Origin of the sequence: Shewanella algidipiscicola (assembly GCF_003605125.1) — a bacterium.
Classification (GTDB): Bacteria; Pseudomonadota; Gammaproteobacteria; order Enterobacterales; family Shewanellaceae; genus Shewanella; species Shewanella algidipiscicola.
This window is the reverse complement of record NZ_QPQT01000010.1, coordinates 1-182597: the sequence shown is the minus strand read 5'-3', so window position 1 is coordinate 182597 and position 182597 is coordinate 1. Positions and strand designations below refer to the sequence as shown.

Below are 182597 nucleotides of genomic sequence, written 5' to 3'. Positions count from 1 at the left end.
CACACAGATTACTTGATAAATTGTTAAAGAGCGTTAGCACATCTCGGTAGTTCCAAGTGGCTAGGGCTGCGTATTCTACGCAATCCTTGGTTCGCGTCAAGCAGTTTTTGAAAACTTTTTGATGCGGCACTTTTCAGTGCCTGACCACCCTGTAAGCTAGGTGTTTAACCAGGTTACTTAGTGCTTTACGACTTATCTCTGCGAGCTTCGCCGTGTCAGTGGTTGCGCATTATAGGGAGTTATCTTGGGGGCGCAAGCTGTTTTTGAAGAAAAATGACAATTTTTGCAATCTTTTTAGATAGCCACAAAATACACACCTATTACCCCCAGCTTTATCCACAGAACAGACTTGAGCGATTAAAAATCACACTCTTTATTGCGATGAAGTGACTGGGTTACAGGCTCATCCACTCAGGAGTTAGTAGTGATAGCTCTACCTTATCAGTGGTTCATTGTACTGACTTGGTCTATGCAGTCATTCTTTATAGGGGTAGGCCAACATAGAGAGCGATATCTATTTAAAGGTTTATAGCCTTTGATTAATGCACACTATTAGTTAATACATGCAAAGTGGTGTGTTATTACCCTCTACTTTGTGTAAAGCCGCATTATTATCGTTAAACAAAGCGCGAGTGGGGTAAGATCAAAAAAGCCATCCCTAAGGATGGCTTTTAACTAGGCTGGCAAAATTAGCTTAATTTGCCGTGGCACTGTTTGTATTTGCGACCCGATCCACAAGGACAGGGGTCGTTACGCCCCACCTTTTCACCTTCGCGTACGACAGGCTGTGTAGCAGCAAGTGCTTGGGCTTCTTCGCCGCCAACCAATGCTTCAGCCTCTGCGTGTTGATAATCGCGACGGATTTTCGCTTCTTCTTGACGACGACGCTCTTCCATCTCTTCAACATCAGATTGTGCTTGCACTTGTACCTTTGACAGTACACTTATCACATCATGCTTTAAGGTATCGAGCATCTGCTGGAACAGCTCAAACGATTCTCGCTTATACTCTTGCTTCGGGTTCTTCTGCGCATAACCACGTAAGTGAATACCTTGACGCAAATGATCCATTGCAGCTAAGTGCTCCTTCCATAGGCCATCGAGTGTTTGCAGCATGACCGCTTTCTCGAATTGACGTAGCACCTGAGCACCGACCATCTCTTCTTTAGCTTGATAAGCTTTCACCCAAGTATCGACGATACGCTCGCGTAGCGTTTCTTCGTGCAGATCGCCTTCTTTATCTAACCACTCTTGCACTGGCATCTTTAAGCCATACTCTTGCTCAAGGCGCGTTTCAAGACCAGCAACATCCCATAACTCTTCGACCGACTGAGGTGGAATATATTGATCGATAAGTGCATTGACCACATCGGCTTGAATATTGACGATAGTATCTTTAATACTGTCGGCATCCATCAATTCATTACGCTGCGCGTAAACCACCTGGCGTTGATCATTGGCAACGTCATCGAATTCGAGTAGTTGTTTACGGATATCGAAGTTACGTGCTTCTACTTTACGTTGTGCATTTTCAATCGCACGTGATACCCATGGGTGCTCAATCGCTTCGCCTTTTTCCATACCCAGTTTCTTCATCATTGAAGCAACCCGATCTGAAGCGAATATACGCATTAAACTATCTTCCATCGACAGATAGAAACGTGAAGAACCCGCGTCACCCTGACGACCAGAACGACCACGCAGCTGGTTATCGATACGACGCGACTCATGGCGTTCGGTACCCAGAATATGTAAACCGCCGGCCGCAACCACTTCATCGTGTCGAATTTGCCAATCGGCCTTAATTTTGGCTTTTTGCTCTGGCGTTGGATTGTCGAGCGCTTCAATCTCCATATTCCAGTTACCACCCAGCACGATATCGGTACCACGACCGGCCATGTTTGTGGCAATAGTAACGGCACCTTTGCGGCCAGCTTGCGCCACAATGTCAGCTTCACGCTCATGGAACTTAGCGTTGAGTACTTCGTGTGGGATTTTGGCTTTCTTTAACAAGTTGTGTAGCAACTCAGATTGCTCAATCGACACAGTACCGACCAATACAGGCTGTCCGCGCTCACGACAATCTATGATGTCTTTGATTATCGCATCATATTTTTCGGCCGCAGTTAAGTAGACTAAATCGGGATGATCTTTACGCACCATAGGACGGTTGGTAGGGATCACCACGGTGTCGAGACCGTAAATATGCTGGAACTCAAACGCTTCAGTATCTGCAGTACCCGTCATACCTGCCAGTTTTTCATACTGACGGAAGAAGTTCTGGAAGGTGATAGATGCCAGCGTTTGGTTTTCATTTTGAATATGCACGCCTTCTTTAGCTTCGACAGCCTGATGCAGGCCTTCAGACCAACGACGCCCAGGCATGGTACGACCCGTATGCTCATCGACAATGATCACCTCATTGTCTTGCACTATGTAGTCAACATCTTTTTCAAATAGTGTGTGTGCACGTAGCGCAGCATTCACATGATGCAATAAAGAAATATTAGCAGCAGAGTAGAGTGAATCCCCCTCAGCAAGCATACCGCGCTCGGTAAGCAGCACTTCTACTTTCTCTTGGCCGCGTTCGGTTAAATGAACTTGTTTGGCTTTTTCATCGACAGAATAATCGCCCTCACCGACCTCCTCTTCAGTATCTTCTTTCTCTTGACGAATAAGATGAGGAATTAAGGTGTCGATCTTTTTATAAAGCTCAGAGCTGTCTTCAGCAGCACCAGAAATAATCAATGGCGTACGCGCTTCATCGATAAGGATCGAGTCAACTTCATCGATCAATGCGTAATGTAATGGACGCTGTACGCGTTCGGCTGGTGAAAACGCCATGTTATCGCGCAGGTAGTCGAAGCCAAACTCGTTGTTGGTACCATAGGTAATATCAGCATCGTAAGCCATCTTCTTCTCAACTTGACCCAAGCCAGCAACGTTAATGCCAACAGTCATGCCAAGGAATTCAAAAAGAGGGCGGTTATTTTCGGCATCGCGGCGGGCCAAGTAATCGTTCACTGTGATAACGTGCACGCCTTTCCCCGTAAGTGCGTTCAGGTAAGCTGGCAAGGTAGCGGTTAACGTTTTACCTTCACCGGTACGCATCTCTGCAATGCGGTTACTGTCGAGCACCATACCACCGAGCAATTGCACATCGAAATGACGCATATCAAAAACACGTTTAGAGGCTTCTCGCACAACGGCAAACGCTTCAGGTAGCACATCATCGAGAGTCTCACCTGCGGCTAAGCGCGCCTTAAACTCGGCGGTTTTTGCCTTCAACTCTTCATCGGAGAGCTTCTCGAAATCGGCCTCAAGCGCATTAATTTTAATGACGACCTTATTAAGCGCTTTAAGGGTACGATCGTTACGACTACCAAATATTTTTGTCAGTAATTTACCAAACATCTGAACCACTTTTATGTTATTGGCTTAGTCTCTATCGAAACTGGAAGCCTATTTTTAATTTAACCTGCCTTGCGGTAGACATATTTTTTGGGATCTATCTGCTGCCCATTTCGCAACACTTCATAATGCACATGCGGACCCGTCGAACGACCCGTACTGCCCATTTGCGCAATACTCTCGCCTTTAGCGACCACATCACCTACAGCTACTGACAATGACTTATTATGCCCATAGCGAGTGCGCAGACCATTACCATGGTCAATTTCGACTAACTCACCATAACCAAACATACTGCCTGACCACGTTACGACACCGCCAGCGGTTGCCACAACGTCGGCCCCCTCTTTACCGGCAAAGTCGATACCTTTATGCATCGTTCTTCTGCCATTAAAAGGGTCATTACGTAAACCATAGTGGGATGATAACCAGCCTTTTTGGATGGGACGTCCCGAGATATAACGCTCATCATCTATATGGAGATTAGATGTCACTGTTTCAAGTAGTGATAATTGAACATTATTATTATCTATGCGATAGACTAGCCTATCCATATCTTGGATAAGCTGATCGAGTTCGATGTTGCTACCTAGTTCACTTAGGCCGCCGACACCGACTTCTGAAGAGAAATCGAATTGATCTTCGAGTTTGTAATCTTTGGCAACTTGTTGCCCCAGCGCCTCTAACCGAGTCACTTTGGCCTGCATGCGGGCGACATGAGTCACCAGCATCGCCAACTGCGATTCTGTTGCACCTTTTAACTCGATGAGTTGATGCAGCTGTTCTTCTCGAGCAACACGTTCGTTATCAACGTTGTTTTGTTGCTGCACAATTTGTTTTGCATGATGTTGGTATAGCCCTGTACCTGCTGCAATGAGCAAGATAGGGAGTAATAGCCAACGCTTGCCTGGTTGCCAGCGCGTGGCACCATTTCGACCTTGAATAAAAACTGTTACACTCATAGCCTCATTAAGCCATTTTATTATGTGATGAAATGAAAAAGCCCCCGCAGGATCTCAGCCAGTTACTACATCAACAAGGTCAGTTACCTTCACTTGCTGAAAAAGCAGAACTGTTACTTCACTTGGATCACTATGTGAAACAGGTGATGACAGGTCCTGTCACGGAGCAACTTAAAGTTGCCAATTTCCGTCAAGGTGTTCTTGTTATCGAAACCACGACTTCTGCATGGGCCGCCAGAATTAACTTTCAAAAACCCAAAATGTTACAGCAGTTACGAGCCGAAACGCTCCCCATGCTGTCCGCTATCGAGGTTAAAGTCAACCCGGGCTTGAACTTGTATGAAACAAAATCAAAGCCAGCTCACAACCAGATTAGCGAAACTGCAGCTGCCCATATACAAGCCTTAGCCGATCATACCGAAGGTTCACTAGGCGTAAAACTAAAACGGCTGGCTGCTTTAGCCAGCCGTTCAAGGCAATCTTAATATCGAGTTAGGCGAAGGTGGCGCCACTTGGTACCGCAAAGCTCACTGGCGCCTCTTCTTCTTTCTCGAAACTCACAAGCTCCCAAGCATCTTGCTCAGCTAGCAGCGCACGCACCAATTGATTATTCAGTGCATGCCCTGTCTTGTAGGCACAAAACTCACCCACAATTGCATGACCGGCTACATAGAGATCGCCAAACGCATCGAGTATCTTATGCTTAACAAACTCATCCTCATAACGCAGACCATCGGGGTTGAGGACGCGATATTCGTCAAGCACAACGGCGTTCTCCATGCTGCCACCTAATGCTAGGTTGTTCGCCCGTAGATATTCGATATCACGCATAAACCCAAAGGTTCTTGCGCGGCTAATATCACGAACAAAGGCGGATGAAGAAAAATCCATCACCACATGTTGCTGGCTTCTGGCGATTTCAGGGTGATCGAAATCGATAGCAAAATCGACTCTAAAACCTTTATATGGACGTAACTCAGCCCATTTATCACCATCTTCAACACGTACGGGACGCTTGATTCTTAAATATTTCTTTGCTGCTGCTTGTTCCTGTATTCCCACTGATTGCAGCAAGAAAACCCATGGACTAGCACTGCCATCCATGATCGGAATCTCGGGAGCGTCGACTTCAATGACGGCATTGTCGATCCCAAGTCCCGCTAATGCGGCGAATAGATGCTCAATCGTTGAAATACGAACACCATCATCATTGACCAGCGCCGTACACATGGTCGTTTCGCGCACTTGTTCCGCTTTCGCCGCTATCGCAACGTTAGGGGTTAAGTCGGTACGAACCAAGACGATCCCGGTGTTGACTGGTGCGGGTTTGATCGTCAAAGTCACCTTATTACCGGAATGCAATCCGACACCGGTGGTCTTAACCATCTCTTTAACAGTTCTTTGAAAAATCATGTTTTTACCCGTTATATCTCAACCAAAGCAATAAATTTTTTGCACAACAAAACAGCACGCATAGGCGCAGCAGGTCGGACATGATAGCATAACCTTCATAAATTCACAAAAATTTACTCATCAAGTCACAGTGTGCGTTATTTGCTAATAACCACCACACGCCCAGCTTAACACAACAGATTAATCAGCTTGTTTGCGCAAAAAAGCCGGAATATCTAAATAATCAAGATCGTTCTTAGGCTGATTTATCGATTCAACTTTGTGCACAGGCATGACATTACCACCACCGCCGGCCATAGGTTGCATCGCGTCTTCAACAGGTAATTCTACCTTAACCTCGGTGGGAGTCACTTGCTCTGGACGTGGAGCAGGCTTTGATACCAGCTGAATGTCTGGTTTCTTCTCGGCACCAATACCTGTGGCAACAACAGTCACACGAAGCTCATCGCTCATTTCTGGATCGATAACCGCCCCCACAACCACAGTCGCGTTATCTGATGCATAAGCCTTAACATGGTTACCCACAGTTTCGAACTCTTCGATACTCATATCCATGCCAGCGGTGATGTTAACCAATACACCACGCGCGCCAGCAAGATCGATATCTTCTAGTAATGGACTAGCCACAGCAGCTTCAGCGGCTTCTTCAGCACGGTCTTCACCACTTGCCACGCCAGTGCCCATCATGGCATTACCCATCTCCGACATCACGGTTTTAACATCCGCGAAATCCACGTTAATAAGGCCAGGGCGAGTAATCAGCTCAGCAATACCTTGCACCGCACCAAGCAGTACGTTGTTTGCTGCGGCAAATGCGTCGAGTAAAGAGGTGCCGCGACCCAATACTTTAAGCAATTTCTCGTTTGGAATGGTGATTAAAGAGTCGACATGCTTTGCAAGCATTTCGATACCTTGGTCGGCATAAGCCATGCGCTTTTTACCTTCAAAAGGAAATGGCTTGGTCACAACCGCAACGGTAAGTATCCCTTCTTCACGAGCGATCTCGGCAACCACAGGGGCTGCGCCAGTCCCCGTACCACCACCCATACCCGCTGCAATAAAGATCATGTCAGAGCCTTTAATTGCATTGCGGATATTTTCTCTATCTTCTTCTGCCGCTAAACGACCGATTTCAGGGTTTGCCCCGGCACCAAGTCCCTTAGTTACGTCACGACCCAGTTGGATCGTTGTGCCAGCCGCAGACTTACGTAACGCCTGAGCATCTGTATTTGTGGCAACAAACTCAACACCTTCGATGTTGTGCTTGACCATATGTTCGACGGCATTGCCGCCACCTCCACCGACGCCGATGACTTTAATCACCGCCTCGTCTGAATGACTATCCATGATTTCAAACATGGTATTCTCTCCGTTTAGTCTGCGTTATTAATTTAAAACTCGCCTTTAAACCAGCTTTGGACTCGATTCCAAAGGCTGGTTACCCCTTGACGCTCTGGACGCTCAAACTGACGTTCGATCACCCTTCTTGCGCCGTAATGCAACAACCCAACTCCCGTGGAGTAGATGGGTTGATTTACATATTCAAATAACCCTTTTACCGCTAATGGCTCAGCCACTCGCACTGGCATACCAAAGGTGGCTTCAGCCACATCCACAGCACCTTCAATCGATGCCGTGCCGCCAGTTAATACAATCCCTGCGGCGACTTGATCTTCCATGCCACAGTCTCTTAATTCTTTACGGACTAGCTCAAACAACTCTTGATACCTAGGCTCAACCACCTCAGCCAAGGTATGACGCGACATAGTGCGTGATGGACGCCCACCAACCGATGGCACCTCGATGCTGTCTTCACGGCTGACCATAGAACTACGCGCGCTGGCATACTGCACTTTGATCTGCTCGGCATGAGACAAAGGCGTACGGAATATTTTGGCGATATCATTGGTCACCTGATTACCCGCCACTGGCACTACCGCACAATGACGCAGTGCACCATTGGTATAGATAGTGATATCGGTAGTACCGCCGCCCATATCGACCAAACACACACCCAGATCTTTTTCATCATCTGTCAGCACTGAATCTGCCGAAGCGATAGCGGAAAACACCAGATCATCAACCTTTAAACCGCAACGTTCGACACTCTTAGTGATATTTTTTGCCATGTCGTTTGCACAGGTGACGATATGCACCTTAGCTTCCATGCGCATACCCGACATACCGATAGGGCTCTTAATACCATCTTGCACATCAATCGCATATTCTTGCGGTAACACATGCAAAATACGGCGCTCAGTTGGGATCTTGACTGAGCGCGCCGTATGGATAACGTTATCGACATCTTCTTGGGTGACTTCTTCGTCATTAATCGAGACCATGCCATTTTCGTTTTGGCATTGGATATGCTTACCCGAAATGCCTAAATAGACAGAGGCCACTTGGCAGTCGGCCATGAGTTCTGCCTGATCTAATGCACGCTGAACACTGCGCACCACAGAGTCAAGATCATTCACGCCGCCTTTATCCATGCCGCGAGAGGGATGACTGCCTAAGCCAACCACGCTGATCTCTCCATCAGGTAACACCTCGCCAATGATCACTGCGACCTTTGATGTCCCTATGTCCAATCCAACGATCAGATTTCTATCTTGATTCTTGGTCATTAATTAATGGCTCTCATCTTGTGCATTATCCCAACCTACGGCCAATCCGGTATCGTAGCGCAAATCCACTCTGGCAACGGGTTTATCTTGGTTTACTAATGTGGGGTACACATCGATAAACCGTTGAACCCGCGCCATTTTATCTTCTCGTCCTAAATTTAACTCTATGCCGCTGTCTAAAACGCCCAGCCAAGCATGCCGAGGACTCAATTCTAAATGGGTTAATTTAAACCCATTTATGGTTAATAACTCACCAATCTGACGATAGTGGGTTAAAACCGACATCGCCTGATCGTTTGGGCCAACTAAACTCGGTAGTTCACCTACCCCTGGCTTCATTGGCGCCACAAATACTTGCCCTTGCTCATTGACCCAATCGGTTTCATTCCAATGAGCGACAGCTTTCTGCTCTATCAGATACACCTTGAGCTTTGCTGGCCACTCACGTCGCACCGATGCTTGATACACCCAAGGCAAATTTTCTAACGCCTGTTGTACCTGATTCACATCAGCCGAAAAAAAGCTGCGCTGCATCAAATCTTTCAGGGCCGCTTGGATCTCTGCGTCACTGGTAAATTGCCTATCACCTTTTACCGCCACCGCTTCGATAGGCAAAGCATCGGCATCGTTGAGCACTAGGTTTAACTTCCAAGCCCCCATGAACAAGCCACTGAACACTAGAAACAGAAAGATCAATCCAAGGCACAGATACCAATCGACCCGTAATAGTCGCTTTCGCCCACGATTAAGCCGCTCGTTCCAGGACACGATTTACCGTCCTAACACACTATTTTTAGTACATAAAACACTCAAAGTGTCACACATGTACTGTAATAAATAACCGGGCATTATAACGACCTCAACCATAGCGTCAAAAGCTTCATCGTCGGCCTATCGTGACAGCGATAACACCATCACGACTTCACCTGTTCAAATAACAAATTGGCATCGGCCAGTTGACGGCTAATTGCCCCAATATTGCCAGCCCCTTGGGTCAGTAACAGATCGCCATCTTGTAACACGCCAGGTAAAATTGCTTCTAGCTGCTGTGGATCGGCGACAAAAATAGGGTCAAGCTGCCCACGTTGGCGAATTGAGCGACACAAGGCGCGGCTATCAGCACCTGGCACTGGCGCTTCCCCTGCACTATACACATCGAGTAACAGCAAACAGTCGACCTGGGCTAATACATCAACAAAGTCATCATACAAATCTCGGGTACGGCTGTAACGATGAGGTTGATACAACATCACTAAACGCTTATCCGGCCAGCCAGAGCGCGCCGCCTTAATGGTTGCTGCGACTTCACTGGGGTGATGACCATAATCATCGACCAACATGACGCTACCCGTTTGAGTGTTAAATTCACCCAACTGCTGAAAACGACGACCAATCCCCTGAAACTCTGCCAAGGCTTTTACAATGGCCTCATCTTCAATTTCATCTTCGGTTGCCACGGCAATCGCCGCCAGTGCATTTAGTACATTGTGTTGCCCTGGCAAATTAACGCTTAAGTCCAGATCGGCCATCGCTTCACGGCGCACGGTAAAACTGCAACGATAACCTTGCTGCACAAAATTGAGCGCCTGCACATCGGCGTCTTCGCTAAAACCGTAAGTCACCACCTTGCGACTGATACGGGGCAATAACTCTCTCACTACAGGATCGTCAATACAGGCCACCGCAACCCCGTAAAAAGGCAGGTTGTGCAAAAAGTCGATAAAGGTTGATTTGAGTTTCTCAAAATCACCACCATAGGTGTCCATGTGATCGGCTTCGATATTGGTGATCACACTCACCATAGGTTGCAAGTGCAAGAAGCTGGCATCACTCTCGTCCGCTTCGGCTATCAAATAACGGCTCTTACCTAAACGTGCGTTGGTGCCGGCGCTATTAAGCAGGCCACCAATGACGAAGGTCGGATCGCGCTCAGCCTGACCATAAATACTGGCAATTAAACTGGTAGTCGTGGTTTTACCATGGGTACCCGCAACGGCAATGCCGTGACGATAGCGCATCAATTCGGCCAGCATTTCTGCCCGACGAACGATGGGAATGCGCAGATCTTTGGCGGCCAATATTTCAGGATTGGCCGCATCAATTGCGGTGGATACCACCACCACATCGGCGCCTTGCACTTGTGCAGCCTTATGGCCGATATATACAGTTGCCCCTAAACGACGCAAACGGGTGGTCACCGCATTATCGGCGATATCCGATCCGCTTAAACGGTAGCCCTCATTGAGCAACACTTCGGCAATACCGCCCATCCCCGCGCCACCGATGCCAACAAAGTAGATCTGTTTAACCCGGCGCATCTCAGGAATTATGCTTCTTAAAGGGGCATATTTATCTTCGGTTTTACTCATCTGAATCCTTATTGGCCAGCGCGGTGCACACGGCCGCCACTCGCTCTGTTGCATCTAACACTGCGACACTTTTCGCCAATTCGCCCATCTCTCTCAGGGCGTTGCGATCACTTGCCAGCATCTGCAGTTTACTGATCAATTTGTCACTATCTAATACGGTTTGCGGCAATAAAAAGGCGCCACCCGCTTCGACTAATACTTGGGCATTTTTAGTTTGATGATCGTCTACCGCATGGGGATAAGGCACCAAAATACTGGGTAAGCCTACCGCCGCCACTTCTGACACCGTCAGCGCGCCAGCACGGCATAACACCACATCAGCCCAGCGATACGCAGCCTCCATATCATCAATAAACTCGGCCACCTTAACACTGCCCGACTGGCCACGTTGTAAATAGTCATTTTCTACACTGGGCAAATTGCCTTTACCCACCTGATGCCACACAGTGATCGAATGATGCTTGCTCACCTCGGCCATCACAGCTGGCATTAAGTCGTTAAAGACTTTGGCCCCCAAACTGCCCCCCACGACTAACACACGCAAGGCGTCGTCAGTGCTTCCCGTCCTGCACTGACCTAAATTAATCAGCTCACGGCGTATGGGGTTGCCCACCACTTCGGCGCGACTCTCGAAAGTATTATGGAAGGCACATAGCACGCGGTTGGCGATACGCGACAACAGCTTGTTGGTCATGCCAGGGATCGCATTTTGCTCATGCAGCACCAGCGGAATACCGCTTAGCCTAGCCGCAATGCCACCTGGGCCACTGGCAAAACCGCCCATGCCTAATACCACATCAGGCCTAAATTCGTTAATCACCTCACGAGCTTGCATAATTGAACGCACAATTTTAAACGGCGCCGCTAACTTACGCAGCACACCGTTACCACGCACCCCTTTAATATCGATAAAGTCGATATCGAAACCGTGCTGAGGCACTAGGCGCGCTTCCATCCGCTCTGCGGTGCCTAACCACCGCACCTGCCAGCCTCGTTTGGCCAAATGTTTGGCCACCGCTAACGCCGGAAATACATGCCCTCCCGTGCCGCCAGCCATGATCAAAATACGTTTTTGTAAGACCATTATTTCACCTTGCCTTGCACTGCCTGTATCAGGCTTAATCGCCGCTCATGGTCAATTCTAATTAATATCATTGCGGCTGCGGTCATCACCCAAAGGCTACTGCCGCCATAACTAATAAAAGGCAGAGTTAAGCCTTTTGTCGGCAACATGCCAATACTGGCTCCCACATTGACCACGGTTTGAAAGCAAAACCAGATACCAATTGAATACGCTAAATAGCCTTCAAATGCTCTGTCTCTGAGCAAACATAAATTGCCTAGTTTAATCGCCCTTAGCGCCACAAATAATAAAGCCGACAACACAATAATGATGCCGACAAAACCTAACTCTTCACCAATCACCGCAAAAATAAAGTCGGTATGGGCCTCGGGCAGGTATTCCAATTTTTGGATACTGTTACCTAATCCCTGACCAAACCAGTCGCCACGGCCATAAGCCATTAACGATTGCGTCAATTGGTAGCCGCTACCAAAAGGGTCTTGCCACGGGTCCCTAAACGAAGTGATCCGCCGCATACGATAGGGCTCGATAAGTACCAAGCCAACAAAAGCCACCGCACCAGTTAAGATTAAGGCGAAGAAGTCGAGCAACCTCGCCCCGGCCAAAAACAGTAACCCTACTGTGCCAACAAATAGCACCACAACCGTACCTAAATCGGGCTGCAGTAAGATTAGCGAGGCGTATACTGCGAATACCGCAATCGGTTTATAAAACCCTTTAGCGTTTTCACGCACCTCTTGATGACGCCTCACTAAATAGCCCGCCATATAAATAGCAAAGGCAAACTTAGCAAGCTCAGCCACCTGAATACGAATGGGTCCAACCGATAACCAGCGCGTAGCACCATTAACCGTGGTGCCTATAATGGGCACCAAGGCCAACATTATTGCAACCAGCAGTAATAATATCGGGCTAAATTGCTGCCAGCGATGCATCTCAACTCGTAATACCACCGCGGCGATAATCACACACCCGCTGATATAGGCGACATGACGCCACACAAAATGAAATGGATTACCCGTTAATGTCTGCGCCTCTGGCATAGAAGCCGACATCACCATGATAAAACCGAAACAGATTAAGCCGATAACCGCAAACAGCAACGAGCGATCGTACAGCTGCATGCCCGGCGCATCACGCTGACTAAACAGATTGGGCAGCGACCAACGAATGCCACTACCAAACAGGTTGAGCTGGCGCTCGGCGCTACGCATTCCCAGCCTCAGTATCGAGTGCCATCACTTGCGCGCGAAAATCGTCGCCACGTTCCATAAAGTTACGGTACATGTCGAGGCTAGCGCACGCTGGTGACAACAGCACTATGTCGCCATCGCTCGCCAAGCGAGCCGCTTGCTCAACCGCCGCCGCCATAGAATCGACCTTAATCGCACCGTCAAACAATGCCGCAATTTTATCGCCATCTTTGCCTAAGGTGATTAACTGGCTCACGCCCTGTAGCGCATCTATCAGCGGCGAAAAATCGGCGCCTTTACCGTCACCTCCGGCAATCAGTAATATCTCACCGGTATAACTCGCCAACCCTTGTAATGCCGCCAAGGTTGCACCCACATTGGTCGCCTTAGAGTCATTGACAAACATCACGCCATTGCGTTTAGTCACTAACTCACAACGATGCGGTAGGCCGGTAAATTGCTGCGCCACCTGCACCATCGCCGCCTTAGGAATACCGACACTGTCCGCCAGCGCCATCGCGGCTAACAAGTTTGCGTGGTTATGGCTGCCGACAAGGGCAAGCTCGCTTACAGCCACAAATTCTGTGGTGCCATGCACCAACATGCCATGTTCAATCCCCCACTCATCGCCTTTAGGTGCCGATAACCCAAAGCTTTGCAGGTTCATCGGCTCGCTTGGCATGGTTTGAGCGTCATCGCGATTCACAATCACCAACTTAGTCTGACTATATAGACTCAACTTGGCCTGACGATACGCCTCTAAATCGGCGTAACGATCCATATGATCTTCGCTGATATTGAGACACGTTGCGCTGATACATTTAAGGCTGTGCGTGGTCTCTAATTGAAAACTAGACAGCTCCAGCACGTATAAGGCTGGTTGCTGGTCAAGCAGATCTAATACCGGCACACCAATATTGCCGCCCAGCGCATAATCGAGCCCGGCACTCGCTGCCATCTCTCCCACGAGTGTCGTGACGGTTGACTTGCCGTTTGAGCCGGTGATACCAATCACACAGGCAGGGCGATCGGCTATCGCTCGGGCAAATAGCTCCACATCACCGACCACCTCAATCCCCATATCGATAGCAACCCTAATTTCTGGGGTATCGAGCGGGATACCAGGGCTAATCACAATTTGGCTCGCTTGCACTAAATAGCGACAATCAAATCCGCCGGTAAGCAACTCGACCTGCGGGAAATCACGACTGAGCGTTTCCCGGCCAGGCGGTTGCTCGCGACTGTCCATCACCAGCGGCTTGATCCCTTGTTTGGTTAAATAACGCACCACCGACAGCCCTGTGGCTCCCAGTCCTAATACTATGTGCGTATAACAACTCGTCATGAGTGTTTACCTTAACTTTAAGGTTGCTAAGCCTAGCAACACTAAAAACAGCGAAATAATCCAGAAACGTACGATAACCCGAGGTTCTGGCCAGCCTTTTAATTCATAGTGATGATGAATGGGTGCCATTCTGAAAATACGTTGACCACGCAGCTTGTACGACCCCACCTGCAAGATGACCGATACGGTTTCCATCACAAATACACCACCCATGATCACCAGTAAAATCTCTTGGCGTACTAACACGGCAATGGTTCCGAGCGCAGCGCCCAATGACAAAGAGCCCACATCGCCCATAAAGACTTGTGCTGGGTAAGTGTTAAACCAGAGGAAGCCCAACCCCGCGCCCACAATAGCGGTGCAGACAATGACTAACTCGCCAGAACCTGGCAAATAGGGAATATGCAGATAGTTGGCAAATTGCACGTGCCCTGAAAGATAAGCAATCAAAGCAAACGCCGCCGCCACCATCACAGTTGGCATAACTGCCAAGCCGTCGAGACCGTCGGTTAAGTTAACCGCATTACTTGACCCAACAATGGTGAAGTAAGCCAAAACGATAAAGAGCGCACCCAACTGCGGCATCACATCTTTAAAGAACGGCACCACCAATTGGGTTTCACCCACGGTTTGCGCCGAGGCATACAAATAAAATGCTATGGCTAATGCCGCTAATGATTGCAGAATATACTTCCAACGAGCAATCAAGCCCTTGGTATCTTTACGTACTACTTTACGGTAGTCATCAATAAAACCAATCAGACCGAAAGCGGCCAATACAAACAGCATCACCCACACATAACGGCTGCCCAGATCGCCCCACAACAGCACGCTAATAAACACGCCCGCTAAGATCAGCAAGCCCCCCATGGTCGGGGTGCCGCGTTTACTAAAATGCGATTCGGGCCCATCGTTACGTACCACTTGACCAATTTGCAGTAACTGCAAACGCTCAATCATCTTAGGTCCCCACCACAAACTAAATAGCATGGCGGTCAACAGACCAAGGATCGCCCTAAATGTCACATAAGAAAAAACGTTAAACCCTGAATAATACTGGGTTAGATACTCAGCCAGATAAACCAGCATTAATACAACTCCTTGCGCTCGAAGGCGGCAATTAAGGCCTCTACCACGCGCTCCATTTTGGCACTGCGAGATCCTTTGACTAACACAGTCACATCTCCATCTAACTGGTTAAAATAATTGATTAAACTTACGACCAACTCATCTAAATGGTCAAAATGTTGCCCCGAAAATGCGTCACTGCTGTTTCGGCTAAGCTCTCCAAGTGAGAACAAGGCATCGATCCCCTGTAACTTGGCCTTTTCGCCAAGTTGCCAATGTAAAAGGGACGCATTGTCACCTAATTCGCCTAAATCGCCCAGCACTAAACAGCGATTTCCGCTAATTTCTTGAAGCCAGTCAATTGCCGCCCCTACCGAGGCAGGATTGGCGTTATAACTGTCATCGACTAATAAAATGCGCCCCAGCTGTGTGGGCAACATACGGCCTTGCACCGGCGTCAATTTATGCAAACCATCGACAATCTCATGCAGCGACAGCCCTAAGGCTAAACAACATGCGGTGGCCGCTAAGGCATTGCTCACCTGATGGCGCCCCGACAAAGGCAAACTCACTGGATAACACTGCTGCTGATAGTGCAGGTCAAAGCGATAGCGCCCAACTACATCCGCCCGTAAGTCGCAAGCGACCACATCGGCCCGCTTAGCAAGCTCTGGCTCAGCTTCAGTACTCTCTTGTATCGAAAAGGTCAGCTGTGCAGCACCTGCGGCCGCAGCATGCATTACATCCGCAAAAGCGTCATCGGCATTGATCACCGCAACGCCAGCTTTCGCCAGATGGTTGAAAATTTCAGACTTAGCCTTAGCCACACCTTCGAGTGAGCCAAAGCCCTCTAGGTGCGCCGAGGCGACATTATTAACCAGAGCGACATCCGGTTGCACTAAAGATGAAGTGTAATTAATCTCGCCGATATGATTAGCGCCTAATTCAAACACCCCAAATTCATGTTGCGGCTCTAATCGCAGCAGGGTTAAGGGCACGCCAATCTCATTATTGAAGTTACCTGCGGTGTAAAGCACCTGATGCTGCTGAGATAAAATCGTCGCGACCATCTCTTTGACGCTGGTCTTGCCATTAGAGCCGGTCAGCGCCAACGACTTAGGCGCAACGTGTTGTTTTACAAAGGCTCCTATCTGCCCCATCGCCAACTGACTATTGCCTACGACCAACTGCGGTACGGGTAATGGCAACACCCGCTCGACTAACAAGGCCGCGGCTCCGTTATCAACCGCTGTGGCGGCAAAGTCATGGCCGTCGAAGCGCTCCCCTTTTAGGGCGACAAATAAGGTCTGCGCATCGACCGCGCGGCTATCGCTAGCCACTTTGCTTACAGTTAAGTCATCACCGACTAATCTGCCATCGAGTTGAGTGGCTAATTGCGTTAAGGTTAAGGGGATCATACGGCTCTCCCAGCAATCGCGGCCGCTAAGGCGCGTTCATCATAATCGATGCGGCGCCCAGCTATCTCTTGATAAGCCTCATGGCCTTTACCAGCCAGCAAAATTAGATCGCCAGGAGCGGCATTGGCCACCACTTGCTCAATCGCTTGCTGGCGGTCAACATTTGTCAGCGCCATCTCAGGCTGAGCAAGTCCGGCGATAATATCGGCAATAATAGCTTCGGGGATTTCGCTACGGGCATTATCACTGGTGACCATTAGCCGATCGGCATGCGCCTCGCCAGCTTGTGCCATCAATGGGCGCTTGCCTTTATCCCTATCGCCACCACAGCCAAACAAACACCACAACTGGCCTTGACAATGGCCTCTAAGCGCCGTTAATGCTTGGGCGAGTGCATCTGGCGTGTGGGCATAATCCACCACTAACGTCACGCCATTTTGGGTCGTAAAACGCTCCATGCGCCCAGCGACAGGTTGTAACTGTGCCACATGCTTAAGCAGCTCAGCCATGGAGTAACCACACAGATACAAAGCCCCTAATGCGGCGACCAAATTGGCCAGGTTAAATATGCCCAATAATGGGCTATCCACTTGGGCTTGTCCCTCTGGCCAAACTAATGTGGCACTGACGCCATTAGCATGTTGCTTTACCTCTGTGGTGTAAATGGCAGCACGAGGATGAGCGTTAACGCTGTAACCGACAAGGTGTTGGCCATGGCTATCATCGAGCCACTGCTCACCAATAGGATCGTCGATATTAAGTAGCCCATGAGACAAAGAGGCAAAACGAAATAACCGCTGCTTTGCAGCGCCATAGGCGTCCATCGTGCCGTGATAATCGAGGTGGTCGCGGCTTAAATTAGTAAATACCGCCACATCAAAGGGCACCGCATCGACACGGCCTTGTACCAGTCCATGACTCGATACTTCCATGGCACACACCTGCGCGCCTTGGCGATTAAATTCATGCAGCTGACGCATCACTGTAATAGGGTCGGCAGTGGTATTGCCGCTATCGACTAACTGCCCCCAAATCCCATTACCTAAAGTGCCCATAACCGCACTGCGACATGCCTTGCTCTCACATAACTGGGCAATTAATTGGGTGACCGAGGTTTTGCCGTTGGTACCCGTCACCCCGATGATTTTACAACGCTCGACGCCCAAATGATAAACTTGCGCCGATAAGGCAGACAACTGACGCGATAGCTGAAAGAAAAAAACCTGTAAGCCGCCCTCATGGCTCACTTGACCGTGCAACTCTGGCGAGTCGGTATGCACAATGGCGGCGTTCGCACCATTAGCAAAGGCGGCTGCAATATATTGCCGACCATCGACCTTGTGGCCAGGCACGGCAACGAAGACACAGCCAGGCGAAATATCGCGGCTATCTAAACTTAAATGTGTCATCGTTTCGGGGCCCGCAAAATGAAACCAGGGCGCCAGTACATCACGCAGTAACATTATTCACCTCTCCTAACATTACCGGCTAATCTCACTTTGTCTGAAGCACTAATAGGCTCAACATTCAACATCTGTAACGCCCCTGACATCACTTTGGCAAACACTGGAGCTGCAATATCACCGCCATAATAACGATCGCCTTTGGGTTCGTTGACCACGACGACAATCGCCAACTTAGGATTATGTACCGGAGCTACACCAGCGAATAACGCCACGTAGTCGTCACCATAACCACCAGCAACCGCCTTACGTGCTGTGCCCGTTTTACCCGCAACCGGATAACCATCAATATGGGCTTTCTTGGCGGTGCCACCTGGCTCGGTCACCCCTATCAGCATCTGCATTACGTTTTCGGCCACCTCGGTCGATACCACGCGCTGCCCTTCAGGTGGCTGATTTAATTTAAGAATGGATGAAGGATACAAGATGCCACCACTGCCTAGCATGGCGTACATTCTGGCTATCTGCAGCGGCGTTACCGTTAAGGCATAACCAAAAGAGAGGGTCGCTCGTTCAAAATCAGACCAGCGACGGCGATCATGAATGAGTCCGGCGCTTTCACCCGGAAGGTTAATGCCAGAGTAGCTGCCCAGCCCCATCGCTTGATAATAGCCCAATAGATCTTGCACCGGCATAGAGAGCGCAATTTGGGTCATGCCCACGTTGCTTGAATGCACCAATACATCGGCAAGGCTCATGTCACCGTAGTTGCGCCCATCACGCACAATTTTACCACCGATGCGAATGCGTCCTGGGTGAGTCTTAAAAATCTGATTAACGTCAATGGTGCCTGCTTCCAATGCCGCCGCGACCACAAACGGCTTAATGGTTGAGCCCGGTTCATAGGCATCGGTGAGCGCGCGATTGCGCATGCGGTAACTCTGCAGATTATCCCTAGAGTTAGGGTTATAAGAGGGAGTATTCGCCATGGCTAATACTTCGCCCGTATGCACATCGAGCACCACAATCGAGGCTGACGTCGCTTGGTTGATTTCCGTAGTACGTTTAATCTCACGGTAGGCAAGCTGCTGAATGCGCTGATCGATACTGAGCACTAAATCATTAGAGTTTTCACCCATTTGCACCGTGTCTAACCGTTCAACCACATGACCGTCGCGCGACTTACGCACCTGTTGCTTGGTCGGCGTACCCGTCAGCCAGTCGTTATAGGTATTTTCAATGCCTTCAATACCGATATCATCAATATTGGTCAGACCCACCAGCTGCGCCGAAATTTCACTGGTGGGATAGTAGCGTCGCGACTCGGCTTTTAAGTACACACCGGGTAACTTAAGTTGCTTAATGTAATCGGCAACGGCAGGCGTGACTTGACGCTTAAGGTAGGTAAAGCGGCGCTTTGGGTTTGATTGCACCCGCGTAAGAATCTCGCTTTTAGGCTCGTGCAACACGTCGGCTAACGCTTGCCAGCGACGCATATCAGCAAAACCATCTTCGTCATGCACCACTTTAGGGTCGGCATAAACCGCCTTAACGGGCACACTAACGGCAAGCATCTCGCCGTTGCGGTCGGTGATCAAGCCTCGGTGCACTTCGCGGCTTGTGGTCCGTAGCGTGCGCATATCACTCTCGTGGCGCAGCTTTTCTGGCTCAATAATTTGAATATACGCCGCGCGTCCCACTAAGCTGGTAAACAACACACACACAAACGCCACTACGACGTATAGACGCCAGTGGATAAGTTGTGGTTTTTGCTTACGTTTCGCTTGTTTTTTCACGGTATTCTTATCACCACTTCTTCGTTAGGCAAGGGCCTGATCATCTCTAATTCTTTGGTCGCAATACGAGTCACACGGCTGTGCTCAGATTGCGACTGCTCTTCTAACAGCAAATTACGCCACTCAATATCGAGGCGGTCGCGTTCTTGCAATAACTGCTCCCACTGACTGGTGTACTTACGGCTGGCATGGCTGGTGTACACCACCAACACGGCATTAGCTAACACGGCCACCGCGAGCAATAGCACCCACTTGTGATGCCATAAATCCAGTAACACGATGCGGGTCAAGTTAAGCTGTGTTTTACTCACTAAAATCCCTTATCTCAAAACCCATCGCGAGGTTAATAATCGAGTCGCTCAGCGATGCGTAACACCGAACTTCTTGCTCTGGTGTTGCGCTCAATCTCTTCAGCTGACGGCTTAATCGCCTTACCTATCGGCTTAAGTAATTTGGTCTTATTGATTTCAGCTTCAGTAATAGGTAAGCCATGAGGCACAGACTCTCCCTGACTGTGGCGACGAATAAAACGCTTTACCATACGATCTTCTAACGAATGAAAGCTGATGACCGATAAGCGCCCTTGTGGTGCAAGTACACTTAAAGCGCCTTCAAGCGCTTGATCTATCTGTTCTAACTCGCTGTTAATGTAGATACGGATCGCTTGAAACACTCGGGTTGCAGGATGCTTGTTACGCTCTTTACTCTTGCTGATACGCGCGATCAAATCCGCTAACTCTGTGGTGCGTAAAAAGGGGGTTTTATCACGATCGGCGGCGATGCAACGGGCAATATGGCGGGCGTTTTTCTCTTCGCCATAGGTTTTAAATACCCAAGCCATATCTTCAATTTCGGCGCGAGCTAGCCATTGTGCTGCGGTTTCGCCTTGTGAATTGTCCATACGCATATCGAGCGGACCATCGCGCAGAAAGCTAAAGCCACGTTCGGCATCATCGAGTTGTGGGGAGGAAACACCAAAATCAAATAAGATGCCGTCTATCTTACCTTTAAGATTAAGCTCGTTAACATATTGCGCTAACTGACCAAACCCACCATGCACGATAGAAAAACGTTTATCATCGGCAAACTGCTCCGCGGCGGCAATCGCCTGCGGATCACGATCGATTGCGATGAGGCGGCCTGTTTCACCTAACTGCTTGAGCACTTCTCTAGAATGCCCACCACGTCCGAAGGTGCCATCAATATAGATACCACCTGGCTTAATGTTGAGTCCTGCTACCGTTTCGTTCAACAGTACTGATAAGTGCGCAAATTCTTGAGTCATCGCTCTCTTCTATCTATTAAGTTAATCTCTTTATTACAAAGAGAAGTCAGCCAAACGTTCGCTGTCTGCAAACGCTTCGCTTTGAATCATTTCATGGCTAAGTTCGATCTGTTGCTGCCATTGCGCTTCATCCCACAGCTCAAATTTATTCAATTGCCCCACCAACATCGCACGCTTGTCTAAGTTAGCGTACTGACGCAGAGGAGGAGGCAATAGCAGGCGACCATTGGTATCTAATTCACATTCGTGGGCATAGCCGAGTAACATGCGCTTCATCGAACGCTCGGTCTTTCGAGTGTCTGATAACAGCAATAACTTGGCTTCAATCTTCTTCCAAGCTTCTAGCGGATATAGCAATAAACAGGGGTCGTCAAAATCAACTGTGATAATCAACTGGCTATTAAATTCGGCGTGCAGCGTCTCACGATATCGCTTTGGAATGGCGATCCGTCCTTTCGTATCAAGGTTTATAGCGTTCGCACCACGAAACACGTTAATTCATCCTTGTTAAAATTAAATGATCCACAAATATCCACAATTTCCCACAGATGCTAAGTTTAGAGATACTATGCAAGTATTGTCAAGGAATGAAATTATTTATAAAGCCAGTATTCAAGCGGCTTAGCGGCATGTTTGTAAATATTTAATAACAGGGGTAATTCACGGCAAAAAGCGGGAGTGAGGGACTAGGAGCGCGTTGTTTAAGTACAAAATATCGCCACAAATAACCGAAATCAGCCATTAGGTGGATCTGTCACCCTAATATTGGACAAGGTTAGCGATTATTGCCCTCATTGGATTCGCAGAAGCACACATCTTAACATCAATAGCCCACCAACTTACGCGCTGAAAATACTCACCTGATTTAACATCACCAACCCCTTATCATCGTAATTACGCAGTATCACTGCCGACACAATAAAAACGATTGGTAAAAAATAAAAAAACGCCATAGACTAAAATTTAGCCAAGTTTGGTCGATATAATCTAATACAAGGTACAGGGGAGAACAAAGAAAATGCCAAGGCAGAGGTCAACATGATTAGTTTAGACAGTGTATATGCCATGCTGGCACGACCTGTGATGCAAATCACCAAACGTAAGCGGATCGTAGAGCAAACTGAAAACATTGAGGCTATCCATGCCGACAGTCATGAGGCGCCTCAGTCTCAATTACCGCCGCATCTTGAGCGCCGTAAAAAAGAAGAACGCCGTGCCAACCCGCGTGGCGATCGTCGTGGTCGTGCACATCGTAAAGCCCAAGAACAACGCGCCCAAGATGAAGCGCTATCATCGCCTTTACCCCATATCGATATTGACGTCTAAGGCTGGCTTAGCTTGACGTGACCAGACAAGCCACAATAATTAATGTTCAGTGACTTGCGCGACCGCCAGTTTCCACCCTTGGTATAGCGCTTGACGCGTATCAGGACTAATCGACGGAGTAAAACACCTATCCACCCCCGCCTTATGTTTTAATTCAGCCGTAGATTGCCAGAAACCCACAGCAAGCCCCGCCAGAAATGCCGCGCCCATGGCGGTCGTTTCAGTAACAGCGGGACGCTGCACTTCAACATTGGTAATATCAGCCTGAAACTGCATCAAGAAATCATTTGCCACCGCCCCGCCATCGACTTTTATCTGCTTTAATTGCACGCCACTATCTTTGATCATGGCATCGAGCAGATCCTTACTTTGGTAGGCAATGGCCTCAAGCGCGGCACGGATAATGTGGTTACGGTTAGCGCCACGAGATAAGCCTACCAGTGCGCCACGGGCATTGGCATCCCAATAAGGAGCGCCTAATCCCACAAACGCAGGTACCAGATAGACGCCATTGGTGTCGCACACTTTTGAGGCAAAATATTCGGTATCTTGAGCATCACGGATAAGCCCTAATTCATCACGCAGCCATTGAATGGTTGCTCCGCCCATAAATACCGAGCCTTCTAAAGCGTAATTCACTTCGCATTGGGCACCAATGGCAATAGTGGTCAATAGCCCATGACGTGATTGCACCGCCTGCAGGCCAGTATTCATCAGTAAAAAACAACCTGTGCCATAGGTATTTTTAGCCATACCTTCATCTATGCATAACTGACCAAAAAGCGCCGACTGCTGATCGCCCGCCATGCCTGCAACGGGGATCTCACCGCCCTCCCCAGCAATACGAGTATTACCATAGATGGCACATGAGGGTTTAACCTCGGGCAACATGGAGGCTGGGATATCCAGCTCATCGAGTAACAGCGGATCCCACTGCTGCTTGTGAATATCAAATAGCATGGTACGCGAAGCATTAGTGGGATCAGTCACATGCACCTTGCCCTCTGTCAGCTTCCATACTAACCAAGTATCGATAGTGCCAAACAGCAGGTCGCCGGCTTGAGCCTTCTCTCTGGCTCCTGCGACATTGTCTAAAATCCAGCGGATCTTAGTGGCCGAAAAATAGGGATCGAGCAATAAACCTGTGGTCTGCTGAATATATTGAGTTAGGCCACGCTGCTTAAGCGCCTCACACAGGGGCTGACTGCGACGACACTGCCACACAATTGCATTGTAAATGGGTTTACCCGTGGTTTTGTCCCACACCACAGTGGTTTCACGCTGATTAGTAATGCCAATTGCGGCAACCTCATCGCCATGGATCCCCGCACGTGCTAAGGCTTCGATTAAGGTCGAGCTTTGCGATGACCAGATCTCCATCGGATCATGCTCAACCCATCCCGCCTTAGGGTATATCTGTGCAAATTCCCGCTGCGAAACGGCAACAATATTGGCATCATGATCAAAAATCATCGCCCGAGAACTGGTTGTACCCTGATCCAGTGCGATGACATAACGCTTATCCACTATAACAACTCCACACTATGACTTAAGAGGTTAACGCGCTTCATCGGCATGATTCACTGTAGGAATATCATCACAGGCATGAGCCGGCAAATACCAAAACTCGGCAATTTTGCCCTCTTGCACTCTAAAATTACCAATACTACATTGACTCAGCTCTTCGCCTTCGTGAGTCCAACTGACTCGCTCGACCGTGCTGACATAATGCGATGAGTCGATCATCTGTAAAATAGTGGCCTTGGGATGGTTTAAGGTTTCGAAGTAATCAGTCATTGCAGCGCCAAACTGGTCTTTGTTAGCCGTTTCAATATCGACTTGGTTGCCCGTAATGTGCATCCAGCGAACCTCATCGGTCACATACTGCATCATCTGCTCGACACTGTGTTGGTTATAGGCGTCAATAAAGCTTTTAACCACTTCTGTTGACTGGGTGGTTGCAATAGCCGACATCGGCAGTAGCGCTATGCTTGCAGCTAGGAGTAAGGGTTTCATTTTGCACCTCTTATGCGAATTAAGGTCAAGCCAATAACACCATAACGGCCGACGGGGTAATACTGCAACAATCAGCAACAGTGAATAATGGTTTGATATTGAGAAGAATATAATCGCCTAAGATCCATTTTGCGAATAAAAGTTACCTCCCCTCCCATACTAAAAGCTGCTGCTACCCAATAACTTGCATAAAAAAAAGGGGCGAAGCACAACGCCTCAACCCCTTTTAGGTCCGGTTAGCCCTTAAAAGCGATAGCTTGCCTGAACACCGAATAACATAATGTTACCGCTGGTGGTACCGCTAAATGTGCCGCCAAAAGGAGCAGACGTTAGATCAGACGCGATACCTGGGCGCGGCTCCTTGACTGCAGACTCGTCGGCAAAGATATAGGTAACGCCGACATCTAGATCCAACTGCTTGCTCATCTTATAACTGTAACCGGCGCTCACCCAAACACGATCCATTTCAGGAATTGTGAGGGTACGGTTATCATCTGACACTGCCGATTTGTCATAAGCGACACCAGCACGCAGTGTCGATAACGCCGACAGGTCATAGGTCGCGCCTAAGGCAAAGCGATAGCTGTCTTGCCAGTTTTCTTGCTTCACCAGTTGCGTTGGCGTAGGTAGCGCTGGGATCACGGCTTCTAGCTTTTCAAATGAACTCCAATCAGTCCAATTGATGCTCGCGTGCACCGCAATATCATTACTTAACTGGTGAAAAGAGGCGATCTCAGCCGTTGCCGGCAACGACAACTCCATAGAGCCAGCCAGCTTTAAGCTTGGATCGAGTGGGTTGAAGGCAAAACCATTGGCTTCACCTTCAAGGGTTTGATCAACCGCTGAGCGATAGTTAACACCGATACGATGCGCCTCGTTTAACTGCCAAGCGGCACCTAGTTGCCAACCCCAGGCGACATCATCGCCTTCCATATACTTAAGGGTTGTACCTTTAGGCACTTTAAGACTGCCCATTTGCGGCGGCAATGTAACGTCAGCAGAGCTCTTAGCACCAATGCTACCTTCACCTAAGACTAAACGGACACCCGCACCAACACTGAACTGATCATTAATACGGTAAGCCACATTTGGGTTGATTTCGATTGTGGTCACAGACGCTTCGTTACCATACTGTGTGCCACGGAAACTGTCATCTAACTCGGTCGCCATACCAAAGTTACTGCCAATACCTAGGCCTAAAAACCACTGGTCATTCAACTGATGCGACAGGTAAAAGTTAGGCACTACCGCGTCATCGGCAATATCTTGTGCAGAAGTGGCATTAATACCATCGGTGTAAGTCACTTCGCCATTGATATCGATATTTGGCATAACCAAAATCGCACCAGCGGTGATTTGAGTGCCCGCTAAATAGGTCAACATGGCTGGGTTGCGGTTTTGCACGGCGGCGTTATCGGCTATCGCCGCTTCACCAGCATAGGCGCGGCCTAAACCTGTGGCTGAATACTCTGCAAGCTGGAAGCCTGCTGCCTGAACTTGAGTTAAAGGTGCAGTCATGGCTGCAAGTACCGCTAAAGATAAAATACGCTTATTCATCGTGGCTCTCTTATTGTTATCAGCTGACTTAGAGTTATCACTCCAGTCTTTTAGTGAGCCGCAGTCTACTTACGCAGAATATCTTTACAAGCAAAGAAATCATTTCAGTTCATTATGCTGCCAACCTCATTATCGAGCAGTGAAATACACACAAAACTGCTCACAAAACTGATACAAAACTGGCTAAAAATGTGATCCATGTTCACTTAACCAAGCCTGGAAGCATATAACAAAAAACAAAAGACCTTATTTATCATATAAATAAATGCAAAACATTAATAACACAAGTGTTCACTCTTACCCGTTAAAAATGGCAGCATAAATCACTATCCTTGTTAGACTTACATAAAAAAACACGATCCAAAAACCCTAACCAATTGTAAGTAAAGTAATTTACTTGCATTTACACGCGACCAATATAACAAAGCCAGCACAACACATTGTTGAACTGGCCCAATTTTGAACAGGTACAGTACAAGTGTACGCTAAAAAGTTAAGGCTACATTAAGCTCGCCAAGCGGGGAGCTGCGCCTCATAAGCAACAATAGCCTCGCTGTAAGTTAAGCTAATACCGATGGCATCCAACCCATTGAGTAGGTTGTGCCTCGCCGATTCGGCAATCGTAAAAGCAAACTCGGCGCCTGAAGGGGCAATAACTTGCTGGCGCTGCAGATCAACCGTCACCTGAGCACCTTGCTGAGCGCTGACCTCATCCATCAACTGTTGTACTTGCGCCTCAGTCAAACAAACAGGCAACAGGCCATTATTGATTGAATTACCATAAAAGATATCGGCAAAGCTTGGGGCGATAATCACTTTAAAACCAAAATCGGCTAAGGCCCATGGCGCATGCTCGCGGCTTGAGCCACAACCAAAGTTCTCTTTGGCGAGCAACACTGACGCGCCGGCATAGCGCGCTTGGTTTAAGCTAAATGCAGGGTTAGGTGTATCCCCAGCGTCATCAAAATAACGCCAGTCATGAAAAAGATGCACTCCAAAACCGTCGCGAGTCACCTTAGATAGAAACTGCTTAGGGATGATTTGATCGGTATCGATATTGGCGCTATCAATCATGGTCGCTAGGCCAGTATGAGTGGTAAATGCTTGCATAATGCTCTCCTAATAGGCTTTGCGAATATCGACGAAATGACCAGCAACCGCAGCAGCGGCTGCCATGGCTGGGCTCACCAAATGGGTGCGACTGCCGCGCCCTTGACGCCCTTCAAAATTACGGTTACTGGTGGAGGCACAGCGATCGCCCGCTTCTAACCTGTCGTCATTCATCGCCAAACACATAGAGCAACCGGGCAAGCGCCACTCGAAACCTGCATCGATAAAGATTTTATCTAACCCTTCGGCCTCGGCCTGCTCTTTCACTAGGCCTGAGCCTGGCACCACTATGGCGGTGACGCCTGCAGCCACCTTGCGCCCTTTGGCCTGATGTGCCGCTGAGCGCAAATCTTCGATACGCGAATTGGTGCACGAGCCGATAAACACTTTATTAATTGAGACATCTGTCATGCGGGTGCCCGCTGTAAGCGCTACATACTCAAGGGCTTTTTCGATACTGCTGCGTGAGGTAGGGTTGGGTTCATCCAGCGGATTAGGTACCGGCTGATCGATAGCCACTACCTGACCAGGATTGGTACCCCAAGTCAGTTGCGGTGCGATGTCCGCAGCCTGTAACACCACATGAGCATCAAAAACAGCATCATCATCGCTGCGTAATTCACGCCATGCGGCAACGGCACTCTCCCAATCGGCCCCTTTAGGTGCAAATTCACGCCCTTTGACATAATCGATAGTCGTTGCATCAGGCGCTACCATCCCCGCCTTGGCGCCCATCTCAATCGCCATGTTACACACAGTCATACGGCCTTCCATCGACAGGGCTTCAATCGCCTCACCGCAGAACTCCACCACATAACCCGTACCGCCATCCATGCCGATTTTACCGATAATGGCCAGCACGATATCTTTAGCGGTAATGCCATCGGCAACGTGACCACGCACCTCAATCTTCATGGTTTTCGCTTTAAGCTGGCGCAGAGTCTGCGTCGCCATCACATGCTCAACCTCAGAGGTACCAATACCAAATGCCAGTGCGCCAAAAGCGCCATGCGTCGCGGTATGAGAATCACCACACACAATGACAGTACCTGGCAAGGTGATCCCCAGCTCCGGGCCCATCACATGCACTATGCCTTGGTTTTTATGGTGAATATCATAAAGGCGAACGCCAAACTCTTCGCAGTTTTGCGCCAAGGTTTCTACCTGAATGCGGGCCATTGGGCTTAGGGCATCTAAGCTGGCACTCTTGGTAGAGGTATTGTGATCCATGGTAGCAAAGGTTTTTTCGGGGGCGCGCAATTGACGACCCGCCACCTTTAAGCCACTAAATGCCTGAGGTGAAGTCACCTCATGTACCAAATGTCGATCGACATAGATCAGTGGTGCTTCTCCTTGGGGTGCGGCAACAATGTGGCTGTCCCATACTTTTTCATAGAGTGTCTTAGCCATTACTTTGCCTCTCTGACAGCTTGAGCGATGTAATCGCCCATTTCACGGGTTGATTTGGCATTACCGCGCTCGCTAGCGGGCAATAGTTCTGCGGTTAAATAACCGTCGCTCAGCGCCTTAGCCACAGCGACCTCGATAGCCTCGGCGGCCTGTTCTAACTTAAGGCTGTGGCGCAATAATAAGGCGGCTGAAAGGATTTGAGCCACGGGGTTGGCAATGCCTTGGCCTGCAATATCCGGTGCACTGCCACCAGCAGGCTCATACAAGCCAAAGCCATCACTATTAAGACTGACCGATGATAATAAGCCCATTGAGCCAGTTAACATGGCGATTTCATCGGAGATGATGTCGCCAAATAGGTTAGAACACAGCATCACGTCAAAATCGAACGGACGACGCAGTAGCTGCATGGTGGCGTTATCGATATAGATATGTTCAAGCTCAACATCGGGGAAATCGGCAGCCACCTCTTCAACCACTTCACGCCATAACACCGAGCAGGCTAAGACGTTGGCCTTGTCGACCGAGGTCACTTTTTTGCGGCGCCCTTGAGCGGCTTCGAAGGCGATTTTGGCAATACGGCGGATCTCTTTGCGGCTGTAACGCATAGTGTCGAAGGCTTCTTCGTTTTCGCCTTCACCTTGGCGCCCTTTAGGTTTACCAAAGTAAATACCGCCAGTGAGCTCTCGTACACATAACACATCAAAACCTTGTGCTGAGATGTCACTGCGCAGCGGTGACATGTGCTCTAGCCCCGTGTGCAATTTGGCGGGGCGGATATTACAAAACAGCTCAAAGTGGCCTCTTAGTGGCAGTAACGCGCCGCGCTCTGGCTGCTCATTAGGGGGCAAGTGTTCCCATTTTGGCCCCCCCACAGAACCAAATAATATCGCATCTGCAGTTTCACACCCCTTGAGGGTCACCTCTGGTAATGGACAACCGTGGTTGTCGATGGCCGCGCCGCCCACATCATATTCGCTGTATTCGATAGCTAAGTTAAACCGCTCTTCAACGGCGCTCAGTACCTTGCGTGCTTCGGCCATGACTTCTGGCCCAATACCATCTCCGGCGAGTACTGCTATTTGATAACTCATTAATCACCCACTCCCTGCTTATTTACTCAATTATGGTCAAAAAGGTCCGCTCATGCTGGCGTTACACGCCACCTAATACCGCCCGGCCTTGTTGAATTTTAGTTTTATTTTCGGCGACCTTATCGGCACGCCATGTTAGGTTCATCACATGGATAAGGGCTTGTACTGAGGCTTCAACCACATCGGTTGCCAACCCGACGCCATGGAAATTCTGCTCATGGTACTTAGCGGTAATGTCGACTTGACCTAGGGCATCTTGGCCTTCGCCCTTGGCGCTTAATTTATAGCTAGAGATATTGATTTGGCAGCCACTGGCGCGGGTAATAGCATTGTACGCGGCATCGACTGGGCCATTGCCCGTGGCGGCTTCGGTGACCACTTGCTCGCCCACTTCTAACGTCACCGTCGCGGTGGCCTGTCCTTGGGTGGAATCGGAATGCACCACTAACTGTTGCAATTTATATTGATTTTCATCATCGGCCTGTGCCTCCATAAAGACCAAGGCTTCAAGATCATAGTCAAACACTTGGCCTTTTTTGTCCGCCAGCTTTAAGAAAGCCTCATAGAGAGTATCCATATCATAATCGTGCTCGGCATAGCCCATCTCTTGCATGCGATGCTTAATCACATGGCGGCCTGAGCGCGAGGTCATATTCAAATTATTACGATTTAGCCCTATGCTCTCGGGCGTCATGATCTCATAGGTATTTTGCGCCTTAAGCATGCCATCTTGATGGATACCCGAAGAGTGAGTAAACGCATTTGCCCCCACAATTGCCTTATTGGCTTGCACTGGCATATTACAAAGCTGACTGACGAGGTTAGAGGTGCGGTGGATCTCTTTGGCATTAATGCCCGTTTCTAACCCTAATGCCGCTTTTCGAGTGGCCAAGATCATGGCGATCTCTTCTAGCGAGCAGTTGCCGGCACGCTCGCCGATACCATTGACGGTACATTCAATCTGTCTAGCACCGTGCTGCACCGCGGTAATTGAGTTAGCCACTGATAACCCTAAGTCATCGTGGCAATGCACAGAGATCACCGCTTGATCGATATTAGGCACACGGTTGAACAGGGTTTCAATGATGCCGCCAAACTCGCTGGGGATGGTATAACCCACAGTATCTGGAATATTGATGGTCTTGGCGCCCGCCTTAATGGCTTCTTCCACCATTCGGCAAAGATTATCGATTGGCGTGCGCCCTGCATCTTCGCAGGAAAACTCGACATCATCGGTAAAACGACGGGCGTATTTGACTGCCGCCACCGCCATTTCAAGTACTTGGTCAAAAGAGCGTTTTAACTTACTTTCTACATGTATGGTCGAGGTAGAGATAAAAGTGTGAATACGAAATTGCTCCGCAACCGATAACGACTGAGCAGCAGCGTCAATGTCTTTCTCTAGCGCACGAGCTAAGGCGCAGACTCGACTATTTTTAATCGTGCGGGCAATGGTTTGCACCGAATCGAAATCGCCAGGTGAAGATACAGGAAAGCCTACCTCCATCACATCTACACCGAGTCGTTCCAGTGATAGTGCTATCTGTAATTTTTCCTTCACCGTTAAACTGGCCGCCAGCGCTTGCTCACCGTCACGTAAGGTTGTATCAAATATTATCACTCGGTTAGACATCTCGTTTCTCCGTGGAACGACTAGGTTCTATGTTGCGTTTTTATCCAATCCATATACAAAAAAACCCCGCGGTGTTGAGCGCGGGGTTTATGAATGCTGTTGGTGTTATTAAGCGTGCAACACTACATTCTCCGCGCAGGTTCTGCGAGAAGGAGAATAATGAGGTTGAGTAATGCACGGTTAGTATTCATCTTTTATCTATTCAAAAAAAATAATTAATTATTCGATATTTTCGAGGTAACGCTTAACTTTTTAACGTGTGCAGCCTAAATAGTCAACCCCATATTTTTCACATTTAATGAAACATCACCATAACAACGTCGATTTACCGTACAGATTGTGGCGATATAACTGCATATTCGACCAACAAACAGCCTCTTTACACTAAGATAAATGTAACGCCAGCAAGATCACGCTTTACAAGTGAAGGCAGTAATTTTTATGCATTCACCGATAAAAACTCAGTATAATGCGACCAATGGAATATTTTTAACGGTTTGGTTTCGGAGTTTTAAAAATGGATTTTCGTCTCATAGTGTTCAGCTTCAGCCTATGGCTGTGGCCCTCTTGGGCAGACACTGTGACAGAGTTAGATGAACTCTCCGCCATTGTTTATCAATACCCTAGTGACGCGCTGTCGAGTATTGCCATCATAGAGCAGCGCCTAAATGACAAGAATAGTACGTCTATACCGCGGCTAAGATTATCACTGCTTAAGTGTCACGCCTTGGTGCAACTAGGCGAAAACGAAGCGGCCATCAACTTAGCACGCATGGGCGATGCCAAAGCAAAATCTCTTGATATCCAACAAGCTAGCCCCTATTTCTTAAACTGCATGGCAGAAGCCTATATTGATTACGGCGATCTACGCCAAGCCTTAACATTACTCGATACCGCCATTTATCAATCTAGAGAATTTGAACAGCCTCAGTCTTTAGTTAACGGCTTAATGCTACGTGGACAAATAGATACCCACATAGAAAACGACAGCAGTGCATTAGAAGACTTTCGTTTAGCACGAGATATCTATCCAGCAGCTTTACGCCAACCTACTCAATGGATCACTCCACCACAGGCTTATCTGCAATTAGCCAGAGCCAAGTTATTAAGAAAAAAAGGTCAACTTAACCAATCTTTTAATACGGCAAAACTGGCGCTAACTTATCCGCAAACGATAGGCAAAGTCAGACTGAATATCTTGTTAGCATTGGCAAAGATCGCGCACGAGAATCAAGAGGTAAAGTTCAGGGACGATATGATTTTAGAGGCTAAAATTTTAATGCCTGAACTCGCTACGGCCAACGAACTCGCCGAAAGTTACACCGAGCTCGCCGAGGTAGAATTTCTGCGTAACAACGACAAAAATGCCATCCAACTGCTTAATATCGCGCTTAATACCTTTAATAAAAACAAAAAGATTAATGATAGCCTAAGAGCCACTCGTTTACTGGCGCGGATCCAGTTAGCCAATGGTGAGGAGCAGCAAGGATTAGACTTGATGCAGCAAGCCATCGCAATAGGACAACGTACGAATCAATATGATGAATTGGTCATTTGCTATCAGCTATTGAGTGAATACTTTGTTGGGATGGGTAACTATCGCCAAGCCTATCATTACCAACTACAGCGTGTGGACAGTATTAAAAGCAGTTATGAATTTTTAAAAAACACTCGCCTCTTACAAATTAAGGCGCAACTTGGCCGCTACCAAAAACTGGCACAAAACCAGCCGCCCAAGCCCATCAAGCTCGATGCTAGTATCAATGATAACTATGGCTTAATTGCTATTCTCGTGTTCGCCCTGTTATTACCCTTACTGATGTTGTTATCTCGTTTACGCAAAGAGCACGCCGCACCACAGATGCCACACCAAGATGCACCATTGACGCCCCAAGAAAGGATGTTGGCACTGATTGCCAGCGCCAAACAGATTGGATACCCAATAACAATTTTATTGATTAATCCAAGCCATCTTGCGCCTAGCGATGTCGCCACATTATTGGATGAGGTACGACGAAAACTTCGCCAACAAGATATTATGCTCGATAAAGCCAGCGACCAGTTGCTTATCATGCTGCCTTTTACCTCCCTCTCTGGGGCGAAAGAGATAGTCAAACAGTTAAAAGCGGTTATAGCCCCATTACCGGGCGGTGATAAAGTCAGGATAGGTATGGCAGAGATGCAATATTACGACACCTTGTCATCACTGACTAAGCGTGCGGGCATAGATCAACTCAGTCGACACAATGAACAATTAGGCCGTTAATCCCGCGTTATGAACCTTCGGCTAGGTAATCGCTGATCTCATCGAGAAACTCATCGCCAAAACGCTTGAGTTTAGTTTCACCTATGCCATTGACCGCTAACATCTCACCTGGGCTTGTGGGTAACATCGCGGCCATCTCGGCTAATGTCGCATCGTTAAACACCAGATAGGGTGGGACATCCAACTCTTCGGCCAAACTGCGACGCAGTAACTTTAGGCGAGCAAACAATTTTCGGTCGTAATTTAACGGCGCACGACTGTTGCCACGACGTTTGACATCTGTGGTTAAGGTGATGCGCGGCTCGGCTAATAACAAAGGTAATTCGCCTTTGAGCACCGCCCGCGCTTGAGGGTTGAGCTTAATAGATGAGCCACGAGTGATATCTTGGCTCGCAAAACCTAAATGAATGATCTGTCTGATAATACTAAGCCAAAATTCATGGCTCTTATCTTTACCTATACCCCAGGTTGAGAGTTTATCGTGCCCTCTATCGACCACGCCAGCCGACTTTGAGCCCCGTAGCACTTCGATCAAATGGTTAATACCAAATTTCTGTTGCAGTCTAAAAATGCACGACAATACTTTTTGTGCATCTTCAACCCCATCGTAGCGTTTAGGGGGATCTAAACAGATGTCACAGTTACCACAGGGTTCAGACGCACTCTCATCAAAATAATGCAGCAACACCTGACGTCGACACGTTTGCGCCTCGGCAAACGCCGCCATCGTATTGAGCTTATGAAATTCGACCTGTTGTTGTGGCCCAGGTTCAGCCTGCTCAATTAGATGCCGTACCCGGCCAATATCGGCAGGATCAAACAGCATTAACGCTTCGGCATCGAGGCCGTCACGTCCAGCTCGGCCGGTTTCCTGGTAATAGGCCTCGACGCTCTTAGGGATGTCGTAATGCACTACAAAACGCACATTAGACTTGTTAATCCCCATGCCAAAAGCCACGGTTGCTACCACAATATCTAACTGATCTTTTAAGAAACGCTCTTGAATATCGCCGCGCTCTTCTTGTGTTTTACCCGCATGATAACCATCGGCTTTATAGCCTTGCAGACGTAACCGCTCAGCGACTTCATCGACGCGGCGACGACTGCCGCAATAGATAATGCCGCTATTGCCGTTTTGCGCCTGAATAAATTGCCTAAGCTGATTGGCGGCATTGAGCTTTTCGGCAACGGTATAGCGGATATTAGGCCGGTCGAAACTGGTTAATAGCACGTAGGGGTTGATCCCAAGGCGCTGACAAATATCTTGGCGGGTGGCCTGATCCGCCGTGGCTGTCAAGGCCATAATGGGCACATGGGCAAACAGTTGTCTAAGGCGACCTAACGCCGCATATTCGGGCCTAAAGTCATGTCCCCATTGAGAAATACAATGCGCTTCATCGATGGCAAATAGCGAAATATGCAGGGCTTGCATACGCTCAACAAAACTGTCCATCAACAGCCGTTCTGGCGACACATAGAGCAACTTAAGTTCGCCGCGGTGCATCTGCTGAAAAATCTGTTGCGATGCTTCACGAGACTGTGATGAGTTTAAGTATGCCGCCGCGACGCCCATCTGTTTGAGGCTATCAACCTGATCTTTCATCAAAGAGATCAAGGGAGACACCACCACAGTTAACCCGGAAAAGAGCAACGCTGGCAGTTGATAACACAAACTTTTACCGCCCCCTGTTGGCATGATAACCAACGCATCATGACCGAGAAAGACTTGATCAATAACCTCTCGCTGACCCTGCCTAAAGGTGCGATAACCAAATACCGCCTGCAAACAACTGGCGAGCGGATCTGTGTTAAGGGGTTCAACTTGGGTTACTGCAGAATCCATTGGGCATCATAGTCATCAATCGGGCCGCCTATTCTAATCAAGCTCATCGCGCTTGTCTCGGTTACGCTGACAATTGCGCCATTTTTTATTGCCATCCCCCATGCTCGCTTAACCATAGTGGTGATATATTAAGCAAAAGCTTGCTTCATAGCATTGTTTAGATATAGATTAATTACTCTATACCAAGCCGATGATTAATGGAGCAAACACTTAATGACAACCGCAATTCAAGCACAGGTTTTGGCCAGCGTCGCCGAGATATTTGACCAACAAGTGCCATTTCATAATCTGCTCGACCTGCATATTCAACATTACAATATCCACGGTGTCGAAGTAGTAGTAAAAATGAAGCCTCAGTTAATTGGTAATATTCATCAACACATTTTACATGGCGGCGTAACCGCCACTGTGCTCGATGTAGTGGGTGGTCTGACTGCATTTTCAGGACTGGTAGCCAGCCGGGATGATTGGAGCCTAGATGCCTTACAACAACGCTTAACCACCCTTGGAACTATCGATCTACGTGTCGATTACTTACGCCCAGGCAGAGGCGAGATATTTACCGGCACGGGCACGGTGATTCGTGCGGGCAATCGTGTTTCCGTCTGCCGCATGGAGCTGCATAACGAGCAGGGCTCTCACATCGCCTTTGGTACTGGCACTTACATGGTGGGCTAACGCCAGTTAAAACAGCAGTGCAATTGCGCCGTGTAGCCTAAGTTGAAACGGTCATAATAGGTGGCTTACTGCTCGTTCACACGAGCACATAACCTGCTTGAGTCCAAACCACTTGCGCCCTACAATGCGTCTCCTTGTTACGACTAGAATCCCAGGTTATGGCCGATACTGAATATCGCAAAGGGGTAGTATTGGCGCTTTGCGCATACTGCCTTTGGGGCTTTGCCCCTTTATATTTCAAACTATTACACAATGTGTCTGCGACAGAAATACTACTTCACCGCGTGATTTGGTCTTTTGTATTTATGATCATCCTCATGCAATTTATCGGTGGTTTTTCTAAGCTTAGAGCCCTATTCCGCCGCCCTAAACAACTGGGCGTATTGGCCATCACCTCGGTATTAATTGCCGGCAACTGGTTACTGTTTATCTGGGCGGTGAATAATGATCACATGCTCGATGCCAGCCTAGGTTATTTTATTAACCCCTTATTAAATGTCATGTTGGGCATGATATTTCTTGGTGAGCGGTTACGTAAATTGCAATGGTTCGCGGTGAGCCTCGCCTGTACTGGAGTACTGATCCAGCTGATCTCTTTTGGGTCGATCCCACTGGTGTCATTGGCACTGGCATCCTCATTTGGCTTTTATGGTTTACTGCGTAAAAAAGTCAACATTGATGCTAAAACGGGGTTATTGGTTGAAACTGCACTATTGTTTCCTGTCGCGGTAATCTATCTGGTTTCTACCTTAGATTCGGCCACTGCAAATATGCTGACCAACGACATCAATATGAACTTATTACTTATTGCGGCTGGTGTGATCACCTCGGTACCGCTGCTCTGTTTTGCCGGAGCTGCGACACGTATTCCATTGTCAATGTTAGGTTTCTTCCAATACATTGGCCCAAGTATCATGTTCGTTTTGGCTGTTAGTCTATTTAATGAACCGTTCGATTTAGAAAAAGGCATCACCTTCGCCTTCATCTGGAGCGCACTGGTTATCTTTAGCATAGATATGCTATTAAAAAGGCGCCAACACTGATTAAATGACGGACGATACCAGTCTAAATAACACAAAAAAACCACGTCAAAGCGTGGTTTTTTTTGTGGATATACTGACTATAAATCGAGTGCCAATATCTTAGACTTACGTTGATAATTATACAGTTGCTTCTTCTTATTGGGCAGCGAATCAACCTCGACAATCTCGAAACCCTGCTCTAAAAACCAATGAATACTGCGAGTCGTCAAAGCAAACAATCGTGAATATCCGCGAACCTTGGCCTGACCAATAATATTTTTTAGCAGTACACTGCCCCTGTCGGCATCGCGATAATCGGGATGCACTACCAAACACGCAAATTCACCGGCATTATCCTCCTCAAACGGATACAGCGCCGCGCAGCCAATCACTAAGCCGTCACGCTCAATCAGCATAAACTGCTCTATCTCCATCTCAAGCTGCTCACGCGAGCGACGCACTAAAATACCACTTTGTTCCAGTGGACGAATTAAGTCTAGTACGCCACCAATATCGGTGATAGTGGCACGACGTAAACGCTCTGCACTCTCTGTCACGATTTGCGTGCCGATGCCATCGCGTGAAAACAACTCCTGCAGCAGTGCCCCATCATCGAGATAACTGACAAAGTGGCAACGGGCCACTCCATTACGACAGGCATCGATACTCGCCTGCAAAAAGGCCCGTGTGGCCACACACCACCCATCGGTTTCACTCTGCTCAGACAAAATGCGCTGTGCATCGGTTGGCATCAGCTCCGCCAGCACTTCGCCATCACTATCTAAAATGCCTTTTTCGGCGCTAAAACCAATCATCTTATCGGCTTTGAGCTTCACGGCAATTTGGGTGGCGACCTCTTCTGCGGTGAGGTTAAAACTCTCACCCGTCACCGATGCCGCCACAGGGCCTAATAGGACGATGCCATGGTTGTCTAATTGACGCCTTAGGCCCTGAACATCAATCCTTCTCACTTTGCCACTTAGGCAGTAATCGACACCGTTATCGACACCTAGTGGCTGAGCAATAACAAAATTACCGCTGACCACGTTAATCTGCGCCCCTTGCATCGGGGTATTGCTTAAGCTCATCGACAGCCGCGCGGTAATATCGAGCTGCAACCCACCGACCACCTGTTTAATCACTTTAAACGAGTCTTCATCGGTAATACGCACGCCGTTATAGTATTCAGGCATCAACTGCTGTTGCTTTAAGGCGGCATCGATTTGCGGCCGTGCACCATGCACCAACACTATGTTGATCCCAAGGCTATGCAGCAAAGCGATATCATTGATGATGGAGCGAAATTGGTTTTGCGCTAATGCTTCTCCACCCAACATCACCACAAATGTTTTGCCCCTATGTGCATTGACATAAGATGCAGAATGACGAAATCCATCGACTAGTTCAGTAGTGCGCACGTATGACCTCTAAATAACAAGAAATGGGAGCAGCTTTGACCACATGAGAATAACAACCCGATAATATTGCATTTAAATTCACTTTAAAAGCATTTGTTTTCATTTCGTACAATTAGTTCAGTCTGCCGTCATCTAGCAAACCCACGAGTGCACAGCTCAATTAAGCAGTAACAAAATAAGCACTGGAGTTAATCTATCGGTAAGGCGAGGTGAAGCTTAAATAAACGCGATGGCATGACATAGAAGATGAGTGCAGCTGGGAGAGGAATTGCGTATGCAGAGAGCGCGCAACAGACTATTCAACCACAGTGGCGAGTCCTACCTGTTGGACGAGGTACCCGTGTAAAAAGGGCAAAAAAAAAGCCCCTACAAGTAGGGGCTTTCAAAAAACGTTATCAAGAATTACTTGATTTTCGCTTCTTTATACATAACGTGCTGACGAATAACTGGATCAAATTTCTTGATTTCCATTTTTTCTGGCATGTTACGTTTGTTTTTCTCAGTCGTGTAGAAATGACCAGTTTTAGCGCTAGAAACTAGCTTGATCTTCTCACGGTTACCTTTAGCTTTAGCCATGGTTTATTACACCTTCTCGCCGCGGGCACGAAGTTCTTTAACAACAACTTCGATACCTTTCTTATCGATAATACGCATACCTTTAGTAGATACACGTAGTTGAACGAAACGCTTTTCGTCTTCTAACCAGAAACGGTGGTTCTGTAGGTTAGGTAAAAAACGACGACGAGTCGCGTTCTTAGCGTGCGAACGGTTGTTACCAACCATCGGCTTCTTGCCAGTAACTTGGCATACTCTTGACATGTCAATCTTCTCCAAAAACAATTTAACGCTCGAGCATTAATGTACCTCGAATATGGCCGTCGCCCGAGGCACACAAAGAGGGCGCATTTTATACAGCATCTAAAATCAAAGATCAAGGGATATTCAATCTATCCATCCCCTCTCTGCGAACGACACTATCTCATGATCGCCTATAACCATATGGTCTAACAGCGAAACATCGATAGTTGCTAGCGCGTATTTCAATCGCTCAGTAATTCGCCGATCGGCATGACTTGGTTCCGCAACCCCCGAAGGATAATTGTGGCAAACAATGACGGCCGCGGCTTTTTTCTCAAGCACTAGGCTGACCACTTCACGTGGATAAACCGAGGCTGAATCTATGGTACCACGGAACAATTCAACGAACTGAATCACTCTATGTTGGCTATCGAGTAATAAGATGGCAAACACTTCATAGGCACGATCCCCTAATTGTCTCATTAAATAGTCTCGAGTTAAATCAGGATCTGTTAAAATCTTGCCTCTTTGTAGATTTTCTTTCGAAATTCGCTTACTTATTTCGATTGCAGCCTGCAATTGGGCGTATTTTACCGGTCCAATACCGTTAATCACGCACATTTCACTCTGCTTCGCCGACATCAAGGCTCGTAATCCACCAAAATGACCTATCATGGTGCGAGCTAACGACACCGCACTTTGGCCCGGCAAGCCATTTCTAAGCAACACGGCTAATAACTCAGCATCTGACAGTTGCGCCGCGCCTTGATGCAATAACTTTTCTCTTGGACCCTCACCGCTGGGCCAATCCTTGATGGTCATACAACCTCCATGTTGCAGCGCTAGGCTGGCAATTATGTTTGCCACATTTTTATTTGAGTTATTGAGTATGGCTCAGTTTTTACAAACTTGTTTGCTCTACTTTACTCTGATTGTGGTATGGTTAGCCGGATGCGAAGCAAGGCAAATTAACGCGATTAGTGATCAATATGAGTCTGACAAATAAAAAGATATTACTGGGCATTGGTGGTGGTATTGCTGCCTATAAATCGGCTGATTTAGTGCGCCGACTCAAAGAGCGTGGCGCCGATGTAAGAGTGGTGATGAGCCAGAGTGCTCAAGAATTTATAACTCCGCTGACACTACAGGCCTTATCTGGTCACCCTGTTGCAAGCGATCTGCTTGACCCCGCAGCCGAAGCGGCTATGGGGCATATTGAACTAGCCCGCTGGGCCGATATGGTGCTGATTGCTCCTGCAACCGCCAATCTTATTGCTCGTATCAATGCTGGCATGGCTGATGAGCTGATCACCACCACTTGCTTAGCCACCGAGGCTCCCGTGGTATTGTGCCCCGCGATGAATCAACAGATGTATCGCAATGCTGCAACCCAAGCCAACTTAGACTCGCTACGTGGCAGAGATATCACCATCTGGGGACCCGCTTCGGGCAATCAAGCCTGTGGTGAAGTGGGCCCAGGACGCATGGAAGAACCGCTGGTGATTGCCGAGCGAGTCGAACAGTTTTTTGCCCCTAAAATCTTACAAGGTCTATCGCTATTACTCACGGCAGGACCCACGCGCGAAGCCATCGATCCGGTGCGATATATTTCCAATCATAGCTCAGGCAAGATGGGCTTTGCCCTTGCTAAAGCCGCCATCGAGATGGGTGCTAAAGTCACCATAGTGGCAGGGCCAGTCAATATTGAAACCCCACTAAACATCAATCGCATCAACGTAGAGTCGACCCAAGAGATGCTCGACGCCGTTATGCAGCAAGTGCATCATAGCGATATATTTATCGGCTGCGCCGCCGTTTGTGACTACCGAGTTGCCGATATTGCCACCGATAAAATCAAAAAATCAGCACACGAGATGGCACTTGCGCTAGTGCGTAATCCTGATATCTTAGCCAGCGTTGCCGCCCACCCACAGCGGCCGTTTACTGTCGGTTTTGCCGCAGAAACCCAAGACGTGGCGCATTATGCAAAAGACAAGCTTAAGCGTAAAAATTTGGATATGATTGCCGCTAACGATGTATCAGATCCCTCGCAGGGTTTTAATAGTGATACCAATGCGCTAACCGTCTTCTGGTCTCATGGTCAGTATGAGTTACCCGCAACCGATAAGCTGACCTTAGCCAGACAGTTACTCACCTTAATTGCACAGCAGATGAAAACAGCATGAAGACACCAATTGAACTAAAAATTTTAGATTCACGTATAGGTTCACAGTTTCCACTGCCCGCTTATGCCACCCCTGGCAGTGCTGGCATGGATCTTCGTGCCATGCTTGACACCACCTTAGTGATTGCACCGGGTGAAACCCAGTTAATCCCAACAGGCATTGCAGTGCACGTTGCTGACCCTAGCCTAGCGGCGATCATTTTACCTCGCTCAGGTTTAGGCCATAAACACGGCATAGTGTTGGGCAACTTAGTCGGCCTTATCGACTCAGATTATCAGGGGCCATTAATGGTCTCCTGCTGGAATCGCAGCAATGAACCTTTCAGCCTAGAAATTGGCGACCGACTGGCACAACTGGTGTTTGTGCCTGTGGTGCAAGCTGAGTTTAAGCTGGTTGATGAGTTTGATAGTTCAGATAGAGGTGAAGGTGGTTTCGGCCACTCAGGCACCCAATAATCTGCCACGCCAGACAAGTATAATTAGAGAGCCATGGTGATTAACTTATACCATCGGCTCCTGTAGTAATTGAGTAAAGGAAACTTAAATGGCTGCAAGCCCTAAAATCAATCGTCGTGAACACATTCTGCAATGCCTCGCCACCATGTTAGAAACCAGCCCGGGCCAACGTATCACCACGGCTAAACTCGCCGCAGAAGTGGGCGTGTCAGAAGCGGCGCTGTATCGTCACTTTCCCAGTAAAGCCAGAATGTTTGAAGGGCTTATCGACTTTATTGAAGAGTCATTATTGTCGCGCATCAATCTGATCATGGACGATGAAAAAGACACCATGAAGCGCTGCCAGCTATTACTGCAGCTGCTACTGGTCTTCGCCGAGCGTAACCCTGGCATCTCACGCGTACTCAATGGCGATGCACTGCTTGGCGAAAATGAGCGTCTACGCAGCCGCACCAGCCAAATATTTTCAAAAGTCGAAACCCACTTAAAACAGATTTTACGCGAAAAGACCCTGCGCGAAGGCAAAGGCTTTCAGTTAGACGAAGCCATTTTGGCTAACTTATTATTAGCCGTTGCTGAAGGCCGTATCGCCCAGTTTGTTCGCAGCGACTTTAAGCAAAAACCCACCACACATTTTGTCGAACAGTGGAACTTTATTCAGCTGCAATTACTACAAAGTTAACCGAGACAAAGCTGATGGCGGTTAGCAACATCCTATGCCGCTGTAGCATGTCTATCACCTAAGCATTTGATGGTTAAATCCGCTTCATCCTTCAGCTCCGAATTAAAAAGCCGATTATCAACATCGGCTTTTTTGCTATTCCCCTACGTTTTCTGGGTATAAATTGGCCGTCATTCAGGGTATTCTCCTTGCCCGCCTATTAGCCTTTACCTAGATAGGCGATCTATAATCATTACTTTGAAGCGGCAAAATATTCATATTATTGATAATTTACCGCAATTGAACTAACCACTATCAATATGGTGGAGGATCCAATGGCATTAAGTGAAGCAGCACAACAGGTGCAAACCGCATTATTAGCGCGGGGGTTAGAGACCCCTATGGTACCTTGTGGACTCAGCGCCAATGAGCGCAAAGAAAAGATAGAACACCATATGCGTGAGATCTTAACCTTAATGTCTCTGGATTTACGTGACGACAGCTTAGTCGACACCCCAAAACGCATTGCCAAGATGTATGTTGACGAGATTTTCTCTGGTCTCGACTATGCTAACTTTCCCAAGATCACTGTTATCGAAAATAAGATGGGGTTTGATGAGATGGTTAAGGTGAAGGATATCAGCCTCACCAGTACCTGCGAGCATCACTTAGTGACCATAGACGGCGTCGCGACCGTGGCCTACCTGCCACGCAAAAACATTATTGGCTTATCGAAAATCAACCGTATCGTACGCTTCTTTGCTCAGCGCCCCCAAGTGCAAGAACGCCTAACCCAGCAGGTACTCGTAGCACTGCAAACGCTACTTGAGACCCAAGATGTGGCAGTAAAGATGGACGCGGTGCACTACTGCGTTAAGTCACGTGGTGTAATGGACTCCACCAGCTCCACCACCACTACGGCACTGGGCGGTATTTTTAAATCTAACCCAGCCACCCGCGCCGAATTTCTACATCAATAAAGCTTATCAAACTACTCATGCTGCGGCCTCGGCCGCAACATTTAATCAACAAAAAACTTGACTTCACTAATCGACTATCTTAGTTTTCAAAAATTACTGCTCAAATATCATGCAATGCGGGTTATCTATAATTAAGGATTTATACCCTAGTCAAGGAAGATATAAATATGAAACACGTCTTCACTATGTTTAGTTTCATATTACTAAGTAGCTTTATTACTATGTCTAATGCTTACGCAAGGATAACCTATACCACCTGTAATGATTGTGGTGTCGCCCAGCAAGGGTTAGCCGCAACTCAAATTCCTATGCTTAATAATAATGACAGGGTATTTGTTTTTAATTATATCAACCGAACGGTTAATGAATTCAAAATTATTCAACGTGAAGGAGAAGAACATCCAAATACTAATATTCCGAGAATATTCAATGTATCTGAGCTACAACCTAAAACGGCCGCAACTATAGAGTTAGAAAGAGCCTATGAAAATGCAATAATCCAGCTGGGACCCAACGGGGAAAACCTTTATAACTCTGCAGAAGAGTTACCAGATGATTTTATTATCCCAAGCGCTGCAGATATAGTAATGAACCCCGCAGTGACTGTAACTATTGCTGACTACATCAATCAATATTTAAACAGCCAAACAACGATTAACAGAACTTTATCTCTCCTCGAAATTCAAGCCAGAAACTTAAACCTTTCAATCGGCCCATTTAGTCATATCCTGCCAAGTAGTAATACTTTTTATGTTAAATTTCCTGATGGTACATTATCTAGAGTAAATATTTCTTTGGTCAAAATAGGGACTAATTTCGAGGTTAAAATCACTTACGATGGCGTTGCAGTTTTTGCTGATGGGACGCCTATTCCACAAAGTACACATCAGTTTAAAAACTTAATGCAATCAGCTACCAAGATATATCTGCCATCATTGATCCAGCTTGGGGCGTCCCTCGGTGTCCCCATTAGTTTTTCAGGTAGTCAAACTTGTAAGTCCACCGAGATGGTCTGTGATGATAATATCCGTTGCACTGTAAGCACCGTTTGCAATTAAGATTAATCCATAGAATGCGGTAATGATGAAAAGCAAAATGCAGCAACCTTTTACTAGAGGGTAAAAACAAAAAGCAAAATCTTACATTAAGATTTTGCTTTTTTTAACCGAGAGCTAACATACAGCTTTAACCTGAACTCTCGAGCGCACTAACTCTTTACGTTATCGCTTAAATCCCGTACTGGGCGCGATAAGCACTCACCGCGGCCAACTCGGTTTCCATGCCTGGCTTTTCACTTAAATAATCAACTAAGTCAGCGAGCTTAATAATCGCGATCACCGCGCAGCCATAGTCACGTTCCACTTCTTGGATCGCCGACAACTCACCCTTGCCTTTTTCTTGGCGATCGAGCGCAATCAAGACGCCCGCTAAGCTCGCATCATGGGCCTGAATAATATCCATCGACTCACGGATCGCTGTACCTGCTGTGATCACATCATCGACCAACATCACCTTGCCCGTCAGCTCACTGCCCACTAACGACCCACCTTCGCCGTGATCTTTTTTCTCTTTGCGGTTAAAGCAATACGGCATATCGACATCATGATGATCACAAAGTGCTACCGCAGTTGTCGTGGCAATCGGGATGCCTTTGTATGCTGGGCCAAACAGCAGATCATATTCGATGCCAGCATCCATCAGCGCCGATGCATAAAAACGTCCAAGACGCGCTAAATCACGGCCTGTGTTAAAAAGGCCCGCATTAAAAAAGTAAGGGCTAGTGCGGCCTGACTTTAACGTAAATTCGCCAAATCGTAATACCTGACGCTCAAGGGCAAACTCAATAAACTCACGTTGATAGGCTTTCACAATCTCTCCTTAAAAATGTAGGGTAACGTATAATATGTAAAATTTTACTCAAAAAAAGGACCCCTTCGGGGCCCTAATAACAAACGAATGATTTAGCTCAATGCGGCTTTCTGCACATCGACGATTTCACGAATACCGTGCTTGGCCAGTTCAAGTAGACTGAGCAACTCTTCGTGGCTAAACGGCTCGCCTTCTGCGGTGCCTTGGATCTCAATGATCTTGCCCGTTTCGGTCATTACCACGTTCATGTCGGTTTCAGCGGCACTATCTTCGATATATTCAAGGTCACAAATTGGCTCACCTTTATAGATGCCCACGCTAACCGCTGCGATAAGGAACTTAAGCGGATTGCTCTTAATGATCCCTTTACCACGAGCCCAGTTCAGCGCGTCAACCAATGCCACACATGCACCAGTGATAGCAGCGGTACGCGTGCCACCATCGGCCTGAATCACGTCACAATCGATAACTATGGTGTTCTCGCCAAGTGCTTTCATATCAACCGCAGCACGTAGTGCACGACCAATAAGACGCTGGATCTCCTGCGTACGACCAGATTGTTTACCACGGGCCGCTTCACGATCCATACGGCTATGAGTAGAACGTGGCAACATACCGTATTCAGCCGTTACCCAACCTTGGCCTTGGCCTTTTAGAAAACGCGGCACACCTTCGGTGAAGCTGGCTGTACAAAGTACTTTGGTTTCACCAAATTCAACCAAAACAGAACCTTCTGCGTGAGCGGTAAACTGTCGAGTAATAGTTACTGGACGAGATTGAGCGGGCGTTCTGTCACTTGGGCGCATAGGAAATTCCTGTTTTGAAATATGAAAAGCTAAATTGGCTGCATATTATAGGGGCTTGAGACGACGGATGCCATGATATTCACTACCGAAAGCCGAAACAGACAGAGTTTACTTTAACCCATGAGGTCATCGGACTATAATCGAGGCTAACTTTATCGATTTAGACTATTGGAATAACCATGATCCAAAGCATGACAGCCTACGCTCGCATCGAGCACAAAGCACAATGGGGCACCGCCTCTTGGGAGATCCGCTCGGTTAATCAGCGTTATCTAGAAACCTACCTACGCCTACCAGAGCAACTTCGCAGCCTAGAGCCAGTGCTTAGAGACCGTCTGCGCAAACGTTTAAATCGCGGTAAAATCGAAGTTAATCTACGCTATGACCTAGGTGAAAATAAAGACAGCAACCTACAACTCAACCAAGCCTTAGCAGCGCAAATTATTCAAGCCGCTAACTGGGTAAAGCAAGAGGCCGGTCAAGGCGAAATCAACGTCGTCGACGTACTACGTTGGCCAGGCGTGATGTCGGGTAGCGAGCAAGATATGGACGCTATCAGTAAAGAGTTATTAGTTGCATTCGATGATGCCGTTGCGCAGTTTATCGAAGCACGCGGTCGTGAAGGCGATGCAATCAACACCATGCTACAGACTCGCCTTGATCAAATTGTCGAGCAAGTCGCTATTGTGCGTGAACACATGCCAAACGTTATGCAATGGCAGCGCGATAAAATCACCAATCGTTTAAGCGAAATTCAGGGCGAGCTCGATCCCGCTCGTATAGAACAAGAAATGGTACTCCTCGCCCAGAAAATGGACGTCGCCGAAGAGATGGACCGACTCGACGCCCACGTAGCCGAGACGCGTCGCATCCTCAATAAAGGCGGCGCTCAAGGTCGCAGACTCGATTTTATGATGCAAGAATTTAACCGCGAATCTAACACCCTAGCTTCTAAATCTATCAGTAGCGAGGTCACCGCCGCAGCCGTCGAACTAAAAGTACTCATTGAGCAGATGCGCGAGCAGATCCAAAACGTGGAATGATGTTTTAAGCTGTACCAGCAAGTAAGAAAATCCTTTATAACACAGGTTATTACGGATTTTTTTGTTTTTACAGGTTCGTCATTGTTTGCTATTGTTTGATAAAAAGTGGGACTAAAGTGGTGACTAAATTGATTAGTCACCACTTTAAAATAAGTTAGTCACCAATTTGGACTTAAGCCAATGAATGATAAGCAGATAAAATCTTTTTTAAAAAGCAAAGAGCTGGGGCGTAAAGCTATTGGGGATGGATTGTATATCAGAGTACAAACTGAGGGAGTCGCATATTGGGAGGTCAGATACAGCATTAACGGTAAGCGCCGCTCTATGATGTTAGAAGGTGGCATTTATCCGGCCATGCCACTAGTTGAGGCTAGAGCGGAAGCTGCAAAGGTCAAGTTACTAGTCAAACAAGGTGTCGATGTCCTGGCTGAACGAGAGCGTCAACAAGAGGAAACGATTGTTACCGTTAATGATCTATTTGACGATTGGTACCAAACCATTAGTGCTCGCTTGAAACATCCCGAAATTCCAATGCGCATGTACACGAAAGATATTAAGCCGACTATCGGTCAATTGCGGATTGCTGATGTAAATGCACGAGATATCAGAGCTATCATTCATAAAGTCGCTACCAGTAACCGCCCAACGGTTTCCAACAAGACCCTACTGTGCTGTAAACAGCTCTTCAATCATGCCTGTAAGTTAGACCTCATAGCTGGTAATCCTGCTACACCATTTAAACCCATCGATGCTGGTGGAGTCGAAAAGAGCAGAGATAGAGCTCTAAAATTGCCTGAGCTTGTTAGCCTTTTCAAAGTATTAAGAGATAATAGTCAAATCTTTACCAGAGACAACTATCTAGCAGTCGCTCTATTGCTTGCTCTAGGGGTACGTAAAGGAGAGCTGATTGCTGCCAAATGGAGTGAGTTTGATTTTGAAAAGCAGCTTTGGCATATGCCAAAAGAGCGAAGTAAAACTGGTGTAGCGATAACTATCCCTCTACCTGCTCCAACTATCGACTGGTTTCAAGAACTTCATGCACGAGCTGGTGGTTCCGAGTTTGTGTTTCCATCGCGCCGTGCAAGTAAACGCCATGGTCATATCTCCAGCGATACACTTAACCATGCCTTGGCAAAGCTCTTCGGAAAAAAGGTTGATAGTCACAAACAACCCTATGACAACTTACTAGGACAAGCTGGCATCGAGCATTTCACCGTGCATGACTTACGTCGAACCTGTCGCAGTTTGTTAGCTGAATTAAAAGTACTCCCTCATATTGCTGAGCGCTGCCTCAATCACAAACTAAGAGGCATTGAAGGAGTTTACAATCAACATGACTATCTACAGGAGCGTAAAGAAGCATTAAATAAATTAGCCCACCTACTCAGTCCAATAATCGACAATCAAGAAAATGTAATACCTTTTCTTCCAATGAAAAACGCATAAATTTTTATTAAAGGTTGCTAAATGAGTCTTCCAGAAACAGATAAAAAATTCCGAATCAATGACATCAGTAAAATGATCTTGCCTGAAATGGTGCCTGAACAACTTCAACTTTTGGGAATTACGAAGAATGATATTAGTAACGGCTGCTTTGAAGAAGCCAGCCAAAAGGAAGCTCCTGGTCTTGAGAAAATCAAGCTAATTAATGAGCGAGCTAGATCTATAAAAGCTAAAAATAACGATTTATATGCCGAGTTCAGTACTAAGGAGAAGCCTTCCCAGCTCTGCCTTGTGATTGAAAATTCAGATATCTTCATGTATCAAGCCAACCAGTTATTAGACCTACTACCAAACACACCTAAAAATGACCAAATCTATAAAATCGTGGATCAGCTGATAGAGACAGCTACCATGGTTGGTTATTCCACAGGTAGCAATGACTCTTTCGCTCTCACTGATAGATATACCAACTCTGGTTATAATACTAGCGTGACTAAACCACAAAGCGGTGGCAAGTCGAAAGCGCAAAAATCAGAAAACGTTAAAACCTTAGTCAATGAAATGGCTCTCCATATTTACCAAGATGAAAATTTATGTGCCGCACCCAAAAAAATGCTGGCGGAGGCCATTCAAAAAAGATTGGCTGATTTTTCAATCCAAGGTAATAACAAGACCATTCCAGCCTTGTTGCAGTTCACTAATCGCACCCCTGAATACAACTCAATCATGAAATGGCTTAAACCAATGAAACAACCAAAAAACGCTATCCCTACCCCAAAACCGAGTTTGGAAAGAATCATCGTTGAGTTAAAAACAGCATTTAAACCCCAGAGAATCAAAAAGCATTTAAATATTTAAATGATTAAAAACATATAATTAACCAGTTTTTTAGATACCTCTGCTCAGTAGAGCGACTTTGCTTTACTGAGTAACAAGCCAAAATCACTCCCGAACAAACTTAAACGGGAGTGACCCATGACCACATCAGCTAATACATCAAAAACCACTGCACCGGACCGCATAGTTCGTGAGGCAGAACGTAAAACCATCACTGCTATTTCAAGAACCACTGCATGGTCACTTGAACGTAAAGGGTTATTTCCGAAACGTAGACAACTCTATCCGCAAAGTACCTCTGTAGGTTGGTTACTATCTGAGCTCAATGAATGGGTCGCCTCTCGTCAATCTATCAATTAAGGGTTAGTTAAAATGACCCACATTACAAAAGACTATCTAGCACAGTACTTAGACGAGAATCGACTAGTGAAAAAACCAGAGCTGCAAAGACTTTTGGGGATAAGTCGTTCAACCTTAGGTCGGTGGATCAAGTCTGGACAGTTTCCTCCACCAGTACTAATTCAGAGCGGTCGCTCATTTTGGCGGTTTAAGGATATTGATCAGTGGCTCCCTAACAAGTAACCAATAAAGCAGGTTTAGGCCTGCTTTTTTATCAAGGGCGATGACACACTTTGAATCATGAATCAAACACTGCATAACAAGCTAATAAGCCATCAACCCCTTACGTACAGCATAATTCAGTCTCAAACCGACAATGTATTACGGCGGATATTAAATAATATATCCCCTGCAAACTAAACACATGTCAAACAACTAGAAAATGACAATGCCTAAGAATAAATGTAAAACTAAACACCGTAAGCCATTCTTTATAGCCAAGCACAACTCCATCTTGTTTGCCTACAAGAACCATGCTTACAGTATTTTCAAGCCTCAACAGAAATGCTTTAAAAACAGCGTAATCAACACCATTATCTCTGATTACGAAATTATGCTTAGCCATTACAGCCGAGTATTCGTTGTTAGAATCGATCTACATCCAAAGCACTACTCAGCAGATAACCAAGCCATCAAGCGATTCTTAAAACAACTAACAACAACCTTAACCAACCAATACAAAAGCAAAGTTATTTATCATTGCGCCAGAGAGCAAAACACTTCTGATCGCGAACACTACCATCTTGCCCTCATGCTCAGTGCACATAAGATTAAGCACTCAGAACGCTTGCAATCACTCATTAAAGCAATGTGGGAAAAGCACTCTGGCGGTACTGTGGCAAAAGTCGATAATCCATACTGCATTGTATTTAGAGGCAACAAAGCCTCTCTAAAACATGCTATTTACCGTTCAAGCTATTTAGCTAAGGAACACACTAAAGAGCTGAACGGTAAAGCTAAAGGCTTTATAAGCAATAAGCTACAAGCAGCCAAAACCTTTGATCCCACGAATGACTTCATGCTGGTTGATCCCAAGATTACCTTCGCTAAGAAACAACATCAGCAGTCATTTCAAGCAGCTCAGGCTTCTAAAGGTTCTCACTGCACCAAAACACATAAATCTGCAAAATATAGTTGGTTCAACATCCAGTCCCACGCGTTACAACTCGAAGAATGTATAAGCTCAAGGACAACCAGCTTAAATCACTTAACAAAAAATCATCCAAGAATTTATCAATATAAGGAAACAAAAAATTTACTCTCAGGTTGATTTAACGCCTCTCAATGGTAGTGGATCACTAACACGTAATGGATCTATATCAATGGTTGTTTTTCGCCAGTGCAGCACTCCTTAAACCGGAAATTTATATACGAATAGTCTCAATAGTGATCCACTTACCGGGCTTCATTTAATAAATCAAAAACAAACTAAAACAACCTCAAGCTAGTGCTTCAGGGGGAGCAGTGGATCTCTTGCATGCTTTAACTTTAAGTCGATTGGCAGAAATGCAAAACAAAGCCCATGAACCGAAAAATATCGAACAACAACTAATGAAGTGATCCAAAAATTAAGGAGCGATTATGGCTAAATTTAACTTAGAAAACCTGCCTAAATGCGGGGCTAAAACTAGAAGTGGAAAACCATGTCAACGCTTTGGCAACAAGGTTAATGGGCGATGCAAATTACATGGAGGACGCTCGACAGGTGCAAAAACCAAAGAGGGAAAACTAGCCGTGCGAGTTAATGCACTGCTCAATCACTTTGTTTGGTTCTTTGATAATCGATTTTATATGAAAATCAAGAATACAGACCTTAAAATGGCACTCACTGCTTACTTAAGTTTAATTGAGCTAAGTAGCCTGAAATCAAATCAACTTGATAATAAGGTTATTGACATTGTCAGCCAGTATCGAGTTGAGTTAGAAATGTGCAAGTACTACATTGCCAAATATGAAGGCTCAGATGCTCTACTTCTTATTCAATCAGCACTTGATCATTACTACAAAGACACAGCAAGCCAGCATTTACAATTTCATGTATACACCCCAATTTACCCTACACCTTTTTACAACAGAGAGTTTGGCTCGCAGGCAGAGAAAGAAAAAATAATGCAAATACAGGATAATACAACACGTAAAAAAGGATGTTTTTATTCCCCTAGGGTATACCCAAGTCCAGAGCAAAAAGCACTTAAGGAATATTTTAAGGGGCTAAAAGGATGAGAAAAAGTTATTTAAACTAAAGTACTAAGATTCGATTTCGGTAGTACCAGGATAAAAAAGGTGTAGCAATGCCACACCTTTTTAAGAAACTTAACTTAAGATTAATTAAATACTTACTGGTTAATCATCGCCCAAGTAAGCATCATTATTGGGGTTATGGGCATCAGCCCAATCATCCATATCTGCGTCATTGTTGGGATTGTTAATATCTGACCAAGTATCTAACTCATCTTGCGACATTTCAGATGTATCTGGCATACAAATCCCCTTATTTTTTGCCATTGTAGTTAGGGTTGTTAGGGTTCAACTGATTACTGCGATTATCCTGCGATTTCTGGTAAGCAGGATTAGTACCTGATGTGCCCTTATTCGAATTGCTTTGGTTAGCCTTGTGATTATTATTAGACATATTTTTTCTCCTAAAAATTAATGTATTATCGATTACCCAGGGGCTTCAACATCTAAAATCAAAGCCCCTGCAATCGGCGAACATCGAGTTTAAAGTTCAAAAAGGCCCTGCGATCACTTGGCGTACTGGGAACGGTAAGCCTTTTACCACTAGGGGCAGTCAACACGGGATGACGCCCTCGCCGTATGTGCCACACTCCACTCTGTAGCAGTTGATGCACCAAAACATTAATATTTTTATCATTACTGTATTTCTTCATAGAGCAACTCCAAAAGGGCCCGTCACCACACAATCTCAAAGGGGAAAACGAACTCCTTTATTGGGATTTATTAAGCCGTAGTGGTCGCTGACCCATTGGATTGATAGCGTCTTACAAAAGACTCAGCATTGAAGTCAACATGTGCAATAGCGCTCTCAACGCCCACATCCAATACCGCAGGGCTTTGCACCACTCCTTGGCACGCATCCGAATTTTGATAGAAACGACCTTCAGGATTCAGCATCAGATAGGACTGCCACATATCCTGGTTATCTTCTAGAGAGACTATCTCTGAAAAACCCTTATGCCTTTCAATGTAGGCACAATACTGGGCCGATGAAATAGTTAGTTGATGGGAGTAAACTGGCAGCACCCGTAGAAGCTTCCATTTATCTGGCTGTATTTGCTCTATGGCATGAGACATATCTTCACGCCAGTTAAAAGCGTTGACGACCGTATTGATTTTAACCTTGCCATTACGGTTTAGGGTTCTATACACAGCCACAATCTCAATGACTCGAGACGGTGATAGCCAGGCACTTTTACGATCTACTCGCCCAATACTCTGAGCTAATAAAAAATCTGCAGTATCAAAACTCAAGCCCAGCATATCCAAATGCGGACCAATACGATCCATCATTTTGGCTGATAGAAGATGGCCATTGGTAATAATTGAGGTGCGAAATCCGAGTGACTTAGCCAACAGTAAAGCACTAATAAAGCGCCCACCAAGCATCACAGGTTCTCCACCAGCAAAATTAATTCTGACCGATGTATACCCCAACGCTTTGCGTATTGGATTTTCAGAAAAAAAGTAATCGGCAAGCTTTATAAGCAGAGATTGAATATCTCCAGATGAGTGATGTAACTCCGCTTGCGAATCATTGCTTTCCCAAGTGGCATAACAATATCCGCAGCGGTAATTACAGGTTTCGGTCATATGAAAATTGATGACCATTTCACTTATATTTGTCATTTAGCTAGCTCCGTTTGTTGAGGACAAACGCAGAATCACCTAGTGCAATGCACTAACAAGCCTTTAAATAAAAAAATTACATATTTTTGAATTTATCTAGCAAATCATCAAATTCGACGGCCTCTCTTACCTCTTTTTCTACATGCCGCTTCAATTGATTTACCGCTTCATTGTCAGAACACATCATAGATGCCATCTGAGCAGCCTTATCAAAATCACCTTGTAAATATGCTAACAGCATATTATCGGCGGGCGCCATAGCTGCTGATTGCGCTAATAAGGCATGCAGTAAGTTTAAGTTTTTTCCCAAAGCTAGCTGGGGCAACACGGTAAAAGGATTGGGTAACTTGTCCTTATATAAATCGAAACTGCCAGCCAAAGCACCTGCAAACTTAGAGGCCAATCCATTACTTATGGCTATTCCCATCAGAGAGTTACTTTCTCCAAACATAACCTTTACCGCTTTAGCGCATTCTTGCCGATAAGCATTATCCTCAAAGATACGCTTCACATCCTTAGGATCATGAAACACGGCATTGAGCAGCAGCGCATTAAATAACACTGTCATTTGGCCAGGCGCTAAGTACTTAGCCTTCCGCTGTACTTTTTGTTCGGTTTCAACTTTGATTAGCTTATTTCGGACAAGCGAATCTGCCTTGGTTTTAAGCAACTGACTTTGGCTTGCGACATCGATATCAAATAGCTGACGTATCGCCTCAGGTACGGTTATTCCGCTAGCCATTGCAATATGCCTTCTCTAACAAAGTACTTACCTGAATTCGATGGAACTCTTCCTGCCCAATAGAGAAGCTTGCGATAGCTTTAGCCATATCAAACCAGTTACTTCTTTGGTACTTAGAGGAATAACAACGGTGTGATTGCTGACTATACTGCTGCAATACACCAATACAGTAACCAGCTCGCATAGCTTCAGCCATAGAGGTATGTAAGGCTGCATACGAACCAGGCTGACCTTTACGATCAAAAATCTCTACAACATCGCGACATGCGTTTTGCAAAAACTCAGCATCATTACCATTAAATGGAGCTTCTTTTGCCTGCAACGAAGCACTGACGATTAAGCAGATACAAATCAAGCTAGTAAACATCACCTTCATAACTTTCCCTCGACTGGAGCTGTAGTTGGAATCGTTTTAACTTCAATAGAAACAGAAGAAGGTGTTATAACTTCAGGTTGCCCCTGCGCCTCTGGCACAAATGGGGAAGATATTGATTCAGATACATTTTCAGATGGTCTAACTGATTGCTCATCAGCTTTCTCTGCTGCACTTTTCTTGGACCATAGCTTTGGTAAAGGTGCTGAGGCATAAATGGCTAAAATGATAAGCAGGCTTGAGACATAATTTCCAACTTCCTCATAACTATTAAAAAACTCAATTTCTAATCGTCCTTTATCCATAACTTCCCCCCATACAGCAACGAGTTCTATGAACGAAATAAGCAGAACCATACTTGAAACGGCATATACAAAGCGCCGCAGCTTCTGCCACCAGCTCCACTGCAATTGAGAGCTTCGACGATAAAAACGCCAAATTACGCCAGCCAACAAGATGAACAGACCTAACTCCATAGCATCCAACTCGCTGATGCTATTACTTTCCTCTAAAAATTCGAAAGGAATGGCAACCAAACAAAATACGGTGATAGAACCTAGGCTAAGATAAAGCAAGAAGGTCATAATCCCTGCAGCAAGATGCCCCAGAAGAATATCTAGAGTATTAAAAATCGATTTCATTGTTCATCCTTGATAATACGGAGATGATGGCAAGGAGTGCCATTTCCAAACGGCCAATATCATTGCGTTTTACACTCTACGAATCAAGTGGATCACGCCCAAGTTGATCACTAACTTTAAAAAGTATATTCAAATGATTGCCAGCGGGTAAGCATTTGCTTCAGTTTGGTAAAGACAGCTTAGCTTTATCGACAGTATTACTACAGCTAGGCTTGTTTTTGCCTCGATAATTACAGCACCCCCAGAATTCACTATAAGGGCCTTTTTTTAGTTTCATATCACTACCACAAGCGCTGCAAAGTGGTGCTATATGACCGCAACCATCATTCAAGCAGACCTTTAAGCCGGTAAAGCGTTTACGTGTCATTGGGCCACCGCAAAGCTCACACCCCTCCTCTTTATGATCACACAAAGGGAAATGGGAGCATGAAAAGAACGATTTGAAGTTGCCAACTCTGGGCTTCAGCGTACCTGTAGTACAGCGCACACAGCTTATGTCTTCAAAAATTTGTTGCACCAAAGATGTGTTGAATTCATCTTGCTCGATGGCATAGTTTTCTTTAAGCAATTCGATCACAAATGGACTCACGTCAGTCATATCAGCAAGCACGTATGCTCGATGTTTTGCCCGAGTTAATGCCACGTAAAATAAGCGACGCTCTTCTGCAAATTCAAATGCCTCAGTCTTAGGTAAAAACGCATCAAGTATTGGGGGAGTGACTTTCATCGACGGGAAACCATGTTTTCCCTTTTGCATCCCCATGATCACCACGTAATCAGCCTCTTTACCTTTTGATGCATGAAAAGACTGGCATTCGATAGTCAGCTTTGGGTATTGCCTGTTTAACTGCTTTAGTTCAACTTTATCGGGTAGTTGAAACCAGAAGCGCGCCAGCAGATACACTACAGGCTGGGCTTTTGACTTAGTGCTAAGTTCATCCTCAACCTTTTCAACACGCTTGTTAATCGCATTCAAAGCCTGTTCAAGTGCATTGGGGCTTGGTTCATCTTGATTGGCAGGCTCTTGTGCGCCTCGTCGTATCAATGACACCGCAGGGTAATCAACCTCTGAATTGGAGCGAATGTCTTTTTTAAGCTGTACAGGGTTCTTGGTCACAAACTGTGTGGCGACGTCACCAATGCTATTGTTAAATCGGAATGTTTCGTCTAAATACGTTTTAGCTGTCGGACCGAAATATTCAGTAAACTGAGTGGTTAAACTAACATCAGCCCCGCTAAAACGATAAATTGCCTGCCAATCATCACCCACGCAAAACAATGATGCTTTGGGTTTGCTCCCAGGTAAGCAAGAGTCCCTTAACGCTTTGACTAGCCGAGCCCTAGGCTCTGAGATATCTTGAAATTCATCCACCATGATATAGCGCCATGGACTAAGAAATTGCCCTTGTTGGATATAGCCTAATGCTTTGCCTATCATGTCTTCAAAATCGATATCGCCAGAGGCTGACAATTGCTGTTGGTAACGACTTAATATGGGCTCCAATAACTCAAATGCCTTACGGGTCTGCTTCGCATCTGCGGCATGGCTAAACACCATTTCTAGTCCGTGACTATCGAGACAAGCTGATTTATACAAGCCAATAAGCTTACTAAATAACTTGGCTAACTCAGTAACGCGACCCAGTTCATTCAGTGTCGCTAATATGGCCTCATCGGGTAGCGGAGACTCTTTGATCTCTAGCGTTTTAATCTGGTCTTCTAGCTGCTTTGTAAGCAGACCTTTTTTATGCTGGTGGTAGAAAAGCTCAAGGCAAACTGTTTCGTGCTCTCTATGCAATTGGCGCTTCCACTCCATCGACTCCAGATATTGCTGGTTATCGATATAAGGGGCTGTACGATCATCTTCATCAATGCCGTAATACTCAATATACACACCGTAGTCAGGTAGGTAGAAGTCGGGTTGATACTGGCGGAAATCAACACTGCTTACATCATGCTCATACTTAGCTTCATACTGGTATTCAATACCATTACTGAATAGCCAATTAGCGATGTATAGCTCGCCGAAACTCTTTACTCGCTCCCCTTTTAAGGTGCGAATATCGTTATCAGTTAAGTACTGGAAATACTCACCCTCTGATTCAAAATCAAAAGGGCTTTTTTCAACATAATAGTATTGGCTGAAGTACTCAAACAGCTGTTTACGATAGGCCTCATCCTTAATGAAGGTTTCAAGGGTATCTTGTACCCATTTATCTTTAGCTTTTTCATCCTCAGCCCAAGGAGACAAGCTAGGTGCCTTGCCTTCAACCTTAGCAATAATCCTTAAACCTAAGCTATGGAAGGTGCTTGCTTTAATATCGTCGATATCTAGCTTCTCTTTTATCCGTTCATCCATCTCATCTGCGGCTTTTCTGCCATAGGCGAGCAGCAAAATATCATCAGCTTGTGCCTGACAACTTTTGACCAAGTAGCCTGCACGTCCAACCATTACGCTGGTTTTTCCTGTACCTGCACCCGCTAATAACAAGTTGTTGTTATCATCAATCACGCAGGCTCGGCGCTGTTTATCGGTCAGCGGGTTAGACTCAACATGCTCAAAGAAATCGGCAAACTTGATCAGCTGTGCTTGAACATAGTTTTCACGTAGCCTTTCTATATCGCCTTGGTTCCAGCTATGCATCTGCTTTAACTTGGTTAGCGCTGTTTTTATATCGTTAGGCAATGCAACTTTTTCACACCAGGGAAACCAGCGTTTATACTCACGCTTAATTCTGGCCTGTATCATCTCTAAGCGTGATTGGCGCAGGTACTCCGTAGTAATGGTGCGCTCAACTCGAGCCACCAGCTCACAGATTCGCTGTCCATTTGCATTAGCCCAACGCTGCGTCACTTCATTACCAAACCGGTAGTCAGCTAAATAGGTTAAATAGGGAAGCTGATAAGCTTTACCAGATACCGTAAAGCCAAGCAGATAACCTAGGGGACTAAAGTTAAAAGTGGGTGGGGTATCCAGTTGCTGCCATGTAAACATCATTTCAGCTGGTGGCACTGTAACTGAGCGATACTTGGCTAAAAACAGGCCTTGTTCACGGTGGAACCTAATGCCTTTCTCGGTCAGCTCTACCGCCTTTAGCTTGCCCAAATAAAGATAGCCAAACCAACTGTGTTTAATATTTTTATCAGACTGCTTTGATGACAATGAGGATTACCCTGTTAATCGATAACTTTAATAATTCAGTCTCTTTAAGGCTGAATTATATAGCAGCTACCAGTTACTTTGGACTATCTATTTAACTTTTTAAATATCAATTGATCATTGTTTAAAATACGGGTCTACTTGCCATTATGTTTTATCTCCTACTGCATCACCTAGCAATCGCTCAATCTCTGCAGCTGTAATTGCTGCTGGTAAAAGCAGGTTTCGACTTAGCTCTCTCTTTCGCTCTAGCAGCTCATTCAACCTTATATCAAAAGATGCTTCGCCATATTTTGGATGTACTGCCATCGGGTAGTGAATATGTACCGTTTTTTGTTGTCCGATTCTATAGATACGATCAGAGCACTGATCCTCAACAGCTGGGTTCCACCAGCGAGATAAATGAATTACATGGTTAGCTTGAGTCAATGTAAGCCCTACCCCCCCCGCTTTAGGTGATAACAACATGACATTAAACTCGCCTTCCGGGGTAAGCTGGAAAACATCAACTAACTGTTTTCGTTTTGCTCCATTTATAGAGCCATTTATTCGAGCAGGTGGATGCTGCATTTGGTAGCGCTGCTGAAGATAAGGTACCAATAAAGCCTGAAGTTTCAATGATTCAATGAATATGAGAACTCGCTCTCCTGCTGCATGAATAGTATCTAAAATATCTATAGTTTCTTTGAGCCTAGCGGAGCTTTCAATATGGCAGTTAGTTAATCCCTCTGCTCCAACTTCAACAGCAAACAAACTCACTTTACGGAGTTGTTGAATCACTTCTAGCACTCGCCCTTTTTCGGTATTAACTTGCGCATTACTGACGACAACCGAGTAATCTTGTGCCTGCTGAGGTGTCATCTCTCTTTTGTAGTGCTTAGTAAACTTCTTAGGCAGCCCTTGTAAATGCTCCTCTTTCATGCGCCGCATCAAAATAGAAGGAGATACTTCATCAACTAATCTAGATTTTAAAGCTTCTGCAGCAGCAATCGGATCATCTGTCTTAACATAATTATCATGGAACTCTGATAGCGCCCCTAAATAACCAGGCTCTACTGCATCAATAATACTCCACAGATCTTTCAACTCATTTTCTACTGGTGTGCCAGTGACGGCTACTGAAAAGTCGCATGACAACGATTTAGCCATTTCAGTCATTCTCGATACAGGATTTTTAATTTTCTGAACTTCATCAAAAGTGACGCATGCCCATTGGATAGGCAGGAAATATAATATCTTATCTCTTAACGTTTCATAGGTAGTCAATACCCAGTCCGCATCTTCAAAAGCACGTTTACGGTCTAATGCAGACATGCCACTAAGTGACTTCATTCCGGGGCCATATGCCTCGAAAACACGGCCTAGACCAGGCTTGTTTAAATGCACAGCCTCTTCATCTTTCCAATTCTTTAACAAGCCTGAAGGAGCAACTATTAACATAGGCTTATTGGGGTAAACATTTTCATTCATTGCTTCTTTTATCCAAGCCATAAAAGCTAGACTTTGCAATGTTTTACCTAACCCCATGTCATCTGCTAGAAGAACCCCATTACTACCTTGCTTCCAATGCTCTTGTAGCCATGACAGACCCACTTTTTGATGTGGATATAAAGATACTGTTTGAAGTAGTTCGGGAAACTCACCATTTAAACTTCCTCTTGGCGTTTTGCAAATCTGATACTCAAGTTCTTCAATATTATCCGTAGTTATAGGAACCAATGTATCGTTGGTTCTACCTTCTCCTTCAAGGCTATTATCTTTATCCAAATCACCGGAGACTGCTTGAGCCACTCTTTGAACTGCAGCTAAAGTTTCAGGGGTTGCAGGGAGCTCTTGATTACCGTGCTGAACGGTAGAATTACCTTTCGCGATTGCGTCTTCTATTTGTTCGCTTAAGCCAACAGCGTCCTCAGGAGTAATTTCAACCACCTGCTCACCAAGAATAAGAGTCAAAATTTCATCATCAGGTACCCAGCTAGTCGAATTTTCCAGCCTATAAGCACAGAGCTTTGGCTCCCAAACTCCCAATTGTTGTATTCGAAGGCTTAAAAACTCTGGAGTTTCGACAAAGAACTGCTCAACCTCCTCTTCACTATATTGTAGCTCGAGTGCTTGAGTTATTTTTCCTGCTGGATTGGCAATAAAAGCAAGTTTATCTTGTATAGTTCCCTTCTGAACATCTCTTACTACGTTCATCGCCTCGACCATACTTGGGGACAATATGACATATTGTCCTTGCCCTAGAGCATAATGAGGAACACAATTTTTCTTACCAGAAAACTGCTTAGAAAAATTTTTTTCATATTGTCTAGGAAGTAGTGGGCTGTAATCGGTAATATCACCATCAAAATCAGTGACAGGCGTAACCAGTACAGGGTGCACTTGACCTTTTGAGTCAATATCTAAAGTAAACCTATTAGCAGAAGATACTGTTATGGTGCTGAGTTGACCATCCACGACAGCATCTGAAGGTAAAAACTGCTGCAGTAATCCCCAAGCCAACATCTTATTGTCAATATCTTCAAAATTACTCTGTTGGAAATCTTCTATATGCTTGATTAAAGAAAATAAAGGTTCATTTATCAGGTAACGCTTAGCCCCCTGATGCAACATTATGCCATCTCGTTTCAAGCCCATCATAGGTCGAGAGCGCGTATCTAACCATATTGAAGTCAATTTAAACGTAGGTATATGTATTGGACCACTACCCGATATTTTTATCTTAAACGGAACAACTGCAGGTAACCCAAGCTGCAATACTTCGGTGGCGTCACATTGAGCAACTACTTCCTCAGCAACATCTATATAGCTATTTTTATCCTCGGCACTATCTTGTTCAAGCCAACTAAGTAGAGGAGCAACTGAGCCTAAACCATGAGATGTATGGCAAACAAAATTCCCCCACTTTTTGGTTGGTATCACGGTACCATCAGACTCTAGATGGAAACGTAATTTACCCTCAATAAGTTGCCAACTTAAATTTGCCATACCCATAATTATACCCGCATGTAATTGTTATATTTAATCTTTATATTTGTGTGATTTGCAATGGAGTCACTTAACTGTCTCTGCCATGTACCATTTTCTGAGTTATAATGACTGTCTTCATGATACGGTAAGTTTACTAACATCTTTCTGTTGTATTCAGTTAGGTAGAATCGAGGCGCGAACTGACTCGTATCTAGCCAATATCTATATTTTCCCGAGTGACTCCACTCTGTAATGATTAAATTACCAATTCTTAATATCAAAGCTGAATGCCTATGATTAACACCAGAACCTCGAACAAAATAACCATAGCTAGTTTCACCTTTTAAAAAGTGGTTCGACATTGATTTAGCATGCGGTCCCAATACTAACCAAGCCTCATCGATTGCCTCTATATCTAGATACGCCTTCCAGAATGCCTTTCTGTATCGCCAGTGCCTATCGGCGGTATCATCTCCATGAGAAACATAGTCAAGTAAAGAAAAAAAGTCTTCTAATGTACTTTCCACCATCCAAGACAAAAATATCTTTTTTGCTTCAATATTCACGTTAACCCACAATGCATTGTTAACTCTCGGGTCCTTGAAAAAGCTAAGCACAAAACCTTTGATGGTTTCCTTAACTTCTTTAAGTGGTTTTTGGTTTTGAAAAGGAAGTAATAACGCTTCTATTAAATGCGAACGATAAGAAGGATATTTCAGCGTCCTTTGCTGAGTAATAGATTCTCGGAGTATTTGACCGATAGTTTGCTTTTGCCACTCACGTGAGGCTAATAATGGCTGGGTTTTGTTTAAAAACTCTAAGTAAGTAAGCTGAGCCAGTCTCCCTGTCGCAAGAGCCCCTGTCAGCCCTGCTCGCTCATACAGTTCATCAAGTGATTCGCCATCATCTAGGTAATTAAGTAAAACTCTGTGCCCATTTTGCTCGAGTAGGTCAAAATCCTCGCATCGTGCCCATATTGTCATTGATTTATGATCGACTGCATAGCGTAATGCGTAGGTTAACGATTGACGTACGGCTTCAAATCCTTTGTTTTGATATGGATAAGTTAGCATTAAGACATAGTAAATAGTCAACCAACCACGTTTGTATTGCCTCCTTGCTAGCTCTTGCGAATAAGGCTGCCAGAACCCACCAATATCCATCAAGCTTTCGCTACCTTTAACTGGAGAAGAGAACAACATCCACGCAAATGTGCGTAAGCTACGCTTACTTAGTTTTGGCCACAGTGAAGGTTCAGTGATAGCGGCTATAGCCTTCCGATATTCACTTTGTAGTTCAAATTCAGATGGCTCTACAGCATCAAATTCCCCAAGGGTAATTAAGGCTCTTTGTGTGGCTATATGGAGTCGACTATGTTCTAGCTCTAGGCGTTTGAGATTAAAAACAATCGGGAGTTGGTTAAGCTTGGCCTTAAGCGACATAATTTATCCCTTAAAACCTTTAATTAATAGCTCCTTCTCTGCATCAGTAAACTCTGGCGGTGTCATTATGAACCTTAAATCTATGCGGCGGTTTGCTTGATCATCAGTAGGCACATGATGACGATGCCCCGATATAGGACGCTCTTCACCATAACCAGACACACTAAAAATAGCTTCATTGTTATCATTATCCATTGACTTCAATAGTTCGGAAGCACTAACTAATTCCATATAAGTTTTAATTGCTCTATTAACGGATAGCTGCCAGTTGAGTTTGCCCGTATCATCACCTCTATAACGAGTATTATCAGTGTGTCCCTCAATGAAGATAGCCTCTAAATAAGCGTGATCTTTTTTTTCACCTTCACAGGAAGAAAGTGATGCCGCTAGATTTATTGCAAAACAAGGTAAAACATCTTCTAAAACATTACGGATGGCTTTTAATTTTATCAAATTATCGTCGTTTAACTGTGCGGATCCTGATGCAAAAGTGATAGCATTTTCCGTTAACCGAAGTACACCATGAGCCTCGTCTACATTAACGATAATGCCATGTTCTTCTTCTAATCTTCGTTGCAATTCTTGAAGCAATTTAGCACGGATATAATCATTACTTTCCATGCGCTTTTTAACAGTATTAAGCCGTTCAATTTCAGTTTCCATCTTTTCCTGAACACGAGCAGTTCTTTGTGCTGCATCTTGGAAATTAAGAATAAATGCCACCAACGTGATGATAAATATGAATACCAATCCGGACATTAAGTCACTCACAGATACAAGGTAACCTGAGCCTTCATCAAGCTCTAGTTCATTATCAATACTCATAAGTCACCCTATGCCGTAGCAGGCCATTCTTCGACAACATCTGCAAGTTCTCTTACTGCACCAGATAACTTCTCCACTATTTGTGCAGCATTACTATCTAACCCCGTTAAGTAACTTGTTGTCGACTCTGCGAAGGTTGCATAACCCTGATTAAGGCTTTCAAGAGTTTTCCCTAATGACTCATCAACGTCCACAAATCGATTATGATAACTTTCCCAGTAGCTTCGTAATTCATCTTGCATCTCTTTTATTTGGGTAACTGCTTGTTGATTAGCTTTAGCTGAATCTGAAAGAGTATTTATCCCGGTATTCAGTGACTCACTACTACCATTTAAATCCTCAGCAAGATCAGCTATCGGCTGTACGACAGAGGCAATACGCTGGTGGACATCAGAAAGAGATACAACAACAAGGCGAATTTCTTCGGCCAAGGCCTTATTATTTGATGTAATGTCAGCGATATCGTTTGTACTATCACGAAGTTTGGCTATAGAAGAATCGAACTCTGTTGCTATTTTCCTCATATTAGCTGCAGACTCTTGTGTGGCTTCTTTTAACATGGTTGTCATTTCACCTACTGATTGCGTGACGCCATTTACCATGCTTGCTACTCCAGAGCTAATTTCCTCTCGCATCTGATTGGAACCTTCAGTGAATGCTTTGCTTAAATCTCCAATCGTATCTTTGGTACTCCGCTGCATATTTTCATGGTTCTCATTCATCGCCTTCATTTGCTCACGTAGATCACCAGATAACGACTGCATGGTAGTCGCAAACGCTTCCATCTCTTTACCTGCTGCACCAGAAATACTTTGGCTAAATTCAGAAATCAGACGTTCAATGGTCTCATCGGCAGCTTTAGATTGGTTTTGATTGAGTTGTTCTAATGCTAATTGAATATTACCAAGCGTTTCGTTTAAAGGTTGCGATACTTGCTCGTTAAGTACTTGCCCCAAACTAACGGCTAAATCAGTCGAAAAACTGTTTAGAGCTTGAGTCTGGCTACGAGACTCTTTTAATATCTCAGTATTTATACGCTCACTACTTACAAACTCTAACCGCTCTTCCAATAAATCATTCCACTGGTTTAACAAGCCCTTCAGCTTATGGCTATTTTTTTTCTCACGCCAAGAGAAAATCATTGAGGTGATCAAACCAGCAATTGAAGTTAAAAAGGCTAGCGAAGCGCCATCTAATAGATGCGAGAGTGCTTCCTTGGCTTCATCTATATCGTTGGAACCAATGCCTGACGAGGCTAAGTAAATACCCGCGACCAGTCCTAAAAAGGTACCTAAAATACCTAAACCTGTTAATTTATTTGGTACTGAATTGAAGTAACGGACATCGAGATGTGGGCGAATAATTGTCTGGTCTGAAAAAAATTGCTGCGGTCTACGAGTATTAACTATGACATCTCTTTCTGTAAGGTGGTGTTCTCCAGGTAAAAGTAAGACTTCATTGAATTCACGCCAAGGATTTCTCATCACTGGAGACTCTGTAATAGTCTCTTCAAGCTCATAAAACTCGGCAGGCATTGCGTCAGCATTTTCTATACGGCTTAAATGATCAATAGCAGGTTGCAGCTGCTTTGTCAGGACACGACATTTTTGCCTAAACTGATGCCAATTAGTTGCAGCAAGGGCAATGATGATCAATATTTGAATGGAAATACCAATTCCTGATGTAAACAGTAAGGCAAACATATTTAGAGTATTATTCATTTTTTCACTCGTTTAATCCTTCCGTGGAGCTGGATAGTACTATTACATTATTTATGGTTATTAGTCACCAACATGACTCGATGCTTTAGCAAATGATCCCAGTGGTTACCAACTCAAACATAGAGTTGGTAACCTCATTACATTGTTTGGTAGAACTTCACCAACTATTATGGACAAATTTCGTTCTGTACTGGTGATAGTCCATCATTGCTTGTCTAATTTCAGGTCATACAGCCCTTAGCCTTGAAACAGTTAATACATCAAAGTTCATTAAAACAGTACAGATAAAAATACAGCACTTTATTTAAAATAATCTTTATTATTAAAAGGCTTAAGCCATCACTTACTTATTGAATAAGCAGTTGAACTTCTACTCGACGATTTCTTGGATCTGAAGGTTCCATTCCTGAGAGGGGTTTAGACTCTCCATACCCAGCGACGATAATTCGCTTTGAAGTATCAACATCTAATGTTCCAATAAGTTCACGTCTGGCCTCTCTTGCTCTAGCTGCTGATAGCGTAAAATTATCATCATACACAGTACAGAACCGTTTATAGTCCGTCACAGGTCTACTTACAGGGATATTATCCGTATAACCTTCAACTAAAATCATAGCCTTAGGATTATCGATTAAGAATCTCACTAATTCACTTTGGATAGCATGTACTGCAGCAGCTGCTTCAGGGTTTAAACATGCACTCCCTCTTTCAAACACACCATCTCGTAGTGTCAGTCTGTTGGTATATTTATCCAAAGCAATTAAATTTGAAGTATCTGTGTTTTTCAACATTTCACCTAATAGCTTGGTCACCTTAAGTACTGGATCGTCTTTTTGTTCAAGTGCCTTAGCTAATTCTTCTTGATAACGAAGATCACTCACACTCTTTTGTAACACTGCAACGACCAGCAGTAGCATGACTACCGCCATAACCCCTGCCATCAGATCAGAAATGGCAATCCATTCACTTGGTTTTTCTTTCATGTCAGCTCATCATGTTAGGTTAATCATGCAACTTCTGAATTAATTCCAGGATCTTTCGTAAAAAGATCAAGCTTTAGATCTTCCAGCGCACCTAGTAATAACTGTTGATTTATCGGTATTTCAGAAATTGGGCTCAATATGGACAGAAGCTGTTGCTGTGAATCTGGGTATTCTTTCAAATATGCTAATAAGGATGATAACTCGGAAACATAACTAACGATCTGATCTGCCCGTTGAACAGACATATCCAGCGTATCACTTAAGATTAACTGGTTAGCTTTTACACTCGCACTATGCTCTGCAGCATCTTGCCTTAATAATTTAACCTCATTAATAAACTCATGTTGTTGCACCAATAATGTATCCAAAGGTTTCAGACTAGAGAGTAAATGACTTTGATGACTACTCAGTAACTGCAATGGTTCTAATGCTGCCGGTAAATTAGCCAAGTTGCCGATGACCTGCTCTAAAGCAGTTTCATTTCTTTTAAGTGACTCGCCTATACTCCGCATTTGTTGCCCAGAGGTTGAAATAGCACTTAATCCTGCTTCAATAGGCTTACCAAGTTTACTTACAATCTCTGTCGACATTGCAATGCTTTCATTAAGCACGTTACTTGATAGCGTAAATTCAACAGCGGCTTTTTTCTGGATATGAAGCGCTTCATCAATCGATGTTTTCACATCTCCCATTGTTTCTTTTACATCTGTTGATAACACACCAAGTGCAGTTGATATTTCAAGTGTAGCTTTGCCCAATTGTGTACTACCGCGCTCAAGAGTTAACGACGCTTCACTGCTCATATCCTTAATAGCAGAAGACAGATCACTACGGACATTATCGAGCACTTCAGTAAATTGACTATTGAATGAATCAACAGCATTCACTAAGTCACTTGCAGCAAGTCCTACTTTATCTGCTCCTTGAGCCATCCTTTGAGCGGCACCAGCCATGTTTTCAATAACTGATTGGCTATTATCAGTAAAAGACTGCATTGCTTCTTTAGTCGCTTGCGTTTCAATGCGTACAGACTCAATTGTTTCTTGTAGACCATTGATACTATTATTTATAGATTTTTGAGTTTGTTGATGAACCTGAGTCAGTCTATTTTTTATATCGTTAAGGCCAGCTCTAAGTGTTTCGCTTGTATGCTTTTGCACTTCAGTCGATTTGTTCACTAGAGTTAAAATACCAGTTTCTACGCATGTGCGCGTCTGGTCATTAGTATTTTTCAATACCTCTTGCAACTGTAAGCTATTATTCTTTGATTCATTCTGTGTTGATAAATGAGCTTGGTTAATACATTGCTCTAATGAATCAAAATTATCACTCAATAGTTGGCTATTTTGACTGTTATTTTGTTTATTTTGCTCAAGCAATTGATCTAACTTGTTGGAAAAAGCGCTAGCCATATTTACAGAGACACTACTTATTTGAGAAAACAATGCGGCTTGCTTTTCATCTTCCATGGCAAGTTGAATACTCTTGCGATGCTCTATCTCATTTTTAACTTTATCAATGACCCAAGTAAGACGTTTCTCATCGAAACGAGCAAATTCACTCCAAATTTTAAGCAGAATAAAACCACTTATTCCCCATGTTGATGTTTTAAATTTAGTGCCGAGACCATTAAGAAGTCCAAGCAGATGCTGCATACTATCTGCAGCACTACTCGCATCTAGCGCATTAGGCTGACTAAGAATATTAGAAGCATGATTAAGTGCCATGCCCAGTCCTAGAAATGTACCGAGTAAACCAATGATTAATAGTAACCCTGGCATGAGTTCGACCAGTTTTTCAGGAGCTGTAGCAACGGCATGCCACAGATCCGTCACGCTACCATGCTCAATATCTAAATCATCAGTCGTATCATTCGGTGTACCTCTATGCCACTTTTTCTCCCAAGATTTAGGTTTAGCGATTAGGTGGGCACTCACAATGGTACAAAGCATCATAAAAAGAATGATGGACAAAAAAAACGCTTGCAGTGGGTCACTAATATCCGGTATTAAAAAGTCTAATATTGCATCTAAATTCATACAGCAACCTTAAGAATAGTATCCATGCGCACTTTTGATTCTTGTTTGAATATATTGGCATAGTCGTTTAAAAGCGATTGCTCATCAGGAGTTAACTCATTGAATGACTTACTATGCTCGGCACAATCTATCAGCAATACACCTATTTTATGACCGTCCTCAAGTAAATAACTACGATCTTCTAATTCAATCTGCTCTTCTGTTTTCTCGAGTAATTGTAGGAACCCCTCTGCAGCTCCAACATAACGTTCAATATCTAATTGTTCTTCAGATAATTTATCAAGTGATAACTTATTTTTAGGTACATTTATCTCTAGTAGCGCTAACTCACTTGCCTCTTCACTAGAAAGTTCATCTTGAATTTTACATGCCAGAGTCAAACGCTGTAATAGCATTTTGTCTTTCGCATAAGCTCTGTTAGCAATATTCCACTCTTCCTCAAGAACCTCTGCATTTTTCGCCCAAGACACAATGAGCTCTTCAAAAACAAAAGGAGCAAGTTTTTTACCATGCTGCCTTGTCAATACACGGTCTAAGCGCTCTGCAGCATTTTTATTTAACTCTGGATTAGCCTTGATGAGATCTGAAGCTATTCTAATTAAAAATAAATCATCAGAGTTCAGATCATCAACAGTCATTGATGTACGAAGCTTTTTATCCGCAATAGTCAGCAATTTTTGTGTTGCACGTAGGCGTAAATAATGTTCGAAATCTGTGGGTTCGGCATCGATTGCTAACGATAATTCCGCTTTTGCAATTTCAAAGTCATTGATTGCAGAAGCTAATTCAAGGTTGTGTCTTTGTTCCTCGGGTATCACCTCGTCCTCTGCAAAACGAAACTCTTGTTGATGTGTTTTAGCTTCTTTCAATTCTTCAGCGTTGAGTACATCATTTTGTTGGTTAGTTGATTCGCTCCGTTCATTTTTATCTGCATCAACCGTTTGGGCCTTGTGCCATCGTTGAGCAAGTTTAATTGACCATTTAATTGCAGCATCTATTTTCTTTGCAATTGGGGATTTTTCAAATGCGGTTAATGCCCCCAAGCCTTTTTCTAACGACAGTAATGCCGTTTTTAACCAAGGATGCGACACTGATTGTGCGGCTGAACGTAGTACTCCACGTATTTGTTCAACATAAGGTTTAACGGCCTTCCAGGCTTTTTTTACGCTACCCACAAAAACGTCTGCTTTCTCTGCCATCCAACCGATTGCTTTGCTTGCAACACTTTTAACTGTTTCATATGCAGAACTAGCTGCACTTTTTACTGTGCTAACTGCAGAGCTAACAAAGTTACCCACTGAACTACAAGCATTACTGAACCAACCCATTTTATTTCCCCTTTAAAATTAAACGCTTATTCCATAATTCCGAGTAACCGCCGACTAACCTCGGTATTAGTCACATTATTGGCTGCTTTTGTTATTACATCTTTTCTACTTTTACCCACATTCCTATTTGCAGAACAAACATCTTCTATTGCTGTTTCAAAGTGATGCCACTTAACCCTTGGGTCTTTATCACATTCGACTAATGCACGAGGAAAAGCTGTACGTAAAACAGTTCTTATTTCACGACCTGATAAACCATCAGATGCAACAGCACAACGTTCAATTATCATATCGCGCTCTTCGTCTAACGGGACGCCAGGAACCAGCATTCGCTGCCACAATTGTTTACGTCCTTCTATATCAGGGAGTTTAAACTCAATGTGATAGCGAATCCTGCTGACAAAAGCGCTATCGTAATTTTTAGCAAAATTGGTTGCAAAAATTACGATGCCATCAAAGCGCTCTAATTCCATTAATAATGTTGACCGCATAGCATTAATTTCATTATCGATGCCTTGAGTAACCGAAGAGAGTCGAGCCCCAAGTAATGTATCTGCTTCATCAAAAAAAATGACCGCACCTTCCAACGCTGCCGTTTTAAATGTTGCAGCTATATTTTTGGCCGTCTCTCCAACATATTTACTTTCAAGTTCAGATATACCGATGTGAAAATACTGGCGCTCTAAAGTTCCTGCGAGGGCTTCGGCAGCAAGAGTTTTACCTGTTCCCGGTGGACCATATAAATTGAGGATCATATTACGGCCCATAGGGTCAACCGCTTCAAAACCCCAATCTGTATAGATTGTTTTATGATGACGCATAGCACCAATAGCCTCTTCAAACATTCTGCGCGTCTCTGGTGCAAGAACGACATCCTCCTCTAAACGAATCCGTGGAGTACGTAATTCGTAACTAGATGAGGTATCGCCACTTTTTCTTGGTTGCTCGTCCATTAACTAATTGTTCCCTAATGCTCTTCGGATGACCGATGATATAGTCTTTCCAACTATTCCCGATGAATAATAAACATCTGATTGGTAATGACTTATACAGGATTCGAATGTAAAACAGATTGACGTTTGTAAGTGATTGGAGAGTACAAATCACCAGAAAAGGCTATCCCTAATATATTCATAACGTTCCTTATTATTTTTGTGCTGACCAAACGTTTTAGTTTGACTTGTGAATGGTTAGTACTGCTCACGCTTTTTATCCAATACATAATTAAAGCGCTAGTATCTACTGCTTAAACACACGATGCTTACTGGCCAACTGTCTGTCAGCATTAGTAACGGTATTCAACACTTTTACTAATACCAAAATCACAGGCAATATTAATCTATTGATTTATATGAAACAATGTAATAAATCACACCTCGCAAGGTAAGTTCACTTCTGAAAGCTTTAGCGAATATCGATTTTCTCCCTATACAGGCGCTAAAGCGGAGCAAAATGCTCCTGACATTTTGTGGGTGAGCTTGTTAACCACTATTTGTGCAATATTGACCTGCGCTTCAACTTTAACCTGCGAAGGCGAATAGTTCTTCAACACGAATGCTCCTTGCCTATTCTCTACTCCCGCCTTCCTTGGCGGCCGGATGATACGAGCCTGATTATGTGAAAGAGTGGTTTGTTCTGCGCCACCAGCTAAACTCACACTATAAATTACCCCCATTATGATTTTGCCTTTTTCGCTCTGGGCTTTTTCTTAGCGGCTTTGGCTGCTAATGCAAGCGCTTCCCGTTCGGCTTTAATGCGCTCAAGCAAAGCCAGTGCGCTGTTTTCGCCTCTAATGAGTTCAGGGTTTTGCTCGCGCCACTCGGCGGTGAGCTCGCCCCTGAAGGCTTTAGCGAGTATTGATTGAGTAAGATTATTGACTCGGGCTTGTGCTTTACTGACCTGAGCTTCGACTTTATCGGCGAAAGCGAATAGCTCTTCGACACGGCGGACACAAAATCGTCGGGAACGATTTTGGACGACCGTAGGTTGGCCCGAAGGGCAAACTACAGGGAAGTAGTTTGCAATTTCGGTTTGTTCTGCACCACCAGCTAAATTCAAACAATAGATAGCACTCATCATACCTTAGCCTTTTTAGCTCGCGTTTTCTTAGCTGGCTTGAGCTTTTCTCTTTCAGCTTTTATACGCTCAAGCAAGGCCTGTGCGCTGTTATCACCGCTAATGAGTTCAGGGTTAGCGGCGCGCCAATCGGCGGTAAGCTCGCCTCTGAAGGCTTTAGCGAGTATCGATTGGGTGAGGTTGTTAACTCGTGTTTGCGCTGCATTGACCTGCGCTTCGACTTTATCGGCGAAAGCGAACAGCTCTTCGACACGGCGGACGATTTCGGCTTGTTCTTCAATATTTGGCCAATTGATCTCCAGCAGTTTGAATTTACTTTGAGTCAAATTCATCCCACTTTCAGATATACCAGTTTTCAATGCTTCAATCTTATCTAATACGGAGAGGCTGTTTAGCTGCATTGCTAAAAATTTGCTAATCCCCTTTCCTTCAGCAACTTTATATCTATAAACTTTGTCACAAATCATTAGGTTAGAAGATACGTTTTCAACATAACAAGTAACACCGCACCTTACCCTTGGGCCTGCGCGTGTTGTTAAAATATCCCCAGAAGCAACTTTCAGATGCGTCCTCACTTCTAGGCTTTCTGGTAATCTTTTATTCTCATTCTGTATAAATTCAATCTGCTGAACAGCAGAAGTTTTTATAACTCCCCATTGTTCACCTGTCACGGGCTCATTATGGCATTTAGGGCTCCACCCTTGACCTATTGTGCCAATAACCTCACCTAATGTGACAATGTCCCCAATGTAACTATCTTCATCCCCACGCCACTCTTCTGTCAATTTGCCACTGACTGCGGCGGCGAGGACGGATTGGCGGAAAGATTTTAAGATGGCGGGGATGGCATCGAGGCGGGCTTTGGTGCTTTCCACCTGCGCCAGCAGCTCATCCAGCTTGTCGGCAATGATTTTTTGTTCGGCTAATGGGGGGAGCAGTAAGTCACAATCTCTAATTCTAAACAGAGCTAACTTGGGCTGACCACTTGAGGTAGTTTTATCTTTAAATTGATCTTTTGCGGTATGAGAGTTCAAAAATCTCTTTAGATACGTATTATTGATACCGCTAATGTTACAAATCTTAGCTGCATTTTCCGTTAAGTTAGCACCATCCAGACAAGGGGGAATTGAACCTACCAAGCCAATTGTACCTGCAATGCTGATATACAAGTCTTCTTTAGAAATTATATAGTTTGCGATCTGTTGGTGAGTGTCGACTTTCAGGTATTTCAAATCTGACATGTCGATCGTTTCATTATAAAAATCCGTCACTCTTAAATAAGGATGTGCCGTAATTTCATCACTAAAAGACTCACCTTTTGGAAGGCGTTTACCACCTTTAACATCAGCAATATCTTCAATCTTTATGGCTGCCCAACCTTCAGGAATCACTGCACTCATCCTTTAACCCCACCAGCCAATGACTTAACCAAAGCCTCAAGATCCGCTAGTGCGCCTTTAAGCTCTGTCATGGCTTCGTCTGCGAGTTTTTCTGGTGTACCTAAGTCTGCTGCATCGACACTGTTAGCATCTTTAAGCCATGAGATATCCAATGAGTCACCTTTGCTGTCGCGGATGTAATCACGGCTAAATACGCGCCATCGGCTGTGTGCTAAGCGTGGGTCTATGCCCTTATTAACTTCAGCGGTTTCAACTTCCACCTCTTCGGCATTGAAGCTATAGTCGCCTTCCATTCGGTCGAAAATTGCTCCTGCATTTTCGACACTTCCGCCATCCATGGCGGTCGCCTTCTTATTCTTGCCAAAATAGCATTCTTCAAATGGGCTTAAGTGTTGCTGACCAAACGGGGTGCGTTTACCAAAGTTAGGCATGTTGGTACGTAGGTCGTACACCCAGGTATTAGTGGTGCAGTTTTCTTCTTGTAGCTTGTCGCCCTCAGAACCTTTAGTGAAGAACAGCACGTTAGTCTTCACGCCTGCGGCGTAGAAGATGCCTGTCGGCAAACGCAAGATAGTGTGCAGGTTACACTTGTGCATTAAGTCGCGACGCACATCAGTACCGACGCCCGCTTCAAACAAGACGTTATCTGGCAATACCACGGCGGCGCGGCCACCAGGTTTTAAGTTGCGGTAAATGTGCTGTAAAAACGCCAGCTGTTTGTTGCTGGTGGGATAGGTTAGGTCGTCACGGGTGATGGAGGCATCGCCGCCCTTGCTGGTGCCAAAAGGCGGGTTAGCCAAGATAATATCGGCCTTGGGTAAACTCATGCCGACTTGGCCCAAGGAGTTACCTAAATGCACTACGCCTTCGTCGTCACCTTCCATACCATGGAGTAGACAGTTCATTAACGCTAAACGGCGGGTGGATGGCACTAGCTCAACGCCGACAAAGGCGTGGTTTTTTTGAAACTCTTTTTGTTTGTCGGTTAAATCATACAGATCATCGGTTTGCGCTTTAATGTAGCTGTCGGCGGCAATTAAAAAGCCAGCAGTACCGGCGGCGGGATCTTGAATCACTTCGCCCGCTTGCGGGTTAATAACCCGCACCATAGAGTCGATTAACGCTCGGGGAGTAAAATATTGGCCTGCGCCGGATTTAGTCTCGTTGGCGTTCTTTTCTAACAAGCCTTCGTATAAGTCACCTAAACCGTCTTTTTGGGCGCTGAACCAGTCAATCGAATCCAGTGATTTTATCAGCTGCTTTAAATGGCGTGGCTCACGCAGGCGGGTTTGGGCATCGGCATAAATGGCTAAAATTAATGGGTCAGCGTGTAGGGTGTTACCCTCGCTGTCTTTACCTGTCGATAGGGTCAGTAGCATACGCTTATAGTCATCAAGCAGGTTTAGGCCGTCTTTGTCACTTAAATCTGTCCAGCGGCAACCTGTTGGCAGGGTATGTTTATTGAGTAAGCCTGCCTCGGTGTTCTCGTGCACCATTTTAATAAACAGCAATAAGACGAGCTCGGTGACGTAGTCAGAATAGTTAATGCCGTCGTCACGCAATACGTCACACAGATTCCACAGTTTTTGGACGATATCGCTATTATTTGAAGTGCTCATTTGATGTTCTCAATTAATTAAATTCGGCTAATGGTTGCTGCATTAGCTTTATATTTGGATTGTTTATCGATTCAGGGCTATTGATTGCTCACACCGACATAGCGACTGAATTGATTGCTGTCTTGGGTCATTAAGGTGACAAATTTAGGGTGAACAAATAGCTTTTCTTTACCTGATTGTACTTCTTGCAATACGCCAATATCACACAGCTGTTTTAAGTAAACTGAGGCGGTTTGGCGTTTTGCTATATCGTTTTCAACCAGGTTTTGAATACGACAATAAGGCTGTTCAAAAATCACTTGTACTAGCTCATGGCTATAGATTTTGGGTAACTGCTGACGCACATATTCTGTGGTGTGTTCAATTAACTCGCGGGCGGCGGCGATTTTGTGGGTAGTCCACTTAGCGGTTTGTTCAACGGCATTAAGCATGAAAATGATCCACGCTTGCCATTCTTGCTTGGTGGTCACATTAAGCAGTAAGCGGTAATAATCTTGCTTATTAGCCACGATATAGCGGCTTAGGTACAAAATAGGGGCGCTAAGTAGCTGTTGATCAATCAGGTAAAGAATATTAAGCACGCGGCCTGTACGGCCATTACCATCAATAAAGGGGTGTATGGCTTCAAACTGGTAATGGGCAATGGCCATTTTAATCAGTGGGTCAACATCATCTGCATTGTGTAAAAAGGCTTCCCAGTTGCTAAGCAAGTCACGAATAACACCTTCACCTGCTGGTGGGGTGTAAATCACCTCACCGGTGGCCTGATTGGTTAAGCTAGTGCCTGGCACTTTGCGCACGTCCATTTGGACTGATTTTATGGTGCTGCAAATTTCTAGTGCCGTGGTTACACACAATGGGCGGCTAGTTAGCTCGGTAAAGCCTTGGTATAGGGCAGTGCGATAACGCAGCGCCTCTTTGGTCATAGGGTCGGCTTGGCTATCTTCTTGAGCATACTGAAATAGCTTGTCTGTGGTAGTAACTATGTTTTCAATCTCGCTACTGCCTTGGGCTTCTAGCAGTGGCAGTAAGTTGATGAGCAGGCCTTGGTTAGGCAGTAACTCACCGGCTTGCTTTAACTCAGCAAGGGCGGCACGGGCAGGAATACAGGCTTTAAGTATGGGTAAGGTTTCGGCCAACTCACCGAGTTTGCTGTCTAGCGGTAACGGCGGTAAATGGTTGTATGCTTGCTCAGCTTGCCATTTCATGTTTAAAAAACCTTCATTTATCGACATAAATAGAGAATGCAGTGAGCTTATGTCGATTCAATCGACATGTAAAGCAAACATATTTATAAAAGCTTACTTTATCGACATGTGTTACGTGTTTTGAGTTGTTATGTCGATTGCATCAACATTACTGGTAACATGTATAGAAAATACGAATATCTATACATATCTCAGTGGCTACCCCCTAAAAATATGCCCTGAAAATTAAGCGCTAACCGACCTGCCAAAGGTATTCGTTCAGCTCGTCGATAATGGTATCGAGCTGATCATCAAGTACATTGTTAAAGCGTTTAGCACCACCTTGATCGGCAAAACGTTGGTTGACAAATGCCTTATCAATCACAGCTTCATGCACTAATTGTTTTGCTAAGCGCTGAAGCCACTTACGTTGGTTAGGGTTCCAGTCATGCTCGCTGTAAATGCGTTGCATGGCTTTATTGACCCGTTGTTCAAAGGGAATTAACGCTTCATCTAATGCAGCTTGGCGGATATAACCGATAATACTGGCTGCAATATCTTGGTTGGTATTTTTACGCCATGCGCTTTGCAGATGGGCCTCACTATAACCTGCTGCATCAAGTAAAAGTTTAACTTCTTTAAGTTGTTCTCGGGTTAGGTCTTTAGGGCGATTAACCACCACGGACAAGGCTGCCGATTGGTTAATATTCTGCTTAATAAAATGGTTAAAGCTTTCAAGGTAGTCAGCTGGTTTTTCATGTACGCCATAGTTTTGCTGACGACTGATGAATTCATCACGGCCTTCATAGATGATCGGCATTTTATCGCTACCAACAAGATAACGAACTTCGGCTAACTGATTAAGCAGGCCTTGATGCTGCTTAAAAAACTGCGCAGCCGCTTTAGGACCAATTTGATGTAAGTGCTGGTGGAGCTTATCAGGCGCGACGCCCCATAGACCCTCAAGTTGATCGAGCTTGGCTTTTAACTCAGGTTTATTCTCGGCCTTTTTAACGGCTTTACGCATCACTCGCATGACTTTTTGGCTAAGCTGATTCAGCACATCGTCAGCATGGCTAGTGCCTAACTGTTCACCTGGAGCATCTAGTGCTTGTGTTAACTGGTGATCATCGCTTAACTCATCCACCAGCTGTTCTAGGGTGATGTTTGGGTCTTTCACTATGGGCTTCATGGTATTAACGGCTTCAAGTGCAGTATAGATATCAACTGGGTCATAAATCTTAAATGCGGTTTTACCAATGTCATCACAACGACGAGTCGCACGGCCCATCATTTGTTCGTATAAAATGCGCGACTTAACGCGGCGCAAAAACACCAGATGACAAATCTTAGGCACATCGATACCCGTTGATAATAGGTCAACGGTAATGGAGATATTAGGATATCGCTCATTTTTATACTGGCGAATAAGCTGGCTTACTTTGTCACTTTGACCTGTTATTTTAGCCACTGCAGCTTGATTGTAGTCATCACCATATATACCAATGAATGCTGTATCTAACAGACGCTTCACCATGTCAGCATGAACGTCTGTGGCGCAGAAAATTAAGGTTTTTTCATCGCCTAATGGATCTAATTCTTTAGTTAACTCTTGGCAAATAACCTCATTAAATGACTCAGTTATCACCCGCTTATTAAATGATTCAACTTCGAACTTTAACTCATCTTCTAAATCGGCAGTTTCGATTTCACCTGTTTGCGTATTAATAGCACTGATGGTTTCGCCTTTTTCGAACTTGATGCCATTTTTGTTTAATAAGGTTTCATATCGAATGGGTGGTTCATGGTCGATTAGCCAATCATCTGCCACCGCTTCGCGATAGCTGTAGGTGTAAACCGGTTTACCAAAAATCTCACTTGTGTGCTTGGCAGGCGTTGCGGTTAAGCCGATACGCACCGCATCAAAGTAATCGAGTACCCGTCGGTAACTGGACAGGTATTGGCTGGCGTCTCGTGTTGCCAATTCACCTTCTGTCATTTGCTGGTCAAGCGCATAACCACGGTGGGCTTCGTCAACAATAATACAGTCAAATTCATCAAGTGGCGGCGGTGTGTCAGACATAAAAATGCGCTTGACCATGGCTTGCACGGTAGCGACTTGAATACGGGTTTCGGCTTCACTGGCCATATCGCCTAATTCGGCAATATTGTAGATCGACGACAGCACTTTATTTTGTTCAAGCTTCGCTTCATCAAATGAATCACAAGCCTGCTCGCCCAATGCGGTTCTATCAACGAGAAATAAAATACGTCTAAAACGTTCGGCTTTTAAAAATCGGTACATTAAACCGATAATGGTACGGGTTTTACCAGTGCCCGTTGCCATAGCCAGCAGACATTGGGTTTTATCTTGCGCTAATTCTGACTCAACGGCAGCAATGGCTTTTTGTTGGTAATCGCGTAGGCCAAGGTAATCAAAGCCCTCTTGCTGCAGTAACTTCTCTGCATCTTCACGACTACGTTTTAATTTATCGAGTAAGCCATCAGGCGAATGAAACTGCTGTAGCGCCTTCTTTGCATTGCTGGGTTTACGGACATCTCGAAACCAAGTGCCTGATAACTCTGCCAGTTGCTTATTAAACTCTCGGCCATTAGATGAATAAACAAAGGGGATATGGTAATGACCATCTTCCTCATCAGCCCATGCTACCGTGCGACCTTCTAATTCCCATGCGCCTTGTTGAGGGGAAGTAAGTTTGTATCCTTTAGAGTAACGTTCCGCTTGAGTTATCTTACCCGCGACGTTGGTGTTCTCTTTTTTAGCCTCGACGACTGCCACAGGGGTTAAGCCACAGAATAGTAGATAATCAGCTCGGCCTTGTAGGCCCTTATGCTGGGTAGGCCATTCTGCAATGGCGATATTTTTGCCTTTTTTAGGCCGAGTGCCTTTGCGAAAATCTAATCTTTCAGAGTCAGCAATCCATCCTGCATCTCTTAACTGTTGATCGATAAGTACCCGCGTTAGCTCTTCACTGAGCTCAATATGACTGCCTGCTTTGCTCGCTTGCTTGCTAATTTGCTTCTTATTTTTTGTCGCAGCTTGGCTATCAGCTTCAGCAAGTTGTGCTAATTCAGTTTGTAGTGCTTTGATACGTGATTCGAATTGCTGCTTTTGCTCGGCGAGTGCTTGCTCATGTTCAGCCGCTTGCTGAGATAAAGCTCGGGCCTCAGCATCCATTTGTTCAGCAAGCACCACATATTCTTCTTTTTCCCGCGCGATTAACTCTGTTAACTGCTGGCTATCTGCTAGCTGCTGGTGGTTATCATTAAGTTCGCTGCGCAGCTGCTCGATCTGTGTTTGTAAATCTTGTAGCTGCTTACTTGGATCTTCAGGAGAGACAAATGGGCCTGCTTTAAAGGGAGACTTGAGTTCGCCAAAGGCATGATGAAACCAAATAGCTAAGCTTCGAGCCAGCTTTAGCCCTTCTAATGCTTCTTTATGCTGGGTTCTAAACTGATGAGTCGCTTTATTGCCTTCAATTCTTAAAGAATGAAATAGCTGACGAACGACAGGTTCTAGGTTTAACTCTCGGTGAATTTTATAAAGCAGATCCGCTTGCGTCGTTTTATCGTCAAACTCGATACCACACCTAGCGGCGATATCTTGCGCCATTGCTTCACCTAACTGACGCAGCTTAATTAAGGTGGTGTTGGGGTCTGAGGTAAAGGCACGCTCTGCGCTATAGGCTAAATCTAAAAAGATGGGATCGTATGATGACAGAAAACTAAAGTTTGTAGATTTGTTTTCTAAATTTTGACCCAGTGTATTCAATGCCATCATTCCCTCGCAGCGGTATTTTTCTAATCTAATCATAGCTTTTTAAAAATTGATAATCACGATTTAAGTTCAGAATTTGTAGCCCGCTCATTAAGCGGACGAATCGCAAACTCCTAGTTACAGCGTTGAGGCAATTTAGCTACAATACTTTCTTAATCAACAGCTTTAGTTTGTCATAGGGAACACGACATGGATCTCGACTCCATTCCAACGATTGAATCACTTTTAGAGCAAGATGCCATTCACTTTACTGGGAATGCGGAGTGGATTAATCGTTTTATTGATTTAATCACACCTTACGGCGTATTAACGCATTTCATATATGGTTCACCTGCCACAAGGTTTGATTCTCCTTTTAAGACCCTTGACCCGATTGACCTATGCGCCAATACACCACTTATTGATTTAAATACTAATGAAAAGCGGTTTTTAACAACTGAAGAGCTCAATCAATATCAATCAGTAAGGAAAATACACAAGCAAGTGAGACCACTTTACACTGTTAATATTGATAAAGATTTTACTGTTATCGCCCACGTTAACAGCAACAGTGGCAACTTTGATAAGCTTATCCATCAAAAAATTAATGTAAATCCGCACCGCCTAATACACAGCCTGAAAGCATTAGCTAGAGCAATTGACCAATCAAATGCCTTTTTTATCTGTAGCACATGTAATCAATTAATTGACGCCGATTTTAAATCCAAAGGCCAGCCGGTCACTTGTGACGATAACGCTTGCAACAATATGGCTAAGCAACATTTCGACGTATCATCTGCAAAAGTAACTAATCAGGCATATAACCAGGATATGCGCATAGACATACTGGAGGATGGAATCACCATTTCAACGGCTATCGTTGGATGGCATGGTCCATATAGCTCCCATCTTGAGTGGGTGACACAACAAAAAATGAGCCTAAACTCCACACCTCGTCAAGTAAAGTCAGCCGCTAAAGCTATTCATGAAAGTGACTCCTACAGAATAAAATGCATATACTGCAAGGAAATGACTAATATTGGCAATATGTTCGATGACGATACCTGCCATTCCTGCGCATCCAGCCAATATGGTATCTTGTATTAATTTATCACTTAGTCCAAACCGCAACACTTGCTCTTTCAAGACAAAAAATGAGTAGTAGAAGCTGACTTCGGCAAAGCTGCTTAACAAAGTAGATGTGGTGACTAAATTGGTGACTAAAATAGAATTAACCACACCAATAAAAACACAAGATACTGAATTTTAAAGATTTAAATTTCAAGTTCAACATTCAGATCCAAAACGTTGAATAAGTACCTCGCTCTTAGCAAAAAGCCTCAATATGAGGCTTTTTTCGTTTTGAGATACTGTAAAGCCAATATGTGTGTCCTCACATGATAGAAGGTCTCTTGGCGGAGCTGTTCTCTAAAATTAGGATAGACAATATCGACAAGAGTCTCAGCCAGATGATGAAAATGCATCACCCAATGGCTGCAACCAGACTTTAAAGGTGACGCTTGGCATGATAAAAAATATCTCCAGCGTGAGCGGCGACATTCAGCTAGCGTTCACTCCAAATAGGGTATAATCGATCCTCAGGTGCCAACCCACAGGCAACATAGAAAAATGGAGCAATCATGTCAAAACGGAGTAAATGGCTACAGTTATTAGTGATTCTCATCGCCTTAGCCCTACTTATACCCGGTCTCAGCCTGCCAATGTTAAGCCTAGATGGCCACGCTGATAAATCCCAATTTGCCCAGACCACCATAGAGTTAATGACTCAAGACAGTGAAACACGCGGTTTGCTCGGCTCGGTATCAGCATTCCTCGGTTTTAACCAGCTGGAGGGCCAGGTGGAAATTTATAGCAAGCACCGTAGTATACTGGGGACGGTACAAGACCTGATACAAAGTGGTAACCTGTTGGTCGGGCTCTTGATTGTCGCCTTCTCGGTAATTATTCCTACCCTCAAACTACTGGCGCAAGCCGTTCTGCTTTTCACTCAGGGCAGCACGGCGATAATACTTACACGCGTTATCGACGCCATAGGTAAATGGAGCATGGCCGATGTATTTGTGGTCGCCATCATTGTCAGTTATCTCGCCGGTAACGCCAAAGATCAGATGGGCGAATTGATAGTGATGCACGCCCAACTAGAAATCGGCTTCTGGTTCTTCACCGGCTATTGCCTATTTGCTATCGCTTCTAACTTATTGATGAGTAGACCTCAACATACGTCATACTAATGCTGCCCTTTGCTTCTTTCTGTCCCAGCTCATCGAAACAGGAGTGACAGGTTTGAGGAAAGGGGCTGATGCGCGACCAGCCAAAAGACCTCAACATAACCAATGATAGAAAAGTAAAAACCAGGATAACCTTATTCGGTATCCTAGCTTGTCTATTAGGGCTGACGCTTCAGCCTGGTTGGCAGAGAATGCGCCCAGAGAACGAATCAAAGTAGTGCGACTCAAGAGGGAATAAGCCCCTTCGCAGAAGCTATATGTTTATTACAAGATGAAACTAAACCGTGAGTCCCCACATATCGAAAGTTTCTTGGCAAAGCTGCTCTCTAAAATCTGGGTGGGCGATGTCGATTAAGGCGCGGGCGCGTTCTCGTAGTGATTTACCTCGCAAGTTGGCAATGCCATATTCGGTGACGATGTAATGCACATGGGCTCTGGTGGTAACCACGCCCGCACCAGGTGAGAGTACGGTGCTGATACGTGACACACTTCCATGCGCTGCGGTGCTTGGCAATGCAATCACCGAGCGGCCGCCTTCTGACAATCCCGCGCCGCGAATAAAGTCCATCTGCCCACCCACGCCGGAATAGATGCGCGTGCCTAATGAGTCGGCGCAAATTTGTCCCGAAATATCCACTTGCAGCGCCGAGTTTATCGCCATCACATTGGGATTTTTACGGATGATCGAGGTGTCATTGACCTGTTCAATATCCATAAAGATCACCGATGGATTGTCGTCGACATAGTCATAGAGTCGCTGGCTACCGAGGGCGAAACCGGTGACAATTTTACCCGGGTGCACTTTTTTGCGGCTATTGTTAATCACCCCAAGTTCGACCAGATTAAGCACGCCATCGGAAAATAACTCAGTATGCACACCAAGATCTTGATGTTCGGTTAAACAAGCAAGCACGGCGTCGGGGATCGCGCCTATGCCCATTTGTAAACAATCACCATCACGCACTAGTTTTGCCACATTTTGACCTATCGCCAAACTGGTGACATCGCTAGCTGCGAGTGGGTGTTGTGGTAAAGACATACTCTGCTCATACACAGCGGCAAATTTTTGATAGTGAATAAATCCATCACCGTGAGTGCGCGGCATCATAGGGTTGATGTGAGCGATGATTTTTTTAGCTACTTGGCAAGCGGCCAAGGTGGCTTCGACCGAGATACCTAAAGAGCAGATACCGTGTTTATCTGGTGGCGATACTTGAATAATCGCGGTGTCGATGGGTTGCTCGCCCGAGCGAAACAATTTGGGCACTTCCGAGAGGAAAATAGGTACATAGTCGGCATCACCACGCTGTAACAATTGCCGCGTTGGTAGGCCACCAAAAAAACAGCGATGTCGCAAATGCCCTTTCAGATTGGGTGAGCTAAGCGACTCGGCACATTCAGTGTGCAGCTGTAATAGGGTTAAGTCTTGAATCGTTAACGCATGCTGCGCTAGCGCATCGAGTAGCACCTTAGGCGTCGCCCCCATCGAGTGGGTCCATAGGGTTTCACCGCTTTCGATTAAAGACACTGCTTCTAGGGCAGTACTACAGATAATGGGGGCCATCAATGGTTATCCAATGTTATTAATCTGTAAGCAGTGTAAGGGCTTATGCAACACTTTAATAGTGATTGCGAGGATGAGTTGCACCTTAATTGATCTTGAGCAAGCGAGTCACGTATTGCTAAGAGTCGTAACCAACATAACAAAAGGCGCCCATTATTCATGCCCGCCTTTCATTAGAATAGCGCCCTTGGCACCGACTATTGAAAATACTTTTTCAACGTCGTTTGCTGCTTCAATAGGCTTTGATACAAGGTAAACTGATTCGCCGCGCGCTCGAGATTATGGGTGTCATGCTGCACATGGAAATAGCTATCGCCATTGAGATAGTCGGTCAAAAAGCGGACCCCAATCATCAGGCAGATCACTCGCGCACCCAGCCACAGGCTGCGCTTTTCATCCACAGTTAACACATCACCTAGCTCAGCTAAATAGCCACGGCAGATAGCGGCAAATATCGACTCGCGTACCTCAACCTTCTCAAGGTGGGTGGAATCTTCCTCCTCGGGCGAGGTAAAGGTGCGCACCATATCGCCAAAATCATACATTAAATGCCCTTTCATGCAGGTATCTAAATCTATGATGGCTAAACTGCTCATGTCGCGCTTATCGTAAAGCATGTTATTGATTTTTGTGTCGTTATGGCAGGTTCGCAGCGGTAATGTCTCAGCCAACAGAGCCAATTCATCAAGTAGAGGAGTCTGCGCCAGTGCAAAATCAACCCAGTGTTGGCAGTGTACTAATCGACCCACTATGTCTTGGGTGGCGGCCTGGTTAAGCTGGGCTATTCGTCCGGGAAGGTGATGAAATTGCGGGATCACATCTTCCAAGTCGGTCGCATCTAGATCACTCAAGGCGCGTGAAAAATGGCCAAAGGCTTTAGCGGCTGACTCGGCTTCTTGCTCATTAGATACCACTTCGATGCTATGACTGTGGGGTAAGTAATTAATCGCGCGCCAAAAACCATTGTCGGCTAAATCGACATATAAGGCGTTATCCATGGTCAACACCGGTGCCACCACACTTAATTGATAATCACCGCAGGCCACCTTCATTTGCAAGTGGCTGGCAATCTTTTTAGCGTTATTCACCAAGGCTTCTGGCATCTTAAAGACTTGAGTATTAATCCGCTGTAAGACTAACTTCCCCTGCGGTGAGCGCACTAAAAATGTGTCATTGATATGACCATTGCCAAGGGGCGACACTTTAGCGCAATCGGTTATGCCAAAGTGGGGCAGCACCTGCTGCCGAATAAGCTCAATCACCCAATAACTCCATTAATTTTTGTTTGACCCAGAGGGCATCTTGCGGATATGTCACCCCCATCCAAGTGTCGGGGCTAATGTTAACGTAAACCGGTTTGACGCTGATATTATGGTCTTGCTGATGCTGTGACGGTAGGCAAGTCTGCACCACAGCAGGCAGGTAACATTCACTGCCAGCAAGATGACCACAATCTTTGATGAAGTGAATCAAGGCCAGCTCTAACACCCTAAAAATATCGACCGAAAACCCCCAGCATGTCATCGACACTAGGCTGTGTGGATCCAGCTCGGCTTGTTGTTGACCATTGTGTCCCAGCAGTTTATCACCTTGCCATGCAATATCGAGCCACTCCTGGACACTGCTTAAATAGTCCCCTTGTGTTTGGCAAATCCCCCGATTAACGCCACCATGTTGTGACAAGGTTTCATTGAGGCCATAAGCTACTATTTGCCACCGTTCGCTAGCGTGTTTAAAGCCATCGACCAGCAATTTAAAGGCATTATCACCATAATAATCATCGGCGTTAATCACTATCATAGAGCCATTAACCCAATGCCTGGCGCACCAAAGTGCGTGAGCAGTTCCCCAGGGCTTGCCCCGCCGCTTAGCTTCACCTTGCAAAGGCAAACACTCGGCTGGTAAGTCATCGGTTTGTTGCACACAAAAATGCAGTGCAAAACCGTCTGGCAAGGCGGTTAACCGCTGCTGCAGCGGTTCGATAAGCTCGGCGCGGGTGATTATCACCGCCGCCGAACACCCTGCCTTTATCGCACTCGCCAGCGAGAGCTCAAGCATGGTTTCGCCCTGCGGCCCTAGGTTTGCCAGTTGCTTATCGCCGCCGAAACGACGACCTAAGCCGGCTGCCATGATCACCAGCGTGACATTATTTAACTCATTATCGGGTGTACTAGAAGAGTGCGTCGCAACCATTGTCTACAACCAACTGGACTAGGGGCGGCGCGCAGGCCACCGAGCATTAAAAATGTAACCGATGAGTTTAATCAGTTATGACGATGAACACCAGCGCCAATGGCCGCCATTGCCCCCCTATTGTATAAAGCTAGCTGTGATAGATCTCGCCGATTAATCCCCCGTTCATAGTGCAGACCACAAGCCTAAAGATAGGGACGAAACGCCGCTTGTTTCGCCAATGCTGCCTGACTGCCTTTGAGACTAAACTGATACCCACACAACTTAAGGCTGCCGCGCATGGCCACATCGTTAAGAATGGCTCGAGTATCGAGCGGCGAAAATCGGGCTAACGTTGATGAATCAGGCAATAAACTCACCTCCATCGGGCGATATTGAGCACCATTATTAAAGGTTAACTCTTGGCAGCTACGATCACCTTGGCCGGTAGCTAATGACCACAATAATCCTGGTTCGCCGCGCTCCCCTAACCAACTGATCATCAACACATCTTCATCGAGTAGTATGCTAAAACCATCGGGCATTATTGCCTCTTGATAAGAGGCCGTTTGGTTTGTGCTCCCCGATGCTTCAGTGTTTTCCTGCTGTGCACTCTGGGTAGCACTAGGTTCATCCGACCACATTAACACTAATGCGCTCACTAACATCAAGCTGCCAGCGCCAAGCAAACTGGCTCGGGGCCGGGCTTTAATCACCTCAATGGCATGTAAAGCACCTTGACCTATCACCTTTATGATACTTGCGAGGGCTTCACGATTATGTGTACTCACACTGTGATCACTAGAGCCGTCAGCAGGCTCATAAGCTTGTTGGTCATTCGCTTGATGCCCCTGAAATCGATAGGGGGACTCATTGGGGTCATCATCGAGCTCAAGGGGCATAACAGCATCGCGCCCATCGCCAGCAATCACAGGTTCGACACGCCTTACGCGGCGATTCGCCGGTGATAATGGCCCCCGATAGCCGTAACTGCTTGCCCTAAATTGGCTTTTAGGGGGCGCTTGTAGCACGGCAAACACGCAGGCAGCTAGCCCCAGTAACACACCACAACCAATGACTATAGTATTGGTTTCATTAATCAGACCAAGACTCAGTAATATCAGCCCAGGCGCAGGCAAAAAAGCCCATATGATGGGCCGACCTTGCAACCGACGTTTAGCACTTAAGCCGGCAAACACCGCCGCAGCAAGCCCAACTAACAAAAGCGATACATGGCCGTTTAGTAGCACATAGAAAATCAATACGGCAAAGAATGCGGCGAGATTGATCAGCGCAAAACGCACACTGCTATCCACGCCTTGACGACAAAAAAAGGTATTAAACTGCATAAAAATCCTACTACATTAGCTATCGGTTCACAGGCTCAGCCAAGAGTCTAAACTATCAACGCTGAGCTAGAACTTAAAAACTACCATAAATTACTCACCTTGGCGGATAAACAGTGACACTAATAGGCTAAATCACTAGCCTAAATTTACCGCTAGGCTGTATAATGTCTGGCTACCTAAATTAATCAGCTTTTTGGATAGTACGCTCATGACCGCTCGCGGAAACCTGTTTATAATTTCAGCGCCTAGTGGTGCCGGCAAGTCTTCTCTTCTTAACGCTATTTTGCAGGATAATCCTGCCGATATGAAAGTGTCAGTATCGCATACTACGCGCCAGCCACGTGTGGGGGAAGTCGACGGCCAACATTATCACTTTGTCTCGGTCGATAAATTTAAAGCGCTTATTGAAAAACAAGCTTTTTTTGAGTGGGCTGAAGTGTTTGGTAACTACTACGGCACCTCGCGCGAAGCGATTGAGGTGATGCTCGCCGACGGGATCGACGTGTTTCTCGATATCGACTGGCAAGGCGCGCAACAGGTGAAACAGATGATGCCAGAGGCCATCGGGGTATTCATTTTACCGCCGTCAAAAGCTGAACTGGAACGCCGCCTTACCGGTCGAGGCCAAGACAGTAGCGAAGTAATTGCTGACCGCATGGCACAAGCCACTTCTGAGATTTCGCACTATGGTGAGTATGACTTCATCATAGTCAATGACGACTTCGAGCAAGCTCAGGTCGATTTAAAAGCAATAATTCGTAGCCAACGCCTTACTCGCGCTGGTCAAATTCATACTCTAAATGATATGCTTAACGATCTATTGGCAGACTAACTGTCATAATGTATAATTTTGCGTCATTTTTTCACCCATAATCACTGGAGTTTCAACACATGGCTCGCGTAACTGTAGAAGACGCCGTAAACCAAATCGGCAACCGTTTTGATATGATCCTGGTTGCAGCGCGTCGTGCTCGCCAAATCGCCGTGCAGGGTAAAGACCCTATGGTTGAAGAAGAGAACGACAAGCCAACGGTTATCGCCCTGCGCGAAATCGAACTGGGTTTAGTCACCGCTGACACACTTGATGCCGATGAGCGTCAAACTGTGCGCGAACGTGAAGCGGCAGAAATTGCTGCTGTTGCTGCCATCGCTGAAGGCCGCAACGCTATATAAGGAGTGCTGCCACTTGTATCTGTTTGAAGGTCTCAAGGAGTCTGCGTCAGCTTATTTAGAACCGACGCAAGTAGAATTACTCAAGCAGGCCTATCAGGTTGCGCGCGACGCTCATGAAGGGCAAATGCGTACCAGTGGCGAACCTTATATTACCCATCCGGTTGCGGTCGCTCGCATCCTGGCCGAAATGCGTCTCGATCATGAGACGCTAATGGCCGCTCTGCTGCACGACACTATCGAAGATACTCCCGTCACCAAAGAAGAGCTGTCCGAACTTTTTGGGCCCGCAATTGGTGAGCTGGTTGAGGGCGTCTCAAAGCTAGACAAACTCAAATTTCGCGATAAAAAAGAAGCCCAAGCAGAAAACTTTCGCAAGATGATGATGGCGATGACCCAAGATATTCGCGTCATCTTAATTAAGCTTGCCGATCGCACTCACAATATGCGTACCTTAGGTGCACTGCGTCCCGACAAACGCCGTCGTATCGCCCGTGAAACCTTAGAAATTTACGCACCGATCGCCAACCGCTTAGGTATCCACAACATCAAGACCGAGCTCGAAGATTTAGGTTTTCAGGCTTACTACCCGATGCGCTATCGCGTACTCAAAGAGGTAGTCAAGGCGGCTCGTGGTAACCGTAAAGAGCTGATCCAGCGCATTGAAGTGGCGATAAAAACCCGCTTAGAAGATGCGGGCATCAAAGGCACGGTAAAGGGGCGAGAAAAAAACCTTTATTCCATCTATAACAAGATGCGTAATAAAGAACTCCAATTTCAGGAAGTCATGGATATCTATGCCTTCCGCATCATAGTCGACACCATAGATACCTGTTATCGAGTGGTGGGCGCGATGCATGGCTTATATAAGCCACGTCCGGGGCGTTTTAAAGATTATATTGCCATTCCTAAAGCGAACGGTTACCAATCGCTGCACACCTCGCTGTTTGGCCCCCATGCGGTCCCTGTTGAAGTACAAATTCGTACCGAAGATATGGATCAGATGGCTGACAAAGGGGTCGCGGCTCACTGGCTCTATAAAGGCGCCGGCACGCAACAGCAAGGCACCACCACCCAAGTACGCGCACGCAAGTGGATGCAAAGCCTATTGGAGCTGCAACAAAGCGCCAGCACCTCTTTCGAGTTTGTGGAAAACTTTAAGACTGAGCTGTTCCCTGAAGAGATTTATGTCTTCACCCCTGAAGGGCGCATCTTGGAGCTTCCTGTGGGAGCAACGCCAGTGGATTTCGCCTACGAAGTGCATACCGATGTTGGTAACACTTGTGTTGGCGCGCGCGTCAACCGCCAAGCGTATCCCTTGAGTCAGCCGTTAATCTCGGGGCAAACCGTCGAAATCATTACCGCTAAGGGTGCCAGACCTAACGCAGCCTGGCTTAACTTTGTCGTCACAGGTAAGGCACGCGCCAAGATAAGGCAACTACTCAAGAGTCTCAAGGAAGATGAGGCGGTGGTTTTAGGCAAACGTCTACTCAATCACGCCTTAGGTGATGTCAAACTTAAAGACATTGCACCAGAACAGATTGACAAAGTCGTGCATGAAACCAAGCACAAAAACCTCGAGTCTTTACTCGCCGATATCGGTCTAGGCAATGCCATGAGCATTGTTATTGCCCAGCGTCTTAAGGGCGATAGAATAGAAACCCAAGAGCACAAAGAAGCCAATATGATGCCCATTCGCGGCGCCGAAGGGATGCTGGTATCTTTTGCTAACTGTTGCCGCCCCATTCCTGGCGATGCCGTGATTGCTCATGTTAGCCCTGGTAAAGGCTTAGTGGTGCACATGGAAAGCTGCGCCAATATCCGTGGCTATCAGGGCGAACCCGATAAATATATTCCTGTGCATTGGGATAACGCCGAAGGTATCGAATTCCAAGCCAATTTACGTATCGAAATCGTCAATCATCAAGGTGCACTGGCAAAGATCACCTCGATCGTGGCCGCCGAAGGCTCTAATATTCATAGTTTAAGTACCGAAGAGCGTGATGGCAGAGTCTTTTTGATTAACTTACGGATCTCGGTGACCGACCGAGTTCATCTGGCCAATGTGATGCGCCGTATTCGTGTACTACCCGAAGTATTGCGTACCTCGCGTAACCGTTAAGTTGCGCGGCGCTTAGCCTGCATTTATTAACCCGTCGACATAACGACAACTATTAATAACGACAAGTAGGAAAAAGTTTATGGCAGAGAAGATTATTATTGCAACCGACAAAGCCCCACAGGCTATCGGTACTTATTCTCAAGCAGTTAAAGTAGGCGGCACAGTGTATCTTTCTGGCCAGATCCCGTTAAATCCTGAAACTATGCAGATGGTCAGTGATGAGTTTGCTGCCCAAGTGGTTCAGGTATTTGATAATTTAACCGCTGTGTGTGAAGCCGCTGGCGGTTCACTGCAAGATATCGTTAAACTCAATATCTATATGACCGATCTGAGCAACTTTGCGACCGTCAACGAAATAATGGGGCGCTACTTTGAGCAACCTTATCCTGCCCGTGCCGCTATTGGCGTTAAGCAACTACCGAAAGATTCGTTAGTTGAAATGGACGGAGTAATGGAGCTGTAATCCAGCCACTATCTTTTAGGGCGCCGCGGCGCCCTTGCTACTTTTTGACCTACAAGTAACACCAATCACCATGAGCCCAGAACGCTTCGCCCGCATCAATCAGATGCTAGACAATCGCCAAACCGACCTCACTGTTTGCCTCGATAAAGTCCACAAAACCAATAATATTGCAGCGGTTATTCGCACAGCCGATGCCGTTGGTATCCATCAGATTCATGCCGTATGGCCCGATATCGAAATGCGGGTATCGGGTAATACTGCCTCAGGTAGCCAACAGTGGGTGAACACCATAAAGCACTACCATATGGATGAAGCTGCCGCCCAGTTTGCTCAACAAGGCATGCAGGTGTTAGCCACCAACTTTTCCCCCAGCGCAGTCGATTTTCGCGAGGTTGATTACACCAAACCTACGGTAGTGATCATGGGTAACGAGCGTGATGGCGTCAGTGAGGCAGGGCTTGCGATTGCCGATCAACAGATCATTATTCCTATGGTGGGCATGGTGCAATCACTCAATGTGTCGGTCGCATCGGCATTGATCATGTACGAGGCCCAACGCCAGCGCGAGCAAGCTGGCATGTATGGCACGCGCACCTTAGATGATGCTTACTGCCAAACCCTGCTATTTGAACAGGGTCATCCCATTTACGCCAAGGCTTGTCGACGTAAAAACATCCCCTACCCGCGTATCGATGACCAGGGGCAAATAGTCGCCGATGACACCTGGTGGCAACGAATGCGCGCCCCCGATCCCAACGCGGATCAGTAGAGTATTATCAACATAATTTAACGCCACTACCTAAGTTATCCTAATGCTAAATCTATGACAATTCGTCTATTATTCAAGCAAAAACAATTGTCATAGATCACATTATTCGCCATACTCATCTAGCGTGCACATATAAACAGAACAACTCGGTGCGCTTACTTTCACCCTATGGATAACTATGGAATTGCAGATGGACTCACACTTTAAATCTCCGGTCGACATGTTGCAGCATTGGGTCGATCTCTATGGCGACAGCACCTACCTAAGACAACCCATCAACGGTAAATACACCGACTTTAGCTGGCGAGAAGTGCAGCAAAAAATGCAGCAAATAGCAGGGGCGCTGCGTCACCTCGGCCTGCAGCCAGGTGAGAAGGTTGCCATCTTATCGAAAAACTGCGCCGAATGGTTCATCACCGATCTGGCGTTAATGCATGGTGGCTACATCAGCGTACCTATTTACCCAACGGCAAACGCCGATACCATTCGCTATGTACTAGAACACAGCGAAGCCAAAGCTATTTTTATTGGTAAACTCGACTATTGGGCCGATCAAGAAGCCGGCGTCGGGGGCGATATCTTACGCATGGCTATGCCCTACGACACTATGCCCGCCCAATACCAATGGGACAGCCTACTCAAATTAGGTCAGCCCTTAATTGACGCGCCGGTGATCACCTCAGATAAAATAATGACCATCATCTACACCTCTGGCTCTACTGGTAAACCTAAAGGAGCCATACAAACCTTTGCCAGTTTCGAGTGGACCTGCAAAGCCGTGGTGCGCGATCTTAAGACCGATGTGGAAGATAGGCTACTGTCATACCTGCCACTGGCACACATTACTGAACGCGTGGCGATGGAAGGCTCTTCATTCTATTCTGGTAGCTGTGTCGCCTTCGTCGAAAGTCTCGACAGTTTTGTCGACGACGTTAAACGCGCTAGGCCAACGGTTTTCTTCTCTGTCCCCAGACTGTGGAGCCTATTTCAAAAGAATATCATCGACAAAATTGGCTATAAAAAACTGAATTTTTTACTAAAAGTCCCTATTATTAGCAGTATCGTTAAAGGGAAAATCCGTCAAGGATTAGGGCTTGAACACTGTCATCTACTGGGATCGGGATCAGCGCCTATTCCCCCTTCGTTGATCACTTGGTACCACAAAATTGGTCTCGATATTTGCGAAGCCTGGGGCATGACAGAAAACAGCGCTTACTCCATCATTAACCACCCTTTCAATGCGAGTAAAATTGGCACCGTCGGCCGCGCCGTAGAAGGCTGCAGCATAAAACAAGCCGACAATGGTGAACTACTCGTTAAAAGCCCAGGCCTAATGACTGGTTATTATAAACAACCCGAAACCAGCGCCAGCAGTTTCGATGCCGAAGGCTATTTCCACACGGGTGATCTATGCGCTATCGATGATGAGGGTTATGTGACCATTACAGGGCGTGTTAAAGACAACTTCAAAACCTCTAAAGGCAAATATGTAGCTCCAGTGCCAATTGAACGTAAATTGGCACAAGATCCTCACGTTGAACTTATCTGCATTATTGGCTCAGGCTTACCGCACCCTATCGCCTTAGTTCAGCTTTCTGAGGGCGCAGCAACGCAACCTAAAGAGGAGATTCGCTCCTCACTCAAGGCGACACTCGACAGCGTCAATCCGCATCTAGAGTCTCACGAAACTGTCGATGCCATAGTAGTCGTCAGTGAGCCATGGGATATAGATAACGATGTCCTCACACCGACACTCAAGATTAAACGCCACGTACTGGAAGAGCGCTTTAGTGCCAAAGTCGATGGGCTGCGCGGCGGTAAAATCCGCTGGGAAGATGAGCTTTAAGCCCTTAGGCATAAATTAATCTGTATAACACCTAAAAGCACGTCTAAGACGTGCTTTTTTACTATTAATTTAACCGCTTATCTTAAATAAAATTTAATCTTGGTAGTGCTAAATTTTAGTTGCCTTCCGAGTGCGAAAGCCTATCCTTGCCGCCTAACGTTTATTGGAGGTAAACATGTTGACTTTATTAGCCATTATCGGTGGTTTTATTATTCTGACTGCAGGGGCAGAAGCCTTGGTACGCGGTGCTAGCTCGGTGGCATTAAAGTTGGGAATTGCACCTTTAATCATTGGATTAACTATTGTTGCGTTCGGTACTAGCGCCCCCGAACTGGCCGTAAGCCTTAAATCTGCATTAGCCGGCAACCCAGGCATTGCAATCGGTAATGTCATCGGATCTAACATTGCTAATATTGGTTTGATCTTAGGCATCACAGCCCTTATTCGGCCAATACAAGTACAGACGCAAATGATCAAACGGGATATTCCCATCATGATCGGCGCCAGTCTGTTGTTTTGGGGCTTGATTAACGATGGCGATGTCAGCCTGCTCGATGGTGCCCTACTCACCACACTGCTTGTAGCCTATTTAGGCTTTAGCTATATCAGCAGCAGAGGAGAAGGCGCCAGCGATATTCCAGATTCAAGCTTGGCACATCCACTGTTGGCCACGCTGCTCATTGCCGTTGGGATCAGCATGCTGATCGGTGGTGGTATGCTCTTTGTCGATGGCGCAGTGACACTGGCGCAGCAATTTGGGGTTAGCGAGCTCATTATCGGCCTAACTATAGTCGCGATTGGTACTAGCATGCCAGAATTGGTCACCTCAGTCGTGGCGGCCCGTAAAGGCGAAAGCGATATCGCCATTGGCAATGTTGTTGGTTCTAACCTTTTTAATATATTAGGTATTTTAGGTATTACAGCCCTTATCCATCCCATTACCTCGGGTGGATTACAGATTATCGACATGAGCATGATGTTAGCACTGGCGTTAATCTTACTGCCCGTAGCGTGGACAGGTATGCGTATTGGACGCAGAGAAGGAGCACTACTATTAGTCGCATACCTTTGCTACCTCGGATATTTGATCAATAGCGCTAGCGCTTAACATAGATTTATTGTTTTTAAGTTAATTCGTTAGCACACTCAGAAAGGGATGACATTTGTCATCCCTTTTTGGTGACATCTATGCCTGCACAAACATAACGCAATCCCAAATACTCTCCTTAAGCCCAATAGAGGGACTTAGCCACAAGGCAAGCAGCCTTATGCTCATCAAGGAGAGTCAAATGAAAACCCTAACTATTATATCGAGTCTTGCCATCATAAGTTCATTCACCCAAGCCAATGAAATTGCCTCTATTGATAGCGCTTCAAATCAAATGAACATCGAGCAACTAACTCAACTCAGCCAACAAACAGACGGCTATGATAAAGGTTATGCACTATACCGCCTTGCTATTAATGCCAACATTTTGGGACAAAAAAATAAGGCATTGTCAGCGCTTCAAGAAGCGGAATCACGCTTAGCCTCCGCGCAAGATGATGGCGAAGTTGCCACATTATTGGCTGCGATCTATGGTATGCAGATTGGTTTAGACCTTACAAAAGCCAGCAGCTACGGCCCTAAAATGTCTGCCGCAATCAATACCGCCGATAACCTCGTTCCCGACAGCCCACGACTTGCGCTTGTTAAAGCTATATCGGCTTATTCGACACCTGTTGAATATGGCGGCAGTATGAAACGTGCGATAGAGTTAAGCAGCAAGGCCATTAGTCTATTTGAAACACCTTGCGATAGCATCTGCTGGGGATATGCTGAAGCCTATACATGGAGAGGGCTCGCTAAACAAAACCTTGGCGATAAGCAAGGCGCGATCAGCGATTGGCAAGCCGCGTTAGCCGTACAAGATGATTACGCCTGGGCTAATTTTTTGCTCAAGCAACATAACTAAGTCGCGACAACATCGGACGTTAACGGAGCCCGTTGGGCTCCAGCTTAAAAAGAGACTAACGCTATGAACAAAGCCAATATCTACAGCAATAGCCAACTGGAATCTGAATGCAAAGTTGAAGATAAATTTGCCTGGGTCTATTTAATTAACTTAGGTTTTTATCTTATTCCTCTCTTTGTCCAATCGAAGCCGACTTGGCAAATAGCGATAAGCCTGATAACCCTAATTCCCTTTATCTACTGCTACTTCTGGGCCTACCGCGCCCCAAGGAAAGAAGCCTACAAACCCATATTGGCGATGATTGCGATAGGCATTGCCATCACTCCAATCAATACAGGCTCTTTATCACTGTTTACGTTCGCGGGGTTCTTTATTGGCTTTAACTACTCTTTACGTCAAGCTTTTTATTGCCTAATTGGGTTAGCAGCCATGCTGGCACTGATGTGTTCGCTGCTAGACTTGCATTACTACTTCTTGATCTATGGCAGCGCATTAATCGCAGGGGTAGGATTATTCGGGATTGCCGAAAGAAAACGACTCGCGGCAAAACTGGCTGAACATCGAAGTCAGCAAGAGATAACCCAACTTGCAACCATGTTAGAGCGAGAGCGCATCGCAAGGGATCTACATGACATTATGGGCCACTCCCTCTCGTCTATTTCACTCAAAGCCGAATTAGCTCAAAAGCTTGTCGCCAAGAAAAAGCTCGAACAAGCGAGTGCCGAATTGCAGGAACTCAACACCATTGCTCGCGATAGTTTGAGTCAGATCCGGCAAACTGTCTCAGGTTATAAACATAAAGGTTTGTCATCCAGTGTGACTTACCTGTGCCAAGCATTACGGGATAAAGGAATGAGTGTCATCTTAGAGGGCGATATTCCAAAGCTAAACCCAGATGTAGAGACCCATTTGATCTTAAGCTTAACTGAGCTGTGCAATAATATTATCCGCCATAGCAGTGCGAGTCACTGCGACATCGTCTTTGCTGAGACAAAAGAAGCCCTATCAATCACAGTGACAGATGATGCGTCGATCGCCAGCCTTAACGAGGGAAATGGACTGACTGGTATACGAGAACGGCTAGCTCAATTTGGTGGTACACTCGATTACCAGCTAAACGCCAACACCCACTTTACGCTGACATTGCCACGCCAAGGAAAAGCATGAGAATACTACTGGCTGAAGATCAAGCCATGGTCCGAGGGGCATTAGCTGCACTGCTGTCCCTAGAAGGAGACTTTGAAATCATTCAGGCTAAAGATGGCAATGAGGCACTTGCATTATTGAAGCGCGATAGTTTTGATCTGCTACTGACAGATATTGAGATGCCTGGTTATACCGGTCTCGAGCTCGCTGACTGGTGTAATACACAAGCCGTGCCTATTAAGGTGATTATCCTGACCACCTTTGGCAGAGCTGGCTACATCAAACGTGCGATACAAGCTGGCGTTGGCGGCTTTTTATTAAAAGACGCGCCATCAGATTCACTTATTGAAGCCATTGGTTTGATAACTAAAGGTAAACGGGTTATCGATCCTGAGCTGGCTATCATGGCCGTGGGTGAGCAAGATCCACTCAACGATAAAGAACGCCGCGCACTGCGATTAGCCAGTGAAGGACGCAGCACTGCCGAAATTGCCAACACCCTATTTATCGCCGAAGGCACGGTGCGGAATTATTTATCGGAAGCAATCGCCAAACTTCATGCAACCAATCGAATAGATGCAGCCCGTATTGCCAAACAGAAAGGATGGTTATAGCCACAGCGCCTAAGCAAACCATTGGTAATTGCAGCAAGATTGCGTTCAGAGCAAACTCTGATAATATATGTATATATTTACAGTGATTGAGCCAATAGTTGTTTAAATGACTCAATGAATCAAATGGGTATAAAGCGTGGATAGACTCGATCTTATGGCTGTAACTGAGCTAAAGGGCGTGGCGACCAAAATGGCGCAGCGGCTAGAAAAGCTCGGCATAAAAACAGTCCAAGACCTGCTGTTTCATCTACCGTTGCGCTACGAAGATCGCACGCAAATATACCCGATAGCCGCGCTTTACCCCGGCAGCTATGGCACCATCGAAGCCACGATTCATTCATCGCAAATTATTCAAGGCCGCAAACGCATGCTCACCTGCACCGTACGCGACGACAGCGGCGTGATGACTCTACGCTTCTTTAATTTCTCTGTTGCGCAGCGCAATGGCCTAGAAAATGGCGCCACGATTCGCGCCTATGGCGAAGTGCGACGCGGCAAACATCACCCAGAAATCATTCATCCTGAATACAAGGTGATCCACTCGGGTAGTAACCTGGACTTGAGTGAAACCTTAACGCCAATTTATCCGACTACAGAGGGGCTTAAACAGGCCAGTTGGATAAAGCTCACCGACCAAGCACTAGCATTATTGGCCCATGGCGCACTAAAAGAGCTATTACCAGCCCATCTTCAACCAAACCAGATGTCGCTCATCGAGGCGCTCAAATTACTGCACCGGCCACCCACGGGCACAGACCCTTTTACACTCGAACAAGGCTCTCATCCGGCGCAGCAACGCTTGATCCAAGAAGAACTACTGGCCCACAATTTGAGTATGTTACAACTAAGGCAACGCAGTAATCGCGACGCGGCGGTATCGCTCGCAGGTAGCGGCCAACTGGTCAACCCGTTTTTAACCGCCTTACCCTTTAGCCCAACTGGAGCCCAGCAACGTGTGGTGGCAGAGATCCAGAGTGATTTACGCCAGCAACATCCTATGATGCGCTTAGTGCAAGGCGATGTGGGATCGGGTAAAACCTTAGTCGCCGCATTGGCGGCGCTACAAGCGATTGAGAGCGGCTATCAGGTCGCCATGATGGCGCCCACCGAACTACTGGCAGAGCAACATGCCAATAACTTTGCCACCTGGTTTGAACCACTGGGATTAACCGTGGGTTGGCTAGCAGGCAAGCTCAAAGGTAAGGCGCGCAGCCAGTCTCTGGACATGATAAAAAGTGGTGAGGCTCACATTGTTATCGGTACCCACGCGATTTTTCAAGACAAGGTCGAATTTAATAAGCTGGCCCTGATCATTATTGATGAGCAACACAGATTCGGCGTACATCAGCGATTAGGCCTACGAGAAAAAGGGATTAACCAAGGCTTCCATCCTCATCAATTGATTATGACGGCAACGCCTATCCCACGCACATTAGCCATGACCGCCTACGCCGATTTAGACACCTCTATTATCGACGAACTACCGCCAGGCAGAACTCCCGTAACCACAGTGGCGGTATCCGATAGCAGACGAGCAGAGGTGATTGAGCGAGTCCGCCAAGCCGCATTGCAACATCATCGCCAGGCCTATTGGGTCTGCACCCTGATTGAAGAGTCGGAAGTATTAGAGTGCCAAGCGGCCGAAGATAGCGCCGAAGAGCTAAAGCAGCAACTGCCAGAATTATCCATTGGTTTAGTGCACGGACGAATGAAACCTGCAGAAAAACAAGCTATTATGGCTGACTTTAAAGCAGGAAAGATTCATTTGCTCGTGGCGACAACAGTCATTGAGGTTGGTGTCGATGTACCCAATGCCAGCTTAATGATCATCGAAAACCCCGAGCGTCTAGGTTTGGCGCAACTGCATCAACTCAGGGGCCGTGTCGGCCGCGGCGCCATAGCCAGTCACTGTGTCCTCATGTATAAGGCTCCGCTGTCGGCAACCGCAACTAAGCGATTAGGCGTACTACGTGACAGTAATGATGGTTTTATTATCGCGCAGAAAGATCTCGATATACGCGGACCAGGGGAGGTACTTGGTACCAAGCAGACGGGAATAGTCGACATGAAAATCGCCGATCTTATTCGCGATCAAGCCCTGATCCCCGCGATCCAAAAACTGGCGCAACACGTGATGCAGCAGGCTCCAGAGAATGTCGATGCCATCATCATGCGCTGGCTCGGGAACAGACAGCAATATGTGCAAGCCTAACCAGTGCTATAACTTAGATTATATTCTTTGTTGAAGTTAAATATTTTTTATTTCAGTCAACTTCACTAGACAAGTTGACTGAATTTTGCAGAATGGAGATAGGCCGTGTTGGCCCCTCCTTAAACACGAGCTATTTTTCAAGGAACTCTCATGCAAGTCAGTCAAGAAGATAGAATCACCCCACAAGAAAAACGTGGTGGTGCCAGTGCACTAACGATTGCTATTGTGGTGATTTTGCTGATCCTGGCCGCTGGCGCTTATTATTTCTTTGACAGCAAAGAAACTCAACCAGAGCCAGAACAACCTACAGCAGTGACCTTGCCCGAAATCATCCCCGAGCAGCCGTTACCCACTGATGCCAACCTGCCAGAGCCAGAAGTTGAACCTGTGCCTGAGCCCGTAGTTGAGCCACCAGTTGCGCAAGTAACGACGCCACAAGTTGAGCCCATCCCAACACTCGCCGACAGTGATAGTTATGTGAAAGCCAAAACTCTCGACGTCGCCAATGGCATGAAAATCGACCCGATTTTAGTTGAAAAAGATATCATCAGACACTTTGTGGTGTTCGTCGATAATATCGCCCAAGGAGAATTAGCCCGAAAAGTCAGCCCACTTAAGGCGCCTAATAGCCAATTTACCGTCTCGGATATGAGTAATAAAACCTATCTTAATCCAGACAGTTACCACCGCTATGATCTCTACGCCGATTTTATTAGCAACCTTGATGAGCAGCAACTTGTCGCTACCTATGAACAACTGACGCCTCTGCTTAACCAAGCGTTTGATGAACTCGGTTACAGCAATGGTAGCTTCAATGAACGTATGATCGACGCCATCGACGTGGTGCTGGCCGCGCCCATTATTGAGCAAGCCATTGAACTCAATAGCGTTAGCGTTAACTATAAGTTTGTCGATCCACAGCTCGAATCATTACCCAATGCACAAAAATTGATGATTCGTATGGGCCCCGAAAACAGCAAAAAAGTGAAAATTGCGCTGCGTAAACTGAAGAAACAGCTGCAAGAATAATGACCGCCCACACCTGAGTTAAACCGCCTTCCTAGGCGGTTTTTTATCGATTAGCGCTGGATTTCAACTCGTTTTCTCTGCCATCATTATCGCTATAACAAGGCAACATCTGCATAGCGCAAACCGTGCTTTTTCTCTACATATCGGTGTACAATAGCACAATTGATGCGGCTTAAAGCCCATCTTCCCTTGTTATGGAAAACGCAGCCGTACGCTGCAGATTGAGGCAAAGCAGTGCAGTTAACCTTTAGGATCCAATCGTCAGGCGCTTGGTCACCACGCTACCAACAGATAGCCGATTGGCAACAATGGCCTCATTCGCTCTGCGATGAAGATCATCTGGCGAGTGCGCCAACACTACCTCAAGTTCCTGCGATGCAGCGACGACGCTTTAGCAAGCTGACCAAAATGCTGCTCGATGCGGCATTTCAATGCGATGCCCCAGCTCAATGCCGCACCATTTTCGCTTCGCGTCATGGCGAGCTCAATCGTACCGTTGAATTACTCGAAGATATTGTGCAAGAGCAGCCTATTTCCCCCATGGGCTTCAGCCAATCGGTGCACAATACTGCCAGCGGTATCTTTAGTATTTTGACCCATAACCGCGCTGCTTCAACCTCTATCGCCGCCAGCGAAACTACGCTGGAACAAGCGCTTACTGAGGCCTATGGCCAGCTTTGTGAAGATAATAGCGATGTGCTGTTGGTGTTTGGCGATGAGCCGGTATCAGATGTGTATAAAGAATTCATTCATGAACCTGAATTACCTATCGCTATCGCGCTGCAATTGTCGCTGCCAACGCCTGACTCGCCACCCGCCACGTTGCTGCAATTACATACCCAACCCAGTGCCGAGCAATATCGTGATGCGCCGCCCATGAGTTATGGCCAACTGCTCCATGCCATCGCCGGCAAACACCCCCTGTATGGGCGCTTAAACCGCTTCATCTGGCAACTCTCCCATGGCTAACCACACAGGCACTGATTTGCACTCACTGGCCTATATTCCGCGCTGGTTAGCGGGCGTCAGTTGTTATGTAGCTTTCGGCCTAGGAGGCTTATTGCTGTCTTTAACTGTCATTCCTATGCTGAGGATATGCTCAAGCGATCCACAGCAACGAGCCGCTCGCGTGCAACACACGGTCCATATCATGTTTGGCGGCTTTGTCACCCTGCTCACCTGGGCTGGGGTAATCAAAGTGACCTGCCAAGATCTGCATCGTCTTAATGACGCTCAGGGCAAAGTGATTATCGCCAACCATCCCACACTGGTGGATGTCGTGGTGCTTATCAGCCTAATGCCTAATGTGGGCTGCATCGTTAAGCAAAGCTTGTGGCGTAATCCCCTGTTACGCGCCGTGCTTTCTAGCGCCGGCTATATCCCTAATCGCGGTGCTGATCTACTCTTAAAAGATTGCCAAGCGGTGTTGCGTCAGGGCACATGCCTAATCATCTTCCCCGAAGGCACTCGGACACAACAAGGAGCCATCATCAACCCATTTGCGCGCGGGGCGGCCAATATCGCCCTGCGGACAAAAACAGACCTGATCCCAATTGTATTGCGCACCAATGCCGTTGGCCTCACCAAACAGCAACCTTGGTATGAAATACCTCGCCAAACCATAGGCATGCATGTTGAAGTAGGCGAAACCATTGCCCATATCGGGTATGATGCTGGCCCAGGCGGCGAAGCCAAGATGGCGCGTCAACTGACTCGAGATCTTGAAAACTATTATAAACAACAACTTGATACTAATTATGAGCTTACAAAACGAAATTAAACAACTGATCATTGATTGCCTCGATCTTGAAGACGTCAGCATCGATGATATCGACACCGACGCTCCCCTTTTTGGTGAGGGCTTAGGCTTAGACTCAATAGATGCACTAGAACTGGGCTTAGCGATAAAGAAACAGTTCGATGTAAAAATTGAAGCCAACTCCGAAGCAACCAAGGCTCACTTTTTCAGTGTGGCCAGCTTAGCCGACTTTATTGAATCGCAACGCGCGTAGGGGGTTACATGCAAAATCGTCAACAGATCCTCGACATGCTAACAAGAATATTGGTCGAAGAGTTCGAAATTGAAGCGCAAGATATTACCCCTGAGGCCTCATTATATGACGAGCTCGATCTCGATAGCATAGATGCGGTCGATTTGGTGATCAAACTGCAACAACTCACGGGCAAGAAGATCCAACCCGATGAGTTTAAAGCGGTGCGCACGGTCGATGATGTCGTATCCGCCATCGAAGGACTCGTTAAGCAGTAATGCGCCTGATAATACAAGTAATTAGCACCCTACTATTATTAGGCTATCCCATAGCGGTATATTTTGGGCTACATTACTTGCCACCAGGCGTGATTGCGTTAAGCCTATGCCTTTTGTTGGTGGCACGCTTAGCCGTACAACAACAGCGTGTCAAGGCGATGGTCCTGCCACTATTGGCTGGCATCGCTTTGACCGCAGGCAGTTTTATTGCCAAGCGTAACGACTGGTTACTCTACTATCCTGTGGTGATCAATCTGACTATGTTGGGGCTGTTTGCTTATTCGCTAAAACACGGTCCCAGCATGATAGAGCGTCTGGCGAGGTTGAAAGAACCCAAGCTGCCTGACACGGCGATCCCCTATTTGGCCAACGTCACCAAACTCTGGTGCGGGCTATTTATTGTTAACGGCGTAGTGGCTTGGTATACCGCCCACTACACCAGCTTAGCAACCTGGACCCTGTACAACGGTCTCATCGCGTATCTGCTTATTGGGCTACTACTCGGTGGGGAATGGCTATATCGAACACTGTGGTTAACAAAGTCATGACAGAGCTATTAAAAACTTGGCTGTATCAAGGCCCCTCGAGCCAGCAACTTATCAGCTTCAATCACCACGACATCGTCACGGGCAGTGCATTTACCGCCCAAGTGGCCGCCCTGCATGCCAGCTTAAGTGAACAACCCGCCAAGCGCTGGTTACTGGCAAGTGACAGTAGCGATCTCTTCGCCATCGGCTTGTGCGCTGGGTTGCTTGCGGGTAAACAGTTGATCTTGCCGAGTAATACCCAAGCTGGCACCTTGAGTGAACTGACTCACGAATTTGACGGCATCTTGTCTGACAGTTGCCTGTGTGAAGGTAAACTGATGTTGACGCTCAAAAAAGAGCACTCTGGCGCCGAATCTCACTGGCCGTCCCTTGCAGATAACGCTACCGTGGGTGAACTGGTGCTCTTTACCTCAGGCAGCAGCGGTCAGCCCAAAGCCATCACCAAGACCCTAGCCCAGCTCGATGCCGAAGTCAGCGTACTGGAGCAAACATTTGCGGCGCACCTGCCCCATTGCAGCGTGATATCGACAGTGTCACACCAACATATTTATGGGCTCTTGTTTAAAATTCTCTGGCCGCTCGCCGCCAGTCGCCCTTTTCTGAGTGATCTGGTGGAATACCCAGAAACCCTAACCTATTACACTAGCTTATTTCCTAACTTATGTTTGATCAGTAGCCCGGCGCAACTGTCGCGACTGCCCGAAGCACTCGAGCATCAGCCACAGCTGCATTCGCCCAGCTTAGTCTTTAGCTCTGGCGGGCCGCTCAATTTCCAAGCGGCAGCAGAAATCGCCCATTGCTATGGCAAACCGCCCATAGAAGTGTACGGCAGCACTGAAACCGGTGGCATCGCATATCGCCGTCAAAGCGCCGACAATCAACCTTGGCGCATTTTTGCCTCACACCAAATTAAGCAAGATGCAATGGATGGCGCGCTGCTGCTCAAATCACCTTATTTGGACAATGACGACTGGTTAAAATGTGACGATAAAGTCAATCTTGTCAGCGACAGCGAGTTTCATCTGTTGGGTCGACTCGACCGCATCGTCAAAATTGAAGAAAAACGTATCTGCTTAGTGCAGATGGAGCAGTTGCTAGAATGCCACCCCATGGTGTCTCAAGCCATGTTAATGGTATTAGAGCAACCACGAGTGCAACTTGGCGCGGCCATCGTACTATCGAGTCAAGGGCAACAACTGCTCAACAATGAAGGCAAGTTGGCGGTGAATAACCTGCTCAAAGCCCACCTGTTGACTCAGTTTGAACGGGTCACTCTGCCCAGACGTTGGCGCTATCCAGAGGTGCTTGAGCTGACCCCGCAGGGCAAGCGTGATAATCAACGATTAATTGAGTTATTTAGCCATGATTAAGTCCAGTTTACCGCCCATTATCGGTAAGACCATGCTCACCGATGGCGTCGAATGGCACCTCGACATTGTGGCAGCCTTGCCCTATTTCGACGGCCATTTCCCACAGCAAGCCGTATTGCCCGGGGTGACTCAGTTAGATTGGGCGGTGCAACTCGGCGCACACGAATTTGGCTATGAAGCACAAGTCGACAGCCTTGAAGTATTAAAGTTTCAGCAACTTATACTGCCTAACAGCCAGGTGTTTCTCAAAATCAGCCTCAATGCCAGCAAGCATAAACTCACCTTTAGCTATTACGATGGCGACAAGCGTTTTGGCTCGGGTCGTATCGCCCTGAGCGGCGCTAAACTCCAGGAGAGCGCCTGATGCAGTTAGCGTTAGTCATTCCCAATTACAACCATCAACAGGCGATTAAGCAGACCCTTGAGCGTTTAGCGCCGCTGGCTCTGCCCTGCTATCTGGTTAACGATGGCAGTAACGATGAGACCCGCTACCTATTAAGCCAATTAGCCGAGCAATATGATTGGGTTACCCTATTGCATCACCCCTATAATCGAGGCAAGGGAGCCGCAGTTACCACAGGGCTAAGGGCGGCTTACGCCGATGGTTTTACCCATGCCTTGCAAGTCGATGCCGATGGACAGCATGATCTAGACGATATTCCGGCTTTTATCGAACATGCCAAAGCCCGACCAGAGGCGGTGATTTCTGGCCAGCCGCAATACGATGACTCAGTGCCTAAAGGCCGCCTCTATGGCCGCTATATCACCCACTTTTGGGTTTGGGTCGAGACCTTAAGTTTTGAGATAAAAGATGCCATGTGTGGCTTTCGCGTCTATCCACTGACGGCGACCGAGCGACTGTTTTTAACCGAGGCGCTAGGCGAGCGTATGGACTTTGACATCGAGATATTAGTCAAACTCTACTGGCAAGGCACACGTATCGTGCACCTACCTACCAAGGTCATTTATCCAGAAGATGGTAGCAGCCACTTTCAAGGGGTACGCGATAACCTACGCATCTCAGCCCTGCATACCAAACTGTTTTTCACCATGCTCAAACGCCTACCTAAGCGACTGCTGCGCCAGTCTGAGCCACAACAAGCCAGACACTGGTCGCGCATCAGCGAACGCGGCAGTTATTGGGGCATCAAGCTGCTCGCAAGTAGCTATAAGATTGGTGGCCACTGGCTATGTCGCGCCATTATGTATCCGGTGATCGGCTATTTTTTTCTCACTGGCAGCAGCGCACGAGCCGCCTCTTTGCAATTTTTACAGCAAGTTAAACGCGTTGAACCCCAGCATCCCCAACTCAAGGGCAAGATAGGGTGGCGCCATAGCTTAAAACACTTCATCAGCTTTGGTAACGCGGCCTTAGATCGTATCGATGCCTGGTGCAATCGGCTGCAAATGAACCAAGTAGACTTCGCGAATCGCGCGCTACTCTACCAACAGATTGAACAGGGTAAAGGCGCGGTTTTACTGGCCTCACACTTAGGTAACATTGAGCTGTGCCGGGCAATATCCAGCCACCAGCACAAGATTAAAGTCAATGTGATGGTGCTAACTGAGAACGCTGAAAATTTCAATCGGGTACTTAAACAACTCAACCCGGACAGCGCACTAAACCTTATCCAAGTGAGCGAACTGGGCCCCACCACCTCCATGCTGCTGCACGAAAAAATCGCCCAAGGCGAGTTGGTGGTTATCGCAGGCGATCGCACCTCATCGCGCAGCCAAGGCCGAGTGGTTTACGCCCCCTTTATGGGTAAACCCGCACCATTTCCTCAGGGGCCTTTTATTTTGGCAGGGTTACTCGACTGCCCGGTCTATTTGATGTTTTGCTTGCGAGAACAGGGGCGCTATCGAGTCTATTTAGAACACTTTAGCGACACCTTGAAAGGGCCACGCGCCGGACGCATGCAACGCCTCGAGCAAGCCATTGGCCGCTACAGCGCCAGACTTGAATACTACGCACGGCGCGAGCCACTGCAATGGTTTAATTTTTTCGATTTTTGGCGCAAGGATGACGAGCACCTGCGCGCGGCGAACTCAACTCGCCCCCCAACCGTTAACAGGACAGATAAATAGATGACGCAACCCGCAGTAAACCTCATTGAGTTCGGCCAACGCTCATTGACACTAGAAGAGGTGGTGGCCATTGCCAAAGGCGCTCAAGCCAAACTCAACCGCCAGCCAGACTACCAAGAGTCGATTCAAAAGGGCGCCCGCTTTATCGACAGCCTACTGGCCGAAGAGGGCGTGGTTTATGGTGTCACCACAGGGTATGGCGACTCCTGCACCGTTGCCGTGGGGCTGGACTTGGTCCATGAGCTGCCGCTGCACTTGTCACGCTTTCATGGCTGCGGGCTCGGCGACACTTTCAGTGAAATGCAGGCCCGCGCGGTAATGGCGTGCCGGCTCAACTCGTTGGCACTGGGTAAGTCAGGGGTGAGTTATGAGCTGCTGCAGCGCATCGAAACCTTGCTCAATCTTAATATTGTTCCCGTTATCCCCCAAGAGGGCTCGGTCGGCGCCAGTGGCGACCTCACCCCGCTCTCCTATTTAGCGGCGGTATTGGTGGGCGAACGCGAGGTGTTTTATCAAGGCAAGCGTCAAGCGACAGCCCAGGTGTACGCCCAGCTATCGATCACGCCGCTCACCTTACGCCCCAAAGAGGGACTCGCCCTGATGAACGGCACCGCGGTGATGACGGCGCTGGCTTGCCTTGCCTACGACAGAGCTCAGTATTTAGCTCGCCTGACCAGCCGCATTACTGCCATGGCCTCGTTAACGCTTAAGGGCAACGCAAACCATTTCGATGAGATACTGTTTGCCGCCAAGCCACACCCAGGGCAAAACCAAATTGCCGCTTGGATCCGCGCCGATTTGAATCACCATGAACATCCACGCAACTCTGATCGCTTACAAGATAGATACTCTATCCGCTGCGCGCCTCACATTATTGGCGTGTTACAAGATGCCCTGCCGTTTATGCGCCAGTTTATTGAGACCGAACTCAACAGTGCCAACGACAACCCCATTGTCGACGCCGAAGGTGAGCATATTCTCCATGGCGGCCACTTCTATGGCGGCCATATCGCCTTCGCCATGGACTCGATGAAAAACACAGTGGCGAACCTTGCTGACCTTATCGATCGCCAGATGGCCTTGGTGATGGACCCCAAATTTAACAACGGTTTACCCGCCAATTTGTCGGGGGCTGCTGGCCATCGCAGTGCTATCAACCATGGCTTTAAAGCGGTGCAAATTGGCGTGTCAGCCTGGACGGCCGAAGCGTTAAAAAACACCATGCCCGCCAGCGTCTTTTCACGCTCGACCGAGTGTCACAACCAAGATAAAGTCAGCATGGGCACCATTGCCGCGCGAGACTGCATGCGGGTATTACAGTTAACCGAACAAGTCGCGGCCGCCGCCTTACTCGCCATGACTCAAGGCATTCATTTGCGGGTCAGCCAACAAGAGTTATGCCAAGCATCCTTGACCCCATCGGTGGCGAAAACCCTGCAACAGGTGAGCGAGGATTTCGACTTTTTAAGCGAAGACCGGCCACTAGAGCAGGTATTACGCCAAACGGTCGATAAAATACAGCAAGGGTTATGGGAAGTGTGCCACTGAGGAATGATGCCGATGAAAGCCATATTGACAACCGAAATGGAAATGCTGATCCCCTTCCATGATGTCGACTCCATGGGGATCACTTGGCACGGTAACTACCTGCGCTATTTTGAGGTGATCCGCTGTCAGCTGCTGGATAACATTGATTATGGCTATCGCAAGATGCAAGAATCAGGCTATGGTTGGCCCATTGTGGATCTGCAGATCAAATACGTGCAGCCCAGCACCTTCGATCAAAAGGTGAAGCTCACCGCGTCACTGGTCGAGTGGGAAAACCGCCTTAAAATCACCTATGAAGTCCGCGACCTCGCCAGCAACAAGCGCTTGACCAAAGGCTATACCATTCAGGCGGCGGTCGACATGCGTGACCAGCAGCTGTGCTTTGTGACCCCAGAGTGTTTTCGCGACAAGATTGCACATCTGCTCGACAGCAGCGGAGACTAGCCATGGCCACCTTAAGCCGCTACCTTTGCGCCCTATTGCTGAGCTTAATCCTCAGCACGTCAAGCTATGCCGAGCAGGCGAGTCCTGCTGCCGATAGCACCTTTACCAGCTTGTTTGCTACGCCCGCAGATAAGCTCGCCCTGCAGCAACTGGCCGAGCAGCTCAGCAGCGGCGACACGGCTCAAGGGCAATTTACTCAATATCGCCACTTAACCGTATTGCAACGCCCGCTTGTCAGCCATGGCGAATTTGTATTTCAAAGTGACTTAGGTTTAGCTTGGGTGCAGCTGCGCCCATTTGCCAGCACCTTAGTGCTGAGCCAAGACACCTTGGTGCAGATCGACAGTGACGGTCGGCGTCAGGTCAATCGAGCCGATGACAACCCTCAAGCGCAAGCATTAGCCCGCACCATACCGTTATTGATGAGTGCCTTGCTGCGTGGCGACATAGAGCCGCTCAGCCAGCAATTTAGCCTGCACCTTATCCAAGACGCCAGTGGCTGGCAACTCGGTTTGATCCCAAAAGATCCCATGCTAGCGCAAGCGCTGCCCAAAATGGTGATGCAGGGGCAAACCCAGTTAAATTCGCTCACCTTACTTAATAGTAATGGCGATCGTAGCCTCATTGAATTTGAGCAGATAAGTGAGCAGCCATTATCGCCCCAACAACGGGCGCTATTTGCCACCGACAATGATGCCGACAACAGGCCTGACGCGCACCGATGATCGCCCTTCTCGCACGTCAACTCGACCGCCTATCGGCTAACAGTAAGCTGTGTATGTGGTTGCTGCTACTGGGGACAATGCTTGCCTTAGGCGCAGTGCAGCTGCAACAAGGCGCTAAGCTGCAAAGCGATATATTGGCCATGCTGCCTACATTACAGCAAGATGCGCTCACACAAGCGGCCATCGACCGGGTTGAGCAGCAACTCAGCGACCGTATCTATATCGGGTTAGTTGCCGACACCCAGGCTCATGCTATCGATGCCGCAAAGCGGCTCATGCAGGCACTGGCGCAACATCCTGACAGTTTTACCGACATCAGCAGCGCTAATATAGATAGCGCCAACGCGTTTAATCACTTTTACTTTGCCCATAGGTTTAAGCTACTCACCGAGCAGCAGCGTAACTTACTTAGCCAAGGTCAGCTGGACAGATTAGAGCAGCAAGCACTCGCCCAGCTCTACAATGCCTTTGGTTATGCCAATAGTGCGCTGCTGAGCCAAGATCCACTGCTGCTGTACCCCGCTAATCTACAAGCCTTAGCGCCAAGCCAACAACTGCAAAGCGCGCAAGGGATCTTGCTTAGTACCCAACAAGAGGCGTCAGGGAACACTCGCTACGGGGCCATAGTGATGGCTAAAGGCCTAGGCAGCGTTTTTAATCCTAACGCCCAGCAACAACAGATCGCCGCCTTAGACGCCTCACTTAACCAGTTAAGCATGACTGGCGACATCGAGGTGCTGAAAGCGGGGGCACTGTTGCATGCCAGCGCCGCGACAATCCAAGCCAAACAGGAGATCTCAACCTTAGGAGCCGCCTCACTTATCGGGGTAATTACACTCGTGTGGTTGGCGTTTCGCTCGATTTTCCCATTAGTGATAGCCAGCCTAACGATCGCCACCAGCTTGCTGTTTGCCTGCGTGACCACCTTGAGTGTGTTTGGCGAGCTACACCTACTCACCTTAGTGTTTGGCACCAGCCTGATTGGGATCGCCATCGACTACAGCTTTCATTTTTATTGTGAGCGCCTCAGCCAACAACAGGCGGCAACGCCTGCGGTCAATGCGGTGTTTCCGGCGGCATCTTTGGCCATAGTGACCACAGTGCTAGCGTACCTTGGCATTGGTTTAACACCGTTTCCGGGCATGCAACAGGTTGCCATCTTCTGCGCGGCTGGATTAATCGGTGCCTACCTGACATTACTGCTGGCCTATCCCAAATTAGCCAATAGCCCACTTAAACCAAGGCCGAGCACCTTGGCATTGGCTCAGCGTTACTTAACACGATTAACCTTGCTGCACCGCCGCCTGCGCACTAAAGGGGCAGCGCCACTGGCGCTAATTATGGCGCTACTCTGTCTGTGGGGGCTGCTGCAACTGACCACAGATGATGATATTCGTAACCTACAACAGAGCCCGCTTGAGGTCGTGCAGCAGGAGCAGCGCCTGCGTCAGTTGCTCAGTGGCGGCACCGATAATCAATTTATCTTGGTCAGGGCCCAAGGCGAGCAGCCGTTATTACAACAACTCGAGCAACTTGCTGAGCCGCTCAAGCAGCTGCAGCAGCGAGGCGTGATTGGCAATGCGATTAATTTGGCCAGCTATCTCCCTAGCCATCAAAAACAGCAACAGGCGTATCAACTACAAGGCCTCATTTATCAAGACATCGAAGCGGTTCTAGGCAGACTAGGGCTCGACCTAGGCCTAGCCCCAAGCCTGCGCCAACAATACCTAGACAGTGCCAGTTTACTGATTGAGCCCGACGCCTTTTTGGCGTCACCCGCTGGCATATCGCTCGCCCCGCTCTGGTTAAGCCCAAGCGGTACCGATCCTACGCCGCAATATGGCGCCATAGTATTACTCGGCGGCATTACTGATCTGGCGGCGCTGCAGGCGAGTATTGCGCCGTTCACTCAGGTAGAACTGGTGGATAAAGTCGCCGATATCTCCAGTGTGATGGCCAAATATCGCGGCCTCACCTTAACCTTGTTGGCACTGGCGCTGGTGCTGGCCTCGTTGATTTTCTCACGGCGATTTGGCATCAAGCTGGCGTTATGGGTCACCGCGGTGCCTGCATTGGCGGCGTTATTGACCCTAGCAACGCTTGGGCTGCTAGGCTCTCCACTGACCTTATTTCATGCCTTGGCGCTGATTTTGGTATTCGGGATCGGGGTCGACTACAGCCTATTTTTCGCCGAAACCCAACAGGGTAAAGGGGTGATGATGGCGGTGTTTATGTCGGCCTGCTCCACCTTAATGGCTTTTGGCTTATTGGCATTTAGCCACACGCCAGCAATACACTATTTCGGCTTAACACTCTTATTGGGCATCGCATTCACCTTTGTGCTTGCGCCCCTTATTTACACTTTTACAAGGACAGACAAGTGACCGACTCAACCCATGCTAACGCACCACAAACAGGCCATTATGATGTTGTGATCATAGGTGCAGGCCCATCAGGAAGCGTGGCAGCTAGCCTACTACATCAGCAAGGTAAGCGAGTCTTGGTGATTGAAAAACAACATTTTCCGCGCTTTTCTATTGGCGAAAGTCTACTGCCTTGTTGTATGCAGATGTTAGAAGAAGCCAACATGCTAGAAGCGGTTAATCAGGCGGGTTACCAATTTAAAAATGGCGCCGCCTTTAATTGGCAAGGCCGCTCGACCATGTTTGATTTTACCAACAAATTCACCCCTGGCCCCGGCACCACTTATCAAGTCGAGCGCGGCCATTTCGATAAATTATTGGCCGATACAGCCGCTAAGCAAGGGGTTGAGATCCGCTATGGCGACACCGTCGCCGCCGTTGACTTGTCGGCGACGCCGACGCTCACCATTGTCGATAGCGCCCAGCACTCCTATAAAATAAGCGCCGAGTACCTGCTCGATGCCAGCGGCTACGGCCGAGTGTTAGCGCGCCTCTTACAGTTAGAGCGCCCGTCAAGCTTACCTAGCCGCACCGCCATTTTTACCCATATCGAAGACAATATCGATAAGGTTGAGCTGGGCGATCGCCCATTCGACCGCAATAAAATCTTAATCAGCGTGCATCCTGATAATCGAGATATCTGGTACTGGCTGATCCCCTTTAGTAATGGCCGCTGCTCACTGGGCGTGGTGGCAGAGCCTCACCTATTGGGCGACTTAGAGACTGATACTAGCAACATATTGATGCGCTTAGTAAACCAAGAGCCGTACCTAAAACAGCTACTGGCTAAGGCCAAGATTGTCAGAGAATGTGGTCGCCTAGCGGGCTATTCGGCCAACGTCAGCACGCTGGCAACCGACAAGTTTGCCCTATTAGGCAACGCGGGGGAGTTTCTCGACCCGGTGTTTTCATCTGGGGTCACCATCGCCATGCAATCGGCGTCGATGGCAACGCGTTGCATCGTCAGGCAGCTAGAGGGGGAAAGCGTTGATTGGCAAGCCGAGTACGCCACGCCACTCATGCGCGGCGTCGACACCTTTCGCACCTATGTGCAGGCTTGGTATGACGGCCGTTTTCAAGACGTGATTTTTTATGAGTCACCCAACCCCAAAATCAAACAGATGATTAGCGCGATCTTGGCTGGCTACGCTTGGGATGAAAACAACCCCTTTGTGACAGAGTCTGAGCGGCGACTCAATATGATTGTCGAGCTGTGCCAATGACCGCAGTTAAGCACTTAGGTTTTGCGCTAAGCGTGTTTATCGCCCTTGCCCTTAGCGGATGTAGCCAACATCTGCAGCGGCAAACCTGTATGCCGCTAGCCAGTGAGGTCAGCTACTGTTTAGCGCCGCTGCTCAATGAGCCGCTCCGTAGCCAAAGCCTGCAGGTTGACTTAAGCATCGCAGGCAATCGGCACCAATTATTGAGCCAACTCGAACTCAGCTCGCAGCAACTCACTCTGGTCGGCCTCGCGCCACTGGGGCAGGCGCTATTTACCTTGACCTTCGATGGTCAGCGACTCGACAGCCTGCAAAGTCGGATACTCGGCGAGCAATTTAAAGCCGAATACCTGCTGGGATTGCTGCAACTTATTTATTGGCCGACAGAGACTGTTAATCGCCATTTACATGGCGCTACAATGACTACAGTTAAATGTGATGCGCCGCTGTGCCGCAGGCTTTATGCTAACGACAACGAGGCCAACATTATTGATATTCGCTATAGTCAGCCACAACCTTGGCAAGCTCAGGTGGATCTGGCGGTTGTCCCAGCAGAACTGACACTGCACATAAGGCCGGTTGAGTAACCTAATGTCACTCTCACAAACCATAAGAACCAACATGATGACAGAGATAGCAATCACCCATTTAGGTCTTTGTACCCCACTGGGGCACACGCAAGAGCAGGTGTTACAACGCCTGCTAGATGGTGATACCCAAGGGATGCTGTGGCGTGATGATCTGATCCCCGAGCAGCGCATATTGGTCGGGGCGGTCACCTCTCCCTTGCTGGCCATCCCTGACCCGCTGCTGCGCTTCGATTGCCGTAACAATCAATTACTCTTGGTGGCCGCCATGCAGATTGAGCAGCAAGTGACGCAGGCGAAAGCTCAGTATGGTGCCGATCGTATCGGCATTATCTTAGGCACTAGCACCTCGGGGATCGCCAAAGGCGAAAAGGCACTGGCTTATCGCGCCGAGCACGGCGTGCTGCCCGATGATTACCTCTACTCCAAACAGGAATTGGGTAATAGCAGCGACTTTTTACAGCACTATTTCAACCTTAAAGGCCCCTGTTATACTGTGTCGACGGCCTGCTCATCCAGCGCCAAGGTGTTTGCCAGTGCTAAACGCTTATTGGCGGCAAACCTGTGCGATATGGTGATTGTGGGCGGCGCCGATAGCCTGTGTAAGCTAACGTTAAATGGCTTCAATTCGTTAGAATCTATCTCCAAAGGTCACTGCCAACCCTTTAGCGCCAACCGCGACGGCATCAATATTGGCGAAGGTGCGGCACTATTTACCTTAATCAGAGGCCGCGCGGACGTGATGCTTGCTGGTGTGGGAGAGTCGAGCGACGCCCATCATATGTCGGCGCCTCATCCTGAGGGGCTTGGCGCCATCGCCGCTATCGAAATGGCGCTTAAGCAGGCCAATATTAGCGCCAAACAGATCGACTATATTAACCTGCACGGCACCGCAACCATCAAAAATGATGCCATGGAAAGCCGCGCGATAGCCCAAGTGTTTGCCGATGACTTACCTTGGGTGAGCTCCACTAAACCCTTAACAGGCCACGCCCTTGGCGCAGCGGGTGCCATCGAGGCGGCCTTCTGTTATTTACTCTTATCAGCCCGTAATCCAAGTGGGCGCTTACCGCCGCAGTTGGGCGATCAGCAGTGGGACGATAACAATCCGCCACTGCGCTTTGTGCCCGCTCACAGTGATAATGCCCAAGCGTGCGCGCTACGCTATGTCATGAGTAACTCTTTTGCCTTTGGTGGCAGTAACGCCAGCGTTATTTTTTGCCGCCCCGAGATGTAACCCAATGAACCAGAGCAATACCCACAACCCAAACTCCCCATTAGCGCTGCTCGATGTGGCCGATTATCTGCCCCATCGCGCGCCTATGATCTTGATCGATCGGCTGCTTGAACATCAGCCAGACACCTTGCTGAGCGAGGTATTTATTCAACCTAGCAGCCCCTATTTTGATGACAAGGCCCAATCTGTGCCCAACTATGTGGGAATAGAATATATGGCGCAAAGCATCGCCGCGCTTGCGGGAATTGAAGCCACCGCCAAGCAGCAGCCTATCCGCGTAGGATTTCTGCTGGGCACCCGTAAACTCCAGCTGCACATTAAGGCGTACCAATTGGGGCAGCGTTACCAGATCAGGGTCAGTCGCCTATATCAAGAAGAGAGCGGGTTGGCGGTGTTTGACTGCCAAATTCTGCACCAAGCTACCCTTGTGGCGACGGCCAACATCAATGTATTTCAGCCGCAAGACACCCAAGCCTATATAGCTCAAAGCAGCCAAGACAATAGGGAAGATAACTCATGAATAAACGCGTATTAGTCACAGGCTCTAGCCGCGGAATAGGTAAAGCCATCGCCCTCAAACTGGCGGCCAATGGGTTTGATATTGCGCTGCATTTTCACCGCAATCAAGATGCCGCTAACGCCACCCAAGCGCAGTTACAAGCCTTAGGCGCACAGGTCAGTTGCCTGCAATTTGATGTGGCCGATCGTGCTGGCGTCAAGGCGGCCATTGAGGCCGATATCGCGCAGCATGGCGCCTATTATGGCGTGGTGTTAAATGCCGGCATTAATTGCGACACCGCCTTTCCCGCCATGAGCGAGCAAGAATGGGACAGCGTGGTGCACACCAATCTCGACGGTTTCTATAATGTGATCCATCCCTGCACCATGCCGATGATCCAAACCCGCCAAGGTGGGCGCATTATCACCATGGCGTCAGTGTCTGGCATTGCCGGAAATCGCGGTCAGGTCAATTACAGCGCCTCTAAAGCGGGGATTATTGGTGCAACCAAGGCGCTCAGTTTAGAGCTGGCAAAACGTAAAATTACCGTTAACTGTATCGCGCCGGGCCTTATCGAAACCGACATGGTAACCGATATTCCAAGCGATATGGTTAAACAGCTGGTGCCGATGCGCCGCATGGGCACCCCGGCAGAAATCGCTGGGCTGGCGAACTTCTTAATGTCAGAAGACGCCGCCTATATCACCCGTCAGGTTATTTCAGTTAATGGTGGCATGATTTAATGACAAGTTCGACAAGACGTGTAGTGATCACCGGAGTCGGTGGTGTAAGTGCATTGGGCCACGACTGGCCAACCATTGCCAAGCGGTTACAGGCACAACAAAATTGTGTGCAGCGCATGGATGAGTGGGACAAATATGACGGTTTAAATACGCGCCTCGCCGCCCCCATCAACGACTTCGATAAACCTGCGCACTATTCGCGTAAAAAGATCCGCGCCATGGGTCGTGTCTCTGTCATGGCCACATGGGCTAGCGAAAAAGCCTTAATTGATGCCAATCTGTTTGACGATCCAGTGGTCAGTTCTGGCGCCATGGGCATCGCCTACGGCTCATCGACGGGCAGTACCGATCCGCTCATCGCCTTTGGTGACATGTTGAAAACTGGCGATATGTCTGGCGTCACCGCCACCAGCTATATACGCATGATGGCCCATACTACCGCGGTCAATGTGGGGGTGTTTTTTGGTTTAAAAGGCCGAGTGCACACCACCAGCAGTGCCTGTACGTCGGGCAGCCAAGGCATAGGTTATGCTTATGAAGCGATCAAATTTGGTCTGCAAGATCTGATGCTAGCCGGCGGCGCCGAAGAGCTTTGCCCAACCGAAGCTGTGGTGTTCGACACCCTGTTTGCCACCAGCACTCAAAATGATCAGCCCAGCATGACGCCGCGCCCTTTTGATAGCGATCGCGACGGGCTGGTTATCGGTGAAGGTGCCTGTACCTTAGTGCTAGAAGAGCTTGAACACGCCAAGGCGCGCGGCGCGAAAATTTACGCCGAACTGGTGGGCTTTGGCACCAATGCCGATGGGTTACACGTGACCCAGCCCAATGCCGACACCATGGAAGTGGCGATACGCTTGGCATTAAAAGATGCCCAGCTCGCACCCCAAGCCATAGGCTATGTTAACGCTCACGGCACGGCCACCGACCGCGGTGATATTGCCGAAACTCAAGCGACTGAGGCTGTATTCGGTCAGCAGATGCCTATCTCGTCGCTCAAAAGCTACACTGGTCATACACTCGGGGCGTGCGGCTCGCTAGAGGCTTGGTTAACGATTGAGATGATGAATGCGGGGTGGTTTGCGCCGACGCTAAACTTGCAGCATGTGGATCCGGCCTGCGGCAAACTCGATTATATTAAAGATGGCGTTCGCCAGCTAGAAACAGAGTATGTGATGAGCAATAACTTTGCCTTCGGCGGGATCAATACTTCACTGATCTTTAAACGCTGGCGCGACTAGACTGACACAGTAAAGCCGTGATTGGCAGTGGCATAATGAAACATGGCGTAACCTAGGTTACGCCATGTAAATATTCGGCCAAGGCTTAAGGAATGTAAGCTTTGAGCGGATTAAGCGACCAGTAGCTTAATCTCTTGCTGCGCCTGTTGCATCCCTTGCTCGGCAGCTTCTGGGCCCATATTGAGCGCTTCGGCATAAACGGTATCGACATTTTCAATACCAATAAAGCCTAATACCGTCTTAAGGTAAGGTACCACATGATCTGTCTCGCCGGCTTTATGCACACCGCCACGAGTGGTGACAACAACGGCCCGTTTACCTTGGATCAAGCCTTGTGGACCAGTATCGGTATAAGTGAAGGTCACACCGGCACGCGCGATCAGATCGATCCAGTTTTTTAGCTGCGTCGGAATGCTAAAGTTGTACATGGGGGCTGCGATGATCAGGGTATCGTGAGCCTTAAGCTCGGCAATCAGCTCATCAGAGACTGCGACAGCTTGTTGCTGCTTATCCGATAGATTCTCAGCCCCTCTTAATGCTAGTGCAATTTCACCGTCAAGCACGGGTAATGTCTGCTCAGCTAAATCTCGCACCGTCACCTTAGCCCCCTCTACTTGCCACTCTTGTAGCAACTCATCAACTAACTTAGCCGATTGAGAATACTCACCCAAAATACTCGATTTTAAAACCAATACACTCGCCATAACACACTCCAATACCGACTAAAGATGAGCCATTATAATTATCGATTAATCGAAACTAAAGCGCATAAAATGCGACAAAACAATCGATAAAATCGAATTGTAAAACCAACCACTCCTCCCTACAGACCGGTACGAATTAGGAATAAGCAAAGGCTAAATGATATCGCATTGATTTTATTTGATTAATTAACAAGCAAGGTGGTGAATCGTTTTTTATCCCCCTTTTTTTGTGATCTTGTGCTCTTATCTCGCCGTAGATAGCTGATGTTAATCAACTGTTATAGAGGAAGGATGCATGAAACGGATATACCCTGCGATACTACTCAGTACAAGCGTGATGTTTGGTTTGAGCGCGTGTAATGACGATGATGACGATATTATCAAGTTACCCGAGCCCATGCTTGAAACACAGGTACGTGTGATCCATGCTGGCGTCGATGCCCCAAAGGTGAACGTCAATGCCAACGGCGCCGCGTTACTCACTGACGTCGATTATGCCGTGTCCAGCGGTTTTACGACCGTTCCAGTTGATACCTATGCCATTGGCGTCGATGCCCAATTAGCCGATGGCTCAGTGCTTGAGGTATTAACCGCTGAGCTGGATGCCATGGCAGAGATGCAATACACCGCCGTCGCCGTTGGCAAGGTGACAGACGACACGCTGCAACTCAAACTCATCGCCAATGCGGTCAGTGACATCGCTACCGATTACGCCCGTGTACAAGTATTGCACGGCGCATCTGATGTCGGTTTAGTGGATATTTATGTCACCGCACCGGGAGTCGATATCACATCTCAGGCGCCCACCTTGTCGGCTAACTTCCTCGATGTCAGCGATCAGCTTGAGATCTTAGCCAGCGATTATCAGATCCGCATTACCGCATCTGGGCAAAAAACGCCGGTGTTTGATTCTGGCACTGTCCCATTGCAAGCTGGCAATGATTACCTGATAAGCGCCATCCCTAATGCTGCCACCGGTGATTCACCTGTAGCACTTCTGGTCGCCTTAGATGATGCACAGCTGGTGCTACAAGACACCATGACAGGCAGTGATGTGCGAGCCATTCATGCAGTAGCTGATGCCCCTGCGGTCGATATCTTCCTCAACGGCGCGGCCACCCCTGCGGTTGATATGCTTAGCTTTAGCGAATTGACCGACTACCTTAATGTGCCTGATGGCGACCATACCATTACCGTGGCAGCCGATGCAGACAACAGCCTAGTGGTCATTGATGCCGCGCCTGTGACGCTAGCGCAAGGCGCCAGCTATAGCGTATTGGCGGTAGGCTCGTTAAGCGATAGTGATATTGCACCATTAGTGGTGATGGAAGATCGTCGCCGAGTCGCAACTGAGGCCAAACTCAATATTATTCACGCCTCTTATTCGGCGGGTAATGTGGATATCTACCTCACTCCAAGCAGTGATATTACCGCTGCCACACCAGCACTTAGCAATGTGCCATTTAAAGCCACATCGGGCAGTTTGTCCGTGCCTGCTGGCGATTATGTGGTCACAGTAACAGGCACTGGCAGTAAAACGGCGGCGATTGGACCACTCAATGTTACGCTCGCGGCGGGTAACCTCTACAGCGTGGCGGCGGTAGATGCCGCAAATGGTGGCACTCCACTTGGAGTGATTTTAATGGATGATTTTGTGCCAGCGCTTTAGTTATTGCTGTTAAATGATTGTCTTATAAGCTACTTGTCTTGAGTGGCAGCTCTTTAAACTGCAACGCTTCAGCCATAGCGCTTTGATGATAGTGCATTGCAACACAAGGTTACGCTGACCATAGTATTTCAATGGCGCAGCGATTACTGATGAGACCAACCACAACAGCGCCTAATATAGTAGGCGCTGTTTTTTTATAAAAGCGCCTCTATCTCAACCCCTTTTGGCCCGCCTAAAGGAGACAAATTAGGGTGTCGCTGTCATTTTCTGGTATTCTCTGCATTATTAAAAATGACTTGAACACATACATAATCATGTCCAAACAAGACTCTTTCTGGTTTAAATCATTACGTTGGATACAAAAGAAACTGGTCCATACTATAGTGGTTCCCCAGCACCCTTTTGATGACCTAAATCTGGATTCAGATAGACCTCTGGTCTACGTAATGAAGACGAAATCCATCAGTGATATCGCTGCCTTGAGCGAGATAACCGCTAAACTCGGCTTACCTAGCCCCTATGAAGCACTCAATGTGTGCGGCGAAAAAATGTCGCGCGTCGTCTGTCTCGAAGGGGCGAAACCCTTGTTTGGTGAACGCGAGAGTAACGAATATTACCTTGACAGCTTCACTCGTCTACTCAGTGCACACAAACAACACCCAGAACTCGACATTCAGCTAGTGCCCGTCAGCCTATACTGGGGGCGAACTCCCGGCAAAGAAGATGACACCATGAAGGCGGCAGTGTTCGAGCGAGAAAACCCGACATGGCTGCGTAAGTGCCTGATGATTTTATTCTTAGGCCGACATAACTTCGTACAGTTTTCTAATGCGATGTCGCTGCGATACATGGCCGACGAACACGGCACAGATAAACGTATCGCGCAAAAACTGGCGCGAGTGGCACGGGTGCATTTTCGTCGTCAACGCAAGGTCATGACCGGGCCTGTATTACCGAATCGCCAAAACTTATTTCACTCGCTGCTTAAGTCTGAATCGATGAAAAAAGCGATTCAAGAAGAAGCTCAGAGCAAAAAAATCTCCGAAGCCCAAGCCCGCGAAACCGCACTCGAATACCTAGATGAGATCGCGGCGGACTACTCCGACAGCCTAGTGCGTATTGCCGAGCGCTTCCTCACTTGGTTATGGAATAAGTTGTATAAAGGCATCAATATCAAAGGCGCAGAGCAGGTTCGTCAGTTGCACCATGACGGTCATGAAATTGTCTATGTCCCTTGTCACCGTAGCCATATGGACTACCTGTTACTCTCTTATATCCTCTATTACCAAGGTATGGTGCCACCGCATATTGCCGCCGGAATTAACCTTAACTTCTGGCCCGCTGGGCCCATGTTCCGCCGTGGCGGCGCCTTCTTTATTCGCCGCAGCTTCCGCGGCAACAAACTTTACACCGCCGTCTTTCGTGAATATTTAGATCAACTGTTTGCCAAAGGCTATTCGGTTGAGTATTTCACCGAAGGTGGGCGTTCACGCACAGGACGCTTATTAGCACCGAAAACCGGCATGATCGCCATGACACTTAACAGTGTACTGCGCGGAGTCGAGCGCCCAGTGACCTTAGTGCCTGTGTATCTTGGCTATGATCATGTGATGGAAGTGGCCACTTACCACAAAGAGCTCAGCGGTAAGAAAAAGAAAAAAGAGTCGCTATGGCAGGTGTTTGGTGCCATCCGTAAATTAGGCAATTTCGGTCAAGGTTACGTTAACTTCGGTCAGCCAATCACGCTACACAACTTCCTTAACGAGCAAGTGCCAAACTGGCGTGAAGAGCTGGCCCAAGACCGCGAGCAAAAACCCACTTGGCTCACCCCTGTGGTCAACACTTTGGCTAATCGGGTGATGACGCGCATTAACGATGCCGCCGCAGTCAGCTCGGTGACCTTAACCAGTTTAGTGTTACTGGCCTCAGAGCAACATGCGTTAGAACGTTCACAGCTGGAAAAACAGCTAGATCTGTATCTGACCATACTCAAAAAGCTACCTTACACTGAATTTGCCTCGGTCGTTGAAGGCGACGGCGCCAAATTGATAGAACAGGGGCTTGAGCTGAAAAAGTTTACACTCGACCGTGACCCACTGGGTGACATCATCTCTATCGATGAAAGTCAGGCGGTGTCTATGACATATTATCGCAATAATATCATTCACTTAATGATTATCCCGTCGTTAATCGCCAGTTGCCTAACCCAGCACGATAACTGCACTCGTCAAACGATTATCGATACCGTCGAAGACTTTTATCCACTGCTACAAGCCGAACTGTTTATGGGAATAGACGATATACCTGAGTATGTCTCTCAGTTGTTGGATCTGCTACTTGAGCAAGGGCTTATCAGCGAGGCAACTAGCTTTAACGTCAATCCAGAGCATCTTAACCAGCTACTGCATTTGGCGGGCACTATCAGTGAAACTATGCAGCGCTACGCCATTATCTTCAATATTTTGGCCGCAGCACCTAACATTGAACGCTCAGAACTCGAGAGCGATAGCCATCAGTTAGCTCAGCGCCTTGGCGCATTGCATGGCATCACAGCACCTGAGTTTTATGATAAAAAACTCTACGGCACCCTGAGCGTTAAGTTAAAAGAGTTAGGTTATCTGGCCGGCGATGCTAAGCAAGCCGATGTGCAGCGTATTCGCTCACGAGCGAACCACCTGCTGCATACCTCGGTAAAACAAACGATTGTCGACAGTGTCGCTGCGGAGCACCACGCGTAATGGCCAACCATATGAATGCCGCCAAGCATAAAGCCTCTGGCAAATCATTATTGGGTGGCGCAATGATTATCGCAGGTACCGCCGTCGGTGCCGGGATGTTCTCTCTGCCTGTCGTCGGTGCGGGTATGTGGTTTAGTTACTCGCTAGTGATGATGTTAGGCGTGTGGTTTTGTATGTTGGTCTCTGGGCTGTTACTGCTCGAAACCAATTTACACTTCGAACCTGGCGCCAGTTTTGACACCTTAACCCGCGACACCTTAGGCAACTTTTGGCGCATCGTAAACGGTCTGTCCATCGCCTTTGTGTTGTACATCCTAGCCTATGCTTACATCAGTGGCGGCGGGTCCATCGTCAACCATAGCTTAACGGGCTTAGGGATTGAATTGCCTCAAAGCTTAGCCGGGCTTATCTTCGCCGTTGGCTTAGCCATAGTGGTGTTTATCAGCACTAAGGCGGTCGATCGCATTACCACCATCATGCTGGGGGGGATGATAATCACCTTCTTTTTGGCCATAGGTAATTTGCTGATCGAAATTGAGCCCGTTAAGTTGTTTAATCCCAATGGTGAAAACCGTTATTTACCCTATATGTTAGCGGCGATCCCGTTTGGTTTAGTCAGTTTTGGTTATCACGGCAATGTGCCAAGCTTAGTGAAGTACTATGGCAAGGACGCCAATACCATAGTGAAAGCCATCACTTTGGGCACCTTAATCGCGTTTGTCATTTATGTCTGCTGGCTCATGGCCACCATGGGCAATATCTCACGTATCGAGTTTATCGATATTATCGCCCAAGGGGGGAATATCGGCGTGCTGGTAGCGGCGCTATCTGATGTGATGAGTAGCCGTTGGCTTAATACCATGCTAACCCTGTTTGCTAACTTGGCGGTAGCCTCGTCGTTTTTAGGGGTAACCTTAGGGCTGTTTGACTACCTTGCGGATCTATTCGGTTTTGAGGAAACTCGCGCTGGCCGTTTAAAAACCGCGACGGTCACCTTTGTACCGCCAACCTTACTTGGGCTGCTGTTTCCCAATGGCTTCTTAATTGCCATTGGCTTTGCGGCCATCGCCGCCACCATTTGGGCGGCCATTGTGCCTGCCTTGATGGCGTATCGGGCGCGGCAGATGTTTCCCCATAGCCAAAGCTTTAAAGTACCTGGCGGCACAGCAGTGATCGCCATCGTCATTGGTTATGGCGTATTGACCGCGGCCTGTCACCTGCTTGCCATGGCTGAATTGTTGCCAGTCTACGGTTCGTAATTCACCTCACTGCAACCCAATAAAAAAGGCGCTCTTAGAGCGCCTTTGTTTGTTTACTGTTGTCATTTACAAGATAAGCAACTAGGTATTCACCTCATCCTTGCTCAACGTGCGACCGTAAATCAGCAAATACAGTGCAGGTAACACAAACAGCGACAGCAACGGCGCGGTTATCATGCCGCCCACCATAGGCGCTGCAATCTTCTGCATCACATCATTACCCGCTCCCGAGCCCCACATGATAGGCAACAGGCCAAAGAAGATGGTCGCGACCGTCATCGCCTTGGGTCGAATACGCATCACAGCCCCCTCGATAAGCGCCGCTTTAAGATCGCCAATGGCCACATAGCTGCCGGTCTCTTTACGGTGCTTAATGGCATTATTGAGATACACCAACATCACCACCCCAAACTCGGCGGCTACGCCCGCTAACGCGATCATCCCAACGGCCACCGCTACCGACATATTAAAGTCGAGCAGGTAGAGCAACCAAGTGCTGCCCACCAAAGCAAATGGCAGACTGAGCATGATGATAGAGGCCTGCATGGTTGAGCCAAAAGTCATCATCAGCAGAATAAAGATCACCGCCAGCGCCATGGGGATCACCTGTTTCAGTTTAGCGTCCACCCGTTGCATATATTCATACTGCCCGGCAAAGCTATAACTGTAACGCGGCGGCACCACCAACTGCTCATCGAGCACCGTTTGCGCCTGAGTGATGTACTCGCCAATTGAAGTGCCCTCAATATCGACAAACACCCACGAGATCAGGCGACCGTTTTCACTCTTTAACATAGGCGCGCCATCGCTAATGCTGATATCGGCCAAGTTGCGTAGCGGCAGGTAATGCCCTGACTTAGTGATCACCGGAAGCTCTCTTAGCTTGTCGATATTGTCACGCAGCTCTCGGGGATAACGCAGGTTGATAGGGTAACGCTCGGCGCCCTGCACCGACTCACCAATTTTCATCCCCCCGATGGCATAGCGCACCACATCTTGGATATCACTCAGCGACATACCATAACGGGAAGCCACATCTAACTTAGGGGCGATATCGATATAACGTCCGCCGCCAACTCGCTCGGCATAAGCCGATTTGGTATGTGGCAACTGACTGAGGATCGCCTCGATATCGGCGCCCACTTGCTGCAACTCATTGACATCGGCGCCAGTGATCTTAATCCCTACCGGGGTTTTTATCCCCGTCGATAACATATCGATACGGGTCTTAATCGGCTGCACCCAGGCGTTGGTTAAACCGGGCACTTTAACGGTCTTTTGCAGCTGATCTATGATGTCGCTTAACGCAATACCCTCGCGCCACTCGGCTCTGGGTTTAAGCATGATAGTGGTCTCTAACATGGTGAGCGGCGCCGGATCGGTCGCGGTTTCGGCGCGCCCCACCTTACCAAACACTCGCTTAACCTCAGGCACGGTTTTAATTAACCTGTCGGTCTGTTGCAGAACTTCGGCCGCTTTACTGGCACTGATCCCCGGTAAGGCGGTGGGCATATACAGCAGATCGCCCTCTTCCAGTTCAGGCATAAACTCGCTGCCCATTTGCGTCACCGGATACCAAGCACTACCCAGTGCCACGAGTGCCACTAACAAGGTGACTTTAGGGAAACGTAGCACCAGCGTCAGCGACGGCTTATACAGGGCAATTAATATGCGGCTAATGGGGTTACTGCTCTCTTTAGGAATGTTGCCGCGAATAAAAAAGCCCATGAGTACGGGGACTAAGGTTATCGACAATACGGCCGCGGCCGCCATCGCAAAGGTCTTAGTGTAAGCCAGCGGGCTGAACAGCCGCCCCTCTTGCGCCTCTAAGGCAAAAACCGGCACAAAACTTAAGGTAATGATAAGCAGTGAGAAAAAGAGCGCCGGTCCCACCTCGACCGAGGCCTGCGCCACGATGTGCCAATGCTCTTTATTATCTGGGCCGCGCTGATGCTCCTGCCTAAAATGCTCCAGATGCTTGTGCATGTTCTCTATCATCACAATGGCCCCATCGACCACGGCGCCAATGGCGATGGCGATGCCGCCCAGACTCATGATGTTAGCGTTTACTCCCATCTTATTCATCACGATAAAGGCGATGAGAATAGACAGCGGCAAGGTGATCACCGCCACCAATGTCGAGCGCGCATGCAGCAAAAATAGCAAACAGACCACGCCGACAACTACCATCTCCTCAATCACCTTGCTGAACAAGTTGTCGACCGAACTCTCGATCAAATGCGATCTGTCATAGGTAGGTACAATTTCTACCCCTTGGGGCAAACCAGCCTTGAGCTGCTCTAACTTGGCTTTGACCGCCTCAATGGTGGCTAAGGCATTTTCACCGTAACGCATCACGATAATGCCGCCGACCACCTCACCTTCACCGTCAAGCTCGGCAATACCACGACGCGACGCAGGGCCTTTGCGCACCGTCGCCACATCTTTAAGTAACAGAGGCGTTCCCGACGGGCTGGTGATCCCCAGTGGGATTTCACGAAAATCATCTAAGGTTTGTCGGTATCCTTTAGCCCGCACCATATATTCAGCTTCGGCCATCTCAATCACCGAGCCGCCGGCTTCGGTGTTCGATTTCGCGATGGCGTTTTTAATGGTGGCGATATCTAAACGATAGATGGCCAGCTTGTCTGGCTCGACCACGATTTGATAGGTTTGCTCCATGCCGCCAACGGTGGCGACTTCTGACACTCCCGCCACACTCTGCAGCTCTAATTTTAAGTACCAATCTTGCAGACTTTTTAATTGTGACAGATCTAAACTGCCGGAGCGATCCACTAAGGCATATTCAAAAATCCAGCCCACACCCGAGGCATCAGGCCCCAATGATGGCTGAACCCCAGGCGGTAAGCGACTACTTACTTGGCTTAAATATTCCAGTACCCGCGAACGAGCCCAGTAGATGTCGGTGCCATCTTCGAAGATGACATACACATAAGAGTCGCCGAAAAACGAATAACCGCGCACGGTTTTCGCGCCTGGCACCGCGAGCATAGCGGTCGATAAAGGGTAAGTGACCTGCTCCTCTACCAGTTGTGGGGCTTGCCCTGCAAAAGGAGTTTTAATAATCACCTGCACATCCGACAGATCCGGTAAGGCATCTAACGGAGTACTTCTGAGCTCTTGTACACCCCACACGCCAATCATAATAGTGATGATCAGCACCATCAGCCTTTGCTGGATGGCCAATTGAATAATTTTGGTTAACATAATGTCCCCTAGTGCTGATGGCCGCTGCTAAGGCGCATTAAACTGCCTTTTAGGCTAGCTTCTGAATCCAGCAAGAACTGCCCCGAGATCACCACGTTTTCCCCTTCGCTTAAGCCGCTGAGGATCTCCGCTTTACCTTGAGACATCATGCCCACAGTGACCTGACGGGCCACAAAACTGTTGTCGCTCTGCTTAACTATCACCCGGTTTTCATGCCCAGTTTGGATTAAAGCTTCTTGTGGGATCACTAAGGCATTACGATTAGGGCCGCCAAAAATGGCGATATTGGCCAGCGTATTGGGGCGCAGCGCCACATCGCCACTATTGAGTACGACTCTGACCCGTAAACTGCGGGTCACGGGATCAAGTTCGGGGTAGATATAATCGATCACGCCCTCGATATCTTGTAGTCCCATCGCAGGCACAGACACTTCGGCATGTTGTCCTAACGCAATCCAGTTCTGCTCATTTTCAAACACATCGGCAATCACCCACACCTTAGATAAGTTAGCTAATGACATCACCTCGGTGGTGGGCTGAATATACATGCCGTCTCTGACCGACAGCTGTTTAACTATGCCATCGGTTTGCGCATAAAATGGCACCCGATATTGGGTCTGCTCCGTCTTGGCTAAACGCTCAATTTGGCCGCGAGTCATGCCTAACAGCTCAAGCCTTAATCCGGCGCGGCGCACTAAATCTTGATAGTTTTTACTGTTGCCCGAGCTGCGTAAACTGCCCAGCGCCAACAGGTAATCATCTTGGGCGTTAATTAAGTCGGGCGAATAGATCTCATACAGCAACTGCCCTTTAGTGACCTTATCGCCGACAGATTTAATCGCGAGCTTTTCTATCCAGCCGTTGACTCGCGCATGAATATGGCTAATTTCGCTCTCATCATAGCCTATCTGACCGACGGTTCTGACAAACTTCCACATAGTGTCTCTTGTGGCTGGCGCCACTTTTAACGCTAAGGCTTGCTGCATACCACCGGATACCTGGATCTCGATTTCAGACTGGGCACCGCCCACTTCGACTTTTTCAAGGTTCATGCCGCAGATAGGACACGTACTCGGCACATCACTGATGATATGCGCGTGCATAGGGCATACATACTTGATCGAAGGCTCACCGGTTAAGGGGGCTGGTTTGGCTCGCGCTAAGGGATCGGCGCTCTCGCCGCTGGCGACTTGATGTGCCGTATGCTCGCTATCGACCGTCTCCTCTTCCTCTTCTTCAACCAGAAACATATTGCACTGCGGGCAACGACTGCCGGCCTCATGGCTGGTCTCTTCTGGATGCATGGGGCACACATAGGTTTTTTGGTCGGCGCTGACGACCTTATCTGTTAGTGCCGACTCATGTTCTTGCTCCACCAGAAACATATTGCACTGCGGGCAACGACTGCCGGCTTCGTGGCTGGTCTCTTCTGGATGCATGGGACACACATAGGTTTTTTGCTCACCAAGATGTTGATGCTGGGTTTGTGTTGCACCATCACTGCCACTTGACTGTACTTGGGCCGCACTCAATTGCGGCGTCACCATCAGTAATGCACTGACAAAATACGCCAATGGTTTACGCTTATCACTCATATTGAAATAACTCATAATGCCTCAATCCCACTCAGTAATTAGTGATGTTTATGCGTTGCTGCGCCGTGAGCCGTGTTAACAGGCGTGAGGTTCATACCGCATTTTGGGCAGGTATCACCTTTCTCACCAACAACTTCAGAATGCATTGGACAGTCGTATTTTGCACTCAAAGCTGCCTCTTTAACTGGCGTGAGGTGCATACCGCATTTTGGGCAGGTGTCACCTTTCTCGCCAACAACTTCAGGATGCATAGGACAGTCGTATTTTGCAGACGCTTTAGCCTCACCTTGATGTTTCGGACAGTTATCACACTTGCCTGCATCATGATGACCATGGTGCCCTTGTGCGTTTGAGTGATGTTTACCATGTGGGTATTTCTTATGTTCAGCGGTACCTTTAACTGGCGTGAGGTTCATACCGCATTTTGGGCAAGTATCACCTTTCTCACCAATGACTTCGGGATGCATAGGGCAATCATAATGTTGCTGGGCTTGCTCACCATGAGCGTGCTGATGGGCAGATGCCATCGGCGCCGAGATAACAAAAAGAAAAGCAGTTAGCACTAAACTGATAAGGGTTTGCATTGATTGACTCCATCGTAATGGTGGCCGCATTGCTAGGCCTCGAGCCCTGATATAGCCAAATATGGCTAAAGCAATTGGCGGCTAAATATAAAATAATCACCGTTAACATCCCGTAACTGCATAACACTATGGCAGAAAAGTGCACCACACTCACAATTCAACTTATTGTGGTGTGAGATCACCTAACCTAGCGCCATGCGCATAGCAGGAGTTAACGACTAAAAATATATAAAAAGCTAAAAATTAGACCTGACATTGCAGGTAACATTAAGTGTCGGTAATAGCCGACGATGCTACGCAATCGGAGGTTTAATTTCTGACCCTAACGAGATGGAGTGGAAATGAGGCATTTGAGTAGCCAGGATAGATTCTGAGCCGCGAAAGTCTGGCCAAGACGTAACGCTAAATAGGGTACCTGTCATCGAAATCACTAAGCAGTGAGTACAATCTCCCTTGCAATATCCATTGCCTTCACAGCAATGCTGAGCCGCGGGAAGCACATTTTGCTCGGCATCGCAGCAGTGAGCTTGACGCTCTGCTTCGGATGGATGACATGCATCACTATTGCTCATCTGCATCATCATGGATGAATCATGGGCATGCGCATTGGGCACCATAGAAAACCCATTAGATAGCATTACCTGTCCCAGCATAGCGAACAGAGTAAAGATAACTAATGTATGGCGACGAAATACGTTACGCATGAACTTTCCTAACAATGAGATGGCGGTAGTTTATCACGAAATTTTTAAACAACCTTGATTGAATTCACAATTTCTAGACAAACAACCCAGATATCTAACGGTAACACCCTGCCTTTTTGTATGCCTTTCAGCACCATAGGTTTATCGACGTCGACACTGGGTTATTGCTATTGCACTTGGTGCAATAGCTGTACTGCAGTAGACCAGCAGAGCCGCCAATAGGTTCCGTCTGCGCCACAAAAATATCCCACCACATCGACAGACTCAATTTATTGCACACCATCCGCAACAAATTTCACTTTAATACAAAGGTGTTATCAACCTTGCTACATGCTTCAGTTTGCAGTAACTTTAGCTAATACGCATATATATTAATCAAATTACGATATTCTCATTAATGTAAATTAGAGTTAGAGCTAGCTCTCATTTTACAGTTATAAACCCAGATCCGCCGTCTGCTTCTGGTTATACTCAGTGTCAGAGATGAAGTAAATATTAGATAAAACAACTATATTTGGAGATACAGCGATGAACTGGCGTGCACTATTCAAACCAAGCGCGAAATACTCAATACTAGCCCTAATTGTGGTCGGTGTTGTCATCGGTGTTGTGGGTTATTTCGCGACACAACAAACATTACATGCAACCAGTACAGATGAATTCTGTATGTCTTGCCATAGCAATCATTCACTCAAGGATGAAGTATTGACCTCTGCCCATGGCGGCGGTAGCGCAGGTGTCACGGTGCAGTGTCAAGACTGTCACTTACCTCACGGCCCGGTCGATTACCTAATTAAAAAGATCATCGTGTCTAAAGACCTCTATGGTTTCTTGACTATCGATGGCTTTAACACGCAAGAGTGGTTGGATGAAAACCGTAAAGAACAAGCAGACCTTGCACTTAAGTATTTCCGCGCTAACGACAGTGCGAACTGTCGCCACTGTCATACTCGTATTTACGAAAACCAGCCTGAAACCATGAAGAAGATGGCTAAGAGAATGCACGACATGAACTTCAAGAAAGACGCTGACAAGCGTAAGACTTGTGTTGATTGTCACAAGGGCGTTGCTCACCCTTATCCAAAAGGATAATCATCGAATATTTGGCACTAGCCTAAATCGATAAACGTAAAAAAGCCTCAGTAATGAGGCTTTTTTGTTATTTAATGCCAACCCTTCTCTATGGATCGATCGTTATGCCAAGGGTAAATGTGGCAGACTCACATATGTCCCCTCAAACTGGGCACAACACTTGTCATCACAATAAAGCGCAACCTGTAAGGTCACTTTGACCTTACGCCCCTTGGCTAAACCACTTAAATCAGCATCTGGCCAGCGCACCTTAGCGACAGGCTTTGCACCAACAGGGGCAAGATAACGAATATCCGCCTTGGCCAATACAATGTCCCCCTCAACCTGACACAGGCCCTGATTTAGCCAAACCGCCCCCCAACCAGTCAACGTCATCAAGGTATAGATGCTGCCGGCGAACATAGTGTGATGTAGATTGATGTTCGGAGCTAACGGAGCCGATACACTCAAGGTGTCATCATGGTATGACTCAGGCGTTATCTGCATAAATTCACTCACCGGAATGGTGTTATGCCAGATCTCACCCAATTGTATTAATCGCTCTGTCATCCTAAGGGGCATAGGCTACACCTGCAGATTAAAGGTCACTGGGCCGTCATTGATCAAGCTGACCTGCATATCAGCAGCAAATTCACCCGTTTCGACCGCCATGCCTTGAGTTCGACAATAATCCACAAAAGCGTGATACAGCCCCTTGGCTTGCTCAGGCGTCCCCGCCCCTGAAAAACTGGGGCGCAAACCACGACCAGTATCGGCAGCTAAAGTAAACTGCGATACCACCAGCAGACTCCCATCCACTTGCTGCACATTGAGGTTCATCTTGCCATTATCATCGGCAAATACGCGGTAGTTCATCACCTTAGTGGCCAGTTTTTCCATCTTAGCGATATCGTCTTCGCGCTCTACGCCAAGGAAAATTAATAGGCCTTGATCGATAGCGCCAATGGTCTGCCCTGCCACCTCGACCTTAGCCTGTTTTACTCGTTGAATTAAGGCTATCACAACCCTTACTCTCCTTATCTACGTCTGTATTACGACACTGCGGGCGACACTTAACTATGGCTTAGCCCAACACCTCAACACGAGTTGTCGATATTTTTATTGATGTTTAATGTAACGGATCATTTGCCCAACCGCATCGCTGACCGCCTGACGCATCCTGGTATCGATAAGAGTATGATGGCCGCTATTGACTAGGCGAGAGCGTAATAAAGGCGGGCCAAATTGGCTTAAAAAGTCATCCACTAACCGTTGTGGGCACACCCAATCTAGCTCTCCTTGCAAAATCACTGTGGGGCATTGTAATAAGGCGCCAACTTGTTGCATCAATGGGTAAGCACCAAAATAGTCATGGCGAGCATAATGTAACTCGATACGGGCCAACACTCGGCCTTGTTCAACATTATCGATACTCATACCTGGGGCGGCGAGTGCCAGTTCCCAGGCCAACCAACGTTGAATCGCCTCATCCCTAATCTCGCTATCTTGGTCATTAAAGTCTTGTTCAAATTGCTGCAGCAATTGGTCGGTATCATCGACACGGCGAACAAACTGGCGATATTGGCTCGAAAAGATCTGCGCTACACCACGGCGACCATACAGCCAGTCGATGCCAGCCGCCGATGGAATAAACAGGCTCCATAACACCTGAGCCAAGACTCGCTGCGGATAGATGCAACTGTATAAGTACCCTAAGGTTGCCCCAAATGAACCGCCCAGTAGACACCAACGCGCTACTCCGGCCCATTGCCTGACCTTTTCTATGTCGGTTAACAAATTAACAAGATCGTTACCTTCCAAGCGACCATAAGGCTTAGAGCGCCCTGCAGCACGTTGATCTAACATATAGATACGTAAACCTTTCACCCTAAACAGAGCCAGCTCATCAAGGCTGCATCCCGCCCCAGGGCCACCATGCAAATAAAGCACAGGGATGCCATCGGCATCGCCATATTGGGCTAAAAACAATTGATGACCATCACCGACATCCAACCAATCTTGGCGGATCAGTCCAAAGGCATCGAACACGCTCATGATTTCGCGGCGTTTTCTTTAGACTTACTGCTAGCATGACTATCGTCATGATTGACGGCATCGGCAGCTGGCTCATCACCATCATCGAGTGATAACAGGCGTTTATCTAAATATTCAGGCATAGCGGCAGTGATCTCGGCGCCAATCAACACTATGATCCACGACAGATAAACCCATACAAATAAAATGGGTATAGTGGCTAACGCGCCATAAATGGCTTCATAGGCCGGAAATTCGGTGAGGTATAATGCAAAGCCTTTTTTGCCCAGTTCAAACAGCAACGCGGCAGCAATCGCGCCTAATAAGGCGTGAAAAAACTTCACCTTAGTATTGGGTACCACCATATAGATGAGTAAAAAGGTCGCGACAGAAAACAGCATGGGTAAACGCTCAACCAACCAAGGCACCACATCACCAAACTCGGTATCATTAAACAGTTGCAGCGATACTACATAAGAGGTCGCGACTAAACTCGCCCCCATCAATACAGGGCCTAAGGTCAGCACCATCCAATACATAGACAAGGAGACCGCAAATGGGCGCTGCTCTGTGGTGCGCCAAATGCCATTAAGGGATTTATCGATATTAGAGATCAGTAAAATTGCCACCACCACCAAGGCACCGATCCCCACCACAGTACCTTTGGATGCATTAGCCACAAATTCATTAATGTAGGTTTGTACGCTGTCGCCTGCCGAAGGGATAAAATTATTGTAAATAAAGGCCTCGATATGCACTCTAATGCCTTTGAATACGGGAAAGGCTGACAGCATCGACATGGTTACCGCCACCATCGGCACCAAAGACAATAGGGTCACATAAGCCAAATGCCCGGCGCGCATGTTGATCTGATCTTCCGCCACACGCTGCTTTAGATGTATCATAAATGCCCAGATACCCAGCATAATGGAACGAAATAGGCTTACATCGATTCTATTTATCACGGTATTCTCTTGATTCAAGTCGTGTTAACTGCGTAAGCTAGATTACAAGTTTAAAGACACTAGATACAAGTGTAAGGAATAAATTCATGTCTCAACAAGGTTCTGCTGGCAATGTGATTGCCGCTATCGCAAGTTTCTTTTTCCCTGGGTTGGGGCAATTAGTGCAAGGGCGCATCTTGGCGGCCTTACTCTTTTGCGTCATCACCATTGTTGGTTATGCTTTATGGTGGTTGATTGTTCCGGCAATTATAGGCGGTATCGCCCACCTGTGGAGCATTATCGATGCGGCCAAATTTAGGGCCTATTAAACTCACACAAGGATACTTTCAGGATGAAAAACAGACTATCTGTAGCCATCATCACCTCGGTGTTGTTACTCAGTGGCTGCCAGAGTGCCTACTACGGCGCTATGGAAAAAGTGGGTTACCATAAACGCGACATCATGGTCGACCGAGTGAGCGATGCCAAAGAGTCGCAGCAAGAGGCGCAAGAACAATTTAGCTCGGCTCTGGAAGAGATGCAGGCACTGCTTAACCATGACGGCGGCGATCTACAAAGCGCCTACAACAAGGCCAAGGAGGAGTACGAAGCCTCACAAGAGGCCGCCGACGAGGTCAGCAGTCGTATCAATAAAGTAGAAGATGTCGCCGAAGCGCTATTTGATGAGTGGCAAACGGAGATTGGCGAGATAAGTAAAGCCAGCCTTCGACGCAATAGCGAGGCTAAGCTGCGTGAAACTCAACGCTCTTACACCCAACTGATGCGCACTATGCGCCGTGCCGAGGGTAAAATGGCACCTATTTTAACGGCAATGAAAGATAATATGCTGTATCTCAAGCATAACCTTAATGCCCAAGCCATAGGCGCCATAAAGGGCGAGTTTGCCAGTCTGCAAACCGATATTGCTAGCCTGATTAACGAAATGAATAAATCGATAGCCGAGTCGACCCAGTTTATCGAATCGCTCGAAGGCGCAAAATAGCCACCCCTTCGCAAAAAGCCCTCATCACAGAGGGCTTTTTTGTGCCTTGCATTTTAAGATACAGATCATCAAACCAGGCATATAAGGGCTTAATTTCGCGATTCACACCACACTATCGATAGCGAAGAAGAACTAAGATCAAGCTCTCTCCTCTTATAGATACAAGCCATTACTTGGTATTTCCACGATGACCATAATCGAATCTGTAACCTTAATGTTAGCCTTGATGTATAGCATCAGCTTGCTCTATTGGAGCGGCAAAAAATGGGGGGCACTGCTAACGGGAGGCCTACTCATTGGCGCCTTGGCAATCACCCTTTACTGGCCGTTATTATTAGCGCTATTCATCGCCGCTATAGGGCTGGCTATCACCAACTGCTATCACCCTGAGCTGATAAAAGGCACTGTGAGAGCCAACACCTTAAGAGAGGTATGCCAACACCTGCTGGCACTGTCGATGTTGCTGGTGGGGTTACAGTTTGCCGCTAATGCAGCCCTACTAAAAATGGGCATAACGCCTTGGTTAATGCGCCCCGATGTGGGTGATGGCTTTTTACCTATCGCGGGGGGGATCGAACTAAAGGCCATTATAAGTTTGGGCATTTGGGATCAAAACCACCCTGCTGCAGCTGTGATGCTAACCGTAGTACTACTGACAGGGCTATTGTGTAAACGGGCCTTTTGTGGCTGGGCTTGCCCACTGGGCTTGGCGGGTGAATATCTGTATAAACTCAGAAAACGCGTCATCAAACGTGAATTTCTGCCACCAGCATGGGTAGACTGGCCACTACGGATGCTTAAATACCTTCTATTAGCCGGGTTTTTTTACATCATATTCAGCATGCCAAGTGCATCGATACCGCAATACCTAAACAGTCACTACCATAAAATTGCCGACCTAAAAATGGCGCTGTTTTTTATCACCCCAGGCGTAGTCACCCTAATCTGCTTCGGGATTATTTTGGCGCTCGCCGCTTGGCGCCGACAAGGTTTTTGTCGCTATATTTGTCCCTATGGTGCACTTCTTGGACTACTGAGCTTTTTAAGCCCATTTAAAATACGCCGTAACACTCAGCACTGCCTTATCGAATCTAAAGGGATGAGCTGCGACAAATGCACTCGCGCCTGCCCAGCGGCCATCAGTGTGCACACCCAAAAACATATCCGCTCAGACGAATGCCAAGCCTGCATGCGTTGTGTCAGCGCCTGTCCTAAGAAAGAGGCGCTGCACTTAAGTACCCGAAATGGCTTTACCCTATCCGCCCGGGGTTTGACCATCATGTTATTCATGCTGCTATTTATGCTGCCACTGATCGCCTATGTGAGCGGTTTTTGGGTCAGTCAAACCCCAACTGAAATGCGGATGTACCTGATCCAACATCTTAACGCCATTGGTCATTAACCCCAAGGCAGGCCGAGTAGGCACCCAATATCGCCTAAAAAAATCAGCCTCAAAGCGCAGGCTCGGAGGCTGATTTTATGAGAGTAAGACGTTATAACACCGTTTATGCCAAACATGTGTAGCGCCCCACTTCGCCACGGTTCGATGATCACCTTAATGTGATGCTGGTTTGTCATCAATTGTGCAAAAGCAGCCTGAACGCCATCTATACCCACCTTGCCAGTGAGCAAGGAATACGGCCAGCCGCCAGTGCATTTAAACGCTCATTACATTACTGTCTTTGTTAGGCTCTTCGCACCGATTTGTCGATTACAGCTACACACTGACTATAAATCCGAAAGCATCGATTAAGGCTTTAGGATTAACTCAGTTTAAATTGCGCAACTAACTGGCTGAGCGTGCCATGTGCGGCCGTTAACTCCGTGGTTTCAGCCACGGCGGCATCGCCACTGGCGGTTAACGCGGTAACCATTTCACTCATCGAAGCAATATTACGCGTGATTTCAGCCGCTACAGAGCTTTGCTCCTCTGCAGCTGTCGCTATTTGGGCATTCAGATCAGATATATGCCTTACCGAATTGCCAATAATGTCGAGATCATCGGCAACTAAATCGGTGGCCTGCGTGGTTTTTTGGCAGGTGTCCTTGGTGACTTGCATAGCCGAAATCGCATTGTCGGCTCCGAGGCGCAATTTTGCCAGCGTGGTTTCAATTTCGGCGGTACTCGCCTGTGTTCTGGCGGCTAGCGCCCTCACCTCATCGGCGACCACGGCAAACCCTCTGCCCTGCTCTCCCGCTCGCGCCGCTTCAATGGCAGCATTTAACGCCAACAAATTAGTTTGGTCGGCAATATCCCCTATGACCTTAAGAACATGGGTAATATTTAAGGTATCCTTATCAATAGCGGCGATGTCGGTTGCGGTGTTATCGACCTCTAACATCAGCTGGGCAACCGTCGCCTTAGCCTCAGAGACACACTCTCTGGCGTTGGCCGTTTGTGTATTGGTATGTTGAGTAAACTGGGCGGTATCAGAGGCGTTTTGTGCAACATCATGTGCCGTTGCATTCATCTCCTCAATAGCGGTAACCACTTGATCCGTTTCTTGAATATGTGCGGCTAGTATTTTTGCATTCGAATCAGTCTGTGCCTGTAACGACTGTGCGCTGTGAGAGATATGTGCTGCTGCGCTTTTTATCTCTAATAGCATCTCTTGCAGCTTAGCGATAAAGCGGTTAATGCCGGCAGAGATCTGCCCAAGATCGTCATCACTATTGACCGTTAAGCGGCGGGTTAGATCGCCATTACCCATTGCCAGATCCTCCACCATCTCTTTAAGCGCCAAGATAGGACGATAGAGAATTTTTAATATGGCAAGGGAAGCCAAAATGGCCATGACTAACACCAACAGCGATAGCATAATGGCATCATGCAGTGCGTCTTCCACCTCCGCATACGCAACCGATTTATCCACCCCAATAAACAGATACCATCGCTTATCATTAAGCAACTCAATCGCTTTAGAAAATGCTAACTTTTCGATACCATTAAATCGATATGCTTGCTGTGTGGTCTGATTGGACAACATCTGCAGCTCAACCTGACCTAGCCCCATTGCCGAAAAATGCTGACCGATTGGATATTCTGTCGCACTCGATGCCATGATTTTACCTGTGCCATCGGTGATAACAGCCACTGCACCAGGAAAGGCGATATTGGCAACACTTGAATGTAACCTTGAGAGTTCGATACTGCCAAAAATAGCACCGTCACCTAAATCACTGACAATCGAAACCCCCTGCTCACCGGTAAATTTATCCAGATAAACATCGGTAATGTCTAACCCATCAGCACTACGCCCCTGCTTGTACCAAGGGCGTTGACGCGGATCATAATCTGCGGGACTAATCCCATCGGTCCAGCCATGATCGCTATTAGAAGAGTACGCAATGCCGGATTCAAATCCTAAACAGATATTGGTCAGATGGCTGCCGCTTTGTGCCAACCGAGCAACCGCAGCAAAATCTTGATGAGGCAAGCCGCTTTTATAATTATTGACCACTGAGGTAACCGCTAATACTTGGCTGTCAAACCAAGTGCTGAGTTTACTCGACTCGGCATCCACTAAAGCGATACTTTTCTGATTAACACTGTTAATGGTGAGATCTCTAATATGGGTATATGACAGCCAATTAGACACCAACAGGCTAAGCGCCAGTAATATGACTGATGAAGAGATTAATGCTTTTTTAAAATTCAACAACTGTGCACTTCCTATAGCTAAAAACAGTAAAACGTTAACAATAACCAAGTCGGCACAGTGCTTCTTCTGACTGCGCGCCAGCTAATTAACTCAACATGGTCAGTACAATGAACGCAGTAGCAGATACGGCAGCGGCCAGAGCCTATAGCTGTAAAATGGTTCGCAGTATTGCCTTAAATGTCATTTAAATCATGAAGTAAGCCGATCAAATATGTCGCGATCAACAAGCTTACGCCGTATAAAAGTGACATCTGGCGGTGATAATTACAGGGTGTGACGAGATAAAACAATCAGCTCAGAGTCAATGTGCCGCTAAGTCATTCATGATTGAGGATGAAAAATGCCGACCAGCTGGCTGGTCGGCATGATATTGTTGCACTAACGCTTATTTCGCGGCAGCTTCTTGACCTGCGATACGTCCAAATACGGTAATATCGGTAATGGCGTTACCACCAAGACGGTTCGATCCGTGCGTCATACCTGTCACTTCACCGGCAGCAAATAGTCCTGCAATCGGCTTACCTTGGGTGTCTAACACTCGGGTATGAGTATCTGTCATCAAACCACCCATAGTGTGGTGTACAGAAGGCTTGGCGACTAGCATGTAGAAAGGTGGCTTCATAATCGTTTTCAGGCCACCACGATGATTAAATTCCTTATCATCACCTGCTTTAGCAAACTGATTTACACGGTCAACTTGTGCCATAAGTGCTTTTTTATCGACGCCGAATTTGTCGGCTAACTCTTCGATTGAGTCAGCTTTAAACATCATGCCTTTACGGTTAAGCTCAGCGAATTCATCTTTATGTACGCTAACCACATCGGCAACTTCTTCGATCTCTGCGCCCCACAGTACATAAGCCTGCTGATTAGTTTGCGCAAGGATCGCACGGCTGATAACGTCACGACGCTCTAACTCTTCAACAAAACGATGGCCCTCTTTATTCACCACGATGGCGCCAAAGAAGCGAGAGTCGGCAATTAAAGAGATCACCCCAGTATCGATATGACAGATAGGATAAGTCTGAATCGACTCCATATTATGGGTTTTAGCATTTAACTTTTCGGCCATAACAATGCCATCGCCCATGATCCCACGCGCATTGGTGGTACCATAACGACTATCTAGCTCAGGCACATATTTGGTACGCATCGCCACGTTAGCCCCAAAACCGCCAGTTGCAATGACCACACCACGCTTGGCGTTATAGGTTATCTTCTGGCCATTTTTCTCTGCTTCAACACCTATCACACGACCTTGTTGATCTTTAATCAATGCCTTTGCGGTAGTACGGGTATGGATGGGGATCTGCAGCTCATCGGTTTTTGCCATAAACTTGCTGATCCACTCTGCTCCCGTATGATTACGTGGGATCAGACCACGTTTAACGCTGTGACCGCCGAATTGAAATAACTGATCTGGGTAAAAGTCGACCTTAATATAGTCTCTTAACCACTCGGCAGCAGGTAAGGCTTGCTCGGCTAAGATCTGCACCATTTCAGGATCGCCAAGGTAATCGCCCCCTTTAAGCGTATCTTGTACAAATAACTCGATACTGTCTTCAATACCCATCTTCTTCTGCACCCAATTGCCTGGCACATTCATCTGCCCCCCCGTGATTAAGCTGTTACCGCCTACCGTTGGCATTTTTTCGATGATAACCACATTGGCACCGGCATTTTTAGCGGTGATTGCCGCGCTAAAACCTGCGCCTCCTGAACCAATCACTACCACATCAAAATTCTGCTCACTGGCCAACTGCTCATCTGCTTGGGTATTACCCTTAGCCATACCCGCAACCAAGGTCACGCCAGCAGCAGCAAGAGAGCCTTCAACCGCCTCTTTAAAAGCATTACTCGTGATTGTGGCACCACTGATGCCATCTACCTGAGTACTGTTGCTAGCAAGCATGGCATCTTTCATTTCGGTAAATACCGAGGCGGCTAAAACTTTGTTTTCATTTTGCTTAATGACACTAATATCGACCAACTGACCACCTTTAGTAGCAGTTTGGACCTGGATCTCTCCGTGCTTACCAAAAGCAGCACCTTCACTTTTCACTATAGGTTGACTCTCTTGTGTAGAGCATCCCATGACCAGAGCTACAATTGCACTGGCGATAATCGTTCTTTTAATCATTGTTTATTCCTTTTTAAGCCAAACCAATACTAGAAAGTAAAACCAAGGGCAACGCCATATTCGATACCGTCATTTGGCACTGAGCCCCAGCTGTCGAAATGAGTAAGGTGCAACTTGGTGTAGAAAGAATCGGTAACGCTGGTTTTAAGCGTTGTGATGATCTGATGGCCATAACTGTCATAACCCAGTGTGCTCATATGCTCGTCATCACGGTCGATTTGGCCTTCATAATTGACGGACAATGAATGTTTTAGTCCTGCAAAAGCAAAAGGGTAACGTGCGTTTATCACGGCGGCGTAACCACTTATGCCATCGAAACTGGCCCCAGTCGGATCAAAGTGCGCCGCAGAATAGTTCACCCCTAAGCCCGCGTTAATGAACAAATCGCCATACTTACGATTAGTCGTGACCCCCAAATAGAAGTTATCTTCCATTACAGTACGATTGCTGACTAAGAAGTTTTGGACCCAAAAGTTGTACTGACTTTCAGCAATCTGCTTATCAAGCACCAGTAATGACTTCACTGTCAGCTTACCGTCTTTGCCCTGTTGAGCATCTTCGATTTCGCCTGGGTTTTCTAACTTCACATAGGCCAGTAAGGTGCCCCAATCCGCCTTGTTGAAATGAGTTAACTTCACAAAAGGCTGATCGTATGCACCACCATTATCGGATTTAGTATCAGAGGTGTACGCCTTATAGCCCAAATCGACTGATGTAGCCGACATGGCTGGCGCCACGACAAGCGCAGCTAAGGCTGTGACAAGTTGCTTTTTCATTTAAACATCCCTTAATTTTAAAATTCTTAGATATGATAAATAAATAAGCAAAATTCTTTGTGAGCTAGCTCGTGTAATAATTTTATACAGCAGAAAGTGTGTGGATTAGAGAAGTAAAAAGACCAATTGAAAATAGCAATGAAATAAAAAGATTAACACAAAAAAATCTATAAATTACATTTGTGAAAATAACGTCAAAATACACAGGAACCCTGAGAATTGAAAATAACATCAAAATAAAAACAAGGCACAAAGCCAAAAAAACCTAAAAATATAATCAGCAGAGATAAACGCAAATACAATGCCTTATCAATTTCAACCAAATACTATTGAAACCCATAATGAACAGTGATTAAAAACTGAATAAGTTAACTATTTTGTGTAGGCGTAAGATATTTTAAACAAGAGAGCTAATTGAACTAAGCGAGTAAAAGTTAAACAACAAAGTGCTGTATTAGTGATGCAACTATTGCCATCACTAAACAGCGAGTTGTTATTAAAGGTTAAGCTGAATGTATGATGAGGCTTGCTCTAAAAAAGTTATCATCGTAACTGGTTGAATAGTGCCAATTAAGCTGGGCAGTTAAACGTTCAACTAACATCAATCCGAGCCCGAAACCACTGGAGTTATGCCGTGACAACGGGTTAACAATATCGATTCTATTACCTCGTTGAGTGATGCTAATGCCTTTAGCACCGTGCTCTAAACTGTTACGGACCAAGTTATTTAACACTATGCTCAGCGGCTCTTTAAGCACTAATAATTGGGTGTCATCACAGGATAACTCCACCTCAACCTCGCTGCCTTGAGCAAATTGTTGATCATAGACAATGCTCTGCAACAAGTCGGCTAACGTTACTAAGCTTTTATCCATCGGACTACAATCAGAGCTCATTAACCACAGCAGGGTTTCGGTGATCGATTTCATTTGAGTCGTCGCTTGACTGGCATGCAAAGTCGGCCCGGTTAACTGGCCCTGTTGTAAGGTCAAAATATCAAACGAAGACTGACAGATAGCGATAGGCGTGCGGAGTTCATGACTGGCAAAACGCAAAAATGATAGCTCACGTTGCTGCGCCTCTTTAAGCTGTTTAATCGAGCTGTCTAAGGCATCGACAATAGATTGAAGCTCGGCATAACACTGTTTTGGAAATCGAAGTTGTTCCATCTTTTGCCAATCATGCTGCTTTATTGCCCGACTGATCTGATGCACTGGCGAAATGACTCGGCTTTGTAAATACCATGCCAAAATAGCATTCACAGTAAAGGTCATAATAACCAATAAGCAGATGGCAGCCATATTTTTGGGGGCAAACTCTAACTCATGGGTGGCATTATAGTGCAGCCATACATAGCTAGATTTTCCCGCCTCATCTTGATGTAGCATCAAAGCATCGATGAATTTACCATCGGTATGTTGGTGCTTTACGTCATTAGGCTGTTCGGGGGGGTTACCATTATTTATCGCCTTTATCTTGCTTGGCACCGACTCCCAGCTATTAAATACGCTCAGGTTGTCGGTGTAAAAAGGGTTATTTTCGGCACTGGCGTATTGCACTGCAGCTTGAGCGGCATTTCTCATGGTGATCTCATGCATGCTAAACATGCCTGTACACATCATACACAGGGGGATAAAACTGTTGATGAGTAAAGTGATCGCCAAAAAGCTTAAACCATAAACCTGATAGACTCGCTTTAAACTGAGTTTAGGCTTCATCATCGACCTTTAAACATAGACCTACGCCACGAATAGTATGCAGCAGCTTTTGCTCAAAAGGCTTATCGACAATTTTACGCAGTAGATGAATATGACTGCGCAGACTATCACTATCTGGCAAACTATCGGGCCAAAGTAATCTCTCAATTTCATCTCGCTCTACTGTTTCAGGACTCCTTCTCGCCAATAGCGCTAGGATCTGCCAGCCTGTCCGTGTTAAGACTAATCGCTGCCCTTGTCTATATACGTTATGTCCAGCAAAATCAAATTCAAGCTCGCCAATTGTAAGCAGATTCGGCGACGGGCGCCGCTGCGACACGACCTTGAGTCGAGCCACTAATTCAGCCATAGCAAAAGGTTTAACCAAGTAATCATCGGCTCCCACTTCAAAACCAGACAATCTATCTTGCAGGTTACTGCGCGCTGTCAGCATAATGATGGGAGCAATGATGCACTGTGCTTTCCATTTTTTACAGGCACTAATACCATCACCGTCGGGTAAATTAAGGTCGAGAATAATAGCGTCAAAGTTACGCTTTATTATCGCCTGCTCAGCCTGTGCAAGTGTCTCAGAATAATCCGTTTCGATATCATTCAGCTCTAAATAATGAATAATGTTTTTAGCAAGCAGACGGTTATCTTCGACAAGAAGCACTAACATAATTATATGATTTCCAATTGATGTGCAATGTGCACTAAATTAGCACGATTGCTAGCTGAAAGCTTATTTCTCATAGATTCTAGATGATATTCTACGCCACGAACGGTAATGTGTAACTCTTGTGATATTTCATGGTTATGCAAACCTGTAGCGGCCATTCTTAATGCTTTAATCGCAGTTTTATTAAATAACTTATATTGGCGGTAGGGATTTATTTGATCATGAAAATGTTCAAATAAATTCATTTGGGCTTGCTTAAGCGTAACCTCTAAGCCTGTCAGATTTAGATCTTTATATTCATGCTTAGCGAGTAAAGTGAATCGACCGCTCCAAGCATTCGAAGCAAAGTTTTTCAGCGGCCAGCTGACAATCGTATTAACACCATATCGATTAAACAGTTTTTTAGCTTTATTTGGCCGTCCACCTTCATCAAATACATAGCAATAGGGAGACTTTAGGCACAGAGCTTCGCCAAAGTTAATGTCTGTTGCGGCGACACGAGCCAGATATTGTTGATGCAGTTGTTGCACCGTCGGTGATGAAGCCAATACGCCAGCAGCACTTTGTAGCGTGCGTCGTGTCAGTAAATTGCCGCGATTATTTTCACGATAGTCTTCATAAGCACTGTTAGCTATGCCTTGAAACCAGAAGCCACCAAAGCCATGTGAGGCTATTGGCCGCTTGATATCATCGAGTACTGTATTGGCAATCTCTGGGCTTGCTTCCGCTTTCGTTATAGGCAGCTGAGTTAAACGTTCCATTTTTACACCACATACGCGCTATCAGAAACCACTAAGGCGGCACTTAGCACGCACCGCATCAAACAACTCTGTTACAGTTGTTAAACTGATGAGACTGAGTCTACGCAATTTATGATATTGGATAAACGCTCATGGTATGGAACTTCTAACTGCACAACAAAAACATAAAATTTTATATTTCCCCTCCAAGTTTTGACGTAACTTTGACGTGCTGCGTTTTATACTCATCGGTAGCCACGCCTTAAAAAGCTGACTTTGTCATTCGCCGAAACCTCACGATAAACATGCGTATCATAAGCGATAGAACCCAAAATTCTCGCCGCCAACCTCCTTAATTAGCTCATTGGCCTCACTCTCGATTAGACTAAAACCATTAAATACTCTAAGTCGATCACATAAACAGATCGAATATAATTGAATGTGGAACCTTGCATTCCACGCAGAGTCAGAGCAGCTAAGGCATGAAGATTTTCTCCTGTAATAAACCCAATCACTCACCAATCTGTTTATAAAGGTTATTCCATGTTAAGCACACCTCCACTACGCCGCATGCGACGTTTACGTAGCTCTGAAGCCATGCGCGATCTATTGCGCGAAAGCCATATTTCACTCATCGATTTAATCCACCCTATTTTTATTGAAGAGCAACTCGAGCAGGCTATGCCGATCGCTACTCTACCTGGTATCAGCCGTATTCCCGAAAGCCACCTCGCCGATGAAGTTCGTGAGTTATATGCCCTTGGCATTCGCTATGTGATGCCCTTTGGTATATCACACACCAAAGACGCCGCAGGCAGCGATACGTGGGATAAAAATGGCCTACTTGCTCGTATGATTAACACCATAAAATCGACCGTCCCCGAGATGATGGTGATTCCAGATATCTGCTTCTGTGAATATACCATTCACGGTCATTGCGGCGTGATGCACCACAACGAAGTCGATAATGACGCCACCGTAGACAATTTAGTTAAACAGTCTGTCACCGCTGCTAAAGCTGGCGCCGATATGTTAGCCCCGTCGGCGATGATGGATGGTCAAGTAAAAGCCATTCGCCAAGGACTCGATGACGCAGGTTTTCAACACGTCGCCATTTTGGCTCATTCGGCAAAATTTGCCTCTGCTTTTTATGGTCCATTTAGAGCCGCTGTAGACTGTGAACTCAGTGGGAATAGGAAAGGCTACCAACTCGATTACGCTAATGGTCGTCAAGCGCTACTCGAAGCCACATTAGACGAGGCCGAAGGCGCCGACATTCTGATGGTCAAACCAGGAACCCCTTATTTAGATGTGATCAGCCGTTTAAGACAGGAGACCCATTTGCCTATAGCGGCATATCAAGTCGGTGGTGAATATGCTGCGATTAAATTTGCCGCACTAGCGGGAGCGCTCGATGAGCGAGCCGTGGTCACCGAAACTTTTACTGGCTTAAAACGCGCGGGAGCCGACCTCATTGTGAGCTACTACACCAAACAGTATGCCCAGTGGTTAGCCGAAAGCAAGATGCCCTAGATTAATACAACATTGCCGCCTGATAGACTGCTAATCGTCGCCATCATTATGCTTGATGGCTAACAGGCGACTCTATGAGACTAAGATTTTTATAATAAGACTCAATAGTTACCTCAATTTATGTCGACGACAAACTCAGAGATCAACATTAACGATTTTGCATCAATCAATAGATGACTAACTTTATTTGATTGGCATCATCCAGCTTATGGACTCAAGCGCCTATAGAGACAAAAAAGCCCTCAACATTGTCATGCTCAGGGCTTTTTTAATACTTAAAGCTTAATGGCTAGCGACTCGTAAGTGCTACCTCAGGCTTAAGAAGCGTCTTTTGAACCACGGTTGTGGCGCTTACGCTCGTTTTCTGTCAAATAACGCTTACGAACACGGACGCTCAGTGGCGTTACTTCGACTAACTCATCATCATCGATAAACTCAAGCGCTTGCTCAAGGCTTAAGTTGATAGGTGGAGTCAGTACCTGCGCTTCATCGGTACCCGATGCACGCATGTTCGTTAGCTGCTTACCTTTCAAACAGTTAACTGTAAGATCGTTTGCACGCGCATGAATACCAATCACTTGACCTTCATACACTTCGGCAGCGTGGCCAATAAACAGACGTCCACGATCTTGTAGACCAAATAGTGCGAAGGTTAGTGCCTTACCTGTTGCGTTAGAGATCAGTACGCCGTTAGCGCGTTGACCAATATCGCCACCTTTAAATGGACCATAGTGGTCAAAGGTGTGGTAAATCAGACCAGTACCAGATGTGGCAGTTAAGAACTCAGTTTGGAAACCGATTAGACCACGGCTTGGAATCACGAAATCGATACGCACACGGCCTTTACCGTCAAGCTGCATATCTTTCATTTCAGCTTTACGGGTACCTAGTTTCTCGATAACGCCGCCTTGATGCTCTTCTTCAACGTCAACGGTTACGGTTTCGAACGGTTCACACATCACGCCATCGATCTCTTTCATGATCACTTCTGGACGCGAAACGGCTAACTCGTAACCTTCACGACGCATGTTTTCAATCAAGATTGACAGATGAAGTTCACCACGGCCCGATACACGGAAACGATCTGGGCTGTCAGTTTCTTCAACACGCAGTGCAACGTTATGCACTAATTCCTGCTGTAGACGCTCAAGGATATTACGTGAAGTCACGTACTTACCTTCTTTACCAGCAAATGGAGATGTGTTGACTTGGAACGTCATGGTCAATGTTGGCTCATCAACTGACAGTGGTGGTAGTGCTTCTACAGCGCCTACTGCACAGATAGTGTCAGAGATCTTAAGCTCACCAAGACCAGTGATTGCTACGATGTCACCAGCGTTAGCAATTTCAACTTCGGTACGGTCTAGACCCATGTAACCTAATACTTGGCCGACCTTACCATTACGTGTCTTACCATCAGCACCTACGATGGTGACTTGTTGGTTAGTCTTAACGCTACCACGTTTGATACGACCTACGCCGATAACACCAACATATGAGTTGTAATCAAGTTGCGAGATCTGCATCTGGAAGTCACCTTCCGAGTCAGCGTCTGGAAATGAGACTTTCTCAACGATAGTTTCAAACAGTGGCGTCATGTCGACACCCGCTTCGTCTGGATCTAAAGTTGCGTAACCGTTTAATGCAGATGCGTAAACGATTGGGAAGTCAAGCTGCTCATCAGTTGCACCTAAGTTATCGAATAGGTCGAATACTTGGTCAATAACCCAATCAGGGCGAGCACCTGGACGGTCAATTTTGTTGATAACAACGATTGGCTTTAAGCCTTGCGCGAATGCTTTTTTGGTTACGAAGCGCGTCTGTGGCATTGGGCCATCAACCGCATCAACCAGTAGCAATACACAGTCAACCATCGACAGAACACGCTCTACTTCACCACCGAAGTCGGCGTGGCCAGGGGTGTCGACGATGTTGATACGGTAATCGTTCCACTTGATGGCAGTATTCTTTGCAAGGATCGTGATACCACGTTCCTTTTCGATGTCGTTCGAATCCATCACCCGCTCAGCGGCTTCTCCCCGAGACTCCAGGGTTCCAGACTGTGCCAGCAACTTATCAACAAGGGTAGTTTTACCATGGTCAACGTGTGCAATAATGGCGATGTTACGTAAATTCTCTAACACAAATAAACCTCTTACCATCAAAAAAATAGGGGGTATTACTAACAGCTTCAATAATAGCTATTGCAATAAAAAACGTGCCATTCTACTCTAGACGAGGACTCTCGCACAGGATTATTTTTTAGTCAGCTATGAATAATCATGATCGTTGCAATGCGCACCAAGATGGTGAACGCACCATAACAAGGCAAATAACGCACCAATGTAGTGCAATCCGAATTGCGGCGCATCACCTCATCACACACAACCTCAAACTAATCAACAACTTAGAATGTTGGCACGAGTCTGGCTTTATATTGGCCAGCACCGCGTCAAGCGCTAAATTGAATGTTACAAGAAGGGCATCCCCTCTACCCTACACGGAGATTTAAGAATGTCAGCAGAATCAATTTTACAGCAAATAGCAGAACTTGAAGTTAAATTTGTTGATTTACGTTTTACCGATACCAAAGGTAAAGAGCAGCACGTTTCTATTCCGCATCACCAAGTTGATGCCGATTTCTTCGAAGACGGCAAGATGTTTGATGGCTCTTCAATCGCAGGATGGAAAGGCATTAACGAATCAGACATGGTATTAATGCCAGATCCAACCACTTTTGTATTAGATCCTTTTACAGAAGAGACCACTGCTCTTATCCGTTGTGACATTCTTGAGCCTGGTACCATGACAGGTTACGACCGCGACCCACGCTCTATTGCTAAAAAAGCAGAGGAGTATCTCGTCTCCACTGGGATCGCTGATACCGTATTGATTGGTCCAGAACCAGAATTCTTCCTATTTGATGATGTAAAATTTGGCACCGATATGTCAGGTTGTTTCGTCAAGCTTGATGCCAAAGAAGCGGCTTGGAACTCGGGTACCCATTATGAAGATGGCAACACAGGTCACCGTCCATTCGTTAAAGGCGGTTATTTCCCAGTAGCACCAGTGGACTCTTCACAAGACTTACGTAGTGCTATGTGTCTAGTGCTTGAAGAGATGGGCCAAGTCGTTGAGGCACATCACCACGAAGTGGCGACTGCCGGTCAAAACGAAATTGCTACACGTTTCAACACGTTAACCAAAAAAGCCGATGAGATTCAGATCCTTAAGTATGTCGTCCATAATATGGCTCACGCTTATGGCAAAACAGCCACCTTTATGCCTAAGCCAATTGTTGGCGACAATGGCAGTGGTATGCATGTACATCAATCACTGGCTAAAGATGGTGTTAACCTATTTGCTGGTGACAAGTACGGCGGATTGAGTGAAACGGCCCTGTATTATATTGGCGGTATCATCAAACATGCTCGCGCACTGAATGCTTTTACCAACCCAAGCACTAACTCTTACAAGCGTTTGGTGCCACATTTTGAAGCCCCAGTGATGCTGGCATATTCTGCCCGTAACCGCTCAGCCTCAATCCGTATCCCTGTGGTACCAAGTCCGAAAGCGCGCCGTATTGAAGCACGCTTCCCGGATCCACATGCAAACCCATACTTAGGTTTTGCTGCGCTTCTAATGGCCGGTCTTGACGGTATTCAAAACAAGATCCACCCTGGCGAAGCGATGGATAAAGATCTCTACGATCTACCAGCAGAAGAAGCCGCAGAGATCCCACAAGTGGCAACCTCACTGGAAAATGCACTCGAAAACCTCGATGCTGACCGTGAGTTCCTCACTAAAGGCGGCGTCTTTAGCAATGACTTCATCGATTCGTATATCGCATTGAAGACCGCAGAAGCAGAGCGAGTGGCTCGCACCACTCACCCAGTTGAATTCGAGCTTTACTACAGCTTGTAATCTACCAATACATGATTAAAAAACCGCCTACTCAGGCGGTTTTTTTTATTGCTCAACCCATACGTCAACGCAACTGCTCTACATGCTTAAAAATGCATGAAAGCCTTAGCTTGAAATCGCGCCTAGGTACCGACAATAAGTCAAATTGAACCTCCTCAATCATACCTAGTGTCATCCGCATGCAAACCTTAAGTCGACAATTATCCATTAAGGCCTAATCTTGCTTAAAAGGATTTATCTTTATGGGTAAACTGCTATGATGAGCAGGCCGATAATTTACAGTAGAATCAATTATGTCTAGCCGTGATCCGTTTGCCAGTTACACTTGGAAGAGCGATATTTTTAGTTGCGAGAGTAACGATATCAGCACCTTTTACGCGTGCTTAAAAGAGCAAGTCACTCGATTAGGTTTACTGGAACGAACCCTCGGCGACGCGGGACGCTACCCGTTAAATTTGTACCAATCACCGGCACAAAAATCGGGGCAGCCCTCACTGTTAATTAGCGCAGGGTTTCACGGTGAAGAAGCCGCTGGCCCTTGGGGAATGTTGCATTTCCTCAATGAATTAGAACCCGAACTCTTTCAGCGCATCAACCTTAGTCTACTGCCACTTGTCAACCCAACAGGATTCAAGCGTGGCCATAGATTCAATAAGTTAGGTCAAAATCCTAATCGAGGTTTTTTGGTCGAAAATGGTCGCGGTAAAAGTAATGATGACACCTCTGCGGAAGGTAAAATACTACTTGAACATTCGCAGTTGTTACAGGCCGCCAGTAAAGAAGGTATTTTAACTTGCCATGAAGATGTGCTGCAAAACGATACTTATATCTATTCATTTGAAGCTAACCAAACTCCAGGCCATTTCAGCCGCACACTGCGTGACACCCTAGGTGAATTTTTTCCTATTGCCCCTGATGGTTTTATCGATGATTGCCCGGTAGCCGACGGCATTATCTTTAACCATTTCGACCTCTCATTTGAAGCCTTTTTGGTCCGCTTAGGTGCTAATGTTGGTGTATGCAGCGAGACGCCGGGTAAACAGAATTTCGATCAACGCGTTTTGGCTAATAGTGCCATTATGCAAACCTTTATTGAGCAGGTCATTGCCAGACAGTAATCAACATCAACACCATGCAAATCGATATTACGACACCTACACTTAAGAATAGATATTTTCATTTTTTAACTATATATTCATCTATCGGTATTTTTTAAGGATGAATATATGAATCAATTTCAACAGGTTTCAGTCGATAAGCTGGCTAATGTTTATTTCGATGGCAAAGTGATGAGCCGCACAGTCACTTTTAGTGATGGCAGCACACAAACATTGGGCGTGGTATTACCCGGCGAATATGAATTTAGCACTGCAGTGGGCGAAATCATGCACGTGATCGATGGTACCTTATCAGTGTTACTTCCCGGCAGCGATACATGGCAAAGCTTTTCCGCAGGCAGTCAGTTTCAACTGGCGGCGAAGGTCAGTTTCACCATGCGTGCCAATGACATTGCTCAGTATTGCTGCCAATACCTAGATTAACCCCACAAACCACTTAGAGTCGCTGAGCGGCGACATTGTCGCTCTATATGACGACTCATTTACGTCTCAAGTTGCGGCAACCACTTCCTCTATGCGTACACCTCAACTGGCAACTAAACGAACCTCTATAATTGACTAACAACATATTGTGACGCATAAAACACAGCAAGATACGCGATGATTTTTATTCAAAAACAGACTAATCTAACCAAGATACCATCGTATAACAAAGGATCGCTTATGCGCACGCTATTGCTTTTTACCTTACTACTTGTTACCGCGTTCGCGCAGGCGGCCATTTATAAATGGGTCGATAAAGATGGCAAGGTACACTACTCAGACAGTCCAATTGAAAATGCTCAAGCGGTCGAGCTCAAAGAAAATACCCAAAATCAGATTAAGCTCCCCCCAGTGTTAGTGCGTGATCTAGGCGACAAGCAACTCGAGCCAGCAGCAGATAAACCCAGCTATCAGATGCGGATCAGCAGCCCATCTGAAGAGGAAACCATTCGTGATAATAACGGCAACATCACTATTATCGGTTCAATAACCCCAGATCTTGCCAGTAATCACGTGTTGGTACTGTTAATGGATGGCAAAGTGATAGGGCCAGCCCAAACCACTGCGATATTTAGTTTGGAGAACGTCGATCGCGGTGAACATATTTTTGAAATTAAGGCATTAGCACAAAACGGCAAACAACTTGCATCTACTCCTCCAAGAACCATATTTCTTCATCGAGCTAGGGTCAACGCAATACCAAAGCCAAAACCCGCTGGCGGCTAATAATTATTAATTAATTACTTTTTATTGGCTTAGCGCATATTTCGACATTTTTCCTCTCGATGAAGCTAGCTTGCGCCATGCACCAAATTGGTGCACCATGTTGGTGCGATCTATTTCAGGGAGTCGTAAATGCACACAGACCCTTTGCTGAACAACTTAGTGACTGCGGTCATAGTGATTAATCACGACTTAAAACTCTGCTATGCCAACAGTGCAGCAGAGCAACTATTAGGCATAGGCAGTCACCGACTCACAGAACATAGCCTAGGCGATTGCTACCAAGAACTGAGTGTCGACACTCAACTGCTGATGAGCGCCATTGAGCAGCACCAAGGGCTAACAGTCAATAGTGCCAATATCACCACCTTAGATGGCAACGCACACATTCTCGACATCACCCTGTCTCCCATCGAAGCAGACAATGGCCACCCCCAAGGCTTATTGGAGTTACGTCAGGTGGATCAACAACGGCGTATTCACCAGCAGTTAACCTTAGATGCACAGCAACAAGCGGCGCAGTATCTGGTGCGTAACTTGGCTCATGAGATTAAAAACCCGCTCGGTGGACTACGCGGCGCGGCGCAATTACTCGCCCGCGAATTAAAAGATGATGAACAACGCGAATTTACCGACCTGATTATTGAACAAGCCGATAGATTACGTAACTTGGTCGACCGCCTGCTAGGGCCACAAAAACCGACACAGCACAGCATGCATAATATCCATGAAGTGATCCAAAAAGTGCTTAAGCTGGTGCAGGTCACCTTGCCCACTAATATTCATCTAATCCAAGACTATGATCCTTCCATTCCTGATATTGAAATGGATCAAGAGCAACTGCAGCAAGCGGTGCTCAATATTGTACAAAATGCGATACAAGCATTAGCAACAGGCGGCGAGATCCGCATTAAAACACGCACCCAACACCAGATAACCATTGGCACTCTGAGGCACAAGCTGGTACTGGCTTTATCTATCATAGACAACGGTCCCGGCATCAAACCCGAGCTCATGGATACCCTGTTTTATCCTATGGTCACGGGCCGCGAACATGGCTCAGGGCTAGGGCTATCCATTGCCCATAACTTTGCCAGATTACACGGCGGGCGCATTGATTGCGCCTCGGTTCCCGGACAAACCGAATTCACCATTTTACTGCCGGTCAAAGGCTAAACTGAGTTACAGGTCACCAGAGACACGCGCGTGACACTACATAATGAGTATTCAACTTAAGAGAGTAAGCGTATGACAGAAAAAGTTTGGGTTCTCGATGATGACAGCTCTATACGCTGGGTCGTAGAGCGCGCCTTAAAAGGGGCTAACATTAGCTGCGCTAGCTTTGCCGCTGCCGAATCACTCTGGCAAGCACTAGAGCAGACTCAACCCCAAGTGATCATTTCAGACATTAGAATGCCAGGCACCGACGGCCTGACACTGCTGGAGCGCTTACAGCTGCATTACCCGCATATTCCAGTGCTTATCATGACTGCCCACTCAGATCTCGACAGCGCCGTTAGCGCCTATCAAGCGGGTGCATTCGAATACCTGCCCAAACCTTTCGATATCGACGAGGTGATTGGTTTAGTCGAACGTGCACTCAATCATGCCAAGGAACAATCACCTAAAGTTAAAACAGAACCCGAGGTCAAGGCCCCAGAAATTATCGGCGAAGCCCCCGCCATGCAGGAGGTATTTCGCGCCATAGGTCGACTATCACGCTCCTCGATCAGTGTACTAATCAATGGTCAATCGGGCACAGGTAAAGAACTGGTGGCGGGAGCACTGCACAAACACAGCCCTCGTAAAGACAAACCTTTTATTGCGCTCAATATGGCGGCCATTCCGAAAGAGTTGATTGAGTCTGAGCTGTTTGGGCATGAAAAAGGAGCCTTTACGGGCGCGGCAGGCGTGCGTCAAGGCCGCTTCGAACAAGCCGATGGCGGCACCTTATTTCTCGATGAAATTGGCGATATGCCACTGGATGTCCAGACACGACTGCTGCGGGTGTTGGCCGATGGTCAATTTTACCGTATTGGTGGCCACTCGCCAGTACAGGTTGATGTGCGCATCATCGCCGCGACCCACCAAAATTTGGAAGCACAAGTCAGTAAGGGGGAGTTTCGAGAAGATCTATTTCATCGCTTAAACGTTATCCGCGTGCATCTGCCACCGCTATCGCAACGCCGGCAAGATATTCCCCAGTTAGCGCGCCACTTTTTAGCCACTGCGGCCAAAGAGATCAGTGTAGAACCCAAAGTACTCACCAAAGCCACCGCAGAGTTGTTAGCTAGCCTACCTTGGCCTGGTAATGTGCGCCAATTAGAAAATACCTGTCGCTGGTTAATGGTGATGGCATCGGGACAGGAAATTTTACCTCAAGACTTACCACCAGAATTATTAACCCCAACCGCCAGTCACCCCGTTAAGGCTGAAGCGGCAGGCGGCTCATGGCAACAAGCCTTAACCCAGTGGATAGATAAACGATTAAGTGAAGGGGATAGCGACTTACTTACCGAGGTTCAACCCGCATTTGAGCGCATCTTACTCGAAACGGCACTTAAGCACACTAACGGCCATAAGCAGGAAGCGGCCAAGCGTTTAGGCTGGGGACGTAATACATTAACCCGTAAACTCAAAGAGTTAGAGATGGGCTAACCTAAGAATACCAAAGCTGACATAACAAAAAGCCCAGCTTAGGCTGGGCTATGTTGTAGCTCTTCAGAGGGAGCATTGTTTGCCACAGTTGCCGATGATTCTGTCACCTTGTCACTCTCGTTTGCATCGACAGGCATAGCAGCTTGCCACAAGGCACCGACCCATAAATTTTTACTGAATTTCATTGTGTTGCTCCATTTTTGCTGACCAGTTCAAAGTAATACTATGGCGTCTATTAGTAAAATGAATATATGCCATGCCATAAATGCCAATAAAGAATGAATATACCAATCAAGACGTTACAGTATTACCTAACCCTAGTGGAAAGCGCGAATTTTACCCGTGCCGCCGAAAAATGCTTTATCACCCAACCGACGCTCAGCAAAATTATCCAGCGCCTCGAAGAGAGCCTAGGCCAGCAATTACTGCACCGTAATAATCAAAAAGTTGAACTCACTCAGGCAGGCATATTGCTCGAACGTAGCGCACGAGAAATTCTCGGCCAATGGCACAGATTACAAGAAGATTTAACCAATTTAAGTGGCCTCAAATCGGGCCACTTACGGCTGGGTGTTTGCCCCATGATGAGTAGCCTGCTGATCGGCCTACTAACCAACTTTCGACAGCGCTATCCTGGCATCGAATTACAAATGTATGAATATGGTGGTTTTGGTTGTGAACAGGCCTTACTTAATAACAGCTTAGACATCGCCTTTACGGCGCTGCCCACCACACATGAAACCGAGCTAGCTCATCACCCCTTGACGCGCTACCCTCTGCTCGCCTGCTTACCCGAAGATCACCCACTGGCAGAAAAACAGGCGATCACTTGGCAAGACTTTGAACCCTACCCCTTTATTTTGTACAACGAAGACTTCTCACTGGCTAAGTTGATCCGACGACTTAGCGCCAAGGCGGGAGTGCAATTAAATATCGCTTTTCGCAGCGGCCAATGGGATTTTTTAGCCACTATGGTTGAAGCCCATATGGGGGTCGCTATTCTTCCCGAGCCCATCTGCGCTCGCCTCAGTACTAGCCGCTTAACGTTTAAACCCATAGTGCCAAATCTAACTTGGGACTTAGCCTTAATTTGGCGTAAAGATCTGCCTCTTACGCCCGCAGCTGCGGCATTGTTACACTTGAGCCAGCAAGCACAACTGGCGGCACCATCATCACCTTAGTTAACCTTTAAGGTAAATACCTTTTAACACTAAGCCGCCCGTTGGCGGCTTATTTCAGGTACATAAATCAAGCTTAAATGGGGTCTTGGTGGATCAACACTTCCACATGCTCGAACAACTTACGCACCCTCGCCTCTGCCGCATCAGCAATGGCATGAGCCTCGCGTAGCGTAAGCCGGCCATCGAGCTCTAAATGACACTGTACAAAGGTGGTCTTGCCCGACTCGCGAGTACGTAAGTCATGAAAACCGTTAATACGTGGGTCTTGCTCTAGGGCTTGTACAATAAGCAATTTCTTGTCGGCATCAAGCTCTCTATCGAGCAGCGACTGCGCCGAACGATAGCCTAAGTCTAACGCCTGGTGACCAATAAATAGCGCAATGAACACGGCGAACAAACCATCGGCCCACCACCAACCAAATTGTGACAATACTAAGGCGAGTAAGACTGCCGAGTTGAGTAATAGATCCGACTTATAGTGCAGCGCATCGGCCTCCACGACCGTGCTCGATGTCGCCGCTACCGCCCGCTTTTGTAACATCACTAAGGCAAAGGTCAACACTATGGCGATAACCGAGACTATGATACCCATCATGGCATGATTGACTGGCGTGGGGTTAATGAGGCGATCGCCACCATGAAACAGCAATAAAAAGGCTGAGCCCATGATAAACGCCGACTGCGCCAGTGCCGCCAAAGGCTCCGCCTTACCATGGCCATAGCGATGATCTTTATCGGCAGGCACAATGGCATAACGTATCGCAATGAAGTTAACTATTGAGGCTAACGCATCGGCAAAGGAATCTGTGAGCGATGCAAGCATACTGGCAGACCCAGAATACATCCAGGCTGCAAGCTTGATAACAATAAGGGTGAACGCTGTCGCCACTGCTGCGCGGCTAGCCAGCTTCACCCAAAAATCGTATTGGGAAGTGTCTTTCATAAGGTCACATTACTACTGATTAAAGTAGGGGAAGAAACGTGACCCATTGTAACTTAGTTAACGCTTATCGGCGATCCCCTTTACGTCCGGTACCTTTGCCCAAGTTGGCTTTAAATTGCGCCTGCTGCTCGGGGGTGAGTAGTTGATAGATATCGTGTTGCACTTTGAGTCTAGCTATCGCCGCATTTTGACGTTGCTGCTGTTTAGCTTGCACTAACGCCAACGCATCGGCCTCATTAAAACTGTCTGCGCTGAGCACTGCCAACATTTGCGATTGATGAGCTTGGCGTACGTCATCGGTAGGGCGATTTTGTTTCATTGCATCTCGATGTTGCTGCATTATCTGCTTCATTTGGCCACGCTGCTCATCGGTTAAGTCTAAACCACGAAAGAGTTTATGCATGCCATCATGATGAGCCCTATGTTCGCCATGCATCTTATGATACGGCGCCGCATCACGATTAGGCGTTTCGGCAAACGCTGCTGACGACAATAAAGTTGCCGTGGTCATTAGTGCCAATAATCCAGATTTTAGGGTTAACTTGTTCATAGTCTGCCTCTTACACGCTATTGCGAGTGGGTAAATCAATTAAACTCACGTTGAGTTCCAACACAACTAGTGTACGCCCTGCAATGTAATGCTGCGCGATAGTGAGGTAAACCTCTGTAAAGTTATTACGCTGATACGCTAAAATAGCCAACAGTAAGGCTTTACGTAGGCTTACATTGGTAGACTGCAATTGACATCTAAACGGGTATACTCAGCCTGTTAAAGGTGTATCGATATTCACACAGAGATTAAGGCGCATATGAATCAAATATTGTTAATTGACGATGACTTAGGTCTAGCCGAACTGCTAGTGCAGTTTTTAGAACTAGAAGGATTCAGCTTAACCGTGGCCAACGATGGTCAGGCGGGGCTCAACCTTGCGCTGGAGCAAGAGTTTGACTTAATCCTATTAGATGTGATGTTACCTAAACTCAACGGTTTTGAGGTGCTTAAGGCCCTGCGAATCAAGAAGCACACTCCGGTGTTGATGCTCACCGCACGCGGTGACGAAATAGACCGAGTAGTAGGGCTAGAAATTGGGGCCGACGACTATCTACCTAAACCTTTTAATGATCGAGAATTGGTCGCGCGTATTAAGGCGATTATCCGCCGCACCAGTCAGCAAGCAGATGAACAGCAGCCGGGTATCATTGAATTTGCCGACATCAAACTCGACCCAAGTCGCCAAGAGGTGACGTGCCAAGATCAACTCTTAATCCTCACGGGAACCGAGTTTAGCCTACTGTATTATATGATCCAACATAACGGCGAAGTGTTAACCAAAGAGACGCTGAGCGAGCAGGTACTCGGCAAAAAATTGATGCCCTTCGATCGCAGCCTAGATATGCACTTATCTAATTTACGCAAAAAACTCCCCGAACGTGCCGACGGCCGCCCGCGAGTCAAAACGTTGCGTGGCAAAGGGTATATCTGGTTAACTTAAATGAAGCTCAGTAGCCTACCTAATCGCATTTTTATCAAACTGCTACTCAGCTTTTGGCTGTGTAGCAGTTTAATCATAGCCATTGTTGGTCTGCTGCCATTGTTGCAGCAAAATCACGATCAAACTCAAATGACACCGCGCCTTGAAGAACTGCTTGAGCGTGTGGCTATCCATATTCAAACTCACCCAGAAGTGCTCACCTCCGGGCGTGAACAACGCTGGCATCGCATTAAAGAGATGGACCATAAACCGGTACGCTTCTATCTAGTCAATGAACAAGGCCAAGTGGTCAATACCGACCGAGTTTCTCGCGGTATGCGCCGCTTTATGTTGTTGGCAGAAGAAGCCGCACGCCCCATCAGCCACCAGTTTAAGAGTGAGATTTTTTTTGGCCCTCACGAGTTTAGTGTCAATGGCAGTAAATTTAGCCTCTATGGCAGAATGGCCGAAATGCACCCTCGGCCCTGGTTCTTTTTCTTCGCCGACAACATCATCTTCACCCTAGTGCTTGCCATTGTGTTGTCGGGCTTATTGTGCGGCCTACTGGCATGGCATTTAGGTAAACCACTACGCGCCTTAAAAGCGAGTGCAGAAGCGGTAGCCAGAGGCGAATTAAGTCATCGCGCCGATAACAGCACCACAGCACGCAAAGATGAAATAGGTCAACTCGCCGTTGCCTTTAATGCCATGGCGGGTTCAATCGAGTCTATGGTTAATAGCCAACAGCGGCTTATTAGTGATATTTCCCATGAACTGAGAACACCATTAACTCGGCTGCAGTTAGCCTTAGCTCTGGCGCGCAAAAAAGGCCAAGAATCAACGGAACTCGAGCGCATTGGCTATGAAGCACAATTGCTTGAGGCGATGATAGCCGAGCTATTGGAACTATCACGAGCCAAGCTCAATCTACACGAAAGCAAACATAACTTGTCACTCAGTGAAACCTTAGGTCAGGTATTGGATGATGCCGAATTTGAAGCCGAGCAGCAAAATAAACGGTTGCTCATCGACATTGATGAGCAGTTGATATTGCCGCTCACGCCGCGACCACTGTCAAGGGCAATAGAGAACTTACTCCGCAATGCGATTCATTATGCTAACCAGCAAATCTCCATCAAAGCGGTATCTTTTAACGATCATGTGCTTATTGAGATAATTGATGACGGACCCGGTATCGCACTGGACGCCGATCTTAAAGCCATATTTGATCCCTTCTATCGACCTCAATCTGCTAGGGAAAGAGAGTCTGGCGGTTGGGGGCTGGGATTGGCAATAGCGAAAGCGGCCGTCGATGCCCACAAGGGAGTGATCAGCGCATCCAATGTTACACCTCACGGTTTATTGGTCAGCATCAAGCTGCCGACATAGCAGCTTGCGCATGTAACTGCGACAACCAATCGGTAAATTTTTGTATGGTGGGGATGCGCTTATCCGAATGTCCCATTAACTGGCTCAATGCATAACTAAATTGATAATAGGTCTGTACATCGTCACATGCCTTAGTGCCATCATCACTGTTGATCATAGTGCCGCGAATATAATTTTTGAGTAATTCGCCACGATCAAACCCAGGCCGCTCACCAACTGCGAGTATCGTACTTTGATTCCAATGGCAATATTGCTTGAGCAAATCATTAAATCTATCGCGGTAAACGTCAGAGGCCTGTAGCAATAACTCTTGATTAGGCATCATTCGCTCTATCACAAAGCGTTTTTGAGCTAACACATCATGTAGGCGCTGGCAGTGATGAAATAGATAGCATTCAAAGGGATCGGAATATTGCTGATGATCGCGCTCAGCCGATGTCAACCAATCTTGGTATTGAGCACAAGCAACAGCGACGACTAAATCCGCCTCGGTGGTGAAATGGTTATAGATGGTTCCTTTAGAAATTTGACTCGCCGCAACCAGATGAGAACGGCACAGATCAAAACTCTGGTGCCCCCTAAGACATCGCTGTGCAACCTCAACAAGATAATCCGTTCTTTGTTCCCAGCTACTCATAGCGACCCCATCACATTTCGACAAACAAATACATTGCAACTTCACAATCAAACCATAACAGGGTTTGTGTCCAGCAGATATTGAGTAATACTGATACCACTATTAACAAACTCAATACCCCATGTTAAAAATCGAATTGCTTGAGAGTTTTATCGCGGTGGTGGAATGCGGCAACTTGTCTAAAGCCGCCGATAAGATCTGTCGTACCCAATCAACCTTAAGCCTGCAGATCAAAAAACTGGAGGAGAGTGTCGGGCAATCCTTACTCCTGCGCGACAACAAAGGAGTCACCCTCACCGAGTCGGGCAATACTTTACTCAACTACGCTTACAAGATGATGCAGCTCAACTCTCAGGCGCTAGATGAGCTTAAAGAGTGCCAAAACCGTGAAATTATTCGCCTTGGGGTGCCCACAGATTATATTAAGCGCTACCTCAGTAGTTGTTTGCTCGAGTTTATTCGCGAATTTACCTGCATAGAGCTGGTCATTGATACCGATGTTAGTGGCAATCTGTATAAGCGCCTGCAACAAGGAGAGTTTGACCTTATCGTTGCCACCCATTGGCAGCCACCAGCTCACGGTGAACTTCTGTTTGAACGTCGATTTCATTGGGTCGCAGCTAAAAATGGCAATGCCCATCAGCGTGCCACGATCCCTATGGCGCTATACCCCGAAAATTGCCCAATCCGAGCGCAGGTTTTTGCTAACCATCAGCTCACCATGCGGCCTATCAATGTATTGTTATCGACACCGTCGCCACAAGCCTTATGCATGGCGGTAGAGAACGATCTTACTATCGCGCCTATTGCCGAGTTTCGCATTAATGACAATATGCAGATATTAGATCCACTCGAACACGGCCTACCCGTGTTGCCAGTGTTTAACGAGGGTTTATACCTCAACCCTGACACCCAAACCGATGCCACCCAGCAATTGATCACGCTGATCAAAGCCAACGTCGAAAATCTAGCAGAAGCCAATCACAACTGACCTCTTGCGCAAGATGCAGTGAAGTGCCGCTATAGGGCACTTCCGCTTACTTAAACTAGGCTGTATTTTCTAGATTAAGCAATCAGCAACAACGGCACAACATACTAGATAGGAAATTGGCATTAAAAATAACCATAAAAACCAACGAAAAAAACGCAACAGAACTTAAACATTATCGATAGTAAACTTATCCACTACTGCCGCGAGCTTCTGATTCGACGCAGACAACTTATGTGTTTCATCGCGACTCGCTGCGCCGCTGTCCTCTAATATCACGACCATATCGCGTATCTCGGCCATGTTGCGGCTCACCTCGGCCGACACCATGCTTTGCTCTTCTGCTGCTGTGGCTATTTGGGTATTGAGATCGCTGACTGTGTCCACAGATTTAATGACCTCATCTAAATTCTCAGTCATATTATTGGTCCAGTGACTGGTTTGCTCACAAGTCATCTTGGTTTGCTTCATCGTGGTCACGGTATGCTCAATACCCAAAAGTAACTTATCCAACGTCTGCTCAATTTCTGCCGTACTCGTTTGAGTCCGCGCCGCTAACGCCCTAACTTCATCAGCCACCACAGCAAAGCCTCGCCCTTGCTCTCCTGCCCTAGCGGCTTCAATCGCAGCATTAAGCGCTAATAGGTTAGTTTGAGCGGCAATATCACCGATAACCTGCAACACTTTGGTAATCGTCGTCGCATCATCGGATATATTGGCAATACTCACTTCGGTCGTTTCAACATCATGAATCAAGCGCTCAACTGTCTCACGGGTATTGAATACTATTTGTTTGGTGTCGTTAACTTGGCTGCTGGCCAAGGTCGCCATTTGTGAGCCTTGGGCGGTATTATTGGCCACATCATTTGCCGTGGCGCTCATCTCCTCAACGGCGGCGACTATCTGCTCAGTCTCCTGCACATGTTTCGTCAGTATTTGATTGTTACCATCCATTTGGTTTTCTAGCGCCGCGATGCTTTGGCCTATATCAAGCGAATTGGCGTAGAGTTCCTTGACTATGGACTCTAGGTTAGTAATAAACAGATTAACACCTGTGGCAATATCACCCAGATCATCCTGACTATTCACCGGTAGCCTCATAGTGAGGTCGGCCTGTCCTTGTGACAGTCCCACGATCACCTGCTTAAGCGCTATGATGGGGCGATATAGCCAATTCAAGATAAGTAGCACGAGTAAACTACTGACCAATAACATGATGCCTGAGTTAATCAGCGCTGAATCCAGTGCCTCATCGACCTTAGCGAAGGCAACATCTTTATCGATACTAAGCACAAGAAACCACTTCTTTTTTCCATGCAATAGCGGAATTTCATGACTAAAAATAAGCAAGTCTGTGCCTGCGCTATGATAGTCGCTGGCAAACACATCATGAGCCACTAGTTGCTGCTCAATCTGCCCCCAACCTTGTTGACTCATCAACTTACCCGCCTGCAAATGTGGCATATTTGACACCAACACCTTACCCGCCTCATCGACAATGGCGGCTGTAGCACCAGGGAAGTTGACTCCATTAACGGTCTCGTTGAGGATCTCTAGCCCAATATCGCCAGATAGCACGCCATCACCCACATCAGTCACGATAGAGATCACTGGATTGCCCGTCACCATATCGACATAAATATCGGTCAATACCGCTTTGCTATTATTTCTAGCCAGTTGATACCAACCTCTAGGCCTTGGGTCATATAGAGTCGGATCGGCAACACCCTTGTGCCAAATATCATCATCAATCACACTCGCATAAGAACTGCCGTCTTCAAATCCCCAGAACACGGAATACAAACGGCTATTTTCTTTGACCAACTTTGCCACCATGGCATATTCGCCATTCACTCGGTTTTGCCTATATTGCTCGGCAAGTGCATCGATACTGTTGGCTTTGCTCATGAACCAGTTTTGTATGCTTTTTGCCTCGAAACGAGCAATCGTCTCGAGGTTGCCACGCACTTGCTCGACCGTATTTGACTTAAGGGTTAAATAAGAAAATAGGTTGGAAAAAGCCAGACATAAAGAGACTAAAATGATCACCGATAGGGTGATGGTTTTTTTAAAGCCAATTGTATTCATTACAAATTTACTCTCGTCACTGAGGAACTCCCCAAAATGGGGTCACTTTACTCGTGGAATCGATTCCAAGCTGTGTCCCTGCCGACTAATTAGCTCTCGATATTTAAAATAAAATAATAAAAACAACAGTTCAGTAACCACAATAGAAAATGCCAACCCTAAGGGTTGGCATTTTTATTACTAGGGCCTGTTGATCTTTGCTGGTTGAATATTGTTCGAGACAAAAACGTGTTAATCGAGGCGAGTGGATTGCAGCCTAGTCATCTAAGCAAAATTCACTTAACAAAGAGTAAAACGTTTTTAGCCGAACCCTTCAGGCAGCGTTTGTTGCAAAAACAACCTTGAAAGATCAACAGGCCCTAGAGAGGTTTGGAATTTAATACTAATCGACTTAGAAATAATAGCCGAAGTTAATGTTAACTCGCTTATCCCAACTATCACCGATTTCAGGTAAACCCACATGACCATTATCTCGGGTCGAGGCATACATATTTTTACCCACAATAAAATCGATCATTGTGTAAGTTGGACCCGCAGCAATCGCACAGCCAGTCACATTTTGATAACTGGTATCAAAGCTATCATCGGCAACATCAGGGGTCACCATACCAAAGTCATTGTATAACTTAAGGCTACCCCAATCGGTCGTGACTGTTTTAGCAAGATTCACACTATAGGCTTGGGCTTTCGCGGCAATTTCGTATTGCCAGTTATAGGCTGCGACAGCAATTTTGTTACTATCTATGGCATCAGCTGCATCATATTCATACTGCATTACCTGCAGTTGCAGATTCCAGCTGTTATAGCTAGCATCCATATGAATAGCAACAGCGTAGCGATCGCCATTGTTGCCCGTCTTGTTGTTATAGATCTGACCATACTCAACCGAGGCACCAAGGTTTGCACTGCCGCCTTCATAGGTCATCTCATACATTTGACGTAGATTTAGCTGGTTAGTCTCTTCGTTATTGTATTCCGTGCCGTTAACTACGCCACTATACAGGTCGGTCGAATAGCGGTCAGCGCGGCTCGCTCCGTACTCAGCATTCTTAAAAAATGCTATCTCAGTGCCCCAAGCACCATTTTTATACACACCTTTAACCCCTAGGTCATAGTCATCTTCGAAACCTAAGTAATAAGGCACACCAAACCAGAAACTATTAGAGATAAAACCAGGATTACCGAAGGGCTTCTGTGTCACACCAAACTGCAATTGCCACTCAGGATTAACATCATAAAAACCATAACCAAATCGTAGTGCCTGCCAGCCATCATAAAAACGATATTCACTGGCGAGTCCCCACTCCCCTAGTTTTCCGTTAAATTTAATGGCGGCCATATCGAAAGTAACATCGCCACCTTTATCTTTTGAAGCTTGATCATAATCTTTATAAGCATAATTAACCCTAACCGTTCCCGATACATCAATACCATCTTCATTTTCTTGCGCTTGCGCGACAACACTGGAGAAGAGTAAAGATGTCATAACAGATAAGATAGATAATTTAAATAATTTCATACTACCAACTTGCATCCTATACAAATAAAGGCTAAATAACGCCTTGAATAAAATTTAATAAACGAAAAGTTAAATAACCGATTACCATTTAAGCTTGGTTAAATCACATTGAATAACTTCATCTTTATTTGCTGGAGTACCAGGTTTTTTAGCCGACTCACATAATAAGGTGGTGCCATAGTCATTGCGCTTATCATGGGCATTACTTCTTGCCCAAACAGAAACAATGGCACGCTCTTCAGGTTTGGCTTCGCAACTTCCATCCACATCGAATGCATGGATGGTGTTTTGGTGAAAATAGATCAGCGGATCTTGCTGATAGCTACCGGCTAACCACTGGGTATGGCCATTGTGCTGCGCTGCATCAAATTGCACTCGGCGCACCTTGTCATCTTCTTTAATGGTATGAACCAGTGGTGAGTCCTCTCTTACCGCGAAGCTCTTAAACTGATTAGTGCATGCTGGAACGCGCATGTTGTAGTACATCTCTGAAACCGCATGGTTATGATATGGATAAAGCGTATCGACCGACTGCACCGTCATGCCAATTTCGGCGCCGACCTTTTCACCATTGATCTCATCGATGCGTAGCAATCCCCAATGGCCGAAGATCTCAGCGTAGGCATAGCCAGCACGGATGTTGTTAAAGTTCTTGTCGTTACGCTTACTCTCTTCGGCATACATAGGGAACCAGCCCGCCGCCGCCCAGAGGTTTGGCAGAGCGTTAGCACTGATATCGTAAGGGAAAGCCGATGGCATCTTCACTTCATCGCCGGTCACCATCTTATAAAAGTTTTTTGTAAATAGCTTACCGAGTTTCTGAACTTCTTTGTTAATGACCTTAGTCTCGAAAAACTCATCAAAAGTGGTGCGTTTAAAGTGCTGGGCTACTGGCGAATTTTTAGTTAACTCGCCACCTGGGTTATAGATCCAGTCAACCTCTTCCCGGGCGCCAAAGCACTGTTTTGCTTTATCGGCGTTATTGATAACTTGATAGATATTTTTCACCATCAACTTCATATCACGGCGATCCATAACGCAGATCTTCTTGCCACCTTCTGTAGAATCAAACAGCGCTTCATCAGAGTTTAAGCAATGGCTTTTTTCACCGTTAGTTAATGCCGATGCATAGGCTCTTAGATAAGTTAAGGTTTCATCCCAAAGCTGATCGACATACTTTTGATCAACTTTAGAATATGTTGGAGCATCTCCAAGACATTTAAACGCTGCATTGTTTATATCATTAACATCTAAAAAATCAGGTAATTCACTCGCTAAAGCACTATTAGCAATTAGGAGTGACATTGCAACAAAGGTCTTTTTCATTCATCTCACCACTGTAATTATTTTAGGTTGAATCTAATACCAGATGAATAATAAACTTGGAATCGATTCCAAAAATGTAAACAGTACAAAGTTGCAACAACTATATAGACAAAAACAGCGTTAACCTCACATAAAAAATAATTAAAAACTAGGTGTCAAATATATAAAAAACCTCTTAGCGAAGGGGAAGTGCTAAGAGGCATAGTGAAATATATAGATAAGTAAGGTTAATTACCGATATAACATCATTGCAGGGATAATTAGCGCGTTAATTAATAGTAAATCCCATTCCAGAGAGAGGGAGATAAGATGGGAGATAGGCCCATTTTTCAATGGGCCTAGAGGTGGAAATTACTCTTGGTGCTTATCAAACTTGAAGGTATGACAATTGCTGCATAATGGCTTTTTCGCTTTATGCTCACCATGACACTCTTGGCAAGGTAGGTCTTTACCATAGTGCAGGTTATTATGTGGATTCTGCCACTTATCCTCTTCACTTCGCGCGGTTTGCTCGGCTAGATCGTCCACATCGTGACACTGTAAACAGGCTTGATCAGACGGGAACTGTTTAATCCCCTTGTCATGACAAACCTTACAATCTTTACCGATCACCTCTTTATGCCAAGCACGCTGCTCAATCGCTTGAGCAGACAGACTCACTAAGCCACCTAAGACCAGCGCGAGTACAATAGTTAACTTTTTCATTATTGATTCCTCTTAATTACCGGTCGACTTAGGCTTGCATCATGCTGCGTGCAGCTGTCATACCCATTACCATACACTCAGGAATTGAGCAGCTACCCAAACGGCTCACGCCGTGAATACCACCACACACCTCACCCGCTGCATATAAACCTGGGATAGGCTGACCCGTAAAGCTGTCTTTAACTTCAGCCTTAGTATTAACCTGCACACCACCTTGGCAGTAATGCACTTTTGGCCATAGACGAACCACGGTAAAGGGTGCCTCGATAAACTTATCTTTGGCTTTGGTCATGTTCTTACCGAACTGCTTATCTTCGCCAGACTTAACGTAGGTGTTGTACTCTTCAATTTGCGCTTTAAGCGGCTTTAACGGTACGTCAAAATGTTTGGCTAGCTCTTCAATGGTGTCGAACTTCCAACCCACGTTGTATTTGATCACTTTCTTGGTATTGGGATGCTGCTTAGAATCCTTATAGCTGGTGATCAAAATTGGTGGTAAGGCATCGCCCTTCTCGTCACGACAGGCCAGTTCTGCATCGGCACGGGTCTTACGGTCGGCAATTTCATTCATGAAACGCTTACCCGTTAGGCGGTTAATCGCCATTGAATGCGGGAAGTTATAGATAGAGTAGTTAGACACATAACCAAAACCACCTTCGTCGGGCGATGCCCATGGGCCAGACTGGATGTGGGCAAGATGTACAGGGATGGCGCCCAAACGGAACATTTCATACATTCCCTCACCCGTCGCACCCGGTGCGTTAGTACAACCCACTTCCGAGGTCAGTGTTGGATCTTGCGCCATACGTAAGTCAACGTTTTGCGCAAAGCCACCTGTGGCCATAATAACGCCACGCTTAGCACGAATATTCAGCACGTCACCGGGTTGGTCTTCACCGAAGTGATAGTTCTGGCGCATTTTAACGCCAACCACTTCACCTTTATCACCGACCAAGAACCCTTCAAACTTAGAACGGTTATGAATGTTAACTCCAATACGTTGACACTCTTTGTAAAGTGGTTGGGTGATACCCGCGCCGCAGCTCACGGTGGTTTGATAGGTTCGCGCAACGGAATGACCACCGAGCTGCTGAAGGTACGGATGATATTCGGCGCCAGCATCGATGGTCATCTGCAAGGCTTCAACGGCATGAGAGGCCACATGGCGTAGCAATGCTTCATCGGCAATACCGCGGCCAGACTTTAACTGATCAGCCACCATACGATCGACAGAGTCTTGTACGCCCTCTTTTTTCTGCATCGGCGTACCGGGAGCAGCAAATAAGCCACCGTTAATCGCTGAGTTACCACCAAAGTAAGACATTTTTTCAAAGATATGGACATCTTTTGCGCCCTTACGGGTGGCTTCAATCGCCGCCGCTAAGCCAGCAAAGCCTGAACCTATGATCAGTACTTCAACTTCTTTGTCCCATTTCACACCGTTAGCTTTCTCAGAAACCGCCATTGCAGGCGCTGCCATTGCTACACCCGCAGCGGCACCTAAACCTTTAATGAAATTACGGCGTCCTAGCAGATCTATATTGCTCATCTGTTATCACCCTTTTTATGTTTTATTGACGAGAAAATAATAGGACTGGAACCAGTTCCAAAACGGGAGTCAATCAACAGTTACCTTTAAAACAACTTCACAACATTGTTAAAACAATAACTAGCTTCAAATTTATTCAAAACTACTACTTTGTGGGTATTTTGGAACCGATTCCAAAACTGGCTATCTATGGAGAGGAAGCAGAAAAAACACGCATAAGGGGGGGGGGGGGGCATCAGTGTCGACAGCCAAGTTAAGCAATCTCAGTGTAAGAGACTAACTTAGATAAGCATAATGACTAAGCTCAGCCGTCACGCTACGTCATAGTGAAACAGGATAAAGCCACCCTAAAATTCATCTGGTTGGCGTGAGCCATAAAATAAGAAGCCCCATACCAAGTACAGCTTGGCAGTGGGCTTTAAGCCGCTAACAGTAAAGTGAGTTTAGCGTCTTAAGATCTTACAGCTCATGGCTGAGATCTTAAGACACAAGACTCAGACTTAAAAATAGTAACCAAAGTTAATATTCACTCGCTTATCCCAGCTATCACCCATCTCAGGCAAGCCAACATGGCTGTTATCGCGAGTCGAGGCATACATATTCTTACCCAAAATAAAGTCAATCATGGTGTAAGTCGGACCCGCTGCAAGGGCAACGCCAGTGACATTTTGGTAACTGGTGTCATAGCTGTCGTCATCCACATCTGGGGTCACCATGCCAAAGTCATTATACAACTTAATGCTACCCCAACCGGTATTTAGCGTCTTGGCAATATTAACGCTATAGGCTTGCGCTTTAGCAGCAATTTCATACTGATAATTATAAACCGACACCGCAACCTTATTGTTATCAACCGCATCGGCAGCATCATATTCATACTGCATCACCTGCAGTTGCAAGTTCCAGTCGTTATAGCTGCTCTCCATATGCAATGCGATGGCATAACGGTCGCCATTATTGCCAGTATTACTGTTATAGATTTGACCGAATTCGACTGAACCACCTAGGCGAGTTTGACCACCGGCATAGGTTATCTCATACATCTGACGTAGATTAAGCTGGTTGGTCTCTTCGTTAAAATATTCGGTACCATTAACCACCCCCGAATACAGATCGGTCGCGTAACGCTGATTGTTGCTGGCGGCATATTCGGCATTTTTAAAGAACGCCATTTCAGTGTTCCACGCGCCGCTAGAATAGGCAGCCTTAACCCCTAAATCATAATCATCTTCGAAACCTAGGTAATATGGCACGCCAAACCAAAAGCTATTTGAAATAAACCCTGGGTTACCAAATGGCACCTGAGTGACCCCCAATTGCAGTTGCCATTGTGGATTTACATCATAAAAACCATAGCCATAACGCAACATATTCCAGCCATCTAAAAAGCGGTATTCGCTGGCTAGTCCCCAATCGCCTAACTTACCGTCAAACTTAATGGCAGCCATATCGAAGGTAAAATCACCCAACTTGTCTTTAGAAGCTTCATCATAATCTTTGTAAGCATAATTGACTCTGACAATACCAGAGACCTTAATGCCATCTTCAGCACTCGTTGCGTGTACATCTGTGATGACGAGTGAGGTTGGCATTAACAGCGCCAACAGTAATGCTTTGGAAATATTCATCATTCAACCAACTTGTTTGTGTAGAGAGCACTACATAAGAGGAGTTTTGATTTAACCAGCCTAAGTGATATCCATCAATTACTGAGTTAATGTAATGAAGGTAAACCATCAAATCTGAGTCAAATCACCTGTCGCTGTGCTAGCCTAATTCATTAAATTAAAGGCTAAGATTGAGTGACAACACAAGTTAATGTCGAGTCGTTGGGTCAATATATGCAGTGTTCACTACCTACATTGATGCAATGACTAATACCATTCAAACAACACATAGTCATTCTATTGGACAATAACTTTAGCGTATCTTTAATGCTGCACTCCAGCAGCGCCACAGTATGCCTATGTCAACGGCGAACATCAAACCAGCCCCTCACCCCAAGCGGCTAAATTGCGACCAAGTTCAATAGTTACAACATAAAAATAAGCCATTGAATTTAAAGCATTTACCAAGATGTAATCACAAAAAAAGTGGCCCTAAGACCACTCAATATACGGGGCTAAAAATACTGCCTAAGCTACCGTCATCTTGGCTCTGCTCACATTAGCAGATCACAGTTTAACCAGTACTCGCCCTGTCACCTGCCCTTTAACAATCTTATCGGCAAATTCTGGCACTTGAGCTAGGCTCACTTGCTGACAGGCCTGCTGGTAAAACTGCTCAGGTAAACGCGCAATCACCTCTTGCCACGCGGCTTGGCGTTTTTCAAAGGGGCAAGAGACCGAGTCGATACCCAGTAGGCTCACCCCGCGCAAAATAAAGGGCATCACAGTGGTGGGCAGTGCAAATCCGCCCGCCAGACCACAGATGGCCGCGGCGCCGCCATAGTGAATTTGCGCCAATGCTTTAGCTAAAATTTTATCGCCAACGGTGTCGACCACACCAGCCCAACGCTGGGCCTCTAAGGGTTTAGCATCTTGCTGTAACTCAGCGCGATCGATCACCTCTGCCGCACCCAACTGTTTGAGCATAGGGCCATTTTTTTCGACGCGGCCACTGCAGGCCACCACACGATAACCCGCGCTGGCAAGCAAGGTCACCGCAACCGAGCCGACACCACCACTGGCGCCAGTGACGAGCACGTCACCTTGATCTGGCGTCACTCCGGCGCGTTGCAATGCCTGCACACACAACATGGCGGTAAGCCCCGCCGTGCCTATCATCATGGCTTTGGCGGCATCACACCCTGCAGGCATGGGGACTAACCAGTCGGCGTTGACGCGCGCTTTTTGCGCCATTCCACCCCAATGGTTTTCCCCTACGCCCCAACCGGTCAAAATCACTTCATCACCCACTTGGTAACGTGGATCTGCCGATTCACTCACCACGCCCGCAAAATCGATGCCCGGTACCATAGGAAACTGGCGGATAATTTTGCCAGTGCCTGTCACCGCGAGGCCGTCTTTATAATTAAGCGACGAATAGGCAACATCAACCACCACATCGCCAGCGGGAAGCTGATCTTCGCTCAATTGCGTCACACTGGCGTGAGTCACTTTATCTTGCTGAGTTAACACTAATGCATCAAACATGCTTCTCTCCCAACTGATTTAAATCAGTGATTATTGATGGTACAAGCTCATTGGCACTCACCTTAATGGTGATAACGCCACACAAGCAAGTGGTGACATTGTCTATGGTTAGCTTCGTGAGCTGGCGCATTGACATCATATTAGCTTAGCGCGGTCAATCACATATTTGGCTCACATCAGGCCATGCGGCTAAGTTCACTTCAGCCCTAAGACCTTTAATTTACGGTACAGCGCATTACGGCTGATCCCCAAACGTTTGGCGCACAAACTCACATTGCCCTGACACTCCTGATACAAGGCGGCGACGTTGGCATTAATGGTGGCATTAAGGGATTGACCCGCTTTTGACTGACTCTCTTCAAGCACTGACTCTATCGGCAATAGATGATCGGCCACACGCAACTGTTGCTGCATATGATCAGGCAGGTGATGCCACGCTAATACCTCATCCCCCTCGGCCAACAAACACGCCACTTGCATCACATTATCTAGCTGACGCAAATTTCCCGGCCAAGCGTAACATAACAGCCGCGCCAACAGTTCGGCGCATAATGCTTGCGGCGCCACCCGATAACGCTTGTGTAATTTATCGATGATCCGCGCCTTATCCAGACGATCGCGCAGCGGTGGGAGCTCTACTTGCAGGCCATTGAGTCGATAATATAAGTCTTGCCTAAATAAGCCTTTCTCAACCAGAGACGCTAAATCCATATGGGTGGCGGCAATCACTTGAATATCGACGTTAAAGGTGTGATTACTCCCCACAGGCACCACCTCGCGCTCTTGCAATACCCGCAACAAGCGCGCTTGCGCCGCAAGGGGCATTTCACCCACTTCGTCGAGAAACAAAAAGCCGCCATCGGCTTGACGGATCTTGCCCAAGTAACCACTGCGACTGGCGCCTGTAAACGCGCCCCCCTGATAACCAAATAGCTCTGATTCCACCAGTTCGCTCGGTAAGGCGGCGCAATTGACCGCCACTAATGGATGCTGGCTTCGGCTACTCTGGTGATGCAACTTTTTAATAAACTGCTCTTTACCGACCCCAGTTTCGCCACACACTAATAGCGGAATATTGCGTTTAACCACCTTGTTGGCCTGCTGCCAGGCGCGCTCCAATTGTGGATCACGAAAACGCACGCCTATCTGCTGACTCACCAGATGAGAACGGCTGCTGGGCACTAACTCTTGGGTCTTAAGGTGTAAACTTTGATGTTGTAATAATTGTTCAGGGCGATGCCATTGCTGCCCCAGATATTGACGAATATCATCACCTACCTTGGCGCTCTGCAGCAGTTTATGAGCCATAGGGTTACAGCCCAAAATTTTACCCTCGGCATTAGCGACTACTATGCCTTGCCACCCCGAGGCGATAAGCGAAGCTTGCTCAGCTAAGTCAATACGATAGTGACTACCGGGAAGATGGCATAATAGCGCCGTTTCAACCTGCTGAGCTAAGCTGGCGATCAACAGCAGAGTCTGCTGACTATGGCGTTGTTGTTCGCTGGTGATGTCGATGGCGCCGAGCATCTCTCCCGTGGGCGAAAAAATGGGCGTGGCGGTGCAGCTCATAAAGCGATGCTGACGAATAAAGTGCTGATCGCCAATCACTGACACGGCTTGTTTTGAGGTTAGCGCCGTACCAATGGCGTTAGTGCCTCGGTGCTGTTCATGCCAATTGACCCCGATATCCAGCGCCACATTAGCTAGCTTACTAGAATATTGTGCCACCCCCCAATGACGTAGCACATAGCCTTCGTTGTCTGACAAAATAAGACGGCTCTGAGTATGGGCCATTAATTGATGAAACAAGGGTAAGGCGTGCTGCTCAACGAGGGCGATTAACTTGCGATAAAGTTCGTGACGTTCGGCGAGCGCATCGCTCTCTAAACGCACGGCTTGTGGCAGCCGAGTTTCTGATAATCCTGCACCTTGGCTGCGTGACCAAGAGTCAGATAACCAAGCCTCTGTCTGTGGAGCAATCGTCATAACAGTGTTCCATTTTGGCACAGCAGATGTGCACTTATGTCACAGTGCGACTACCCTTCCAGTGCTACCTATTACTGGAACTCGCACATTCAGACATCAAAAATTAGCTTTTCATCATACTGTTACAAAACAATCAACACAACTCCTGCCAGTTTGGCGCGCACCTTGTAACGTGATCTATGTAATAGAGGCAGGTAAGTGACACACAAGCGTCAGGCAAGTACCTGCTTAGCCCTGTTTTATCGAGCAATAAGTCAGTCGCTCGCTATAACAACCGCGCACAAGATGGCGGCACGAAATAAGACTCAAACCAATACTCAAACCAATACAAGGAAGCAGCATGATTTATACAAAACCTGGTAGCGCCGACTCACTCGTCACATTCAAAAGCCAGTACGATAACTTTATCGGTGGTAAATGGGTCGCACCTGTCGGCGGTGAATATTTTACTAACAGCTCGCCAGTTGATGGCCAAGCGTTTTGCCAAGTGCCGCGCTCAGATGCAAGAGATATTGAATTAGCGCTCGACGCCGCCCATGCCGCCAAAGACGCTTGGGGCAAAACCTCGGCGACCGAACGCTCAAACGTATTACTGCGCATTGCCGATCGCGTCGAGCAAAATATCGAATACCTTGCGGTAGCCGAAACCTGGGAAAACGGTAAGGCGGTGCGCGAAACCCTGAACGCCGATCTGCCGCTGTTTGTTGATCACTTTCGCTACTTTGCTGGCTGTATTCGCGCCCAAGAAGGCAGTGCGGCCGACATTGATAACAACATGGTTGCCTACCACTTTCCTGAGCCATTAGGTGTGGTCGGGCAAATTATTCCTTGGAACTTCCCCCTACTGATGGCCGCATGGAAAATCGCCCCCGCACTCGCCGCCGGTAACTGCATCGTCCTTAAGCCTGCAGAGCAGACACCTGCCTCTATCTTAGTGATGCTTGAGCTGATTGAAGATCTGCTTCCCGCAGGTGTGCTCAACGTAGTTAACGGTTTTGGTAAAGAAGCGGGCCAAGCACTCGCCACCAGCTCACGCATTGCAAAATTGGCCTTTACCGGTTCGACCCAAATAGGCCACCACATCTTAAAATGCGCCGCCGAATCCTTAATCCCATCGACAGTAGAGCTAGGTGGTAAATCACCTAACATCTTCTTTGCCGATGTGATGGATCATGAAGATGAATACCTAGATAAGGCGATCGAGGGCATGTTACTGGCCTTCTTTAACCAAGGCGAAGTCTGCACCTGTCCATCGCGGGTATTGGTGGCCGAATCGATTTACGATAAGTTTATCGAGCGGGTTATCGCCCGAGCTAAAACCATCAAGCAGGGCAACCCACTCGATACCGACACCCAAGTGGGCGCACAAGCTTCTAAAGAGCAGTTCGATAAAATTCTGAGCTACATCGACATCGGCCGCAACGAAGGCGCCGAAGTGATTATCGGCGGTGAACTTTGCCAGCTCAGCGGTGAGCAGAGCAGTGGTTTTTATATTAATCCAACCATCCTCAAAGGCACCAACAATATGCGCGTGTTCCAAGAGGAGATCTTTGGCCCGGTTATTTCAATGACCACCTTTAAAGATGAAGCAGAGGCACTGGCTATCGCCAATGATACGCAGTTTGGCTTAGGCGCCGGCGTATGGACCCGCGATATGAATCGCGCCCAACGTATGGGCCGTGGCATACAGGCTGGCCGTGTATGGATAAACTGCTACCACGCCTACCCAGCCCATGCGGCCTTTGGTGGTTACAAGCAGTCGGGCATCGGCCGAGAAAACCATAAGATGATGCTAGCCCACTACCAAAACACCAAAAACATGCTGGTTAGCTACTCGACCAGCCCATTAGGTTTCTTCTAATCTCACTCAGCCATGGCCAAATCCTTTCATCTTGGGGGATTTGGCCTGGTTGTTATCAAGCCCTACCTGCAAACTCACAGCGCCAATCGAGATCTCACCTTCAATAAAAACTAAGATATCACCCTGCGGATTTCCAGATTGGAAACGATCCATTAGCGGTTTTTCACTGTTAGCCCAAACGCGAACCACGTAAATTATATCCATACTCTTTCTGTGGATACCTATCATGACCCTACTCAATACACTGGCAAGCATAGTTAGCGACCCTCATCTCTCTCCCAAGCAAAAATCGAACTATCTGGCCTTAGAGGCTGAAGCGAGTTTGCCCTATGTCGCTGTGTCCGATGCCGTAACCGCGGCCATGCAAGCGGGGATTATTTGCGACATGTTTGAAGGCCACGCCCCCTTTAAACCACGCTATGTGCTGCCCGATTATGCGAAATTTCTGCGCCAAGGCTCCGCCCACTTAGAGCTCGCCGCCGCGACAGATTTAGATGAAGCGATCAACGCATTGATCATCCTCTATCATCATGTGCCATCGGTCACTAATATGCCTGTGTATCTGGGTCAGCTAGATGAACTCCTCATGCCCTACGTTGACGGCGTTGATGAACAAACCTTATATCGCAAGCTGAAAAACGTGTGGATCATGCTCGATCGCACCCTGCCCGACGCCTTTGTGCACGTTAATATCGGCCCAAGCGATAATATCGTTTGCCGCACCCTGCTTAAAATCGATGCCGAGCTTAAACAGGTCGTGCCTAACTTGACCTTTATGTACGACCCGGCCACCACGCCCGATGACCTGCTGTTGATGGCAGCTAGCAATATTTGTGAATGTAATAAGCCCCACATCGCCAACTACCCACTGCACGCCAGCGCCTTTGACGCTAAAGGGTTCGGCATTGTCAGCTGTTATAACGCGCTGCCACTCGCCGGCGGCGCCAATACCTTGGTCCGGATTAATCTAAAACAGGTGGCCAGTCAGGCAAGTAGCATTGATGCCTTCTTTGAACATACTCTGCCAACCTACTGTGCCCTCGCCTATGAGCTCATCGAAGCACGGGCTAAATTCCTCCATCAAGAGTCGCATTTTTTCGACAGCTTCTTGGTAAAAGAGGGACTTATTGAGCCGTCGCGTTTCGCCCCCATGTTTGGCATTTACGGCATGGCCGAGGCGGTGGATATCCTGCTTGGCAATGCGCCCATATCTGAGCAGATGAGCGACAAACCCAGTAAACATTACGGCCATCACGACGGCGCCAACCAGCTGGGCTACCGGATATCGAAAGCCTTAGATGCCATAGTTAAATCGACGCCCGTGACTTACGGTTATAACGATCGCGCCCTACTGCATTCGCAAAGCGGTATCAGCCTCGATGTGGATGTCACCCCCGGCGTACGTATTCCCTATGGCACCGAGCCCAATCCCGTGGCACATATTCAAGCGTTAGCGCCGCACCATCAATATTACACCTCAGGGATAAGCGATATTCTCACCATAGATGCTACCGTGAAGCAAAACCCAGAGGCCATGCTGCAACTCTGCAAGGGTGCATTCAACTTAGGCTTTCGTGAGTTTAGCGCCAATGTTGCCTCTAACGACTTAATTCGCGTTACCGGCTACATGATAAAACTCTCGGATATCGCCGCCTTTAAACAGCAAGGCTCGCGCACTAACACCACAGGGCTAGGCGCCGAAGCAGCGCAGAATACCGGCATACTCAAGCGTCAGCCGAGAGTGGCCGCCCTTGAACTCACGCCCAGCTACAGTGAGTAAAGCTGTTGTGAGTAAGATAGCCGTGGATGAAGTCGCTGTAAGTAAAATGGCAGTGAGTAAAGCTGTTATGAGTAAGGTAGCCGTGGATAAAGTAGCAGACAGAAAAACCACAGAGCGTGAAGCTAATGTACATCGATCATCGGCAAGTCCATTGGCCAATGTCAGCCAGATCTTGCCTTTCTCCTGTGTCGACGGGCCGGGCAGTCGACTGGTGATCTTTTTGCAGGGGTGTAATTACAGCTGTAAGAACTGTCATAATCCTCACACCATCACGCCCTGCGATCATTGCGGCGACTGCATTCCCGCCTGCCCACAGGCGGCGCTCACCTTAGATAGCAGCGGCGTGAAACCACGTATTGTGTGGGATAGCCAACGCTGCAACCAGTGTGATGCGTGTTTGTCAGCCTGCAGTAAACAATCTAACCCGAAAACCCAGCAATACAGTGTCGGTCAGTTACTGGCGCAGATCCGCATTAACCTACCCTTTATCAACGGCATCACGGTTAGCGGCGGCGAAGCCAGCTTACAGCTGCCATTTGTTATCGCGTTATTTAAGGCGATAAAAGCCAGCCCGCAACTTAGCCACCTCAGCTGTATGCTCGACACCAACGGCAGCCTAAATCACACAGGTTGGCACAAACTATTGCCCTATCTCGACGGCGCTATGGTCGATTTAAAAGCGTGGCAGCAAGAGACCCACAACTACATCACCGGACGCGATAACCACAGGGTTTTCCAGTCACTGACCCTATTAGCCCAACATAATAAGTTGTACGAAGTGCGCCTACTGCATATTCCCGGCATTAGCGATTTCGACCACGAGATAGCTGCCCTGTCCCACTACCTTAACCAGCTACCCGAGTCGGTGCGCATCAAACTCAATGCCTTTCATCATCATGGCGTTACGGGCGAGGCGGCACATTGGCCAAACTGCCACGAAGCCGATATCCAGCAGCTCGCCACACAGCTGTCGCAGCGAGGTGTGAAGCATTTGGTTTTGCCCAGTGTGTATTTGTAAGGTGATTTTTGAGCTTATAGCGTCAATCGCCCATCTTTAATTGTTGAGCGTCAAGCTGACTTTGGTATTTAAAAGGATATTTGAAACCATGACTTTATGGTTTATCAATTGCCTGTAGCAGGTGCACGGGTACTCAAGAGTATTACTCAATACCTTGCCACTAAGCTAAAACTGGCCGTTAATGAGCAGAAAAGCCAAGTGGTTAAGGTAGGCCAAAGCAAGTTCCTTGGTTTTACCTTTAACCGCGGAAAGATCCAGTGGCATGCTAAAACATTACACATTTTCAAACAAAAGATGAGGCGACTAACGAACCGAAATTGGGGCGTGAGTATGAGTTATCAGCTGTTTAAAATGCGTCAATACATGCAAGGCTGGATCAATTACTTTGGCATAGCCAACGCTTACCAAGGGTGTGTCGATTTAGACCATTGGATCCGTCGTCCAGTACGGATGTGCTACTGGCGTCAGTGGCGAAAACCACGGACTAAGGTGCAGAATTTACTTAAACGAGGCGTCAGGATCCAAGCAGCCGTTGCTTGTGGGATCACAAGTAAAGGTCCATGGCGGAGCTCGAAAACACCAGGAATACAGCAAGCGCTGAGTAATGAGTATCTTAAGAAAGCAGGATTGTATTCACTGAGAGATGGATGGATCGCGGTTCACTATCCGAACCAGAAAACAGGTTAGGCGCTCTAAATGAACCGCCCTCGGCTCTGGCATCCTGCTTCGCCCTACCTCCTAAATCCATTTAGTCGTGTGCGGAGCCGCATGCAGGGTGGTGTGGGGGCTGGAGGCTAGATACCTCCGGCTACCCGATTAGCAATCAATTGCTCGAATGTTTACTTTTTTTAGCGATTGATTCGAGCTCTTCCTCAACGCTATTTTTGAAGTTTTCAGATTCCAGTTTTTTAGCAGCTTCTTTAGATGTAGCATCTACTGAAAACTTAACTTTTACGTCGTTGTTTTCAGGCTGCTTCTTTGGTTGACTCATCGGCCTTCTCCTTAACAATAAGTAGGCAGTGCTCCAACGAAATACGAACAGAAAAATGTCGTATTACCCAAGCATATAATTCTGAGTACTTTTCAATCAAGCAGCCAGAGCGATTACCTGCAATAGTAAAAACATACTCAACCTTTCCTGTAGCTGGATGTATCAAAGGGTAGCATAGCTGCGAACCTTCATCGGTTTTTTGAGTATTACCTTTAATATATCGTCTTTCTTTTTTAGTTCTTTTATTGAGTTCCTTTTGGATATCCTCAACAATAACCAATGACTTATTTTTAATGCATTGTGATACGGTGCTCGATGGAGCACTTAATGTTTGTGCTTCTGTTCTTGGTGGCAATGATGCAGGATCAAAAGAAAACCAGTCAACAGGCTTGTCATTTTCGATGCGTAGAAGGCCAACACGATATACTGTTTTTTCTTTATCCATATATTCAAAAACACTTCTTAGCCCAGCAATCAGTAATGGTATCTGCTGATCTGGTCGTGTCGACTGTAAAAAATTTAGCTCGTTAATTACATTATTACTATTGATAACTCTCTTAACCTCTGAGGTTACACGTTTGGTTTTATCTCCAACTACAATATCGATAGCTTTTAATAAAGCAAATAAATCGCCAACCTCTAATTCTTTTGCCGGTTTCGCATAGTTCTTAATGCCTGCATACATAGCCTTCATTAATACAACATAAATATAGGTACAAAAAATAATAAGTAATGCTGAATTATTAAGGAATTCACCCACCGTTTGACCAGCATATTGTACAACCTCTGCTTGCATACCTTTTCTTACTGCAATCATTGTTAACAGGCTTGGCGGCAACAAGAAAAATATAGGTCTTACAATATGCTTTATAAGCCATGACTCACAAAAGGAAACTATCTTTTTGCATGCTTTTCTCCCTGGATGGTCTTTTATTATTGGTTCATTCATCTACTAAATAAATTCCTTAATGATGATGAGATGTTGATTGCTAACGCCCCAATCACCGGGCCGGCGGAGAGGAGCAATTTTTGTGGTAAAAGAGCGAAGCGACACCACAAAAATTGCGCACCGTAGCTGGCTCCGCATGCATTGGATTGTTAGCTTCATGCAGACGGCAACAATAGAGTAGTGACGAATGTCAACGCTTGTTGATCTCTCTGCCCAAAGTATCTTGGTGCATGTTGCTGAAGCCAGACCTCATTAAAATGCCGTCTAAAATCCTCATATAGCTCAATAGGGTAAAGTTTTGCTTGCACAACTCGCCCATCGGGGTATTCATGAGGATATGTAGGAAATTCGTTCGGCTCTATACCTCTGGATTCTCTGAGCCATTTGCAAAATAATCTTCCTTCAGAAATATCAGGAACCATCTCTTGAGGAAGGGTGTACCCTGCCTGCTCCAATGGGGCAATCAGATTAAGAGTAAGCTCATTAAGCATAGAGAAATGAGTGTAGGGAACTTTCGCGCGGTTTTGCATATACCTTGCGATATGCACGGGCATGACTGCCTTGGCGTACCCTTGTTGCCATTCTACAACCCACTGAGAGACTTTTACCGCGAACTTAGGCGATAGCCACTGAGCCAAGTTAATAGCAAGGTAGGGATGAACCCATGTTCCCTGTAAGCCTGGATTACCACCGCTAATAACATGAATGAGTTGTGCTTCCTGCAGCCCTGTCTGATTTACTAGCTCAGCTATGAAATCATTTGTTGATTTTAATGCTCGATAATCAGAATAACGCTTACCTACGGACTGACATAGCGCCGTTGCACTTATATAGCCATCACCAATTCTTTGCGGAATGATGCTTCCTTCTTCAACGCGTGGAATAAGCGCTAGTTGTTGCATAGATTCTCCTTTTTCGTAGAGCTAACGATCTAGTTCACGAGCCGAAGGTCTCGTGTAACGGCTTGTTCTTTACTTTCGGAGAGAGGAGGTTATCGCTACTCAATCCGTGAGTTCATATTCCATGCCCTTGGGGCTGATGTGAGCCCCCTGCGGCGTGGGGGATAAAAGCAGTTAGCCACCCATAGTTAATTAATAACATAGCACCATTATTTGCAGATTACTCCTATGCCGCCCATGATAGGCATCATAAATGAGAAAACTCGTCAAAATGGCAACTGGGGAGCATCAGATAAGTTTGAATTGATGAAAAGAAAACAAAAAGGCAGAATTTAAGGCATCACAAATTGACCTGACTGACAGGCCTAGTACAGAAGTGGGAAGCGGCTAAAATCAAGCAGTTAGCCACCCATAGTTAATCAATAACATAGCACCATTATTTGCAGATTACTCCTATGCCGCCCATGATAGGCATCATAAATGAGAAAACTCGTCAAAATGGCAACTGGGGAG

General features: G+C 46.9%; 160 protein-coding genes. 71 read left to right on the top strand and 89 right to left on the bottom strand.

Translation table 11 applies throughout. The features are described from left to right. Positions 1–689: 689 nt before the first annotated feature. Positions 690–3413, bottom strand: coding sequence for a preprotein translocase subunit SecA (secA, locus tag DVO77_RS12830; protein ID WP_119978618.1), 2724 nt, complete (start codon positions 3411–3413; stop codon positions 690–692). Between the two features lie 59 nt (positions 3414–3472). Further along, positions 3473–4372 (bottom strand): M23 family metallopeptidase, encoded by a 900-nt coding sequence (locus DVO77_RS12825; protein WP_110457547.1) that lies wholly within the window; start codon positions 4370–4372, stop codon positions 3473–3475. Between the two features lie 32 nt (positions 4373–4404). Between DVO77_RS12825 and DVO77_RS12820 the strand changes: the two genes are divergently transcribed. Further along, complete coding sequence (locus DVO77_RS12820; RefSeq protein ID WP_119978617.1) at positions 4405–4857, top strand: DUF721 domain-containing protein; 453 nt, start codon at positions 4405–4407, stop codon at positions 4855–4857. A 7-nt stretch (positions 4858–4864) separates the two neighbouring features. Here DVO77_RS12820 and lpxC read toward each other — a convergent pair whose 3' ends face one another. From lpxC to mraZ, 15 genes are all read right to left on the bottom strand, one after another. Next, positions 4865–5785 carry a UDP-3-O-acyl-N-acetylglucosamine deacetylase gene (gene lpxC / locus DVO77_RS12815; RefSeq protein ID WP_110457549.1) on the bottom strand — a complete coding sequence of 307 codons (921 nt, stop codon included), beginning with the start codon at positions 5783–5785 and terminating at the stop codon, positions 4865–4867. A gap of 180 nt (positions 5786–5965) precedes the next feature. Continuing rightward, positions 5966–7144, bottom strand: a complete 1179-nt coding sequence (gene ftsZ, locus DVO77_RS12810) for a cell division protein FtsZ (RefSeq protein ID WP_119978616.1) — start codon at positions 7142–7144, stop codon at positions 5966–5968. Between the two features lie 32 nt (positions 7145–7176). Continuing rightward, on the bottom strand, positions 7177–8412 hold the full coding sequence (ftsA, locus tag DVO77_RS12805; protein WP_110457551.1) for a cell division protein FtsA: 1236 nt from the start codon (positions 8410–8412) through the stop codon (positions 7177–7179). Positions 8413–8415: 3 nt separating this feature from the next. After that, positions 8416–9180, bottom strand: coding sequence for a cell division protein FtsQ/DivIB (locus DVO77_RS12800; protein WP_110457552.1), 765 nt, complete (start codon positions 9178–9180; stop codon positions 8416–8418). Between the two features lie 146 nt (positions 9181–9326). Next, complete coding sequence (gene murC / locus DVO77_RS12795) at positions 9327–10781, bottom strand: UDP-N-acetylmuramate--L-alanine ligase (RefSeq protein ID WP_119978615.1); 1455 nt, start codon at positions 10779–10781, stop codon at positions 9327–9329. Continuing rightward, entirely contained in the window at positions 10774–11865 is a 1092-nt protein-coding gene (gene murG, locus DVO77_RS12790) for an undecaprenyldiphospho-muramoylpentapeptide beta-N-acetylglucosaminyltransferase (protein ID WP_119978614.1), read from the bottom strand. Before murG ends, murC begins: the two co-directional genes overlap by 8 nt. Then, a complete protein-coding gene (gene ftsW / locus DVO77_RS12785) occupies positions 11865–13079 on the bottom strand; it encodes a cell division protein FtsW (protein WP_110457555.1) in 1215 nt (404 codons plus the stop codon). The genes murG and ftsW overlap by 1 nt, the downstream gene beginning before the upstream one ends. Beyond that, the gene (gene murD, locus DVO77_RS12780; protein ID WP_119978613.1) at positions 13072–14403 is read right to left on the bottom strand and encodes a UDP-N-acetylmuramoyl-L-alanine--D-glutamate ligase; all 1332 of its coding nucleotides are present in this window, start codon (positions 14401–14403) and stop codon (positions 13072–13074) included. Before murD ends, ftsW begins: the two co-directional genes overlap by 8 nt. A 6-nt stretch (positions 14404–14409) precedes the next feature. Next, positions 14410–15492, bottom strand: a complete 1083-nt coding sequence (mraY, locus tag DVO77_RS12775; RefSeq protein WP_119978612.1) for a phospho-N-acetylmuramoyl-pentapeptide-transferase — start codon at positions 15490–15492, stop codon at positions 14410–14412. Beyond that, entirely contained in the window at positions 15492–16889 is a 1398-nt protein-coding gene (locus DVO77_RS12770) for a UDP-N-acetylmuramoyl-tripeptide--D-alanyl-D-alanine ligase (RefSeq protein ID WP_119978611.1), read from the bottom strand. Before DVO77_RS12770 ends, mraY begins: the two co-directional genes overlap by 1 nt. Continuing rightward, entirely contained in the window at positions 16886–18355 is a 1470-nt protein-coding gene (gene murE / locus DVO77_RS12765; RefSeq protein ID WP_162924192.1) for a UDP-N-acetylmuramoyl-L-alanyl-D-glutamate--2,6-diaminopimelate ligase, read from the bottom strand. Before murE ends, DVO77_RS12770 begins: the two co-directional genes overlap by 4 nt. Further along, on the bottom strand, positions 18352–20088 hold the full coding sequence (locus DVO77_RS12760; protein WP_119978609.1) for a peptidoglycan D,D-transpeptidase FtsI family protein: 1737 nt from the start codon (positions 20086–20088) through the stop codon (positions 18352–18354). Before DVO77_RS12760 ends, murE begins: the two co-directional genes overlap by 4 nt. After that, on the bottom strand, positions 20085–20399 hold the full coding sequence (gene ftsL, locus DVO77_RS12755) for a cell division protein FtsL (protein ID WP_110457561.1): 315 nt from the start codon (positions 20397–20399) through the stop codon (positions 20085–20087). The genes DVO77_RS12760 and ftsL overlap by 4 nt, the downstream gene beginning before the upstream one ends. Positions 20400–20431: 32 nt before the next feature. Then, entirely contained in the window at positions 20432–21373 is a 942-nt protein-coding gene (gene rsmH / locus DVO77_RS12750; protein WP_110457562.1) for a 16S rRNA (cytosine(1402)-N(4))-methyltransferase RsmH, read from the bottom strand. Positions 21374–21406: 33 nt separating this feature from the next. After that, positions 21407–21865: a division/cell wall cluster transcriptional repressor MraZ gene (mraZ, locus tag DVO77_RS12745; protein WP_119978608.1), complete on the bottom strand. Its 459-nt coding sequence runs from the start codon at positions 21863–21865 to the stop codon at positions 21407–21409. A gap of 546 nt (positions 21866–22411) precedes the next feature. On the opposite strand from mraZ, the gene DVO77_RS12740 reads away from it, so the two are divergent. Continuing rightward, positions 22412–22699: a hypothetical protein gene (locus DVO77_RS12740; protein ID WP_119978607.1), complete on the top strand. Its 288-nt coding sequence runs from the start codon at positions 22412–22414 to the stop codon at positions 22697–22699. 39 nt (positions 22700–22738) lie between these two features. Here the strand turns inward: DVO77_RS12740 and glpK are convergent, their stop codons facing one another. From glpK to leuA, 7 genes are all read right to left on the bottom strand, one after another. Continuing rightward, a complete protein-coding gene (gene glpK / locus DVO77_RS12735; protein ID WP_110457565.1) occupies positions 22739–24226 on the bottom strand; it encodes a glycerol kinase GlpK in 1488 nt (495 codons plus the stop codon). Positions 24227–24256: 30 nt separating this feature from the next. Then, a complete protein-coding gene (locus DVO77_RS12730) occupies positions 24257–24715 on the bottom strand; it encodes a nuclear transport factor 2 family protein (RefSeq protein WP_119978606.1) in 459 nt (152 codons plus the stop codon). Positions 24716–24958: 243 nt separating this feature from the next. Then, positions 24959–26272, bottom strand: a complete 1314-nt coding sequence (locus DVO77_RS12725; RefSeq protein WP_119978605.1) for an outer membrane protein transport protein — start codon at positions 26270–26272, stop codon at positions 24959–24961. Positions 26273–26776: 504 nt separating this feature from the next. Then, positions 26777–27382, bottom strand: coding sequence for a 3-isopropylmalate dehydratase small subunit (leuD, locus tag DVO77_RS12720; protein ID WP_119978604.1), 606 nt, complete (start codon positions 27380–27382; stop codon positions 26777–26779). Between the two features lie 9 nt (positions 27383–27391). Further along, a complete protein-coding gene (leuC, locus tag DVO77_RS12715) occupies positions 27392–28792 on the bottom strand; it encodes a 3-isopropylmalate dehydratase large subunit (RefSeq protein ID WP_119978603.1) in 1401 nt (466 codons plus the stop codon). Then, entirely contained in the window at positions 28792–29886 is a 1095-nt protein-coding gene (gene leuB, locus DVO77_RS12710) for a 3-isopropylmalate dehydrogenase (RefSeq protein ID WP_119978602.1), read from the bottom strand. The genes leuC and leuB overlap by 1 nt, the downstream gene beginning before the upstream one ends. 61 nt (positions 29887–29947) lie before the next feature. Next, positions 29948–31519 (bottom strand): 2-isopropylmalate synthase, encoded by a 1572-nt coding sequence (gene leuA, locus DVO77_RS12705; protein ID WP_119978601.1) that lies wholly within the window; start codon positions 31517–31519, stop codon positions 29948–29950. A gap of 517 nt (positions 31520–32036) precedes the next feature. On the opposite strand from leuA, the gene DVO77_RS12700 reads away from it, so the two are divergent. Continuing rightward, positions 32037–33785 carry a tetratricopeptide repeat protein gene (locus DVO77_RS12700; protein ID WP_119978600.1) on the top strand — a complete coding sequence of 583 codons (1749 nt, stop codon included), beginning with the start codon at positions 32037–32039 and terminating at the stop codon, positions 33783–33785. Between the two features lie 7 nt (positions 33786–33792). On the opposite strand, the gene recQ is transcribed toward DVO77_RS12700, so the two are convergent. After that, the gene (gene recQ / locus DVO77_RS12695) at positions 33793–35628 is read right to left on the bottom strand and encodes a DNA helicase RecQ (RefSeq protein ID WP_119978599.1); all 1836 of its coding nucleotides are present in this window, start codon (positions 35626–35628) and stop codon (positions 33793–33795) included. 213 nt (positions 35629–35841) lie between these two features. Between recQ and DVO77_RS12690 the strand changes: the two genes are divergently transcribed. Both DVO77_RS12690 and rarD read left to right on the top strand, forming a co-directional pair. After that, positions 35842–36306: a thioesterase family protein gene (locus DVO77_RS12690; RefSeq protein WP_119978598.1), complete on the top strand. Its 465-nt coding sequence runs from the start codon at positions 35842–35844 to the stop codon at positions 36304–36306. Positions 36307–36464: 158 nt separating this feature from the next. Next, positions 36465–37349 (top strand): EamA family transporter RarD, encoded by an 885-nt coding sequence (rarD, locus tag DVO77_RS12685; RefSeq protein ID WP_110457575.1) that lies wholly within the window; start codon positions 36465–36467, stop codon positions 37347–37349. Between the two features lie 77 nt (positions 37350–37426). On the opposite strand, the gene argA is transcribed toward rarD, so the two are convergent. From argA to radC, 4 genes are all read right to left on the bottom strand, one after another. After that, the gene (gene argA, locus DVO77_RS12680) at positions 37427–38746 is read right to left on the bottom strand and encodes an amino-acid N-acetyltransferase (RefSeq protein WP_119978597.1); all 1320 of its coding nucleotides are present in this window, start codon (positions 38744–38746) and stop codon (positions 37427–37429) included. Between the two features lie 402 nt (positions 38747–39148). Further along, positions 39149–39322 carry a 50S ribosomal protein L33 gene (gene rpmG, locus DVO77_RS12675; RefSeq protein ID WP_028773492.1) on the bottom strand — a complete coding sequence of 58 codons (174 nt, stop codon included), beginning with the start codon at positions 39320–39322 and terminating at the stop codon, positions 39149–39151. A gap of 6 nt (positions 39323–39328) precedes the next feature. Then, positions 39329–39565: a 50S ribosomal protein L28 gene (rpmB, locus tag DVO77_RS12670; protein WP_110457577.1), complete on the bottom strand. Its 237-nt coding sequence runs from the start codon at positions 39563–39565 to the stop codon at positions 39329–39331. 123 nt (positions 39566–39688) lie between these two features. Then, positions 39689–40366, bottom strand: coding sequence for a RadC family protein (radC, locus tag DVO77_RS12665; RefSeq protein WP_119978596.1), 678 nt, complete (start codon positions 40364–40366; stop codon positions 39689–39691). A 167-nt stretch (positions 40367–40533) separates the two neighbouring features. On the opposite strand from radC, the gene coaBC reads away from it, so the two are divergent. The 5 genes from coaBC (at position 40534) to DVO77_RS12640 (ending at position 44884) form a co-directional block, all read left to right on the top strand. Then, positions 40534–41730, top strand: a complete 1197-nt coding sequence (coaBC, locus tag DVO77_RS12660; protein WP_119978595.1) for a bifunctional phosphopantothenoylcysteine decarboxylase/phosphopantothenate--cysteine ligase CoaBC — start codon at positions 40534–40536, stop codon at positions 41728–41730. Then, positions 41727–42185 carry a dUTP diphosphatase gene (dut, locus tag DVO77_RS12655; RefSeq protein WP_119978594.1) on the top strand — a complete coding sequence of 153 codons (459 nt, stop codon included), beginning with the start codon at positions 41727–41729 and terminating at the stop codon, positions 42183–42185. Before coaBC ends, dut begins: the two co-directional genes overlap by 4 nt. An 88-nt stretch (positions 42186–42273) precedes the next feature. Further along, positions 42274–42867, top strand: a complete 594-nt coding sequence (gene slmA / locus DVO77_RS12650) for a nucleoid occlusion factor SlmA (RefSeq protein WP_110457581.1) — start codon at positions 42274–42276, stop codon at positions 42865–42867. Positions 42868–43181: 314 nt separating this feature from the next. Then, positions 43182–43826 (top strand): GTP cyclohydrolase I FolE, encoded by a 645-nt coding sequence (gene folE / locus DVO77_RS12645; RefSeq protein ID WP_110457582.1) that lies wholly within the window; start codon positions 43182–43184, stop codon positions 43824–43826. Between the two features lie 167 nt (positions 43827–43993). Further along, positions 43994–44884, top strand: coding sequence for a hypothetical protein (locus DVO77_RS12640; protein WP_119978593.1), 891 nt, complete (start codon positions 43994–43996; stop codon positions 44882–44884). Positions 44885–45053: 169 nt separating this feature from the next. Here DVO77_RS12640 and pyrE read toward each other — a convergent pair whose 3' ends face one another. Further along, positions 45054–45695 (bottom strand): orotate phosphoribosyltransferase, encoded by a 642-nt coding sequence (pyrE, locus tag DVO77_RS12635; protein WP_119978592.1) that lies wholly within the window; start codon positions 45693–45695, stop codon positions 45054–45056. A 92-nt stretch (positions 45696–45787) separates the two neighbouring features. Next, positions 45788–46501: a ribonuclease PH gene (gene rph, locus DVO77_RS12630; RefSeq protein ID WP_028763040.1), complete on the bottom strand. Its 714-nt coding sequence runs from the start codon at positions 46499–46501 to the stop codon at positions 45788–45790. A 179-nt stretch (positions 46502–46680) separates the two neighbouring features. Here rph and DVO77_RS12625 point away from each other — a divergent pair, with 179 nt between their 5' ends. The 7 genes from DVO77_RS12625 to DVO77_RS12595 all read left to right on the top strand — a co-directional run bounded on the left by DVO77_RS12625 (position 46681) and on the right by DVO77_RS12595 (position 52446). Beyond that, positions 46681–47544 carry a YicC/YloC family endoribonuclease gene (locus DVO77_RS12625; protein ID WP_119978591.1) on the top strand — a complete coding sequence of 288 codons (864 nt, stop codon included), beginning with the start codon at positions 46681–46683 and terminating at the stop codon, positions 47542–47544. Positions 47545–47724: 180 nt separating this feature from the next. Then, a complete protein-coding gene (locus tag DVO77_RS12620; protein ID WP_119978590.1) occupies positions 47725–48990 on the top strand; it encodes a tyrosine-type recombinase/integrase in 1266 nt (421 codons plus the stop codon). A gap of 21 nt (positions 48991–49011) precedes the next feature. Next, positions 49012–49845: a hypothetical protein gene (locus DVO77_RS12615; RefSeq protein ID WP_119978589.1), complete on the top strand. Its 834-nt coding sequence runs from the start codon at positions 49012–49014 to the stop codon at positions 49843–49845. A 117-nt stretch (positions 49846–49962) separates the two neighbouring features. Continuing rightward, complete coding sequence (locus tag DVO77_RS12610) at positions 49963–50184, top strand: helix-turn-helix transcriptional regulator (protein WP_119978588.1); 222 nt, start codon at positions 49963–49965, stop codon at positions 50182–50184. 12 nt (positions 50185–50196) lie between these two features. Beyond that, positions 50197–50406 carry a helix-turn-helix transcriptional regulator gene (locus DVO77_RS19435; protein WP_119978587.1) on the top strand — a complete coding sequence of 70 codons (210 nt, stop codon included), beginning with the start codon at positions 50197–50199 and terminating at the stop codon, positions 50404–50406. Between the two features lie 205 nt (positions 50407–50611). Then, a complete protein-coding gene (locus DVO77_RS12600; protein ID WP_162924191.1) occupies positions 50612–51493 on the top strand; it encodes a YagK/YfjJ domain-containing protein in 882 nt (293 codons plus the stop codon). Between the two features lie 311 nt (positions 51494–51804). After that, positions 51805–52446, top strand: a complete 642-nt coding sequence (locus tag DVO77_RS12595; protein WP_119978585.1) for an HGGxSTG domain-containing protein — start codon at positions 51805–51807, stop codon at positions 52444–52446. Between the two features lie 120 nt (positions 52447–52566). Here the strand turns inward: DVO77_RS12595 and DVO77_RS19050 are convergent, their stop codons facing one another. The 21 genes from DVO77_RS19050 to hsdR form a co-directional block, all read right to left on the bottom strand. Continuing rightward, positions 52567–52704 carry a hypothetical protein gene (locus tag DVO77_RS19050; protein ID WP_162924190.1) on the bottom strand — a complete coding sequence of 46 codons (138 nt, stop codon included), beginning with the start codon at positions 52702–52704 and terminating at the stop codon, positions 52567–52569. Positions 52705–52714: 10 nt separating this feature from the next. Then, positions 52715–52855, bottom strand: coding sequence for an alpha-amylase (locus DVO77_RS12590; protein WP_119978584.1), 141 nt, complete (start codon positions 52853–52855; stop codon positions 52715–52717). Between the two features lie 329 nt (positions 52856–53184). Next, entirely contained in the window at positions 53185–54090 is a 906-nt protein-coding gene (locus tag DVO77_RS12580) for a viperin family antiviral radical SAM protein (RefSeq protein ID WP_119978582.1), read from the bottom strand. Positions 54091–54166: 76 nt separating this feature from the next. Continuing rightward, entirely contained in the window at positions 54167–54832 is a 666-nt protein-coding gene (locus DVO77_RS12575; RefSeq protein ID WP_119978581.1) for a hypothetical protein, read from the bottom strand. Further along, positions 54825–55208, bottom strand: a complete 384-nt coding sequence (locus DVO77_RS12570) for a hypothetical protein (RefSeq protein WP_119978580.1) — start codon at positions 55206–55208, stop codon at positions 54825–54827. The genes DVO77_RS12575 and DVO77_RS12570 overlap by 8 nt, the downstream gene beginning before the upstream one ends. Further along, complete coding sequence (locus tag DVO77_RS12565; RefSeq protein WP_119978579.1) at positions 55205–55846, bottom strand: hypothetical protein; 642 nt, start codon at positions 55844–55846, stop codon at positions 55205–55207. Before DVO77_RS12565 ends, DVO77_RS12570 begins: the two co-directional genes overlap by 4 nt. Positions 55847–56006: 160 nt before the next feature. Beyond that, positions 56007–59009, bottom strand: coding sequence for a UvrD-helicase domain-containing protein (locus tag DVO77_RS12560; protein ID WP_119978578.1), 3003 nt, complete (start codon positions 59007–59009; stop codon positions 56007–56009). A gap of 144 nt (positions 59010–59153) precedes the next feature. Then, entirely contained in the window at positions 59154–62000 is a 2847-nt protein-coding gene (locus tag DVO77_RS12555; protein WP_119978577.1) for a DEAD/DEAH box helicase, read from the bottom strand. Positions 62001–62002: 2 nt separating this feature from the next. Continuing rightward, the gene (locus DVO77_RS12550) at positions 62003–63418 is read right to left on the bottom strand and encodes an EH signature domain-containing protein (RefSeq protein WP_119978576.1); all 1416 of its coding nucleotides are present in this window, start codon (positions 63416–63418) and stop codon (positions 62003–62005) included. Positions 63419–63421: 3 nt separating this feature from the next. Next, the gene (locus DVO77_RS12545) at positions 63422–64243 is read right to left on the bottom strand and encodes an OmpA/MotB family protein (protein WP_119978575.1); all 822 of its coding nucleotides are present in this window, start codon (positions 64241–64243) and stop codon (positions 63422–63424) included. 8 nt (positions 64244–64251) lie between these two features. Further along, positions 64252–65964 carry an anti-phage ZorAB system protein ZorA gene (gene zorA / locus DVO77_RS12540; protein ID WP_162924189.1) on the bottom strand — a complete coding sequence of 571 codons (1713 nt, stop codon included), beginning with the start codon at positions 65962–65964 and terminating at the stop codon, positions 64252–64254. A gap of 347 nt (positions 65965–66311) precedes the next feature. Further along, positions 66312–66947 carry an OmpA/MotB family protein gene (locus DVO77_RS12535; protein ID WP_119978573.1) on the bottom strand — a complete coding sequence of 212 codons (636 nt, stop codon included), beginning with the start codon at positions 66945–66947 and terminating at the stop codon, positions 66312–66314. A 23-nt stretch (positions 66948–66970) separates the two neighbouring features. Continuing rightward, positions 66971–68986: a hypothetical protein gene (locus DVO77_RS12530; RefSeq protein ID WP_119978572.1), complete on the bottom strand. Its 2016-nt coding sequence runs from the start codon at positions 68984–68986 to the stop codon at positions 66971–66973. Further along, entirely contained in the window at positions 68983–70314 is a 1332-nt protein-coding gene (locus DVO77_RS12525) for a hypothetical protein (protein WP_119978571.1), read from the bottom strand. The genes DVO77_RS12530 and DVO77_RS12525 overlap by 4 nt, the downstream gene beginning before the upstream one ends. A gap of 26 nt (positions 70315–70340) precedes the next feature. Then, entirely contained in the window at positions 70341–71267 is a 927-nt protein-coding gene (locus tag DVO77_RS12520; RefSeq protein ID WP_119978570.1) for an ATP-binding protein, read from the bottom strand. 473 nt (positions 71268–71740) lie between these two features. Beyond that, positions 71741–71866, bottom strand: a complete 126-nt coding sequence (locus DVO77_RS19360; RefSeq protein ID WP_259650889.1) for a hypothetical protein — start codon at positions 71864–71866, stop codon at positions 71741–71743. A 122-nt stretch (positions 71867–71988) separates the two neighbouring features. After that, on the bottom strand, positions 71989–72393 hold the full coding sequence (locus DVO77_RS12510; RefSeq protein ID WP_249038171.1) for a hypothetical protein: 405 nt from the start codon (positions 72391–72393) through the stop codon (positions 71989–71991). Then, positions 72390–73790 carry a restriction endonuclease subunit S gene (locus tag DVO77_RS12505; RefSeq protein ID WP_119978568.1) on the bottom strand — a complete coding sequence of 467 codons (1401 nt, stop codon included), beginning with the start codon at positions 73788–73790 and terminating at the stop codon, positions 72390–72392. The genes DVO77_RS12510 and DVO77_RS12505 overlap by 4 nt, the downstream gene beginning before the upstream one ends. Then, complete coding sequence (locus DVO77_RS12500) at positions 73787–75409, bottom strand: class I SAM-dependent DNA methyltransferase (protein ID WP_119978567.1); 1623 nt, start codon at positions 75407–75409, stop codon at positions 73787–73789. The genes DVO77_RS12505 and DVO77_RS12500 overlap by 4 nt, the downstream gene beginning before the upstream one ends. A gap of 77 nt (positions 75410–75486) precedes the next feature. Beyond that, entirely contained in the window at positions 75487–76617 is a 1131-nt protein-coding gene (gene fic / locus DVO77_RS12495) for a protein adenylyltransferase Fic (RefSeq protein ID WP_119978566.1), read from the bottom strand. A 232-nt stretch (positions 76618–76849) separates the two neighbouring features. Then, the gene (gene hsdR / locus DVO77_RS12490; protein WP_119978623.1) at positions 76850–80395 is read right to left on the bottom strand and encodes a type I restriction-modification system endonuclease; all 3546 of its coding nucleotides are present in this window, start codon (positions 80393–80395) and stop codon (positions 76850–76852) included. Between the two features lie 189 nt (positions 80396–80584). Here hsdR and DVO77_RS19125 point away from each other — a divergent pair, with 189 nt between their 5' ends. Beyond that, on the top strand, positions 80585–81481 hold the full coding sequence (locus DVO77_RS19125; protein WP_119978565.1) for a hypothetical protein: 897 nt from the start codon (positions 80585–80587) through the stop codon (positions 81479–81481). 533 nt (positions 81482–82014) lie between these two features. Further along, positions 82015–82626, top strand: a complete 612-nt coding sequence (locus DVO77_RS12480; RefSeq protein ID WP_119978564.1) for a paraquat-inducible protein A — start codon at positions 82015–82017, stop codon at positions 82624–82626. Positions 82627–82900: 274 nt separating this feature from the next. Here DVO77_RS12480 and DVO77_RS12475 read toward each other — a convergent pair whose 3' ends face one another. The 4 genes from DVO77_RS12475 to DVO77_RS12460 all read right to left on the bottom strand — a co-directional run bounded on the left by DVO77_RS12475 (position 82901) and on the right by DVO77_RS12460 (position 87708). Continuing rightward, on the bottom strand, positions 82901–84187 hold the full coding sequence (locus DVO77_RS12475; protein ID WP_110457587.1) for an acetyl-CoA hydrolase/transferase family protein: 1287 nt from the start codon (positions 84185–84187) through the stop codon (positions 82901–82903). Positions 84188–84384: 197 nt separating this feature from the next. Then, entirely contained in the window at positions 84385–85449 is a 1065-nt protein-coding gene (locus DVO77_RS12470) for a phosphotransferase enzyme family protein (RefSeq protein WP_119978563.1), read from the bottom strand. Then, on the bottom strand, positions 85442–86380 hold the full coding sequence (locus DVO77_RS12465; RefSeq protein WP_119978562.1) for an NTP transferase domain-containing protein: 939 nt from the start codon (positions 86378–86380) through the stop codon (positions 85442–85444). The genes DVO77_RS12470 and DVO77_RS12465 overlap by 8 nt, the downstream gene beginning before the upstream one ends. Before the next feature lie 185 nt (positions 86381–86565). Beyond that, positions 86566–87708, bottom strand: a complete 1143-nt coding sequence (locus tag DVO77_RS12460) for a hypothetical protein (RefSeq protein WP_119978561.1) — start codon at positions 87706–87708, stop codon at positions 86566–86568. A gap of 208 nt (positions 87709–87916) precedes the next feature. Here DVO77_RS12460 and gmk point away from each other — a divergent pair, with 208 nt between their 5' ends. The 30 genes from gmk (at position 87917) to DVO77_RS12310 (ending at position 117976) form a co-directional block, all read left to right on the top strand. After that, on the top strand, positions 87917–88540 hold the full coding sequence (gmk, locus tag DVO77_RS12455) for a guanylate kinase (protein WP_119978560.1): 624 nt from the start codon (positions 87917–87919) through the stop codon (positions 88538–88540). Between the two features lie 59 nt (positions 88541–88599). Continuing rightward, complete coding sequence (gene rpoZ, locus DVO77_RS12450) at positions 88600–88881, top strand: DNA-directed RNA polymerase subunit omega (protein ID WP_012275521.1); 282 nt, start codon at positions 88600–88602, stop codon at positions 88879–88881. Between the two features lie 13 nt (positions 88882–88894). Continuing rightward, positions 88895–91000, top strand: coding sequence for a bifunctional GTP diphosphokinase/guanosine-3',5'-bis pyrophosphate 3'-pyrophosphohydrolase (gene spoT / locus DVO77_RS12445; protein ID WP_110457592.1), 2106 nt, complete (start codon positions 88895–88897; stop codon positions 90998–91000). 79 nt (positions 91001–91079) lie between these two features. Then, positions 91080–91463 (top strand): RidA family protein, encoded by a 384-nt coding sequence (locus DVO77_RS12440; protein WP_119978559.1) that lies wholly within the window; start codon positions 91080–91082, stop codon positions 91461–91463. Positions 91464–91533: 70 nt separating this feature from the next. Further along, positions 91534–92232 (top strand): tRNA (guanosine(18)-2'-O)-methyltransferase TrmH, encoded by a 699-nt coding sequence (gene trmH, locus DVO77_RS12435; RefSeq protein WP_119978558.1) that lies wholly within the window; start codon positions 91534–91536, stop codon positions 92230–92232. A gap of 190 nt (positions 92233–92422) precedes the next feature. Further along, entirely contained in the window at positions 92423–94078 is a 1656-nt protein-coding gene (locus tag DVO77_RS12430) for an AMP-binding protein (protein ID WP_119978557.1), read from the top strand. 175 nt (positions 94079–94253) lie between these two features. Beyond that, the gene (locus DVO77_RS12425; RefSeq protein WP_119978556.1) at positions 94254–95186 is read left to right on the top strand and encodes a calcium/sodium antiporter; all 933 of its coding nucleotides are present in this window, start codon (positions 94254–94256) and stop codon (positions 95184–95186) included. Positions 95187–95367: 181 nt separating this feature from the next. Further along, on the top strand, positions 95368–96033 hold the full coding sequence (locus tag DVO77_RS12420) for a hypothetical protein (RefSeq protein WP_119978555.1): 666 nt from the start codon (positions 95368–95370) through the stop codon (positions 96031–96033). Between the two features lie 63 nt (positions 96034–96096). Further along, a complete protein-coding gene (locus DVO77_RS12415) occupies positions 96097–97200 on the top strand; it encodes a sensor histidine kinase (RefSeq protein ID WP_119978554.1) in 1104 nt (367 codons plus the stop codon). Next, complete coding sequence (locus DVO77_RS12410) at positions 97197–97793, top strand: response regulator transcription factor (RefSeq protein WP_119978553.1); 597 nt, start codon at positions 97197–97199, stop codon at positions 97791–97793. The genes DVO77_RS12415 and DVO77_RS12410 overlap by 4 nt, the downstream gene beginning before the upstream one ends. Positions 97794–97929: 136 nt before the next feature. Next, positions 97930–100005: an ATP-dependent DNA helicase RecG gene (recG, locus tag DVO77_RS12405; RefSeq protein ID WP_119978552.1), complete on the top strand. Its 2076-nt coding sequence runs from the start codon at positions 97930–97932 to the stop codon at positions 100003–100005. Positions 100006–100155: 150 nt separating this feature from the next. Next, positions 100156–101034, top strand: a complete 879-nt coding sequence (locus DVO77_RS12400; protein WP_119978551.1) for a DUF3014 domain-containing protein — start codon at positions 100156–100158, stop codon at positions 101032–101034. 234 nt (positions 101035–101268) lie between these two features. Continuing rightward, on the top strand, positions 101269–102003 hold the full coding sequence (locus DVO77_RS12395) for a beta-ketoacyl synthase chain length factor (protein ID WP_119978550.1): 735 nt from the start codon (positions 101269–101271) through the stop codon (positions 102001–102003). Further along, positions 101996–102814, top strand: coding sequence for a lysophospholipid acyltransferase family protein (locus DVO77_RS12390; RefSeq protein ID WP_110457600.1), 819 nt, complete (start codon positions 101996–101998; stop codon positions 102812–102814). The genes DVO77_RS12395 and DVO77_RS12390 overlap by 8 nt, the downstream gene beginning before the upstream one ends. Next, the gene (locus tag DVO77_RS12385; RefSeq protein ID WP_110457601.1) at positions 102792–103046 is read left to right on the top strand and encodes a phosphopantetheine-binding protein; all 255 of its coding nucleotides are present in this window, start codon (positions 102792–102794) and stop codon (positions 103044–103046) included. The genes DVO77_RS12390 and DVO77_RS12385 overlap by 23 nt, the downstream gene beginning before the upstream one ends. A gap of 8 nt (positions 103047–103054) precedes the next feature. Continuing rightward, on the top strand, positions 103055–103303 hold the full coding sequence (locus tag DVO77_RS12380) for an acyl carrier protein (protein WP_110457602.1): 249 nt from the start codon (positions 103055–103057) through the stop codon (positions 103301–103303). Beyond that, complete coding sequence (locus DVO77_RS12375) at positions 103303–103851, top strand: COG4648 family protein (protein ID WP_110457603.1); 549 nt, start codon at positions 103303–103305, stop codon at positions 103849–103851. Before DVO77_RS12380 ends, DVO77_RS12375 begins: the two co-directional genes overlap by 1 nt. Further along, positions 103848–105221, top strand: a complete 1374-nt coding sequence (locus DVO77_RS12370; RefSeq protein WP_119978549.1) for an AMP-binding protein — start codon at positions 103848–103850, stop codon at positions 105219–105221. Before DVO77_RS12375 ends, DVO77_RS12370 begins: the two co-directional genes overlap by 4 nt. After that, positions 105214–105585: an ApeI family dehydratase gene (locus DVO77_RS12365; RefSeq protein ID WP_110457605.1), complete on the top strand. Its 372-nt coding sequence runs from the start codon at positions 105214–105216 to the stop codon at positions 105583–105585. The genes DVO77_RS12370 and DVO77_RS12365 overlap by 8 nt, the downstream gene beginning before the upstream one ends. Next, positions 105585–107309, top strand: a complete 1725-nt coding sequence (locus DVO77_RS12360) for a glycosyltransferase family 2 protein (protein ID WP_119978548.1) — start codon at positions 105585–105587, stop codon at positions 107307–107309. Before DVO77_RS12365 ends, DVO77_RS12360 begins: the two co-directional genes overlap by 1 nt. Further along, the gene (locus tag DVO77_RS12355) at positions 107310–108857 is read left to right on the top strand and encodes an HAL/PAL/TAL family ammonia-lyase (protein WP_119978547.1); all 1548 of its coding nucleotides are present in this window, start codon (positions 107310–107312) and stop codon (positions 108855–108857) included. 12 nt (positions 108858–108869) lie between these two features. Further along, positions 108870–109301 (top strand): acyl-CoA thioesterase, encoded by a 432-nt coding sequence (locus DVO77_RS12350; protein ID WP_119978546.1) that lies wholly within the window; start codon positions 108870–108872, stop codon positions 109299–109301. Between the two features lie 2 nt (positions 109302–109303). After that, positions 109304–110026: an outer membrane lipoprotein carrier protein LolA gene (locus tag DVO77_RS12345; protein ID WP_119978545.1), complete on the top strand. Its 723-nt coding sequence runs from the start codon at positions 109304–109306 to the stop codon at positions 110024–110026. Continuing rightward, entirely contained in the window at positions 110023–112410 is a 2388-nt protein-coding gene (locus DVO77_RS12340) for an MMPL family transporter (protein ID WP_119978544.1), read from the top strand. Before DVO77_RS12345 ends, DVO77_RS12340 begins: the two co-directional genes overlap by 4 nt. Further along, positions 112407–113672 carry an NAD(P)/FAD-dependent oxidoreductase gene (locus DVO77_RS12335; protein ID WP_119978543.1) on the top strand — a complete coding sequence of 422 codons (1266 nt, stop codon included), beginning with the start codon at positions 112407–112409 and terminating at the stop codon, positions 113670–113672. Before DVO77_RS12340 ends, DVO77_RS12335 begins: the two co-directional genes overlap by 4 nt. Then, positions 113669–114256: a DUF3261 domain-containing protein gene (locus DVO77_RS12330; protein ID WP_110457612.1), complete on the top strand. Its 588-nt coding sequence runs from the start codon at positions 113669–113671 to the stop codon at positions 114254–114256. The genes DVO77_RS12335 and DVO77_RS12330 overlap by 4 nt, the downstream gene beginning before the upstream one ends. A gap of 34 nt (positions 114257–114290) precedes the next feature. Next, positions 114291–115493 carry a beta-ketoacyl-[acyl-carrier-protein] synthase family protein gene (locus DVO77_RS12325; RefSeq protein ID WP_119978542.1) on the top strand — a complete coding sequence of 401 codons (1203 nt, stop codon included), beginning with the start codon at positions 114291–114293 and terminating at the stop codon, positions 115491–115493. Positions 115494–115497: 4 nt separating this feature from the next. After that, positions 115498–116013 carry a hotdog family protein gene (locus DVO77_RS12320; protein ID WP_119978541.1) on the top strand — a complete coding sequence of 172 codons (516 nt, stop codon included), beginning with the start codon at positions 115498–115500 and terminating at the stop codon, positions 116011–116013. Further along, positions 116010–116735 carry a 3-ketoacyl-ACP reductase FabG2 gene (locus DVO77_RS12315; protein ID WP_110457615.1) on the top strand — a complete coding sequence of 242 codons (726 nt, stop codon included), beginning with the start codon at positions 116010–116012 and terminating at the stop codon, positions 116733–116735. The genes DVO77_RS12320 and DVO77_RS12315 overlap by 4 nt, the downstream gene beginning before the upstream one ends. Then, entirely contained in the window at positions 116735–117976 is a 1242-nt protein-coding gene (locus DVO77_RS12310; protein WP_119978540.1) for a beta-ketoacyl-ACP synthase, read from the top strand. The genes DVO77_RS12315 and DVO77_RS12310 overlap by 1 nt, the downstream gene beginning before the upstream one ends. A gap of 110 nt (positions 117977–118086) precedes the next feature. Here the strand turns inward: DVO77_RS12310 and DVO77_RS12305 are convergent, their stop codons facing one another. Beyond that, complete coding sequence (locus DVO77_RS12305; RefSeq protein WP_119978539.1) at positions 118087–118680, bottom strand: FMN-dependent NADH-azoreductase; 594 nt, start codon at positions 118678–118680, stop codon at positions 118087–118089. A 295-nt stretch (positions 118681–118975) separates the two neighbouring features. Here DVO77_RS12305 and DVO77_RS12300 point away from each other — a divergent pair, with 295 nt between their 5' ends. The 3 genes from DVO77_RS12300 to mtr all read left to right on the top strand — a co-directional run bounded on the left by DVO77_RS12300 (position 118976) and on the right by mtr (position 124346). After that, complete coding sequence (locus DVO77_RS12300) at positions 118976–120349, top strand: DUF4397 domain-containing protein (protein WP_119978538.1); 1374 nt, start codon at positions 118976–118978, stop codon at positions 120347–120349. Positions 120350–120663: 314 nt separating this feature from the next. Further along, positions 120664–123087 (top strand): glycerol-3-phosphate 1-O-acyltransferase PlsB, encoded by a 2424-nt coding sequence (plsB, locus tag DVO77_RS12295; RefSeq protein ID WP_119978622.1) that lies wholly within the window; start codon positions 120664–120666, stop codon positions 123085–123087. Continuing rightward, a complete protein-coding gene (mtr, locus tag DVO77_RS12290) occupies positions 123087–124346 on the top strand; it encodes a tryptophan permease (protein ID WP_110457619.1) in 1260 nt (419 codons plus the stop codon). The genes plsB and mtr overlap by 1 nt, the downstream gene beginning before the upstream one ends. A gap of 81 nt (positions 124347–124427) precedes the next feature. Here mtr and DVO77_RS12285 read toward each other — a convergent pair whose 3' ends face one another. The 4 genes from DVO77_RS12285 to DVO77_RS12270 form a co-directional block, all read right to left on the bottom strand. Beyond that, positions 124428–127574, bottom strand: coding sequence for an efflux RND transporter permease subunit (locus tag DVO77_RS12285; RefSeq protein ID WP_119978537.1), 3147 nt, complete (start codon positions 127572–127574; stop codon positions 124428–124430). Between the two features lie 8 nt (positions 127575–127582). Further along, positions 127583–129184 carry an efflux RND transporter periplasmic adaptor subunit gene (locus DVO77_RS12280; RefSeq protein WP_119978536.1) on the bottom strand — a complete coding sequence of 534 codons (1602 nt, stop codon included), beginning with the start codon at positions 129182–129184 and terminating at the stop codon, positions 127583–127585. A 23-nt stretch (positions 129185–129207) separates the two neighbouring features. Beyond that, the gene (locus DVO77_RS12275; RefSeq protein ID WP_110457622.1) at positions 129208–129753 is read right to left on the bottom strand and encodes a heavy metal-binding domain-containing protein; all 546 of its coding nucleotides are present in this window, start codon (positions 129751–129753) and stop codon (positions 129208–129210) included. 293 nt (positions 129754–130046) lie between these two features. Continuing rightward, positions 130047–130457, bottom strand: a complete 411-nt coding sequence (locus tag DVO77_RS12270) for a hypothetical protein (protein ID WP_110457623.1) — start codon at positions 130455–130457, stop codon at positions 130047–130049. A 528-nt stretch (positions 130458–130985) separates the two neighbouring features. Here DVO77_RS12270 and DVO77_RS12265 point away from each other — a divergent pair. Then, positions 130986–131549 (top strand): NapC/NirT family cytochrome c, encoded by a 564-nt coding sequence (locus DVO77_RS12265; protein ID WP_119978535.1) that lies wholly within the window; start codon positions 130986–130988, stop codon positions 131547–131549. Between the two features lie 102 nt (positions 131550–131651). Here the strand turns inward: DVO77_RS12265 and DVO77_RS12260 are convergent, their stop codons facing one another. From DVO77_RS12260 to DVO77_RS12245, 4 genes are all read right to left on the bottom strand, one after another. Continuing rightward, positions 131652–132098: a thioesterase domain-containing protein gene (locus tag DVO77_RS12260; protein WP_119978534.1), complete on the bottom strand. Its 447-nt coding sequence runs from the start codon at positions 132096–132098 to the stop codon at positions 131652–131654. Between the two features lie 15 nt (positions 132099–132113). After that, on the bottom strand, positions 132114–132551 hold the full coding sequence (dtd, locus tag DVO77_RS12255) for a D-aminoacyl-tRNA deacylase (protein ID WP_119978533.1): 438 nt from the start codon (positions 132549–132551) through the stop codon (positions 132114–132116). Positions 132552–132647: 96 nt separating this feature from the next. Then, positions 132648–133583, bottom strand: a complete 936-nt coding sequence (locus DVO77_RS12250; RefSeq protein ID WP_119978532.1) for an alpha/beta fold hydrolase — start codon at positions 133581–133583, stop codon at positions 132648–132650. Beyond that, positions 133580–134527, bottom strand: a complete 948-nt coding sequence (locus DVO77_RS12245; RefSeq protein ID WP_249038170.1) for a virulence factor BrkB family protein — start codon at positions 134525–134527, stop codon at positions 133580–133582. Before DVO77_RS12245 ends, DVO77_RS12250 begins: the two co-directional genes overlap by 4 nt. A gap of 86 nt (positions 134528–134613) precedes the next feature. On the opposite strand from DVO77_RS12245, the gene DVO77_RS12240 reads away from it, so the two are divergent. The 3 genes from DVO77_RS12240 to DVO77_RS12230 all read left to right on the top strand — a co-directional run bounded on the left by DVO77_RS12240 (position 134614) and on the right by DVO77_RS12230 (position 136911). After that, positions 134614–134835 carry a hypothetical protein gene (locus DVO77_RS12240; RefSeq protein WP_110457629.1) on the top strand — a complete coding sequence of 74 codons (222 nt, stop codon included), beginning with the start codon at positions 134614–134616 and terminating at the stop codon, positions 134833–134835. Between the two features lie 23 nt (positions 134836–134858). Continuing rightward, positions 134859–135509, top strand: a complete 651-nt coding sequence (locus DVO77_RS12235) for a DUF2959 domain-containing protein (RefSeq protein ID WP_119978530.1) — start codon at positions 134859–134861, stop codon at positions 135507–135509. Between the two features lie 187 nt (positions 135510–135696). Next, positions 135697–136911 carry a 4Fe-4S binding protein gene (locus DVO77_RS12230; RefSeq protein ID WP_119978529.1) on the top strand — a complete coding sequence of 405 codons (1215 nt, stop codon included), beginning with the start codon at positions 135697–135699 and terminating at the stop codon, positions 136909–136911. Positions 136912–137272: 361 nt separating this feature from the next. On the opposite strand, the gene DVO77_RS12220 is transcribed toward DVO77_RS12230, so the two are convergent. The 6 genes from DVO77_RS12220 to DVO77_RS12195 form a co-directional block, all read right to left on the bottom strand. Further along, positions 137273–139171: a methyl-accepting chemotaxis protein gene (locus DVO77_RS12220; protein ID WP_308444034.1), complete on the bottom strand. Its 1899-nt coding sequence runs from the start codon at positions 139169–139171 to the stop codon at positions 137273–137275. 385 nt (positions 139172–139556) lie between these two features. Next, positions 139557–141311 carry a flavocytochrome c gene (locus DVO77_RS12215; RefSeq protein ID WP_119978528.1) on the bottom strand — a complete coding sequence of 585 codons (1755 nt, stop codon included), beginning with the start codon at positions 141309–141311 and terminating at the stop codon, positions 139557–139559. A 29-nt stretch (positions 141312–141340) separates the two neighbouring features. Further along, positions 141341–142087 carry an outer membrane protein OmpK gene (locus DVO77_RS12210; RefSeq protein ID WP_110457633.1) on the bottom strand — a complete coding sequence of 249 codons (747 nt, stop codon included), beginning with the start codon at positions 142085–142087 and terminating at the stop codon, positions 141341–141343. 503 nt (positions 142088–142590) lie between these two features. Further along, the gene (locus DVO77_RS12205) at positions 142591–143808 is read right to left on the bottom strand and encodes a sensor histidine kinase (protein ID WP_162924187.1); all 1218 of its coding nucleotides are present in this window, start codon (positions 143806–143808) and stop codon (positions 142591–142593) included. After that, positions 143795–144466, bottom strand: coding sequence for a response regulator transcription factor (locus DVO77_RS12200; RefSeq protein WP_110458975.1), 672 nt, complete (start codon positions 144464–144466; stop codon positions 143795–143797). The genes DVO77_RS12205 and DVO77_RS12200 overlap by 14 nt, the downstream gene beginning before the upstream one ends. Before the next feature lie 2 nt (positions 144467–144468). Further along, on the bottom strand, positions 144469–145227 hold the full coding sequence (locus DVO77_RS12195) for a response regulator transcription factor (RefSeq protein ID WP_110458974.1): 759 nt from the start codon (positions 145225–145227) through the stop codon (positions 144469–144471). A 522-nt stretch (positions 145228–145749) separates the two neighbouring features. Here DVO77_RS12195 and hemB point away from each other — a divergent pair. Next, positions 145750–146739 carry a porphobilinogen synthase gene (hemB, locus tag DVO77_RS12190; protein WP_119978526.1) on the top strand — a complete coding sequence of 330 codons (990 nt, stop codon included), beginning with the start codon at positions 145750–145752 and terminating at the stop codon, positions 146737–146739. Between the two features lie 317 nt (positions 146740–147056). On the opposite strand, the gene typA is transcribed toward hemB, so the two are convergent. Then, on the bottom strand, positions 147057–148883 hold the full coding sequence (gene typA / locus DVO77_RS12185; RefSeq protein ID WP_119978525.1) for a translational GTPase TypA: 1827 nt from the start codon (positions 148881–148883) through the stop codon (positions 147057–147059). Positions 148884–149253: 370 nt separating this feature from the next. Between typA and glnA the strand changes: the two genes are divergently transcribed. From glnA to glnG, 6 genes are all read left to right on the top strand, one after another. Then, entirely contained in the window at positions 149254–150663 is a 1410-nt protein-coding gene (glnA, locus tag DVO77_RS12180) for a glutamate--ammonia ligase (protein WP_119978524.1), read from the top strand. Positions 150664–150956: 293 nt separating this feature from the next. Continuing rightward, positions 150957–151781 carry an N-acetyl-ornithine deacetylase gene (locus DVO77_RS12175; protein ID WP_119978523.1) on the top strand — a complete coding sequence of 275 codons (825 nt, stop codon included), beginning with the start codon at positions 150957–150959 and terminating at the stop codon, positions 151779–151781. A 108-nt stretch (positions 151782–151889) separates the two neighbouring features. Beyond that, positions 151890–152204, top strand: coding sequence for a pyrimidine/purine nucleoside phosphorylase (gene ppnP / locus DVO77_RS12170; RefSeq protein ID WP_110458969.1), 315 nt, complete (start codon positions 151890–151892; stop codon positions 152202–152204). A gap of 240 nt (positions 152205–152444) precedes the next feature. Beyond that, positions 152445–152990 (top strand): DUF4124 domain-containing protein, encoded by a 546-nt coding sequence (locus DVO77_RS12165; RefSeq protein WP_119978522.1) that lies wholly within the window; start codon positions 152445–152447, stop codon positions 152988–152990. Positions 152991–153119: 129 nt separating this feature from the next. Beyond that, on the top strand, positions 153120–154163 hold the full coding sequence (gene glnL, locus DVO77_RS12160) for a nitrogen regulation protein NR(II) (protein ID WP_119978521.1): 1044 nt from the start codon (positions 153120–153122) through the stop codon (positions 154161–154163). Positions 154164–154235: 72 nt separating this feature from the next. After that, complete coding sequence (gene glnG / locus DVO77_RS12155; protein ID WP_119978520.1) at positions 154236–155645, top strand: nitrogen regulation protein NR(I); 1410 nt, start codon at positions 154236–154238, stop codon at positions 155643–155645. Between the two features lie 38 nt (positions 155646–155683). Here glnG and DVO77_RS19040 read toward each other — a convergent pair whose 3' ends face one another. Beyond that, positions 155684–155830 carry a hypothetical protein gene (locus DVO77_RS19040; protein WP_162924186.1) on the bottom strand — a complete coding sequence of 49 codons (147 nt, stop codon included), beginning with the start codon at positions 155828–155830 and terminating at the stop codon, positions 155684–155686. Positions 155831–155923: 93 nt separating this feature from the next. On the opposite strand from DVO77_RS19040, the gene DVO77_RS12150 reads away from it, so the two are divergent. Continuing rightward, a complete protein-coding gene (locus tag DVO77_RS12150; RefSeq protein ID WP_110458965.1) occupies positions 155924–156826 on the top strand; it encodes a LysR family transcriptional regulator in 903 nt (300 codons plus the stop codon). A gap of 73 nt (positions 156827–156899) precedes the next feature. Here the strand turns inward: DVO77_RS12150 and fieF are convergent, their stop codons facing one another. From fieF to DVO77_RS12135, 3 genes are all read right to left on the bottom strand, one after another. Next, the gene (gene fieF / locus DVO77_RS12145) at positions 156900–157769 is read right to left on the bottom strand and encodes a cation efflux pump FieF (RefSeq protein WP_119978519.1); all 870 of its coding nucleotides are present in this window, start codon (positions 157767–157769) and stop codon (positions 156900–156902) included. Between the two features lie 64 nt (positions 157770–157833). Beyond that, on the bottom strand, positions 157834–158319 hold the full coding sequence (locus tag DVO77_RS12140) for a Spy/CpxP family protein refolding chaperone (protein WP_110458963.1): 486 nt from the start codon (positions 158317–158319) through the stop codon (positions 157834–157836). A gap of 10 nt (positions 158320–158329) precedes the next feature. Beyond that, entirely contained in the window at positions 158330–158509 is a 180-nt protein-coding gene (locus DVO77_RS12135) for a hypothetical protein (RefSeq protein WP_110458962.1), read from the bottom strand. Between the two features lie 69 nt (positions 158510–158578). Here DVO77_RS12135 and DVO77_RS12130 point away from each other — a divergent pair, with 69 nt between their 5' ends. Together DVO77_RS12130 and DVO77_RS12125 are read left to right on the top strand one after the other, a co-directional pair. Next, positions 158579–159262 carry a response regulator gene (locus tag DVO77_RS12130; protein ID WP_110458961.1) on the top strand — a complete coding sequence of 228 codons (684 nt, stop codon included), beginning with the start codon at positions 158579–158581 and terminating at the stop codon, positions 159260–159262. Continuing rightward, a complete protein-coding gene (locus DVO77_RS12125) occupies positions 159263–160630 on the top strand; it encodes an ATP-binding protein (RefSeq protein ID WP_110458960.1) in 1368 nt (455 codons plus the stop codon). On the opposite strand, the gene DVO77_RS12120 is transcribed toward DVO77_RS12125, so the two are convergent. Further along, positions 160614–161267, bottom strand: coding sequence for a TetR/AcrR family transcriptional regulator (locus DVO77_RS12120; RefSeq protein ID WP_119978518.1), 654 nt, complete (start codon positions 161265–161267; stop codon positions 160614–160616). The genes DVO77_RS12125 and DVO77_RS12120 overlap by 17 nt on opposite strands. Before the next feature lie 121 nt (positions 161268–161388). On the opposite strand from DVO77_RS12120, the gene DVO77_RS12115 reads away from it, so the two are divergent. Beyond that, positions 161389–162258 carry a LysR family transcriptional regulator gene (locus DVO77_RS12115; RefSeq protein ID WP_119978517.1) on the top strand — a complete coding sequence of 290 codons (870 nt, stop codon included), beginning with the start codon at positions 161389–161391 and terminating at the stop codon, positions 162256–162258. Between the two features lie 165 nt (positions 162259–162423). Here the strand turns inward: DVO77_RS12115 and DVO77_RS12110 are convergent, their stop codons facing one another. The 8 genes from DVO77_RS12110 to DVO77_RS12070 all read right to left on the bottom strand — a co-directional run bounded on the left by DVO77_RS12110 (position 162424) and on the right by DVO77_RS12070 (position 174586). Continuing rightward, complete coding sequence (locus tag DVO77_RS12110; RefSeq protein ID WP_119978516.1) at positions 162424–164343, bottom strand: methyl-accepting chemotaxis protein; 1920 nt, start codon at positions 164341–164343, stop codon at positions 162424–162426. A 391-nt stretch (positions 164344–164734) separates the two neighbouring features. Further along, on the bottom strand, positions 164735–165829 hold the full coding sequence (locus DVO77_RS12100; protein ID WP_249038172.1) for a hypothetical protein: 1095 nt from the start codon (positions 165827–165829) through the stop codon (positions 164735–164737). A 114-nt stretch (positions 165830–165943) separates the two neighbouring features. Then, positions 165944–167188 (bottom strand): dimethylsulfoniopropionate lyase DddY, encoded by a 1245-nt coding sequence (dddY, locus tag DVO77_RS12095; protein ID WP_119978514.1) that lies wholly within the window; start codon positions 167186–167188, stop codon positions 165944–165946. Positions 167189–167539: 351 nt separating this feature from the next. After that, positions 167540–167893, bottom strand: a complete 354-nt coding sequence (gene ardB, locus DVO77_RS12090) for an acrylate reductase cytochrome subunit ArdB (RefSeq protein WP_110457771.1) — start codon at positions 167891–167893, stop codon at positions 167540–167542. A 28-nt stretch (positions 167894–167921) separates the two neighbouring features. Next, the gene (gene ardA, locus DVO77_RS12085) at positions 167922–169442 is read right to left on the bottom strand and encodes an acrylate reductase flavoprotein subunit ArdA (protein WP_119978513.1); all 1521 of its coding nucleotides are present in this window, start codon (positions 169440–169442) and stop codon (positions 167922–167924) included. Between the two features lie 500 nt (positions 169443–169942). Continuing rightward, the gene (locus DVO77_RS12080) at positions 169943–171073 is read right to left on the bottom strand and encodes a hypothetical protein (RefSeq protein WP_119978512.1); all 1131 of its coding nucleotides are present in this window, start codon (positions 171071–171073) and stop codon (positions 169943–169945) included. Positions 171074–171616: 543 nt separating this feature from the next. Then, positions 171617–172597: an acrylyl-CoA reductase (NADPH) gene (acuI, locus tag DVO77_RS12075; RefSeq protein WP_119978511.1), complete on the bottom strand. Its 981-nt coding sequence runs from the start codon at positions 172595–172597 to the stop codon at positions 171617–171619. Between the two features lie 195 nt (positions 172598–172792). After that, complete coding sequence (locus DVO77_RS12070; RefSeq protein WP_119978510.1) at positions 172793–174586, bottom strand: sigma-54-dependent Fis family transcriptional regulator; 1794 nt, start codon at positions 174584–174586, stop codon at positions 172793–172795. A gap of 340 nt (positions 174587–174926) precedes the next feature. On the opposite strand from DVO77_RS12070, the gene exaC reads away from it, so the two are divergent. After that, positions 174927–176447, top strand: coding sequence for an acetaldehyde dehydrogenase ExaC (gene exaC / locus DVO77_RS12065; RefSeq protein WP_110457776.1), 1521 nt, complete (start codon positions 174927–174929; stop codon positions 176445–176447). A 6-nt stretch (positions 176448–176453) separates the two neighbouring features. Here the strand turns inward: exaC and DVO77_RS12060 are convergent, their stop codons facing one another. Continuing rightward, positions 176454–176651 carry a hypothetical protein gene (locus tag DVO77_RS12060; RefSeq protein WP_162599201.1) on the bottom strand — a complete coding sequence of 66 codons (198 nt, stop codon included), beginning with the start codon at positions 176649–176651 and terminating at the stop codon, positions 176454–176456. Between the two features lie 22 nt (positions 176652–176673). Here DVO77_RS12060 and DVO77_RS12055 point away from each other — a divergent pair, with 22 nt between their 5' ends. The 3 genes from DVO77_RS12055 to DVO77_RS12045 all read left to right on the top strand — a co-directional run bounded on the left by DVO77_RS12055 (position 176674) and on the right by DVO77_RS12045 (position 179932). Next, a complete protein-coding gene (locus tag DVO77_RS12055; protein ID WP_119978508.1) occupies positions 176674–178227 on the top strand; it encodes a YjjI family glycine radical enzyme in 1554 nt (517 codons plus the stop codon). Positions 178228–178294: 67 nt separating this feature from the next. After that, the gene (locus DVO77_RS12050; RefSeq protein WP_119978619.1) at positions 178295–179245 is read left to right on the top strand and encodes a YjjW family glycine radical enzyme activase; all 951 of its coding nucleotides are present in this window, start codon (positions 178295–178297) and stop codon (positions 179243–179245) included. A gap of 108 nt (positions 179246–179353) precedes the next feature. Further along, positions 179354–179932, top strand: coding sequence for a group II intron maturase-specific domain-containing protein (locus DVO77_RS12045; protein WP_249038169.1), 579 nt, complete (start codon positions 179354–179356; stop codon positions 179930–179932). Between the two features lie 136 nt (positions 179933–180068). Here DVO77_RS12045 and DVO77_RS12040 read toward each other — a convergent pair whose 3' ends face one another. From DVO77_RS12040 to DVO77_RS12030, 3 genes are all read right to left on the bottom strand, one after another. Then, complete coding sequence (locus DVO77_RS12040) at positions 180069–180236, bottom strand: ATPase (protein ID WP_119978507.1); 168 nt, start codon at positions 180234–180236, stop codon at positions 180069–180071. Further along, positions 180211–181185: a hypothetical protein gene (locus tag DVO77_RS12035; protein WP_119978506.1), complete on the bottom strand. Its 975-nt coding sequence runs from the start codon at positions 181183–181185 to the stop codon at positions 180211–180213. The genes DVO77_RS12040 and DVO77_RS12035 overlap by 26 nt, the downstream gene beginning before the upstream one ends. Positions 181186–181340: 155 nt before the next feature. After that, positions 181341–182087, bottom strand: a complete 747-nt coding sequence (locus DVO77_RS12030) for a KilA-N domain-containing protein (protein WP_119978505.1) — start codon at positions 182085–182087, stop codon at positions 181341–181343. Positions 182088–182597: the final 510 nt, after the last annotated feature.

Coding starts and splice junctions, on each gene's coding strand:
- secA (WP_119978618.1), bottom strand. CDS start 3,413: ATGTTTGGTAAATTACTGACAAAAATATTTGGTAGTCGTAACGATCGT.
- DVO77_RS12825 (WP_110457547.1), bottom strand. CDS start 4,372: ATGAGTGTAACAGTTTTTATTCAAGGTCGAAATGGTGCCACGCGCTGG.
- DVO77_RS12820 (WP_119978617.1), top strand. CDS start 4,405: ATGAAAAAGCCCCCGCAGGATCTCAGCCAGTTACTACATCAACAAGGT.
- lpxC (WP_110457549.1), bottom strand. CDS start 5,785: ATGATTTTTCAAAGAACTGTTAAAGAGATGGTTAAGACCACCGGTGTC.
- ftsZ (WP_119978616.1), bottom strand. CDS start 7,144: ATGTTTGAAATCATGGATAGTCATTCAGACGAGGCGGTGATTAAAGTC.
- ftsA (WP_110457551.1), bottom strand. CDS start 8,412: ATGACCAAGAATCAAGATAGAAATCTGATCGTTGGATTGGACATAGGG.
- murC (WP_119978615.1), bottom strand. CDS start 10,781: ATGAGTAAAACCGAAGATAAATATGCCCCTTTAAGAAGCATAATTCCT.
- murG (WP_119978614.1), bottom strand. CDS start 11,865: ATGGTCTTACAAAAACGTATTTTGATCATGGCTGGCGGCACGGGAGGG.
- ftsW (WP_110457555.1), bottom strand. CDS start 13,079: ATGCGTAGCGCCGAGCGCCAGCTCAACCTGTTTGGTAGTGGCATTCGT.
- murD (WP_119978613.1), bottom strand. CDS start 14,403: ATGACGAGTTGTTATACGCACATAGTATTAGGACTGGGAGCCACAGGG.
- mraY (WP_119978612.1), bottom strand. CDS start 15,492: ATGCTGGTTTATCTGGCTGAGTATCTAACCCAGTATTATTCAGGGTTT.
- DVO77_RS12770 (WP_119978611.1), bottom strand. CDS start 16,889: ATGATCCCCTTAACCTTAACGCAATTAGCCACTCAACTCGATGGCAGA.
- rsmH (WP_110457562.1), bottom strand. CDS start 21,373: ATGACTCAAGAATTTGCGCACTTATCAGTACTGTTGAACGAAACGGTA.
- DVO77_RS12740 (WP_119978607.1), top strand. CDS start 22,412: ATGATTAGTTTAGACAGTGTATATGCCATGCTGGCACGACCTGTGATG.
- DVO77_RS12730 (WP_119978606.1), bottom strand. CDS start 24,715: ATGAAACCCTTACTCCTAGCTGCAAGCATAGCGCTACTGCCGATGTCG.
- DVO77_RS12725 (WP_119978605.1), bottom strand. CDS start 26,272: ATGAATAAGCGTATTTTATCTTTAGCGGTACTTGCAGCCATGACTGCA.
- leuD (WP_119978604.1), bottom strand. CDS start 27,382: ATGCAAGCATTTACCACTCATACTGGCCTAGCGACCATGATTGATAGC.
- leuC (WP_119978603.1), bottom strand. CDS start 28,792: ATGGCTAAGACACTCTATGAAAAAGTATGGGACAGCCACATTGTTGCC.
- leuB (WP_119978602.1), bottom strand. CDS start 29,886: ATGAGTTATCAAATAGCAGTACTCGCCGGAGATGGTATTGGGCCAGAA.
- leuA (WP_119978601.1), bottom strand. CDS start 31,519: ATGTCTAACCGAGTGATAATATTTGATACAACCTTACGTGACGGTGAG.
- DVO77_RS12700 (WP_119978600.1), top strand. CDS start 32,037: ATGGATTTTCGTCTCATAGTGTTCAGCTTCAGCCTATGGCTGTGGCCC.
- recQ (WP_119978599.1), bottom strand. CDS start 35,628: ATGGATTCTGCAGTAACCCAAGTTGAACCCCTTAACACAGATCCGCTC.
- DVO77_RS12690 (WP_119978598.1), top strand. CDS start 35,842: ATGACAACCGCAATTCAAGCACAGGTTTTGGCCAGCGTCGCCGAGATA.
- rarD (WP_110457575.1), top strand. CDS start 36,465: ATGGCCGATACTGAATATCGCAAAGGGGTAGTATTGGCGCTTTGCGCA.
- rpmG (WP_028773492.1), bottom strand. CDS start 39,322: ATGGCTAAAGCTAAAGGTAACCGTGAGAAGATCAAGCTAGTTTCTAGC.
- rpmB (WP_110457577.1), bottom strand. CDS start 39,565: ATGTCAAGAGTATGCCAAGTTACTGGCAAGAAGCCGATGGTTGGTAAC.
- radC (WP_119978596.1), bottom strand. CDS start 40,366: ATGACCATCAAGGATTGGCCCAGCGGTGAGGGTCCAAGAGAAAAGTTA.
- coaBC (WP_119978595.1), top strand. CDS start 40,534: ATGAGTCTGACAAATAAAAAGATATTACTGGGCATTGGTGGTGGTATT.
- dut (WP_119978594.1), top strand. CDS start 41,727: ATGAAGACACCAATTGAACTAAAAATTTTAGATTCACGTATAGGTTCA.
- slmA (WP_110457581.1), top strand. CDS start 42,274: ATGGCTGCAAGCCCTAAAATCAATCGTCGTGAACACATTCTGCAATGC.
- folE (WP_110457582.1), top strand. CDS start 43,182: ATGGCATTAAGTGAAGCAGCACAACAGGTGCAAACCGCATTATTAGCG.
- DVO77_RS12640 (WP_119978593.1), top strand. CDS start 43,994: ATGAAACACGTCTTCACTATGTTTAGTTTCATATTACTAAGTAGCTTT.
- rph (WP_028763040.1), bottom strand. CDS start 46,501: ATGCGCCCAAGTGACAGAACGCCCGCTCAATCTCGTCCAGTAACTATT.
- DVO77_RS12625 (WP_119978591.1), top strand. CDS start 46,681: ATGATCCAAAGCATGACAGCCTACGCTCGCATCGAGCACAAAGCACAA.
- DVO77_RS12620 (WP_119978590.1), top strand. CDS start 47,725: ATGAATGATAAGCAGATAAAATCTTTTTTAAAAAGCAAAGAGCTGGGG.
- DVO77_RS12615 (WP_119978589.1), top strand. CDS start 49,012: ATGAGTCTTCCAGAAACAGATAAAAAATTCCGAATCAATGACATCAGT.
- DVO77_RS12610 (WP_119978588.1), top strand. CDS start 49,963: ATGACCACATCAGCTAATACATCAAAAACCACTGCACCGGACCGCATA.
- DVO77_RS19435 (WP_119978587.1), top strand. CDS start 50,197: ATGACCCACATTACAAAAGACTATCTAGCACAGTACTTAGACGAGAAT.
- DVO77_RS12600 (WP_162924191.1), top strand. CDS start 50,612: ATGCCTAAGAATAAATGTAAAACTAAACACCGTAAGCCATTCTTTATA.
- DVO77_RS12595 (WP_119978585.1), top strand. CDS start 51,805: ATGGCTAAATTTAACTTAGAAAACCTGCCTAAATGCGGGGCTAAAACT.
- DVO77_RS19050 (WP_162924190.1), bottom strand. CDS start 52,704: ATGCCAGATACATCTGAAATGTCGCAAGATGAGTTAGATACTTGGTCA.
- DVO77_RS12590 (WP_119978584.1), bottom strand. CDS start 52,855: ATGTCTAATAATAATCACAAGGCTAACCAAAGCAATTCGAATAAGGGC.
- DVO77_RS12580 (WP_119978582.1), bottom strand. CDS start 54,090: ATGACAAATATAAGTGAAATGGTCATCAATTTTCATATGACCGAAACC.
- DVO77_RS12575 (WP_119978581.1), bottom strand. CDS start 54,832: ATGGCTAGCGGAATAACCGTACCTGAGGCGATACGTCAGCTATTTGAT.
- DVO77_RS12570 (WP_119978580.1), bottom strand. CDS start 55,208: ATGAAGGTGATGTTTACTAGCTTGATTTGTATCTGCTTAATCGTCAGT.
- DVO77_RS12565 (WP_119978579.1), bottom strand. CDS start 55,846: ATGAAATCGATTTTTAATACTCTAGATATTCTTCTGGGGCATCTTGCT.
- DVO77_RS12555 (WP_119978577.1), bottom strand. CDS start 62,000: ATGGGTATGGCAAATTTAAGTTGGCAACTTATTGAGGGTAAATTACGT.
- DVO77_RS12550 (WP_119978576.1), bottom strand. CDS start 63,418: ATGTCGCTTAAGGCCAAGCTTAACCAACTCCCGATTGTTTTTAATCTC.
- DVO77_RS12545 (WP_119978575.1), bottom strand. CDS start 64,243: ATGAGTATTGATAATGAACTAGAGCTTGATGAAGGCTCAGGTTACCTT.
- zorA (WP_162924189.1), bottom strand. CDS start 65,964: ATGAATAATACTCTAAATATGTTTGCCTTACTGTTTACATCAGGAATT.
- DVO77_RS12535 (WP_119978573.1), bottom strand. CDS start 66,947: ATGAAAGAAAAACCAAGTGAATGGATTGCCATTTCTGATCTGATGGCA.
- DVO77_RS12530 (WP_119978572.1), bottom strand. CDS start 68,986: ATGAATTTAGATGCAATATTAGACTTTTTAATACCGGATATTAGTGAC.
- DVO77_RS12525 (WP_119978571.1), bottom strand. CDS start 70,314: ATGGGTTGGTTCAGTAATGCTTGTAGTTCAGTGGGTAACTTTGTTAGC.
- DVO77_RS12520 (WP_119978570.1), bottom strand. CDS start 71,267: ATGGACGAGCAACCAAGAAAAAGTGGCGATACCTCATCTAGTTACGAA.
- DVO77_RS12510 (WP_249038171.1), bottom strand. CDS start 72,393: ATGATGAGTGCTATCTATTGTTTGAATTTAGCTGGTGGTGCAGAACAA.
- DVO77_RS12505 (WP_119978568.1), bottom strand. CDS start 73,790: ATGAGTGCAGTGATTCCTGAAGGTTGGGCAGCCATAAAGATTGAAGAT.
- DVO77_RS12500 (WP_119978567.1), bottom strand. CDS start 75,409: ATGAGCACTTCAAATAATAGCGATATCGTCCAAAAACTGTGGAATCTG.
- fic (WP_119978566.1), bottom strand. CDS start 76,617: ATGAAATGGCAAGCTGAGCAAGCATACAACCATTTACCGCCGTTACCG.
- hsdR (WP_119978623.1), bottom strand. CDS start 80,395: ATGGCATTGAATACACTGGGTCAAAATTTAGAAAACAAATCTACAAAC.
- DVO77_RS19125 (WP_119978565.1), top strand. CDS start 80,585: ATGGATCTCGACTCCATTCCAACGATTGAATCACTTTTAGAGCAAGAT.
- DVO77_RS12480 (WP_119978564.1), top strand. CDS start 82,015: ATGTCAAAACGGAGTAAATGGCTACAGTTATTAGTGATTCTCATCGCC.
- DVO77_RS12475 (WP_110457587.1), bottom strand. CDS start 84,187: ATGGCCCCCATTATCTGTAGTACTGCCCTAGAAGCAGTGTCTTTAATC.
- DVO77_RS12465 (WP_119978562.1), bottom strand. CDS start 86,380: ATGGTTGCGACGCACTCTTCTAGTACACCCGATAATGAGTTAAATAAT.
- DVO77_RS12460 (WP_119978561.1), bottom strand. CDS start 87,708: ATGCAGTTTAATACCTTTTTTTGTCGTCAAGGCGTGGATAGCAGTGTG.
- gmk (WP_119978560.1), top strand. CDS start 87,917: ATGACCGCTCGCGGAAACCTGTTTATAATTTCAGCGCCTAGTGGTGCC.
- rpoZ (WP_012275521.1), top strand. CDS start 88,600: ATGGCTCGCGTAACTGTAGAAGACGCCGTAAACCAAATCGGCAACCGT.
- DVO77_RS12440 (WP_119978559.1), top strand. CDS start 91,080: ATGGCAGAGAAGATTATTATTGCAACCGACAAAGCCCCACAGGCTATC.
- trmH (WP_119978558.1), top strand. CDS start 91,534: ATGAGCCCAGAACGCTTCGCCCGCATCAATCAGATGCTAGACAATCGC.
- DVO77_RS12430 (WP_119978557.1), top strand. CDS start 92,423: ATGGACTCACACTTTAAATCTCCGGTCGACATGTTGCAGCATTGGGTC.
- DVO77_RS12425 (WP_119978556.1), top strand. CDS start 94,254: ATGTTGACTTTATTAGCCATTATCGGTGGTTTTATTATTCTGACTGCA.
- DVO77_RS12420 (WP_119978555.1), top strand. CDS start 95,368: ATGAAAACCCTAACTATTATATCGAGTCTTGCCATCATAAGTTCATTC.
- DVO77_RS12415 (WP_119978554.1), top strand. CDS start 96,097: ATGAACAAAGCCAATATCTACAGCAATAGCCAACTGGAATCTGAATGC.
- DVO77_RS12410 (WP_119978553.1), top strand. CDS start 97,197: ATGAGAATACTACTGGCTGAAGATCAAGCCATGGTCCGAGGGGCATTA.
- DVO77_RS12400 (WP_119978551.1), top strand. CDS start 100,156: ATGCAAGTCAGTCAAGAAGATAGAATCACCCCACAAGAAAAACGTGGT.
- DVO77_RS12390 (WP_110457600.1), top strand. CDS start 101,996: ATGGCTAACCACACAGGCACTGATTTGCACTCACTGGCCTATATTCCG.
- DVO77_RS12385 (WP_110457601.1), top strand. CDS start 102,792: ATGAGCTTACAAAACGAAATTAAACAACTGATCATTGATTGCCTCGAT.
- DVO77_RS12380 (WP_110457602.1), top strand. CDS start 103,055: ATGCAAAATCGTCAACAGATCCTCGACATGCTAACAAGAATATTGGTC.
- DVO77_RS12375 (WP_110457603.1), top strand. CDS start 103,303: ATGCGCCTGATAATACAAGTAATTAGCACCCTACTATTATTAGGCTAT.
- DVO77_RS12370 (WP_119978549.1), top strand. CDS start 103,848: ATGACAGAGCTATTAAAAACTTGGCTGTATCAAGGCCCCTCGAGCCAG.
- DVO77_RS12365 (WP_110457605.1), top strand. CDS start 105,214: ATGATTAAGTCCAGTTTACCGCCCATTATCGGTAAGACCATGCTCACC.
- DVO77_RS12360 (WP_119978548.1), top strand. CDS start 105,585: ATGCAGTTAGCGTTAGTCATTCCCAATTACAACCATCAACAGGCGATT.
- DVO77_RS12355 (WP_119978547.1), top strand. CDS start 107,310: ATGACGCAACCCGCAGTAAACCTCATTGAGTTCGGCCAACGCTCATTG.
- DVO77_RS12350 (WP_119978546.1), top strand. CDS start 108,870: ATGAAAGCCATATTGACAACCGAAATGGAAATGCTGATCCCCTTCCAT.
- DVO77_RS12345 (WP_119978545.1), top strand. CDS start 109,304: ATGGCCACCTTAAGCCGCTACCTTTGCGCCCTATTGCTGAGCTTAATC.
- DVO77_RS12340 (WP_119978544.1), top strand. CDS start 110,023: ATGATCGCCCTTCTCGCACGTCAACTCGACCGCCTATCGGCTAACAGT.
- DVO77_RS12330 (WP_110457612.1), top strand. CDS start 113,669: ATGACCGCAGTTAAGCACTTAGGTTTTGCGCTAAGCGTGTTTATCGCC.
- DVO77_RS12325 (WP_119978542.1), top strand. CDS start 114,291: ATGATGACAGAGATAGCAATCACCCATTTAGGTCTTTGTACCCCACTG.
- DVO77_RS12320 (WP_119978541.1), top strand. CDS start 115,498: ATGAACCAGAGCAATACCCACAACCCAAACTCCCCATTAGCGCTGCTC.
- DVO77_RS12315 (WP_110457615.1), top strand. CDS start 116,010: ATGAATAAACGCGTATTAGTCACAGGCTCTAGCCGCGGAATAGGTAAA.
- DVO77_RS12310 (WP_119978540.1), top strand. CDS start 116,735: ATGACAAGTTCGACAAGACGTGTAGTGATCACCGGAGTCGGTGGTGTA.
- DVO77_RS12305 (WP_119978539.1), bottom strand. CDS start 118,680: ATGGCGAGTGTATTGGTTTTAAAATCGAGTATTTTGGGTGAGTATTCT.
- DVO77_RS12300 (WP_119978538.1), top strand. CDS start 118,976: ATGAAACGGATATACCCTGCGATACTACTCAGTACAAGCGTGATGTTT.
- plsB (WP_119978622.1), top strand. CDS start 120,664: ATGTCCAAACAAGACTCTTTCTGGTTTAAATCATTACGTTGGATACAA.
- mtr (WP_110457619.1), top strand. CDS start 123,087: ATGGCCAACCATATGAATGCCGCCAAGCATAAAGCCTCTGGCAAATCA.
- DVO77_RS12285 (WP_119978537.1), bottom strand. CDS start 127,574: ATGTTAACCAAAATTATTCAATTGGCCATCCAGCAAAGGCTGATGGTG.
- DVO77_RS12280 (WP_119978536.1), bottom strand. CDS start 129,184: ATGAGTTATTTCAATATGAGTGATAAGCGTAAACCATTGGCGTATTTT.
- DVO77_RS12275 (WP_110457622.1), bottom strand. CDS start 129,753: ATGCAAACCCTTATCAGTTTAGTGCTAACTGCTTTTCTTTTTGTTATC.
- DVO77_RS12270 (WP_110457623.1), bottom strand. CDS start 130,457: ATGCGTAACGTATTTCGTCGCCATACATTAGTTATCTTTACTCTGTTC.
- DVO77_RS12265 (WP_119978535.1), top strand. CDS start 130,986: ATGAACTGGCGTGCACTATTCAAACCAAGCGCGAAATACTCAATACTA.
- DVO77_RS12260 (WP_119978534.1), bottom strand. CDS start 132,098: ATGACAGAGCGATTAATACAATTGGGTGAGATCTGGCATAACACCATT.
- DVO77_RS12250 (WP_119978532.1), bottom strand. CDS start 133,583: ATGAGCGTGTTCGATGCCTTTGGACTGATCCGCCAAGATTGGTTGGAT.
- DVO77_RS12240 (WP_110457629.1), top strand. CDS start 134,614: ATGTCTCAACAAGGTTCTGCTGGCAATGTGATTGCCGCTATCGCAAGT.
- DVO77_RS12235 (WP_119978530.1), top strand. CDS start 134,859: ATGAAAAACAGACTATCTGTAGCCATCATCACCTCGGTGTTGTTACTC.
- DVO77_RS12230 (WP_119978529.1), top strand. CDS start 135,697: ATGACCATAATCGAATCTGTAACCTTAATGTTAGCCTTGATGTATAGC.
- DVO77_RS12215 (WP_119978528.1), bottom strand. CDS start 141,311: ATGATTAAAAGAACGATTATCGCCAGTGCAATTGTAGCTCTGGTCATG.
- DVO77_RS12210 (WP_110457633.1), bottom strand. CDS start 142,087: ATGAAAAAGCAACTTGTCACAGCCTTAGCTGCGCTTGTCGTGGCGCCA.
- DVO77_RS12205 (WP_162924187.1), bottom strand. CDS start 143,808: ATGATGAAGCCTAAACTCAGTTTAAAGCGAGTCTATCAGGTTTATGGT.
- DVO77_RS12200 (WP_110458975.1), bottom strand. CDS start 144,466: ATGTTAGTGCTTCTTGTCGAAGATAACCGTCTGCTTGCTAAAAACATT.
- DVO77_RS12195 (WP_110458974.1), bottom strand. CDS start 145,227: ATGGAACGTTTAACTCAGCTGCCTATAACGAAAGCGGAAGCAAGCCCA.
- hemB (WP_119978526.1), top strand. CDS start 145,750: ATGTTAAGCACACCTCCACTACGCCGCATGCGACGTTTACGTAGCTCT.
- glnA (WP_119978524.1), top strand. CDS start 149,254: ATGTCAGCAGAATCAATTTTACAGCAAATAGCAGAACTTGAAGTTAAA.
- DVO77_RS12175 (WP_119978523.1), top strand. CDS start 150,957: ATGTCTAGCCGTGATCCGTTTGCCAGTTACACTTGGAAGAGCGATATT.
- ppnP (WP_110458969.1), top strand. CDS start 151,890: ATGAATCAATTTCAACAGGTTTCAGTCGATAAGCTGGCTAATGTTTAT.
- DVO77_RS12165 (WP_119978522.1), top strand. CDS start 152,445: ATGCGCACGCTATTGCTTTTTACCTTACTACTTGTTACCGCGTTCGCG.
- glnL (WP_119978521.1), top strand. CDS start 153,120: ATGCACACAGACCCTTTGCTGAACAACTTAGTGACTGCGGTCATAGTG.
- glnG (WP_119978520.1), top strand. CDS start 154,236: ATGACAGAAAAAGTTTGGGTTCTCGATGATGACAGCTCTATACGCTGG.
- DVO77_RS19040 (WP_162924186.1), bottom strand. CDS start 155,830: ATGAAATTCAGTAAAAATTTATGGGTCGGTGCCTTGTGGCAAGCTGCT.
- DVO77_RS12150 (WP_110458965.1), top strand. CDS start 155,924: ATGAATATACCAATCAAGACGTTACAGTATTACCTAACCCTAGTGGAA.
- fieF (WP_119978519.1), bottom strand. CDS start 157,769: ATGAAAGACACTTCCCAATACGATTTTTGGGTGAAGCTGGCTAGCCGC.
- DVO77_RS12140 (WP_110458963.1), bottom strand. CDS start 158,319: ATGAACAAGTTAACCCTAAAATCTGGATTATTGGCACTAATGACCACG.
- DVO77_RS12130 (WP_110458961.1), top strand. CDS start 158,579: ATGAATCAAATATTGTTAATTGACGATGACTTAGGTCTAGCCGAACTG.
- DVO77_RS12125 (WP_110458960.1), top strand. CDS start 159,263: ATGAAGCTCAGTAGCCTACCTAATCGCATTTTTATCAAACTGCTACTC.
- DVO77_RS12120 (WP_119978518.1), bottom strand. CDS start 161,267: ATGAGTAGCTGGGAACAAAGAACGGATTATCTTGTTGAGGTTGCACAG.
- DVO77_RS12115 (WP_119978517.1), top strand. CDS start 161,389: ATGTTAAAAATCGAATTGCTTGAGAGTTTTATCGCGGTGGTGGAATGC.
- DVO77_RS12110 (WP_119978516.1), bottom strand. CDS start 164,343: ATGAATACAATTGGCTTTAAAAAAACCATCACCCTATCGGTGATCATT.
- DVO77_RS12100 (WP_249038172.1), bottom strand. CDS start 165,829: ATGACATCTTTACTCTTCTCCAGTGTTGTCGCGCAAGCGCAAGAAAAT.
- dddY (WP_119978514.1), bottom strand. CDS start 167,188: ATGAAAAAGACCTTTGTTGCAATGTCACTCCTAATTGCTAATAGTGCT.
- ardB (WP_110457771.1), bottom strand. CDS start 167,893: ATGAAAAAGTTAACTATTGTACTCGCGCTGGTCTTAGGTGGCTTAGTG.
- ardA (WP_119978513.1), bottom strand. CDS start 169,442: ATGAGCAATATAGATCTGCTAGGACGCCGTAATTTCATTAAAGGTTTA.
- DVO77_RS12080 (WP_119978512.1), bottom strand. CDS start 171,073: ATGATGAATATTTCCAAAGCATTACTGTTGGCGCTGTTAATGCCAACC.
- acuI (WP_119978511.1), bottom strand. CDS start 172,597: ATGTTTGATGCATTAGTGTTAACTCAGCAAGATAAAGTGACTCACGCC.
- DVO77_RS12070 (WP_119978510.1), bottom strand. CDS start 174,586: ATGACGATTGCTCCACAGACAGAGGCTTGGTTATCTGACTCTTGGTCA.
- exaC (WP_110457776.1), top strand. CDS start 174,927: ATGATTTATACAAAACCTGGTAGCGCCGACTCACTCGTCACATTCAAA.
- DVO77_RS12060 (WP_162599201.1), bottom strand. CDS start 176,651: ATGGATATAATTTACGTGGTTCGCGTTTGGGCTAACAGTGAAAAACCG.
- DVO77_RS12055 (WP_119978508.1), top strand. CDS start 176,674: ATGACCCTACTCAATACACTGGCAAGCATAGTTAGCGACCCTCATCTC.
- DVO77_RS12050 (WP_119978619.1), top strand. CDS start 178,295: ATGAGTAAGGTAGCCGTGGATAAAGTAGCAGACAGAAAAACCACAGAG.
- DVO77_RS12040 (WP_119978507.1), bottom strand. CDS start 180,236: ATGAGTCAACCAAAGAAGCAGCCTGAAAACAACGACGTAAAAGTTAAG.
- DVO77_RS12035 (WP_119978506.1), bottom strand. CDS start 181,185: ATGAATGAACCAATAATAAAAGACCATCCAGGGAGAAAAGCATGCAAA.
- DVO77_RS12030 (WP_119978505.1), bottom strand. CDS start 182,087: ATGCAACAACTAGCGCTTATTCCACGCGTTGAAGAAGGAAGCATCATT.